The organism is Bacteroides sp. OF03-11BH (assembly GCF_003604005.1).
Taxonomy (GTDB): domain Bacteria; phylum Bacteroidota; class Bacteroidia; order Bacteroidales; family Bacteroidaceae; genus Bacteroides; species Bacteroides ovatus.
In genome coordinates this window covers 1-230686 of record NZ_QTMW01000003.1, presented here as the reverse complement: position 1 = coordinate 230686, position 230686 = coordinate 1, and the positions used below count along the sequence as shown (strand labels likewise).

Sequence of the window (230686 nt, the reverse complement as noted above, 5' to 3'; positions counted from 1 at the left end):
ACTACTTCCCAGATTGCATCTTTCGGTTCAACAGGCCATGGATGATACCAGCCCATATATTTATTGATTGCTACGACATCCAATTGGGAAGTAAAGGAATCTTCCATTACAAAACGCTGTTTCTCACTGTTAAAGCGCACAAGGTCAAAAGCGGCGACATACAGACGGGTAGTATCCAGTTGTTTGCCTGTTTCAAGCAGGGAAGTCAAAAAATCATTCCGTTCTTTGGAAGGCTGTGTTTCATTGGCAACACCCCAGTAACCTACTGCACAACGATTCTGATCGCGCTTTATCATTTCAGAAAGCATCTTCTGTGCTTTCTTACGGGTATCTTTGTCTGTAAAGTCAATGCCTTGCCAAATAGGAATTTCCTGCCAGAGAAGGAAACCCATCTTTTCTGCCAAGCGTACCGTGTATTCATTCTGCGGATAATGTGCCAGACGAATCATGTTCACACCAAGCGCCTTAGCTTCATTCAGCAACATAGCTGCATCGGCTTCCGAGAAAGCACGTCCCATGCGCTGCGGAATCTCCTCATGGAAAGAGATGCAACACATAAATGTCGGTTTCCCGTTCAGGTAAATATCCGTTCCTTTCACTGTGATGTTACGGAAGCCTATTTGTTCCTCCACGCGGTCGGTACTTGAAGAAATGGCCACACCATAGAGTTTCGGTTCTTCGGGCGACCAGCGTTGCAGTTTCTTTGCATTCAATACGGTTTCCGCTTTTCCTTCCGCATCAGTGGTAAGTTCCGCATTGATTTTAAGTTCGGGGATGGCGACTGTCACCTTTTCACCTGCCTTTTTATCAGAAAGACGTACACGGGCAATGATCCGGTCGGGAGCATTTTTATCCAGTTGGATGAAGTAATCTTCTATAAATGTGCGGGGAGTTTTCACCAGCAACACATCTCTTGTGATGCCGCCATAATTCCACCAATCGAACGCCATAGCAGGAATGGCGTCCTTGGTACGACGATTGTTCACTTCTATTGCCAGGAAGTTATCGCCATCTTTCAACAGGTCCGTCACTTCTACTTGGAAAGGGGTGAAGCCACCTTCATGTTCTGCTATTTCTTTTCCGTTCAGGTAGACTTTGCAACGATAGCTGACAGCACCAAAATAAAGAAACTGACGCTTGTCTGCCAGACGTTTGGCATCAAAATGACGCGCATACCATACAGTACCCTCATAATATTTCAGTTCGGGCGACTGCGAGTTCCAGTCTCTCGGGACATTAAGACGCAAGCCGCCTTCGAATGCATATTCGTAGAAATCAGTATTTCCTTTCGGTTGCTGATTTTCATAGATTTTCATTCGTTGTCCCTGATCGTACAGGTCGATAATGGCATTCCATTTACCATTCAGTGAATGAATGTCACGACCGTAGACATTCGTTATCAGTTCTTGTGCCGCAACGCTTCCTGCAAAAGCGATCAGCAACAACAGACATAGATTTAATTTCTTACCTATTTTCATTTATCTATTAGTTTGTGGTATTTATACATTATTCGTTTCTCGATTCATTCTTCAGGAAATTCATCACCCAGTTCCAGGCAGCACTCCACTGCTCTGCATAGGCATAATGGGCAGTCGTTTCGGCCACGAACAACTCTTTCGGAGCATTAATCATGTTGTAAGCCGAATAAGTGGTGGTAGGCGGACAGACCATATCATTATAACCGAAAGTATAGAATCCCGGTACTTTAACCTACCGGGCAAAGTTGACTACATCAAAGTACTGAATGGTTTTAATCTTCTCCGGTGTCCGGTTCCTTTCATCCTTAAACATGTGCGGCCAACCTCCTGCGCGACCATGAGCATAGCCTGCAATATCACACAAAGCCGGATAGAAAGAAACTAATCCTTTGACACGGTTATCCAGTCCGGCAATCACTATGGAAAGTGCTCCGCCCTGACTTCCACCGAAAGTTGCCAGATTACCATTAAATTCGGGAAGTGTGTAAATGAAATCAATGGCTCTTACACAGCCTGTATAAACCCGTTTATAATAATACTTATCCCGATCGTCCGTATTGAATGAATGGTAATTCTTCAAGGCCCCGTTATAAAGTCGGTGATATACATCCCCCGTCAGGTTGACCGGAATGCCGTGAATACCGATCTCCAAAATGATAAAACCATTTCCGGCACGTTCGGGCTCCCCGTTATATGCGCGGATACCCGCACCCGGTACTTTCAAGATGGCCGGATATTTTCCGGGAGCTTTCGGCACACAAAGGATGCCATACATGCGGGATGCATAGTCATTATTCGCAAAAGAAACATGATATACATTCACTTTGTCCGTACACTTTTCCGGCAATAAAGTCATTATAGGTTCCAGCGCCCACTTTTCAGCGGCTTCTTTGGTGCTCTTCCAGAATTCAAGAAAATCGGCGGGCAACGGAGTAGTCGGTTGTAGCTTCTCCGGATCAAAGCCGACGGTAGCTACACCTTCATATTCACGCCCTTGATAACTGACAAAAGCACGGCAACGCAGGAAACCCTCTTTTTTCATTGTACCTGCATTAATTTCGAGCTTTTCATTCTTCAAAGGTTGTTTACCTGTCTGATGAGGTTTCATCATATCTTCCGAAATCTCATAACGCACTTCCAGATGATCCTGTGGAATATTGCATTTCAGTACAGCTACTTTGAATTTCACTTTTTCTCCCGGTTGATACAACCAATTGGTGTGGTCGGGAGTGACCAGCACTTGAATCAGCCTTTCCGCCGGTTGCCCGTACACAACGAATTGCACGGCAACAAACAAAGCAAGAAAAACAGAACGCAAACTTTTTATCATAATTCCATTATTGTTTATAGTCTTTTCATGGTTTTACCTGGTATTGATAAAGAGTGAAAGAATTCTTATCATTCAACTCGAAACTTACTTTACCCTGTACACCGACTTCAGCAACAAACTTTTTGCCATTTCCCATCAAAGGAGTAAAAGTTACCTTCTTGCCCTCCGGAAGCCAAGTATCAATGGTTCTTTTGGCTATATCATTGTCTTCGCGGTAAATAATGAGATAACCTTGCGTGTCAGAGACTATTGATTGAAATCCTGTCCACGAGCGTCCCGAAGGTTCTTCACCAATGGGTAATATGATGCCTTGATGAAATTGAAGTTGCAAGGGTTGATATTCCTTGAGCAGAGTTGCCGTAGCATAAGCCTCTTCGGGCAGGTTCGAAGCCTCCATCCAAGCCAATGGCTGTGCCGCCAGGGTGATGGCAAAGAGGTAGTCGAAACTATAACGAGCGGGAGCAAATGGATCGGTAGTGCTGTACTTATCGGCATTACGCCATTTATTAAGGAATTCTATCTGCATCTTCTCGGCCGGTACATAGCGAGACAGCATCCAAAGATTACGCAAGGTGCGATAGGGATAATAGTTGCCCCAATCGGTATAACGGTTTTCCAGGAAGATATTGCCATACTCATTCATATAATGATATCCACCGCGACGACCGGCAGTGGCATCGAGGTTGAAAATCACCTCATGGTTGGTTTGTGCTAACACGGCATCAAACAACCGGCGCAAATTCTGTTCGGCTGTTTTAGTAGGTATTTGTAAGCCATCTATCTTGAAACAGCAGATGCCATACTCCTTGTAAAGCCCGATAATGACTTGCGCGTCTTTTTGCCAATCGGCAAAATCATTCTGTATACTAGGATTGAACCATAATCCGATACGAATACCCAATTTCTTTCCTTTCTCTACAATGCGTTTCAGTCCATGAGGGAATTTCGTGGGGTTGGGCGTCCAGTAATCGGCATTTTTCCAAATATCTTTAAAGCTGCCTCCGGCTGTCTTTGAGTTGGGACTTTTTCCGCTCTGCCAACCATCGTCCAGTTGAAAGAGGGTGACACCCAGACGTGCGGCACGATCCAGCTCAGCCAGACAGAAAGCCTCATCTATTTTGGCATCCTGACTACGGTCACCCCAGGTATTGAGCATAATCATCTCATCCTGTGCGGCAGTGTGGTGGCGCAGTTGTTTTTGATAAAGGCGCAATGCTGTTAGTGCTTCTTGTTCATCTCCGGTATAGACACCGGTAACGCATCCATAAACACGAGTCCAGCTATCCGGTTTCACATCATCAGATGCAATGCCCAGACCCACTACCATAAAATCGCTAAAGTCGGCCACGAAGTCGGAACCATTATAATGTAATTGGGTACTGCTGCAAGGAGCCTCTTTCAAGAAAAAGAAACCTTGCCGGGTAGCCACATCGTGAGCAAAAAGCAGATTACCACGATAGGTATTGCGACGGTAAGGAAGCCAGGTACGTTCTGTCACCAGATTGTCGTTCCAATCAGTATAGTCGAAGAACTCTACCGTACGGGCACGCCAATGATTACCGGAGAGTTGCAATCTGTCAATCGTCGGAGTTTTCACCCCCGTAGTCATATCGGCTGTGTGCTCTATATTTTTACGATCGGCATTAGAACGATTGTCATCTTTATTCTGGTAAAGTTCTACTTGTCCTTTCAGATAGGTATCGCAGGCAATGGCGGGACAGTCTGCATAAATGCGATAGCGACGTTCTATACTTAGAGAACCGATGGTGCAAGCCACAGTGGCTTGCAGATAGCTGGCATGTATACCATTCGTTGGAATCTCATTCACAGTGAAAGTAGCAGCTGTAGAGATGCCTTTCACAATCGAGAAGTCGGGCTCTTTGCCTTGAGCCGGGATTATTTTTCCACATAGCTTATCGGTGAGGCTAATGGTGACAGGTGTACCATTATTCCACAGCATGGTACGCTCCATGTAGTTATTGCCCATACGTAGTGTATCACCTTTCAGGAAAGCATAATAGTGTTGTCCCCCCCAAAGCGGCAATCCCAATATGGTTGAGAGAAATATCGTGATAATACTTTTTTTACTCATAGTTTGTCTGCGGTTTGATGTAAGCCGGAGCCTCCAACAATTTGTTGGGTTCGTTGAAACGTTGGTTATCGGGTACATTGTGTTTGCCCAAGCCTGCCTGCATAAGCTGCTTTAATTCGGGCAGATGATGATGATAGATATCACGCGGTTCTACACCATGCTTATGACAGAGTCCGGCTGCCATACCTACTACTTCGCCCATCATACCAGTAGTACGCATCACACGCACCGTACCCAAGGCTACGTGTGTGCAACTCATATTACGACCTGCCATAAAGAGGTTATCCACATTGCGCGAATAAAGACAACGATAAGGGACAGCATAAGGATGAATCCAACGATGCACCGTTGCCGACTTGAATTCATTATCAGGAAAACGCACACTGTTCACGCTATCGGGGAAGTGGAGGTCGATACTCCAAGTGGTAGTAAACGAAGCATCCTCGTGCGCCACATTTTTGTCTATATCGTCTTGTGCTAACACATAGTCGCCCAGAAGGCGGCGAGATTCACGTTTACCGGAAACATACGCCACCCAATCGAGTGAACGGTTGGCATACTTTTTACGATCCGCATAGTGATTCTTCAGATAGCTCCAATTGGAATATACCACCAAAAGTCCATAGTCGCGTATGCGTTCAGCCTCGGTGATTTGATTACGGTTCATTCCTGTTTCCCATTTCCATTCGCCCATAGTTACAGGCTCGCAATTATCAGCGCCAAAGCGCATACCATATTCGAAGCGGGGGAAAGAGGTCTTCTTCTTCATGTCCTTGCTATACCATTGTACCGATGCGCCCATCACTAGCGAGTCGGGCTGCTCGGGAGCGAGACTTTCGCCATATTCATCGCGGCCTTCACGTCCCATAGTCCAATCGGCACCGGCTAAGTAGCCTATGGTAGCATCGCCAGTACAGTCACTAAAAAGAGGAGCGGTAAGTTCCGTTTGTTCACCTGTCTCAATGTGTTGAATAGTGACTGATGCTATGCGATCACCCTGCATCTTTACGGCCACAGCACGTTGCGAAGCATAAAGGGTGATATTCTTTTCGGCAGCTATAAAGTCTTCCTTTTTCTGATCTTCATAATAGTCACCCGGTTGGGCATTACCGGAACGTTCATGACCGAATTCGCGTATCATACGACCTAACCCCTCGTTGGGTCCCTTTTCGATAATACCACCCAGGTGTACACGTATCTCCGACGAGTTATTACCACCCAGTACAGGACGATCGTTCACTAATGCCACCCTACAACCTAACCGGGCAGCAGCCGTAGCGGCACACATGCCGGCTACGCCTCCTCCCACTACCACAAAGTCGTACTGATGGGTGGGCACCGTTTGTTGTTGTTGCAAGCGGGCACGAAGTGCAGCTGTCTCTGCCTCGCCCCATGCAGTGGGTTGCGCATTCATATCAGTCGTGAGATAGATGGCATCACAACGACCATTAAAACCTGTAAGGTCTTTCAAAGCAAGGGTAATAGTACCTGCCTTCAATACGACCTTACCGGCGGACTGCCATTGCCAGGAATTACCGGTGTGTCCCAACGTAGTTTTCAGTAACTTACCACCTAAAGCCAGACGAAACTTTCCGGGTCCTTCGGCATCGGTCCAAGGTGAAGTCCAGTTGTAGGTGCGGGCATATACATAGTAAGTGCCCGCCTGGGGAATATTGATTTCTGCCGTAGCATCGGCCACAGGAATACCCATGCCATGTGCCATGAGATAGGGTGAACCCATTTGATCCATGAACTGCTGGTCGAGCACCCAGCCGCCTCGCTGGCTGAAGCTTTCTGCTTCGATGAGCAGTTCTCCGGCTACAGCCACAAGGCTACAGGCTACGGCTATGCATGTCAGTAAGATTTTTTTCATCATAGCACAGCGTTTTTTAATTATTGAATAGTTATATCACCCACTTTCACCCAACCTTTGGAGGTTTGATACTCATCGCGGGCTGAAATTAAGATACCAATGGCATTCTCTTTGGTAGTATCTACCAATCCTACTGCCCAAATGTAATTCCCTGCGGCTACATCAGTGAGTTTGATATTAGTAGTGTAAGTCTTGGGAGCTCCCTTCATCCAAGTGGCAATGTTTGCTTTGTCTTCTATATAGATGCGGACGGGCTCCTCTGTATTCTTATCGAGCAGAGCGATAGCAAGTTTGTACTTGTCACCATACTGCGGCAAATTGGTAGGACAGTAACCCCAACCCAAGTTCGACCAGCGGTGAGTAAGTGATACACTACTGCCACTACGAGCTATAGTAGGAATAGACAGACGGTCGGGATAGAGACGGTAACCACCTTCGGCAATAAACTCCTTCACCAAATGGAAAGCTGTATTGAACCAAGAATGAGTTTCACCTTTGTTCACGTTGGTATCAAAGCGGAGGTCCATCATGTTGACATAACCACCCTTGGCTTCATCATATTCTCCCTGGCGCACCTCGGCAAAATTCTTGTAACCATCGCCGGCAATAGAACCACCGTGTGATGATTCTACCCAACCACCTTCCATAGTAATAGGTACGATACCATGATAGGTAGTACTGATGCCACGCTCCCAATCCTTATAATATTGCTTCATGCCGAAAGCATCGTGACGCAAACAGAAGCCTTTAGCTACGGCACGTTTCACCATATCGGCAGCTACATCGGTATCGGTATCACTAAACTCTTTGCCACTAAGCAAACAGCGATGATAATTAATCATGATAGGCACTTTAGTGAAAAGGCGTGACATTACGTCTGTAATCCATTCAAATACTGCTTGTCTAGGAGCTTCATCACCTGTAGAGTATTTCAGGGTGTGAGTCTCGCCCCATTTGCCTAATCCAAAACCACTCACAAATTGAGTGACATCAGGATCATTGTATTTGGCTGCAAAAGCAGTAAGAAACTCTTCATACTCCCTCTGGAAAATGGGATCGTCCGGATAAGGTGTCCATACGTTTACACTACCGGTAGTAGTGGTAAATCCTTCAGCACCGGCCTCTTTTACATAATCGGGACAGGCATCTTCATGTTTGTCACGACTATCACACACAAAGGTAAAGGCGAGCTTCAAGTTTCGTTCTTTAGCTCCTTCCACCAGCATACGAAAACGCTTGGCAGGTTCGGTCTGTACACTTTCATCCCATACATATTTGCCTTTTTCAGGATTAAAGTTACTCCAAAGACCACGTACGTAGAGCGTATTGCCATAGTCAGATACCTTCACAGTACCTTCTGACGACTCGAAGTTATCATAAAGATCCCAGAAATCCATCATCATACCACTTCCAATACCCGCGTAAATGACCCATCCACTCATAGGGTTACGCTGCAGTTGGTAGCGTTCGGGCATGATATTGACGGTCGTGTTGCCTTCAATGTTCCAACTATAATCGGTTATAGGGGCATCATCGTCTGAACAAGCAGTGCCAATGAAAGACGTAGTAGCCAGCAGACACATCGACAAGGTCTTGATGCTGTTTTTTATTATTTTGTTCATAAAATATATCTCGTTTATTGTTATCATTTAAAGGTAGAATAAGAAGTGAAGTGATAAAAGCTCCACCTCTTATTCTTTCATTTTGGATTTATTTAATATCAAAGAGTACAGTGTTGTTCTCCAGGTCCACTACCACATAGTTACAGCCCTCCGGGATGAGGAAATAAGCATAGCGGTTATTGCCCTGACCTGTTACGGCTCCTTCTATCTTACCCGCTGTTACTGTGGTGTATCCATTGTAGCTATTACGAACAGCATCAGCAGTAGAACCAACGAACCATCCGTTATTAGCATATCGCAGCGTGCTGAAGTTCACCCAACCGGCATTTGTCTTCCCATAATTATCCTTATATTCATTACGTGGCAATACATCACCTTTATAAACGAATACTTTCGGATTGGCAACACTCTGAATAAGATTATACTTCACTTGACAGTACTTGAAGCTTTTTCCGGTTTCTTCATCAATACCCGAATCGTAAGCAAAACTATTGAAACCACCATACATGTGCAGTACATTGACTTCCTGACTCCATGGGTTTTTCCCCAGTTCGGTATTGTTGAACGATACGGTGAGTGGTTTCAGATCGGTAGCGGTCGAATAGATGGTAATAGATTTCTCCTCCTTATTCAATACAATGCGGTAAGTTCCATCGGCCGGAATTGTCCAATATTGTTTATCCACTTTGCTAATGAGTACTTGTCCGAATGTTGACAATTGACCATCTTCGATGTCATGACTATCAGCTATTTCCGGTACAATGGCCATCGCTTGTTCACCTTCGAAGGTGAGCGGGATGTAAAGGTTACCAGCTTTCAGTGCACCACGCCAAGCATAAATCTGGTCATTTTCGAGGACTTGAGCCATCTCAATCTGTTCCCCACCTACGGCACTACCAGCCAGGAATATCTGATCGGCTTCAACTACAGCACCAGCTTCTACTATCTTCACCGTCTGTTTACTCATATTCACAGTGATACGATAGGTAGCTGCAGATGGAATTAACCACGAATTGGCTTCAGCGCGATCGGATATGACGCCTGCCATTTCACCTGTGGTGATAGGGGCATCGGCGGTTTCCGGGCCAATGGCATTCAATTCGTCGGCATAGTCAACGGGGAAGTTTATCTTACCGGCAACCAAAGCTCCTTCGTAACTATAAATTCTGTTTGTCTCGTCTTTCAACGTCATCTTAATATTATCATCGCCTACGGCAGTACCTCCCACATAAAGGTTATCAGCTTTATACTGTTTGGGGCCATAAGTTTTGAACTTCACCGTTGCAGTAGCAATATCGGGCACCATAAGACGGGGACCTTCAAAGTTGGCTGTAACAGTAAAAAGGACTTCGCCAATGGTACTGGTGGTTAGACCGAAGTAATCGACCAATATATCCTGCATCTCTTTGTTGGTGTACGAGCGAAGAAATTCACCATCATCATCAAATTCCTTGATATTTGCAACATCGCTACCGATAAGCTGCATCTCATATTTATAAGTTGTGATATAATCTTCACCAAAATTGTGAGCGGTGCTCCACTTCAGCGTAAAAGCTGTCTCGTTGGGTTTACTTTCATCGAGCTTAATATATTCGCCCGAAGGAGTCAACTCAATCTCCGACTGGTTGCGTGAGGCAGTATTGTCTATCTCCTCTTCGCACGAGGTGGCAAGCATGCTCATCATTCCCACAGCCACCATTCCAAGGTTTCTATATAAATGCATTGTTTTCATGTTCGTAATAGTTTATAGGATTAATAACCCGGATTGTTGGGTAACAAGTTGGGACACAACTCCACATCATGTGTAGGCAGCGGCCACAAATATTCGCGTTCGGGGAAGATGCGTTTAGCACCCTGCGAACAATAACCGGCATTAAAGAGAGCTGCAAAGTCTGCTAAACCATCTTCGTCGATTTGCGGAGTCATTCCCCAGAACCAGAGGTTCTTGTTCACGATATTGTTCAGCAATTCTGTGGGGTCAATAAGCATGATGTAATTGTAACCATTCAATGCTTTTCCTGCCAATTTCCAACGCATCAAGTCTTGCAGGCGTTGGTTCTCCATAGCAAACTCCATGCGGCGCTCTATACGCAGGGCACGTCGCAGTTCGGTTTGGTTGGTAGTGGTCACGGCAGGATAACTATCAGTAGCTGTTACATTCACACCATAAGCACGAGCACGTACCATATTAATGGCTTTCAGCACGCTGTCGTCAATCAGGTTCTGTTCTATCATGGCTTCAGCATAAATCAACAGTACGTCAGCATAGCGCATTATGATATAGTCTTGTTCTACCTTTTGGTCTACTGTCCACGTAGCATCAATACCTTTCTTCCACAACAATCCTGTATATGAACTATATTGATTCACGATACGGGTATCTTGGTTGCTTTGTGTCTTACCTGTGGTATAGTTCATTACAGTTTTAGCTGCAGGACTGGGGTCGTATTCGAAACCACAGTGCTCGGTATTGAATTCAACGATGGTCATTGTACAACGCGGGTCACGGTTCTTGAAAGGCTTGCGAGGATCAAACAACGGTGATTCGTCAATAGGTAGCCCGTCAGTACAGAGATATGAGGCCAAGAGGTCCCATGAGGGATTGTATGAGCCATATCCTCCGGCATTACGAGGAAGACCGTTCTTCACAATCCAGGAATCGAGCATCACTTCGTTTTCAATGGAGCGAGGTATCACGAACACTTTCTCGTCATTCAGTTTGGTGCTCTGCTTGAAAAGTTTAGCATAGTCAGGTTCCAAAGAATAGAGTTTAAGATCCATACAAGCTTTGGCGGCTTGTGCAGCTATCTCATAATCACCCATATAGAGGGCAAAGCGCGCTTTCATAGCCAGGGCTGCTCCTTTGGTAGGATGGATATTTTCGTCTTTTCCATAGCTTTCAGGCAAACCGGCAATGGCTTTATCGAAATCAGCATACACCAAAGGAATCACTTCCGCTTTAGGTCTGCGACCACGTTGCAAAGCTTCGGAAATGGTTATAGTCTCTTCCTGATAGGGCACATCACCATAAAAGAAGATCAGTTCAGCATATTTGCAGGCACGACAGAAATAAGCCTCACCGGCATAACGATTATAAACTTCCTCGGTCACAGCACCCTTTGCCTTGTGAATATTTTCGAGCATTGTGTTGGTGCGGGCAATAAGTTTGAATGATTGCTGCCACAAAGCATATACTTCATACTGCTGGCCGTTCAGGGTTCCATCAAGCACGGTTCCACCACTTCCCGGGTTACGGTTCGTCTGACGATAGGTTGTGTTGTCCGACCATTGTTCGGATGAGCTAAGAGGTTCTTGCCAATAACCTAAAATATAGAAATCATTGGAAGCCAAACGCAATTCTGTTTCGGATGTGTACCAAGACTCGGTATTACCTTGCGATTTGGGTACCAAGTCCATGCTCTCGCAAGCAGCAAGACTCAGGCACATTCCGGCTAATAATATCTTTGTTTTCATATTCTATTCCTATTTATTTAAAAGTTAACTTGTATGCCCATTACTAAAGAGGTGGTAATAGGATAATCCGATGTACCCATTTCAGGATCCCAACCACTAGGGAAATTGCTCAAACAGAAGAGGTCACTACCACTCACATAGAAGCGGGCACGGTTTATACCGGCTTTTTGTGTCCAACTCTTAGGTAGGGTATAGCCTAATGTGATATTCTTCAAACGGAAGTATGAACCGTTGAACATCCAGAAGTTAGAGGTAGCATAGTTATTGCTCTTCGACACATTCGAAAGGCGGGGATACTTGGCTGCTAAATTCTCTTCAGTAGTATTGAAAGGACTCCAATATTTACCCTCGAGAATGGCTGGTACGTTACCATAGTTATCACGCAAAGGTTGTACCATAGAAGTAGAGAGGTAAGAATTTTGCTTGCCGATGCCTTGGAAAGCAAGACTGAAGTCAATGCCTTTGTACGAAGCGTTAAGGCTACCACCATACTGGAAACGAGGCAGTGAGTTACCCAAAGGTACACGGTCGTATTCGGGACTGATTACGCCATCGGGTACACCATCGGGACCACTGATGTCACGATACTTCAAGTCACCAACTGTAACGGTAGTACTAGTGCGAGCCGAGTTGTTCACTTCTTCTTGAGTTTGATAGATGCCCTCGCACACATAACCATAGAATTCATTGAAGAGCACGCCGGCACGTTTAATCTTACCACCACTGATTTGCTCACCATCATTCATATAATCAATCTTTGAAAGGAAGTCGGAGAAATTCACATTTACACCATACTTAAAATCTCCTATCTGGTCGTTCCATGCCACTTCAATATCATAACCATGAGTGGACATCTTACCTGCATTCGTACTAGGGTTGTTATATCCCATAAAATAAGGGATTTCGATATTCAGCAACATGTCCTTGGTCTCTTTCCAATAGTAATCGAAATGAAACTGCAGACGGTTGTTCAAAAAGTTGACATCCAGACCTAAGTCAGTACTGGTAGTCGTTTCCCAAGTAATATCTTCTACAGCCAACACAGCAGGACGAGCAGTTTTATCAGAAACTACACTTCCATCAGCCATATAGAAAAGTGAATTACCAAAACTCATCAAAGCAATGTAGGGGAAGTAGTTGCTGCCGATACGTTCGTTACCTAACATACCCCATGAACCACGCAACTTCAAGAATGAAAGCCAATCCCATTTGAGGTTCTTCATGAACTTCTCTTCACTCGCTACCCAACCAGCTGAAAATGAAGGGAAAGTACCCCAACGATAACCTTTGGCAAAACGTGAACTACCATCGTGACGCACGTTAGCCTGGAACAGGTAACGATCGGCATACGAATAAATAACACGGCCAAAAACAGAGTTTGAAGTATACTCTGAACCTGTACCGCTATTGGTTTGGAAATCTTCCGAACCGATATTGAGGTAAGGATAACCGGTCAGTTCATATTTATCGCGCGCAGCACCGAGACTTTCGCTCTTCATATAGTAGTTTTCGAAACCGGCCATTACTGTGAGATTATGACTGCCAAAGGTTCCCATATAGTTGGCAATTGCCTGGCTAGTGACATTATAATCATCGTTACGAGTTTCTGTGAGCGAATTGGTAGTCCAAGTGCTCCCGGAGTCGAAATAACCGCCAAAGGTTTCGGGATCATCGGGCAAGGTGTATCCACATGAATTTTTAAACGCTTTCTTCTTTTGATAGTTGATAAAAGGAGATACGATACCCGAGATGCTTAGCCCCTTGATAGGCTTGAAGGTTAGCGAACCTTTACCTGCCACCTGCGTACTGTGAGCTACCGAATTACCACCGGCTACAAGCAATCCATAAGGATTTGCACCACTCTTACCCGAAGCTAAACGACCATCATCCCAGGTTGCGGGGTAAATGGCGGGCATTTTACGCATGGTATCAAAAGGGTCATAGTTTGTGGCAGTACTCTTAGCATGACGGATATTTACGTCTATTTGAGCACTAAGTTTATCATTGATATTAAAGTCGTTGTTCGAACGGAACATGTAGCGTTGGAAACCACGACCGTCATAAAGACCGTCTACTTCGTCATACGAAAGGGTAGCTACCGACTTTACCGCTTTGTTACCGCCTGATACAGAGAGAGTATGAGTCATACGGGGAGCACTTGACTTCAAAATCAGATCAGTCCAATCGGTAATGGGGTAGTTGTTCGGATCAGTAGCATTATACTTCACCCAATTCTTGGTTTTGTCAGCCGTATATTCTTGGAAAAAACCACCAGTAGGGTTATCGTTGTATTTCAACTCGTTGCTCATCTCCAAGTAGCGAGTGACTCCCACCATACTAGGTTGTTTAGTAGGAATTTCCCAACCAAATTCAGCATTATATTTCAGATTGATTTTACCGGTATCGTTACCGCGCTTGGTAGTAACTAAGATAACACCAGCAGCAGCTTTCGAACCATAGATACTGGCAGCCGCAGCATCTTTCAATACAGATATGCTCTCTACATCATTAGAATTCACATAGTCGAGCGAACTCTGCACACCGTCTACAATCACTAACGGGCTCGATTCACCCATAGTGGTAATACCACGCACACGAATAGAGGCGGCTCCTGCACCGGGAGCAGAGCTATTACGCGTCACCATCACACCAGAGAGTGATCCTTGCAATGCATTGGAAAGCATGGCTGTACGCTTGTTCACCAGCTCTTCTCCCTTCACGGCTGCCACCGCACCGGTAAGGTCTTTCTTCTTTACCACACCGTAACCGATAACAACTACTTCGTTGAGCGCTCTGCTAGCTTCTTCCATTACTATGGCATACATATTTTTGCTATCTATCCGCACGATTTTATCCACAAAGCCCACATAGCTAATGAGCAATTCGCTACCCTCGGGAACGTCTATCTGAAACTTACCATCAAGGTCGGTGATAGTAGCTGCATCACTACCTTTCACACGAACCGTAGCACCAATCATCGGAAGATCAGTTGCATCGACTACCTGACCAGAGATGCGCTTCGCCTTTTTCACTTGAGTAGTAGCCTTTTTAGAAGGATTAGCAGTGATGGTTACTTGACGGTTCTGAATGGTATATTTCAAATCGGCTAGCCGACATACTTCCGTCAAAATAGCATCGATCGACTTTCCTTTCAACTCGATGTTCACTTTGTTGTTGAGACGATCTTTTACAGGTTGATCATAGACAAAAACATATTGGCTATGTTTTTCAATGTAGTCGAACACTTGTTTCACTGTCGAATCTTCGGCTTTAAGGATATACATCCCATTTACCTTTTCGAACGAAACAGTCGACGCACTAGAATAAGCGGGCACAGACAGTAGTCCAGCCAAACAGAAAGCTTTTGCCAAGCTTACCACCGTAGTTGTGATTGTTTTTCGATTCATAATATAAGATTAATAATTAATATTTATTGCATAACGATTTATGAGTAATCTACCAGTTAATTGTTGATTTTAAGTTTACCGACTTTGCACCATCCCTCAAATAGAAGATTCTTGTCGACCGCCATTTTCAAGCCCGGCTGGCATGCTTTGGTTGTATCAACCAAACCAATAAGCCAAGTGTAGTTTCCCTTTTGAAGTCCATCCAATTTGACAGTTGTGGTATAATGACCATCACGCCCTTGTACCCAAGTTGAGAGATCAGCCTCATCTGCAAGCTGTTTTTTCACAATGTTATGATTGTCATCCATCAAAGCGATGCAGACTTTATATTTTCCTTTCCATTGAGGAATATTGGTAGGACAGTATCCCCAACCCAGATTGCGCCAATTGTGTTGCACGCTCACACGCTCGCCTGAACGGGCTTTATTTACAAAACTGACCTCTGTGGGATAGAGCCGGTATCCTCCCTCACGTTCGAAACGCTTCACCAAATCGAAAGAGCGATTAAACCACGAGGCTACTTCATCACCAATGCGAAGATCCATCATATTGACATGGGCATTACGGCTTTCTTCGTACTCGCCCCAGCGCACATCTTCCGAATGCCCCTGGCGATACTTGCCACTAGGATCAATCCAGTAACGGTGGTGCGCTCCGGTAATCCATCCTCCCTCCATAATGATGGGCAAGCGAAAGCGGTAAGCACGGGCAAAATCTTTTTCCCACTGTTCGTAGTAACCAGTCATGCCAAAAGCGTCGTGACGAATGGTGTATCCTTTGGCAATGGCTCTTTCGAGCAATCTTTTACTATCAGGGTGTGGTTCTGCCCAGCTGATGGTATCTCCCACCAAACGATGGTAGTTTATCACCAATGGTACACGTTTGAAAGCTTTTGCATAGGTATCGGTAATCCATTCGAATACTTCTACTTTATTTGAGTAGTTATTATACTTCACGCCATGTGCTTCTCCCCATTTACCAAGCCCATAAGCATCAATAAAATCTACTTTATCGGGATCGTCAAAAGCAACAGCAAAGGCTTGAAGAAACTTTTCGTATTTCTGTTGAAACACGGCATCGTCAGGATAAGGCGACCATATTTGGGGATTATTAGGATCTTGAAAACCTTTCGCACCGGCTTCCTTTACATAAAGAGGTGTGTTCTGTCCTTGGTCGCGGCTGTCTACATTGATACGGAAAGCCAGTCGCATACCACGTTCACGCACCGAAGCAAGCAATTTATAGATACGTGAGTCCGGATCGTTCCATACATAATCTCCCTCTTTACTCTCAAGCATATTCCAATTGATGCGAATGTAACATGTACCGGCGTAATCGCTCACGCGAACAGTGGAATCCCCACCATTTACGGGCATAGCATCATAATGGTGAGTTTGCCAAAAGTTTTCATCCCATGCACGTCCCAAATACATCACCCAACCTGTAAGGGGATTTTTGAGTACAGAGGTAGTATCAGGCTCAAAACATACTGTTTGTTCGGGCGCTTTTAGTCCTTTAGTTATAGATATTTGTGTATGTGCCGAAGACCATCCACAGAGTATCAGAGCTGCTATAAAAAGCATAAATGTGCGTAACAAAGTGTATCTTTTCATATTTTTCACTGGTATTAATAAAGCATAGCTTCTCCTTACGAGAAGGCGTATAAGTTTCCTCTACCTTGCTATGAAGGCATTATAAATTGGTTAATAATAAGTTTCTATGTAATTATTTTATTCAGGAATAATCAATAACAAATATAATTACTCCTTCACTAAGTAGATCGTATCACCATGAATTTTCATTCGGGTTTGCGTCATGGTTTCAATGGCTTTCAATACATCCTTTACCTGATCGTCAAGTACTAGTTTGCCATAAAGTTTATTAGCCGACATCTTATCATCAAACAGAATAGTCACTCCGTAATAATGACTGAGCCGTTGGGCTACAGACTCTACACTTTCACCGGCAAGGTTTATCATCCCTTGCATCCAGCAAGTATATTCATCGGTATTCACTAACCGTTTCTCAGCAAAACCACCCTCCTGCAAATTTACCAGTTCATTCGGTTTCATGCGAACCCTGTCATTGTTGGACGTTTTGAGTTCTACCGAACCTTGTACCAACACAACCTGCGAATCCGAAGCATCGTAATTGTTCACATTAAATTTAGTTCCAAGCACCTTCACTCTAAAATTATCAGAATTAACTAAAAAAGGATGCTCCGCATCGTGTGCCACATCAAAGTAGGCTTCACCTTTCACGTATACCTCACGATACTCGCCATTAAAACGTTTGGGATAGCGGACAACGGTACGCGAATTGGCTATGATTCTGGTACCATCTGCCAACATCAACGTCATCTTTTCGCCAACAGGCACTTCGACCTCTTCATCGTAAACATCAGCCATCATTTCCATAACTTCCGCACGGTACAAACCGTCCGTTGTATTCTCCCCGATTATATATTTAATACCTATTAAAAGAAGCAGCGTCGCAGCCACCGAGCCAACATACATCATAATGCGTCTCTGCCTAGATTTACGCTCTTGTTGGTGCATTTTCAAAAAAGCTCTTTTCTTAATGGCGGAGATATCTATCTCAGCCGGAGTGCTATGTTGTATGAACGACTTCAACTTGATGTCGTCCAGCAAATCACCATATTTATAATCATTTATATCTTTATCCATCTTCAATTCTTTTTATCCTTTCAATTTCTTTTTCCTGCAAACAATCTTTTCACCTAAAACTTCTTTCTATTTATAAAGACGCAGAGGTTGAATTTATCTATAGGTTTAATTTCCACTTTTTTTCTTTCAGTGCTGTTTTTTTCTGAATCACCCGCCTACAAGTCTCTTTCGCAAAGCATTCATAGCATACCCTATATGGTAGTTCACTGTAGGAAGTGAAATTTGCAACATACGCGCAATTTCCGCATAAGGCATTTGTTCCAGTTTTGCCAGGAAGAATACATGCTTGCACTTGGGCGGCAAACTATTGATTGCTTCATTCAAACACTGTATCTCTTCACGCGAAAGCATATCATCCATCGGAGTCTGCATATCAGGGAAAGAGAAATTCTGAAGTTCCTCAAAAGAGATCTCCTGATTACTCTTCACCTCTTTACGCAAATAAGAGATTGATTTACGATAAACAATCGTATTCAACCAACTCGACATACTGGCAATTTCCAAAAGCGTACTACGTAGTTTCCACACTTCAAAGAAAACATCGCCTACCACTTCTTCCGCCATTTCCTTATTACTAAGGATACCAAAAGCGTGATAGTATAACCTCTTCGAATATCGGTTCATAAAACTGTTAAAAGCCAGTTCATCCCCTTTGGAAATCAACAAAAGTTCTCTTTCCAGGTCTTCCATTTAATTAGATTACTATTTTAGATTTTTCTCGGTTTGACTTAACCGATTGAAGAATAAACTCTTAGCGAATTATTTGAGAAGTAGCGGTAACGAGTTAGCAACCGTGCAATTTTCAGCGTTTTACATTGCTATGCTGTCAAATAACTCTTTCATTTGCAAATATAATATCTTTTTCCGAAAGTACGAACTGTGACGGCAATTTTATAAAATTGATTGAAAAAAAACAGAAAATGTAAGAAGCCCCCAGCGAGTTATCCCACCGGAGGCATAGCTTATTTATTACAATCACATTTTTGAAAAGTCCTTTCTTCTTTTACAACCTCTTGCTTTATAAGTTTATCATCAATAAAAGTAAAAGCTGTTGTTATAATATACCATGTACCTTTGTTTAATTCTTCTTTATAGAAGAGTTTTTCTTTCTCTTGATTGTCTTGTGTATAGGATATTTCCTTATTAAAAGGCTTTCCATATCTTTTTATGAAAAGATTTTTATCTATGCCCAAATTTATATTTTCAGAGCTGAATTTACTTATTCGACTGGATGTATAACATGATGTCAAGACGATTGTTAGCAATGTAGTCTGAATGATGTTTTTTAGTTTCATATTACTATTTATTGTTCTTTTTAGGTAGCGTTTGTGTACCAAGATAATTGTATGTCACTTCTTGTATGTTATAAGGGAAGACATTATAATAACCGTCCGTTTGTATAATTTCCATGTTCAAAGCTTTTTGACCGTATGCTTTACGGAGTGTTGACCACTCGAAATCGAATGATGTTCCGGGACACATCACCATGGTACGTTTATCAGGAAGTGATACTGGCTGTTGGAGGATGCGCACATATACGTATAGGGTAGCTGTTGGTGGCAAGGTCGCCGAGGTCATTTTACGCATAGTATAAATGCCTTGGGCAATGTTTTTTTTGCAAGGTAGGGTGGCAAATGACGGAGCGTTAGTGAAATGAAAGGCACAACTTCCCCATAAGCAATAACCTTGTTGGGATAATTCTCTGTTCTGCTTGGTTTCCACATTGACACACGTTAAGCCCGAAAGCGGGAAACGCTGTTGATTGATGTCGTACATTTGGAGTTCCGACAAACATTTGATACGGAAAACCTTATTGAAATCTGCATTTGCCACAGCTTGTTCCAGTTCTTTCCGATATGTTGTACGAAGTTCTTCCAATGCAAACGGGTCATTGGCTGCTTCTGCATACTGTTGGGGAGCAGAGAGAGAGGCATAGGTCTCGACTGATGCTGTGTCGATAGGTTTGCCGTAAAGTTTATGTGTGTAGGCGAACAAGATAGCCGGGGTAAGGTCGACAGCTCCATCCATATGGGAAACATGATGTCCGGACATGATGTTTCCTTTGGTTAAAGCCATGTTTAGATATACGCCAATCTTGAAATCGCCCTGTTCGGCAAAGACTATTTGGGGCGTTTCCGGCTGTTGGTAAATGCCGAACTGTTGATAGAGTTTGGGCTGGTAAGCAGGTATGTCGGTAATGACGGCAGTCCGTCCGGTTGAGTTTTTCGGATTCAACTTGTCGAATTTATTATCGGCGTTTATCTGCTTTATAAATAGATAGCCCGAAGGCAATGGTTCGCCAATACGGAGCGTGTCGCCTACTTTATAAGTACGACCGTCACAAGCATCAATGCTCTGCTGGGCTTGAAGGGGTTGGCATAACAAACAGACACCGCTTAACAACAAAACGGTCAGATTTATTCTTTTCATACGTTTTTTTGTGCTTAATTCTATAGTTCTCATTTTAATAGATTCTTATAATAGTTGCAATGATATAGTCAAACTGCGTTATTTTGAGAATTTTACACAAAAAAGAATTGATTATCAACAAATTACGATTTAAATCCCTCTCAAACCAATTCTGTTTGACTATAATTAGGATGATTGATGCTCGCTGAAGATTTTATGTTATTTAATAGAAATGGCATAAGAAACCACAACTGTTTTCACTCCGGCTTGCGGATATTTATTTTTGTAGTATTCAGAAAGGTCTTTATAAAGATAAGCTACATCGGGGGTTAAATCTACGTTTCTTGATTTAGCAGAACGACCCATAAACACATCAAATGAAAGATAATTCGTTTCATTTCCATGTTCATCTAAAAAAGTCCATTTCCCATAACCAAACACATTTCCTTCTGGAGGAAGTAATTTGTAAGATTCTGGCATTTCTTCCGGGGCTTTGTTTTCGTTTTTTATAATACACGGTCCCAATGTATTATTATCGTCTTTTATTGCAATACATCTTAGGAATTTGTCTTCGCTCCGCCAAAGCATATAATGAAAATCCAAAGGAATAAAAGATTTTTTTTTCAATTCTTCTTCAATAAGTTTTTGATTATTATCTGCATCTACTACATATCTGTATTTAGGAAGCTGTACATTCTCATAGTATGATTTAGGGATAAAATGTAAAGGCAAATTTTCTGAATCTTTCCTATCTTTAGATATTATTTCAAGTAGTTCATATTCCGTCCATGCGGGATTTCCCATGCTATAATCCAAATAATTTGTTTCACTGATTTTTACCTTATATTCATATCCTTTCTCAAACTCAAATTCATCAATGACTCCAAGGCTCTCCCATTCTTGGGCATTTTCTTTCTTTACGGCATATACATCAGACAAATAATTAAATCCGTCTGACCAACAAACACCGGGTATCTTCTTTGATGCAATGGTTAAAGAATATTCCTTGTAGTCTGTCACTTTCTCACCCTCTTCATCTTTGTTATCACAACCTATAAAGCCGAATATACAGAGAAATAATATCAGTATTTCTAATTTTTGAGTTTTCATATCTATCAAATTTTACGATTCTGTATTTACTTTTATTTGCTCTATCCTTATTTTGTGTGCAAATATATAAAAAGTGCCATTCATAAGGCATTATGAACAGCACTTTTTTATTGTTTTCCAGCAAGATAAAACGGTTATATCTTCATTCCCCTACCTTTTTTTTGCGGTTGTATAGGTCGGCGTATGTTCTGCCTTAACTTCTCGAACTTTTCCTTGAACCACTCGGCAATGGGCTTTCGGTCAATGGCAAGAACCAGTCTCGTCCCGTCCGTGGGGTCTTTCACGACTTGAAACCCTGCCTTTTCGGTCGTGAATTTCCGTCCGTGTTCCTCCGAGTAAAGTTCCCCTGCATACTCCAACGGCTTTCCCTTGACGAGCGTTGCGGTTTGCCTTTCATCGAATCCCACAAGGCGGCATAGGTTTTCGATACGGAGCATTTCACGGAAATAGGGAAACCATGCCGCCGCCCTTGCGATTACCGTTTTCAAGAAAGATATTTCCTCCTTGTGCTTCGTTTCCTTGTCCGCTATCTCCCTGCGGTACTTCCGTTCTACTTCTGCCATCTGTCGGCTGTGGTCTGCCTGCATGTTCTGTATTCTGTCTTGCAGGGCTTCGATGGTTTCCTCGTGGTCGGCTACCTCCCTATGCAGGGCGATGTTCTCTTTTTCCAATGTCTTGACCTTGTTGCTGCCGAAAAGAGAACCGACACTCTCGGCGATGTTGGCGGCTGCGGTGGTTGCTGCCCCTTTCAGCTTCTCGGTCTGTATTTCTTTTTTCGCCCGTCTTAGTTCTTCCCGTGCCGTTTCTTTCTGCTGTTGCAAATCCACCACTTCCGCTTTGAGGTTGTCGGCGAGTTTCTGTATATCCCGATAATACTGCTGCGTGGACTTGTGGCGAGCCTTCGAGCCGTCTATGCCCCTTTGCATCCCGTATTTCGCCATCGCCACGGCATAGGTATCTTGGTAGGACTTCAATTTCAGCCGTGTCATAATATCGTCTGCGCACAGCCTCACGGTGTCGGTCGGTTTCTTGCGGTATCGCTTTTTCGTCTGTTCCTCCCTTTTCCTGCGCTTTCGCTCTCCCTTGACGATGGGGGCGAGCGTAACGTGTATATGCGGTGTTTCCTCGTCCCTGTGCAGGTGAGCCGCCACGATGTTCTCCTTTCCGAACGTGTCGGCGAAGTATTTCAGATTGTCGGCGCACCACTCGTCCAAACGCCCCTCTTCTTCTATCCGCTTCATGTCCTCGTGCGTTCCCGATACGTTGATGCGGATAGCCCGTACTTGGTTGCTTCCGATTTTGCGTGTCAGCCCCGCTTCTTCTAATCTCTGCTGTATAGCCGCCGAACGGTCTTTCACCCCGTCGGGGTATTCGATGAGTCTGCGGTTTAGGTGTGTGCGTGTGGGGTCGGCGTTCTTCGGTATGATGAAACGCTCGATATGTGCGGTCGTTCCGCTGTCGCTGCCGTGCGCCTTTTCCATGTGTAAAACTACGAAACCCATATATTCTTCCTTTCTTTTTTGGCTTGTGAAACAATGATTTTTTGTATCTTCGGGGGCGGCAAATGCCGTCCCCGATGGGGTGTGCAGAGGGGCTTGCCCCTTGCCTTATTGGGGAATTTTCAGCGATACGTAGTATTGCGGCTCGGAAAATTCCCTAATAAGCTACGGTATTTTCTCCGTAAATACCCTGCGGCGTGCCGTCCGTCTGCCTTTCTGCGGTGGCTGTTCCTACCACCTGCTTACCCATATAACCCCACCTAATTTTTTCCCTTTCGGTCGGTGGATGTGGGCGGTCGTTTCCGTTTTCAAAGGCTCTTTTGCATGGGGCGGTCGGATACAAGGTTTTCCCGATAAATACGCTCGCAGCGAAGCGAGAGGAAGATTTATCGGGAAACGGCGCAGCCGCCCGACCTTTTAGCCGACATAAAGCCCCGTGCTTGCTTTGCCTTTGTAAACGGAAATGATTGCTCCGCTTTCCTCTGAAAAGAGGAATAGAACCTGCAATATATATCACCATAGTGATAGATTTGCATGTTGGTATGTTGGTATGTTTGCATGTTGGTATGTTGATATATCATCATGCTTTCCAACGGCTGTTGGGCTTGCCGTCCGAAACAACCGACACGAATACCGTCGTTTTCTCTTTTCGCCCGTGTATAATCCTTTCCAATAATGCCCTGCGGACTTTCGCCGCCCCGAACGATTCGATACGGAAAGCAAGGGCGACTATCGTTTCGAGGTTGTAAACCTCCGCGCTGTATCTGTCCGATATGCGGATAATGCGCTTTATATCATATATATTCAAAACTTCGCTTTTGCAGAGTGCCTTTATCCCTGCCCGAACCGTCGGGGCGATAACCCCGAACAGTTCGCAGATTTCCCACTCGGTCATGGCGGTTGCACCTATATCGCTCGGCAGGAAGATATTGCCCTGCCCGTCCATCGTGATAATATTCCTTTCTTCTTTCATCGGTATTCTGTTTTTAATTAGATGGCTCGGCAGATATTCTTCTCCATATCCTCCAACTTGTGCGACAGGGTTTCCATGTCTTGGCTTATCTTCTGGGCGGTGATTTTGGCGTAAATTTGGGTGGTTTTTATGTTCGTGTGTCCCAAAAGGCGGCTCACCGTTTCGATGGGTACGCCGTGCGACAAAAGTACGGTCGTGGCGTTCGTGTGGCGTGCAACGTGATAGGTCAAACGCACCTTGAAGCCGCATTGTCTGCCTATATCTTTGAGTATTTTGTTACAACTGCCGTTACTCGGAACGGGGAAAACATGACCGTCCCGAGCCAGCCCCTTGTATTTCTCTATGATACGTTTGGGAACGTCCAAAAGACGGATGTTCGATTCGGTGTTGGTCTTCTTTCTTCGGGTGATTATCCAAAGATTGCCGTCGAAGAATGTTTGCAGGCGGTCGGTGGTGAGGTTCTTCACGTCTGAATACGCCAAACCCGTGAACACAGAAAAGACAAACAAGTCCCGTACAAGTTCATGGGTGGCGTTCTTCATGGGTGCGTTCATGAGCGTCTGTATCTCCGTTTGGGTGAGGTAGCCCCTGTCCACGTTTTCGGGAGAGTTGATATATCCGGCAAAGGGATTGAACGGCAAACGCCCGTCGTTCCTCGCAATGGAAACTATGTGTTTCAACATAATCATGTAGCCCCACACGGTATTGGTGCGGCATTTCTTCTCCGTGCGCAAAAAATACTCGAAGTCGTTGATAAACGTAAGGTTGAGTTCCTTTAACGGAATATCCTCTCTCTTGTAGGTATGGGGCAAAAACTCCCGAATATGGTTGCAGACCGTCCGATAACGGGTAAATGTACCCTGCGCCCTGCTGTGCCCGACTTTCTTCTCAAATTCGGCGTTGTGCTGCTCGAATAGCTTTAACAAGGTTTCTTGCTTGATGCCGATACCGAGATAGGCGTCTTTGAGTTTGGCGGCGGTAACATAACCGTCCGTCTGCATTAACTCTTGATAGCGGCGGTTTACCTCCACACGGATTTTATCTACTGCAAGGTTGATTCTCTGCGCTTCGACGCTCTTGCTCGAAGCACGGCTGTTCTTCACATCCCACAAGCGTGGGGGAACGTCCATCTTGCAACTGAACTGTTTAATCTCGCCGTCCACCGTGATACGGCACATCAGAGGCAGGTTGCCGTTCGGCTTCTCGCTGCCTTTCTTCACGTAAAATAATACCTTGAATGTACTTCGCATAACTCACTCCTTTTTTTGGTTACAAAATTAGTTCTTAGTGAGTTACCGACAGCTATGTAAATCAACACAAAACGCAGAAAAAGAACCTTTTAGCAAGAAATCTGCATCCGTTACGGGAGTAACGAGGTGGTAACTGAACTTCTGCACCGTTTGGCTTCGAGGTGGTATTTCGTTGGCTCTGCCCCATAGAAAAACAAAGCGTAACGAACGCTCTATCAGCTAATTCGCTACGCTTTGCCCAAATTTACTTTTTCGCTATGTGTTTATTTTATATATTGACAGGCGCAGAATTCTTATGTATTATATAGGTCAAGTCTCATAATATTAACTTTCTTTATCAATTAGCCTATTTTCCCCCAACAATGAGAAAAGCTATATCATCACTCGGAAAACGGAGTTTGATATAGCTCTTCCACACTTAACAGCTACCATCTGGACCTTACAGAACGAGCTTTTTAGTTTTGCTACAGTTCTTCTCCATAAAGACACAAATTATCTTGCCATTTTATAGATTTCATTGCCCGCCATCAAGAAAGCGCCGACTCCATAAACTTCCGTCATATCACGAGTCACTTTCTTCGGATCAGCACCGATTTGCTGCACATAGCCTAGTTTCCCATCCGGTTCCACTGCCGATAACAATGCCTTCCATCCCTTTATCATCACAGGAAGATAAGTCACCTTATCCAACAACCCTTCGTTAATACCATAGGCTATGGAATAAACTATAAAAGTAGTGCAACTGGTTTCCGGTGACGGATAAGAAGCAGGGTCTAACAGACTTGCGTGCCAGAAGCCATCAGGATGCTGCAATCCGGCAATCCGTGTAGCCAGTTTCACAAACAGTTCCTCATAGAATTTGCGGTTCTTGTCTTTTCGAGGTAACTCTTTCAATATTTCAACCAGACCACCAAGCACCCAACCATTACCACGACCCCAAAAGACTTTCTTGCCATTAGCTTCACGCTTATCAAAATAGCGCCAGTCACGGTAGAATAAATTTTCTTCCTTATCGAACAAGTAATCATAAGTCGCTTTATACTCACGGTTCATAAACTTGATGTATTTCTTGTCTCCGGTCAGCATATACAGTTTGGCATATACAGGGGGAGCCATGAAGAGGGCGTCACACCAAGTCCACCGTTCCAAAGTTTTCAAGTCACCTTCCACTAATTTGAAACTGCCTTTAGAAGGATGATTGATAATCCATTCCGTACGAGCCAATGTTGGTACAATCATCTCTTCATCCTTATATTTGCGATATAAATCCAAAAAGGATTGTGACACGGCAATATCATCAGCATGATAAAACCGTTTGTCCGGCTGCCAGCAATTCCGGCGACCTATACGGGTCAACCATTTATAGTAAGTATCATCACCGTCTTCTTTCTCTGCCAATTCAGCCCAATCGACCATACCGACATAGAGAGCACCTTGCGGCCAGTTCAGGTCGTCATGTTCAGGAGCCGGATGTGGATTGGCAATTTGCCAATCCGCAACCTTTCTCATGATAGACTTAACTTCGGACTTTTGGAAAGGGATTTCTACCGCTCTCACGAAAACACTGCATAAAAGGTATGCGCTTAACAAGAATATCTTTCTCATATTATCAATTCTTTACTTTCAGTCTATCAATTCCAATTTCACCTTTTTATCCTTCACTTGTACATAATAAGTACCTTTTTCCAAAAAGCGTTTACCGTCTCCATCAATAAAGCCCAAGTCACGTAATAAATCCACTTCAAATCTGAAAGTTCTGGTTTCACCGGCCCTAATCGTTTGCTTCTCAAAATATTTCAATTCTTTTACCGGACGGGTAATCGTTGAATAAGGGTCTGTAATGAACCAATGGACAGTTTCCGCACCATCCCTGTCGCCTGTGTTGGTCACCGCAACTTCTACTGACAGTTTATCTCCCCTTTTTAGTTGAGTAGCAGATGCCTTGAGGTCGCCATACTCAAAAGTAGTGTAGCTCAATCCATGTCCGAACTCATAGAGCGGTTCTATCGTCAGGTCTTGATACTTGCCCTGATGAGGACGGGCACTCTGCCGCCGATTATAATAGATGGGAATCTGTCCGGTTGCATACGGAAAAGTAATGGGCAACTTGCCGGAAGGATTGATTCTTCCTGTCAAAATGCCCGCAAGCGGTTTGCCTCCGGCAATGCCCGGTTGCCAGATTTCAACAATGGCGTCACAAACCGGCTCCAGACGGCAAAGTTCCAACGGACGTCCGTTGGAGAGAATCAGCACAATCGGTTTGCCGGTCTTCTTCAGTTCCATCGCTAATTTCTCCTGTATCTTCGGCAAGGCAATGGAAGCACGCGAAGCATTCTCCCCGCTCCAGTTCCGCTTTTCACCTAGACAAAGCAGGATGACATCCGCCTTCCCGGCCGTAGCGACAGCTTCGGCAAAGCCCGATTCATCCTTACCGTCAAAGTCGCATCCTTTGGCATACAGCAGTTGTGACAAGTCTTTCAGTTCCAGTTTCAGCCCGTCATAAATTCCTACCACATCACCGTCCTTGCCGTGAGCAGTCCAGGAGCCTAACAAGTTCCAGCGATTTTTACCTAACGGACCTATGACCGCCACCTTTGTATCCGCCGCCAATGGCAAACGTTTCTCCTTGTTCTTTAACAGCACAAAAGACTCTTCCGCCAATTTCTCTGCTATTTTTATATCTTCCGGCTGCAAGAAGCGCTCCTTTTCTGTCGTCTCTCTTATGTAAGGATTCTCAAACAAGCCCAGGCGGAACTTCAAACGAAGGATGCGGCGAACGGCATCGTCCACAATCTCCACCGGCACCTTGCCCTCCCCTACTAGTTCTTTCAGGTATTTGTCATATCCGCGGGACATCATGTCCATATCCACGCCTGCCATGATTGCTTTTTCGCTGGCTTCCTTCAGGTCTTCCGCCGCTCCCTGGGAAATCAACTGTACAATGGAACCCCAATCCGAAACTACAAATCCGTCATGACTCCAACGACCTTTCAATACCTCTCTCATCGTATAATGATTGGCAGAGGCGGGTACACCGCTTATATCATGAAAGCCACTCATCAGGGTAACGGCACCCGCCTTCACTCCCATTTCATAGGGAAGCATATAGGTATCCCAAAGAGTCTGCGGAGAGATTTCCGTATATACGTAGTCACGTCCCGCTTCCGAAGCTCCATAACCGATATAATGTTTCAGGCAAGCGGCAATATGCTCCCCGTCCGCCAAATTATTACCTTGATATCCTTTCACTGAAGCGACAGCAAAAACTCCGTTCGTATACGGGTCTTCCCCATATCCTTCGGAAACGCGCCCCCAGCGAGGATCGCGTGCCACATCAATCATCGGCGAGAACGTCCAGTCCAGTCCTGCCAGACGCGCTTCCCTGGCAGCCATGGCGCAAGCTTTCTCCACCAAAGCCGGATTCCACGAACAAGCCTGCGCAATGGAAATCGGGTAAACAGTACGGAATCCGTGAATCACATCGTGCCCGAACAGTACAGGTATCCCCAACCGCGACTCTTCCATAGCTTTCTTCTGTATGTTGTTACGCAGGTGGGGACTAGTGCTATAATAAAGAAGCGCACCGATTTCCGCAGGGATATTCTTCACCTCCTCACCAATATTGTTCGCGTTCGTATTCCGTCCCGCAACATACTGGCTCAGTTGAAGCACTTTCTCTTCCATTGTCATGCGCAAGAGTAAATCCTCCACACGCTTCTCCGTCGGAGCTTTCGCGTCTTTATATACGGCAGGCTTCTCATTCCTCGCCTCAAGCATGCAAAACGCCGTCCAAAGGCACACCCCACACGCTATCAACCTTTTTTTCATCATGGTTTCTTTCATTTAATTAAATATAGCTTTATCTGACAGGCGCATGGTGCGCTTGCCGTTACTTTTCAGTTCAAAAACGGTCAGGGAATTTGCTCCCTTTTGCAATGTTTCTGCTGGAAGTTGTATAGATTGCTGCGCATTCTGTTCCCAGTAAGAGCCCGCATAATGTCCGTTCACCCATACTTCTCCCATTCCCCAACCGGAGACATCCAGATAAGTATCAGCGGGGATTTCTACTGTAAAAGTCCCTTTATAGAAACAAGGGCGACCACCGTCCGTTTGTGGTGCGAAAGTCAGTTCACCGACTGCACAATCGCGTACCGCCAAAGGAATCATTCTCCAATTCCCTATTTCCGTATCCGACAAGGTGATACTGCCAAAAAGCCCTTTGGAATTATCCAATATCTCCGGCCCATAGGTGATACGGCCGATATTTTCCGCATATAATTGCAAGGTGTGCTTGCCTGCAAGCACCTGTAAGGGGATTGCTTTCTTCTCTTCCGTCATCCATCCCTGTAACTTTCCATCTACATATACGGCGGCATAGTCTCTTACATTTTCCACCGTCAATACCGGGTTCTCCTCCTCTGCCGTGATTGTGGCCTCATAAAGGGCGTATCCGAACTCAAGTCCCAACTCATTCATCGGCAGCAATTCCTCTGCCTCCTGCACTTCTCCGTAAATTTGCTCCAAAGAAGCCGTCTCCGACATCTGTATTTCCTGTGCCGATACAGATGTCAGAAACAAAAGACTTAGAATAAAACTAAAACTTCTCATTCTTTCCCTATTTTCTTAAGAACGATTCTATAAACGACGCTTCTACATCTACTTGCGGGTTGAAGCGGTCACTCTTCACATAGCGGTCGATACTAACCAGCAGTTGTTGAGTGGCAGGCCGTTTCTCCATTTCTTTCTTTGTATCCAGTGCCAACACCATCAGCTTCCCATTTCCTATTCTGGCTTCAAAACCGATTCCCAGTTTGTGGTTAGTTTCATAACTGTCTATCACCTGAATGAACGGACGCAACTGACGTGGCGCCTCATCCATTTCGATTACTTTGGCATGCGTTAAGATGTCCCACCATTGCCAGTCAAGGTGTTTTTCCGTAATGAAATCGTCGAACATCGCCTTGTCTGTATGAATCAGACAACCCAGTGTCATCGGTTTCCATTTGAACATGATAGGATTCCAGAAATGATTATGGAAATTGGAACTACGCCCTATAACCTTAGCCGGCATGGGGCATAGGACAACTTTCCTTCCTTCTTTAAGGAATTGTTTAGCCCTGTCGTCAAATACCGTCGTATAGAGAACATCCGCCGTAGACTGCATCAGTTCTTTCAGTTCCCGACGAGGATATACCCAAATATCCCAGCTATTATTGATTGTATTATTCACCGATAAATGAACAGTCAGCTTTTGAGGAGCGGTGATACCGTTAAGTGCATAACTAAATTCTCCTGCGGAAAAAACACCATGATTACCGATATTTTGTGTTTTTAGCTTTCCACTTTTCAGCACCTTGCCGTCCGCATCTGTCACCCACCACTTAAACTTAGCGTTTTTCAGGGCAGAGGGACTATAATTATAGATTTCCGCTTTTCCTGTGAATACGTCGTCGTTATAGTACGAACGTTTCGAAAAACGCAGCAGAGCCACAGTCGGAGCACAGAATTCCCGGAACTTCTCCGGTGTAATCAGTCCTTTAGAGTTCCAGAAAGGATCGAGGATACCGACAGGCGCATATCCTTGCCCCGTAAAGTCATTAATAGACAAAAGCTGGAAACCGGATTTCAGATAAGTACGCAGTTGAGCTTCAATCACGTCTTTATATTCGAGTACGGTTTGCGCACCGGAAACCTGATAGAAATCATCTGCCTGATCCAACATGCCATGTGCTTTCAAGGAATCACGATACACTTCAAAATTGCGTGCTTGTACAGGGCCGGTAAAGTTAGGAATCTCCTTAAAATTAGGATAGATACAGCGTTGTCCCGATTCATGGGAAATGACAGGTACGTCAATACCCAACTCTTTGTTTTTATCCCAGTCGGTAGATGGTCGTCCTTCATAAATAGCCATGTGACCTTTGGTAGTCTGGTGAGTGATATAGAATTGGTCGGACTTGACACGGGTACGGGCCGTCGAACCGCTGTACAGTCTGCGGCTGTCAGTGGTACGTCCATAATGAGTAAGTTCTTCGATAAAATCAAAATTACCGGTAATCTCATTACCATTGCAATAGAGAACAAAGGAAGGATGATTGCCATACTCTTTCAGAATGGCTTTCTGCTCGCGACGGAAGAAATTATAACGGGCTTCGTCCGGTTCAGCATCTTTTCCCCACATCGGCATTTCCACTTCAAGATATACTCCCAATTTATCAGCCACCCGAAATGCAGCCGCAGGCGGACACCAAGAATGAAAACGCATGTGATTCATTCCATAGTCTTTCAGGATAGTCAGCACACGTTCCCAAGACGCATCATCCACCGGCGCATAGCCTGTTTTAGGGAAGACAGCGTTCTCTACTGTTCCACGTAAGTGTATCCGGTTACCATTGAGATAGATTTTATCCTTATCCGCCGTTATCTCACGCATTCCGAAAGTAGTAGAACGGCTATGTTGATAGTTTGCATTGTCAGCACGGATAGTCAGGTCACATTGCAATGTATAAAGATTGGGAGTAAATTCATCCCACAACCGGACATTCTTTCCTAATGCGATAACATCTTCTACATAAAAGACAGAATCATTTCCACTGACGGTTATCTCTTTATTCAAATCATACGAATTGCCTGATATTGTAAAAGCCGCTTTTCCGGTAACCGGTTTATGAGTATGATTCAGTATTTTCATTTTCACTTTTACCGAACGGTCTGACACATCCGGATATAACTGCATATCATCAATGTACACAGGGTCTACAGCCATTAACTTCATTTCACCCAATATGCCATTCCAGTTGATTTGCGTAAATTCGGAATGAGCATGATCCCATTTGTGGGTATCATACTGATAACGATTGTCAATACATACGGTAATAACGTGTGTCTTACCCGGTTTCACAAAATCTGTCAGTTCATGATTATGAGGAACACTGACATAATCAATCTTACTAACCTCTTTCGTATCCACATAAATGGAACTTAGCCAATGTATCCGTTCAAAATACACGAAGATACGTTTCCCTTTCCACTCCTTCGGAATAGCAATCTCACGTTGATACCAAGCCGGCCCCATGTATTCATATACACGGGTCAGACGGTCAATATGCCGATACGGAGATTTGTAACCTATCTTGTAATCATCCGTAATGGCCGGCAGGACAATCGATTCTTGCAAACGATGTATATAACGCACATCTAACGAACCACGCCGGAAATCCATCACATCCGTCTGAAATCCCCACTTACCGGATAAATCTATTTCCTGCGTCTGCGCTTTCAAAGGTGATAATTGGGTTATCAGCGCAAATGCAACAAAAACTAACTTTATAAACTTGTTCTTCATATAAATATCTATTAGTGATCTTACTTCAAATGTTTATCGGCAAACTTCACAAACTGCGTCCAGTCATACAGATTAATATCATGTTTTCCCGAACGGATATGATAACCTATAGTGCCTGACAATACAGGCTGATTAACAGCCGGCATTTCTTTTACCGGCAATCCCGGCAGCCCGAACAACTCATAAACAGGAGAGGCATATACACCGGAAAGAAATTCCCCTTTCGGGTCAGCCCAGCGGTCTTCTTCCGCACTGGCAATATAGACCGGACGGGGAGCCATCAGAGCAATCAATTCATGCTGGTCGACAGGAAGAGTGTCTTCTTTATCATTGTATTGCCAGAAATTCCGGCAAAACCAATGTGTAAACTGACAGTTCACAGCCCGTACAGTCTCTCCGAACTTTCTCCGCGACAATGCCGCACCACCACAACCGGAATCATTAGAAATAACCAAAGCAAAACGTGGGTCTATCGCACCGGCCCATAAAGTCGTTTTTCCGAGACGTGAATGTCCGAAGATGGCTATACGTTTGGCGTCAATGTCTTTATCCGTTTCAAAATAATCCATCGCACAACTCATTCCCCATGCCCAGGCAGCCAGAGTTCCCCACTCATCTTCAGCAGGCCGTGTCTGTCCCTTTTTGTAGTACAACGGATGAACTCCGTTCTGAAAACCATCATCAAAATCCGGATCAATGTCCCCACGGTAGAAAGTGGCCAGTCCATATCCATGTTCCATCAACATCTCTACCGGCCATCTGGAAGCTGCACTACCCCGGGGAAACATACGTTTTCTGCCATAAGCAATCATTCTCTCTTCTGACGGGAAAGTGATGCCCTCATCCGGGTGAATGGCATGATTACCTTTGAAATTTATTCCGAAAAACATGGGAACAGTCCCTTTTCGCCGATTAGGCAGATACATAAGTACTGTCAGATAATGCTTCTCATCTTTTGTGAGATAAACGGCTACTTCCTTACGGGTAGCCAAACCGCCCAAAGCTTCTCTATCTTCGTTCAGTAGCCGGAAATGCAAGTCCTTCGAGCGAACTGGAGCTTTACCATATATTTGAGTTTCGAACAGGCGGAGCAGTTCCGGACGCCGCTTTTCCACCCATTCTTTTTTAGTCGTCACTTTTCTGCCATTAGTCAGGGTCAGGACATCAGGAAGCGTATAGACAGGCACCTTACTCTCATCATAATTTACTTTTGTGATAACTTGTTCCAGTTCCGCAAGTTCTGATGTAGACTTGGAGCGAAGCCCTGTTTCATGGGCCGATTTCTGTTGGGCTTTCATTTCTCCTCCAAGAAATGAAAGCCCAAAAAGCAAACATACAAACCGAAAGCTATTTTGTCTCATGGATATTTAAGATTACATCCTAATTAATTTCTACTCACCAAACTTTGTTTTATAATACTCCCTCATCAAGTACCACGCCTTTTTGCGTATTCCCTGATCCGAGACTAATCCCTTACGATTCCAGCCATCCTGATTGGTCGGATGAAAACGGAACGGAGAACGGAAATCAAATAAAATCCATGGAGATACCCCCCGAAGATTCGGTATATTGTCGAACATACGGATATTGTCTCTGTAAAGCCGGGCTTGGTATTCTTCACTCCAGGAGCTTGCTACATTTTCATCTCCCGACTGCCCGTATAATGCCTCACCGCCAAACTCCGATATAATCAGCGGTTTATCCGGTATTACTTCCCATACCGCATTTTCCGGCTCGATGGGCCACGGATGATACCAACCCATGTATTTGTTGACCGCTACAACATCCAGTTGTGAGGTAAATGAATCTTCCATCACAAAACGTTTCTTCTCACGATTAAAACGTACCAAATCGAAAGCAGCCACATACAAACGGGTCGTATCCAATTGTTTGCCTGTTTCCAGCAAAGAGGTAAGAAATTCATTCCGTGCTTTGGAAGGCTGCGTTTCATTGGCAATTCCCCAATATCCGACTGCACAGCGATTCTGGTCACGCTTTATCATTTCAGACAACATCCTTTGCGCTTTCTTACGGGTATTGTTGTTCGTAAAGTCAATACCCTGCCAGACAGGTATCTCCTGCCAAAGGATAAAGCCCATCTTTTCTGCCAGTCGCACCGTATATTCGTTTTGCGGATAATGTGCCAGCCGAATCATATTTACGCCAAGCGCTTTTGCCTCATTCAGCAGCATCGCCGCATCTGCTTCCGAGAAAGCACGCCCCATGCGCTGAGGGATTTCTTCATGAAAGGAAATGCTGCACATAAATGTCGGCTTGCCATTCAGATAAATATCCGTTCCTTTCACCGTGATATTGCGGAAGCCGATTTGTTCTTCTACACGATCATTGGCTGAGGAAACGATTACTTCATAAAGTTTAGGATTCTCCGACGACCAACGTTCTAACTTCTTTATATTGAATACCGTTTCAGCCTTTCCTTCGGCATCAGTCAGCATATCAATGCTTGTTTTCAGTTCAGGGATAGAAACCGTAATCTTCTCACCTGCCTTTTTGTCCGAGAGAGCGACTTTGGCAATCATCCGGTTGGGAGATTCCTTATCCAGTTGGATGAAATAGTCTTCCAGATAAGTTTGTGGGGTAGTGACCAATAATACATCACGTGTGATACCGCCATAATTCCACCAGTCAAATGACATGGCAGGTATGGCATCTTTGGTACGACGGTTGTTTACTTCAATGGCAATAAAATTTTCTCCCTCATTCAGCAAGTCCGTCACTTCTATCTGGAAGGGAGTAAATCCTCCTTCATGACTTCCGATCTCTGCCCCATTCAAATAAACACGGCAACGATAGCTGACAGCTCCGAAATAAAGGAACTGACGTTTATGTGTCAAACGCTTTGCATCAAAATGACGTGCATACCATACTGTGCCTTCATAGTATTTAAGCTCCGGCGTTTGTGAATTCCAGTCACCAGGAACATTCAGCCGCAATCCTCCTTGAAAAGAATATTCATAGAAATCAGTGTTTCCTTTAGGACTTTGATTTCTATATACCTTCATTCCCCGACCTTGGTCATACAAGTCAATGATAGCATTCCATTTGCCGTTTAAAGAACGGATATCCCGACCATATACATTAGTTATCAGGTTTTGAGCTACTGCATTCCCTACAAAAAGGATAAACAGCAACATACACACGATTGTCTTTTTTCTGATTTGCATTAAATTATCTATTTATAAGATTAATATTCTTAACTATCAACGATTTACGCTCACGTTACTGAGTATATATATCCAGCATGGTGAGTATATATATCCAGCGTGGTGTATCTATATACCCACCACGCTGTATATATATGGCCTGTAAACAGGATAATTATCTTATTTCATAGCGATATAGCATAAAGTCATTCTTCTCAGGTAGAGAGACTTTTATTGTTCCTTTTCTGCCGACAGTCGTTACCATCAGTTTCCCATTCCCCAGTATCGGCGTACACATAACTTCTGCACCTTCGGGCAACCATGTTTCCACCCATGTCTCCTCCCGTGCATTATCTTCCCTGTAAATAAGGAGATAACCGTTTTTTGAATGACAAAGAGACTGAAATCCAGTCCACGAGCGCCCCGAAGGCTCTTCACCAATCGGTAAAATAGTTCCTTGATGGAAATCATACTGCACTTTCTTATACTTCTCCATTAAGTCTCTAATGCCAAATGCTTCTTCCGGCAAGTTGGAAGCCTCAAACCATGCCAATGGTTGCCCCGCCATAGTGGTCGCAAACAAATATTCAAAAGAATATCGGTGCGGGGCAAACGGATCATCTCCATATTTCTCCGTATTTCTCCATTTATTCAGAAACTCGATTTGTAATTTCTCTGCCGGAACATATTTGGACAGCATCCACAGGTTGCGAAGCGTCCAGTACGGATAGTAATTCTGCCAATCCGTATAACGGTTCTCTAAAAAGATGTTTCCATATTCGTTGAACATATGATAACCTCCCCGCCGACTGGCTGTCGCATCCAAATTGAACATGACTTTATTATCCGTTTCCGCCAATACTTTATCAAACAAGTTCCGGAGATTAATCTCCGCTTTCTTGGTAGGAATAGTCAATCCGTCAATCTTAAAAATACGGATACCATATTCACGATACAATCCTATCAGTGTTTCGGCATCTTTCTCCCAGTCGACAAAATCATTCTGCACACTCGGATTAAACCACAAACCAATTTCAATGCCCAGTTTCTTTCCTTTCTTTACTATCGGAGCCAATCCGCGGGGATATTTGACAGGATCCGGTTTCCAATAGTCCTTATTGTCCCAGATATTCTTAAAAGAACCTTTAGCTACCGCTGAGTTCGGGCTCTTGCCCACCTGCCATCCATCATCTATTTGAAAATGAGTGATTCCCAGTTTTGCGGCACGTTCCAACTCTTGCAGGCAAAATGCCTCATTGACTTTTGTGTCCTGACTACGGTCGCCCCAAGTGTTCATCATAACCATTTCATCACGATTCCGGAAATGACGACGAATATTCTTCTGGTAACTGCGGAGCGCTGTCAGTGCCTGCAATTCACCATCGCCATATACCCCTGTGACGCAACTATATGTTCTTGTCCATGTATCTTCCTGAATATTCTTTTCAGTAATTCCCAGTCCTGTAATCATGAATTTTCCGAATTCTGCGATGAAATCAGCACCTTTATAGGCTAACTGGACACTGGAACAAGGGGATTCTTTCAGAAAGAAAAAGTCGGTGCCTTCTTCCCCGTTTCGAACAAAGAGCAAATTCCCCCGATAACTGTTTTTACGATAGGCTATAACATCCCTCTCTGCCAACAAATTGTTGTTCCAATCTGTCACATCCCAAAATTCAACAGCCTTGGCATGCCAATGCTGCCCTTTAAGATATAATTGATCCAAAATAGCCGTAACGGATTTGGATTTCATGTCTTCAACGAACTCGATGTTTTTCCGGTCAGCCGCATTTTCTTCCCGTCCGCCAAAAACGCTGTTAACACTCCCTTTCAGATAAGTGTCACATGCTATGGCCGGACAACCGTCATATATACGATAAATCCGTTGTATATCCAATGTTCCCAAAGAGAATGTAACTATCGTCTTCAAGTAGGCCGGATGAATATCAGTCGCAGCCACCTTTTCTACCCGACAAGCTCCTTTGGAAGCTTCCCGGGTATCTTTGGAGATAAAGAAGTCCGGTGCCTGCTTTACCGTGAAAGTTGTTTTCCGGTTTGCCTTATCGCTCAGACTATAAGTGACAAGATTACCGTCATTCCAAATGAATTTTCGTTCAATACACTCATTTCCAATCACTAATGTATCTCCCTTCAACTCACTATAGCAGGTTTTCTGTGCATAAAGAGAAGACAGAGTACAGGCCAAGGCCAATACTATCAATAGTTTTTTCATGGTTAAAAAGTTATTATTATTTCTTCAAGGTACACGAATCCTGTAACCTTTCGTTAACCCCATCAAGTAGCTGATTGCCTGTTACCTTACGGTTACTTCCTGTAATTTAGCCCATCCGGCATTCAACATGTTCTCCGGCACAGCCATTTCCAAGCCGATCGCATTATCCTTGGTAGTATCAACAAGCCCCACTGCCCAATAATAACTCCCCGGAGTTACTCCTTTGAGACGTAAATCAAAAGTGTAAACTGCAGGGATGCCTTGCATCCATTTGGATAAGTCTGTCTGTTTGTCCACAAACACCTTCTGCACCCTATTCCGACTGTCCATCAGCGCGAAAGCCACTTTATATTTTTGGTTCCATTGCGGAATATTGGTGGGGCAATATCCCCAGCCAAGATTATTCCAACGGTGTATAATCCGAAGTTTCTGATTTTTTGCCACATCTGTAGGTAAAGAAATCATATCCGGATAGAGACGATAGCCGCCTTCCGAAATAAACCGTTGCACAAGAGGGAATGTATTGTGAAACCACGATTCCGTTTCACCCACACGGAAGTCCATCATATTGACACGCGCCTCTTTACTATCATCGAATTCTCCCTGACGCACATCTTCGGGATGTCCCTTCCGATAATTGCGGGGATCCACCCAAAAGCTGTGGATTTTGCCTGTAATCCATCCGCCTTCCATCAGTATGGGGCGAACGCCGAAATATTTCTTGGCAAAGTCACGTTCCCATTCACCATAATACAGCCCCATACCGAATGCGTCATGACGCAAAGAATATCCTTTTTCAACTACTTCATCAAGCAAGAACTCACTGTCAAGGTCATACTTATTATCGTCCCAGTCCTTACCGGCACCCACAAAACGATGATAGTTGATGACAACCGGAACGTCTCTGAATGCTTTCAGATACAAGTCTGCCAGCCAGTCAAGTACAGGTTTACGGGGCTTTTCATCTCCCGTAGAATAAAGCGTAGTGTGATACTCGCCCCACTTTCCCAGACCTGTTCCGTCGATAAAGTCCACCTCGTCAGGATTGCCAAAGTCTTTGGCTAAAGCCCAAACGAATTTTTCATAATACTTTTGAAAAATAGGGTCATCAGGATAAGGTGACCATCTTCCTCTCCACACGAAGCCCTTCGTACCAGCCTCCCGCACAAAGTCGGGCGTAAAGTCATAGCCTTTATCACGGCTGTCGACCACCACCCGGAAAGCAAGACGCATTTTTCTTGCACGTGCTCCCTCAATCAGCATTTTCAGCATGGGATCCGTATTCCAGCCATAAACGTTTTCTTCAGGATTCAACTTCCTCCAACTGGTACGGATATAAAGAGTATGGGCATAATCGGACACCTTTACCGTTCCCACACCGGGTACCTGCATATTGTCACACTTCTCCCAGAAATCTTCCTTCACACCGGGGGTGGCATAAAGCACCCAGCCGGTTTGTGGGTTACGCAACAAGCGCTGCCTGTCTGGTTCTATTCTTATTATCTTGTTATCCCGTGCCAAGTTCTGTTTCAAGGTTCCGGCATCCGACCCGCCGCTTATGGCAGCGGCTTGAAGCGCAAACGACCCTAAAAATATAGGCATCAAAAGTCCTGATCTCATTTTACCTTTAATCATACAACTCATTATACGTATTTACTTATTTTACCGTAAGTGTCTGTAATTTCAACCAACCGGAATCCAGTAGGTTGGCATCCTTGTTCACGGCCATTTCGAGTCCGATTTCATTGTCTTTGGTAACGTCCACCAAACCTACCGCCCATGAATAGGCACCAACAGAAACGCCTTTCAGATTCAACTTGGTGGTATAAGTAGTCGGGGCTTCCTTCAGCCAAGTCGACAGGTCGGTTTGCTCGTCCACAAATATCTTTTTCACTTCATTATTATCATTCAGCAATGCAAAAGCCACTTTATATTTCTGATTCCAAGTTCTGATATTAGTAGGACAATATCCCCAACCCATATTGCGCCAGCGGTGAACAACAGTAACATCCTGACCACCATTTGCCGAAACAGGCAAAGAAACCATGTCCGGATAGAGACGGTAACCGCCTTCCGCTATAAAACGCTGTACATAAGAGAACGTTTTTTCAAACCATGATTCCGTTTCACCCAAACGGAAGTCCATCGTATTGACACATGCCAGCATGGAATCTTCAAACTCTCCCTTGCGGACATCTTCGGGATGACCTTCCCGATAACGATAAGCATCATCGAAATACCAATAACGGTGCGTGTCGGTCACCCATCCACCTTCCATAATGATAGGAAGCTTATATCTGTATTTCAAGGCAATATTTTTCTCCCAATCTTTATAATAGCCACTCATACCAAAAGCGTCGTGACGCAGGATGTATCCGTTATTGAGGGCTATGTTCAGCAACGGCTCCGCATCAGGCGGCACTGTTTCCTGCCAAGAATCCTGATAAGTATCGCCCAACATACGGTGATAGTTGATCACCAGAGGCACTTTCGTGAAATGACGTGCATACAACGCTGTAATCCACTCCATTACCTGAAACTTATTTCCATCGTTAGCATAAATCATAGCATGCGACTCTCCCCATTTACCCAATCCGTAACCGTCAATAAAATCTACCTTATCGGGGTCATTGTATTGGCGGGCAAAAGCCTCGATAAACTCTCCATAGTGCTTTTGGAACACTTGGTCATCAGGATAAGGACACTTATTGTTTGCTGTATTATACCATTTACAGCCTTCATCGAATACGAACTCAGGAGTATTCTGTTTTTGGTCGCGCCCATCCACCAGTACACGCAAGGCGATACGTAATCCTCTATCATGTACACTTTTAATGATACGTGAGATATCGGAGCTAGGGTCATCCCAAGCATATTTTCCCTTTTGGGGCTCCAATGTCTTCCAATTCGTACGCAAGTAGCAGGAAGAAGCGTAATCGGAGACTTTTACGTATTTTGCCAGATCGGGTACATACATGTGGTCATAGCCTCTTTCTTCCCAAAATGTCTCGTTTTTCTCACGCGCCAGATACAGTACCCAGCCATTCAGAGGATTCCGAAGAACACGTGTCTTATTAGGGTTAATCCGCACCGTTACATTCTCGGCAGGCAAATCCCCATCACCGGTATTTCCCGTTTCACTTTCACTATCCGAGCAGGCAATTGCTACCATAGCCCCGAAGAGCAACACTCCCAAAGGCATCATTATTCGTTTCCAGTTCATTCTCATATAATTATTCTTTAAAAAGAAGGATATGCCGCCCTAAAAACAGGGCAGGCACACCCTCTTCAGTAAATGACTTTAATATTCGCTCATGTATATCCGCATATTTCTTAAGTCGACGATGGTGAGCAACGGTCTCATGTACCATGTGAACATAGCTTCACGATACTGTTCACGAGCTTCGCTTTCCGCATGGATAGGTGTCCAGGTGTTCAGTTTCAACTCTTGCTTGTATTTCCATCGGCTATCACTCTTGTCCAGCGCAAGTATATCGTCAGGAATTACAGGAACAAGACACCATGAGAAATGGGGACCACCGGGATAACCGCCTTCGAAATGCGGAACATCAAGAACAAACTTACCGTTTTCTTTCTTATCCGAACCGCCTCCCCAAGCGGAAGTCCATGAAATCTTGCCGACAAGCAGTTGCGGATCGACCAAACTCGGCTTGAAGCCGCCGCCCTTCAGATCATTCCCCCACTTGGTAATGTCGCCATATGCCCAAAGGTTGGTAACATCTACATCATGCCATCCATTAAGTTTATCCTTAAAATGCGCCTTATATGGTTCCAGCTTCTTATCCGGTGAGTAAATTTTCAGTTTCCGGGTTTCCGTGTTCAATATTACACGATATTCTCCGTCTTTAGGCAAATTCAGCATCGCAGGCTCATCTCCCAATACAACATCTACCTCTTCACCGTCTACCCAGTTGTTAACGCCTTCTGCCAGTTGGATATAAGATTCACCCTGTTCTGTTTCCAAAGCAATCCCCATCTCACCCTGCACTAAATCTTGTACAAACGCATATTGGAACTCATTCTCCATGGTTTTGCTCATTACCAGCTTATCATTGTCGGTAGAAGTTCCGGAAAGAACAATGCGATTGGCTTCCCATACCAATGGACGGTAAGGACGCACATTTACAGTAACAGTACGCACTTCGGGCATAGCATAACGGGGACCACCCTCCCATTTTGCAATGACACGAAACTGCACGGGCACCACTTTGGAGTAGTTCTGTCCCCACTTATCCACCAGCAACATTTGCAGCTCTTCAGTGGTATAACTCTTACTAAATACTCCATAGTCCTCATCAACACGTACACAGCTTTCAAACTCGTGTCCTTCAATATCTATTTTAGTCACATAAGAGATAGCATAGTCTTCGGGCATCTCACGAGCCGGTGTCCACTCAAAACTCACCGCCACTTCATTCGGTCTGTCCCTATCTAATTCTATATCGGTAGCCGAAACAGTCAGTTCCATCTTCTCACCGGGGTTGGTGAGCCATGTCAAATCAGCTTCTTTATCATCTTTACATCCGCCAAGGATAAACAGTACTACCAATGGCAGATATGCATAAAATAGTTTGTTTCTCATATTTCTTATTGATTTTATAGTGTTAATCAATTCATCCAACCCGGCATCTGTTTCAAGTTCGGATTCTTGTCTATCTCATCCTGAGGTATCGGCCACCAATAACTTTTGAACTTACGAGTTTGATAACGCACACGTTTATAAAACTCATCTCTATTCCCCTTTTCAGCCAGCATGTTCATACCATAGAAGTTACCATTCAGCACATTCTCCGCCTCTTTCCAGCGACGCAGGTCGAACCAGCGCAAACCACCTTCGCAGTTCATCTCAACTCTTCTCTCACGACGAATCAGTTTACGCATCTCTTCCGGGTCGGTAGGAATTCCGAGCTTTTTTTCTCCTGCTGCATATTGCGGAATGCCGGCTCTTTCACGAATTTTATCAATGTATTTCACAATATCTGTCTTGTCGGCATCATAAGTACCTTTAGCAATACTATACTCGAGTGCTGATTCTGCATAGCTCAGATAGGCTTCAGCAAGGCGATAAAGAATACCTTGACGCGACTTATAGCTACCGGTATTCGTTGAATGAACGAAAGTAGGATCAACATGCTTCCGAATCAGGTAACCGGCTGACGGGTTATCGTGCGACGGCTGCCCATCTTCACCATTAAAAAAGAAGTTGGTCGCTTTCCCTTTCCCCCAATGGTACTGTTCGTTGTAGACCACCGAAATATAGAAACGAGGTTCACGATTACAATACATATTGAACGTATTCTTTGGAGCAACGACATGACGGTCTCCACTAGCTTTGGAACCGGCTACGGCATAATGCCAATTAGTAGCACGCACATCATCTTCTGTAGAATAACCTGTTTCACTATATCCGGACTCCAAATCAACAATGGCTGTTTGTGTTTCACCACTATTGTTGTATCCTAAGATAGGCATTTTACCGTCTTTCATAAAGAAATCGTCCACCAGCAACTGAGTAACACCTAGCGAACCAGACCCACCAGCACCACGAGGAAGAGCTTGGTCGTCAAACCAACCTGCATTATCCTTAGTACGCGGGAAAATAATTTCCGTATTGCCGTCCTTATAACGAAGCATCATCATGTTCTGATAAGAAAGGAACGGATCAATAGTTACTCCATCAGACAAATATTCCTTATATAAAGCGTGTCCCGCTTTCTCGGCTTCTTCAATCAGCAGTTTATTGGCGTCTTTTGCCCGTTTCCAATGATTTTCATTGAAAGTGGAATTAAAGATTTTCACTCCATCTACATTAGTCATAGCCTGCATTTCAGGATCCATATCTTTCCCAGGACTAGGATTCACCAAATCACTGGCAGCAAACGTCAGCAAACGGGCACGCATAGCAAGACAAATCAGTGAAGTGATACGACCGTATTTATTGGCTTCGTCATAAGAAGCGGGTAACTGTCGGGAAGCTTCCAACAACTCGTTAGCCGCCCAGTCTACAACAACATCAAAAGGTTCTTGTTTCAGTAATAAAGATTCCCCCGATAGTTCTACAGCCGCTTCCCGAATAATAGGAACTGCTCCGTACGTCATCGCCATCATAGCGTGGTAGTAAGCAATGAAAAAACGACACTCCGCTTTCATATAATTAATCTCCTTTTCAGATACATCGGACAAAGGATGCGCATATTTAATCAAAGTGTATGCTTGACGAATTGCCTTTGGATACTTATCCCAATAAGTCACTACTCCCGGACTGATAGGCGTCCAGTTTCCATTCTGATACTGAATCGCCTTAAATCCCTGTGACTCCCACCCTACAGAAGGTGCAAGTTCGTCACCAATGGCGTCCGGACCGTCATAAATATAAAACTCCGGCATTACAGAATAGAGATAGGAAAGCCAACGTTCCAGATTGCCCCTGTTGGAAAATACATTCTCCAATGTCAGCTGGTCATCCGGCATTTTGTCCAGATAATCAGAGCATGAAGTTAAAGGCAATACACCCAAAACGCCCAATAATATATATGTAATAATTCTGTTTTTCATATCATATTTATTTTAGAAAGTAATGTCAAAACCTACTGATACTGATTTCATAGCCGGATATTTAGCACCGTCACCGGTTGCCAGCTCCGGATCCCACAGATTGAACTTGGAGAAGGTTAGCAGGTTCGTTCCACGCACGAAAACACGGGCATTGGAAATCACAAACCCCTGCAACCATTTCTTCGGACAGGAGTATCCTAATTCTAAATTTTTCAGACGCAGGAAACTCATATTGCGCAACCACCAGGTAGACTTCTGGCTATTATTGGCATTCGGTCCGTAATCGGCACGCGGATAGAATACATCCTGGCTTTGGTTATCCACCGTCCAACGGTCTTGATAGTTATCAAAGATATTATACATGGAGCCTTTATTGGATGCCGGCATAATATTTGAAGAAAGGATACGCCAAGTACGTCCAATACCCTGAAACATTGCTCCAAAGTCAAGCTCTTTCCAGCGTAAATTCACTCCGAATCCGTAAACTATCTCCGGATTCTCGGTACCTCCGATAGCCATTTGGTCATAAGTATCGATAAATCCGTTCTTGTCCAGATCCACATACTTGATATCACCCGGGCGAACTTTTGCTGTAAAAGTTTGTTTCGGAACACCATCTTTCAAAACTCCGTTCTCCACATCTTTAAAATCATCTTCTGTAAACAAACGGTCGTGGACATAGCCGAAAATCTGCCCTACCGGATGACCGGTTTCAGCACGAGTTGTTCCAATGGTTCCCAAAGGTTCATCTTTGTCGATGATTTCATTATGGGCATAAGTGAAGCTACCCATCAGACCGATAAAGAAATCTTTGCCGATTTGCTTGTTGACATTCAACGTTACTTCCGCTCCCTGATTCTTCACTTTACCACGGTTGCCCCATGGGTTCCTATAGAAACCGGAGGTAGCAGGAATAGAGTTCAACTCTACAAGGATGTTGTTACGGCGTTCGTCGAAAAAATCTACCTGAAGGTCTACCATACCATTGAACAGACCCAGTTCCAAGCCAACGTTGGCTTTGTTTACAATTTCCCAAGTCAAGTCAGGAATACCGAAGTCGCCCTCTACCATGTTATTACGTCCATAATCTCCGTCCAACCCCCAACGGTATAAGTCAGGCACATCATTCCATTGATCAAGGATAGTGGATATATAGGCGAAACGACGTCCTTTCAGATTAGCATTACCTACCTGTCCGTAGGAAGCACGCAACTTCAATTTAGAAATCGTGTTGCGAAAAGGCTGCATGAAAGGTTCTTCCGAAACAATCCAGCCAACAGCAGCCGACGGAAAGAAACCATAGCGTTTTCCTTTGGCGAAGTTTTCAGTACCGTTGTACCCAAAATTGAATTCGGCTACATACTTTCCACTGTAGGTATATGAAGCACGTCCGGCCAATCCCTGATTACGGTAAGGCAGCGATTCCCCCTTATCGTAATGGCGACGGTTGAAGAGTAGCATGGCAGATACGGCATGTTTGTCAGCAAAGGTACGGTCATAATTCAGGCTGGCTTCCATATAGATACTCTTGTCACCATATTCTGCCGATTTGGAAGTACCCAAGAAGTTACCACCTTGTTGTTTTTGGGCCAGAATCAATTCGCCCTCTTCGTTTCTGCCGCTAGCGGCATTCCAATATTCTATTTTCTTGGAACGAGTCACTTTGCCGGTAGAATAACGGTCAAATGAGAAAGTTCCTTTTATTTTCAAACCGGGAGTCAAAAATTTCAGGTCTTGCTCCAGAGAAAACAGCGTCTCAATCTTACTGGCAGTGGAACGGGCGAAACCGCTCTGAGTAGCCATTGCCCAAGGATTACCCTCTTCCTGCCAAGCAGGAATCTCACCGGATGAATAGCGGATGGGAAACATGAAGGGAGTGAAACGGAACGCACGGCTGAAAATTTGGTCCGTACTTTCAGGTGAAGAGTTACGATCCTGAAGATATCCCCCGATATTAAAACGAACTTGAGTGGTGGGAGAGAGTTTCAAGTCAACATTGGAACGTACATTGTAACGTTGCAATTTGATAGTAGGATCCCAATCCAGGCTCTTGTCGCGTGTAAGAATGCCACGTTCGTTGTAAACCGCAGCCACAAACGAATAACGCAAATTTTCCGAACCACCGGATACATCTACTGTAATACGTTGGTTGGCAGCATGGTCTCTAGAAATAGCATCAATCCAGTTTACATCAGGATACAAATCGGGGTCATATCCCGCACGTGTTTTGGCAATCCGGTCGGCATACATCGGAGACTGTCCGGTATCATCCAATACATCATCCAGCAACTGCATATAATCGGCAGCCCCGATATAGCTGGGAAGTTTTATCGGTTGCGTGAACGCAAATTCCGATTTCACCACTACCCGAGGCTTACCCACATGTCCGCGCTTGGTATTAATCAAAATCACACCATTCGCACCACGTACACCATACACTGCACTGGCAGCCGCATCTTTCAATACGGAGAACGACTCGATTTCTTCTACATCAATATTATTCAGGCTACGTTCAATACCATCTACCAGCACCAATGGGTCTTTACCCACATCCTGAAAGGTACTGATACCACGGATCCAAAACGAAGAGTTATCGTATCCCGGTTCTCCGGAACGCTGCACACCAATCACACCTGTCACTGTGCCAGCCAAATTGTTACTCAATGAACGGGAAGTAGAAACATTCAATTTTGCCGGTTCAACAGTTGTGATAGAACCCACTACAGACTCTTTCTTTTGTGCGCCATAAGCCACAACAACAACTTCATCTAACTGACCAACATCTTCTACCATTATCACATTCAGTACTCTACGATTATTGACCTTTTCATCTTTCGGGACAAAGCCGATATAGCGGAAGGAAAGTTCAGCATATTTATCCGGCACAGCAATGCTATATGCACCATTCATATCTGTTATCGCATTCACCGTAGAGTCTTTTTTCATAAAGATTGAAACACCAATCAAAGGTTCACCCTTCTCATCGGTAACGTTACCCACAATCTTAAAACCTCGAACTTGCTTTATCGCAGGAGCCTGTTCCGGCACTGAAATCGTAATCTGTCTTCCCGACATTTTATAATTCAACCCCGTTTTTGAGAACAGCTCATTTAATACAGCATCTATTTTCTTATTGGAAACTGAAATGGAGACTTTGTTATTCAGATTCTTTTTCACATTCTCTGAATAAATAAATATGTACTTACTATGTTTCTCGATATAATCTAAGATATCTTTAACTGTAGCATTCTCATACTGTACTGAGAATAGATCTTCTTCGGAATTCCAACTAATAGAATTAGCACCGAATGAAGAAAATGGAATCATAAAAAAGACGTTTATAATGCAAAAAAGCTTAAGTCTTTTCTTTAAGTGTAAAAAAATACTTTTCTTTACCATAAAAATTTCTTTTTAGGTTAACAATTTTGGATTTATTGATTTAACGAAGGAATTAATATCGGGTAAATACGCCAATATTTATCCGATTTTTTTGTGTATCATGAATAGTATTATCTGTTTCTCATAGGCTATATTGGTTTTATAAGATTAATTAAATTGTCATTATTTACTCAAGTATATACTAGTATCACTTTTTTCTACTTCAATAGGGATTGTCTGCCGGATACATTCAATCACCTCATCAATATCATCTTTCAAATCCAGTTTTCCATAAACCTTTTCTTTACCTACCATCGGATCGCATTGAATAGGAATGCCATAATAAATACTCAACTTCTGAATGATATGAGATAAATCATTACCATTTAACAACATGACACCATCCACCCAGCTAATATATTCGGCTACGTCCACTTGCTTCTGATAGGCAATTGCGCCATTGGCTATATTCAGCAAATCACTAGGTACCAGTTGCGCTTTTCTCTCATTCCTATCGGTCACCTCAACAGAACCTTCCACCAATACAATATTAGTTGCCCCCCCCTTGTAGTTTGAAATATTAAACTTCGTACCTAATACCCGTAATTTGAAATCTTCAGATTCTACAATGAAAGGGTGTTGCTTATCATGAGCAACTTCCAGAAACACCTCTCCCTGGGCATATATTTTACGAATATCTCCATTAAAACGACAAGGATAAATCACTTTTGATTGAGAGTTGACAACCAATCGGGTTCCGTCAGACAGTTCAACCCGCACTCTTTTCCCTGCAGGAACAAGTAACTGGTTATATTCCGGTTCGGCCTTTACTTTCTTTTCCTCTTTTTCTCTTATTACTTTAGAATTAACAGTAACCTTTCCTTCTTTTGAATAGGTAACAAAAGCATCCTCATCCAAATTGAGCTGTTCTTTAGCAGTGATAAGAGTCACTTCTTCAACAGACTGGCTGTCCATCTGTTCGGCAATAGCCTGAAAATCTAAATTAGTGTTTTCACTATGAGTTAAGAAGTGGATGGTTGAAATACAAATTAAAATAGAAGCTGCGACAGAAGCAGAAGCTACTAAGAAATAATTTCTTCGACGCCTCATTACATCTCTCCGGATCTTTTGTTTGGTTCGCTCTATTATAGAAGAAGCATCAATCTTTTCATGCCCGCATTTTTCCCAAAAGAATTTCAGTTTCCCGCCTTCAGGTATAGTAGTAAAATCATCCTCAAGCTTTTCTTGAGAATTCAGTTTACCAAATAAATCAGCAAGGCAATGGTATCCTTTTAAGTCCATAATCTTCTTTAATGTTGTTTTATAAATAAAGACGCAACATTAAAAAAAATCTCCTAGTTAAAAATGAACTTTTTTTATTTTTCTCGAAAAGTAAAAATAGCAAGAAGCTCTTTTAAACAATTAAGCCATTAAAATACAGACAATTAACAGTATACCTTCTATCATTTCTTACGCAAAACCAGATTCAGATTTTTAGCAATTTCTTCTAAAGCAAAAGCAATATGATTATTGATAGTCTTCACAGATATATTTAATATGTCTGCAATCTCTTTATAAGGTAACCCTTCTATCTTCGCCAAGAAAAAGACATGTTTACATTTAGGTGGTAGCTGTTGGATAGCATTGTTTATTTTCTCCATCTCCTCTTTACTAATCATCGCCTCGTCAGGTGACTGGATAGGAGCAAATATAAAATCCCCTATACCGTCAAGCGATAATTCAGTTTTTCCCGTTTCCTTCCTCAAATAAGAAATAGCTTTCCGATAAGTAATCGTCTGTATCCAGGCATTCATATTTTCTATACCACCCAAGGTTTTTCTGTTTTTCCAAACCTCATAGAAAACATCACTTACAACCTCTTCAGCCGGTTCCTTTTGACCAATCAAAGCAAAAACATAATGATATAGACGTGAAGAATAACGTTCCATAAAACGGCAAAAAGCCGCTTCATCACTGTTTATAATTCTGTCTATGTCATTACTTTCAGGTTTCACGGAAGTGTTTTACAGATTATTTCTAATTAACAAAATTGTGCCAAATATAGTAGTATATTAGCAATTATAAAAATAAAAAACCACAAAAACGAATTAAAAGTTATCAATTACGAAAGATTAAAAAGTAACTTGGTAGGACGTGCCATCAGAGACAGATTCTTTTACGCCTCACGCAATAAGTTTTCAAACATGGGGTTCACCTTTCACCTTTTCGTCGAAACCCTTTATTCATCGATGGTAGCGGGTGAAGGCTCTTCTTTTCACCGAATTTTTCTCTCTGAATGCTGTATCGTCCTTACTCTAGTGGTTCTTTTTCAATTTAGTTGACTAGTCATTGTAACCCACTACTTCATCTCCAATCTATTAATAGATAAGTTCTGTTTCATTAGGAGTAAAGTTACTTTCGTCTAATAGTAAAGTTATTTCCGATAGTACGGAAACTATAAACGCAAATTCTGATCATATAAATGCAAGCTTTGTTTTTATAAACGCAAGTTTCATTTATAAAAACAAAACTTGCATTTATAGTTTGCATCCATTGAAAAACAACTTTACTCCTAGACCAAAAGAAGTTTGCATAGGAGCAAAAGCAACTTATCCAGTAATAGACTACATGTAAGCTATTACTAAATTACATAAAAGAATGACTCAATCATCATTCATGCATTTGCATCCGGTACAATTCATTTTTCTAATTAAATACGAGGTGAAGGAGTGCCCCTTCACCCGCTATCGCTGATGAATAAAGGATTTCGAAGAAAAGGTGAAGAGTGAAGGGTATGTTCTCAACATTTCCTGTATGGTCACTTAAAGTGATGCTTTTAGCAATCAGAAAGCATCGGGACTTTTGAAAGACCCAAATATTGATTTATAAAAGCCTCTTACTTAAATAACGTACAGGATACCACACAGAAAGGAATCCGACTGCCAAAACGGTGATAAAAATAAGTACCACATCCCAAGCATGAACGCTGACAGGATAGGCGTCTACAACAAAAGTACCACCACCGCCTCCCAATGAAATTATACCAAATTTCTGTTGGATAAAACATAGGATTAAGCCCAGGGCAATACCGGAGATAGCGCCAAAAAGAGAAATGAGACGTCCTTCAAAGAGGAATATTCGGGAGATGAGTTTATCACTAGCTCCAAGACTCCGCAAAGTTACTACATCATCCTTCTTATCCAAGATCAACATAGAAAGAGAGCCTATCACATTAAAACAGGCTATCATTAAAATAAAAGTGAGGAACAAATAAGAGATTAGTTTCTCTATCTCCATAATACGGAAAACATCTGCCTGTTGCTGATAACGATTCTGAACAACAAAATCATCACCTAGTATGTTTTCTATTTTAGATTGTACCGATGAAGTATTTACATTAGGTTTCAATTTCAATTCCATCGCAGAGACTTCTGTTGTATAATCCAGAAGCTGACGAAGAAAATCGAGAGAAGTCAGAATATATTTTCCATCATATTCTTGCTGATTCACCACAAATACGACACCTGGAGAATACAGATAATCACGGTTAAAAGAAGCGCCGGGATTTGCCATGTTCACTTTGACATTTCGCTTGGGAAGATATACCTGAAGAGGATCGACAAACTCCAAACCAGTTCCCAAGGTCGCAACCAATTCCACTCCCATGACGCCATAATTCACGATCGAATCATGAAGAACGAATTCTCCCGCGCCATAAAGTATGCTGTCTATGGCCGTCAACTCTTCAAAATTATCTTCCACCCCTTTTAGTACAACCATAGCCTGACGGTCCTTGTATTGCACCATTGCATTCTCTTCGAGCGTCTCTGTAAACACCTCCACTTCAGGAAGCGCACAAACGGCACGAATCCGTTCATCTTGTGCATCAAAAACCTTTCCTTCACGGACCGTAATTTTCAACTGCGGATCAAAAGCCGTAAAAAAGCTGGCCACCATATCCTGAAAACCATTAAAAACAGAAAGAGTGCAAACCAAAGCAAGCGTAGCAAGAGCCACCCCACATACGGAAATGCCGGATATGATATTAATAGCATTATGCTTTTTCTTTGAAAAAAGATAACGCCTGGCTATATAAAAAGGGAAGTTCACCTCTGCAATGAGTTATTTCACTTCAGCAATGAATCTATTTTCTCAATATAATCCAATGAATCATCCACGAAGAATTTCAGTTCAGGAATGATACGTAGCTGGTGACGTACACGAGTCCCAAGCTCATAACGAATGGATTTCATATTGTTATTGATATTCTTCACCATCTCTTCTGCTTTCTCTGAAGGGAAAACACTGAGGTAGACACGGGCAATACTCATATCAGGACTAATGCGAACTGCGCTAACAGAGACCAATGTACCCGGCATGGACTTTGTTTGAAGCAGGAATATCTCACTTAGCTCTTTCTGCAACAGGCGAGATATCTTATTCTGTCTGGTTGTTTCCATAAGTTATTTACTGTTTTACGATTTACTACTTACTATTTTCTTCCTTATGATCGTTAATCCGTCACGCAAAGGAAGTATTACTTTTTCCACTCGCACATCTTGTGCTACCAAATCATTAAAGGCTTTAATACCAATTGTTTGAGCGTCCGTATTACGAGGCTGTTCAAGCACATGTCCGTCCCACAAAGTATTATCAGCAATGATATATCCGCCTTCGGAAAGATACGCCAATGTCATCTCGTAGTATTCAATATACTTACGTTTATCGCCATCAATAAAAGCCATATCAAAAGTAACACCTAAACGCGGAACAAGTTCTAAAGCATCACCTATATAAAAACGAATTTTATCGGCAAACGGTGATTTCTCCAACCATGGACGGGTAAAGTCCTCTTGTTCATCATTGATCTCAAACGTATGCAACAGTCCACCTTCCGGCAGACCTTCCGCCAAACAAAGGGCAGAATAGCCGCTATACGTTCCGATTTCCAATATCTGACGAGGCTGAATCATTTCTACAAACATCTTCAGCATCCGTCCCTGCAAATGCCCGGAAGCCATACGAGGACGAAGGAGCTTTACATGCGTATCCCGATAGAGCGATTTCAAGTAATCGCTCTCGGGATCAATATGCTGCAAAATATATTCGTCTATCGATTCGGTTTCCTGCATAAAACTTACCTCTTTAAAAATTAAAGATAACGGTTGTTGTTAGGTAATACAGTCTCCTCTGCATGCTTCAAAGCATCTTCCACTACATTAATTTCGAGGAATGAGGTCTTTGTTCCTGCCTTACCACTACTCAAATATCCTACCATATCGGAAGGCTGCAAACGGCCTTCTTTCAACAGACGGCGCAATGCCGCAAAGTAATATTGCTGTCCGTTAGCCAATTCCGGCATATAGATAGCTTCCACACCATAAGACAAAGCCAAATGACGCATTGTCTTTTCTTTATAGCAGATAGCCAGCACTGGATACTTTCCACGGAAAGCAGCCAGGTTACGAGCAGTGCGTCCGCTATAACTATCAGTGATAATAGCACGTATTTTTAGCTTAGAAGTAGCTTTTACTGCTTGTTTAGCAAGGAACGCCGTAACATCATTACTATTCTCATCTAACGGAATACGGATATCATTTTCTTCCAGTTTATCTTTTTCTGCCTGAGCCGCAACTTTAGTCATTGTTTTCACCGCTTCTACCGGATACTTACCATAAGCGGTTTCTCCGCTCAACATCAAAGCATCTGTACGATAGTAGATTGCATTGGCAATATCAGTCACTTCCGCACGAGTCGGACGAGGATTATTTATCATTGTATGGAGCATTTGAGTAGCAACGATTACCGGCTTCTTTGCCAGAATACACTTGCGAATCAATACACGCTGGATTCCCGGAATACGTTCTTGAGGCACTTCGATACCCAAGTCACCACGGGCAACCATTACGCCATCTGCCACTTCCAGAATTTCATCGATATTATCCACCCCTTCCTGATTCTCAATCTTAGCAATAATCTTAATATCACTATTATGTGCATCCAGAATTTCACGTATGTCAAGTACATCCTGACGGTTGCGCACGAAAGAGTGAGCGATAAAATCAATATCCTTTTCGATAGCATAAAGAATATTGTTACGGTCTTTTTCCGTTAATGAAGGAAGATTGATGCGAACACCCGGGACATTTACGCTTTTACGGCTTCCCAAAGTAGCATCGTTCTTAACTTCACACAGCAAATAACCATCCGTCTTATCAATAACTTCCAGTTCCAGATCGCCATCATCAATCAGAATCGTACCACCGATATTCAGGTCAGACACAAAGTTCGGATATGAAACAGCAATACATTCACGAGTTGTTTCCAAATCCGGATTACCTACAATCTTTACTTTCTCTCCTATTTTATATGGAATCGGCTCTGCATTAGCCGTCGTACGAACTTCCGGACCTTTTGTATCCATCAAAATCGCAATACGGTTGGACACAGCACGTACATTTGCAATCAAAGCTTCAAAACCTTCACGGCTAGCATGCGCTGTATTCATACGCACTACATTCATCCCAGCTTCAAACAACTGTTTTATAAAATCCACATCACAACGTCTATCCGAGATGGAAGCCACAATCTTAGTCTGTTTCAATAACATAGTCTTTCTACCTATTATATATTATTACCTTATTTATTATCTATCCAATAAAGCCTCCAAAGCCAAACGGTACGAATTTAGCCCAAAGCCACAAATCACTCCTTTACAAGCACAAGCAATCATCGATACGTGCCGGAAAGACTCGCGACTATGCACATTGGAAATATGCACCTCAATCACCGGAGATGTCACAGAACGAATAGCATCCTGCAAAGCTATGGAAGTATGTGTATACGCACCTGCATTCAAGATTATACCATCCACATCAAATCCCACCTGCTGTATGCAGTCTATCATTTCTCCCTCGATGTTCGATTGAAAATAGTCGATCTCCACGTCAACGTATCTTTTGCGAAGATCAGCCAAGTAATCTTCAAATGTAACGCTTCCGTAAATGGAAGGTTCACGCTTACCCAACAGATTAATATTCGGGCCATTAATAATTTGTATCTTCATCGCGCAATCCTGTTTTTTTATACCTTTGTATCTGAAAGAATGTGCAAAGGTAGAAAAAAGAAATGGAAATCAACGAAAAAAAGCATAAGAAGGAACAACAAGAGCTGATAATCAGGAAGTATCAGCAGTATCTCAAACTGGAAAAGTCCTTATCTCTTAATACGCTGGATGCCTATCTGACGGATCTGGACAAACTGATGAGCTTTCTGACATTGGAAGGGATTAACGTATTGGACGTATGCCTGTCCGATCTTCAACGTTTTGCGGCCGGATTACATGACATCGGTATTCATCCCCGTTCACAAGCCCGCATCTTATCAGGAATCAAATCATTTTTCCGTTTTCTCATCCTCGAAAACTATCTGGAAGCAGACCCCAGTGAACTATTAGAAGGCCCTAAAATAGGTTTCAAACTTCCTGAAGTACTGACTGTGGAGGAAATTGACCGGATTATCTCCGCCGTCGACCGCAGCAAAGCTGAAGGACAGCGAAACAGAGCTATTTTAGAAACACTATACAGCTGCGGACTTCGGGTATCAGAACTTATCACCCTTAAACTATCCGACCTCTATTTTGATGAAGGCTTTATCAAAGTAGAAGGAAAAGGAAGCAAACAACGACTCGTACCAATCTCCCCCCGGGCTATTAATGAAATAAAACTTTACATACCAGACCGTAACCAAATTGAAGTAAAAAAAGGGCATGAGGATTTCGTTTTCGTCAGCCAACGGAGAGGCAAAGGCCTTTCCCGGATTATGATCTTTCACATGATAAAAGAATTAGCGGAAAAAGCAGGCATTACCAAAAACATCAGTCCGCACACTTTCCGGCATTCCTTCGCCACTCATTTACTGGAAGGTGGAGCCAATTTGCGAGCCATTCAATGCATGCTCGGACATGAATCTATTGCGACAACGGAAATCTATACACACATTGACCGCAACATGCTTCGTAGTGAGATTATTGAGCATCACCCGCGAAATATCAAGTACCGGAAAGAAAAAGAGGAGTTGTTTCATTAAATTATGATAAAATCGCCCCCTTATCTATATAATTATATTAAGAATTAATATCTTTGCGTTACTTTTTCTGTGTGAGCAGAAGGAGGTTGGCAAATAGACGATATTTCAATTACAAACATTTAATTTATACCTAAAATGACTAAGAAGTTGTACTTGCCTTTACTCATGGCAATGGTTGTTGCATTATTCTCTTCTTGCAGCAAAAAAATGGGTGAATTATCAGCTGATTACTTCACTGTTACTCCGCAAGTGCTGGAGGCAGTAGGTGGTAAAGTTCCTGCGACCATCAATGGTAAATTTCCTGAAAAGTATTTCAACAAGAAAGCGGTTGTAGAAGTTACTCCGGTTTTGAAATGGAATGGCGGCGAAGCTAAAGGCCAACCAGCTACTTTCCAAGGTGAAAAAGTGGAAGGTAACGACCAGACTATCTCTTACAAGATGGGCGGTAGCTACACTATGAAAACTTCTTTTGACTATGTTCCGGAAATGGCTAAGTCTGAATTGTACCTGGAATTCAAAGCTACTATCGGTAAGAAAGTAGTTACTATTCCTGCTGTGAAAATTGCTGATGGTGTAATCTCTACTTCTGAATTAGTAAACAATACATTAGGTAACGCCAACCCTGCATTGGGCGAAGACGCTTTCCAACGTATTATCAAAGAAAAACACGATGCTAACATCATGTTCTTGATCCAACAAGCTAACATTCGTTCCAGCGAGTTGAAGACTGCTAAAGAATTCAACAAAGAAGTAGCTAACGTAAACGAAGCTGCTAACAAGAAGATCAGCAACATCGAAGTTTCTGCATACGCTTCTCCTGATGGTGGTGTAAGCTTGAATACTACTCTTGCTGAAAACCGCGAAAACAACACAACCAAGCTGTTGAGCAAAGACCTGAAGAAAGCAAAAATCGACGCTCCGATCGATGCTAAATATACTGCACAGGACTGGGAAGGTTTCCAAGAACTGGTTTCTAAATCTAACATCCAAGACAAAGAGTTGATCCTCCGCGTTATTGCAATGTATCAAGACCCTGCTCAAAGAGAAAGCGAAATCAAAAACATCTCTGCTGTATACAAAGAATTGGCTAACACTATTCTTCCTCAGTTGCGTCGTTCTCGTTTGACTTTGAACTATGAAATCATCGGTAAGTCTGACGAAGAAATCACTAAACTGGCTTCTTCTAATCCTTCTGAACTGAATGTAGAAGAATTGCTGTATGCTGCTACACTGACTAGCGATCCTGCTAAACAAGAAGCTATCTATACTCAAGCTACCAAACAATTCCCGAACGATTACCGTGGTTACAACAACTTGGGTAAATTAGCTTACCAGGCTGGTAACATTGACAAAGCTGAATCTTACTTCAAGAAAGCTGCCAGTGTTAATGCTACTCCTGAAGTTAACATGAACTTAGGTTTGGTTTCTTTGATGAAGGGTGACAAAACTGCTGCAGAAGCATACTTCGGTAAAGCTGCCGGAACAAAAGAACTTGGCGAATCTATGGGTAACCTGTACATCGCTCAAGGTCAATATGAAAGAGCAGTTAACTCATTCGGTGACTCTAAGACTAACAGTGCTGCTTTGGCTCAAATCCTTGCTAAGGACTACAACAAAGCTAAAAACACATTGGCTAACGTAACAAGACCGGATGCTTACACTGACTACCTGATGGCAGTTTTAGGTGCTAGAACTAACAATTCTTCTATGGTAACAAGCAGCTTAAAGAGCGCAGTTGCTAAAGATTCGTCATTAGCTAAGAAAGCAGCTACTGACTTGGAATTTGCAAAATACTTCACAAATGCAGATTTCATGAACATCATTAAATAAGAGAATTACCACTCTATTTTAAATATTAAGAATTGCCTGTCATTATAAATGACGGGCAATTCTTTTTTTTTATCTGTAAAAACCGTACTTTCGCAGAAAAGAAATCAAAGCAATGAAAAAGAGTAGCATTTTAATCCTCATAATCATTTGTCTATGCAGTTGTGGTAAATCTTCAAAGAAGGTTAGCATAACCGGGGAAATCAAAGGCCTGGGCACAGATACGCTTTATCTGTATGGAATGGACGAATCATTCGACCGGATAGATACCATTTTCGCGAAGAACGATAAATTCTCTTATACAGCTTCAATAGACACCATTACTTCTGCCTTTTTACTTATTGACAATCAGACAGAATATCCAATCTTCCTTGACAAAGGAAATCAGATCAAAATAAAAGGAGATATCAATCACCCGGAATATCTGGATATCAATGGTAATATATATAATGAAGAGTTTACAAACTTTCAGAAAGAACTAAATAGCCTGCCTACCCCATCCGAGAAAGATTTAGAGCAAAAAGCAGAAGAATTCATCATGAAGCATCATTCTTCTTTTGTCAGCCTCTACTTGTTGGATAAATACTTTGTTCAGAAAGATTCGCCCGATTTCAACAAAATAAAGAAGCTAATTGAAGTCATGACAGGAATATTGCAAGACAAGCTGTATATTGAACAGCTCAACGAAGCCATCTCACTGTCAGAGAAAACAGAAACAGGCAAATATGCTCCCTTCTTCAGTCTATCTAACATAAAAGGAGAGAAAATTACCCGGTCATCAGAAGATTTCAAGAAAAAGAACTTGTTAATCAACTTTTGGGCTTCATGGGGAGATAGCATTTCCAATCACCAAAGCAATACCGAGTTAAAAGAGATCTATCAGAAATATAAGAAGAACAAACATATAGCCATGCTCGGTATCTCCCTTGATATGGATAAACAAGAATGGCAGGATGCTATAAAACGTGATACGCTCAATTGGGAGCAAGTCTGTGATTTTGGCGGACTAAATTCCGAAGTAGCCAAACAATACGCCATCAAGCAAGTTCCCAGCAACATTCTTCTGTCGGCAGACGGTAAGATTCTCGCGAAAAACCTCAAAGGAGAACAATTGAAGAAGAAAATTGAGGAAGTAGTCACTGCTGCTGAAGAAAAGGAAAAACAAGACAATAAGAAGAAAAAATAATCAATAATCAAACGTGTTAATTAAAGTATTCGGAGCGGCTGTTCAAGGGATTGATGCAACACTCATCACAATCGAAGTTAACAGCTCGCGCGGCTGTATGTTCTATCTCGTCGGCCTTCCGGATTCTGCGGTCAAAGAAAGCCATCAACGTATTATCTCCGCACTGCTGGTGAATGGTTATAAAATGCCCACTAGCAATATAGTAGTCAATATGGCACCAGCCGACATCCGTAAAGAGGGTTCAGCTTATGACTTGCCTCTTGCCATCGGGTTGTTAGGAGCTAATGAAACAATCTCTTCCGAGAAGTTTTCCCGCTATTTGTTAATGGGCGAACTAAGCCTGGACGGAAGTATACAACCTATCAAAGGTGCGCTTCCCATTGCTATTAAAGCGCGCGAAGATGGTTTCGAAGGACTAATCATCCCCCAACAAAACGCACGGGAAGCTGCCGTTGTCAATCAATTAAAAGTATACGGAGTCAGTAATATCAAGGAGGTCGTCGAATTCTTCAATAATGAACGCGAATTAGAGCCGACTGTTGTTAATACACGGGAAGAATTCTATCAACAACAGACGAACTGCGACTTGGATTTTGCAGACGTTAAAGGGCAAGAGAATGTAAAAAGGGCACTAGAAGTTGCAGCAGCCGGAGGGCATAATTTAATAATGGTAGGTGCTCCGGGTAGCGGTAAATCGATGATGGCCAAACGCCTTCCTTCCATTCTTCCTCCTCTTTCACTGGGTGAAAGTCTGGAAACCACCAAGATACATTCAGTTGCCGGACAACTAAAACGCGGATCCTCATTGATTTCCCAACGCCCATTCCGCGACCCTCACCACACAATTTCCCAAGTGGCGATGGTTGGTGGAGGTAGTTTTCCACAACCCGGAGAAATCAGTCTGGCGCATAATGGGGTACTTTTTTTAGATGAATTGCCGGAATTCAACCGAGGAGTGCTGGAAGTGTTGCGTCAACCATTGGAAGACCGCCAGATCACTATTTCCCGCATCAAAAGTACTATCAGCTATCCGGCCAATCTGATGCTGATTGCATCCATGAACCCATGCCCCTGTGGATATTACAACCATCCGACAAAAGCATGCGTATGCAGCCCCGGACAGGTTCAAAAGTACTTGAATAAGATATCCGGTCCATTATTAGATCGCATCGACATTCAGATAGAGATTGTACCTGTACCCTTTGATAAGATTTCCGATCAAAGACAGGGAGAATCGAGCAATATCATCAGACAGCGAGTGATAAAAGCCCGTCAAATGCAGGAAAGACGCTACACCGAATATACCGGAATTTATTGCAATGCACAAATGAACAGCAAACTGCTTGCAATGTACGCTCAACCGGATGCCAAAGGACTTGCATTACTGAAAAATGCAATGGAACGACTCAATTTATCTGCCCGAGCCTACGACCGGATTTTAAAAGTTGCCCGTACAATCGCCGATTTGGAAGGAGCAGAACAAATACTCCCCAATCATTTGGCAGAGGCTATCAGTTATCGGAATCTCGACAGAGAGAACTGGGCTGGATAATAACAATGAATATAAACATAAGAGAATTATTTCATCGATAACACTATCTTTTTTCATATATTTGTTTTACATTTGTGACAAACAAATATGCAATCATATGAAAACATCAATAACAAGTCTTTTAATGATATTTTGTTTGAGCATATTGGCTTATGCGCAAACTCCCCAGGACAGAGCCACAGAACTAAAAAAACAAGCGCAAAGCAGTCTCAATCAAAAAGATTACATCAAAGCGCGTTACTTATTCAAAAAAGCATACGAAGCATTTGCAACCCGCGGAAACTATCCACAGGCGATAGAATGTGGTGTTCAGGCCAATGCTTTATACGTCAGAGAGAACTTTTACAAAGAAGGATTCGAACTTTGTCGTGACATGGACCAACTTATATGGACCGGAGAGCAAAATCAGAAGAAAGTCTTTTATGACCTCCGCTTCCTCGTAAACAAGGAGCGGTTGCAGATGTACACGGCACTTAAAAATCCAGCCCAAGCAAAAACACAGCTGAATAAATTGGAAGAAACCGCTAACCTTGCCAAGAATGACTCACTGACAGAGGTTTTACTGTATACAAAAGCCAACTATTACTATACATTTAACCAAAACACGCAAGGTGATGCCTGTTTCCGCAAACTGATTAATCAATATAAGGAAAAGAAAGACTATGCCAAAGTGAATGATTGCTACAAGAACCTTATCGGAATTGCCCGTAAAGCCAATAATGCCCCTTTAATGGAACGCACCTATGAAAGTTACATCGTTTGGACAGACTCCGTGAAAGCTCTGACAGCTCAAGACGAACTGAATGTACTGAAAAGGAAATATGACGAAAGCCAACTGACTATACAAGAAAAAGACGACACACTATCAGCCAAACAATACATCATTATAGGTCTGTGTGTTCTTGTAGTCATCCTCGTTGCCGGACTGGCAATACTGGCCGCCATATTACTGAAATTTATAGCCGGCAACCGCAAATTAAAGAAAAGTGTGAAGATTGCCAATGAACATAATGAATTAAAAACCAAATTCATTCAGAACATATCCTCACAGATGGAACCGACTTTGAATACGTTGGCTACCTCTGCGAATGAACTTTTACAGAAAGCCCCTCAAGAAGCGAGCCAAATGCAGAGCCAAGTCGCTGCTCTGAAGAAATTCAGCGATGATATCCAGGAACTGTCTTCATTAGAGAATTCATTAACCGAACTCTATGAATTGGGTGAAATCAACGTAGGTACTTTCTGCGAAAATGTAATGGATAAGGTTAAGGAGCATATAAAAATAGATGTTACTCCTTCAGTCAACGCTCCCAAACTTCAGGTAAAGACAAACAAGGAGCAACTGGAACGTATCCTTCTCTATTTACTGAAAAATGCAGCCTACTACACCGAACAAGGACGTATCAGCCTTGAGTTCAAGAAACGTGGTGCACATACTCATCAATTTATCGTGACGGATACGGGAATCGGTATTCCGGCAGAGCAACAGGAAAATATTTTCAAGCCTTTCACGGAAGTGAAAGACCTCACTACAGGAGATGGGCTAGGATTACCAATCTGCTCACTTATCGCCGCAAAAATGAATGGTAGCCTGACGCTAGATACCAGTTATACCAAAGGAACCCGTTTCATACTGGAACTTCACGTCTAAATTTTGCATAAAACGAATAACTTGTATCATTAGATTACTTTCTAATTTGTTTATTATAGTTACCTTTAGCAAAGAGTATTCCAAACGCAAACTTGAAAACATACAAAAATATGAACAATTTCCCATATAAACGGATATCACGTTTTAAATAAACCTTTGAGTAGTTTATTAAGAACAGTATTTGAGTTTATTAAAAACTTTGCAATCGGATTTCCGAGTTCTCAACTCTATCTATTACAACAAAAAGGCTGCAAATTTCATGAAATTTGTAGCCTTTTTGCCTATAGCCGATACACCATTTCTGATACTAATCAGGAAATAAAAAGCATTTGTCAAGAACCTATTGTTTTTTTGCTGAAAAAATAAAGAGAAAACTAACTTATATATAATAAGATAGCCTTCTCTCTATTTATAAACTGACTTTCCGCTTTATTCTACAGAATATCATCTCACGATATTTTGTATCAATAAATATCAGACAATAAGATCTTACTCTTGCGGCATATTTCCCATTTTTACCACTGAATAGCTTGGTCTGTATCAGGAATCAAGCTATTAACTTTTCGTTCCATCAACATACTACCTTCAGCACGACAAGGTACAACGATATCTTTATCTTCATACGTTGTCACATCATCATACGTATATGACATATAAATCGTCGTGAAATGATGTTCCAAATAAGGAGTTACTTCATCTAAAGACATGCTAGTCGTATAAGTAGGCGCATCTCCTATAAGTCGGAAGTTCATGGCATTAGTCGGATCGGCAGGTTCAGCTGTCAGTGTCCCATTTTCGTTAAAAGTCAACACAATCTTATATTTATCTCTATCCTTCAATTCTTCACTAATGACTCCGGCATAGAAGAAGCATTGATTCTCACTCACTACATGCAAGGTACGTGTACTTGAAACCATAGCACTCGTATTATCCATCATATATACAAACATATTGGTGGCCCCATAAGCTCCTGAATAATCATTAAACGGCATCACACGGAGAAGTGCTTTACGATAATTCTTGCGTGGATTCGGATCATACGAGTCACTATCCAAAATCGTCAATGGAAGTACCCATTTATCAACAAGATCCAGTCCGCTAAATTTGAATTTAATATCAAACAAACCTTGACATTCCCCAGCCGGAATATGACAAGTAGGAGAGGCAAACTCATAGTGTTTCTTATCCAGCAATTGAAAATACAAGTCTTCACGTTGTTTCCAGCGAGCTTCATTCAAACCAATCAATGTATCCGGATCCACATCAATAGCAACATCCAGATCTCTTTCATTCATAGTAGAGCCACCTACAATCACCGGTAGCCGATAAGTCACTTCACCGTTCGCTTGATAACGCAAATATACATCAGTCACTCCCTTACTATTGACAGGGGCTTTCAATCCGACATTTTGCACATACACTTCTTCCACCCATTCATTGTTACATGCACCAGTCAGAACAAGCGTTAATAACAATATAAAATATACGATATAATTTTTCATATTTTTCCATTTAATAAGGTTAATCATAATATGTCCATCCCGGGTTCTGAGTCAGACGCAAGTTTCTTCTCAACTGATCATGGGAAATCGGCCAGAAATACATTTTACGGCTAAAAGTAGTCGGCAAGTTCGAATTGATCACTTGAGTATGAAATAAGTCTCTTTCTGTTTTACTCATATATGCATTGCAACCATACATCTGCTGCGACTCCTCATATTCGGCATCCTTCCAACGGCGCAGATCAAAGTAACGACTGTTTTCTGCAAATAACTCTATCTGGCGCTCATGCTTCAAATGCTTGCGGAACTCATCAGCATTCTCATAAACATCTGATCCAAAATCGGGAACTCCTCCACGAATACGAACTCTGGAAATAGCATAACTCATTTCATTCTTATCACGTGAAATATCATAAGACTGAGTTCCATCCCATGAAGGAATCTGATAAGTACTCGCACCTAATTCATTTAATGCCTCTGCATACCATAACAACACGTCAGCATAACGAATACCAATCACAGGCTTTGAGATAACCCCTCCCTCTGTCTTAAAGTTGTCACGAGAACTAACAAATTTCCTGATCCCAATACCAGTAGCCAACCAACGATCACCTGAATTACTCCAGCCACTCTCTTCACCACGATAATACCATATGATTAGATTCCGGTCATACGACTGTACAGCATTAGTACCATTCCATAAGCAACCATTGTATGCTACCGTAGCATAAAAACGTGGTTCACGATGTCCATATTGTTTATTCACACCTTCCACCAATGGTGCCCAATCACCACTAGCTGCTTCCTCGGCACTCACATAATTTTCATCACCCGTCCAGTCTTTCGTCTTATCAAAAGGTTTTCCGGTATTCATCTGATAGGCATCGCATTGCTTACCTGTCATAGCATGACAATTATAACCTCCGAATGCTATTGGCATCTGATGTTGAATCATCGTATTGATATCTCCGTTGTTCTGTCCGGTTGTAAAAATCATCTCTTTGTTTTCCGAAGGAAAAATCACTCCATTAAAAAGTGTCTCGTAAGACTGTAACGGGTCAATATTCCGCCATCCTGCAGGAAAATCCGCATGAGAATATACCGCATGCGTAGGAGGAGCAATCGTTGCCGGATTATCAATTGTACCAGTAGAGTGAGCTGAGACCGTATGTAGCTCATACACACCCTTACGACCAAGTTCTACCACATCACGAGCAGCTGCTGCCGCCTTTGCCCACTTTTCTTCATTGTATTCTTGAGCCATCAGATAGCGTCCTTCATCATCCACCAAATCCGTGAAACGTTCAGTATCGGTTGGACGCGGATTATTGAGAGGGCTGGCAGCATAAAGCAATGCTTTTGCGCGAGTTGCCAAAGCTGCTCCGCGAGTAGGACGTGCCATATTACGTGTATCACGTTTCAATGGTAAGTCTTTCGCTGCAAGCTTCATTTCCTCTGCAATGTAGTTGACACAATCGTCATACGTGCTACGTGGGATATAAAGATCCTCATAAGCAGCATTATAGTCCATCACACCATCATTAGGTATAATTGGTATAGGCCCGTACTTTTGCAACAACTTCCAGTAGAAATAAGCGCGTACAAAACGAGCCTGTGCCTTATAATCAACAATTTCATCCGGAGTCATTTCTTTATTTCTGTCAATATTATGAATAAAAATCGAGGCATGACGGATACCATCATAAGCTTGTGCCCAGGAGTCTTGTTTCCAATTCTCATCATATTCACAATATTTGAATACACGATATTCAAGATTACGGTCGCTATAACACATATCGTCAGAAAAGTTAGTAATACAGTTATCTTTCGAACCAATATCGATGTTACTCCATGTCAGCCAAGCGTATGCAGTCGCCAACCATTGTTCCGACCATTCTTTATTTTCGAATATATTTTCCAAACTCTGGGTATTTTCTCCCAATTTCCCCTCCACGCTCAAATAATCTGAACAAGAGGAAACCATCATTCCCATACTGATAATGGTGGAAAACAATATATGTTTCTTTTTCATATTTCGTATTATATATTAACAGTTAAACCTAAAGTGAGCATTTTAGACAATGGATACTGCTGCCCGTTAGAGCTCCCCATTTCAGGATCCCATAATTTGAACTTAGAGAATGTTAACAGATTTGTCCCGATAAAGAAGATGCGTACATTATTCATCAAGATTGCACGACTGATGTTCTTTGGAAGTGTATAACCCACCTCTACCGTTTTCAGGCGCAGATATGAACCATCACGCAACCAATATGTCGATTCACGGTTATTGTTACTGTTATTCTGCCAGGTCAAACGAGGATATTTGGCATCAGGATTCTCATTCGTGCCAAGACTCCAGTAGTTTCCTACTACATCCGTAAGAATGTTACCCCAGTCACCACCACTAAATGGTCTGACTCCAAAACCATCAATAAAGAAAGAGGATTTACCAGCACCTTGGAAATGTAGATTCACATCGAACCCTTTCCATGTAGCAGACATACCAAAGCCGTAAATCAAATTCGGACGGGTTGTAGAACCAATAGGTACCCTATCACTATCATTAATCACGCCATCACTGTTCACATCTTTATATTTAATATCACCAGGCATTACTGTTCCCCATTCTGTTTGTTGAGGACTGTTACGTATATCATCATAATCCTTAAATAAGCCAAGAGCTATCAGACCTTTCGCTTGATTGACACGATACCCTGTATCACGTATATAAGGATATGCGCTATTTGCCTCGTCAGCAGCCAGAATCTTATTATTACTATAAGTGAAATTACCGCGTACAGTCAGACTGACATTGCCTATATCCTGTTTGAAAGCCACATTTCCATCAAAACCGGTAGAACGTACCTTACCTACATTCGCACTAGGTGTAAGATAACTCAAACCTAAAGTTCCTGGCAAACTTTGACGCTGCATAAAGATTCCATCACGTGTTTCATGAAAATAATCTACAGTACCAGTAAACCTGTCATCCCATAACGAGAAGTCAACACCTATATCATGCTTAGTAGCAATCTCCCATGTCACACCAGAAGAAGATATCTGCTTATAAATCTGTCCATTATCCACATTAGGAGTATTGTAATCTCCCCAATTATAAGGATTTCTACTTTCAAAAAGCTCCAGATAAGGGAAACGAGTTCCAATATTGTCACTACCTACCTTACCATAAGAATAACGAAGCTTAAACATATTCATCCATTTCAGATTCTTCTTAATAATAGGTTCTTCCGCAATATTCCATGCTACTGAGTATGCAGGAAAGAAGCCAAACTGGTTGCCTGGGGCAAAATTTTCTGAACCATTGTAACCAAAGTTGAAATCAACCATATAGCGATATTTCCATCCATAGGTAATACGACCAGCAAGTCCCATGTGTCTATTAGGTAGCCAATCATAGCCGGCTGTACTTTGTGTGTTGACATATTCATCCTGAGTATATTTCAACGTACCGCCCACCGAATGATCACCGAATCGACGATCATATTGCAAAATAGCCTCCAAAAACTGCCTACGGTTACCTGAAGCAGAAGACTCATGAAACATCAGCTGTTTCTCTGCCACTTTTTTGAAAACGATTTCCCCGTTAGAATCTCGCTGACGTTCGGCTTGCCATTGTTCAGGCCACTGCTTATGATTACGATAGTTATTGTTATAAGTATCAAATCCAAAACGTCCGGTAAACTTCAAACCTTTCGTTATAAAATCCAATTTCTGATCCAAAGTCGCATTCGTTTGAATTACGTTCTGCCACTCCTCATAATAACCGGTTTGTGTAGCAATTACCCATGGATTAGTACGTTCACTTGTTCCTGCAGCCGGAATTCTTCCGTTCGAAAAAATCACCGGCATATTAATAGGTGTTTGTCCCATTACGGACTTCCACAATGCATCAGAGCCAAGTCCCGGATCATTCTGAGTAGAAAGCCAGCCTGAAACACCTACCGTCACCATGGTGGTCTTTGTAACATCAAAATCTACATTCATACGATAGTTCCAACGCTGGTAATTGGCATTTGTATTATAATCTTTCAACTTACCGTCTGTCTTATACATACCTCCCTCGCTAACATAGCTTGCTGACACAAAGTAGCGTGCCACAGAACCACCGCCACTTATATCAAGATTAGCACGATAAGTCATTGCACCGTCTCTTAACAATACATCCATCCAGTCTACATTCGGATACAAATCCGGATCCAGTCCTGTCTGAATCAGTCTCAACTCATCTTGGGAATACATCGGCTGTTGAGAACGAGTTGTACGTGATTCGTTCAGCATGGTAGCGTAAGTATAACCATCTACAAAGTCAGGAGTCATGGTACGTGTATTATAAGAAGTTTCCACTTTCGCATTGATATTAATTTTACCAGCCTTACCTCTCTTAGTAGTAATCAACACTACGCCATTTGCACCACGACTACCATAAATTGCTGTAGCTGAAGCATCCTTCAATACAGAGAATGACTCAATATCTTCCACATTGACTTCATTCAGGCTACGTTCGAATCCATCTACTAAAACCAATGCTCCGGAACCTGCCCCAAAAGTAGAGATACCACGAATCCAGAATTCTGACATATTGGCTCCCGGTCTACCGGAAGTCTGCCTTGCTAACACACCAGGAACATTTCCAGCCAATGCATTTGCCAGACTTGAAGTAGGAGATGACTTCAACACATTCACATCTACCGTAGAAACTGCACCTGTCATTGTTATTTTCTTTTGAGCACCTGTACCGGTGATAACCACTTCATCAATCACACTAGCAGAAGATTCTCGCAATGTGACATCAATCTTACTCATATTATCCTTTATCAGGACTTCTTGTGTTTCAAATCCTATATAAGAAAAGATCAGCGTACTGTAAGGAGCTATTTTAATCTTATACTCACCATCAATGTTGGTGATAACTCCCAAACCTGCAACATTCTTTACCGAAATATTGACTCCAGCCAAAGGTATCTTTTCGGCATCTCTGACCATACCGGTTACCTCTATCGTCTGACTCTGGGCATACATATCAATGACGTAACCTGTTGTCAATAATAATATCATAAATAAAAATTTCCTCATAAAATAAGAATTGTGTGTTAATCATCAATTTACTGTAATGCAATGGTACGAACACGGTGATTACCGTTGTCACCAACATAGAAAGTACCTGTAGACTCTTCATAACAAAGTCCTAAAGGATAGTTGAAACGTGCTGTTTCACGAGGATCACCGTCAATATATCCTGACACGATCTGATCTGTCGAATAACTTCCACGACCGGCAAACGTTGTAACAATACCATCAGGAGTGATCTTACGAATACAATGATTGGCAGCATCAGTAAGATAAAAATCATATATATCCGCACGTTGCTCTGCCACATATTCTTCGTTCAACACAAAACACCCTTGCATTGGATTATCAAAACGGGCAGAATTCTGGGATGCGTCCTTGTAACCATATGATCCGAACTCTCCAGCAAAAGTAATAGGAGTTTCCAGATATTTACCAGCCCAATTATATTCTGCTTTCATCACACATTGCTTGTCACGTGCTATTAAATAGGCAAAATTTCCACTTGGATGAAAAGTAACACATTGGAACCAGCCGCTTGGTCCCATCTTGGCAATCTGCTTCGGATCCCACATTTGTGTCTTCTCATTCCAAACCGCTTTATGAAGCGTAGCATCACGACCACGACACAAAAAGATAGTACCATCTATAGGATGCGTGAATAATGTATTGAAATCATCTCCATTTAAAGCCGGATAAGAGTTTTTAAAATTTTCTTTACGAAGTAGGTAATAAGCTCCTGCACGTTCTACATTCCCCTGCGGACAGTTCACAAACATAGTATCCCTGTCCACACTCCAGCCAAGTCCACTCGGAGCACTACTCCAACCAGCAGCACCATTAGTAATCACAGTAGCTATGGAATCCTTATCTAGATAAATTTTACGTAAACTATGTTCATTCTCGAAAAAATAAATGCAACGTTCGCCTGATGATTCGTCATAGTACATGGCAAGAGGAGTTTGAGTTCCTGCTTTATCAAAATTACCATCCGTAATAGAAGTATTGCCTTCACTATCTACTACACCGCACAACGTGCCGACAACTACATTATACTGATAAGAGAACTTTTGGTCAAATGTATAGGTAGCATTCAAACTTTTATCTTTATTCAATATATCCACCTGCACAGACCCTCCATCCGCACGGGAAGGAACAATACAATAAATCTGTGTACCGGAAGAGCTAACAACCTTCGCTTCCTTACCACCGACAACCACTCGTATCAGTGAGGGATCAGTCCCAAAATTACTACCATTGATAAACATGTTCGTGCGTACAGCACCTTCCAAAGGAGAATAGTCAGTAAAAACAACTTCAACATTAGGATCAGAAGCTACATAAGACGGAAGATTTACTTCCACATTTTTGTCCATGCAACTACCCAATCCACCCAAGCAAATCAAGGAAAACAATACAAACCTAACCTGTTTCCCTCCTTTTTTTGTTTTAAAAAGACTTTTCATTGTATTAAATTATTCGTTAAACAATAAATATAAAAATCAAAAGAAAAAATAACTATGCATTATTCCAATGTGCACTATTAACGAAATGCAAAATAAAACGCTATCCTATTAATAGAATAAAAATAACGGTTCAATAAATGACAAAAACAGGTCAAAAACCTATAAAACAGCTATCCTAGTATGTTTTGGAGCACTTTTACTATTTTAGCTTATGTTGTGTGCTTTTCTCTATTATCATCCAACCTATATCTCCCCCCCCGAAAGTGATATTACATATAGCATAGTTGTATAAATGGTCATAAAAATACAAACTCTTTCTAAAATGGAGCAACATCAGAAAATATCAACTACAGTAGTATCTGGCTTGCCCTTCATTACTTATATAAAAAAATAGTGGGAGCTTTTATCACCCCACTATTACATTTCTCATACTATTGCTTGCTCCAGCAAATAGATTGCAAAAACCAAGCTTTATTTTCGTCATTCAAACCCTGACGCTTCAAAACCTCCGGGAGGTCAGTATAACTTTTCCAAAAATCGGAAACTAAAGAAGAGATCTTCTCCGGTGCATAGATTACCGCTTCACTCAGACTTCCCATTTTACCAAATTCTTCCTTAAAGCAAATATATGAATCACGGTATTTTAACTGCTCCATAGATTTAGCTATTCGTCTAGATACTCCCAACAAGCCGTTCATATCAGCTGTTTCCGTAGGATAAACTATTTTAATAACCTTTTCCTGATCACATGACAAAACAGGCAAATCAACCGAAAGAGCAAACTCTTCACCCAAATATTCATATTTGGCAGGTTGACCATTTACAGTGACAGACTGAGGAACAAGTGATGAGAGCACTTTCACTTTGAATGAACGAGATTCAGGCATATCTTTATATCGGCCATCACGTTTACCGATAACAATCGTTCGTTCCTGCCCTTGGCTGAAAGATGTTAATTTAGTCACAGCATATTCCGAAGCATAGTTCTTATCATTTCCATTATCTTCATAAAAATTAAAGGACGAAATTCCATTTCCACCAGGGAATACGGTAACAACAACCTCCTCATCATTACCGTTCAGGTTCATCACCTTTCTTGTATACATCGGCAATACCGCTCCCGCTTTTACATAAATCGGATATTCGTCAATAGCAAAAGGACGTTCCACTATTTGTCCTCCTTTCAGTAAGGTACCTGTATGCAACTCATACCATTCACCTTCGGGCAGCCACACACGCACTTGTACATAACCATCTTTTGCAGGAGCTGTGGCAGGAGCAACCAGAATATCATCTCCAAACATATATTCATTACGGAACTCATATGCTTCCTTATTATCCGGATGATCATAATACATCGGACGGCAAAGTGATAATCCTTCATCATAACCTTTACGAGCCATTGTATAAATATAAGGCGCCATCTCATAACGTTGCTGGATTGTCTTACGAAGAACATCACAATATTCTTTGTTGAATACCCATGGTTCCTTATTCAAACCGGCACTTTTTTGAGAATGTGTACGCATAATCGGGCTTAAGGCTCCGAATTGCAACCAACGAGTGTACATTTCCGGATCTATACTTTCACCGATATGTCCTCCTAGGTCATGACTCCAATAACCATATAATACATTGGAAGCTGTCGAGTTGAAGTAAGGCTGAAAATCTAATGATTTCCATGAAACAACTGCATCACCGGAGAACCCCACCTGATAGCGATGATTACCCAAACCTCCCCAACGGTGATATAGCATCGGACGTGTGTCCCTGTTCTTTTCCATATTACTAAAGAAAGCATAATTAATCCACCAAGTGTTGCTCAAATTCTTCACCTTCGGATCATATATCCTTTGTTGCCAGTCCAGCCACCAAAAATCAACACCATCTTTCTCCATTGGCGTCAATACATTCTTAAACATATTTTTAATAAACTTCTTATCTGAATTTATCCATGGAATAGTCTGTTTGGACTGAGGATCAACTCCCATATCTTTTGCTAATCCAGAATATTTTTCTTCATAAGAAGCTACTCCATCCGCCGGATGTAAGTTAAGGGTGATTTTCACATCATTCTGTTTCAAGTATCCCAAAAACTCCTTTGGGTTCGGGAATAAATCACGATTCCATGTCCAACCGGTCCAACCACCTTTTCCTTGTTCTGTATAATGCCAGTCCATATCTACCACCAATACATCCAAAGGAATCTGATAAGTATGGAAATTATCAATCAGATTACGGAACTCCCTGTCAGAATATAACCAATAGCGTGACCACCAATAACCAAATGCATACCGGGGAGGTAATGGTACTTTTCCCGCAAAGAGGGTATAATCTTTCAAGGCAGCTTTATAGTCATGTCCATATGCCATGAAATACCAATCCTGTCCGCCATTAGCCGGACGCTCTTTCACCCAATCCCAATCTTTATTATCATCAAACAAAAGTCCCTGAGAATCATCAATCAGAGTCCAACCGTCCGTAGCCAACAGGCCATCTTCCAGTTTCAGTTTATCACCTTTCTTTGTATCAGCCACCCATGTTTGTGTCTGTGTATCACCATCCATACCATCCAATGTACGATAGGTTCCTTTCAAGTTGCCCTTCTGTTGCATACCGGGTTTCCAAGTAAAAGGTAATATTTCTTTAGAGGCAGTGATAACCAAGTTCTTATCTGTAAACTGTCCACTCTTTTTCTTATAACGCATCTTCATTTTGGAAGTCGTTATTTCAACCCATCCTCCTCTTGTTTTTAGCTTGTAATCTACCTGGGGATAGTTACGATTCACAACGATGTGAGATCTATCGTCCACGAATTTCCCATCCGGTGCATATTCCAGACGGATTGCTCCATCAGAAATGACTGTAAATCTTACATTGCCATCTGTATAAGCAATATTTCGCTGTGTGTTTTGCGCATGCAATACAAATATAAAACTCTGCATGACACAGAGTAAAAGCAATAATCCTCTTTTCATGATAACATTTAAAAGCAATAAATTTATAATTCGAGAATAAAATAGGGTCGTTGCAGTTATCATAGCTACAACCACCCTATGTCAACTACTTACTCTTCTTGAAAGTCGGAGCTTCCGCCTTCACAACCGGTCCGTCCCCTACGAGATACGGCCAATCATCGTCATCCCAATAAACTCTATCAAGCAATACTACACGACCTAAAGATGGATCGGCAGTCCGGTAAGCATGATAGATAATCCAATCTTTACCTTCATCATCCTGCACTATTTCAGCATTGTGCCCTGTCCCCAGAAACGCATCATTTCTGTGTATCAGTACCTCATGTTTATTATCATTCATGTTGTCACCTGATTTATTCAAATAAGGACCAAAAAGCTCGGTGGAACGACATACAACTGTCTGGTATGTACTATTTGCACCGTCACAGCAAGTACCTGTAGAGCAGAACAAATAATAGTATTTACCTCTTTTCAAGATATATGATCCTTCATAAGCATTGGTACCTCCAGTATTGGCAGCAACCTGTATTTTTGTCGCTTTTGCATTTTCAATACCTCCTTTCAGTCCAAGACCGTCTTCAGTCAATTCAATACCCCAAATACCATACCAGCTTCCCCAGAAAAGATATTTTTTACCATTATCTTCAATATAGAAAGGGTCGATACTATTATGAACATCGATCTCATTGCTACGGAATAATTTGCCTTGATCGGTAAACGGTCCTTCCGGCTTGTCCGAAACAGAAACACCAATACCACAAGTTGCTCCACCTCCCCACTTGGACAAGGAGTAATACATCACATATTTTCCATTGATATAATTGATATCCGGCGCCCAAATACCTGCTTCCGGTTCCCATGACGGTTTTTTATCATCCTCGTAAGCACCGCCCACATAAGTCCAGTGAACCAAGTCTTTGGATTTGTGTATCCATGTATTTCCTCCGGTAGCATACAAATAGAAATATCCGTCTTCCGCTTTTATCACTGTCGGATCCGGATTATCGGAATCGATGACAGGATTTGAATACCACACTTTGTCTGCCAATGGAGCTTGTTCTGCTTCACCTTTCTGTTTATCGCTGTTACCACACCCCCATGTAAGCAGGGAAAATATTCCAAGCGTAATTGTATGTTGTAAGTATAACATAAGTTCTCAGTTTTTATTAATTTTACTAATCTATTCCATACTCGAATTCAATTCAACACCAGGTCCCAATACAATATGGATTATGGAAGTCTTTGATTCTTTGTCCGTTTCTGAAGTAATTGGCATACCATCCGACTGAAACGCTTCCAATGTAATGCTAAACTGAGCTTCTTTTTCGTCCACTCCAAAAGCTTTCATATATTCCATTATCTGTTGATTGGTAAAAAGCTGTTCGCGTACTCCGTTATAAGTAAGTATGCTTTTATCTTCCACACCCATTGTTTCAGTTATTTCTCCATCTACCTGCAGTCCTAAAGTCATAACATACTTCGATGCTGTTTCTATATCCAGCCAACGGTAGACAAAAGCAACCCCATCCATATTTTCCTGTGTAATCTGTACATAATAATCATCAGATTCCACTTCTACTCTCGGTACACGTGGTTGTGGGTCACCCTCACTTTCCACATCTCCACATGCTCCCAATACAAATATATTAGTAAGCAGATATAGTATTATAAACAGTTTTTTCATGATTTTCATATTTTAATTTACTTCTTATGGAGATTATTCAGTCGGCTCCAAATATATCTTCATCTCATTAAGGTCTACTGTCAAAATGTATTTACCATCAGCAGCAACAATCCATTTCAAGTCACCGCCATTATCCTGATACCTTGCTTCTCCGAGTTCATGTTCTACGCCCGGATTTGCTCCTTGTGAAGGAGCAAAAAAGAATTTTCCTGCAAAATCTGCTCCATTCGGCTCCAACGCCAACTTAAACTCTTTACCGCCATAAAAGTTACCTGTATACGTCCAACGTTCTGGATGGCGTGGATCATTATTCACAAATGCACCTTCCTTTTTCATTTTACCCCAATCCCATCCGATGGTACTGGCATCGCCAACAATCCAAATCCCACCTTGCGGTAAAGGGTAAATACTAACGATATTCACATCCAAACGATTTAAGTCCACAACTATTGTATAGGTACCGCTTTTTGTGTTTTCAAACATCTCACCATTCCCTGCTTCTGCCACATATTGCAAAGAATTATCTCCATTCTCAGCTTTCATGTAGCATGGATAATCAGAATCCGGACTAAGTGCAAAGAAGTACTCACATGGCTTCAATTCTGCTGTCGACTGATATACTCCTGAACCCACAACCTTCTCGGTCATTCGGCGAACAGTTTTCTCTCCAGCATCATCCACCATCACCATATATATCGCAGTAGCATTCTTATCATATCCGATCACATTCAATTGCGTCTTCGACAACTCCGGTTTCAAGTATTCTACAGATGAATTGACCTGTCCTATAACCTCTGCTTCAATAGTCACCTTATCCCCAGGAAGTATACTCCAAGAAGCCAGTATATCATTTAACTCCTTATGCGTGAAACTAATGGAACGCTCTTCCGATTCAATCTCATACAAATCTGTCACATTAGAGTGTAAGTCTGCCATATACATTCTGAAAAAATAGGTGATAGTAGCATCAGCTCCTCCACGTTGAGCTGCAGCATCCCATGTAAATATAACAGCTGCTTCATTCTCTTTTTCTTTCTCCAAAGTAATTTCAGAAGAAGAAGCCTTCAAAAGCATCTGATCTACAGGAGTTTCAAGCGTGTAATACTCCGGATCTTTATTACAGCTCGCTACTATCAACATAAGAAAGAGCAAGCATATTAGTTTCATTATCTTATTCATAATTATGCTTTTCATTTAATTAATTCCAGAAAGGCGCCTGAACCAAGTTCGTGTTCTTATTCATTTCATCTATATATACCGGGAACCAGTACATCGCCCTTTTCCACACACGTGTCTGGAATACGGTTCTCTTATAAAATTCCTGACTATTTGTTCCTGCGAAATTCATACCATAATCATCTCCACACATCTCCGGGAGCTGTTCCACAATTCTCCATCGACGGATATCCGACCAGCGTGATCCTTCACAGCAAAGTTCAACACGGCGTTCCATACGAACTGCCTCACGTACTGCCAGTTGATTGTCATCTACATGAATGTATTTTGCATCATCTGCCGCTACGGCATCCAACGTATATTGGCGCACGCCTGCACGTTCACGGACTTTATTCACATATTTTAATGCATCCTCACGAGATGCTCTATTATCATAAGCCTCATTAACAGCCTCAGCATAATCCAAATAGGAAGCAGCTAAACGATATAGGAACATTTGACGCCATTTGTAACTACCATTCTTCGGATTATCCTGTGAATATACTTTCTTACGAACCAAATAACCATTTTGGGGTGCATCATGTGTATAATCATTATCTTTCTGATTCTTAAAGAATTCGAATTTACGCTCTGCCAAAGCATACCAAGAACCATTATAACTTACTGTAGTATAAAAACGAGGTTCGCGATTACAATACATATTATATGTACCTTCGGCAGTTATTTCTCCCTTTTGCCCTGTACCACCAGTCCAATTAGTAGATCGGGTTTCTGTCTCCGTTGAAAAACCTTCTTCTACATATTTCGAATTATCATCGTCTTTCGGAAGCCCATTCTTCATGAAGAACGCGTCCACCAAACCTTGATATACACCTAAACCATTTCCACCACCATATTCTTTAGTTACAGCTTTATTCGTATAGAACTGGTAACTTTGATAAGCATCTTCTTTTGTATATGGGAACAATATCTCCTTATTTCCATCTTGAAATTTCGTAAACCAAAGATTTTCAAGCGAAGTAAACGGGTCTATTTCTCCCTCATCATTATATTCTACGTACAAACGATAACCGGCTTGCTCTGCTACATCAAGCAATCGTTTGCAGGCTTCTGCCGCTTTCACCCATTTTTCCTGGCTATAAGTAGAATTGAACAATTCCTCACCTTCTTTATTCTTATGTCCAATGTACCACTCATTTCCATTTACCAACGGACTTGCAGCAAATAATAACATCTTCGCACGAACAGTTAGACACATAACTGAAGTTATACGACCATATTTCTCCACACTCTGCCATACAGCAGGCAATTGTTTAGATGCTTCCAACATCTCATTATCCAAATGGCTGACAATCTCATCAAAAGGTCTTTGTCCGACCATTAAATCTGAAAGAGTAAAGTCAGTCGGAGCAATGTAATTCGGTCTAAATGGGATAGGACCGTATGTCTCCAATAATTGCCACCAATAATAGGCCGCAAGGAAACGTGCTTCCGCTTTCATATAATCCACTTCTCTCTGAGGAAGGTCGGAATCAGGTAATGCATGTACACGTTCTATAAAAATATAAGCCTGACGTATTTTTCTCGGAAGACCATCCCAGAAATTTCCTGCCCATTGTGTATTCGGTGTCCATCCACCAAAAATCTTGGTGATATTGGGCCAGTCCCATTGCTGCCAACGTGCAGAAGCAGTCAAGTCATCTGCAAACACTTCCCAACCATACGTATTTAACCAGTCATTACCCGGATTAGGGATACGGCTGTATACATTGGCCAGCCATGATTCTACTTTTGTCTTATTCTCAAAGACCATGTCTATATCAATTTCCGTATCCGGTTCTTTATCAAGATACGTACAGGAACCCAACGATACGATGCCTATTAAACCAGCAACTATATATTTCTTAAGTTTCATTATCGTCATTTTTTTTAATTAGAAATTCAGGTCAACTCCAAACATTACAGAACGCATAGCCGGGTAACGCAGACCGGTGTTCGTATTTAATTCCGGATCCCACAGTTTGAAAGGAGAGAAACAGAATAAATTATTACCACTCACGTAAAAACGAATAGCTTTAGAATGTATCTTATCAGTTACAGATTGCGGTAAAGTATATCCAAGTTCCAGCGTTTTCAAACGCATAAAACGCATATTCTTTTTCCACCATGTAGAATTCCGGTAGTTCTGTCTGTTAGGTTCCTCCGTCAATCTCGGCCAGAATACATCTTGGGAAGGATTCTCTTCTGTCCATCTGTCGTTATAATTAGAGTAGACATTGCCTTGTAATGTTTGTCCACTACCCGGAATGAAATACGTAGTTCCACCAATCACACGATAAGTATCACCTGTTCCCTGGAAGAAGAAATTCAAATCCCAGTTTTTGTAGCTCACATTACCTCCGAAACCATAAACAATACGCGGGTCTACCGTTCCACCAATGTATCCTTCATCCGCATCAGTGATAATGCCATCGCCATTCATATCTATATATTTGATATCACCGGGACGTACTTTTGAAGCTCCAACGTCCTGTGTCGGTATACCGAATTTCAAATTACCATTCGCATCGAAATCATCTTCTGTAAACAATCTTTCTGCCTGCAATCCATACAAAGTATTTAATGAACGGCCTGTCAATCCTCTGTATGTACCTTTCACAGTTTCTGGCTCATCGTATTCGTCCACCCTATTAATAGCATATGTGAAATTAGAACGGAAACCTACAAACCAATCTTTATTAATTTGTTTATTATAGTTTAAGGAGAATTCCACACCGCGGTTAGTCACTTCACCAAAATTGGCCCAAGGGTTAGTCAAGAATCCTGTCTGTGAAGGAATAATCTTACGCTGCATAAAGATATTGGTACGTTTTTCTTTGAAAACATCTACCTGTAATTCCAATTCATTCCATAATCCCAGTTCAAAACCAAGGTTCATTTTCAGAGCTGTTTCCCAGGTAAGATTTTCAACTCCAACTTCTCCTTCTGAAATACCGGTACGACCAATCTGTCCTGTATCACCCCAGTTATACTTATCTGCATTGGTATTCAATGTTGTTATATAGGCAAAACGGCGTCCTCCGATATCATCATTACCAACTTTTCCTATAGAACCTCTTAATTTCAATTTACTCAATGTATTTCTGAAACGATCCATGAAAGGTTCTTCAGACAATAACCATCCGACTGCCACAGAAGGGAAAAAGCCGAAACGTTTACCTTTAGCAAAATTCTCTGAACCATTATATCCAAAGTTGAACTCCGTCACATAACGGCTATCGAAAGTATAAGACAATCTACCCGCAATACCTTGTTTTCTATAAGGTTGTACACTACCATTATCATAACTTTGCTGATTATACAGAAACAATGCATCTACGTCATGCTTTCCGAAAGTGTGAGCATACGTTAATGTTCCTTCAAAATAAACCCTCGAATTTCCATATTCCCCTTTATTTCCATGTCCCAAAGAGTCATCTCCATATTTAAGTACAGAATGAATCAGATTACCTTCAATGTCACGTCCGGTAGCAATACTATGATAAGTAGCATCCTTTCCCCTTGTAATCGAACTCTGATTCCAACGGTCGAAAGAAAAGGTTACTTTCGCTTTTAATCCCGGCGTGATCATCTTCAGATTCTGTTCAATAGCAAAGAGTGACTGAATCTGTGAAGCTGTAACTACGTCGTAACCTTGCTGTGTCACCGCTGCCCAAGGGTTCACATCATTAATAGCCATAATTGGAATAGTCCCATCTGAATAGCGGGCAGGATACACGAAAGGAGAAGTTATAAACGCTCTATCAAAAGCATCGTCCGTACTAAATGCCTGTTTGCGGTGTGTTTGGAGGAACCCACCGACATTTAAACGCAGCACTGTTGTCTTAGTCACATCCAAGTCAACATTCGCACGCATATTATAACGAGTTAGTTTCGTTCCTGTATCATAAGGCAAAGACTTATCCGTCTCCATGATTCCCTTCTCACCGAAATAAGAACCAACCAACGAATAGCGCAGGAAATCGGAACCACCTGATACAGTCAGATTCGCACGAGTAGAATAAGCATAATCCTTTGTTATTTCATCCAGCCAATTTACATCCGGATACAAATCTCTGTCATAACCATCTCTCGTTCTGTCAATCTGCTCCTGACTGAAAGGCAAACGCGACTTATTCTCTGTTATTTCATTTATCAATGCCATATGATCGGCTGCCCCAATAAAATCCGGAAGTTTTGTCGGCTCTGCAATAGAATGTTCCACACGCAAATTGACAGAAGGAGCTCCTACTTTACCACGCTTCGTATTGATAACAATGACACCATTTGCACCACGTACACCATACATAGCACTCGCCGATGCATCTTTCAATACTGAGAAAGATTCAATTTCAGCGGGGTCTATGTTATTCAAGTCGCGCTCGATACCATCTACCAACACTAACGGAGATTGTCCACCGGAGAAAGAAGCAATACCGCGAATCCAAAAATTCGAGGAATCGTAACCCGGTTCTCCCGAACGTTGAACCGCTATCACACCGGCAATCTGTCCTGCCAGATTATTAGACAAAGAGCGTGTGGCACCAACCTGTAACTTCTTAGGCTGTAATGTCTCGATAGAACCGATAACCGACATTTTCTTCTGACTACCATATCCAGTAACTACAACTTCATCCAAGGCTTCAATATCTTCTTCTAAAATTACATCAAAATTAATCTTACTTCCAACTTTTATTTGTTGAGTTTTGAAGCCAATATACGAAATCTCTATTACAGAATTCTTTCCGGGTACATTCAAATAAAAATGTCCGTCCATATCCGTAATCACTCCAGTCCCTGTCTGTTCCAGTACACGTACATTCACACCAGGAAGAGGATTCTTGTCCTTATCGGTTATCGTACCACTGATACGAATACCTTTCGCTTGCTCCGACATATTAGTCTTACCAGACATAGAAGAATGTTCCGGTAAAGCGGAGTTAGCGCTTGTTCCATAATAGAACAACAAGCAAACAAACAATGCTTTCTTCAAGTCCATAATATTAAATTTAAAAAACTCATAATAAATACTTTATCTCATATTGAGTGAGAGCAAAAGTAGACAATTAATACAAAATGTAATAAAATAGATAGACCAATAATTAAAAAAAATCGTTCAAAATGAAATTAAAATATAATTGAGATATCTTCTGACCTATTTCTGTCATTTTAAGAAATGTTCCGCACGCCCCGGAGTCAATAACTCCCACAAAGAAGCGACTGTCCATCCCGGTGCGAAGATATCGTTATAATACCCTTTCCCATTTTTGCCATAATCCCAGTTGGTATGTTGAACGACTTCCGGATAAAAACCGGATTTGGCAATTCCACATAGATGCCCTTCATGAGGTAACAATTGGCGCATGGAAGTAGAAATCACCTCCGCGAAATGGGCAAAACGTGGCTCCTTATATTCCTTTGACAACCATTGCAGTACCGAAGCAAATTCAAAAACAAACACATCAATATGGTTATTTTCTACAGAAACATTACCCCAACCACGAGTTTTTAGACCGATATCACCCAACATCTGACCTTGAGCAAAAGGAACGTCCCATACATAATACCATGACAATGCAAAATAAGCAGCCTTTCTTGTCAGGTCGGCATAATGACGATGCTCATCTCCTTTCGTTATCAACGAAAGATAATAAGTTGCCGTAGCAGCATAAAGAGAAGCCTCTTTATCTTCACAATTGGCATCGAGAGTAGATGAAAAATAGTCAGCTTTAGATATCAAGACTTTCTCCAAATAATCTGCTGTCCTTTTAGCACTAGCTAAATAACGTTTATCCTTAAAATATTTATATCCCATTATTAAAGGTAAAGTGGCCGAGGGTGTACTTCCTCCACTATTATCGACTATTGTAAAATCATCGTGGAATTTACGGGGGAAACTGCCATCTTCATGTTGCAACTGCAGAAGTATATCGAGCATATTTTTCATCTTTTGTTCCCATTCAGGATGACGACGGCCATTCTCCCTTTCATAAGCAAGAAAATGAAGCATAGCATAAACTCCTTCTGATTGACGACGAATACTATGTACAGGATCTTCATACCCTCTATCAAAGTTTACCGATTCTTTAAAGAAACCAGCCTGGGTAAAGCCATTCTTCAAATAACTATCGAATACTTTCATACTGTTTTCTTTCAGATCTTCTCTGCCACATTGCCAACTATATTCCCAAGCATTGAATGCATTAAGGAGTACACGGCCAATAAAACCAACTTCTGCCTGACCGTTACTCTGACAATCAGCAGTCCGCAAATGAATACCCGAATTAAAAGTCAACGAATTACCAGTCACCAGACTATTCACAAAAAAACGGCTCATAACTTCTTTCATATCCTCAATAGAATAAGGAGTATCAACCGGAACCGGAGCATAAGTGTCATAGCTATACTCCCACGCATTCCGAATAAAATCAGAATAATCATCAGCTTTATTCTCCAAGATCTCCCATGTCAGTAACATTGTTTCTCCTTTTCTCAGAGACTGAAAAGCCTCTACCGCCGGAGCCAATGTTAATTTTCGAATATAGCTTTTAGGTGCTTCACGGTAAGGAAAACCGAAAGAAAGTGTTGCCACTCCATTCTGATTTTCGAATCCAGTAAAACCTATTGAAGTTTTACCTGAAAGAATGATTTCTCCCTCTCGATGAGTAGACAAAACCTCATTAGCAAAATTGTCTATACGACTCACCGTCACAAAGCTTTTTTCCTTTTCTGAATAAATACCTGTAAGAGGAGCACTCAATCTATCCTCACGCACCAACCAGCTGTCTGATGTATGAAATGAAGGTGCTTCCTTAGGAGATCGCAGATTGCGACGATACCAGAACCCCGGCATATAGAACTGGCAATCATCATGATTAAAACCGGTTGACAACTGCTCGCTAAAATTAAAATAAACATCCTCTAATGCAGTTAGACTGACATTGATACGTAACTTACCATTCATATCCTCCATTCTCTGAGTTATTACCATCGGAATACCTTTGGAAGGTTCCAACAGATAAGATGAACAGTCATTCTTCAACTGCCGCATATCCAGCGAGTATTTTTCCGATTCATTTCCCGGTACTTTTAAGGAAATAGATGCTGAAATCTTTTCTGGAGTATAATTGACGGCTTCAACAGCCTCAACATATAACCCAATAAGTATTCCACAAAATAAGCATTTTAAATTCATGTAAATTCAATTAAATGAATCAGTAATAAAATAAATACTGGTTCTGTTAATACACTAATAATTCATTTTCAAACTTGAGCAACAGCTAATATTTTGTAGCCTGTGTGATACGCAACAAAAGTATGGAATTCTACCAGCTTAGGATATTAAAAACAGGTCAATAAATGAAATTCCAGTCTCAATTTCCCTCCCAAAGTATACATCTTCTGACTCTTATTTACGCAACCGAAAAAATTGAACTCATTTCTGAAGCCGGACATATGTTTTACCATCCGGTCCGACTCCTTTAACTACCAACTTCTTCCAATGTCCTGGCAATTTCGAAGGCAATTGTTTAATACCGCTATCTGTAATTTCCAAACCACAAAAGCCATTGATTACAGCCTGCAAAAGTCCTCCCGCACCAGTTGAGAAATAAGGATTAGTACCTCCTGCACCTTCAGAAAGTACACCGAACGGAGGTAGCTGGTTGGGACGGAAGCTTTGCACAAATAATTCATAAGCCTTATCCCCTTCACCAAGGCGTGCATATTGCAAAGCCAATACAGAGAATGACATTGCGGGGCCTCCTTTGTCAATCTTTCCCTCATAATACTCCAAATCCTTACGAATTTCTTCCGGACGGGTAATCAGGTTCAATGGATATACCAGTAAATTAGCATCCGCCTGCTTGATAACCTGTCCATTATAACCATCATACTCCATAGTCACTCCATTTTCAAATTTGGGGATGCGCAACTTTGCTGCTATTTCCTTCCAAATTACTGGAGCTTTAAGCCCACATATGGAAGCAGCTTTAGCAGCATCCTGTAATGCGCGTATAACAGTACCGTTCGTGAAGGCATTATCATCACCCTCTGCGTATTCATCGGCACAAACCACATTACGAATCGAATAAGAACCATCGTCATTCTTTTCTACACGACTTACCCAAAATTCTGCCACTTTCTCCATTAAAGGGAATCCTTCTTCACGCAACCATCGCTGATCGCCACTCATACAGTAATAATTCCAGGCCGCAATGGCGATATCAGCTGTGATATGATGTTCAAAAGGACCAGTCAACGCCCAAGTCGGACACGCTTCTTCTCCTGCATCATCACTTTCCCAAGGAAACATAGCCCCATCATATCCATAACTTAATGCTTTCTGGCAAGCAGCTTCCAGCCTATCTGTACGATAATCCATCATTGTTCGTGCAATGCCCTGATTCATAAAGAGCATAGGCGGATACATCCAAAATTCGGTATCCCAGAAAATATGCCCATTATATCCCTGTGAAGAAAGTCCAAAAGGAGGTATACTCAACCGACTTCCTTTGCGTGCATTGGAATACAGATTATAAAGTGCAAAACGCACAGTACGCTGTGCTTCATCATCCCCCTCAATCACAATATCACCTTTCCACATCTCGTTCCAGAGTTTCCGATGCCCATCCATCAGACGCGTCAATCCCTCTTTCGCACCATAAATCACTTCACGGTCTGACTCATTGTATGGATCTATAAAATCACGTCCGGTACAAACAGCACCTAATAAAGTAAAAAAGAATTTCTCTCCTTTCTTTAATGAAATAGAAATCTGACCACTCCCATTATATTGTTGCTGCACACTGGAATTCTTATCATAAATAAATGCGGAAGAAGCTGAAACTTTTTGTTCGCGGTATTTTGATAAAGCCCAAGTACGCACTATTTTTATATCATTCCCATTAACATTCACATTGACCAGTTTCGAACCTATGTTTTTATACTCATCAGGTATCTCAATAGGATTTGACACTGTCAAATACATATCCCCCAGTGCCACAACCTCCACACGAACCAGTCCTGCATAAGGTAAATTTCTTAGAGCACAGATGCTATAAGATACATCCGCTTTTCCATCACAAGTGAAGTGCGTATTATGGGTAGCCTCTTTCATATCTATACACTGTTCCCATCTCGAAATATTATCACCATTTACAGTCTGTCCATTAATTTGCATCTGCAAATTGAATGGATTGATTCCTCGTAAAACACGACTCACATCTTGAGGAGTAGCAGAATCAAAAACATGGTTTAGCATGACATGGCGAATAGAAAACGGTTCTTTCCACGGCAGGATACCAATCCCCCCATTGGCAACTGTTGCCCCGTAATAAGTTCCGTGATAATCAGTTGTCTGTATCTTCCACAAACTATCCTGTCCATTTGCCTTAATAGTAAGAGCTGATACCAGACAATAAAATACGATAAATAGATTTCTCATATAAAAAATAAGATATTTAATTTGTTAATGACATCCGACACAAAAATAGGGCGTATCTGCCAATCATTAGGAAATAACCTGACCAAATGATGTGACAAATAAACCAAAAGCGTACTAAAAATAATATTTAAGCCAATTTTGTTACCAAAATTGGCTTAAATCAAAAGACAGATTATTTTATCTTATTTAAATACGTACTTCAATCGGTTTTCCATTCGTAATCTTACTTCTTTTTACAATCTTATGATCCTTTTTTATCAGAACCAACAGTTTGTCATCTTTATCGCGCTTCACCTCAATATCGAATATGGAACCAAATGCACAGATACGTTTCAATGACATCGTATTCCAACTTTCCGGTAGCTGCGGTGTCATCATAAAAGCATCCAATGCAATGGGACGGATACCGAACAACCCCTCGGTCATAATGCGACAATACAAAGCACTTTCTGTGGATAAATGCCTTTGGTTTCCCTCCGGCCACGCTTCCACTGCGTAAGGAACATGATCACCCAACAAACGAGTAGCAGAGTATTTATCCAAATATTCAGTAGCTATATCTCTGGCACCACAAGAGTAAGCCCCCCGGAAAGCATAGAGTGTAGAACGATCCCAATAAGTAGAAGTACCCGATTGAGTTAACAACCCATTCTCCATCCACAGTTTATCAGAGAATAGAGCCTCCACAGTACCTTTCGCCTGATCATAAATACCCATAGTCAGAGGAATGCAAATCCATGAACGCAGCACTGTATTACCATCATAATAACGATAGGTGTCATACCCCTCTACATTACGGGCAAAATATGCATCAATATTCTTATAAAGTTCAGCAGCCCTATCCTGATAAGACTTTATCTGTTTATGTTCTTTTTTCAGTGCCTTTCCCAAATAAGCAGCTGAAACCAAGGCATCATAATATAATGAAGATGTACATAGATTGGCTTTTCCGGCAGGAAAACGATTTTCAAGTTCATCAGAATCAGATTTTACCACCCCATCCGCATTCAGCTGGCGATGACAATATTCCAGACACCATTCAATCAGCGGCCACAATTTTTCAGCCTCATTACAATTACCGGATGCCAAAGCATAACGTGCTGCGCCATAGCCAACCATTGCTACATCACCACGATCACCCGCAACACCAAAACAATCAATCCCTTCTGCAATTATAGATGAAGGTAAAGGTTTATACTCATCATTCATATAGCGCATAAACAACCCGAATGAATCCATAGCCGAACGGTTTCCGGCTTGATAACCTAAATATGGAAAAAATGGATTGATATATTCGGCCTGATCATTCGCCCAAACAGCAGCGTAATAAGCTTCTCCACCTGGGCTCTGCATATATCCGCCTTTAGTATCAAATATGCTTTCCGAACCACGTATCTTGGCAAAAGAAAACATAGTATTGATTACGTCACTCGGAGTCTCTAACACAAGGTTACCCTGTATCTGACTCAAAAATCTCCGACGTGCCAGAAGTTCATTATTAACATCCAACGCCAACTCCTGATCATGTTTCTTATATCCTGCATAGATTACCTGAAACCAGGCCTTTTCTCCGGCTTTCAGTAGATAAGTACCATCTTTTACCGGAGAAGAAAGGGTAGCCGTTAATGTATAACTGCCTTCCACTCCTTTTGCCTCATCAGTATAATAAGAAAGAGTGGTCGATGGGAGCTGAACTGTCTGTGGGTGATCTGTCGTATTCTCCAACTCATATTTCTCACAGAAGGCCGGTTGTGACGTGGAAGGAAAAAGTGTACGTGTCAACGAAATCCCTCTAGTAGCATATACACTCTTTACAGTCATAATTCCATTCAGCGATACAGTCTCTACCTTTTCACCTACTAACGGCTGGCCATTTACAAGGCATAAATGTGCCCAGTCTCCATTAAAATGATGCTGCAAACTACCATGGGTATCATTAGGGATAGTACGAAAAGTAGGTAAAACCATATTCCGGTCAATCACCCATTCACCAGCTTCATTAACACCATAGCGCAATACTGTTGAAACTTTCAGTCCACTCATTTCAATATGGTCATTATGCACACCATTCACTCTCCAGCAAATACTGTCAGGTGAAGTAATCACCCATCTCGTTATCTCACTGGCATTCAGAAAACTGGTATACAATCCAATTAGTAATAGTGTAAACCACAAAGTCTTTTGTCTGGTCATCATATCTTATCGTATTATTAAAATTTTCACACTTATAAATTATAAATCCTCAATATAACAGATGATATAGAGTGAAATACAACTCTATATATAATCTACTCTTCTTTCGAATTAACAAAATCCTTAGGCAATACCCCAAATTGCTTTTGGAAACATTTAGCAAAGTAAGACGGAGAATTAAATCCCACCATGTAGCAGATTTCATTCACCCGGTTTTCTCCCTCTTTCAACAATTGAGCTGCCTTTTTCAAACGCTCCAGGCGTAAGAACTCATTCGGACTCAAATCCAACACTCCCTTTATTTTCCGATAAAAGTTAGACCTGCTCATATTCAGGTTATCTGCCATGTCATCCATGCTAAATTCAGGATTGGCATAATTAATCTGAATTACTTCGTTCAACCTTTTGATAAATTCCTCATCAGCTTTTGTTAAAGCCATTGTATTAGCAGCTATAAAAGGAGACTCCGCAAAAGCTTGACGCAGTTTCTCTCTATTCTGAATAAGGTTAGAAGCACACGCTTGTAGATATTCTACAGAGAAAGGTTTTTCAATATAAGCATCTGCTCCCAGTTCCATCCCCTCTATCTTTGATTGTATATTGGTCTTGGCAGTCAGCAGGATAACCGGAATATGGCTGTAATTCAAATCCGACTTAATCGTCTTACACAATTCGAAACCATCCATCACGGGCATCACAACATCACTTATCACCAGATTCACATAGTTACCATCAAGCACCTTCAATGCTTCTGCACCATTAGTAGCTGTCAACACTGTATAATCTCTCGACAATTGACGAACAACAAAAGTAAGCATATCAGGATTATCTTCTACTACCAGCACAGTGGGACGGTTATCTTTCCTTCCCGCCTGTTCGGCAGGGATTTCGTTTACCCTATCAATTTCCACCTCCGCCTCTGGGGTTAAAGTGATTGTCATATCCTGAACGACCGGTAAAGTCAGACAGAAAATGTTACTTTCTTCTCCTGTCTCCATAGCCAAAGTTCCCTGATGTAATTCAGCCAACGAGCGAGAGAGTGCCAAACCGATTCCAGTGCCAGTAGTCACCTTTCCATCCTCTTGCTCATTGAAACGAACAAAAGGTTTAAAAATCTCCTCTTTCATTTCATCAGGAATGATTACTCCATCGTTTACTGTGCGAATACGGAATAGATTATCATCATCAGTTTCGGGTATTTCCAGCATTACATGTACATAACTCTCGGCATATTTCATTCCATTGTTCAACAAGTTGCTGATGATCTTCGTAAATGCTTCCTGATTAACATGGGCATAGAAATCTTTTTCTGGTACCTGTAAGGTAAATTCCAACCCTTTCTGTTTTGCAAGAGAAGTGAAACGTACATGAGTTTCCTTCAAGACCTCTGTTATATTGCATTTTGCAAAGTTCAACCGGAATCCCTGGCTTTCCGTCTTGCGGAAGTCAAGTAGCTGATTGGTCAGATTGAGTAATCGTTCCGTGTTCTGTTTCATGACGTTCAAGTCTTCACGGGTTTCAGCATCCACTTGTTTTTTCAGTATGATATTTTCCAACGGACCTTTAATCAATGTCAACGGTGTACGTATTTCATGAGCTACATTCGTAAAAAAGTCAATCTTTGCATGATAAACTTCACGTTCTTTCTCCTGCTCAAACTTCTCCATCTGCCTGCGATGCTTGTTGTTACTACGCCTCTTGAAATATATAATTACATACAAAGAACAACCTATAATCAACAAAGCATATACAAAATAAGCCCAAACAGAAAGATAGAAAGGAGGAAGAATATGTACTTTTAATGATATTCCATTTTCATTCCATACTCCATCACTATTAGAAACCTTCACTTTGAATGTATAATTGCCATATCGCAGATTGGAATAAGTAACAATAGGGCTTTCGCCAATTGTCAGCCAATCCGCATCAAAACCATCCAATTTATACATGATTTTACTCATTCTTGGAGCTTGAAAGTCCAATGCTGTTACCCGGAAAGAGAAAGAGTTCTGACTAGACTGAAGAATAAGTTCATCAGAGAAAGTGATACTCTTTTCCAATAGAGATCCCGGTTCACCGACATACACTTCTTTGCCAAACAATAGGAAATCCGTAATCACAATAGATGGGAGCGACCTATTCTCTGAAAAGGTCTTCGGATTGAAAGCGATAAAGCCGTCGATACTTCCCAGATAAATCGTACCATCTTCCGTCTCCAGGCTGGAGTGGTAATTAAACTGATCGCCCAGCAAACCATTGGAGGTAGTATATACTTTCATTGCTCCGGTAGTAGGTTGGAAACATACGAGGCCATTATTCGTTGTCAGCCAGAAAAGTCCATCTTTATCTTCCACAATCTGATAAACGACATCATTTGGCAATCCGTCTGCCAGATTATAGCTGGTAAAGGTTTCCGTTTCCGGATGAAACAAACAGAACCCTCCACCTTGAGTTGTCAACCAAACTTGTCGGTGAGAATCTTCGAAGATACTTACCACTTTATCATAAGGAAGGCTTTTCGGATTATTTTCATTATGCAAATAATTCTTCCATTTCTTCTCACTTACATTATAACAGTAAGCACCGTTTGCGTAAGTGGCCAGCCAGAGGTTTCCTCCCGAATCTTCTTTTATATCATATACAAACCGGCCATTCAGTTCCGGTATCCGGTCAAAATCATCAGATTGTCTGTTGTAGCGCAACAAACCGAATAAAGTACCCAGATAAATATCCCCCGTCGTCGTTCGGCAAATGGAGAAAACGCTATTATCTATCAATGAACGGGGCGAGTCTGTCTTCTGATAGGTTTTCACAATAGCTCCTGTACGAGTATCCACCACTTTTACTCCTTTCGAGAAAGTTCCCACCCAAAGATTATCATCAACCAGGCACAGTCCGTGAACATTTGTAAAAGCATTACTTGGCGTAAAGAAAGAAAAAGTCTTGGTTTTAGGATTAAAACGATTCAAGCCACCATCTTCCGTACCAATCCATAGAATTCCCTGGTTATCTTGACAGAACTCACGCACTCGTTTCCCGTGCAGGCCATTCTCTATTCCTTTCGGATAATATTTCTCGAAGTTCGTATAAAAACGAGGATAGTAGTTTATACCGCCGAAGTAAGAGCCAATCCAAATGCCACCCTCACGATCTTTACACAATGAATAAATGGCATTATCGGATAAAGAATAAGGATCATTAATCGAACTGCGCAAATGAACGTACTTACCTAGCCGGAGATTATAGATATAAAGTCCCGACTCTGCACCAATCCATAGTTCATTGTCAGAAGCAACCAACAGTTCACGACAGAAAACAGACTCCCCGGATTCATCTTCGAAAAGTAAATCATGCAATTTGTTTGAAGTCAGATTCAATTCTTTCACTCCTCCTTTTAAAGAACTTATATACAAGCAGTTGTATGCACCTTTTACAATACAGGTCACTACGTCGTTCGCATAAATTTCCTTGTTATTCACAGGCGATAAATAAGGATGGAGAGTTTTCAGACAGTCTTTCGAATAGAAAAGTCCATCGCCATAACAGCCGATCCAAAGGGTTCCGCTATTGTCAAAAGCAAAAGTCTCAACATTGGTGGTAAGAAAGGAGAAGTTCTGTAAGGTATAGTTCTGAAGCTCTCCTTTTTCCAGATTATAACAGAACAATCCCTGTGATTCCACTGCCATCCAGACACACCCCTGATTATCTCCGGAGATAGCCGTCACAGTATGTTCTATCCTTGTATTCTCTACACTTTGTTTGGTAAAATGCTCGAAAGAATCTTTTTCCGGATAATAGATATAAAGCCCTACGTCCGTACCCACCCAGATACTTCCTTTTTCATCCTCGTAAAGTGCCGTGATGAAATTATTGCCTATGCTCCGCTGACTACGGTCATCATGCTTAAATTTACGGAATGACAGACCGTCATATCTGTTCAGTCCATCCTTGGTGCCGAACCACATAAAGCCCTGCTTATCCTGTAAAATTGTATTTACTGTATTCTGCGATAATCCATTCTGTACACTTAGATTTTTGAAATAATAGTGTTCGTCTGCCACTTGAGCGTGACAGAGTATCTGATAACAAATAAGACAGATTAAAAGAGTCAGGGTTTTCTTCATACTATGTGTTTTCTATCCTTTCGTTTTGAGTTACCAAATGTAGGCAAAATCATAGCGGAAAGATAGTAAATATGTCTCAATGAATGAAAGAATAGTCCTATTTTTCTATTCGGATACACGCATCAACTGTTATAACGGCTCTTTGCGCAGCTAAAAACGGATTTATATCCATTTCTTTGATTTCTGTAGCGAAATGTAGCAAGGCGGACAAACGAACAATAGTTTCAGCAAATTTATCTTCTTTGACTCTCTTTTGTCCACGTGTTCCCTGAATAATTATATAAGCACGCAGTGAATGAATCAGAAATCTGCACCGACGAACGAAAGCTACTAGCTCCTCTTTATTATCGGAAACAAACTCATCTACCAGCGGAGTACCGGCAGCATGCAGTAATGCTTGTACGTAATTGGAAGCAATATAACCATTCTCCGGAATAGAATCAATAATGCGACGAATCCTCAAAATGTCTACCCCGCACCTTCGGCATAGACGATAATGTTCCTACAAAGACAAAATAAATTCCGAATAATGAAAAAGGTATATCAAAAATTCCATAATGAAAGTTTTTTTTAACATACCTCACATTCTTTTTACCTATCTGTTTCAGTCTTTACAGCTGAACCGTTACCCAAAAGATTAGGCCAAGCTTTATCATCCCAGTAAACTCTATCAAGCAATACCACACGCCCTAAAAAAATACCTAGTAACCAATAAAGAAAAAACGGTTTAATACAGAAGAAGATTCAGCCAGCAAAGCCTTACGCTGTTCGCTGTCAGCAGCAAATAAACTGGTAGACAAGATTTCCCCTATTGATCCGTTAGTTGTTACTACAGCAATTTGTTTGACGCCCTCCACCAATTTTCCATTTTGGGGAGAAACAATGTGCCGACGGCTGGGAGAGTCATTGCCGGAGGTTGTAAGGCATTCGTTGTGAAGAAGTATATCATTAATTTTCCATCCCGAACCTACCGGATGATTACCCAAAGCAAGAATAGAACTGTTTCCCATATTTATCAATGCATTTTCTATCAGAGCCTCATTCAATATACCTCTGATTGTTTCCAAAGCATATCCCTTGAGAAAGCCGGACAAATTGATAGTTACTCCCGGCTGTGAAAAAGCGACACTACGATCTCCGGCAGATAAATGTACTGAATGTATAGTGTTCTGATTGTAATTTTCCGAATGAACTGTGATATCGAAGCATCCCAAAGTCCTACCATTATATTCCAGACATAAATCGATCATTGAATAAAGTTCTTCGCTAAGAACAACGGGAGAAACAGAGGCTGTCCGGTTGAGAATAGACAATTCGCTGGCCGGATCATAAAAGTTCGCCATCTTTTCCAGCCGACACAATGCATCATAAATACGATTGACCACAAGCAGCAACTCCCCTTCCGGTTTCCGGCTGCATAAGATAATATCCACCCGTGTATGCATGGAAAGGAACCAGGCATAAAACAAGGAGTTACCATCATTTGACGGTTTGTATAGATGTTGAATAGTGGTCTGCATCGTATAAAACACAAATTAGGCACGGATTACACAGATTACGCGGTTTTTATTTCATTAGAGTAACCGTGAAACCCGTGTAATCCGTGCCTGAATAAAAATCATAAAGGAGTTTTGACGTATCTCCTAATAACTAGAAAACGGAACTATTTCAGTTCTTTAATCTTCACGTTCTTGAACCATACTTCATCTCCGTGGTCCTGAAGAAGTATATTACCTTCCTCCGGATTTCCGAAATTAGGCCAGTTTTTATATTTACTGTATGCTACCAATGCATTCCACATATCATTGTTACGATCATACTCAATCAGCTTAACTCCGTTCAGCCAATGTTCTACATGATTGCCTTTTACAATGATAGTAGCAGTATTGAATTCTTTCTTGTTGAATGGTTTATCTTTAGGAGCCGGAATCAGGTCATACAACGAGCCCAGCTTTCTGTTGCCTTTCACACCCAGTTTTGCATCAGGATGCTTGTCATCGTCAAGAATCTGGAATTCGCAACCGATAGCAGAGCCTTCCCCTTTATTCAGCCCCGGATTCACAAAATATTTAACTCCGCTATTTGCACCTTCAGTAATCTTGAAGTCTACTTTCAGAATAAAGTTCTTGTATTTACGGGTAGTCACAATATCACCACCATTTGCAGATTCAGCTCCACCACTCTTCATTACTTTCAAAATACCATTTTCTATCTTCCAGCCTTTTGCAGGGAAAGTAGAAAGTTTAGCGCCTCTCCATCCGTCAGTAGTCTTACCATCCCATAATAGAGCCCAGCCTTCTTTTGCTTCGCTCGGAGAAATCGTGTTGGCAATCAGATTCACTTCCGGTGCAGCTTGCACTTCCGGTGTCTGATAGCGTTCTACATCCGTCGTACAAATACGGATATCCTTCCAACGAACTGTTTTTCCTTCATCAGCCGCATTTCCAATAGCGTGCACTTGCAAAGCAATGAAACCTACAGGAGTCATATCATCCCAGATATTAGCACAAGGAACTCCGTTTATCCAGGTACGGATCGAATTACCAACAGCTTCAATACGGGCTTTATTCCATGCGTTATTCTTAAAAGCGGTTTTTGCCGACGGATTCAGTGTCAAAGGATAAAGCCAGTTTCTACGTGCCTCATCATAAATGCCACCCGACCAAGCGCGCTTCGAAGGATCAATCTCAAACTGATAACCGTGTACGCGGCCTTTCTTATAATCCTTCTTGCTTTCACTGCGAAGCTGTACGCCGGAATTTAAACCATCATCTATCTTGAAATCAAATTCAAGGATAAAGTCACCATAATTCTTTGTCGTTGCCAGGAATGTATTGGGAGTTCCCATCTTAGATACACCGACAATAGCGCCATCTACAATTTTATACTCGGCTTTGCCATTCAATTTCTTCCATCCTTTCAGGTTTTTCCCGTTGAAAAGAGGTTCCCAGTTTTGTGCGCCCAACGAAGCGGCACAAAATAAAAGTAAAGTTAATACAATATTTTTCATGATTATTTATTGGTCCTTCTCCATCCCCTTCTCCTAAAGAAAGGAATGGAAAAAGCTGTTTCTATTTATAATTTATAAAATTCATCCCAACCTTTACGCGGCGGAAGTCCCGCCAACATTGCATTAGCAAATTCATTATTTGTAATCTGTTTCGTGCGGCTGTCAAAGAATAGCTGTGTATTAAGCCGTTGAGCCATTACACCCAGTGAGAACACCTGACTCAAAACACCGTTGATTTCGAACGGTGAGCGCGTCTTTTCAATACCGTTACATGCCAATAAGAAGTTTTCGAAGTGATTGGAAGGACTTTTAGGAACCTTCGGTAATTTGCCAGCCATCTCTTTCGCTTTCTCTTCCGGAATAATAGACAAAGTGCTTCCATGACTCCCCCCTTTAAAGATTAAATCTTTCGTATAGATAATCTTTCCCGGATTCAATTTAGCCGCAGGAGTATCTCCCTGATTTGTCGCAGGAATGTTCGGGTCCAGTCCCGATACTCCATAACCGGCAGGAATAGGAGGAAGATTATCCAGACCGTCATACCAAGTAATGTCTACCGGTGGCATCCCTTTACGTTGCGGGAAGCGGAAGAGAATCGTGGAAGAATAAGGGAAGAAATAATCATTATGACCATTTGCGTATTGCATGGTAACTTCATAAGGCAATCCCAGTTCCAGAAACTCGTGAGCCGTATCGAGGATATGCGCCCCCCAGTCGCCCAATGCACCCATACCAAAATCATACCAGCAACGCCATTGTCCTAAATGATAATCTTTATTATATTCGTGATAAGGGGTAACTCCGAGCCAGGTATCCCAGTCCATATCTTTCGGCAGTTGCTGTCCCGAAGGAAGTTTATAGATATTAGTGTCCCATTTATGCCAACGGCGCGGGTTATTCATGTGGGCAGTGATAGCAGTTACGTCTTTGATAATTCCCGCATCCATCCAAGCTTTAAACTGGAAATAGTTTGCTTCAGAATGTCCCTGATTTCCTACCTGGGTAACCAAGTTAGGACGTTTAAGCGCAGCTTGCATCAACAATTCCGCTTCATAGAAAGTACGGGCCAGCGGTTTTTCTACATATACATGTTTTCCGGATGCCAATGCCAGCATACTGATCGGGAAATGTGAATGGTCGGGAGTAGCAATCGCCACAGCATCAAACTCATTACCGGCTTTATCAAACATCTGGCGGAAATCTCTAAACTGTTTTGCCTTCGGATATTTAGCCATAATCTTTTGCGTATGTTTGGCACCCATGTCCACATCACATAACGCTACCACTTCTACCATACCTGTCCGCGCAAAATCTTCAATAATCTGTTCACCGCGGTTACCAATGCCGATATAGGCTATCTTTACCTTGTCACCTCTTCCTTTCTTGGGTGAAATCGTTTGAGCATGCAGTAAGTCACCTGCCCCCAACGCCAATCCGGCAGAAGCCATTGACATCGTTTTCAGAAAATCTCTTCGTGTTACCATAAGTTATTTATTTTCATTGATATTGATTAAGTTCGTGAACGAGTAAACAATGCCCGTAGCCCATTAAACAAGAGACGCAAAATCCCCCAAAAAGCATAAAGCACAAAAGTAAATATGATGATATAAAAAATAGAAGTTATCATCTCCGTAAATGGCGCATGATAAGCTATAATTGCATAGAGGTGTATCAAATTGGATACTACGAAACAAACGAGTAAAGTAATTAACTCTATTTTCTTTCGTCGTGCGGTTACAATCGTGTCTTTCATACTGCTTCGGGTGTTTTTACAGATTGATGGTTCAGATAATCTATTTTATATTCATCGGGGAAGTAGAGCATCCGCTCTTCCTCCAGTGCCTGATGTCCCAGCAAACAAAGCATACTTGCATAGTATCCTTCTTCCGCTATTCTTTCCGGTTGTTTTTGTGTTATGACGGCTTCAACGAACGCTTCCAGCAACAAGGACGTACCGTCACTCTTAGGACGTTCTCCAATAATGAACTCTCCAGTGTTCTCATTTGCAGTTTCCGGAGCCCAACTCGTTCCGGCAAAAGGAAGAGAATCGAAAACTTTGTTTTCCCAATCATTCACCATCTGCAGGAAAGCCGGTGCAGGAGCCACATTCTCAAAGTAATATTTTCCCTTTTCCGGTTCTACCGTACCAAGGTTACCCATGATCTGTTCTTCCAGTCCATAGAATTTATTGGATATAACGGAGTCGAACGTCATCTTCACCCCATCATCAAAGACATATACACAACTCACATTATCATACACATCCCTGCCATCCTTCCAATAAGTAATGGCACCATGCCCCATCACCTTCTCGGGAATCTTACGCAAAGCCCAATTTCCGATCTGAAGCTGGTGGCAAGCGAGTTCCGTCATCAGTCCCTTCGAGAATTCCTTGTAAAGACGCCAGTTTATCAGGCGTTCCAGATTGGGTGAAGGTACCGAGCGTCTCCAATCGCCATTCCGGTTCCAAAAGGTACGGATTGCATTTATTTCACCAAAGGTACCCGCATGAATCATCTCCATCGCTTTGATGTAACGAGGGTCGAACAAACGTTGTTGACCAGTGAAGAAAATCTTTCCCGTGCTACGATGTTTCTGATACATACGGTAACACTCTTCCATCGTAAAACCTATCGACTTCTCACAAAATACATGCTTTCCTGCGTCGAAAGCATCCAAGACGATTTTACAATGCGAACTAAGAGGGGTAGCTACGAGTATGGCATCTATCGACTTATCTTCCAGCACTTCCCGGTAGTCACCATACACTTTGGCATTAGGCACAAGTTCCAATGCGCTCTCGATAGACGGTTTATAAATGTCGCACAATGCTACGATCTCGACTTTGGGGTTCTTAGCCAGAAATCCCATTAAAAAACGTCCCCGGGAACCAGGACCGATTATTGCCAGACGGCACTTTTCGTTTGAGGTGTTCGTCACCTCCGAAAAAGCAGAAAGCCAAGGGCTTGCTGCAAGAAGAGTGCCAGCCCCGGCTATGCCTAAATTCTTTAGAAAATCCCGCCTGCTAATAGGGGTATGTTTCATGCTTGTGGTATTTAAGATTATAATTAGTTTATTTGAAAATCAGTTATTAAATACAGGTGCTTTTTGTGTTTCGTAAGAAGGAGATTCTCCTTCTACATAAGGCCATCCTTCTTTATCCCATTTGATTTGGTCCAGCAACAGAATACGTCCGTTCTCCGGGATCGATCTTGAAAAACCATGATACAGAAGCCAGTCTTGTCCGGCATCATCCCGGATAATCTGCGAACCGTGCCCATTGCCTACAAAATGATCATTCGCACCTATCACCAAAGAATAACCATTCTTCAACATCGGTTTGCCCGACTTATCTTTGTAGGGTCCCCAGACTTTTTTAGAGCGGCCCACTACAACTTTATAAGTACTCCTAATCCCCTCGCAACAACTTCCGATAGAGGCAAACATATAATAATAATCGCCGTGCTTATGAATATAGGCAGCTTCAAAAGCAGTTCCTGCTATTCTCTTTTTTTCCGCTCCCGGCTTCAATGACAGACCATCTTCAGTCAGCTCAATAACATATATTCCCCGGAAGCTGCCCCATACCAAATAGTTTCTCCCCTCATACTGCAGGAGACTAGGATCGATCGAGTTCTGTACACCAATCTCATTGCTACGGAGCATCTTACCATGATCCGTAAAAGGTCCCTGCGGAGAGTTGGCCGTAGCTACCCCTATTCCACACGTTTGTTCTCCTCCCCACACTGACATTGCATAATAAAGCACATATTTACCGTTAATATAATTAATGTCAGGTGCCCAGATTCCAGCTTTAGGTTCAAATCTGGGACGAGTTTTATTCGTGAATGCAGTGTTGCAATACGTCCATTCCACCAAATCTTTCGACTTCATGATCGGAACGTTTCTGGTAGATTCGGTAGCATACACATAAAAATAACCATCTGCAGCTTTAATCACCGTAGGATCGGGCATGGCAATATCTACAACCGGATTCTTATAACTCACTGCAGACTTTGTCTGTGCTCTCCCCTGCGAAAGACAAGCACCTATCATGAATACGAAAACGAACAAATTTACATACTTTTTCATCAAATCATTCTTTTAAAAGCTCCTTTTTACCTTATCTTTATAGCTATAAATTAATATTAACTTACAAAATCCTTTGGAAGCACTCCAAATTGCTTCTGGAAACACTTGGCAAAATAAGACGGAGAATTAAACCCTACCATATAGCAAATCTCATTTACCCGGTTTTCTCCTTCTTTCAATAATTGAGCAGCCTTCTTCAAACGTTCCAGTCGAAGATATTCATTCGGACTCAAATCCAAGACTCCCTTTATCTTCCGATAGAAATTAGAACGGCTCATATTCAGGCTATCCGCCATATCATCCATGCTAAATTCCGGATTACTATAATTCACCTGGATAACCTCATTCAACTTCTTTATAAAATCTTCGTCAGCTTTTGTCAACGCCATCGTATTGGCTGCCACAAAAGGAGACTGTGCAAAAGCCTTGCGCAGTTTCTCCCTATTCTGAATAAGGCTGGAAGCACAAGCCTGTAAATATTCCACAGAAAAAGGTTTCTCCAGATAAGCATCTGCTCCCAGTTCCATTCCCTCTATCTTAGACTGGATATTCGTCTTCGCAGTCAACAAAATAACGGGAATATGGCTATAATTCAAATCTGACTTGATCGTCTTACACAATTCAAAACCATCCATCACAGGCATCACAACATCACTAACCACCAAGTTCACATAATTACCATCCAACACTTGCAACGCTTCCGCACCATTAGTGGCAGTCAATACAGTATATTCTTTCGATAGCTGACGCACTACAAAGGCAAGCATATCCGGATTATCTTCTACAACCAGCACTGTAGGCCGATTATCTTTCTTTTCCGTCTCTCCAACAGGAATTTCATTCATCCTGTCTATTTCAACTTCCGGTTCCGGTGTTAAGGTTATTGTCATATCCTGAACGATCGGCAAAGTCAGACAGAAGGTATTATTTTCTTCCCCTGCTCCCATAGCCAGGGTTCCTTGATGCAGTTCTGCCAATGAACGGGAAAGAGCTAAGCCGATTCCTGTTCCAGTGGTCACTTTTCCGTCTTCTTTTTCATTGAAACGAACGAAAGGTTTAAATATCTCCTCCTTCATCTCATTGGGAATAATCACCCCATCATTCTCTGTACGAATACGGAATGAATTATTATCATCCGCTTCCGGCACTTCCAAAGATATGTGTACGTAGCTTTCAGCATACTTCACCCCATTGTTCAACAAATTACTGATAATCTTCGTAAACGCCTCCCGGTTCACATGTGCATAAAAGTCCTTTTCAGGCACTTGCAAGGTGAATTCCAAACCTTTTTGTTTGGCAAGGGAAGTGAAACGTACATGAGTCTCCTTCAAGACCTCCGTTACATTACATTTCGCAAAATTCAAACGGAATCCCTGACTTTCCGTTTTACGGAAGTCAAGTAACTGGTTAGTCAGGTTCAACAATCGTTCCGTATTCTGTTTCATTACGTTCAGGTCTTCCCGTGTTTCCGCATCAACCTGTTTCTTCAATATAATGTTTTCCAACGGACCTTTAATCAATGTCAACGGCGTACGTATTTCATGGGCCACATTGGTAAAGAAATCAATCTTTGCATGGTAAACTTCACGTTCTTTCTCCTGCTCGAATTTTTCCATCTGCCTGCGGTGTTTGTTGTTACTACGCCTCTTGAAATACATAACTGTATATAAAGAACAGCCAATAATCAGCAAAGCATACACACAATACGCCCATATAGAAAGATAGAAAGGAGGAAGAATATGCACTTCCAATATCACTTCATCGTCACTCCATACTCCATCACTATTGGCAACTTTCACCCGGAAGGTATAATCACCATATCGAAGATTGGAGTAGGTAACAATAGGGCTTTCACCAACTGTCAACCAGTCTGTATCAAAGCCTTCCAACTTATACATAATCCGACTTGTCTTAGGAGCCTGAAAATCCAGCGCAGCTACACGGAAAGAGAAAGAATTCTGATTAGACTGGAGAACAAGCTGGTCAGAGAAAGTGATACTCTTTTCCAACGGAAAGCCCGGTTCACCAGCATATACTTCCTTTCCAAACAGAAAGAAATCAGTAATTACAATAGACGGGAGAAACTTGTTCTCCGAGAAATTCTTGGGATTAAAAGCGATAAATCCATCGATACTACCCAAATAAATCGTACCATCCTCGGCCTCAAAACTCGAACGATAATTAAACTGGTCGCCCAACAATCCATTGGAAGTGGTATATACTTTCATCACTCCGGTTGTGGGCTGGAAGCAGACCAAACCGTTGTTGGTTGTCAACCACAAAAGACCGTCCTTGTCTTCTACAATCTGATATACGACATCATTCGGCAAACCAGCAGATAAATTATAGTTGGCAAATGTCTCCGTATCCGGCTGAAAACGACAGAATCCTCCTCCTTGGGTAGTCAGCCAGATTTGCCGGTGAGAATCTTCAAAGATGCTCAAGACCTTGTCATACGGAAGGCTCTTCGGATTATTTTCATCGTGCAAATAATTCTTCCATTTCTTTTCACTCACATTGTAGCAATAGGCTCCATTAGCATAAGTTGCCAACCATAGATTTCCTCCGGAGTCCTCCTTTATGTCATACACAAACCGACCGTTCAGTTCCGGTATCCGGTCGAAATCATCAGACTGTTTATTATATCGGAGCAAGCCGAACAAAGTTCCCAAGTAAATATCACCAGTCGTTGTGCAGCAAATAGAGAAAACACTATTATCTATCAATGAACGGGGAGAATCCGTTTTCTGATAGGTTTTCACGATAGCTCCCGTACGCGTATCTACTACTTTCACTCCTTTTGAAAAGGTTCCTACCCAAATATGATCTCCAATTAAACATAAACCATGCACATTGGTAAAAGCACTACTGGGCGTAAAGAAGGAGAATGTTTTGGTCTTGGGGTTGAAACGATTCAGACCACCGTCCTCCGTACCAATCCACAAAATACCTTGATTATCCTGACAGAACTCACGTACTCGTTTCCCACGCAAACCATTATCAGTCCCTTTGGGATAATATTTCTCGAAATACGTATAAAAACGAGGATAGTAATTCACACCGCCAAAATAAGAGCCAATCCAGATGCCACCCTCGCGATCCTTACACAATGAATAAATAGCATTGTCGGATAAAGAATAAGGGTCGTTGATCGAACTGCGCAAATGAACATACTTACCCATTCGGAGATTATAAATATAGAGTCCCGATTCTGCACCAATCCACAATTCATTGTCAGAAGCAACCAGCAGTTCACGACAAAAAACAGACTCTCCACTTTCATCTTTAGAGAGTAAATCATGCAGTTTGTTAGAGGTCAGGTTCAGTTCTTTCACTCCTCCTTTTAAAGAGCCTATATATAGACAATTATATGCTCCTTTCACCAGGCCTATCACGACATCATTCTCATAAGTTTTTTGATCGTCTACAGGTGATACATAAGGATGAAGGGTTTGCAAACGGTCTTTCGAATAAAAAAGTCCATCGCCATAGCAGCCAATCCAAAGGGTTCCGCTATTATCGAAAACAAAAGACTGGACATTGGTGGAGATAAAAGAAAAGTTCTTCAATGTGTGGTTCTGGAGTATTCCTTCCTCCAGATCATAACAAAATAGCCCCTGCGACTCTACCGCTACCCAGACACATCCTTTGTTGTCTCCGGAGATTGCAGTTACGGTATGCTCTATTTTCGTGTTTTCTGCGCTCAATTCAGCAAAATGCCGGAAAGAATCTTTTTCCGGATTATAGATATAAAGTCCTACATCCGTACCTACCCAGATATTTCCTTTTGCATCCTCATAAAGAGCTGTGATAAAATTATTACCAATGCTCCGCCGTGTGCGGTCATCATGTTTGAATTTGCGGAATGACAAACCGTCATATCTATTCAAACCATCTTTTGTGCCGAACCACATAAAGCCCTGCTTATCCTGCAAAATCGCATTGACCGTATTTTGAGATAACCCGTTCTGTACACTAAGATTTTTGAAATAATAATGCTCGTCCGCCATTTGCGCATGGCAGCCGATCTGATAGCCGATTAAACAGATTAAAAATATGAGAACTTTCTTCATAAACATACGTGTTTTCTATCCTTCCGTTTGAGTTACCAAATGTAGGCAAAATCACAGCGGAAAGATAGTAAATATGTCTCAATGAATGAAAGAATAGTCCTATTTTTCTATTCTGATACGCGCGTCAACTGCTACAACGGCCTTTTCTGTTGCTAAGAGCGGATTTATATCCATTTCTTTGATCTCTGTAGCGAAACGTAGCAAAGTGGACAAACGGACAATAATTTCAGCAAATTTATCTTCGTTGACTCCCTTTTGCCCACGTGTTCCCTGAATGATTTTATAAGCACGCAAAGAATGAATCATTGAATAAGCTTCTTCGTAAGAAAGCGGAGCCAAACCGGAAGATACATCTTTCAGCACCTCCACAAAAATACCTCCCAAACCACAAAGTACCACGTGGCCGAACTTCTCTTCATATTTTGCGCCAACAAACAGTTCCGTACCTTTCAGCATCGGCTGTACCATAATTGCTCTTGCATCAGGTATCTGCATCATACGATCAAATTCCAGTGCCAGATGTTGCTCACTTTTAATGTTCAGAACGACACCGCCGACATCTGATTTGTGCACAGGACCAACAACCTTGGCAACTACCGGAAATCCGCACCGACGGGCAAAAGCTACTATCTCCTCTTTATTGTCGGAAACAAATTCATCTACCAACGGAATACCGGCAGCGTGCAACAATGCCTGTACATAATTGGGAGCGATATAACCATCCTCCGGAATAGAATCAATAATACGACGAATCCTCGGAACGTCCACTCCGAACAGTTCTATTTCAGGAACTGCCGGTTTAGGAGCATTGACGATACGTGAAAGGGCAGTACCCAAGGTCACTTCGTCTGCAAAATTCACATGCCCTTTTGCCAGGAAGGCGGAAACCTCTGCTCCGGCTGTATTAATGGAAGGAAGAATGGGAAAAATCGGTTTCTTGCAAGTCTGCATCTTTTCGTGAAGCACATCATACATTTCAAACATAGTAACCAATCCCGGAGTTCCGAAGATGGCCATCATGGCGTCTATATTGTCAAGCTTTTCCTCGCAGTAGTCAATGCAAAGGCGCAGATGTTCCGGTGTTCCGGTAGCCAGAATATCAATAGGATTTCCGACGGCAGCACCGGGGAATAGTTGGGCTTTTAGTTCCTCGGCTACTTCTCCCTCCAGCTTAGGCACATTCAGTCCGCCTTTACTCAACGCATCTGTCAGCATCACTCCCGGCCCTCCGGCATGAGTGATAATGGCAAAATTCTTTCCTTTCAATTCGGGTAAAGTAAACACGCAACCCACAGTAGTCAATTCTTCACGAGAGAAGCAACGCACAATGCCTGCTTTACGGAACAAAGCCTCTACTGCCGAATCGGAACTGGCGATTGCTCCTGTATGGGAAGATGCCGCCCGGCTTCCGCTCTCCGAACTTCCGGCTTTGATTGCCGCAATCTTGCACCCTTTTCTAATCAAAGACGAAGCATGGAATAACAACCTGTCCGGATTCTGAATACTTTCAATATAGAGTAGTTTCAGATGAGAATCTTTTTCGGGATCGAAGTTCTCATCCATAAATTGCAATACATCTTCTACACCGATCTGCTTGGCGTTTCCCACCGACCAGACTGAATTGAACTGCAAACCTTTTGTTACGGCACTTTCGAGAATAAATACCGCCGTAGCACCGGAGCTGGAAATCAAGTCCACCCCTTTGGGGTTTAAGTTAGGAATCGGCTGGCTGAATACACTATGATGCCATGTATTCATCAATCCAATGCAATTAGGACCAATCAGTGAAGCGCCGTATTTATTAACTGTTTCCAAAATACATTCTTCCAACAGCGCCCCTTCGTGGGTTTCTTCACCAAAACCTGCCGAGAGTATGATAAATGCCCTGGTTTGTTTCTTGCTAGCCAATGTTTCCACCATATCAGGACACATCAAGGCAGGCACAGCCAACACCGCCAGATCTGTGTCCGGCAGATCGTTCACATCCGCAAAGGCAGGAACTCCCTGCACTTCCTTTTCCTTCGGATTCACCGCCCGAAGTTCTCCCCGATAACCTCCGTTTATCAAATTCTTTAATATTGCGCCACCCGGCTTATGCACATTATTCGATGCCCCTACTACGACAATACTTTCAGGACGAAGCAACTGGGTTGTTATCATATCATGCTTTGGTTTTCGTTTAACTTAGGTACAAATATATTCTTTCTTACGAGAAAAAAGAAAGAAAAAGGGGAGAAATATAGATGGAAATAGATGATAAAAGAGGAAATGAGCAAGAAATTATATAGATTATACTGACTTATTGAAATGCAAAGCTATAATCTTACCATGTAATTCTTATCATTAGAACAGAATATCACTTTATGCAGAAAAAATGGACATAAAACTCATACAGAATCAAAAATATACAAGATGAGTCCGGAGTATATTGGAAAACTTGAAGGATAAGCAAGTCGCATAATCCACATTCACACAAAACAGACTTTAAATCATTCAATTCAACATCAAAAAGGCAAAATTCCTAATTTCAGGAGCAGATTATTGCAAATATAAGTTCAAATAGAAACAACTCACATGTTACCTATTCGACAGCAACCAGCACAAAACAAGTATTCTAAACACCCTTTTGTCCTTTCGTTTAAAAGCAAGGAAGCACTTCTCACTGACCAATAAACCGTTTCTTTAAAAGGAACGAAGTCTTCCTTTAAAAGAAATGATTCATGATTCTATCAACAATCATGAATATTCACTCATTTGTATTCAAGAAAGATGACTTATTCCGCATATTCATACAGTATTTTATACGTCACTTCTTTTATTAGAATACAGTTTAGATACTCCTAATCTGTTTCAATCTTAAAAATAGAACATAATAGAAAATATAAAAATACCCCGATACAAATTGGCTATTTTCTAGCCAACTTATATCAGGGTAAAACACTTTCTTTTTACCTGTTTTTTTATTACGAAACGTTCCTGTTTCATTCTGTGACCACTTTTCAATGAAATAATCTGTGTTAATCCGTGTAATCTGTGGTGAAAAGTCATTATCTTTGCACATTACAAAGTTGAAAACAACAAAAATCACACTATATAATGGAAAAGAAATTCAAAAGAACCACCGTCACATCGGCACTGCCGTATGCGAACGGTCCTGTCCATATCGGTCACTTGGCTGGTGTATACGTACCGGCAGACATTTATGTGCGTTATCTGCGTCTGAAAAAAGAAGATGTATTATTCATCGGAGGTTCGGACGAGCACGGGGTACCTATCACGATTCGTGCCAAGAAAGAAGGAATTACTCCGCAGGATGTAGTAGACCGTTATCATTCGCTGATAAAAAAATCATTCGAAGAATTCGGTATCTCATTCGACGTGTATAGCCGCACCACTTCGCCGACGCATCACCAATTGGCTTCGGATTTCTTCAAAACATTGTACGATAAAGGCGAATTCATCGAGAAAACGTCTGAACAATATTACGACGAGGAAGCAAAAACATTCCTTGCCGACCGTTATATCACTGGAGAATGTCCCCACTGCCATTCCGAAGGTGCTTACGGCGACCAATGCGAAAAATGCGGAACCTCACTTTCTCCTACGGATCTTATCAACCCGAAAAGTGCTATCAGCGGCAGCAAACCGGTAATGAAAGAAACCAAACACTGGTATCTTCCTCTCGACAAGCACGAAGGATGGCTGCGCAAATGGATTCTGGAAGATCATAAAGAATGGCGTCCCAACGTATACGGCCAGTGCAAAAGCTGGCTCGACATGGGACTGCAACCACGTGCCGTGAGCCGTGACCTCGACTGGGGTATCCCTGTTCCCGTAGAAGGAGCAGAAGGAAAAGTGCTTTATGTATGGTTTGACGCACCTATCGGCTACATATCCAACACCAAAGAACTTCTCCCCGACAGCTGGGAAACATGGTGGAAAGATCCTGAAACCCGCCTGATCCATTTCATCGGGAAAGACAACATCGTGTTCCACTGCATCGTATTCCCCGCCATGCTGAAAGCAGAAGGCAGCTATATCCTGCCGGACAACGTGCCGAGCAACGAATTCCTCAACCTCGAAGGAGACAAAATCTCCACTTCCCGCAACTGGGCTGTATGGTTGCACGAATACCTGGCGGACTTCCCCGGCAAACAGGACGTACTCCGCTACGTACTGACCGCCAACGCACCGGAAACGAAAGACAACGACTTCACCTGGAAAGACTTCCAGGCACGCAATAATAACGAACTGGTAGCCGTATACGGTAACTTCGTGAACCGTGCAATGGTATTGACTCAAAAATACTTCGACGGGCGCGTACCTGCACAAGGTGAACTGACCGACTACGACAAGGAAACGCTGAAAGAATTTGCAGACGTAAAAGCAGAAGTGGAAAAACTGCTCGACGTATTCAAATTCCGCGACGCACAGAAAGAAGCCATGAACTTGGCACGTATCGGCAACAAATACCTGGCCGACACTGAACCGTGGAAACTGGCAAAAACAGATATGGAGCGTGTAGGTACCATCCTCAATATCTCCCTGCAACTGGTTGCCAACCTTGCCATCGCTTTCGATCCGTTCCTGCCGTTCAGCTCGGAAAAACTCCGCAAAATGCTGAACATGAATACTTTCGAATGGTCTGAACTGGGACGTGACAACCTTCTGCCTGTAGGTCACCAATTGAACAAACCGGAATTATTGTTCGAAAAGATTGAGGACGCTACTATCGAAGCACAAGTACAAAAATTGCTCGATACAAAGAAAGCAAACGAAGAAGCCAACTACAAGGCTAATCCTATCCGCCCGAACATCGAATTCGACGACTTCACGAAACTGGATATCCGTGTAGGTACCATTCTTGAATGTCAGAAAGTGCCGAAAGCGGATAAATTGCTTCAATTCAAAATCGACGACGGACTGGAAACACGTACTATCGTATCGGGTATTGCCAAGCATTATCAACCGGAAGAACTGGTAGGCAAACAGGTTTGCTTCATCGCCAACCTTGCTCCACGCAAACTGAAAGGCATCGTCAGCGAAGGCATGATTCTAAGTGCCGAAAACAACGACGGCAGTCTGGCAGTTATCATGCCGGGACGTGAGGTGAAGCCGGGTAGCGAAGTAAAATAATAAAACTTAAATAGGGAATACATGAAAAGCTATCATTGCGCATAGCCTTTTCATGTATTCTTTGCAAATAACATGAGCGAGAATCAGTCACTAAAAGAAAAGACAGCCAAAGGACTATTTTGGGGAGGATTCAGCAACGGCATACAGCAGTTGTTAAACCTGCTTTTCGGAATATTCCTCGCACGGTTGCTCACTCCGGCAGACTATGGAATGGTGGGAATGTTGGCTATCTTCTCCCTCATTGCCAGTTCGATACAGGAGAGCGGTTTCACAGCCGCCCTTGTCAACAAGAAGGAAGTGACACATAACGATTACAATGCTGTCTTCTGGTTCAATGCAGCCATCAGCTTATCCTTGTATCTGCTGTTATTCCTGTGCGCACCGCTCATTGCCGATTTTTACCATACTCCCGAACTGACACCGCTGGCACGTTATTCCTTCATCGGATTCTTCATAGCCAGCCTGGGAATATCCCACAGTGCCTATCTTCTGCGAAACCTGATGGTGAAACAGCGGGCCCTGTCTTCCGTTATCGGGCTTACCGTATCCGGAATCACCGGAGTCACTCTTGCCTACTTCGGTTTCTCTTACTGGGGTATTGCCACGCAAAGCATCGTTTATGTAGCCGTCAACACAGCCTGTTACTGGCATTTTACCCGTTGGCGACCGAGCTTGCAATTCAATTTCACCCCGATTAAGGAAATGTTCGGATTCAGCGGAAAGCTATTGGTAACCAATGTATTCAATCACATCAACAACAACCTGTTCTCTGTGATACTGGGTAAGTTCTACACCGAAAAGGAAGTAGGATATTACAACCAGGCCAATAAATGGTGCGGCATGGGACAGCTCTTTATATCCGGCATGATAAACGGAGTGGCGCAACCGGTACTCACCAAAGTGTCGGACGACCTTGAACGGCAAAAACGGGTATTCCGCAAAATGCTGCGTTTCACCGCTTTCGTCTCGTTTCCCGCCATGCTCGGACTGGGAATCGTATCAGAAGAACTGATTACCATCACCATCACCGACAAGTGGTATTCCAGCATATCCATCATGCAGATTCTGTGTATCAGCGGAGCCTTCACTCCCATCGCATACCTCTATCAGCAACTCATCATCAGCAAAGGAAAATCCCGCATCTATATGTGGAACACCATAGCGCTCGGCATTATTCTACTGTCAGGCGTTCTGTTAGTCCATTCACACGGGATCTATGCCATGCTCGCCGTCTATGTATCCACCAATATACTGTGGCTACTGACGTGGCACTACTTCGTATGGCAAGAAATCGGACTAAAGCTGCGCCATGCACTGATAGACATACTTCCATACGCTGTCATTGCCACCACCGTCATGGTAATCACCTATTACTCCACCCGTTCCATCGAGAATATTTATCTCCGCCTGGCAAGCAAGATAGTGCTCGCAGCAGCACTCTACGTAGCCGCCATGTGGGGCAGCCGTTCGGTCACCTTTAAAGAAAGCATCCAGTATTTCATCAAAAAGAAGCCACATGAACCCTAATGATCTTGCCACTAAATACCGCCTTCTGAACAGTTCTTTCAAAAAGACGATGATCTATCACATAGGTATAGACGCCGGATTCTTTACCGAATACACCTATATGCTCCATGCAATGCTCTATTGCCTGCAACACAAAATACAGTTCAAGCTTTACTCCGACGACGCCAACTTCGGATGGGAAAAGGGCTGGGAAGACTGTTTCGCACCTTTCTGCGAGCAAGTGCACGAACCGTTTCACCACACCTACAACACCCATCGCCTGCCTTCATGGCAAGCATTGATGCAAGACAAAAAACTATCTAAAACGAAGTTACTGAAATGGAAACTGAAAGTAACCTGCAAGAACATCATCGGAAAAGCCCTTGCTTTCTTCACGTATGGTAAACCGATCCGACTCAACTTCCAAGTGACGTTCAACCCCAACCAGCATTTCCATATCCCCGAACTGGGAATAGACGGTGACTACCTCCACACCTTCCAAAAGCTGACGGAAATCACCTGGAAACTCAACGACAACACCACACAGGAATGTCGCCAATTTGCCGCCACCCTGCAACTTCCGCCTCAATACGCAGGATGCCAAATACGCGGAGGAGACAAGATAACCGAAACCAACCTGCTGCCACCGGAACACTACATACGCCTCATCAAAGAAAAAACAGCCATCCGCGACGTCTTTGTATTGACCGACGACTACCGCCTCTTCGAGCAAGTGCAAACCCTTGCCCCGGACATACACTGGTACACCCTTTGCAGCCCCAACGAGCAAGGATACGTCAACAGCGCCTTCACACAGACCACCAAAGAACTGAAACAGAAGCAAATGGCACGTTTCCTCTGCTCGATACAGCTATTGATGGATGCTTCCGTCTTTATAGGAAGTATCACCACCGGTCCCAGCCTGTTCCTGTTGAAGAAGTTCTATCCGGAGATCAATCCGGCAGACTGTCTGCTCAAGGACTTTCCGCAAGCATCCGTCCTCCCCATTCCGGGACGCGGGCGAGTGGCCACCGAATTTATGCAAGGAAACTTAAAGTTATAGTAACTTAGCAATATAATTACTACATTTGCAAGACAACGTGCATTAACCATTTCCGATGAACAAGAAATATACAGCCGAAGAGCTTGATTTATTACATGCCGAACTTTACGACATATTGGGAGAAACCATCCGGGTGTGTCAGAAGCACGATATTCCCTATTTTGTGATAGGCGGCACAGCCATCGGCGCACTCTACGATCAGGGAATTCTCCCCTGGGATGATGATATAGACATCGGCATGACGCGGGAGAATTACAACAAATTCTTAAAAGTAGCACCCGGAGAACTGGGTCCTTCCTACTTCCTTTCATGGATAGAGACAGACCCGCACACCCCGTATTATTTTGCCAAAGTCAAGAAAAACAACACCCTTTTTGTAGAAGAAATGTTCAAGAATGTCCCGATGCATCCGGGCATTTTTGTCGATATATTCCCATTCGACAAGATTCCCGACAACAAGCTGCTGCGAAGAATACAATCCGAAGCACTCGGCTTCCTCAAATGCTGCCTGATGGGAAAAGAAATATGGATGTGGAAACACTTCGGCAAATGCGAAATAGAGAACCCTACAAACCGGGGAGCCTTCTCCTGTCTCCTGAACAGAATAGTCGACTCTCTTTTCTCTAAAAAAGCAATTTACCAGATGCTGGTATCCGTGCAAAGCTGTTTCAACTCACGAAACACCCGCTACTACAACAACGTTATGGCAACCGCCGACCACGTGACCGTAGAAAGTATCCGCCACCTGCAACCGGTGAAATTCGGTCCCCTCACCGTGACCGCTCCCGATGATCTGGAAGGGTTCCTGCGATACAACTACCCGACCTTGCATCGATTTACCAAGGAGGAACAGGAAAAAATAAATAACCACTATCCTGCCGCCCTCTCATTCAGTACAACCCCAAAACAAGAACTATGAATATGAAATCCGCTTTAGTAGACGTCCCGGTACTTATACTGTTCTTCAACCGCCCGCAACAACTGTCGCAAGTGTTCGAGCAAGTGAAGAAAGCACGTCCGTCCCGGCTCTTCCTCTATCAGGACGGAGCACGAAGCGAACGCGATTTGCCCGGAATAGAAGCCTGCCGTGAAATCGTATCACAGATAGACTGGGAATGTGAAGTAGAACAGCTTTATCAGGAAAAGAATTTCGGCTGTGACCCTTCAGAATATCTTTCGCAGAAATGGGCCTTCTCCAAAGTCGACAAGTGCATCGTATTGGAAGACGACGATGTGCCCGCCGTCTCCTTTTTCCAATTCTGCAAGGAGATGCTGGATAAATACGAATATGACACCCGCATCAGCATGATTGCCGGATTTAACCCCGAAGAAATCACCCAAGATATGCCCTATGACTATTTCTTTACCACCACCTTCTCTATCTGGGGATGGGCAAGCTGGAAACGGGTAGTCGACCAATGGGATGAGTTCTACAACTTCCTGGACGACTCCTTCAATATGCAACAACTGGAACAGCTTATCAAGGAACGCAAATTCCGGAGCGACTTTATCTACATGTGCCAGCGTCACCGGGAACAGCAGAAAGCCTTTTATGAAACGATCTTCCACGCCTCCATACTGTTCAACTCCGGGCTAAGCATCGTGCCTACCCGCAACATGATTAATAACTTGGGAGCAACGGCAGATTCCACCCATTTCGCCGGCTCGATTCATACCCTGCCCAAAGGTTACCGCCGCATCTTCACGATGAAGCGCTATGAGGTGGATTTTCCACTGAAACATCCCCGCTACGTCATCGAAAACGTTGCCTACAAAGAGAGCGTTTACCGCATCATGGGCTGGGATCATCCGTGGATCAAGATCGGACGTTCGTTCGAAGAACTGTTCCTCAACCTGAAATACGGCAATTTCTCCATCATTACGAAAGCTGTCAAAAACCGAATCAACAAATGGCTGAAAAGAAACAAGCACCACTAAATAAGTTGCTTACTATTTATTTTTACCATACCCGCCTCACACGGGAAAGCTACGAGGAATGGAAAGAATATAAATTCCCCGGACACATTTTATACGGACTTCCTTTACTGGAGAATTACGGAATACACTCCGTGATGCACAAATGCAAATATTTCTCCGGCCGTCTGAAACTCATGCTTTACGCCACCAAAGAGATTCTCTTCTGCAAGGAGAAATACGACGTCCTCTACGCCACCTCTTTCCGGGGTATAGAGCCCGTCATCTTCCTCCGTGCCCTGGGACTGTATCGCAAACCCATCGTGATCTGGCATCATACGGCAGTCGTGACCAATCCCAAACCGTGGCGCGAACAAATCTCCCGCCTTTTCTACAAAGGTATAGACCAAATGTTCCTGTTCAGTCGGAAACTGATTCAGGACTCGCAGAAAACCCGGAAAGCACCGTCCCACAAACTGAAACTCATCCATTGGGGACCGGATCTTCCTTTCTACGACCACCTGCTTGCAGAAATGCCCGACCGGAAGCCCGAAGGATTTATCTCCACCGGTAAAGAAAACCGGGACGTAGACACCTTGCTCCAGGCATTTGCCGCAACGAACGAGAAACTGGATTTGTACATTGCCGTCTCATGCGGTAACATCAACTATAAAAAGATCATCGACCCGTATGCATTGCCCGACTCCATTCGCATCCATTATACCGACGGAGTGATTCCCTACGAACTGGGGAAACTGGTGGCACGCAAAAGTTGCATCGTGATCTGCTGCCTGGACTTCCCCTATACCGTAGGACTGACCACGCTCGTGGAAGCATTCGCCCTCGGCATCCCCGTCATCTGTTCGCGCAACCCCAACTTCGAAATAGACATCGACAAGGAAGGAATAGGCATCACCGTAGAATATAACGACGTACAAGGCTGGATAGACGCTATCCGCTACATCGCCGACCACCCCGAAGAGGCACGGCGCATGGGAGAGAATGCCCGCAAACTGGCGGAAGAACGTTTCAACCTCGAAATCTTTTCACGCGAAATAGCAGAAAGCTTGCTGGAAATATCAAACATTTCCTCTAAAAACCGTACATTTGCATAAACTTTTGCCCATGAGAGTCCTGATTATAAATACATCTGAACGAATAGGAGGAGCAGCCATCGCAGCAAGCCGGTTGATGGAGTCACTGAAAAACAACGGCATCAAAGCCAAAATGCTGGTACGTGACAAACAGACCGACCAAATCAGTGTTGTCCGCTTAAAAAGTAACTGGTTGCAAGTGTGGAAGTTCATGTGGGAACGGATTGTGATCTGGAGTGCCAACCGTTTCCGGCGTTACCATTTGTTTGACGTAGACATCGCCAACACAGGTACAGACATCACCTCACTCCCGGAATTCCGCCAAGCCGACGTGATCCATCTGCATTGGATCAACCAGGGAATGCTCTCACTGAACGATATACGAAAGATACTGACCTCCGGCAAACCCGTAGTCTGGACCATGCACGATATGTGGCCATGCACCGGCATCTGCCATTACGCACGGGAGTGCAACAACTATCAGCAGGAATGTCACGACTGTCCGTACATCTACAAAGGCGGGGGACGAAAGGATTTATCCTATCGCACGTTCCGCAAAAAACAGAAGTTATACAGCTACGCTCCCATTCATTTCGTCACGTGCAGCCATTGGCTGAAGGAACAAGCCCAGACCAGTGCATTATTTGAAGGGAAAAGCGTGACCAATATTCCGAACGCTATTAATACCAACTTGTTCAAACCCATGAACAAGAAGGAAGCGCGTGCCAAATTCATGTTGCCGGAAGGTAAGAAACTAGTTTTGTTCGGCTCATTAAAGATCACCGATAAACGAAAAGGGGTCGACTATCTCATTGAAGCCTGCAAACTGCTGGCAGAAAAGCATCCGGAATGGAAAGAGTCACTGGGGGTAGTCGTATTCGGCAACCAGTCACAGCAATTGCAGGAGCAGCTTCCTTTCCATGTCTACCCGCTCCCTTACATCAAGAATGAGCATGAGATAGTAAATATCTACAATGCCGTAGACCTCTTCGCCATCCCGTCTCTGGAAGAGAATCTTCCCAACATGATTATGGAAGCAATGGCCTGCGGAGTACCCTGTGTCGGCTTTAACGTAGGAGGTATCCCTGAAATGATCGACCATCTGCACAACGGTTACGTGGCACAATACAAATCTTCGGAAGATTTTGCCAACGGCATACATTGGATATTGACGGAACCGGAATACGATGAACTCTCCGCACAAGCCTGCCGCAAAGTCTTGGGCAATTATTCGGAGAGCATCATCGCAAAGAAATATACAGATGTCTACAATAAAATAACGGGGAAATATGCATAGCGTCCATCCTACTCCCAAGTTCTCTATCATTACGGTGACGTACAATGCTGAAAAGGTATTGGAAGACACGATTCAGAGTGTCATTTCACAGACCTATCATCACATAGAATACATCATCGTAGATGGAGCTTCCAAGGATGGAACCATTTCTATTATCAACCGCTACCGCCCGCACATACACACCGTTGTCAGCGAACCGGACAAAGGACTGTATGACGCTATGAATAAGGGCATCGCCCTTGCCAGCGGCGATTATCTCTGTTTCCTGAACGCGGGCGACTGTTTTCACGAGGACGACACACTGCAACAAATGGTGCATACCATCAACGGCAGCGAACTGCCCGATGTGCTTTACGGAGAAACCGCTATCGTAGACAAGGACAGGCATTTCCTGCGGATGCGCAGATTGTCCGCCCCTGAAACGCTCACCTGGAAAAGTTTCAAACAGGGAATGTTAGTCTGCCACCAGGCATTCTTCCCCCGCCACACGCTCGTAGAGCCATATAATCTGCAATATCGCTTTTCTGCAGATTTCGACTGGTGCATCCGCATCATGAAGAAAGCACGTACTTTGCACAATACCCACCTGACAATCATCGACTATCTGGAGGAGGGAATGACTACCCGGAATCAGAAAGCATCCCTCAAAGAAAGATTTCGGATCATGGCAAAGCATTACGGGCTGATTGGAACCGTGGCGCATCATGCATGGTTCGTGATCCGTGCAGTTACTCACCAGTAGGCGAAGGCATATAAAGCATCACCTGGTCTAATATCACTCCTTCGTCCAATGCCTTGATTACCAATTTGTGGGACTTCTTTCCGGATACCGGAAGTCGAACCGTTCGGATGGCTTGATTGCGCAGCACGTTCTCTTTCCATTCTTCACTCCGTCCTTTCGTTTCATAAGAGATCACTTCAGGCGCTGCATCGTCCAACGATATTGAGAAACGTAATTGATCTCCTCTCACAGGATGATTAGGCAACAAGCGGATGTCAACCTCTACCGAGTCTGTTTTCCAGTTGTCAAAAGAGAACATCAGTGCATCTCCCTTGTCAATGCCTGTCGCTTTGCTTTCATATCCCAGGCCCTCACAAATAGCAGAAGTTCCTTTCCGCGCATTCAAGGTCTTACTATTCGGGATATTCTTCCCATCCAAGCCGTTCCATTTATAGATAGCTACACGCTCTTTCATCATCGGAGAAGTAGCCGTTTTTCTTTCCACGCGATTGAATACGGGGAGTTTTCGGGGTTGGAAATCCATCATGCGGTTCCACTTTCCATCTTCCAGTGAGTTATACTGTTTTGTCAATACTACAATGCTGTCATAGGCAAGATCACTTTTCTCCCAGTCCGCTTTTCCGTGGCGGGCTAATTGGGCATATAGCAATTTCCGGTTCATCTGTGTAGCAGCTTGCACCGGGTATTTCACCAATTCAAAATAGGCACTTTGTCTGCCGGATGGGATTTTCAAAGCTGCCCGTTCCACTGTCTCCGACAATTTATCATAAGCCTGCAAACGTCCGTTGATTTCTTTTTCACTCCATGGGAGATCTTTGACAACACGATAAACAGGATCTTTCTCCTCTTCCCTCGTATTTCCCATAAATTCAGGTTTACGAATATGGGCCAGACGATAGTGTTCCTGCATCACAGGTAATACTGCCTTTGCGCACGAAGCTCCCAATTCCCGTTCCAGCCAGTGTTTCAGATGAGAGGTCACTCCTTCCGAGGCCACAGCTTCTATATTCCAGGCCATATCCATAAACAACTCTATCTGATACTCGGCAGGCTTGATATCTCCGACGTTCAGTATCCACATCTTCTGTATGCCTCGATCGTAAGCCAGCTTCATTTGTTGGAAAATCAGATACGGGCTCATCGTACTCAACCAGAGATGGTCGTGCGGACGTCCCCAATAAGAAACATGATAATAGACTCCATTCCCTCCTTTACGTGGGCATTCTTCGGCCGTAGGAAAATGGCGGATATAGCCATAGTTATCGTCACACCACATCAATGTTACATCATCGGGCACCTGTAATCCGGCATGATAAATGTCGAGTACCTCTTTATAAGGGATAAAAACCTGCGGGACTTTAGTTACATCCTTATCAACATATTTTTCAATCAACCCGCGTTGATCTGCAAACACACGATCTATTACGGCCTTCTGTTCTTCCACCGTCTTCGCTCCCTGCATCTTGCCATCGTGTACACCACGCATACCCAACGTATAGAGTATTTCCTGATCTGCCACCTCTTTTACACGGTCTTCCCAGAATTTGTAAACAGCCGGAGCATTATTCACATAATCATAAGCCCCTTCCCCTCTTCGTTTCCACTCGCCGGCAGCGCTGCAAGCCATCGGTTCGCAATGGGAAGCACCGATGAAGATTCCATATTTCTTGGCAGCTTCCCGATTGCCTTTGGTCAGGAAGAAAGGAAGTGTACATTCGTGCATTGCAGGCCAATAGGTGTTGGCACGCAGACGAAGTAAGAGTTCAAAAATACGCTCGTTGGTACGCGGGCCTATCTCACCTTTCACTTTTGAAGGTTCATAGGTCCGACTGCTCCATGGCATCAAGCCCCAGTCTTCATCATTAATAAATATACCCCGATATTCCACCGAAGGAGCCTGAAGACTTTGGAATTTGGAAGATAGCTTAAAAAGTTTCTTCTTTTCCGGAGTTACGTCCGCCCACCATTCCCAGGGAGAGACACCTAACAAACGGGATATTTCGAGTATTCCATAAGCCGTACCATGTTTGTCACTGCCGGCTACGATCAATTTACCCTCCGGAGAAACAGATAATAGAAAAGCCTGCTTCTTGCCTTTTAGCGCAGAAACATCTATGCCGGTCCGGCTGATAAGCTCACTCTGCCCCACCGTTCCTATCACAATTTCACCTGTTTTCTCATTCGCTTGGGTAGTCGACGACAATACTGTCTGAATATCACGCCCCAGCATTTCCAATGCGGTTCGTACAACCAGTTCTTCAGAAGGGCTGCAAGCGATGACAACTGTTTGACCGGAAGTCAAAACAAAATCCTTACTACGAATCGGTAAAGCAACTATCAAAAAGATGAAAAAAGAAAACAGAAGTTTATGTCTCATAGGTTCTATTATTTATAGAAGACAAAATTACAGGTTTGCAGAAAATGTACTATAGAATAGTGTACAATTTCATAGAATTCTGTCCGACCTATTTAAAATGTAGCAGGCAACGCAAACAACTGATACATCAGCGTTCGTGCCATGCGTATCTGTCCTTTCGTGCTGGGATGCAAACGGTCATATCCCGCATCGTAGAAATAAATCAGTTGTTCTTCCACCATCGGATTCAATCCGGTTACCGCATTAAAATCAATCACGGGAACTCCCCACACATTGCCGGCTTCTTTAACAGCCTGCACGTAGGCATCCACATATTCGCCACAACTGTTCTGGTAGTTTTCATCCGGTTGCACATTCGTTTCTCCAAAATTGGCCAGTGAACGGTGCAACGGGGTCAGCAACACAATCTGCTTGTCCGGGAAGAGTTGTTTCAGTCTATTGATTCCTATGTTTATACGTCCCTTATACGTGCTTCCATCCATTATAGGAGTGCGTTTCTTACGGGTTTCCAGCTTTTGGGTTTGCCCACGGGCTGCCATCACTTGTTCTTCTGTTTCCGTAAACCATTCTCCAATAGGTACACCGTCATTAAAATCATTCGTACCCATCAAAATCACGATAGCATCTACTTCTCCACCGTGTTCTTTCTTCAGTTGCTCGGCTTGCCGGGGCACATCATTCCATTGCCTGCCACTGATACCATATACATAAGGAGTGATTCCCAGCCATTCCTGCAGAAAATCCCAGTATTTCTTTATCTTGTCACCATAACAGTTGGGATCTGTAATAGAGTCTCCCAAATATCCCACTCTTTTTCCTTGCCACGGGTGCCGGATGCATCCATTATTCGTTTCAACAGAGTTTGCCACTTTAGAAGATTGATTCTGTCCGCACAGAAAAGAGGAACAGAAAAACAGGATGGTACATGTGAGTAATAATTTGCTTTTCATCGGTATCATACATTAAATGAGAGATTTGTATTTAATATTCGACAAAAATAACTCAAAAAAATGTAGTTTCAATCAATTTGGACGATCAATCTCATCCATGCAACCGGATATATAAACATATTCCTATTTGACTATTCTTGCTAAAATACAGGTTTACAGTCTTTTTTCAATCAAGTTATCATTGAGTTTTGCAGCTAAAACCCTATCTTTGTCACAAACTAAAAGAAATAATTGGATGTTTAACTCATTTTCATTCCATAAGGATTCCGTTCTGTAAATAATCTGTAAGCCTTCCTCTCATTACAGATTATCCCTTATGTTTTCTGACATACTCTTGTCAGAGTTATTTTCTATATCTAAATTTTCAAACTATTTGTATGGTCAAATGGTTGCAAGCATCATTATATGCCTCCATTCGCCGTACAACTAAAACATTAAAACAATGAGTAACGATTTTAAATCAATCCACGAATTCGATTTTACACTGATATGTAATTACTTCAAGGCATTAAAACGTCAAGGTCCCGGAAGTCCTGAAGTCACACAAAAAGCCGTAAGCTTCATCAACGAACTGTCCGACAAGGCACGAATAGCCGACATTGGCTGTGGCACAGGCGGTCAGACAATGGCATTAGCCAACTATACGAAAGGACAAATTACAGGTATCGACCTTTTCCCCGACTTTATCGAGCTATTCAACAAAAATGCAATAGAAGCCCATTGTGAAGACAGAGTAAAGGGTATCGTCGGTTCCATGGACGCTCTGCCATTTCAAGAGGAAGAACTCGATCTGATCTGGTCCGAAGGCGCTATCTATAACATAGGATTCGAACGCGGCATGAACGAATGGAACAAATTCCTGAAAAAGAACGGATTTATCGCTGTAACGGAAGCCTCCTGGTTCACCCCGGAACGTCCCTCCGAAATAGAAGACTTCTGGATGGCCAATTACCCGGAAATCGATACGATTCCAAGAAAGATAATGCAAATGGAAAAAGCAGGATATATCCCGACAGCCCATTTCATTTTACCGGAAAATTGCTGGCTTGAGCATTTTTACGCTCCCCAGTTCCCTGTTCAGGAAGCTTTTTTGAAGGAATATGCAGGAAATGACGCAGCCGCAGACCTCATCACCGGGCAACGGTATGAAGAGAGCCTATATAATAAGTATAAAGAATACTACGGCTACGTATTCTATATAGGACAAAAAAAAAATTGATTATCTGCCGGAGAAGTTAGCAAGATAGGACAACTCTCCGGCATTTATTATCCTTTACTTTGCAGAAAACATGGAGACGAAAGATATCAATAAACAGGAATATCAGTTACGGATCAATAAAGTGACCGACTATATTCACAATCACATAGACCAGCCGTTATCATTACAGAAAATGGCAGGTATCGCCTGCTTTTCTCCTTTCCACTTCCATCGCGTATTTACAATCCTGACGGGCGAAACGCCTACGGATTATATCAAACGCACCCGGATTGAAAAAGCAGCCCTATTATTAAAACGAAACAAGGAACTTTCCGCCACCGAAATCGCCCGTCTTTGCGGCTTTAGCAGCCTTTCACTTTTAAGTCGCAATTTCAGGTTGCATTTCAGTATGACGATCCGGGAGTTCCGTTCATTAAAATAAAACCCTAAAGAATATGGAAAAAGAAAATAAGATTCTGATTTTTCGAACTTCTATCACCCAAAGGCGTGACATCAAGCGCATAGGAGAGCTTTTGGCAGAGTTCCCCCAAATAGACAAATGGAATGTGGACTTTGAGGACTGGGAGAAAATATTAAGAATCGAGTGCAGGGATATCTCTGCACTCGAAATATCGGAAGTACTCCGGAACAATCATATTTTTGCCACCGAACTGGAATAAAACCGGGAAAAGAAAACCTTTCAAACTCCCAACAACTGTTTCAATTCAGCCACTCCTTCAGAAGCTCCCTTCTGAATTACATGTATCGAACGGGAAGTATGCGTATCTACCGGTTTCGGATCAATCAGATACACCTCTGCTCCTCTCGGTACATAATGAAGCAGCCCCGCCGCAGGATATACGTTAAGCGACGTACCGATAATGACGAAAATATCCGCTTTCTCCACATATTGGATGGCTGTTTCAATTTCCGGCACAGCTTCTCCAAACCATACGATAAAAGGTCGCAATTGAGTGCCGTCGCCGGCCTTGTCTCCCATCTTCACTTCATATTCTTCCGGTTTCAGTTCTTTTATGTAGTGGGGATTATGAGGATCTCTGCTGGAACACACTTTCGTCAGTTCGCCATGCAGATGAATGATGTGGCTACTCCCGGCACGTTCGTGCAAGTTATCAATATTCTGTGTCACCACCGTCACATGGAAGCTTTTCTCCAGTTCCGCCAACAGTTCATGCCCACGGTTCGGTTTCACCTCCAACAACTGTTTCCGACGCTCATTATAGAAATTAATCACTAAAGCCGGGTCACGCTGATAACCTTCAGGAGTGGCCACCTGCTCCACAGGATACCTATCCCACAAACCGCCTGCATCGCGAAATGTACTAATCCCACTCTCGGCACTCATACCCGCACCCGTCAAAACTACCAGATTCTTCATTACTATTCCTCCTTCTTTTTTAATAGCCACACAAATGTAATCAGAATCATCGAATAAAAGAACACTTTCTCACGCTTAATATAATCCAATTTATGCAGAACTTTAAGATGAAAGATGCAGATAGTTAGCATCATTTATGGCAACAACTATTCGTCTGACTACTGTTATTCTTTCGTCTGACAGTTGTCAGACGAAAGAATAACAGTAGTCAGCGCAAGTTCAACAGCTGTCAGACGATTAATTATCTACATAAACCAACCTAAATAATAAGAATAAGCCGATTAAATCCTACGAACAAAAAAACTAATTCTTTAAAGAAAAGCGATTAACTTTCACAGATATAAGAATTTTTAAATAGCAAATGCTAAATCATTCAAATAAAACACGTACTTTTGCGATTCATAAATTTGCAATTGATTGAAAGCTAAAACCATGATGGTGATACATTTCAATCGCCAACAAAAAACATTATATGGATAAATTCAGTTACTCTATTGGCCTCGGAATTGGTCAAAACTTATCAAGCATGGGAATCGGAAACCTTGCGGTAGATGATTTCGCACAAGCAATCAAAGACGTATTGGAAGGCAACCAGACGGCTATCAGCCACAATGAAGCCCGCGAAATAGTAAACAAGTATTTCGAAGAACTGGAAGCTAAAATGGGTGCCGTTGCTATCGAGCAAGGACAGGCTTTCCTCGAAGAAAACAAAAAAGGACCGGGCGTAGTTGTTCTTCCCAGCGGACTTCAATATGAAATTATCAAAGAAGGTACAGGCAAAAAGCCGAAAGCTACCGACCAGGTAAGATGCCACTATGAAGGAACATTGATTGACGGCACACTGTTCGACAGCTCTATCCAACGCGGAGAACCGGCTGTATTCGGTGTCAACCAAGTAATACCGGGATGGGTGGAAGCTTTGCAGCTGATGCCGGAAGGGTCTAAATGGAAACTGTATATTCCGTCAGAACTTGGTTATGGCGCAAGAGGTGCCGGAGAAATGATCCCTCCTCATAGCACACTCATTTTTGAAGTAGAATTACTCGAAGTATTATAAATAAAAAATTTCAAAGCAAAATGAAAAAAGTTAGTATTTTTATGGCAATCGCCGCTGCTGCAAGCCTTGCTTCTTGTACAGCTCAAGCTCCTAAAGCAAATTTGAAATCAGACATCGACTCACTGTCTTATTCTATCGGTATGGCGCAGACTCAAGGTCTGAAAGGCTATCTGACAGGTCGTCTGGACGTTGATACTGCTTATATGGCAGACTTCATCAAAGGTTTGAATGAAGGTGCAAACAAGACTAGCAAAAAAGACATCGCTTACATGGCAGGTCTGCAAATCGGTCAGCAAATCAGCAACCAGATGATGAAAGGTATCAACCAGGAATTGTTTGGCACTGACTCTACTAAAACCATCAGCAAAGAAAACTTCCTGGCAGGTTTCATCGCAGGTACTTTGGAAAAAGGCGGTGTAATGACTATGGAAGCAGCTCAAGAATATACTCGTACAGCTATGGAAACTATCAAAGCAAAAGCTTTGGAAGAAAAATATGCTGACTATAAAGCTGAAAACGAAAAATTCCTTGCTGAAAACAAGACTAAAGACGGCGTAAAAACAACTGCAAGCGGTCTGCAATACAAAGTAATCACTGAAGGCAAAGGTGAAATTCCTGCTGACACTTGCAAAGTGAAAGTGAACTACAAAGGTACTTTGATTGACGGAACAGAATTCGACAGCTCTTACAAACGTAACGAACCGTCTACTTTCCGTGCCAACCAAGTAATCAAAGGTTGGACAGAAGCATTGACTATGATGCCTGTAGGTTCTAAATGGGAACTTTACATCCCGCAAGAACTTGCTTACGGTGCTAGAGAATCTGGCAATCAAATCAAACCGTTCTCTACTTTGATTTTCGAAGTTGAACTGTTGGGCATCGAAAAAGATAAGAAATAAGAAAGTTCTTTTCTAAATAGAAAAAGGAAAGAGGTGCAAAACGTTTGTGCCTCTTTTTTTTGCTTTTTCCTATTTTTTTTCTCCGAAAAGAAGAATAATTAAAATAAATCTCTATATTTGCTTACTATTTGATAACAACAGGAAATTACAATTTATTATTATGGAAAGAATAGACAACCTCGACAGGCAGATCCTAGAGATTATCTCCCAGAATGCCCGCATCCCTTTTAAAGACGTAGCAGCCGAATGTGGAGTGTCACGCGCAGCTATCCATCAGCGTGTGCAAAGACTGATTGACCTAGGTGTCATTGTAGGCTCTGGTTACCATGTGAACCCGAAATCATTGGGATACAGAACTTGTACCTACGTGGGTATCAAACTGGAAAAAGGCTCCATGTACAAATCTGTCGTAGCGGAACTACAAAAGATTCCCGAAATTGTGGAATGTCATTTCACTACAGGTCCGTACACAATGCTGACAAAGCTTTATGCATGCGACAACGAACATCTGATGGATTTGCTGAATAACAAAATGCAAGAAATACCGGGTGTGGTAGCTACCGAGACATTGATTTCTCTGGAACAGAGTATCAAGAAAGAAATCCCCATCCGCGTTGAAAAATAATTGTGATGGAATTTCTAAATGAATATCACCTTGCGGGGTTATTCATCGGAATATGTACCTTTTTGATTATCGGCCTTTTTCACCCCGTCGTGGTAAAGGCCGAATACTATTGGGGTACAAAATGTTGGTGGATATTCCTGGTACTCGGCATAGCCGGTGTGGTCGCCTCATTAAGCATCGATAATGTGATTTTATCTTCTTTGCTTGGCGTGTTTGCATTTTCTTCCTTCTGGACGATTAAAGAGGTCTTCGAACAGGAAGAACGGGTACAAAAAGGATGGTTCCCCAAGAACCCGAAGCGCAAATATAAGTTCTAAAAATAAAGTATCGTAGTTTTTTATCAAAAGGATTTGCATAATTCGAGGGAAAATACTACTTTTGTCATCGCATCCAACAAAGGATACATCGGACTTGTAGCTCAGTTGGTTAGAGCAACAGACTCATAATCTGGAGGTCCCTGGTTCAAGCCCAGGCTGGTCCACTGAAAAATTCCTGCAAGTGCTTCACTTGCAGGAATTTTTCCTTTTTATAGCCATCCTCCAACTAGAATAAAAGATAACTAATTGTTCCCAAACAGGTAAAAACAACAGCAACGGACAAAGCAGAAATGGCGAAGAATAAGCAATAGGGGAATAACACCTATAATATTAAGCTATAGAGTACCCAATATTAAATAATTCCAAAATGTTTCAGCGCTTTACAAAGCCCGTCATTCTCCACCGTATCAGTAACAAAATTGGCTGAAGCCTTGACTATCTCCGATGCATTTCCCATAGCCACTCCGATTCCGGCAACTTTCAACATAGGAATATCATTACCACCATCGCCGCAAGCCATTATTTCCGTCATTCCGATCCCATAATAATCAGCAAATACCGAAAGGCCGGTTGCTTTACTTATTCCTGCCACATTTACGTCAGCAAATAAAGGATGCCAGCGCGACAAGGAAAGATTAGGCAGAAACGACATCACTTTTTGTTCCATCACATCATCGATATAAAAACAAAGCTGACAACACTCTTTCTTTTCAAACAGGTTTTCAATGTCTACAACGGTCGGGATAGGGTGTTCCACGATTTTAGCAATCTGTTCGACAGTCGGAGTCAGACGATTAACAAACACACCTTCATCCAATTCAATAGCGACTGCAAAATCAAAGGTCTTTGCTATTTCCATGGCTTTCTTAAAATCATCTTTCGGAATAAGGTGCTTTCTTATCACGGTGCCATCCCGCAAAACACAGTCGGCACCATTCAATGCAATAATTCCGTCATACGGAACATCAGCTATTTCATGAAGGTCGCCTGCCGCTCTACCGGTAGCAATGACTATTCGAATTCCACCGTCATGAATCTTCCTAAGGGCATCAACAGAGGATGGCAACACTTTATGAGTTTCAAAACTTACCAATGTTCCATCCACATCGAGCATGATCGCTTTTATCATAACATTTATATCTTTATTCATTCTTCGACAATTTAGAGAAGCAAATCGACTATCCTTGACTGATAAGTCAGAGCAGTCAATTAAACAGTGACAAAGTTACTGAAAAAATTCCCATAACAAATACAAACCTCCAACACATAAAATAAAAAAGGCAAAAGGAAACGAGATCCTTTTGCCCTATACCTATTGATACCAACTGAAAATTGATAGTAAACGTTTAGCGGAAGTCCTTTAATTCTTCCTGCAATTTCTGACGGGTAAAGAATATGCGGCTCTTTACAGTACCTAACGGAAGATTCAGCTTTTCTGCAATCTCACGGTACTTGAATCCTGAAACATGCATAGCAAACGGAACTCTGTATTCTTTCGGCAGAGCATTGACTACGCGATGCATTTCTTTTAAATCGTAAGCTCTTTCCGTACTTTCAAAACCTGAATCTTGTGGCAGGTTAAGGTGATAGAGGTTTTCAGTCTGATCGACAAATGTCTGATCGCGCACTATTTTGCGGTAATTATTAATAAAGATGTTCCGCATTATAGTATACATCCATCCTTTGAAATTTGTGTCGGGGGTATATTTGTCTTCGTTATCCAATGCTTTTAATGAGGTTTCCTGTAACAAATCGTTTGCTTCTTCACGATCGGTTGTCAGTTTATATGCAAAACGGAGTAATTCATCCTGTACTCCTATCAGATCTTTCCTGAAGCTTAAACTTTTCATATACGTTATTTTTAAATTGTGAGTATTCGTTATCATCATTTCGATGTTGCAAGTTTACGCGTTTTCAACAAATGTGGCAGGTGAAGAACAAACATTGTTTAGGGGAAAATCTATCAGTTGATAGAATTTAGGTCATTTCTGATAGTATTCAGGTGGTTTTGAGACTGTCCTTATAGCGAAAATCCCATTTTGAAGTCACACCTGACTCAAAATGGGATAACACAAACAAAACAAACAATATTAGCGATTTTCACAAACAGCTGTCTTTTTCATCTTTAAAAATTCATAAGACTTAATTTAGAATCTGTTACTAAAACATTCTAATTATGGGAACAAAAGTATTATTTTCCGGCAAAAAGGAACGTAGAAATTAAGAATAGTTATAAATAATAGTTGTTTTATGTATAAAAAATTGTGCCTGACTATAAAGAATTGTATTTAATATTTGCTGCCAAAAGAGGCATAAATGCTTCATTTGACGATATTTTATAATATCAGTATTCCAAAGCGATGTAAATTCTCCTACTTCTTTTTTTCACTAAGAATTAATTTCTATATTTGGAGAATATACAACCAAATTCAGATTTACTATCTATGACTGATACCATCTCTTACCAATATGCAGCTCCTTCCGCACTGCAACGGTCAGCCGATCAGGACGAACTGTTTCTTGCCAAATACAGCGAAATAGAAAAGAAAGAAACACCCTGTTTCTTTTGGGGAAAGTTGACACAACCCTACATGACAGCACGCTGCCTCATCGCATTATCCAATGTTGTGCAGTCCAGTTTTAATCTGACACCGTCACAGCTTTCCATGCTGAAAGATCCGATTGTAACCGCAGGAAATGACCGCCTGCGTTTTGAAGGATTCTCTAATTGTGCAGGTGTATATGCCAGAGTCGACGTGCTTCCTGACGGACACGACGGAGAATTTCTGGAAAACGGGACAACAAACGTAGATTTTAATCCCGGAATGATTTCTGCCTTAGGAGGAATAGGCAGACAGGAGAATATGGTAATGTCGGTCGGTCCCAAAGAGGTGGGACTTTATCATAAAGGTGAGAAAGTAATAGAACGAAAAGTACCTCTTCCCGTGAAATGGATAAAAGGGCTGACTACGGTACAGATTTATCAATCCGTTGCGGAACAGCTCTACTCCTTCAATCGCATACAAACCTTACAACTCTTCCAGACTCTTCCGAAAAGTAGTGTGAAATGCGACTATTATTTAGTGATGCGCGGTCAAAAACCCGCCTTTTCACCGGTGAAAAGCATGAATGCCGTCTGCATTGGAGGACTTCATCGCTTACGTCTGCTCGAGCCCTTGCTTCCATTTGCCGATGAGCTGAAAGTCTTTGCGCATCCCACCATGCAATCTACCATTTGGCAACTTTATTTCGGTCCGGTACGCTTCAGCCTTTCTCTTTCCCGCGAATGTTGGAGAGGATTTTCCGGAGAAGGCGCCGCACTGGAATCTCTGCTCGAAGATGTCCCCGAAAGATGGATAGAGGCAATGGACAAATACAGTTATGCCAACCAACAGTTCAACCCCACTCTTTTTGCCATAGAGGAACATATTGACCTGGATAAGGTAGATTCTCTCGCGGCACGGCTGGCAGCCATGGGGTTATTGGGATTCGATTTGGATGAAAACAGCTTCTTCTACCGTCGCCTGCCTTTCAAAACCGAACGTATTTTAAGTCTCAATCCTCGAATGATAGCTGCAGAAAAACTATTGGAAGAAGAAAAAGTAGAAATCATATCGAATGACGAGAAACGGACAGAAGCACGCGTGGCAGGAAGTGGAGGTGTCAGGCATACGGTCATTCTCGACAGAGAGAGTGAGAAGGAGCGTTGCACTTGCACCTGGTTCAGCAGCAATCAGGGAGAACGGGGAGCTTGCAAACATATTCTGGCAGTAAAGAAACTAGTACAATGGAAGAACTAAAAAAAGAACTCGAGAAATTATCCAAGGCTTATGTGGATACTCCGGAGAATGAAGAGAAGATATTAATCCCTTTTGTCAAGAGATTACTGGAGTTACCAATGAAAGAAAGGCGGAAGCTGCTGCCGGTTATCCGGGATTTACAATGGATAAAAAGTAAGTTTGCCGGTTTCAGTAGTGAGACAACCTGCAGTGCGGCACGGGCACATTTTCTATCTGCTGTCCAGTTTGTCTGCGCCAACAAACGGGAGATGGATATGGCATATCATGTGAAGTTTGATATGCTTTGCAAACTACTCCCGCTCTACTACCCCACCTGGCTGACTGATTTTATCAATGATGACAAAACTTGGTTTAATTTCAATCTCAATTACGAACAGCTGATGCAGCTCATGGATATGGGATACCTCAAAGAAATTGCTCCAAGCCGCATTGCACATGTACTCCCCTGGATTACCCGCATCAGAAATAAGGAACCTAAAGGAAACGATACTTTCAACAGTGAGTTATTACTCAAGCGGGACATCACCCTGAAAGAACATATCTGGACGATTTTCGAATACGAATCGTCCATCGGCTATCAAGATGATTGCGCCAAAGAGGCTTATAAAAAAGGAGTTACCGCACGGGATGAAAGTATCAGTGCCGCTCTCTACCGCTTTTCGCTGGACGGCCATCTGGATAGAGAACGCCTATTAAAAGCCACACTCGCCACCTTCCACCGGAGTTTCAAAAAAGATATGGCAGGATGGTTTGCCGGATTCTTCGAAACTCTGCAACCAACTACCGGAGAACTGTTATCCTTGCAAGAAGAAATGATGCAAATATTCACCTCTTCCTATACCAAACCGGTGAACGTGATGTTGCAACAGTTGAAAAATATTGCATCCGAAGAAGGATTCCGTTATCAGGAATTCATCGAACGTGCAACCACCCTTTTCTTCTCCAGCCCCAAAAACTCGCTGCTTACCATTTACGCCCTCTTTGAAAAGATCGTCGCACAACATCCCGAGATGAAAGAGCCCTGCTGCATCACTCTCTGCCAACTCTTCTTGAAGAAAGACGAAAGCCTTCAAAAGAAAGCCGCTAATTTTATATCAAAATATGGAGACGCCTCTTCATCCAATCTCCAGGAAACACTGCAATCTTATCAACCGGAGATGTTTCAAAGCGTGCATGCGATACTCTCTTCTTTCACGCCGCAGCCTACAGAAGAACCCCATGAGCCTGATGCAAGTGTGGGAGAAACGGTATACATCTGCAGGGAAGACAACTTTATTCCCTTCCCCGCCAACAAAGAAGATTTCCTGTTCCAGCTTAGTCGTTTGTTCGATATGGAGGAAAGTTGGGAGATAGAAACAACCATTGCCGCCATCATTGCCTTCCATCCCCAATTGGACAAAGAAGATCTCAACCGGATGGAACCTGTTTTCCAACGGGCTGCCACTATCGTTGCCAATAGCTGGGAGCCATACGAAGATCTTCTCGCTACCTTCCTACTGGAATATCAACGCTTATGGGCACAGAAAGATACCTCCAACACAGGATTTTTGAGAAATATGTTCACCCGACTGGAAGAAAGGCTGAAAGGAATAGATGAAAACAGAGGAGCTTATGACGAGCGCTCTTTCAAACGACTTGCCGACTGGAAACCCGGCTACAGCAACGCAACCTGTTTCACACCCATCAAACATTTATGGCTAAATGTGATCCGTAAAATAAAAGGAGGCAATGCCTTCCCCCTACTTTCTACTCCCACCCATACCCCGGCATACGTACAGGCTACCGAACTGGTACGCCGGCTTGCCGTATATCAGAAAGCAGAAACGAAACCCTGTCCATGGGATTTCCAGCTAGCTATTGCCCGATGTGCTATGGAAGACAAAGAAGAAGCCATCGCCACCGCCCGGCAACTGTTGCAAGATGAATACCTGCATCTCTTTCTGTTCCTGTTGGATGAAAACACGCTACCCGAACCGCCCTACAATCATCCAACCGCCTGGATGGCCGCCGGACTGGTAAAAGCACCGGAGACGGAATTCGAAGCATTCAAATCTTTCGCCTGTAACACATTACCACACAACTATCTGACAGGAGACTACGAGTGGAAAGAGGTGAAACCCAAAGAGAAATCATACGAAACTGACAGGCGTCTGCTCCAACTCGAGTTCTACAAATGGCATACATATACTGAATACAACAGCCACCAGTTATGGCAGGAACATCCGATTATCAACAGTAAATATAACATGGATGATTCCCGTTACATGGAACCTCTGCTATGCTGTTTCCCCAACCGCCCGGAACCATTGATAGCCCAAATTATCACTTGTTACATGACTTTCGGCACTCCGCAGGAAGACAGCAAACGCACCCTCGCCTGTGCCTTGCGCATGTTGTTGTCTTTCCACTGCCCGCTCAAAGAGATGAGTTTGCTCCTACTAAGTGGTTCGCTGCTTTTTGTAGACAAAACAGTCCGTTCCTATGCAGCCGAATTATGGGTAGAAGGAATATCCACAGGAAGAATAAACAATCACCGGGTAGGAGAAATCCTGGCCCGCCTCATCCAGATGGAACTTGCTCCGCTAAAACGCTTCACCACACAAGTGTACGAAAGCATGTACAAACGAAGTACTTTCCACAACCAGCAACTGGAAGCACTGCTCACAGAATTTATAGGCGGATTGCCAGACAAACCCGTTACCGGACTCAAACAACTGCTCGAACTTTATCTGGAGCTATTGACCATCAACCACAGCAAGGTTACAGACGAACAAATCCTGCAACGCCTACAAGAATGGGGCACAAACAGCAACCTGAAAAAAGTGACGACTTCACTCAACAACCTATAACAAATTCATGATTATGACCATAGAAGAACGCCTCAACGAGATAGTAGAAAAAGGACAAGGCGATGCCATCATCCCTTTTCTGCAAGGATTAACGCAGGAAGAACGAAAAACGCTTGTTCCCTGCCTTAACAAATTGGAAGAACACTACAATAAATTCGTGCAACTTAACGAGAACACATACGGTACACGCGGAACTCCCGAACAGCATCGTATCATCAATCTTACCGCCCTCGTCATCTATTCGCTAAAAGAATTCCGCAAACACGAATGGGGAATCTATACAGAACAGCTGAACGAATTGATTCCGTGGTATATTCCTTCCTGGCTCGACAGTTTCTTCAAAGAGGGTGAAAGCAGGGAATTCGGCGGTTTCTATGGAATGAATTACGAAACTCTGATGGATTGGATAGAACAGGGAGTACTCACCCTAACACCCTCTCCGCAAACCATCGCCGGTTATCTGGTGAACTACATGAACAATACCGATTTCCTGCAAAAGCGGGCAATCACACTCAAAGAACATATCTGGTATCTGTTCCAATACGATTGCGGACAAAACTGGACGGATAATCGTACAAGCGGACAGCCTTATTTCTCTTTCAGATACTTCGTAGAACACGGTCAACTAGATCGTATGCGTGTATTAAAAGAATCTCTGCTTGCCGTCAACCGGAATCTGAACAAAAACCTAAGTAGTTGGTTTGCAGGCATGTTTACCGCACTTAACCCCAGCACAGAAGAACAACTGACACTACAACCGGAAATATTTGCCGTTCTGCCCGCCCCTCACAGCCGTCCGGTAAATATCATACTCGGACTGCTGAAGAACTTATGCACTCACCCACAATTCCAGGTTGAAGAGTTTCTAAGTCAGACTTCCGTGCTTTTTGCTTCGGACGTGAAAGCGATTCACCAAAACACACTGGCAATACTCCATAAGCTGGCAAAAGAAAGAAAAGAACATCGCGACACTATCTGTTGTGCAGCCGCACAAGGACTGATGAGCCGGGAAGAATCCACCCAAAGTAAGATAGTCAAACTTATTCAGACGTATGGAGAGACGGCATCTACTACATTAAAAGAGATACTTTCCATATATACGGAAACCATGTTGGCTAATACTAAAAAGGAGCTGAAAGCGTATTTGGAGAATAATGAGCCGGAAGATTCCGCCTCTTTCACGTATGAGCCAATACTCCCTATCATCCGTGAAGACAACCGGATACAGGAAATCACTTCCACTGAAGACCTGATATTTCTAGCCAGCCAAGTGCTCGACGTGAACGAGATCTATCACTTCGACCTGTTACTCGGAGCCTTAGTGAAATGGGACTGGCAACAGGAAGCAAAACAAATCTCTCAATGGACCCCTATTCTCCAACGTGCCTACAAATTGCTGATGAGCGGAGGAAGTTCCCGAAATGGTATATTAGACCAGTTAATGGCCACCTTCCTCCTTGACTATGCCAAACTGCTGATTAAACGTTTCCCTGAAGAAGCCCAAGAGTTAAACAACTTACATCTGAAAATGGTACAAAAAGACGAACTTCAAAAAGGCAAATGGGGGTATCGTAATCTACAAAAACTCACCATTCGTGAAAAGACGAACAAAAAAATAAAGTTCCCCGTTCATAAGCAACTGTTATGCCGGACATTAGACCTTCTGGAAAGCAAGGAGAAACCTTTGCCCCTATTGTCCACTCCCACTCATACACCGATGTTTATCGCTCCGGAAACCCTGATAGAAAGGTTAAAACAATATCAGCAGGCAAATGCCGAACCGGACGATATGGATATGCAAACAGCACTTTCACGAGTGGCACTGGAAAGTTCGTCGCAAGAGCTTCCTCTGCTCCTCCGAAGTTTGAAAGGAGAATACCGGCACCTGCTCACTTTTTTGCTGGGAGAAAAAGACGTACTTCCCCAAGCACCTTTCAATCATCCTTCCTGGTGGATGATGGCAGGATTAATGAAATCACCGGAAACAATCTATGCTGAATTTAAAGATTTCTCCTATAATAAAAGTCCACGTGAATTTCTGACTGGAAACTTTAAATGGAGAACCTATCAGTATACTGACTCGTACACGGATTATAACAAGAAAACGGTAGAATGGATTTGTTCAACTCTTACTTTCGATATTCCGGAAAGCGAGAACTCTCATGTCATCAATAAAGACAAATATAATGAAAGAGTCAGTTACTATTCATACGATCCGCATCCGTTACTGGTTGAAATGTACCCACAGATAGAACGTTTTGACGACATACAGAACGACTTACCACGTTTGGCATGGTTAACTCCCAATATACCGGAGCCACTATTGGTATGGTGCATCCGCAGTGCCATATACGCCCCGACGTTAAATGAGGTAAGGGAAGCAGGTATCACCCAAGCTGCTATTGAAGCGCTTCATCAGTTAAGGCATACATGGCACGAAGTGTCTTACCTGCTGGAAGCCACTTGCATGCTGGTAGCCGATAAAACTTCCCGTTCCTATGCAGCCGAAATCTGGATAGAGCGTGTAGGTCAAGGCTCCATAGACAGTGGACGCATAGGCAGTATCTTAGGTTCGCATCAACATACCGGCTGGGGACCGCTGAAAAGACTCACTGACCTGATACAGCAACAAATGATAAACGTCAGTCCGCTGCATAACCGGGAATTGGAGAAACTAATCGTGGCAATGTTGACCGGACTTCCAGAAAAGCCTGTCAAAGACTTAAAGAAATTACTAGAAATATATGCAGAGCTGTTATCCATCAACCACAGCAAAGCCGAAGACGAACACGTTTTGCACCTGCTTGACGCATGGAAAGGAGTGGCCAATCTGAAGAAAGCAGTAGCTAATATCCAACGGTAAGAGAGGTAGCTTATTGGAGCTAAAGCCAAAAAGAAGTATCTTTGGCACACTAAATACAAAAGGTTGAATGATTATTCTAAAATATAGTTTAGCTATTTTCTGTTTACTGCTGACAGGATGCTCCTTCTTTTCCAGCCATAAGGAAAAGGAGAGCACTCCCCTCATGGAATACGAACAAACGACGGAGGATATACAACCATGCGAAGAATGTTCCATCATCTCACCACCGGAACGAAGCGAAATGGCTCTCTACATGGACTCATTAGGACTCGTCAATATAGCTGACCTGGATAGCAGTCTCGTTGTAAAACTGATGTATACACAGGCTGATAATTTCACAGGCGAAGTGCTTTACGACAACTTAACGGAAGCCTACCTGCATCCGGATGCGGCATACGCTCTGATAGAAGCACAAAAAGCCTTAAAGAAACTACACCCGTCTTATAGTCTTATCATTTACGATGCGGCACGTCCCATGTCGGTACAGAAAAAGATGTGGAACGTAGTGGAAGGAACGTCCAAATATAAATATGTCTCCAACCCCAACCGTGGAGGCGGGTTACACAACTACGGACTGGCAGTAGACATCAGCATCCAAGACTCTCTGGGACAACCCCTGCCGATGGGAACCAAAGTAGACCACTTAGGCATGGAAGCACACATCACAGACGAGATCGGATTGGTACATAATGGAAAAATGAGTGAAACAGAGCGTCAGAACCGGTTACTGCTACGAAAAGTGATGAAAGAGGCCGGATTCCGTGCATTACCCAGCGAATGGTGGCATTTCAATTTTTGCAGCCGGGACGTAGCCAAACAGAAGTATAAGTTAATACCATAACCGACACTCAACAACCCCATAATCAGAGCTCGACGATTCATTGTAATATCCTATAACACAATAACACCATGATGCAAATCTCTCCTGAAACCCAACTTTTTATTCGCGAACATTCATCGGACGATGTACGTGTGCTGGCTTTACAAGCTAAAAAGTACCCGGATATAGATATGCCAACTGCCATCACCCAAATTGCAGGAAGGAAGGTAGCAGCCGAAAAGATTCCCTCATGGTGGGAAATAGAAAAGATATGGTATCCGAAACATCTGTCGCTGGAACAATGCTCTTCAGAAATCACCGCCCGCTACAAAGCACGTCTTTTGCAGGGAGATTCTCTGACCGACCTCACCGGCGGATTCGGCATTGACTGTTCTTTTCTTGCCACCGGATTCAAATCCGCCACTTACGTAGAACGTCAGGAAGAACTCTGCGAAATAGCAGCACATAACTTTCCCGTACTGAATCTAAACCATATAAACATAAAAAACGAAGATGGAGTAACCTACCTGCAAGCAATGTCCCCCGTAGACTGCCTTTTCCTCGACCCCGCGCGTCGCAATGAGCACGGCGGAAAAACGGTTGCCATCTCCGACTGCGAACCAAACGTAGCCGAACTGGAAGAGCTTTTACTTCAAAAAGCCAACCGGGTAATGATAAAACTCTCCCCCATGCTCGATCTTTCATTGGCACTGAAGGAGTTGAAACAGACACAGGAAGTTCACATTCTGTCTGTCAACAACGAATGTAAGGAACTACTTATCCTACTCGGACAAACATCACCGACAGAAATCTCCATTCATTGCGTGAACCTCTCCACGAAAGGGACTCAAGAAGAACAACACTTTGTATTCACCCGCGAACAGGAGCAATGCAGTGAATGTACATATACGGATTCTTTAGAAACCTATCTTTACGAACCGAATGCCTCCCTTCTGAAAGCCGGTGCTTTCCGTAGCATTGCAGCAGCTTACCCTGTCCGCAAACTGCATCCCAATAGCCATCTTTATACTTCCGATACTTTCATTGAAAACTTCCCCGGAAGAATATTCCGTATTGTCAACCAGTGCAGTTTCAATAAAAAAGAAGTAAAGGAGAATCTGGCAGACCTGAAAAAAGCAAATGTAACTGTCCGTAACTTCCCCGCCACAGTAGCCGAACTCCGCAAACGAATCCATTTGGCTGAAGGAGGAGATACCTACTTATTTGCCAGTACATTAAATAATGGGCAAAAAGTTCTGATTCACTGTGAGAAAGTCTGAACTATTTTCTATTTTTGCAAAAAAGAAACACAATCTAAACTAATCCAGATGAATCAAACACTCATAAAAGCCATTCTATTACTAATCGCATTCACCTTGTCCTGTCACACTCCACTTTTCTCACAGAGAGATTTTGAGCGACACGAGTTCTCTTTTCACGCGGGCTACGGTGTTATGTTCCATCACCCTCCTACACTCACGTTAAGTACCCATAGTTACCAACGTACACTCGCACAAGGCGTAAGCTGGGATGGACAATATAATTTCCGCCCTCTCAAACGTTTTGTCTTTGGAGGAATCTACTCCGGATTTTCTTCCAAAGGAAGTCATCCGGAAGGGAAGGACCATTTATAGGTTCATTTCATTGGTACTCAAATCGGAATGTGTAATGCTAACACCAAACATTGGCAAATCCGTGTAACAACTGGTCCCGGTGGAGTCATTCTACGGAACAACAGTGAGGTGTTCGGCAAAACACGGAAAGTGAAAGCCTTCACTATTGGTCTCCTGACCAATGCCAATCTTACCTATAAGCTGAATCCCAATCTGGGAGTCAGTTTAGGAGTACAATATATGTATAGCGAACTGCTTAGAATGAGAACCCACTATCACGGAGAAAGGGTTATTGTAAAACTCGATGGCAATGATGATACCAACCTCACACGAATAAATTTCACTACGGGATTATCCTATTACTTCTAACATTCACTAAAAAAAGCACTATGAAGAAATATATACTCATTCTTTTTTCCATCATCAGCTTTTGGAGCTGTACGGAAGATGAATCGATTGACATCACAGTTTTACCTTCTGCCACCACTACAGGTGCCAACACCTTTGGCTGTCTGATGGACGGATGGATTTATGTGGGAGGACGATACCTGAATTGGGGGCACTCGTATGTCTGGACGTATGATTCATTCCACTACTATCCGGAGGAGGACAAACTATCCGTCAATGTTTCCGTCAAACCTGACATCAACATACACTTCATCATTTTATCTCCCCAGGAAGGCAAAGAAGCAACTCTCACCGATATACGGTTCAGAGGAGAAGAACTGGAAGACGGAACAGCTTTTATAAGCCATTTCGACCCAGAATTGAATATTATCAGTGCAACCTTCGGCAACGGCAAACGTCTGACTAACGGACGTTTTGATATTCATTATACAACACAACAGCAATAATGGCGGCGACAGTAATAACTATTCAGATTTACTTTCTTCTCCCGCCTTATTGGAAGGATTGTTACTTTTCTGATACTCTTTGGGAGTGGTTGTCTCATTTCCATCCCGTACAGCCATATAGTGCGGCGACATAATTTCAATGCCGACTTCATTAAATTTATCCTGAATATTCTGATGCAAATCCGAATAAATCTGTGCCATTTTATCTGCCTGTTTGATATAAGCATTAATTTGATAGACCGGATACCAGTCGCTCAAAGAAGTCTCTAACACAAACGGACGCGGATCATCCACCACTCCGGGAGTATTCAACGCAGCATCAATCAGTATCTGATTAACCTGTCGCCAGGGAATATCATAACCGATAGATACTTCCGAGTGAATAATCAGTCCATATTCACGTGCCGAAGTACTGTAGTTTACCGTATGAGACGACATGATAAATGAATTGGGAACAGTCACAACCTCATTTTTAGGAGTCCGAATACGTGTCACTAGAGGAGTCTTTTCAATGATATCTCCGGTGGTATCATTCAATTTGATCCGGTCACCCATCTTAAACGGACGCATATAAGTGATAACCAATCCAGCGATGATATTACCAATAACCGTACTTGATCCGAGCGAAACAATCAATCCGACAAATACCGAAATACCTTGGAACACTCCGGAATCGGAACCCGGGAGATAAGGATAAATCATCGCAATCATAAATGCATAGAGCAGGAAACGAGCGATATGGAAAGTCGGCATCGCCCAGTCCGGGTAGAAGCCGTTGATTTTGAGCCGTCCTGCTTCCACCTCACGTGCCAGATACAAGACGAGACGTACCAAGTATTTCACGGCATACCAGATAACGATGATAGTAAACAATTTGGGCACATAGTCGATAATACCCACAAAGATACCGCGAATCGGATTCCATATATATCCTAACAGTTGGTATGCCAGTCCTTCCGTCTGGGGGAAGATGATGAAAATCAACGGTACGGTAAACAGTAGTTGCAATCCCATCAATATATACCGCCCGATACTGGACAGGAATACCAACAGGTTCGCCTGTTTCTGCGCATCCAGCAATTCATACCCCTGGATGGATACCGGTTTTATCTTCGTATCTTTCAGGCACAGGATACGCGCTTTCAGTTTACGGAACAACCAATTGGTCAAGCGGAACAGGAAATACTGTCCCACAATTACCAACACAAAATAGAGCACACGCTTTGCCATCCGCCAAAGTCCGTGCTCCGCTTTCATCTCATGCAGTTTGGTAATGACGTTCTGCTGTCTTTCCTTAGCTAACGAATCACGGGAAACTCCTTCCCACAAAGCATCCTGATCGGTAAGAGAAAGCAGGACTTTGCTGCCGTACATCAAATCGGAAACAATGTCCGAATGGTCGATAGCCACAGAATCGGGTTGTAGATTAAAGCGTCTTCCTATCTCTTCAATCGCTGCACCGGTCATTTGGGCACGTTGCTGAGGAGTATATCCGCCTCGTTTGGTGAAAAGGTAGAATAAGGTATCACCGTCCGCCACTACCGGTATTCCCTTAGTGAACTGACGCAGAGAGTCAATACGCTGTCGCTGCTGTACATACTTGACGGAATCGGCAGTAGCCATCTGGAGCTTCATCTGCTCCATTTCCATCCGCATATTCGCTTCATTGAGCCGGGCTTCTTCCAACGATTTCCGCATATCAGCCAGATGGATAGAGTCCGAATCCCGTTTCAAAGGAACATGTCCGTTCGTTATTGTATCTCCGGCAAATATCTTCTTAACCGCCTGTTCCAACTGTGCCTGCGCCCCGATTGCCAGAAAAGAAAGGAACAACACCAGTAACGACCGTTTTATTTTATTTATTTCCATACCTTATATCCCTTGATTATAATTAAGGTTAATCTAACTTTTCATAAAAAACAGAGCAAACATACGGATTGTTTTTGACATTACCATTTCCAAATTGATTATCTTTGCCACTAAAAGAGAAAAAGCATGAATATATTATTACTTATCGGGGGATTAATCCTCATTCTTCTAGGAGCTAACGGATTAACAGACGGTGCCGCCTCGGTAGCCAAGCGTTTCCGCATCCCTCCCATCGTGATCGGACTTACCATCGTTGCATTCGGTACTTCTGCCCCGGAACTGACGGTCAGTGTATCTTCTGCTCTCAAAGGAAGCGCGGATATTGCCATAGGCAACGTGGTGGGAAGTAACATTTTCAATACATTGATGATTGTAGGCTGCACGGCATTATTCGCCCCGATTGTCATCACCCGCAATACACTTAGAAAAGAGATTCCGCTCTGCATACTTTCTTCTATTGTCTTGCTGATTTGTGCCAATGATGTATTTTTGGATAAAGCTCCGGAGAATATCCTGAACAGAGTAGACGGCTTGTTGTTGCTTTGCTTCTTTGTCATTTTCATGGGCTACACTTTTGCCATCGCTTCCAAGCCGGTTACAACGGAACAACAGGCAGAACATCCGGTCATAGAAGAGGAAACAGAAATCAAATCACTGCCTTGGTGGCAATCCATTCTTTACATCATCGGAGGCTTGGCCGCCCTTATTTATGGAGGGCAGTTGTTTGTCGACGGTGCCACGGGCATCGCCCGCAACCTGGGTGTCAGCGAATCGATTATCGGACTGACACTGGTTGCAGGAGGGACTTCTCTTCCGGAACTGGCTACGTCTATCGTTGCCGCATTAAAGAAAAATCCGGAAATTGCCATTGGAAATGTGATTGGTAGTAACCTCTTCAATATATTCTTTGTACTGGGATGCAGCGCGAGCATCACTCCTCTCCATCTTAGTGGAATCACCAATTTTGACCTGTTTACATTAGTAGGTTCCGGTATTCTGCTTTGGTTATTCGGACTGTTTTTTGCCAAGAGAACAATTACAAGAATCGAAGGAGGGATTATGATACTTTGTTATGTGGCATACACGGTAGTATTAATTTATAATACATAAAAATAGAAAAAGGCTTCCGGCAGTAACACCGGAAGCCTTTTATTCCCACTAGCCAATTAAATTCTGATATTTATTTCACCTCCACAGTTGTCAGTATATTGACACCATATTTTCCATCGTCAGATGTCCACCAGGTAGTATTCCCATTCGCACAACGGATAGCATAACGGGGATTATACTTCAATCGATCTGAACCATCAGGTATCCACAAACCTAGTTTATACTCTCCGGCAGCCATTGAACCGGGTAATTGAACAACTTGTTCTACAGAATGTGTCAATGGTTTACATAATATATCACCCGGTTGGAAAGGTTGCCAATCCAACGGGTTGGTTTCCGTCAGGAACTCTGTGACTTTTCCTTTATCATCAATCAACACGAAGTAGACAGGATGTTCTCCAAAGACAGTGGCAAAACCTCTGTTCACCAGGTTCAGATTCAGTCGGTTTTCTTTTCCAGCTTGCAGATAATTCGGTAATTGAAGGGATTGCAATTCTATACGATAACCTAGATGATCGCGTATATAATCGAACATATTGCGTTTCACTTTCGTTCCGTCCTGTTTCCGGAAATAGCTGTCGGACACAGGCATGAGATGCTGGCGAAGAGAATCTTCCGTTATCATTGTCTTCTTCCAGACAATCATGGAGTATTCGGGAGGATTATTCTCATCAAATCTGTTATTAGGATGCTGTTCCTTATAATTATGGATAACGCTCAAGGAAGTGTAATGCTGGAGGAACAAACGTCTCGCTGCTTGCAGTCCGTCAATAATCCATCCGGCAGACGGACTGTCGGGATCGGCTCCTACACTCCAGAATCCCCAGGGGAGTTCTCCGTCCACTACGAGATAAGGAGATTCTGCTACAATCTGATCGAATTTGGAAGTCCCTTCGTGCATGTCGGCATCCCATCTATCAGGTCGTATGACGATAAAATCATCGTGGAATGAAAGTCTTTTATACAGTTCCGGTTTATCTTTCAACAGGTTTTTAAATTCCGGAAGTCTCACCTGCACATTTCTGCCTTCGGGCACTACTGACAGTAATTTTTCCAATACCGCAGCCTTTGTCTCTTCCGAGTTCTCAAGCCCCTGAATAGAACTATGCCATTCGCCCCATGCACCAATCATTCCGGCTTGTACCACCAGAATCAAATCTTTATTCTTTTCCAGGAAAGGTTTCAACTGGTCCAGATGTTCCAAAATCTGTTCGCCGGTGGGACCAACGGCAGCTCTTCCCATGAAATCTCTTTCATAAGCAAAACGCAATACGGCTTTCTTTCCCTGCTTCTGTAATTCATCAAAATACGTCTGCATGGTCGGAAATTTTCCTCCGATAGTTTCTCACCTATTAAATAGGTAAGATAAAAATAGCTTTGAGCCAGTGAAACACTATCTTCCACATATTTCTCCGACAATTCTACCAGCTCTTTAGGAGGGCTATCCTTCTCATGCAGTACATCTACCGCTGTCTCCAGCCGGAATCCTCTTCCAGGATTATAGAGCCCATTCTCACCGTGTAAATCATCGACACAGATTCCGCGAAACTCAACAGTCTGCCGGGATTCACCGCATCCACTTGCCAACGAGGCAAATAAAACAGCCATCACACTGCCATACATCCAATTCTTCTTCATAGTAATATATTATTTATCCACAAATATATAACAAATCGAAACACAGCAATCTGTTATCACTCATTTCGCACAGTAAAGTATCAGTTTGGGATAAATAATGCAAAAGTATTGGATAATGCTAAGATTGTATTTGTCCCACCGCAGGAATTGCCCTACCTTTGTCTGCATCTCAAAAATTAAGGTAATACATGAAAAAACAAAATTGGCTACTCTTACTTGTCATTCTTCTGCTTCCGGCAGAAAGTATGATTGCTAAAAAGAAAACAGAAAAAAGCGATAGAGAAATCTGGTGTGAAATTATGTACCGGATGGCGACCCCTGTATTAAAGAATATGAGTGATGGTCTGTTGAAACAGAATATGCTTGTAGAATTAAGCCCAACATGGGATGGTCGCAATAAAGAGGTCACTTACATGGAATGTTTCGGGCGACTGATGGCAGGGTTGGCCCCCTGGCTATCATTACCGGATGATGATACGGCAGAAGGCATACAGCGCGAGCAGCTACGGGAATGGGCTTTGAACAGCTATAAGCAGGCTGTTGACCCTGCAGCACCGGATTATCTGCTGTGGCGCCAGGAAGGACAGACTTTAGTTGATGCAGCATATATTGCAGAGAGTTTTTTAAGAGGGTACGATGCTTTATGGATGCCTTTAGACAGTGTTACCAAACAACGATATATCAACGAATTCACCCAGCTCAGGCGAGTGGACCCTTCATACAGCAACAGGTTATTGTTTAGCGCAACTGTCGAATCGTTTCTTCGAAAAGCAGGCGCACCTAGCGACACCTACCGTATCAGCTCCTCTTTACGAAAAATAGAAGAATGGTACGTAGGTGACGGCTGGTATTCCGACGGCCCTCATTTCGCATTCGATTATTATAATAGTTTTGTGATACACCCCATGTATATCGAAGCATTGGAAATTATCACCGAAGCCGGCAAACATAAAAAGATATGGAACATGCCCGGCTGTGATTACCACAAAGCGATCACGCGTGCACAGCGATTCGGAGTGATCCTTGAACGTCTCATCTCTCCGGAAGGAACACTACCCGTTGTCGGACGTTCCATCACTTACCGTACCGGTTCCCTGCAAACACTGGCATTACTCGCCTGGCGCAAATGGCTTCCCGAAGAATTGACAAACGGACAAGTACGTGCCGGCATGACGGCCGTCATCAACCGCATGTTTGGAAATAACCGCAATTTCAATAAGAAAGATTTTCTTACGCTAGGTTTCAACGGTTCCCAACCCGGTATTTCAGACTATTACACCAACAATGGTAGTTTATATATGGCTTCCCTTGCTTTTCTGCCGTTAGGCCTTCCTGCCGACGATCCCTTTTGGACAGATGCTTCACAGCCCTGGACTTCGAAAAAGGCATGGGATGGAGAGGATTTTCCAAGAGATCATTCTTACCATGAGGAATAATTGATAATCAGCATCATATAATAGCTTCCAGTAAGACTGAAAACTATTATCCATTACGAATGGAAACTATCATGTAACACAGCTCCTTGTTTTTATTTATTATAAGTAAGAAAATCAATAAATATCACTTTTTGTGTTGTGGACAAAACAAGTAAAGAAGAGAACAATTTAATAGTAGCCAAATCCTTGACTTCTCCTGTTTTATTTCGTATCTTTGAGAAAACAAAAAGAAGAAAAGCAAGATGAGACATACAAATATCAAGACATAAAGACGTATTATCAAGCATAGATTTCCATATATACAAGAATAAGAATGGGAGAAGATCAGCACTGATTTTCTCCCATTTTGTTTATATAATTCACAAACATTTCTGATATTCATCAAAAATAGTTTCTAATAAACTCGAATACCGTTCTTAATAAACTCTTCAACTATTTATTAAAAACGATATTCGGATTTATTATAGAACTGTAAACATATTATCTTTATAAAGCAACAGACTGATTCATATTAAAATAAGAGAGATCGCTATATAGTCAATATTACATACAAATTCACCACGATATTTTTCTTACATATATTAATAGTACATCCTTTCTCTCTAAAAAAACAGTTACCAAATAAAAAAATCAAAAAGCAAATCATGTAGTTTCAGAGGAAATAGAAAAAAAGTATTAGTATCTGCTAATATTATATTTGTCTCCCGTTCAAAATAGCCCTACCTTTGCTTATCGTCAATTACAGCATCTCATTAAACAACGAATAAAACATTAACCCTTTAAATAAAAGTATCATGAATAGACAAAACCTTTTCACTTTATTTGCTACATTCTCATTACTCTTCTGTTTCACATATTCTTGCAATGCCAAAGGAAAAGACAAAGCCAAACACGTTGTCTTCATCGGTTTGGACGGCTGGGGTGCGTACAGTCTCCCTAAAGCGGATATGCCCAATGTCAAAAAATTAATGGAAGACGGTGCCTATACATTAAAGAAACGCTCTGCACTACCTTCGTCCAGTGCCATCAACTGGGCTTCCATGTTCATGGGAGCCGGACCGGAACTGCACGGATATACCGAGTGGGGGTCTAAAACTCCGGAACTTCCCTCACGAGTATTAAACCAGCATGGCATTTTCCCAACTGTTTTCCAATTGCTGCGTGATGCTCGTCCTGAAGCAGAAATCGGCTGTTTATACGAATGGGAGGGAATCAAGTATTTGGTAGATACTCTTTCCATGAGCTATCATTATCACGTTGCTGATTGCAACAAAACTCCTAAAGAATTGGGAAATATGGCATCTGCTTATATTAAAGAAAAACAGCCAGCACTGGTTGCAATATGCTTTGACAGCCCCGATCACACAGGGCATACTGAAGGACATGACACCCCTGCATATTATACCAAATTAGCAGAATTGGATACGTACATGGGACAAATAGTACAAGCCGTAAAAGATGCCGGAATACTTGATGATACTATTTTCATATTGACTGCCGATCATGGAGGTATTGACAAAGGACACGGAGGAAAAACAATGCAGGAAATGGAAACTCCGTTTATCATATCCGGAAAGAATATCAAAAAAGGACTTAGATTTGATGATATAAGTATGATGCAATACGATGTAGCTTCTACAATAGCATCTATTTTCAATCTTGAACAACCACAAGTCTGGATAGGCAGACCGATGAAAGTAGTTTTCAAATAATCTCTCGAGATTATATAAAAAAGGAAAGGAGAAGCTAAACACAGAATTTAACTTCTCCTTTTATTTTTTCCTCTCTCGTCAATCAACTGTTTATGACCGCTACAAGATTCAAAAGATTTCTTCCATCCGTTCCAATTCGCAACCACGGAACTGCATCACAATGCAATGCAACTCTGTACCCTGCACCAACTGGCGCACCTTCGGCGCAGCAGCATATTCCTTTATCTGCACCGTTGCCTCCTGCCATTGTACTTTAGCTTTTGCATCAGTCTCCTTCGAAGAAAGATATTTCAGTTCCAATATATAGCTATGTTTCACCTCATAACGCAGCAAGTCCGGCATCAAGAATAAATCACAGTATCCATGATTTAACTCCACTTCCGGAGCTATCAGATAATAGGCATTCACACTTAGATAAGCAGTAAAAAATCCCTGAATATTACGCTCGCCCTCAATGGAGCTTCGCACAGAGGAATTATCCTTATAGGCATGGGCTATGAACTCCAAAGCCTCATGCCATCGGCCATCATAAGCCATATCGTAGAACATTAAACCCAGATTATTCAAATTGATATACCGTTTCTCCTGATATTCTTCTAACAGAAATTCATAATACTGTTTGCGCACATTATTGTTAGGAATACTCAATACTACATAATTTCCACGCGTACCAGTAATAGTCAGCATACCATAATAAAAGAGCAAGCTGGGAAAGATTTCCGGATTAGCTATTTCGGTTGCAGGAAAAGTAGTAATCAGGTTGGTTACGATTTGTCCCTCGTCGGTAATTCTACGCAAGACGCCCTTTCGGTCACCGTCCAGACGATCCAAACGAATAAGCTTCTTCATCTTGTTATAGTCCGTACGGGTGTTAGGATCTATCATCTGCTCGGGAGCTTTGCCTAATGTTATATAATTACGCAGATAATAAAGCACCATATCGCAGTTAAACATCTTCGGGTCACGCGTCAAACTCTCTTTTGCAAAACAATAATTGTCATACCACGGTTTCATTTCCAGCATCATCGCCTCTATGTCCGTATCTGCAGGCAGTTGTCCGGCATCCTTATAATATTGAAGCATCGTACGTACATCTGTCTCACTGAAACCCAGCATCATATTAAATTGAAAGTCGGTACTAATATTCCAACCAATATTAAACCCACTAGTCAAATCGTCTAATGTGACAGGACTGACACCAGTCATAAAGATACGCTCAAACATACCTTTGAATTTCTTAAAGATCTCCCGATAAAATCCACTGGCATGAGTCAGAGCATGATAAACTTCATTACCTTGCTCGTTGAGTACCACATTGGTGAAATTATCATATTCATCAATAATAAGATAAAGCCGAGAGGCATTATTTCGAGCTTTTCGGTCGAGAAAGTTTAGTTTATTAGCGGATCCTTCCTGTTTTTGCATCTCCTGTGCAAATCCCGGATAATAGTATGATTCATAAATGGATGCGAAATCGTCCAACCCGCCACAGCAATAATCATCGAAATTCTGCGCTAGTGTTCCTTCAATTCCACCGATGCGTGAGAAGTCGAGATGAAGAATCTGAAACTGTCCCTGCAAAGAAGTAGGCTGACTGCCTATCCAAAGACTACCAAAACGCTTTTGGAACTTTTCTTTCTGTGTGATGTCATAATAAGCCCGGAGCATACTCAAAAAAATACTTTTACCAAAACGACGCGGACGGATAAAGAACAGATATCTTGGCTGTTTTTCCAGCAAAGGCAGATACATCGTTTTATCCACATAATACATATTCTGCTCCGCCACTTCCACAAAATTGGAAACGCCATAAGGGATTTCTTTTACTTCTTCCATATTTACTCCTGTTTCTCGTTTAGCCTATCTGTAACGGCATGAGACAAAGGTACTTTATTCCGTCTAAAAGAACAAAAGAAAGGGACAGAAAGTTGAGAATTCGAAAGAAATGCGGAGAATGCAGGTTTCGGCATAGACAAAATGAAGAGTTGGAAACAATTGACAGGAAACGAAGTTTCAATTCTAAATGAAATAGACTATGTGACAGTAACATTTAAAATAAAAGGGCAAAACAGAAATCGCAAACGAGGTGGTCAAATAGGTGGTCAAATGCCAAAAAATCGTATCGAGATATTACGCCTTGTCATTGAGAATAATTATATAACCCGCAAAGAGCTTACCCAAAAAGTAGGAATAGCCTCTTCCGCCATCCAAAAACATTTGGAAGTATTAGTGAACGAAGGCTATATAAAACGTGAGGGCAAAACAAAATCCAGTTATTGGGTTATATTAAAACAAGACGACTCAAGCATACATAAAGAATGAATCAAAAGTAGATTATTACAAAAAGGTAATATAGAAGCATTCTTCTATTGGAATGAGATTCAGGAATTGATATAATAGACAAAGTACATCACTTCTTTCTAAAAAATGCGCTTTATTATCGGTATATTTTGCAGTAAATAGAATCATTATATTCTGTATCGGAAAAATAAAGTATCCCCTTTCTTTTTATAAGCAAACAAGCCGTTTTAGTAAAGGAAAAGATAGACGAAATATACGTGTATCTAATCTTCATATCAACAAACACATCTATTTATAGCGTTTTAGTATTACATTAAAGATGTTTAATCACTCTTTTTACCCATTTTTATGCTTTTTGTTAATTTTGTATTAGTATTTGATAAAATTATATTTGTCCCTCACCGCAAACCACCCTACCTTTGCCCACAGAGTTTAACATCATAAAAATATATGCAATGAAAAACAAATTATTTTATCTTATTGGAGTAGCCTCCCTTTTGAGCTACACTGGTACATTTACTTCTTGTGTAAACGGAGTTGATGACGAATATCTTGAACAGAAGTTTACTGATAATGGTGGAACTGATGATGAAAGTGAGGAACTTCCTGATTTGAACGGAGAGTATAGTATAGAGGGTGATTATGATCTGGTGATGACTTGTAACGGCGATAAGCTTGAGGGAAAGAAAATGATCATGACAGTAGACGAAAATAACGAAACTGCCTCTATTACGTTTGCAGCAGCACAAACAGATTTGGAAACAGCAATCGCTACTGCAATCCCAGGCGGTGTGGGAGGATTGGTCTCAGGCTGGGGACTCAAATACACAGGCAACAGCCCTGTTCCGGGAGTAAAGGAAATTACTGTAACTAATGTTCCTTTATATAGAAATGGAACAGATTATATATTTGAAGGAAGCTACGTCCAACCAACATATACTATGGATTATAGGGGGAAGATTGGAAACGAAAAAGCAACAGTAGCCATCAATTATGAACTGACAAATAAGAAATTAGTAGGTAAGTGGTATTCAGCAAAGATGAGCCAAAGCGGTGGAATAGCTAACCACGCTCCCTTTTGGGCTGATTGGAAATCAGACGTAATGCTCAGCCCTGGCAAAGCATTTGGTGTTAATATATCCGGTACACCTAACACAATGCTCGGCACAGTGGACGGCATGATTTTCAGTGCGAAGATTATGGAGGCAATAACTGGCAAAAATATAAAAATGAATCAAATTGTATTCAATTTATTAGAATATGTAGAAGCAGAACCTAACGGAGGTATGCTTGCCAGCTACTCCTACAACGAAGATATAACACAAGCAGGACCTTACAGCACGGAAGGGACTCACAATGTATTGCGATATTATTATGATCCTGAAAAACCGGATGAAAGAATTTACTTGGAACTCAACTCCGGCTTCCTCATAGATATGATCAACAGTCTAGGAACTTCTCTTTCTGGCAGCACTCGTACTGATGGCAGTACTCGTGCGGATGATGGTGATCTTCGCGACAAAGCTAAAGCACTAATCAAATTATTGGTTCCAGTCCTTGAGCAAGGTATTCTTTGCGAATATAAAATCGATGGTAACAATATGGCAATCAATATCGAAGGGGTTACACTGAGAAATATTTTGGCCAAGGCGATGGTAGTAGTGAATGACCCGACTGTAAAATCGTATTTAGACGGAGCATTTGATAGTTTGGGGGACACCAAAGACTTTGTAGTCAATCTATTAGAAGGTCTCCCGACAGCATTAAGAGAGGATGAATGCCAATACGTTAAAATAGGCTTGAAGTTTATCAAAAAATAGCGCCAAGCAAGAAAAAGGAGTTTTCAGGAAACATCACTATCATTGAATTAAAAAGAAAGTTGAAGAGGAGAGAATCAACATATTCTCTCCACACTTTCAAACCACATTTTTATAGACCGATGCATAAACATTAATTATCGGTCAGGAAATGAATGTGCGTTACCTTTAAAAATACCCCAAAAACAGCACATGTTTAATACCCAAGTATTATGAAAAAAGAACTTTATATATTCTTTATATTATGCCTCATTACCCTTTCCGGATTCGCCCAGGAAATAAAGGTAACAGGTATAGTTACAGAGGCTTCGACCAATGAGCCGATGCCCGGAGTTACTGTCCAGGTGAAAGGAACCACCAACGGGACTATCTCAAATGTAGATGGTCAATATACCATTCAGGTGAAGATGAATGACATTCTTGTCTTTTCAACCATTGGCATGAAAACAGTTGAAAGAAAAGTATCTTCCAACTCTCCAATCAATATCTCAATGGCAGAAGATAATGTCCAACTGGATCAAGTGGTAGTCATCGGTTACGGTACAGTAAAGAAAAGCCATCTCTCAGGATCGGTAAGTTCCGTAGGAACAAAAGAGCTGAATGGAGATGTGGCAACCACTGCCGCTACCGCCCTACAAGGAAAAATTGCAGGCGTATCCGTTATGAGTTCCAGCGGTAATCCGAATGATGGAACCACCATCAACGTGCGTGGCGTCAGTTCTTTATCAAACAATGCGCCACTATACGTAGTAGACGGTGCATTTGGTGATATCAACATGGTAGACCCTAACGATATCCAGTCTATCGAAGTTTTGAAAGATGCTGCTGCAGCAGCCATCTATGGTTCGCGCGCTGCCGGTGGTGTAGTATTGATTACTACTAAAGGCGGTCGCAAAGAAATGCCGACCAAAGTCGACGTTAACTTCTTCACAGGCGTTCAACAGAACCCTAAAAAACTGAATGTATTGAATGGAGAAGAATACAGCCGTTTCGCACGTTACTACGGTCTTGCCGCTGATGGTTACGGTGCAGAAACCGATGCTGTGCCATACATTGGGAAAGGCACAGACTGGCAGGACGTCATGTTGAACACAGCGATGGTATACAAAGCCAATATTGCCGTTACAGGAGGCTCAAAAAATGCATCTTTCAGCGCATCAGGTGGTTATCTGAACAAAGATGGTATTATGCGTAACAGCAGCCACGAGTCTTACAATATTCGTCTAAAAAGTGATTTCAGCTTCCTCAACAATCGTGTAACTGTAGGTGAATCTTTAATTCTTCGCCTAGCAGAGGGTAAAGGCGGTACAGATCAAGACACAATGAACGGCTTACTGCGTTTCCCTAGCGTTGTTCCTATTTTTGACTCGGAAAACGCTACAGGATGGGGTACATCTGCCGATATCAATCTTCCGAACCCTTATGCAATCTCTGAAATCAATGATATTACAAGTGAAAGCACGCAAATCTTCCTGAATGCTTACCTCCAGGCCGAAATCATCAATGGTTTGAAATACAAGCTGAATCTGGGTCTAAGAAGAAACCACACCAAAAACCGTAATTATACAGACGCATATGATCTGGGAACTTACGGGATCAACGAATCACCAGACCTTTCAGAAAGCTTCTCAAGTTTCGACTCATGGGTACTTGAAAACACATTGAACTACGACCGTACTTTCGGCAAGCACAATATCTCCGCTATGATGGGGTATTCTGCACAGAAAGACAAGAGCTATTCTTTAAATGGAAGCAACTCGGACCTTCCCAAATATATCGACACAATGACCGGAAACGTAACGACGATGAAAGCCGGAAGTTCTTTGTATGAACAGGCATTGGTTTCTCTCTTCGGACGTGTGATGTACTCTTACGATGATCGCTATCTGTTGTCTGCTTCTATCCGTCGTGACGGTTCGTCACGCTTCAAGGATGGACACCGCTATGGCAGCTTCCCCTCTGTTTCCGTAGGATGGAATATCAACCGCGAGAAATTCTTCCGCCCATTGGAGAATATCTTCGACCAAGTAAAACTGCGTTTAAGCTACGGTAAATTGGGTAATCAGGAAATGGACAGCTACTACCCTACACTGAGTGTGGTAAGTGACGGCATGAACTATCTGCAAGGCAACAGTATCTGGTTTGGTAAACTGCCTTTTGTAAACGCAGTATCTCCAGACAACCTGACATGGGAAAATACAGAAACTTACAATATCGGTCTGGATGTAACTTTACTAAATGGAAAATTGGCACTGACGGCAGATGCCTATATCAAAAATACAAATAATGTATTGCTACCGATTCCTTATGCTTCTTCCACCGGTATCAGTGGGCTCTCTATCCAGAATGCAGGACAGGTACAAAACAAAGGTATCGAAGTATCAGCTACATGGCGCAGTTCTATCGGCGATAAAGTAAACTACTACGTTGGTGCCAACTTGAGCACAGCAAATAATAAAGTTACCGAAATCACTGCAGGCGGAAAATATATGTCTATCTCCGGATATTCAGCTCACGGAGCAGGCGGACGTGGTATCAACATGTTCAAGAAAGGACATTCCATGTCTTACTTCAACCTGATTGAAACAGATGGAATCTTCCGCAGCATGGAAGAAATCGAAAACTACAAGAACAGCAAAGGCGAATTGATTCAACCAGGTGCACTGGTAGGTGATATCCGCTACAAAGACTGGAATGGTGACGGAAAGATTGACACAAACGACCAGCATGATGTAGGCAGCCCGCTTCCTAACTTTAATTTTGGTCTGAGACTGGGCGGTGACTGGAATAACTTCGACCTCAACATCTTTATTGATGGTGTAGCCGGTAACAAGATTTATAACTATCCCCGTTATTGTCTCGAGTCAGGCGCATTCAACGGTAACTTAAGCACAAATGTTGCCAACTCATGGAGACCGGACAACCCGAACGCTGACATGCCTCGTTTCTCTAAAGTAGATGGTACGGACAACAAACTGGCTTATACCGACAGATGGCTGGAAGACGGTTCCTATGTACGTTTGAAAACAATTGACCTCGGATACACTTTCCCGAAACAATGGTTACAGAAAGCAATGATTCAAAACCTGCGCATTTATGTATCTATGGAAAATCTGTTGACACTAACCAAATATACCGGTTATACTCCCGACTTGGGTGAAAGTTCTTCAACCGGTGTGAGCTACAATGTATTCTCAAGAGGAATTGACCAGGGACGCTACCCCATTCCACGTACGTTCTCTTTTGGTATCCAATTAGGATTATAAATACTAAGATTAATACACAGAAAAATGAAATTATGAAAAAGAATTGGTTATCATATATGCTTATATCAGCCCTCCTATCAGGGGCGCTGACATCCTGCAGTGACTCTTTTTTGGATCTGAAAGACCCAAACCACTTTACTAACGAAAACTTCTGGAAAGATAAAACAGATGCAGAAAGTGCATTAGCGGCAGCTTACTCGCCCATTAAATATCAGATGAACGGATATTATGGGGCATTCGACGGATGGCTGAACCTCAATAGCCGTGGAGATGATATTTTCACGATACTGAACGAAGAAGCCAGCATGTGGGATATAGCTACGTTTCAAAATTCCGCAACAACAGGGAATGACCCGTATGGTGCACTATATACAGGTATACAACGTGCCAACATTGTACTTAGATACATCGATCAGGTACCGGCAAGCGGCATTACGGAGGGCGACCGCGCCACCATCAAAGGCGAAGCCCTCACCCTACGGGCCTACCAATATTTTCTATTGGTGAGCAACTATGGAGATGTGCCTTTGCGTCTGGTTCCATCAAATGAGGATGATCCTAACAAAACGGCTTCTCCCGCATCTGAAATCTGGATACAGATTGAAAAGGACCTACTCACTGCAATCAATGATGGCAATCTGCCGGAAAGCCGTCCTGCCGAACAAAAAGGACGCATCGAAAAGGGGGCTGCCATTGCTATACTTGGAAAAGTATATGTAACACAGCAAAAATACAAAGAAGCCAAAGAGTTATTGAAAGGATTGATTGATTCATCCTACAGTCCATTCGGAACATCGGGCAAACGTTATCAATTGATGGAGAACTTCGTTGACAACTTTACTACTGCTAAAGAAAACAACGCCGAATCTGTATTCGAATTGCAATATAGTAGTGACGGAGACATGTCATGGGGTAATGAGGGTGGTATCAGTTTAGGTAGCTCACTGGCACAGTTCGTAGGACCTGCAAAATCAGGAGGATGGGCGAAGTTAATGCCCTCTGCATTCCTTGTTAGTGAATTTACAACTGAAACACGCGGCAATCGTCCCACTAAAACGATCATCAATGACAAGGGAGAAGAAGAAACGGTAACCGATACAGATCCGACCGCAGAACCCAACTCAAAATATGACAAACGTATCTACGCCAGCATGTTCTTCACTCCGAGCGAGTATGGCGATTGGGTATCGGAAGAAAACGGCTGGTACGATGGAAAGTTCTATGGTGGTCTTTTCACAATGGATGACCTTTGGACCGGAAATGCTTCCAAAATGGCAGGTGGTGCTCCTACCTTTAATGTTAGTCAGGCCACTGGCGCTCAAGTCGGTAAATTTCTCCTGAAGAAATACACCGCTCACTACGTAAAATCAAAAAGTGCCGATAACATGGGTAATATAGAAGGAAGAGCAAACAATGTACGCATTATACGTTTCGCAGAAGTATTATTGCTCTATGCTGAAGCCTGTGCTAAAGAGGTAGACAAAGACCAAGCCAACTGGGCATTGAACGAAATTCGCCAAAGAGCTGGTTTGCCGAAAAAAGAATTCCCACAAAGTGATCTGATGAAAGAAATTGAACATCAATGTCTACTGGAATTCTTCGGTGAAGGACATCGTTTCGATGACTTGAAGCGCTGGTATTCAACCATTCAAATCCAGGCAATATTTAAAGGAAATGATAAACAGGGTGCAACCAATTTCAGAGAAAAACATAAATATTTCCCTATTCCAGCAGGAGAGCTCAACAACTCATCTGTAGAACAGAATAATTTGTGGAAATAATTAAGAATACTATAAGAAACGATTTTATGAAAAAGATATATTTATTTTTAAGCACATCATTGTTCCTGCTACTGGGAGGTATCACAGCTTGTGATGATAACAGTCTGAGTCATGATGAAGTGAATATTCCGGATCCGGTAGTCATTTCAGACGAAGACGACGGTATTTCAGCGGAACCAACTACCGGGTCGGTTATCAGAATCCTGCCTGAAAGTAAACATCAGGAAATAGATGGTTTCGGATGTAATTTCGGATGGGCGGAAGCTGTATATGGATGTACAAAACGTGAACAGCTCATGGACGAATTATATGGCGAAAATGGATTGAGATTTAATATCTATCGTGGAGAAGTATGTGCTTCATCCGCATCCACAGACGGCAAAACTTTCAATTTCAAAACTGAAGAAAACTATCATCTGGGAGCACATTCTGCTGAACAAAAAGCACTGTTGAGTGCAGATAGCGAAAAATATAAGGAATATTCGCAGTTGTGGATTATCGACTATTTGTGCAAGAGAAAACTGATGGATATCTATTATTTCTTCTCTGTATGGACTCCTCCAATCGTATGGAAATCTTTTGGTGTGGGCGAAGAAGTCAGCGGTGGAAGTGGCTCTTTCAACAGTGAATACAGCAAAGAATATGCCGAGTTCCTAACCGGCTTTGCAAAAGCCTTTAAAAACAAATTTGGTATCAATGTCTACGGTATCTCCGGTTGGAATGAGCCCGACCAAGCCATGGGTGGATGGGACGGATGTTTGTGGGGTAATCAGCAAATGGCAGATTTTACAATCAAAAACCTACGTCCGGAACTGGATAGACAAGGCTTACAGGATACTAAAATTGTTTATGGAGAATTGCCTTGGTGGGCAAATGCCGTAACATGGGTAGAAACTTCATTAAAGAATAACCCGGAATTAGTGAATGCCAACATTGTGGCTGCAGGACATGGTTACTCTACAGTTGACTCCAATATCCTGCCAATGACAGCAGCCCAGGAAAAGGGTATACATGTATGGCAAACAGAAACCTGTGATGACAAAACCCGTGATGAGACTTGGAATGATGCAATGAAATGGGCAAAGAACTATCACGACTACCTGACGAAAGCACAGACCAGTGCCGTCGTATGGTGGGCAGGAGCACGTTACTGTACGTCAACGGGAGAAAACTTGCTTCAAACCGACAAATGGGATTTTAGTGATTCATACTACCGTGTAGACCGCTACTACTCTATCGGACAATTTTCCAGATATATCGAAAGAGGTTCCATACGCGTGGATGTAGAAACCGCCTCAACAACGGCAAACAGAATTCCGAGAGATTTAAGTGCGTCGGCATATATCAAAGACAATGCATATACCATTGTATTGGTGAACAAATCAAAAACCACAGGCTTTGACGCTTTGCTGGAAATAGAGGGCAAAGAATTCGATAGCATGGTTTCATACACTTCCAATTCCAGTGTAAAATGGTTGCGTAAGAAACTGAATCCTTCTTCGACAGGCAAACGTTCCGTGAATGTTCCCAAATACAGTGTAGTAACAATCACCGGAAAGTTCAAATAAAACAATCCGCCAACTCGAAAGAGGAACAATTAAGTTATGTATTGTCAATAAAATGATTCCGGATTCTTTTATCGGATCTGGAATTATTTTATAAAGAAATAGTATTATGAGTAGAACTTATGACAATAGATTGCGTCTTCTCAAAAAAGCGCATGAAACTCTGATAACCCGCCCAAACAACATGATTCTTCCGGGCAATGGGATTTTTGAAAGATACGAATATCCGGTTTTAACAAACGAGCACGCTCCCTTGGAGTGGCGTTATGATCTGAATCCGGAAACGAATCCATACCTAATGGAACGAATCGGTGTGAATGCCACCATGAATTCGGGAGCCATTAAATGGAATGGAAAGTATCTGATGATAGTACGTGTAGAAGGAAACGATCGGAAATCGTTCTTCGCCATCGCTGAAAGCCCTAATGGAATAGATAATTTCTGTTTCTGGGAGTATCCGATAGAATTACCCGACACAGACCCGGCAGAAACAAACGTCTATGATATACGTCTGACAGCCCATGAAGACGGCTGGATTTATGGTATTTTCTGCAGCGAAAGCCTTGATCCCAACGCTGCGCCGGGTGATCTGTCCTCTGCCGTAGCCAAAGCGGGTATTGTACGTACCAAAGACCTGAAAAATTGGGAACGACTGCCCAATCTGATCGCTAAAAGTCAGCAACGGAATGTGGTATTGCATCCGGAATTTGTAAATGGCAAATACGCTCTATACACACGTCCGCAAGATAACTTTATCGATGCCGGAAACGGCGGAGGTATCGGCTGGGCACTGATAGACGACATCACCCACGCAGAAATAAAAGAAGAAACCATTATTAACCACCGCCATTATCACACGATTAAGGAGGTAAAGAACGGTGAGGGTCCCCATCCTATCAAAACCCCCAAAGGATGGCTGCACCTGGCCCACGGAGTTCGCGCATGCGCTGCCGGTCTGCGTTATGTGCTCTATCTGTACATGACTTCTTTGGAAGACCCGACAAAGAGCATTGCCGAACCGGGCGGTTTCTTATTAGCCCCTATGGGAGAAGAGAGAATCGGCGACGTATCCAATGTACTTTTCTCTAACGGGTGGATTGCAGACGAAGATGGAACAATGTATATCTATTATGCCTCTTCCGATACTCGTATGCATGTAGCAACTTCGACCATAGACAGGCTGGTAGATTACTGTCTCCACACTCCAGCAGATGAGTTCCGTTCTACTGCCTCTGTGAAGAACATTTGCAAGCTTGTAGAAGCAAACAAACTCGTTATGGCAGAACAGCTTTATTTTTAAAGCGTCCAATAAATAAAGTGCAAAGTTGCCTGATTCAATACATAAAATCGGCAGCTTTGCACTTTTCTTTTTTATATTAAAAGCCTATTCTTATCCCTCATTCGATACACATTTCATCAAATCGAATAAGCCCACTCGTTATAATTTTATGTATTAAGCTGCAAAATAGTATCATTTCTACAAATTAAATAATACCGCCTTTCTCCCTTATAATACCATTGTTCCTTTTTCAAAAACAAGAAATAAGACATTAATATCCAACATACAGGATATACCAATGTAGCAAACAAGCCATTCATAGCCTAAAAGCAAGACATTTAAGCTCTATATGTAAAGTACGTCCTCACCATAAAAAAATAAATACATCACACAAAGACAGGCAAAATAATATCAGAACGTGCTAAGATAATATCTGCATAACATGACATAATCCTCTATTTTTGCATCATACAATTGTTGGTTGAAGTTTCCATGGATCAATTGACAGTTGCCCAGAGTTTATAAATCTAATGCAATAAATTATGAGAAGAAAAATTCATTTCTTACTATTCTTATTTCTCTGCATGACTAGCATCCCACTAGCGGCTCAAGACATTGAAGTAAAAGGAGTAGTAACAGAAGCTGCAACAAATGAACCTTTACCTGGAGTCACAGTCAGAATCAAAGGAAAAGACACCGGCACAGTAACAGACATGGATGGTAAATATTCCATCAAAGTGAACAAAGGGAGTACGCTGGTATTCTCTACAATAGGTATGAAACATATAGAGAGAGCAGTTACATCCGGTGCTCCGATCAACGTCTCAATGGAAGAAGATAATATTGCTCTTGAACAAGTAGTAGTTATCGGTTACGGTACAGTGAAGAAAAGTCATCTTTCGGGAGCTGTAAGCTCGGTTAGTGCCAAAGAGCTTAACGGACAAGTGGCTTCCAATACCGCAACAGCATTACAAGGAAAGATACCCGGAGTATCAGTGGCAAGCTCCAGCGGTGATCCGAATGGAACGATGACAATTAACGTACGCGGTATCAGTTCATTATCCAACAACAATCCACTGTATGTAATTGACGGTGCATTCGGCGACATCAGCATGGTCGATCCGAATGATATCTCTTCTATCGAGGTATTAAAAGACGCTGCCGCAGCAGCCATCTACGGTTCACGTGCAGCAGGTGGTGTAGTACTAATCACAACCAAAAGCGGCCGTAAAGATATGCCAACCAAATTGGATATCATTTTTTTCACAGGCATCAGCCAAACCCCTAAAACACTAAAAGTATTCAATGGAGAAGAATACAGTCGTTTCGCACGTTATTATCGTCTGGCGGACGACGGTTACGGATCAGAAAACGGAGCAACTCCTTTTATCGGTGAGGGTACAGACTGGCAGGATGTAATGTTACGCACCGCTATGACCTACAAAGCCAATGCTACAATCAGCGGCGGTTCGAAAAATGGTTCTTACAGTTCATCCGTAAGTTATCTCAATAAAGAGGGTATATTGCGCAATACAGATCATGAGTCTTATAATATCCGCCTGAAGAGCGATTATTCTTTCCTGAACAATCGATTAACCATAGGCGAATCGCTGATTGTAAACATGACAAAAGGAAGTGGCTACATTCATCAGGATACAATGTTCGACATCTTCCAGTTCCCCTCCGTTGTACCCGTCTATGACCCGACGAATTCAGGGGGCTGGGGTACCTCCAACGATATCAACTTACCCAACCCATTGGCAGAAATGACGGTCAATGATGAGCGAACTGAAACAACCAGAATTTTCCTCAATGCCTATTTGCAAGCGGAAATCATCAAAGGACTAAAATACAAACTCAACGTAGGTATCAGAAAAGAACATACTAAATGGCGCAAATATACAGACGCATACGATTTAGGTACATTTGGAAAGAATGACAAACCCGACCTGGAAGAAAAATCATCCACCTGGGAATCGTGGGTATTAGAGAATACTTTGAACTACGACCGTACATTCGGTAAGCACAACCTGTCACTTCTCGCCGGTTACTCTGCGCAGAAAGACAAAAGCCACAGCTTGTATGGAAAGAATAGCGATATGGCCCAATTCATAGAAACAATGCCGGGCAATGTGGATCCTTCCAACCTGAAAGCATCCAGCAGCCTGAATGAATTGGCATTGGTATCCCTGTTCGGACGTGTCATGTATTCATTCGACGACCGCTATCTGTTTTCCGCCTCCATTCGCCGCGACGGTTCGTCACGTTTCAAGAAAGGGCATCAATATGGCGCGTTCCCATCCGCTTCTATCGGATGGAATATTAATCGCGAGAAGTTCTTCAAACCGTTGGAAAATGTATTCGACCAGTTGAAGTTACGCTTCAGCTACGGTAAACTCGGTAATCAGGAAATGACCAGCTACTATCCTACGCAAAGTGTAGTATCGGATGGAATGAACTATGTATCGAACAATTCACCCTGGTTTGGTTCCATGCCTTATGTACAGGCTATTTCACCGGCTAATCTGACATGGGAAAATACAGAAACATATAACATCGGTCTGGATGTCAGCCTGCTGAACGGAAAATTAACTTTCACTGCCGATGCTTATGTGAAAAACACGAATGACGTACTGCTGCCTATCCCCTCGACCGCATCTACCGGTATCAGCGGAAACTCGATCCAGAATGCAGGACAAGTACGAAATAAGGGATTTGAATTTGCCGTGAATTATCGGGGTTCTATCAAAGATAAGTTCACTTATTATATAGGTGCCAATATCGCTGCCGACAAGAATGAAGTAACGAAAATCACATTGGGCGGCCAGAATCTGATGATTTCCGGTTATAGCGCACACGGTGCCGGTGGTCGTGGTATCAATATGTTTGCCGAAGGACATTCCATGTCCTATTTCAATCTGATTGAAACAGACGGTTTATTCCGTTCGGCAGAAGAGATTGCCAATTACAAGAACAAAGACGGCGAACTCATTCAACCCGGAGCCCAGGTCAGCGATATCCGTTACAAGGACTGGAACGGTGATGGCAAGATTAATACAGACGACCAGCATGATGTAGGAAGCCCCTTCCCCGATTTCACTTTCGGCGTCAGACTGGGTGGTGAGTGGAACAACTTCGACTTCAACCTTTTCTTTGACGGTATGGTAGGTAACAAAATCTATAATTATCCGCGTTATCGCCTGGAATCAGGAAACTTCAACGGAAATATGAGCACCGTATTGGCAAACTCGTGGAGACCGGACAATCAAAATACCGATATTCCACGCTTCTCTAAAACAGATGGTGCAGACAACAAATGGGCATACTCCGACAGATGGCTCGAGAACGGTTCATATATGCGTCTGAAAACATTGGATATCGGCTATACATTACCCAAAAACCTGACCAAGAAAGTCAAACTTGAGAATGTAAGAATATACACTTCAATGGAAAATCTATTCACACTGACCAAATATTCGGGTTATACTCCGGATTTGGGTGAAAGTACTGTTGCCGGTGTTGACTACAACGTATTCTCAAGAGGTATCGACCAGGGACGTTATCCATTGCCCCGCACTATCTCATTCGGAATACAAGTTAACCTGTAATGCCTTAAATTAATATTAAACATTAAAAGTCTATAAACATGAAAAGAAATTGGTTATCATATATGTGCATGGCAGCTCTTCTTTCCGGAGCACTGACATCGTGCAACGAATCCAGCTTTTTGAATCTGTCGGACCCTAACCATTTCACTGAAAGCAACTTCTGGAAAGATAAAGCAGATGCGGAAAGTGCTTTGGCAGCCGCCTATTCCCCCATAAAAGGAGCCATGTACGGATACTTCGGTGCATTCGACGGCTGGCTGAACCTCAACGGTCGCGGCGATGATATCTTCACCATCAAAGGAGAAGAAGTTCCCATGTGGAATATTGCAAACTTCCTGAATTCACCGTCCACCGGCAACGATCCTTATGGAGCGCTTTATTCGGGTATCCAACGTGCCAATATCGTATTACGCTATATCGACCAGGTACCGGCTTCGGGCATTACGGAAGAAGATCGTTCGATGATTAAGGGCGAAGCGCTCTTTCTGCGCGGCTATCAATATTTTCTGTTAGTCAACAACTACAAAGAAGTCCCTTTGCGACTGATACCGTCTAACGAAGATGAAACCAATAAAGGTCCTGCCAGTGAAGCTGCATTATGGACACAAGTGGAAGAAGATTTGGGTAACGCGATCAAATGTAACCTGCCTGTTGAACGCACCACCGCAAAAGAACGGGTTACCAAAGGGGCTGCTATCGCAATGCTGGGTAAAGTATATGCCACCCAACATAGATATCCGGAAGCCAAGCAATTATTAGGAACATTATTAAAAGCTCCTTACTCTTATGAGTTGATTGACAACTTCGGTAAGAACTTCACGAATGAAGATGAGTTCAATAAAGAATTCGTGTACGAAATAGCATACAGTCCCGACGGAGAATACTCATGGAGCAACGAAAGTGGAATCTGCCTGGGTTGCTATATACCGCAGTTTACCGGTCCGGTAAAATCCGGCGGATGGGCCAAACTGATGCCGAATTCTTTCATCGTAGGAGAATTCACCAGAGAAACTCGCCCGAACGATGCAGATACCAAGTTTGACAGACGTATGTATGCCAGCCTTTTCTTTGATGCAGCCAACTATGGCGACAAAGTACCCAACGAAAAATGGTATGGAAACAATTACTCGATGGATGAGCTTTGGGAAGGTAATGAGGGTAAAATGGCAGGTGGAGCTCCCAGCTTCAATGTCAACGGAACGGCAGGTAAATTCCTAATCAAGAAAAATACCGCATACTATGTGGATGATAAAGCACCGGATAATATGGGTAATAAGGAGGGAAGGTCCAGCAACTTACGTGTGATGCGTTTTGCGGAAGTCTTGCTGCTTTATGCCGAGGCATGTGCCAAAACCAGCGATCCGGACGGTGCCAACTATGCTTTAAAACTAATCCGTAAAAGAGCAGGACTTCAGGAAAAGACTTTCGCGCAAGAGGAGCTTATGACTGAAATCGAACATCAATGTTTATTGGAATTCTTCGGAGAAGGTCACCGTTTTTATGATCTCAAACGTTGGTATTCCGTCAGCGAAATCCAACTGATTTTAAAGGCCAACGGAAAGCAGGGTGCAGAAAACTTCCAGGAAAAGCACCTTTACTATCCTATACCGACAAGTGAATTGAACAATAATACTGCCATGGTGCAAACCAGTCTATGGAAATAATGTCCAGACAAGATTAACTTAATAAAGAAACAATATGAAAAAGATATATTCATTATTATTCGTATCCCTCTTCCTATTTCTAGGATACTCTTGTGACGACGGAACTCTGAGTCACGGCGACGTCTACATTCCCGACCCGGTAGAAGAAACAGACGAAGACGACGGTTTCTCTGCCGAACCGACTACCGAAGCTGTCATTAAAGTACAGTTCGGGGAGGGACACGAGCATCAGATTATTGATGGTTTCGGATGTGCTTTTGCCGAATGGTCACACCGCATATGGAACCACATGCAACGTGAAGATGTAGTAAACGACTTGTTTGGTGAGAATGGTTTAAAACTGAACATCTTCCGGGGAGAAGTATTTCCGCACTATCAGAATCCTGTCACCAACGTTATCGACTTCGGCATTAACCGCACATTCAACCTGGCTCCGAACGATCCGTCCATGATTAATGATTATTGGAGAGACTTCAACGGTTCGGGGTGTGGCGAACAGGTGCAGTTGGGTCAAATGTGGCTGGTGGATATTCTTCAGAGAAAATACAAGAATGTAAAGTTCATGTTCTCTACATGGAGTCCTCCCGGAACGATGAAATCCAACGGAAAACCTTCTGGCGGTAGTTTGAAATCCGGCTCGGGAGAAGAATTCGCCGACTATCTGATAGACTTCATCAATACATATACGAATAAATTCGGTATTAAGATTTATGCCATTTCACCGTCCAATGAGCCGAACAGTAGCGGAACAGGATGGAACGGATGTAGCTGGACTTATGGTAATTTAGCCAATTTCTGCCAAGATAATCTTCGCCCGGCTTTAGACAAGGCTGGTTATCAGGATATGAAAATTATCTTCGGAGAGCACTCATGGTGGAAAGCGGGAGTCACCTTCCTTGAGAACGGTTTGAAGGCTCGCCCCGAATTAGCAAATTCTAATATTATTGCAGCCGCTCATGGATATACATTAATCGGTAACACTGAATTTGTGCAATCACCTCTCTGCGCAGAAAAGAACATCCATATATGGAACACAGAAACCAGTTCTACAGACACATACGATCCATCCTGGAAAAATGCGATGCAATGGGCCACAACTTTCCACAATTATCTGGCAGTCTCCAATCTGAATGCATTTGTCTGGTGGGCAGGCGCACGGCCTTGTACCAATAACGAAGCACTTATCAGACTGGAAGAAGCACTGCCCGGAACAAATTATGAAAGAGCTGCCCGCTATTATAGCTATGGACAGTTCACCAAGTTCATTCCAGAGGGAAGCCGTCGTGTAGACGTAAAAACGATTGCTCCTGAAAACGATGAAGAAGTTTTCCCCAAAGAACTGTTAATGACAGCCTATGTTAAAGACGACACTTATACCATCGTATTAGTGAATAACTCTACAAGCAAAGCTTTCGAAACTAAACTGGAGATCGAGGGAAAAGAATTCCAGACAATGATTTCATATACGTCGGACGAGGGAGTAAAATGGCAGCGTAAAAAAGTGAACCCGTCTCTTACCGGATTGCGTGCCATTACTGTTCCTAAGTTTAGCGTTGTAACCATCACCGGTAAAATGAAAGATATTGGAGCTGAATAATCATCCTAAATAAACAATGAATATCATGAAAAGAAATCTATTATATTTAGCAGGATTCCTGCTTGCAGCCGCTACTATTTTCTCCGGCTGTAACGATGACGATCCCTCCTATCACAATCTCGTGCCAGATACACAGGAGCTAATTATTAATTTTGATGAAACACCGCAAGGAACGATTCAGATGCTTCAGGGAAATGGCAACTACAAGATAGCCAGTTCTGATGAAGAAGTAGCCACTGCCGTCGCCGAGGGAAATATGATTAAAGTGACAGCTTTGAAGGCGGGCAGCACTAATCTGACAATCACCGACTGGGCACAAATGAGTACCAGTGTAAAAGTCATAGTAGATCAGTTAAGTGGCTAGTTCTGGCTGTTTCATCCACAAAAATGTATCCGAGTGAAAATAAAACGATTAACATACATACAGGGAATAGAGGATACAAAGTGACAGTCGATAAAGAATCCATAGCCAAAGCTACGGTGGATGAAGAGGGACATATCCAAGTGGAATCCCTGGCACCGGGCATTGCGACCGTGACAGTTACCGACAGACTAAACAAAACCGCTGAACTTTCCGTAAAAGTTGTCAAACAGCTAATGCTCGACAACAGCGAAGAGATTGCTTATCTGACTATTGGCGAGCCTCTGACTCTCAAGATTTTGGACGGTAACGGAGAATATACCTGTGTCAATAATGGATCTGCCACTTATCTGAAATGTACAATGGCAGAGAATGGGACGGATGTCGTGGTCGAAGGTCTTAAAAGGTACCGTTTCAACAAGACGATAACCATCAGTGACCAAGAAGGGGAATCAATCAGCATCAATGTGGTATACATTGATGACCCTTATCTGGCAAACCCGTCTTATCGTTACTTTATAGCCGGTTCTGCTTCTTATCAAAGTCTATCTACTTCGGCAGTAGGCACAGTAACTCATGCAGCAGAGTTCAACATGTCCGAACTGGTTATAAAAGGAACAGGAACGTATGCCAGCGGTTTTGCCATCCAATTTACAGGAGACTTGACAGTGGGTGACAAGAGCAACGCCGTACTGTATAAGGTGACAAGAAATGCAATCGATAAAAGTGTGAAATATCCGGCTGAAGATTGCCGTATTGATAAAGTTGAAAACGACTGGTATTGGGTTAGTTTCGCGGAACCGAACTGTACAGCTCGTTCGTATTTTATTACTAAACAATAATTTGTAAACTTGACGCGTGTATTTTAAAAGTACCCCCATACTTTTGAAGTGACAAACATAAAAAGAGACTGTTCTTGCAACACAGTATATCCCTTGTATCTGTCTGTATTGTGGTCAGTCTCTTTTTATTAATTTTGAATAGATATGAATAGATATGATAACAGATTACGTGTTCTTATGGAAGAATACGAAACGCTCATCTCCCGTGAAAATGAAAAGATACTGCCAGGCAATGGAATATTCGAACGTTACAAATATCCCATATTAACAGCTGCCCACACTCCACTGGAATGGAGATACGACTTCAACCCCGAAACGAATCCGTATTTCATGGAACGCTTCGGTATTAATGCCGTATTCAATGCAGGAGCAATCAAGTTCGATGGGAAATATCTTGTAATGGGACGGGTAGAGGGGTATGATCGCAAATCATTCTTTGCCATTGCCGAAAGCCCTAACGGTATTGATCGTTTTCAATTCTGGGAGTATCCGGTTCAACTGCCGGATTTATATCCCGAAGAAACGAATGTATATGATATGCGCCTGACAGCCCATGAAGACGGCTGGATTTATGGAATTTTCTGCAGCGAAAGCCTTGATCCCAATGCTGCGCCGGGTGATCTGTCTTCTGCCGTAGCCAAAGCAGGTATCATACGTACCAAAGACCTGAAAAACTGGGAACGTCTTCCGAATCTGATTTCCAAAAGTCAGCAGCGCAATGTCGTACTGCATCCGGAATTTATAAATGGCCAATATGCTTTATATACCCGCCCACAAGATAACTTTATCAACGCCGGAAACGGTGGAGGTATCGGCTGGGCACTGATAGACGACATCACCCACGCAGAAATAAAAGAAGAAACCATTATAAACCACCGCCATTATCACACCATCAAAGAGGTGAAAAACGGCGAAGGGCCTCATCCTATCAAAACCTCCAAAGGATGGCTGCACCTGGCTCACGGAGTCCGTGCATGCGCTGCCGGCTTGCGTTATGTGCTCTATCTGTACATGACTTCTCTGGAAGATCCGACAAAGATCATTGCCGAGCCGGGTGGTTTCCTACTGGCACCCATGGGAGAAGAAAGGATAGGAGATGTATCCAATGTACTGTTCTCTAATGGATGGATTGCAGATGAAAATGGAACAGTGTATATCTATTATGCCTCTTCCGACACTCGTATGCATGTAGCAACCTCTACTATTGACAGACTGATAGACTATTGCTTCCACACACCTGCAGACGGTTTCCGTTCCGCTGCTTCTGTGAAGAACATTTGCAAGTCCGTAGAAGCCAACAAACTGATCTTGGCAGAACAGTTTCATTTTTAAGGTATTCAGACACAAAGCCGGAGTGCGTCAAAACGCAGATTAACGCAAATTATCGCAGAAATAATTTTATAAGTCGTTGATTAATATATCAATATAATTGGAATAATCTGCGATAATTTGCGTTAATCTGCGTTTTATTATTCATTATGACACACCTCCGTTCTTCTTTTTATATGAAGCTACTTCTACCCGTATCTCTGTATCTATCACTGAATATGTCAATACAAAAATAAAACTCCGGCGATATCAATATAGTATCAGAATGAGTTAAAATAATATTTGTTTCCTTACCACTTTCCGCCTACCTTTGCGACAAAGATCATAACATATAAATCGATTCAAACCTATAGTATGAAATTACACACTACCGACCTTCTCATCATTTGCGCTTACCTGATCGCTATGATTGTCATCGGACTTATTCTAAAAAAACGAGCTGCCCAAAATATGGACTCCTATTTTCTAGGAGGAAAATCACTGCCTTTTTATATGCTCGGACTGTCCAATGCCTCCGGAATGTTCGACATCACAGGCACGATGCTAATGGTATATTGGGCATTCGCCTATGGATTCAAGAGCCTCTGGATTCCCTGGTTATGGCCGGTATTCAATCAGATATTTCTAATGGTGTATCTGTCCGTGTGGCTCCGCCGTTCCAATGTACTTACCGGAGCGGAATGGATCAAGACGCGTTTCGGAAAAGGTAAAGGGTCCACCCTTTCACATACGATTGTTATCATCTTCGCACTATTGAGTGTCTTAGGTTTTCTAAGTTACGGTTTCATAGGTATTGGCAAGTTTATGGAGATATTCATCCCCTGGGAAGTAGTATCTCCTTACATTCCTTTCAATGTTCCGGCAGAATACGTCCCCCACGTATATGGAATCTTCTTTACCGCCATCGCCACATTCTACGTTATGCTCGGAGGTATGTTGAGTATTGTATGGACAGACGTGGTGCAATTCCTGATTATGACAATAGCAGGTATCGTTATCGTTGTTATCGGAATGCAAATGGTAGCGCCGGATATGATTCACTCCTTCGTTCCCGCCGGATGGGACTCCCCTTTCTTCGGATGGACACTGGACGTTGACTGGAGCAGCCGAATGAACCTCCTGACAGAACGCATGGCAAATGAACCATATAGCCTGATTAGTATCTTCGTCATGATGGCTTTACTTAAAGGTATATTTATGAGTATGGCAGGACCTGCGCCCAACTATGATATGCAGAAAATTCTATCCTGTAAATCCCCTAAAGAAGCGGCTATGATGAGCGGCTCCGTGTCGGTCGTACTGTTAATTCCCCGCTACCTGATGATTATGGGGTTTGCCCTGCTGGCTATCTACTTCTTTAAAGAAGATGGCGGCCTGACACAAATGGAAGTGACACGGACCGATTTTGAGACCATTCTCCCCCACCTAATCACACGTTACGTACCGGCAGGATTGGCAGGAATCTTATTAGCCGGACTACTAGCGGCTTTCATGTCAACCTTTGCATCCACAGTCAATGCCGCACCAGCCTATATCGTGAATGATATTTATTTGAAATATATCAATCCGAAAGCGAGTGTGAAAACACAGATACGCAGCAGCTATATCATTTCTGTTGCAGTGGTAGTTGTCAGCACTATCATCGGATTCTTCCTGAAAGACATCAATGAAATATTCCAATGGATTGTAGGCGCACTCTTCGGAGGATACATCGCAGCCAATGTATTGAAATGGCATTGGTGGCGCTTCAATGGCGAAGGTTACTTCTGGGGAATGACTGCCGGAGTCATAGCAGCCATTGTCATGAAGTTTACCGTTCCCGACGCATGGGTGCTCTACTTCTTCCCGGTACTGTTCGGTGTCTCTCTGATAGGATGTATTGCCGGAACGTACAGTGCACCTCCGACAGACGAAGAAACATTAATCAGCTTCTACACCCGTGTACGTCCATGGGGATGGTGGAAACCTATTGAAGAAAAAGCTTTGGCCCGTTACCCCCATATACAGCCCAACAAGAACTTCAAAAGAGATGCATTCAACGTGGTTATCGGTATTATCTGGCAATGCAGTCTCACCATCATTCCGATGTATCTCGTTGTCCGCGAACAACTGGGACTATGGAGTTCTATCGCGCTACTTCTGGTTACGACACTGATACTAAGAAAAACCTGGTATAAACCCTTGTGTAAAGAAGAAGTAAGGTATAATGAAGAAATGAAACAACTAAAATAAGGAAAAAAGATTATTAGCTTAACACACTAAAAAACAGAGAACCGATCATGAAAAAACTATCCGTCATACTATTGTCATTGATGCTATGTCTCCCACTATGCGCTCAATTTAAAGGGACAGTCTATATCGACAGCAACCAATCGGGCATATTGGATAAAAGCGATAAGCCGCTGATGGGAGTCATGGTAACAGATGGATTGAATGTGGTAAAAACAGATAAAAAAGGTCGGTTCTCTTTACCCGGATTCGCAAAAACAAGATTTATCACTATTACCACCCCTACCGGATTCGAAACGCAACAATTCTATTTGCCTACCCAGGAAAACAGAGAAACCTATGACTTCCTGCTGACAGAAAGTGAACGGACTCAATCCAAAGAGCACTCTTTCATCCAAATCACTGATACTGAAGCTACCGGAGGACTGGGCAGATGGGTGACAGATTTAAAAAATTACATCAACAGCGAAAAGCCCGCCTTTCTGATTCACACCGGAGATATTTGTTACGAACCGGGCTTGCAAATGCACAACCGGATAGTAAATGCACAGACCATGGACTGCCCTGTTTACTACTGCATAGGTAATCATGACCTTGTAAAAGGCAACTACGGCGAAGAACTTTATGAATCCATCTACGGTCCGACCTGGTATTCATTTGATATCGGAAATATCCATTATGTAGTCACCCCCATCGACCACGGCGACAACCCGACCGATTACACTCTGAAAGATGTATATAACTGGCTGAAAAATGACCTCTCTTCCATGAAGAAAGATCAGGCCCTGATTATTTTCAATCATGACCTGCTCACCCCCAATGACACTTTCGTATTCAAAGCGGACGATCAGCACGTGCTCGATTTCCGCTCGTTCAACGCCAAAGCCCAAATATACGGGCACATGCACTACAACTATGTGCGCAATCAAAACGGAATCTATACCATTTGTACCAGCACGCTGGACAAAGGTGGTATTGACCACTCCCCCTCCTCTTTCCGCGACATTAAAGTAGACGCAAACGACAATATCACCACACAGCTACGATATACTTTCGTCGCCCCACAAACCACCATCGTCTTTCCAATGAAACAACAAAAAGTGGGAACCAATACTAACGGACAACTTTCCATTTCTGTAAATGCATACAATTCGCATGCAAAGCCCCAACAAATCTCATATATATTGACCACTCCGGAAAGTAACGAAGAAATAGCACAAGGCACTCTCGCACCCCTCACCGATTGGAATTGGACTGCTAATATTTCAATCCCCTCCGATAAAAACGGGAGAGAACTCAAACTGACAGTCACCTCCTCTTTCAATGACGGAAAGAAAGCGACAGACTCCAGTTCATTCATTTATGAGAATGGCTTCAAACCATCCATCACTCCCGGGGAGAACTGGAATACCTTGCTCCAAAATGCCGCCCATACCGGAGGAATCAATCATTCCAACCTCCATCTCCCTCTACAACTGGCTTGGACCTCCAATACCGGAAGCAACATTTTTATGACTTCCCCCCTCATAGCGGACGGCCAAGTATTTACAGCTACCACAGACGATAATGTTTCGCTAAACACCTATATTTGCGCATTCGATCTCAACTCCGGGAAGCCCGTATGGAAATACCGGACAGAAAACTCGATAAAGAACACCATTGCTTATGAAGATGGAATTATTGTAGCACAGGATGCCGCCTGCCATCTATATGCCATTGATGCAAAAACAGGTCAGCTGCTATGGAAACAACGAATCGACTTGGACAGCTATCCATATCTCACTGAGGGACTGACAGCAGATAACGGAGTAGTCTACGCCGGAATCGGTGTAGGTTTATCTGCCTATGACCTGAAAACCGGACGCATTCTATGGACCAACAAAGACTGGCGGCAACGTGAAGGCTCCACCACCACATTAGCCATTGCCGATGGCGTACTTATCAGTGGAACTCAATGGGGAGGACTATACGGCAACGACATCCATACAGGAAAACAACTTTGGAAACTCTCGGACAACGGACTCGGCAATCGTGGCGCGTCTCCGGTTTACAAAGACGGCAAATTATGGATTATCTCTTCCAAAAGCCTGTTTACCATCGAGCCCAAAACCGGAACTGTACTTCAACAAAAAGATTTATCAATCAATCTGGATGCCACCTCTACCCCTCTGGTCACTGAAAACGAAATCATTTTCGGAACCGTAGAGCGCGGAGTGATGGCACTGGACAAGTCGACCCTTTTCAACAAATGGAAAGCTGAAACATTACCGTCTCTGGTGTACACTGCGCCTTACTCCACCACACCGCAAGCCGGAGTAGAAACCAGCCCTGTCGCTTCGCAAGGAACCGTGTTTATCGGTGCTTCCGACGGCTACCTCTACGCCATCGACCAGTCAACCGGTATCATAAAAGAAAAACTAAATCTTGGAGCACCCATATTCTCAACAGTTGCCGTATCCGGAAATTGTATGATTGTTTGCGATTATTCCGGCAATGTGCATTGTTTTACCCTCACACAGTTTTTGCCACCCTACGCGTTGTAATTTAAAGATTATCACGTATCTTTGCCTCCTCAAATCATAAATACGAGATATGGCTATTACAATCAAGAAAGTCTCCACAAAGAGAGAGCTTAAGAAATTTATCCGTTTCAATTACAGAATGTACAAGGGCAACCCTTACTCTGTGCCTGACCTCTATGACGACATGCTCAACACCTTCAACAAGAAGAAAAATGCAGCATTCGAATTCTGTGAAGCTGATTATTTCCTTGCATATCGGGACGATAAAATAGTAGGACGTGTAGCTGCAATTATCAATAACCAGGCGAACAAGAAGTGGGAATGTAAAAACGTTCGTTTCGGATGGATAGACTTTATCGACGATCCCGAAGTATCGTCCGCACTCATCAAAGCAGTGGAAGACTGGGGAAAAGAACGGGGCATGACTCATATTGCCGGCCCTCTCGGATTTACCGATTTCGATGCGGAAGGAATGCTGATCGAAGGATTCGATCAACTTAGCACCATGGCCACTATCTACAACTACCCGTACTATCCGGTACACATGGAAAAGTTGGGCTTCGAGAAAGACGCCGACTGGGTGGAATACAAAATCTACATACCGGATGCCATTCCCGACAAACATAAGCGTATCTCCGAACTAATCCAACGAAAATACAACCTCAAGATAAAAAAATACTCCTCCGGAAGAAAGATAGCCAAAGACTACGGACAGAAGATTTTCGAACTGATGAATGAAGCATACAGCCCACTCTACGGCTATTCTCCATTGACACAGCGACAGATCGACCAGTACGTAAAAATGTATCTGCCGATCCTCGACTTACGGATGGTTACCCTTATCACTGACGCCAACGATGAACTGGTCTGCGTAGGCATCTCCATGCCCTCACTGGCCGAGGCTTTACAGAAATCAAACGGACGTTTGTTGCCGCTCGGATGGTTCTATCTATTAAAGGCACTATTCATGAAACGCCGTGCCAAAATGCTTGATCTACTACTCGTTGCAGTGAAGCCGGAATATCAGAATAAAGGTGTTAACGCTTTGTTATTTTCCGATTTAATTCCAGTTTATCAAAAATTAGGTTTTATATTTGCAGAAAGCAATCCCGAACTGGAATTGAACGGTAAAGTTCAGGCACAATGGGATTACTTTGAGACTCAACAACATAAGCGCCGCCGTGCGTTCATCAAAGAGATAAAATAAAAAACAGCTATGGAAGAGAACGAATTGATACCTGTAGACAACAACAATGCAGTAGAGTACACTGACGACAACATCCGCCACTTGAGTGACATGGAACATGTACGCACACGCCCCGGTATGTATATCGGAAGGCTGGGCGACGGTGCACATGCCGAAGATGGAATCTATGTCCTCCTGAAAGAAGTAATTGACAACAGTATTGACGAGTTCAAAATGCAAGCCGGTAAGAAAATCGAGATTACCGTTGAAGAAAACCTTCGTGTCAGTGTACGCGACTACGGACGAGGCATCCCACAGGGAAAACTCATCGAGGCTGTCAGCATGCTGAATACCGGTGGTAAATACGACAGCAAGGCATTTAAGAAAAGTGTCGGACTGAATGGTGTCGGTGTGAAAGCCGTCAACGCTTTAAGCTCCCGTTTCGAGGTACGCAGTTACCGCGACGGCAAAGTGCGTATCGCCACTTTCTCAAAAGGAAACTTACTGACCGATGAGACAAAGAATACCGAAGAAGAAAACGGAACTTACATCTTCTTTGAACCGGATAATACACTATTCCTGAATTACTGTTTCAAGCCCGAATTTATTGAGACAATGCTACGTAACTACACGTATCTCAATACGGGGCTTGCTATCATCTATAACGGACACCGTATCTTGTCGCGCAACGGTCTGGTAGACCTTTTGAACGACAACATGACGGCAACCGGGCTTTACCCGATCATCCACCTGAAAGGGGAAGACATCGAAATCGCCTTCACGCATACCGGACAATACGGAGAAGAATATTATTCTTTCGTCAACGGTCAGCATACTACCCAAGGTGGTACGCATCAAAGTGCCTTCAAAGAACACATTGCCCGTACCATCAAAGAGTTCTTCAACAAGAACATGGACTACACCGATATCCGTAACGGATTGGTTGCCGCCATTGCCGTCAATGTGGAAGAACCGATCTTCGAAAGTCAGACGAAAACTAAACTGGGTTCTACCAATATGGTTCCCGGTGGCGTAACGGTCAATAAGTATGTAGGCGACTTTATCAAACAGGAAGTGGACAACTTCCTGCACAAGAATGCGGACATAGCCGAAGCAATTCAACAAAAGATACAAGAATCTGAAAAGGAGCGTAAAGCCATTGCAGGGGTAACGAAACTTGCCCGTGAACGTGCCAAGAAAGCCAACCTGCACAACCGCAAACTACGTGACTGCCGCATACACCTCAACGATCCGAAAGGCAAAGGACTGGAGGAAGACTCCTGCATCTTTATCACCGAGGGAGACTCAGCAAGCGGTTCCATCACCAAAAGTCGTGATGTCAACACCCAAGCAGTATTCAGTCTCCGTGGTAAACCATTGAACTCTTTCGGACTGACCAAAAAAGTGGTTTACGAGAACGAGGAATTCAACCTGCTTCAAGCAGCCCTGAATATAGAAGATGGTATTGAAGGATTACGCTACAACAAAGTAATCGTAGCAACCGATGCCGATGTGGACGGTATGCACATCCGCCTGTTGCTGATTACTTTCTTCCTGCAATTCTTCCCTGATCTCATCAAGAAAGGACATGTATATATCCTGCAGACGCCTTTGTTCCGTGTACGCAACAAGAAAAAGACAAATTACTGCTACAGCGAGGAAGAACGCATCAATGCTATCAATGAACTAGGACCGAATCCGGAGATCACCCGATTTAAAGGTTTGGGAGAAATCTCACCGGATGAGTTCAAACATTTCATTGGTAAAGATATGCGTCTGGAGCAGGTGACACTGCGCAAAACGGATGCGGTAAAAGAACTACTCGAATTCTACATGGGCAAAAATACCATGGAACGACAGAACTTTATTATAGACAATCTGGTTATAGAAGAAGACTTGGCATCATGAGAAAAGCAATATTCCCGGGTACTTTCGACCCTTTCACCATCGGACATTACTCGGTAGTGGAACGTGCACTTACCTTTATGGACGAAATCGTGATAGGAATCGGTATCAATGAGAACAAGAATACCTACTTCCCCATTGAGAAAAGAGAAGAAATGATTCGGGAACTTTATAAAGACGAACCTCGTATCCAGGTGATGTCCTATGACTGTCTGACAATTGATTTTGCGCAGGAAGTAGAGGCCAGGTTCATTGTCCGCGGTATCCGTACGGTGAAGGATTTCGAGTACGAAGAGACCATTGCAGACATTAACCGCAAACTGGCAGGGATTGAAACCATCCTGCTCTTCACAGAACCGGAACTGACTTGCGTCAGCTCTACAATTGTACGCGAGTTATTAACCTATAATAAAGATATCAGCCTGTTTATTCCCAAAGGAATGAAAATGAGTGAATAACACTCGTTAGGGAATAGGCGGTGAGTCAGAAAAGATGATGAAAAAACTAACGATTATACTATCCGTTTGCTTGTGGGCAGTTGCCACACAAGCCCAGAACTTCGGTTCCGAAGCCATGCGAAAGTTACAAATGGCAGAGTTTGCAATCTCCAATTTCTATGTGGACAAAGTAGATGAAGACAAGTTGGTAGAAGAAGCCATCATCAAAATGCTGGCACAACTTGATCCGCACTCTACTTATTCGGATGCAGAGGAAGTGAAGAAGATGAACGAACCACTTCAAGGTAACTTCAAGGGTATCGGAGTGCAATTCCAGATGATAGAAGACACCCTGTTGGTGGTGCAACCTGTCAGCAACGGACCTTCCGAGAAAGTCGGCATCCTTGCCGGTGACCGTATCATTGCCGTGAACGACAGCGCTATTGCCGGAGTGAAAATGAGTACGGAAGATATAATGAAGCGTCTTCGTGGCCCGAAAGGTTCGAAAGTCAATCTGACAATCGTTCGTCGTGGCGTGCAAGACCCTTTATTGTTTACAGTGAAAAGAGACAAGATACCTATCCTTAGCCTCGATGCCTCCTATATGATTCAACCTAAAACGGGTTATATCCGCATCAACCGTTTTGGAGCAACCACTGCCGAAGAATTCAAAAAAGCAATGACAAGTCTTCAGAAGCAAGGTATGAAGGATATGATTCTCGACCTGCAAGGAAACGGAGGTGGTTATCTCAATGCAGCCATTGACCTTGCTAACGAATTCCTGGGACAAAAGGAGCTAATCGTATATACCGAAGGCCGGACTGCCAAACGCAGTGATTTCTATGCCAAAGGGAATGGAGATTTCCGTAATGGACGTCTTATCATTCTGGTGGATGAGTACACAGCCTCTGCCAGTGAAATTGTCAGTGGCGCAGTACAGGATTGGGACAGAGGAATTATTGTAGGACGCCGCTCTTTCGGCAAAGGATTGGTGCAACGTCCTATCGACCTGCCGGACGGTTCCATGATTCGTTTGACTATTGCACGCTATTATACTCCATCGGGTCGTTCCATCCAAAAACCGTACGACAGTACTGTTGATTACAACAAGGATTTGATAGAACGTTTCAACCACGGTGAACTGATGAATGCTGACAGTATTCATTTCCCGGATTCGCTGAAAGTACAAACCAAAAAACTCGGACGTACCGTCTATGGTGGAGGTGGTATCATGCCGGATTATTTCGTACCTATCGACACTACTCTTTATACGGATTATCACCGTAATCTGGTAGCCAAAGGAGCCGTGATTAAATTCACCATGCAGTTTATCGAAGGACACCGGAAAGAGTTGGCAAACAAATACAAGAAGTTCGAATCGTTTGATGAGAAATTCGTAGTCGATGATGACATGCTCGCCAATCTAAAAGAAATCGGAGAGAAAGAAGGAGTGAAGTTCAATGAAGAGCAATATCAGAAATCGCTCCCTCTTATCAAGACCCAGCTCAAAGCATTGATAGCCCGTGACCTTTGGGATATGAACGAATATTTCCGGGTAATGAATACCACGAATGAGAGTATACAAAAAGCACTGGAAATATTGAATTCGGATGAATATCAGAAGAAACTAAAATAGGGTATTCAATAAACAATCATAAAACATCGTCTTTCAGTTTGGTGGACATACATACTCATCATAGTGGACATATAGATACACGATGGTGAGTATATATATCCACCACTCTGTATCTATATGTCCAATAAGCGTTGTGTATCAACCCGTTAACTTTATTATTGAATATATTCGAATGTCACCGTACCGCGAATATCAGAAGAAGAGGCGGCAATGTATGCCTTGAATTTTCCAGGTTCTGCCACCCAAGTACGCTGTTTATCATCAAAGAATTGCAATGCTTCCGGTTTGATTGTAAACTTCACCTCTTTTTCTTCATTCGGAAGAAGTTGTACCTTCCGAAAATCTTTCAATTCCTTAACTGGACGGAGGACACTACACTCCTCATCACCAATGTATAGTTGGATAATCTCTTTCCCTGCTACTTTTCCTGTATTCTTAACCTTTACAGAAACATCTATACTGCCATCAGTATTCATTGTTTGAGCCGATATTACAGGTTTACTATACTCAAAGGTAGTATAACTCATGCCATAACCAAAAGGAAAAAGTGGCTGCACCTTCTTCGTATCATACCAACGATAGCCAACCAGAATATCTTCTTTATATTCTTGACGGATGCTATCGCCCGGATAACTGATTTCCCCAAAGAAATGAGCCGGACAATCCTCCAGTTTCACCGGATAAGAGAAAGGAAGTTTACCACTGGGAGTCACCTCTCCACTCAACACATCAGCCAGCGCCTCCCCACCAACAGAGCCTAAATACCACGACTGGACAATAGAAGGAATCTCCTTTACCCAAGGCATTTCCACCGCATTTCCGCTGACAATCACTGCTACCAGATTTTTATTTACCTTCAACAAGGCTTCCATCAACTCATTCTGCGCAAAAGGAAGTTCGTATGATAAACGGTCTCCACCCTCACAGTCCTGAAAATGATTCTTATTTAGTCCGCCTACAAAAATCACCAAATCCGAATTCATCGCCTTTTCCACCGCATCATTACGCAAAGAATCCACAGTAACCTGCGGAATGACATCCGCCCGTCCATACATCGGGCGACCGCTTGTGTAACCTTGTGCATAAACCACACCGTCACCAAATTTGGCCTTTATACCGTCCAGTGGTGAAATCACTTTCTGAACTTTCAACTCTGAAGAGCCACCACCTAACATCAAATTACGGGTAGCATTATCTCCCACCACTAAAATACGTTTGTATTTTCCTTGAGGTACAGGCAATAAGGCAGGTTGTTTCTTACCGGTTCCATTTTTCAACAGGACAATACCCTCTGTTGCAATCTCATAAGCCGTACGATAGTGCTCTTCACTAGTCAGTGCCCCGAACGGTTTCCTGCGATTCATGGCTGTACGGAAAATCAGACGCAACACACGGGCAGCCTTATCATTCACTACTTCCATCGGAATCTTACCTTCCCGAACCATTTTCAGATAAGACTTACCCAAGTAATAATCGTCATAACCGAATTCCGATTCTGAAGTCAAACCATTCGTATAAGATCCCATTTCAATATCCAAGCCATACATGGCAGCTTCATAGGTATCATGCGCAGCTCCCCAATCTGTTATGACACAACCGTCGAAGTTCCATTCTCCCTTCAATATATCATTATTCAGCAGTTTATGATGAGTAGCATGAGTTCCGCGCACCTTATTGTACGCTCCCATAATAGACCAAGCCTTCCCTCTTTCCACAGCAGCCTTAAAGGCAGGCAGATATATCTCATACAATGCACGGTCACTTAGCTGCACATCGATATGTCCCCGCCATAATTCCTGATTGTTCAGTGCGTAATGTTTCACACAGGCGGCTACTCCATTCTTCTGCACTCCCTGAATATAAGGCACACAAAGCTCCGAGGCTAAATAAGGGTCTTCCCCCATATATTCAAAGTTACGCCCGTTGAGCGGGGTACGATAGATATTCACACCCGGTCCCAACAAAACATCCTTTTCACGATAACGGGCTTCTTCACCGATGGCATATCCATATTTCTCTGCCAATAGCGGATTCCAACTAGCTGCCAGACAGGTCAGTGCAGGAAAAGCAGTGCAACTATCGTTCGTCCATCCGGCATATCCCCAATCATTCCAGTTAATTTCGGCACGCACGCCGTGAGGTCCGTCACTCATCCAAAGTTCAGGAATACCCAAACGGGGACAGCCAGGGGAGCTAAACTTCCCTTGTGCATAACTAAGACGAGTTTTCTCCTCCACAGTCATACGGTTCAGCGCATCCTGTACCCTAACCTCTATCGGTTGTGCATCATCCAGATACACCGGTGTTTGTTTCTTGTCTTGAGCAATCGCCACCATGCCTGTCTGAACAGACAGGAAACATATAGTCAATAAAAATATCTTCATTATTCCAATAATCATTTACAGTTTACAATTCCTCTGCCGAAATCTTTAGTACAGCTTGCCGAAGTCCCTCTGAAGTAGCCGTCAGCTTTGCTTTTCCCGGTTTTCCATCGTTCTGAATGACAACAAGGCATTTTCCATAAAATGCTTTCCTCTTTTCATCCTTAAAGCGTTCCATCGATACCGGGTTTCCGTTGTCTACCCCTGCGATAAAGCCATTACCTTGTACTGTGAAATTCACTAGATTGTCAGCATCAGGGCAAAGATTTCCTTTCTCATCCAACACCTCCACAGTGACAAAACACAAATCTTTTCCATCAGCAGTCAGAATAGAACGATCAGGAGTCAGACGAATCTCTGCGGGTTTTCCGGCTGTGCAGATTTCCTTTTCCGCCACTACCTTACCACTCTCTCGTGCAATGACCTTCACCGTTCCCGGTTCAAACTTCACACGCCAAGCTACATGCAGATTATCAAGGTCTTTACGCTTCACTCCTTGCGACTTTCCATTCACAAACAGTTCCACTTCATCAGCCTGATTATAGTAGCACCACATATCAATCTCCTGTCCCGGAGTCCAGTTCCAGTGCGGGAAAAGGTGCAACACCTGCTTATCCGTCCATTCCGACTGATACAAATAGTAGACATCTTTCGGGAAACCAGCCAGATCTACAATACCAAAGTACGAACTACGCGCAGGCCATCCGTAAGGAGTCGGTTCCCCGATATAATCAAATCCCGTCCATACATATTGCCCGCTGATAAAGTCGTTGTCCCTGACTAATTTCAAGCTTTCCTCATGAGTGTTTCCCCAAGGCACATGACAGTTTTCATAAGATGAACAGGCAAATGTAGAATCGGTAAAGGATTTGTCCCAACGCTCGGGCCAGATAAACATCCGGTCGCTGGGCATCCGGTAATATCCGCGAGTCATCAACGCTGAATTGCTTTCAGTAATGATAAACGGCTTGTCCGGGAAATTAGCCGGAACATTGGGAATATCCTTGTTATGATAATTATAGCCAATCACATCCAGTACGCCGGAACGGAATAAATGATTGCCGGAATTCGGTTCATTGCATCCGGCAGTGACAGGACGGGTAGGATCAAGCCCTTTTACAAAGCTTACCAGTTTTTTCGTCAGCAAAGAGTTGACACTCTCCTCTCCTTCTTTGGCTAACATTTCAGAAGAATGTCCGAAATTTAAGATCAGATTGGCCTCTTCCAGACTCAACGTATCCGCTTTGGCATCACTCCATTGTTCGAGGACTTCATTACCGATACTCCACATAAAGACAGAAGGATGATTACGGTCACGCAAAATAAAGTCATTCAAATCGCGCTCGTGCCATTCATTGAAGTAACGGGCATAATCATGTGCCGTTTTTTTCTTCCGCCACATATCAAAAGCCTCATCCATCACGATAAATCCCATACGGTCACAAAGATCAAGCAGTTCGGGTGCGGGAGGATTATGGGAACAACGTATGCCGTTACACCCCATTTCTTTCAGAATTTGCAATTGCCGTTCAATGGCACGTGTGTTGACTGCCGCTCCCAAACAGCCCAGGTCATGATGCATACACACACCATTAATTTTTGTCTGCCTGCCATTCAACGTGAATCCTTTCCGGGCATCAAAACTAAATGTGCGAATACCAACAGGAGTAGTATACCTATCCATACATTCTTCGTTTCGCATCACTTTGGTAACCAGTGTATACAGATAAGGAGTATCAATATCCCACAGTTGAGGTTGCTTTACAGTCAGTTGCTGGGTAAAAACAACTTCCTTACCGGCTTCCGCTTTCCCGCTCGACCGGGTTTCAGCAACTTCTCTGCCTTCAGCATCCTGCAAGGAAGAACAGACAGTAACATTTTCGTTCGTATCACTTTCATTCACAAGGGTAGTAGCGAGATTCAGTACAGCCTGTTTTTCGTCAACTGACGAGGTTGTGACATACGTTCCCCATCCACCCACATGTATTGGGCCGGTCTTGCTTAGCCACACATTCCGGTAAATGCCACAACCTGAATACCACCGTGAATTAGGTTGCTCCGCATTATCCACACGTACAGCCAGCACATTCGGTTCATCCCATTTCAGATAAGGAGTCAGGTCATAGCTGAAACTAATATATCCATAAGGACGTACTCCCAATGAAACACCATTGATAAATACCTCCGAGTTCATATATACTCCGTCAAACTCAATGCGAAATATCTTTCCTGCATCCGCTTTGTCTACACTAAAGATTTTGCGATACCAACCGACTCCTCCCGGAAGTGCCCCTCCTCCTGTACCGGAAGGATTTTCCTGACTGAAGTCTCCTTCAATCGCCCAGTCGTGGGGCAAATCCAGTACACGCCAGTCATTGTCGGCAAAACCAGGTTGTGCCGCTTGCAGCCCGTCTCCCAAATGAAAACGCCAGTCTGCATTAAAGTCGGATCGCTCCCGCGGAGATACAAGGGGAGAACTGCTACATGCTCCTAATAACATCAGACAGCCTCCCAATGCCAAGCAGCTCCCCAGTATAAGGCAGCCCCCCAGCATCAAATATTTTAGTTTACCAATCATCATCAACGGATTATCATTCAGCTTACAGTTTCAATGTCTGTTTGCTGCCATTATACTTCACAGTCACCCCTTTCGCATTCAAATCAAACGGTTGGGCTTTTTCCTTATTGACCGTAATTACAGTGAAAGTCCGTTCTTTCAGCATACCCGGAAAATCTCCCTGGCGTTCACCGATCACTAAAGTCTTGGTAGCTTCATCATACTTCATTGGTATCATGGCATACCTCCCTTGTTCATAGTTATAATTCACACCCTCATCTTCGTATAACGTAAACTCTCCATCCGCTCCCTGATAAATATACAAACGGATATGATCCGCCGGTTTTTCATCCGTATACTGAATATCATCTCCGAATGGTACGATAGCACCGGCACGCACATACAACGGAATACGCTCATAAGGAGCTTCTATAACCTTTCTCTCTCCTCCAGCCTGAAATTTGCCTGAATAAAAATCATACCAGCCTTCTGATTGAGGGAAATAAATTTCACGGCTGCGGTCACCATATCGATAAACGGGAGATACCATAAACGAAGGACCGAACATAAACTGGTCACCAATATTATTCACTTCGGCATCCACTGTGAAATCCATAACTAAGGGACGCATGATCGTATAATCATCCAACCAGGTCATACCTGCCAACGAATAAATATACGGCATCATATTATAACGTAACTTGGTATAATACACAACCGACTGATAAGCCGGATGCCCTTCCGGCGCAATCTCCCATATTTCACGGAAAGGGTATTGCCCGTGTGCACGATACAAAGGCACAAACGCACCGAATTGATACCAGCGGGCATTCAACTCACGCCATTCTTTATAATCGGCGTTTTCCGTCTTTGTCGCGTTCCATTGTTTCTGTCCTGCCACATAACGATTCTCTACACAAAAACCGCCAATATCCATTGTCCAGTAAGGAATTCCACTCATCGCAAAATTCAACCCTGCAGAAATCTGCGCTTTCATATCTTCCCAACGTGTACCGATATCCCCACTCCATGTAGCCGTAGAATAACGCTGCAATCCGGCAAATCCCGAACGGGTTAATAAGAACACCCGTTTGTTATTATCCACCCCGCGCTGGCCGTCATAAATCGCTTCCGCATTCATCAGTGCATAAGCATTGAAGAATTCTGTTGAGGAACCTAATGCCGTAGGCCCGCACAAAGCCTTCCGATATTCCAGGTCTGTACAGTCACGCACATTCGGTTCGCTGGCATCCATCCACCAGGCATCTATACCCAACGGATAATAATGCTCATACATCTGTTTCCAGAACAATTTCCGTGCATCGGGATCGTATGCATCATAAAAACCATAATGGTAACCGGGACCTACCCAATCTTTCAAGCTATCCCTGACAGACTGCTGATACATCCAGCCATTCTCGTCGAATTCTTTGAAATGTTCAGTAGTAACATAGAACTTAGGCCATACCGAGATCATCATACGACCATGCATAGCATGGATTGAATCGACCATTGCTTTCGGATCCGGAAAACGAGGCTTATCAAACTCGTGACTGCCCCAGGCATTCTCCGGCCAGTGATTCCAATCCAGTACGATATTATCCAACGGAATTTTACGATCACGAAAACCCTTCAGTGCTCCCAACATTTCATCCTGTGTATTATACTTCTCACGACTTTGCCAGAAACCCATTGCCCACTTCGGCATAACGGGAGACTTTCCGGTCAGCGTACGATAACCGCTAATCACATCGTCCATATCTTCACCAGCCATAAAATAATAATCGAGCTGCTTGGTCATTTCACTCCACCACGACTGTTTCCCCTGTTCTTTCGGATCAACGGGTGTCAATGCACGCAGCCCGCAATAAGACTGCCCACCATCAGGCTGCCACTCGATTTTCAACGGCACACGCTTTCCTGCTTCCAAATGAGCAGCAAACTTATAACTATTAGGATTCCATGCAGTACGCCAACGTTCCGGCACTACCAGCTCATTATTCAAATAAACCTTGACATATCCTGCATAATAAAGAATAAACTTAAATTCTCCCGTTTGAGCAGGCTCTATCTCTCCTTCATAAGTGACGTTAGCCCCCATTAACGGCAGTTTCTTCGGAAGATTCTCAATCGTTTTCAGATTCTCGAAATAAATGGAATCTTCCCGACGAACCAGAGTTTCTCCTTTTTTCGGTACATAAGTACCGGTAAGCGCCCCTTCCTGACCTGTCTTATCATAAAGTTTAAAGATACGGTTCAACTGGGAATAATCATTCGGATTACCGAAGCGGCACAACGAATAACTATCCAGTAGTATGCCATAATTTTTATTCGAAACAACAAACGGAACAGATACTTTCGTATTGTATTGGAACAATTCTTCATTCTTGCCCTTATAATTAAATTCATCCGCCTGATGCTGACCTAATCCGTAAAACGCCTCATCTTCGGGAGACTCAAATACCTGACAGATCGTATATCCTTTCGTCCCCTCCACTTCTATCGGAGTAAACTTCTTTCCTCCTCCCTTGTTTTCCTGCAGGATTAACTCTCCGTTTCGATCCGTAAACCACACTTCCCCGGTACTAGCCAGTACGGATGCTTTTACTTCTTCAGTAGACACTATAATCGTATCGCCATTCTGCACAACGGCAAAGGATGTTTGTTTTTCCTGCGGAACAACAATCAAACTTTGCGGATCGGCAAACTTGCTGTCGGCAGTGGCGGAAACACGGATTAACTTATCTCCCATCACTTGAAGGCGAACTAAACGAGGCCCTCCTATTTCTTTCTGTTGTACTTTAACTATCACGCTATCACCTGTCTCCTCGTAGACCTTATTAGAACATGCTCCGAAAAGAAGTCCCGGCAACAGGCAATAGAAAATGTTTTTCATATTCATAATCATACCTACCTTTAGGGTTCAACAATATATTTTCTCATATCGCAAAAGTAAGTACTATAAATGAAAAGTTCCCCTTCTAATGTTTTACAGAAGGGGAACTTTTAAACAGTGACCGGACAATATGTTTTTTTCAGAGGTATCATTTGTTATTTCCCTTCTTTTTCCTGGTAAACGGAGGGCAAAACACCAAATTCATCCTTGAAATAACGACTGAAATATTTGGGGTTATTGAAGCCTACTTCGAAGGCTACTTCGGACACATGAAGCTGGCTTTCACGCAATAATTGCGCTGCCCGTTTCAAGCGGATCACGCGGATAAACTCAATCGGTGTCTTTCCTGTGATCTGAAGCAATTTCTTATACAAATGCACACGACTCATACCCAGCTCCCGGCTAAGTTCCTCTACCGAGAGTTCAGTACGTGACATATTATCTTCCACATACTTGATTGCTTTCTCTATCAACTTCTCATCCAATGAAGTAATCACAATCTCACTAGGCGCAGGATCAATCATTCCCTGGGTGACACGATGATAACGGCTTAGTTCGATCAGTTTACGGATACGCAATACAAGAATAGTCATATTGAAGGGCTTCGTTACATAATCGTCCGCTCCTGTCTGCAGTCCTTCCAGCTTCGCTTCGGTATTCTGCCGTGCTGTCAGCAAAATCACAGGGATATGCGCTGTGCGCTTATCTTGTTTTATCAGGCGACACAACTCATTGCCATCCATTTGGGGCATCATCACATCACTGATAACCAGATCGGGTAATTCTTCCTGCATCATCTCCCATGCTTCCTTACCATTCACAGCCAGTTTGACACGATACTGCAACTCCAGACTATAACGCATAAAGATACGGAAATCTTCATTATCATCTACTATCAGCAACAATGGGAAATTTTTGCGTTCCGTTTCCTCCCTGGCTTCCTCTTTCATCTCCTTATCTTCTTCATCCCCGGCCGACATACCCGTTTCTTCCGGCAACTGCACCTGTGTCTCCACATGTTTTACCGGAAACTGAATAACGAAAACAGACCCCATCCCTATATTATCGAATACCTTCACTTCTCCTTCATGCAAAGTGACAAAATCACGTACCAAACTCAAGCCGATACCATTTCCGGTAGTTTCCTCTACTCCCTTATGACCCGCCTGATAGAAACGTTCGAAGATATGTTCCTTGTCCACATCGCTAATTCCTATTCCGGTGTCGGCAATCTTGATTTCCAATATATCGGGAGTTCCTGCCACATGCTCTATCATCACCGTCACACGCCCTCCTTCGGGAGTAAACTTAAAAGCATTAGAAAGCAAATTCATCACAATCTTTCCTACCTTGTCAGCATCAAAAGCCATCGAGAATGTATCTATACCCGAAAAGAAAGAGAACTGAATGTGTTTCTTATCCGCCATCAACAGGAAAGAGTTGCAAACACTATGCACATACGAAATGATATCTCCTTCCGACAGAGACAACTGATGAGTACTCATTTCTCCTTTACGGAAATCGAGCAGTTGATTAACCAGATGCAACAACCGTTGTGCATTACGATACATCAATTGTAAACGTGTACTCTGCAATTCATCAGTCGTTTCCTTCAGCATGCCTTCCAAAGGAGAAATAATCAAAGTGAGCGGTGTACGCAATTCGTGGCTAACGTTCGTGAAGAAACGGAATTTCATATTATTTATTTCTTCATTCTTCGCCACCTCATTTTCTATTTGCTGAAGATGAAACTTCTCACGTTCACGTTTCAGCATCCGGTAACGCGCCAGGAAGAGCACGATAACCAAACCGACGGTATACAACAAATAAGCCCACCATGACATCCAGAAAGGAGGATTGACTACAATACCCAGCGTGGCTTCCTTTATGCCGACATAACCGTCACTATTGATCGCTTTCACTCTCAAAACGTACTTTCCCGGAGCAAGATTAGTGAAAGTCACATTGTGTACTCCTAACGGCAGGGTTAACCAGTCATTATTGAACCCTTCCAACTTATACATATATTGAGTTTTCTCCGGCAAATTATAGTTATCCGAAGCAAAAGATACACTGAAAATGTTCTGCTTATAATCGAACTCTACATTTTCTACATCGTTCAACTCTTTTTCAATCAACACTCTTCCACCATACGACTGTCCCACTTTCACAGCCTCATCAAACAGCGAAAGACCTGTAAACATCACATTAGGCAGCATTTTATTATAGCGTATATGATCCGGAGCAAAAACATTGACTCCATACAGACCACCAATCGCAATGATTCCATTGTGCAACGTCTTGATAGAACGCTGGTTAAAATCACAGTTCTGCAATCCGTCCTCACTATTGTAAGCCCTGGAATCAAAAAGATAACTCCCTTTTCCATCGGAAGCTACTGTTACCCGAATCACCTTTCTGCTGGTCGATACCCACATATTACGCTCCTGATCTTCCGTAATTGCTGCAATAAAATTTCCTTTAGCTTCTGCAACAAAAGACAGACCAAGAAATACATGGCGTCTCGTATCATACACATTCAATCCCTCACGGGTAGCAATCCATACCAATCCCCGGCTATCCTTATATACATGATTAACCGCATCATTCGATAACTTGACATTACCGCTCTGGCCTTGAATCTTTTTTATTTCTCGAGTACGCATATCCATCATGCCTACTCCCTGATTGGCAGTTCCGAAAAACAATGTATTATTATCTACCCAACACAAAGAGGTTACATTATTCTCCAACAAAGCCGAGTTACTACTGGTATAAGTTTCAAAAGTACCGGACACAGGTTCTAAACATTGCAAACCACCTCCCAATGAAGCAATCCAGATTCTTCCCTTATCATCCTCCACCAATGCCCAGACATTATTACTCGCCAAAGCGTTTCCGACACCCTCCTTATAAGAACGTATCTGGGAACCATTCATACAATACAATCCCCCATTAAATGTCCCGACCCATAATTTACCATCTTTTGACTTCAGCATAGATACAACCGGATTCGGCAACTGTCCTTCGGCATCTCGCCAGAAAGGTTCAGCCTTTCCTGTAGAGCGATTCCACAAAAGAATCCCATGGTCATTTGTTCCTAGCCACAGCCTGTTTTCATCCGCCTGTTCTATGCAAGTTATATCTCCCCATTCATACATATTGAATTTAAAGATACTTTCACTATAATAAGATACTCCTTTCTTATAAGTGCCTACCCACATGATACCATCCCTATCAGCATATAAGTCATAAATGGTATTATGAGGTAAACTCCGTCCATTGTCATCGTGGGCAACAAGAGAAGTTACTTTCCCCGTTTCCTTCTCAAGCACGTCTATACCGTCATAATCTTTTCCAACCCAAATCCTGCCTTCTATATCCTGTGCCACCGCATGAATAATTACGTCCGGACGTGACGACCAAATAGCGGTCAAATCTGTCCGCCAACTTTTTGTTCCACAATCATACGCCCAGATTCCCATAAGACTGTATGCCCAGATACAATTGTCTCTGTCTACAAAGAGCGAAAACTCTATTGTCTTTCCTGCCGGAATATATTTTTTTATTTCATCAGACTTCCATTTTATTGCCAATGTGGCACGATCCAGACAGACAAGCAGTCCTGTATTATAAATCAACAAAAGTCCGTCACTACACTCCGCTATTTGTGTCACTCCATGCTCCGGCAATGAATGTTCCACATACGAAAAAAAAAGTCTCTTCCCACCTTCCTTATAACGGTAGCATCCTTCACCTGCCACACTAAGGCATGTATTCCCTTCCCGGTCTACAAAGACCTGTTCCGGAACTCCTCCTGACTCGAGATTCTTCATGAATCCGGTAACATCGGTGATAAAACAATCCTGTTCTTTATCAAACAACACATAGCCTCGGCCCGTATTTACCCAAAACCGTCCATCAGGCATTTCCACAATATCAGTGATATAATTATCCGGTAAAGATCCCGGATCATTCTCGGCATGCTGGTAAATCTTAAAAGTATATCCATCATAGCGGTTCAGTCCGGTAGTCGTACCAAACCACATGAATCCATCACGATCTTTACAAATAGTGTTTACAGAGTTATTAGACAGCCCATCCGATACTTCCAGATGCTTAAACTGATAGGATTGCGCAACCACCATCCACGAAGAGAGAAGTAAAACAAACAATAAAAGGTTCTTTCTTATCATGTTTTTCAGATTTGTACAAAGAAAATAAAATATTACCAAACAGCCAAGAAAAAGAGCCTGCGAAAGCCTTTACTCATCGGTAATTTAGAAAAAAGTGAAGGGGCTACAAAAAAACAAACGGTCTGAACAGAGATTCCCGCCCAGACCGTCCTTATGTTTTATTAATACTCAATAGAAACAACAGAGCAACTCTAATCCGGACTATTCTGTCGCGAGTCCCTCTATCAGACCGTTATACTCCAAATTGTCATAAATGTCCAACGTATTGCGATTCAAAATACCGTCCCCACGATCCCAATAGAATGGAACCAGTCCATGAGCACGCGCCTGGCGTACTACACATCTGTCGAACGCCGCACGCGACAAGTCATGTCCTCTTTGGGCTTCTTCATCCGACAGTTGACGACGGATAGCCGCAAACTCACCGATGAGTACCGGAATATTCTGTTCTACAAACCGGGTCTTCAGTTTCTGAAATTGAGCTTTCATATATTCCTCTCCGCCAATATTGTCCCAACGACCTTCGTAATTGCCAACAGCATACCCGCGATTCTCTTCTCCCCAGAAATAGAAAGCCTTTCCCCAACTCTCATCTTTCTCCATGCCGCAGAACTGCCACGAACTGTAATAATGTACTTCAACAATCATACGTCCGTCCGTCGGATCTTCGGGCAATCGGTCCATCCATCGAATAGTCTTGTCAATATCCGTAGCAGGTCCCTGTACTATGAGATTACGATACACATTTTTCCCTCCTGTAGCACGAACGGCATCTACAAATGTCTGTTCATACTGTAGCAGTACTGTCATATCATCGACATCCTCAACATTCGGTTCGTTGCAGCCAGCAAAAATCAGACGCTCGTCATAGTTTCTGAAGAAAGTAGCAATCTGTTGCCACAAAGCTCGTTGTTTTTGGTCTACAGCTTTATTATATCCGTTTGGAATATCATTCTCCAACCAACCTCCGTCCCAATGAATATTAAGAATAGCATACAGTTCGTTATCCACACAATAGTCTACCACTTCCTTCACACGGTTGAGCCATGACGCCTGTATTTCATAGCTACCATCACTTACCAAATAATCATTCCAGGCACAAGGAATACGTACCGCACTGAATCCAAGCTCCTTTATCTTGGTAATCATGGCTTTGGTAGTAGCCGGATTTCCCCAGGCGGTTTCTCCACCGACAGCTTCCAGCGAATTACCCAGATTCCATCCAATCGCAATTTCCTTCATCAATTCCATCGCATTCTTCTCCATGCCTGTCATATCTGCTTCTGGTATCGAAGAAACCTGTTGAATCACGGTAACCGATTCTATAATGTCATTCAACATGAATGTGATAACGGCTGTACGAGCTTCATTACCAACGTTAGGATCGGCGGTAAATGTCTCCACCTTTTCAGTCAGAGCACGTGAAGAATTATGATGAAGCCATCCGGCATCAACCGTTATCTCATAATCTCCGGATGCCTGTATCTTAATAGAAAAGTTTTCCCCTTCACCGGCAACAGTCACTTCGTGTGTTTCCGCTACTAAAAGGTCACTGGCGAGCTGATTCACCTGTACCACCTCATTCATTTCACTTCCTGTCACCTTAATCGTAGTCGAACGGGATTCCGTATCAGGATTGGCAGTTACACTGACTAGATACTTGCCAGTCTTTTTCGAGTCCGATTCCTGCCGGGTGATGCTGCACCACTCCGGCGAATCCGACACTACTTCATAAGACACGTTTGATTGTATATAGAGTAAAGTCTCGCTTTGGCTCTTACCGAAAGTCAATTCTTGCTTTGAGATTGTAATGAAAGGAGTTCCCGCTACTTCATCTTCCGTACAGGAAATAAGCAAAATACCTGCCAGACAGAAAACATAATACGTCCAAAGACAACAAATCTTATTCATACTCATTCAATTACAAGATTTTTAAAGTATCTATAGTAACGTTCACTTTATCCGGTTCTGCAATGTCACTGAACATATCAATGATATCAATCACGAATACGATTACACCGTTATAGGCCGCTTCCGGTTTAATGTTGATAGTATAAGTACCGTTGCCTTTCACCTTTACATCACTCGTGCCTGAATAACTAGGCCACCAACCACTTGCCGTACACATCAGACCTGCATTATATTCCTTGGTGGCCGCATCGCCACTCAATCCGCTAATAGTAAAAGTCAGCTCCATTGAATAGTCGAACACAATGCTTGCCGGATCAACCGGAGATGCAGATGCAGTCTGACCATATTGATTGTACAGTTCGATACGAAAATTATTCTTATCGTTCTCCAGATGTCCCCACACCAATTTATGGTTGTCAACAGTAATAGTGGTTGCCTCCGGTTCGGAGCTTCCTCCGGCATTGGGCACAAAGTGATAAGCCTGATATTCATCTTTTTCAGAGCTGCGCGCACCAAGCCACATACCTATCACCGATCCTCCTGCACTCTCGATGCGGAGGATGCGAAGCTGGTTGTTAGCATCTGCTCCAAACATAATATCACCGCCACCGATGTGACAGGCAGGCAAGGCTGAACTGAAGGTGTAAATGCCTTTTTTATCCAAACTATAGGTTCCGTCCGAAGAAGTACCATCAGGCAGAACAAGAGAATAGGTCATTGTACTTGAATTCAAAGTCAACGCAAGTTTTTCCAATCCGCTGACCGGAGTTGCCCACTCGGGATAGTTACCGGCTGTAAAGTTATTCATTAAGCTACCATCCAGGTTTGCCCAGTCGAACGGAACATCAGGCGACATCGTCCATTTGATTTCGGTAGTCACGACTTCCGATACCATGTCTTCCCATCCGTCAGGCAATGCAGGTTCCGGATCTGGCCTATCTTCAGGCACATAATTGTCGGCATATTCTTTCGAAACAAAGTTCCATACCAGCCACCAGGGTCCTTCGCTATTGTCACGCATCACCCCGATACGCATGTGATTCTCATCCAGTTCGAGCAACTTCAGATTCCGGTTCCAATTCGTACTTCTGTCCGACCATGAGGGCGTGTGCAACAGTTCACAGTCGGTAAACGTGATGGTATGATCGTCTACATTGAGCATAAATGTACCTACGGCTGTGCTCTGTGAAGAAGAATTATAAACTGTCACGTTCGCTCCGCCGGTCAGACCGAAAGTCATCGTACTCTCCCAAATGGCATCATCTCCCGAATGACCAACGCCCGGATCCCAGTTGGCACTCCAGTTGTTCCACTCTACGGTCGTGCTTGGATCAGCATAAGTCACTTCACCCGCAGCAAATCCATACGAACCGTTATCGAAAATCCAAACCTTCTCATTGTTGACTCCTCCCGACAAATAAGTCCATAAGGCATCATTCACAAATTCGGCACAGAAGCTGTCGATGGTAAACTTAGCAGCGGGACCATACACTATTCCGGCTCGTGTCTGTACACCGAACTTCACGCTATACTCTCCCTCAAACGGTATCTGCAACTTAACTTCCGCACTCTGACTCCGTCCTTGCGGATGTTCCCAACATACCTGATAATTTGAAGGCATCAGACTTTTCAGATAAACAATATTCGGATTCACCGCATCATGTGTGATCGAAAAAGCAATTCCTTCGGCCAGGTCATCCGAAACGATATCCTGACTTCCCAATTCATAAGTTTCGGGAGTACATGCCGACAACAATGTGACGAGCGTTGCCAGCAATGCTATATATAATTTTGATACAATCTTATTCATAACTTCCATTTTTTAATACCAACCTACATTCTGTTTCAAAACGCCATTCGAAAGTATAATCTGATTATTCGGAATTTGAGAAAAACCTCGCTTGCCGATAATATTCGAAGCTGTAATGCTTACATCCTCGGGATTTCCCCCGCTGACAACCGACGTAGTACCTGCAATCTGCGAAGCGGCATAATCCACACCCTGACGCAGCAGATCCCAGTAACGCTGTCCTTCAAAAGCAAACTCCAGCATACGCTCTTTTATTATATTTTCTTTTGTGACCGCAACTTCCCGATAATCATTTGAAACCGACAAGTTTCCCTCACCATCATTCAATGTATAAGCACGCTGGCGTACCTGATTGAAATATGCCTGTGCGTTCGGACTTCCTAATTCAGCAGCCATTAACAACACATCAGCATAGCGCATCACAATGAAATCCTGATATTGTGAAATCTGGAAATCGCCTTCACCTAAACCAGAAATTTCATCAGTAATCGACCATGCACCAGACTTTTCATCTTTAACCCATTTCGACATCGGAGTATATTTCTTTACCGTATATCCGGTGTATTCACGTTGATCGGCATACGATTTTGCATATTCCGAATCATCGGTGATACCTTCACTATCCAAATTGATGATAGAAGCTTCACGACGTGCATCACCCGTACCATAGACAGTCCACATTTTAGGATTGACCGTGCATCCTCCCCATCCTCTTCCGTAAGGTGCATGATTCAGATAACTACGTATCCCCATGTAGACCAGCCAGCGGTTTCCATCATTATTTCCATCATAATCTTGCGTATAATTAAATTTCTGTGCCAATACCACCTCCATATTACCTTTTCCGGCATAGGTCTTAGTCTGTGTATAATCACCTGTCGCCGCATTTCGGCTCCATGAAGTGGAAGCAGCCGGCCACAAGTTTTTGAATTCTCCAACCAGCCCGTAGCCTTCAGTTTCTGCTACAGAGATAAAATTTTCCAGTCCCTGCAATACCGAAGCTTTGGTGACACCTTCTACCTGAGGTTCTTTGCCGTAATAGCCTGTATAAAACAAGTAAACGCGAGCTAACAGCGCTTCAGCAGCAAACTTGGTTATATGACCGTCATTCGAAGCAGCCGCACTTTTAGGATATGCGCCTGCCGGAATATTATCCGCAGCAAATTTAAGATCGCTGAAGATAAGATTGTACACCTCTTCCGGGTTGGCTTGTGCACGGTTCTCATTCACAGGTTCGGTGAATAAGGGAATATTTTCCCAAAGACGGACCATATCGAAATAGCACAAGGCACGTAAGGCACGACATTCACCCATATAAGTATTTCTCGTCTGGTCACTTGTCCAGGATATCTGACCTTCATGAGCCAGAAGTTCATTGCATCGATACACTGCCGCATAATAGTTAGTCCATTCCGTTTCCAACAAGTTCATATCGGAAGGAGACTGAGTGGCATCGAAGCGATCTATCACCTGATAGTTACGAGCGTCAGTATTTCCCATACCGGCAAAACACTCGTCCGCCATGACTTGCGAAGCAAAATAAAAGGCACATGCCTGACTGGACGTAGTACACTGCCAGCCATCATAACAACCTATCAATGCTCGCCACGCATCACTCTCCGTCCTGTAGAAATTGCCGGTAGTAGATTCTTTTTTCGATTCTACATCCAAAAAGCCTGCCGTACATGCCGTAAGTGACATCACAGCTAGTACCATTCCCACTATATATAATTTCATATTATTCATATTCTCTGATTTTTTTAAGGTTATAAATTAGAACTTCAGATTGACACCAACGAGGAATGTACGCGGACGAGGATAATACCCCAGGTCGATACCCGATACCCAGTCGGAGGTTCCGTAACCAATTTCGGGATCCATACCATCGTATTTGGTGAAAGTAAACGCATTCTGTACCTGAACATACAAACGGGCCTGACTGATAACTTTGAGTTTAATCAGCTTGGCAAAATCGTAGCCCAAGGTGATGTTGCTGATACGCAGATAGTCACCGTCTTGCAGGTAGAGGTCGGAAAATTGCCAGTTGATATTAGTGTCCGTCACACGAGGCATCCGGTTGGAAGTTCCTTCTCCGGTCCAGCGATTCAGGATGGCAGTCGTATAGTTAGCCTTGCTATTGGCATGATTACGGTACGATTGCACAATCTGATTGCCAGCGGCTCCATAGGCTACCAATGAGAAATCAAAGTTTTTGTAGTTAAATCCGACATTGAATCCGTAAGTAAAATCAGGAGTACCATTGCCCAAATCCACCTTATCGTTATCGTCGATAATTCCATCCTGATTCTGGTCTACATAGATAACGTCACCCGCTTGTGCGTCGGCCTGCAGGATGCCATGCTTTCCGTCGGCATTCCAGTTGGCAATCTGTTCTTTGTTCTGGAAGATACCGGCAGTTTCGTATCCCCAAAAGTAACCGATAGCATGACCGTTTTGTGCCCGGTAGAACTCCGGTGTATTATCATACAACATATTGATTTTGCCGTGAATGATACCATCTTCAGTAGGAATATTCCCTACCTTATTCTTGTTATATGCACCGTTCACACCAATATTATAATTGAAGTCCTTACCTGCCCGGTCATTCCAGGTTAAAGCCAGTTCAATACCTGTATTCTTCACATCGCCGCCGTTGATAAAAGGTGCACCCGTTCCTGCCGTAGCCAGAATAGGAGCTTCCACCAGCCAATCTTTGGTTGTCTTGATATAGAAATCGGCGGTCAAACTCAAACGGCTTTTTAAGAAACGTGCATCAATACCTATATTAGTCTGTTCCGAAGTCTCCCAAGTTACACTCTCATTGGCCAGACGGCTGGGATATGCACCCCAGTAACCAGACTGTGCCGGAGCACCATCGGCTGTTCCGAAAATGTAATGGGTATTGGAAGAGGTGATAGGAGCCGTATACTGGTAATTATCGATATTCTGATTGCCGACTTGCCCCCAACTTGCACGCAACTTCAGATAATCAAGCCAATTTTGAGTATTCTGCATGAACTTTTCATTTGAGAGAGTCCATCCTGCAGATATAGATGGAAATACACCGTAACGGTTGCCACGTGCAAACTTCGATGAGCCATCAGCACGCAAGGTAGCATTCAGCATATAGGTTTCCTTCCAGTTCCATCCAAAACGTCCAAAGTAAGAAACAGAGCGACTTTCATCATGCGGATATCCATCGACAGACATTCCGTCGTCGGCGCTCGAAGCTGTACCATTACCTACATAGGCATGATCCCAATCGTCAAAGCCTTCTCTCAATGCTCCGGTTTTGGCCTGCAGATAAGTACCAGAATAGCGATATACTTCCATTCCGACTAAAGCATTGAATGCATGTTTGGCGCATGTCCAGTCATAAGCAGCCGTATTAGTCCAGGTCATTCCTAAAGAATGATTCATATTTTGGGTGGCTGATGTACGGGTCGTATTATAAGTATAAATTGAGAATTGATAAAGCGGATTGAAACTACGGTATTCCGAAGAACCGTACACTGCTCCGAATACGCTTCTCAACTTCAAGTTCCTGACCGGTTGCAGTTCGGCATATACATTGCCGGAGAATGTGGCCGTCTTGTTCTCGTTGTTGCTGTTGGTCATCATTGAACCGTAAGGATTGCCGTCACCGTTATACCAATCGGAGTTCGATGTATCGTTATAAGAAGAATCATAAGCATTATTATCGCTATAGATTGGAGCAAGCGGCGAAGTGGCAAATGCACCGCGCAAAGTATTGTTATATTGGTCGGATACTGAAATGCCATTGTTCATTTTGTAGACGAAGCTGACCTGCTCGCCCACTTTCAGCAAATCCGAATCCTTGAATATCTTATGCTCGGAATTGATGCGGAAATTGTAACGTTCATAGTTCGAAACGTCCTTACCGCCCACTATTCCTTCCTGACTCATATACCCCAACGATAAGGCATAAGTGGAAGTCTGCGAACCTCCGGTGATACCCAATGTATAACTCTGCGTTCTGGTATTATCTTTAAACATCGAGTCTATCCAGTCCGTGTCGTGTACATTTCCATTAGCATCATAAATACTCCGAAATGAACTCCAATCATAAGGTGTATTTCCGGAATTAACAGCCTGCTCGTCCATAATGGTCATGTATTCTTTTGCGTTCAGCATATTTATCTTCCGGGCCACTGTCTGTACACCGTAATAGGCATCAAAGGAAATTTGCGCCTTTCCTTCCTTGCCCGATTTTGTGGTAATCAACACTACACCATTGGCAGCCTGAGCACCATAAATAGCTGCCGAAGCTGCATCCTTTAATATATCGATACTTTCTATATCGGCAGGATTCAAGGTGGAAATATCACCGCCCACACCATCAATAAGATACAGTGGACTAGAATTTCCGACAGTACCCAGACCACGAATACTGACTTTCATGTCCGAGCCCGGCTGGCCGGAAGTAGAAGAGATATTCACCCCAGGTGTCTGTCCTTGCATCCCCTGCAAAGGGCTATTGGTATTCATCTTGGCAAGACTCTCACCCTTCACCTGCACCGTTGCACCGGTCACCAGTTTCTTTTTCTGCACACCATAACCCACCACCACTACTTCATCAAGAATTTCGGTATCTTCCTTTAATATTACATTGAGCGATTTCTGATCCGTCACAACGATTTCCTGCGTAACGTATCCTATATAAGAGAAGACTAAAGTCTGTCCGGACACCACATTCAGCTTGAAGTTTCCATCCATATCGGTGATTGTTCCATTGGCTGTCTCCTTCACCAAGACACTAACCCCCACCAAAGGCAACTCATCAGTGCCCGAGATAACTACACCACTGACAGTTGAAGTTTGCGAAGGAACAGCCTTCACAGACATTATCGGCAAACACAACAGAATGATTACCGCAAAGCTAAAGAGATGCACAAATGTGCATTTTAAAGAAAAGTGTTTACTCATGGTATATTGTTTAATAGTTAATTTAAAACACATGATATAAAAGAGGTAGTCAATAACCCCAGCATAAATATGACTCGTTTAATACCCGATGGACTAAATAATCCATCATTGAATGACTGTTTTTCCATATTCTTCATATACTATTAGATTAAATTTAAAATCGTTAACCTCGTCTCATCAAAACATATTTTGTTTCTACGCCACAAAATTATGTATTCGGCATGTAACTTCACCTCTGTAATGTTATTCATATAGGGAGCGTTTTGGAAACGATGGGGTGAATTTGTTTTATAAAGGGGATTCATTTGTTTTCTCCCTGTTTCCCTTTATACTTAAAACACTCAAAATCAGCATACATCTTTGATTCCTTAGAAACCGATACAGCGTAAAGTCCCAAGACAACTCCGGTAAATCCACCTGCTGTTTCAGTGCTTAAATAACGCGTGTTCATCTTACCCAGATCATAATATATTCCATTCACCTTATAACCGAAATAATAGTAATTGATATCCGACTTCACCACCAATTCCACTTCACCATCCGCCGGCAGAGAAACTTCTTTGGCACAATGGGTAATCTCTCCCAGTTTATACCGCAAACCAACAGAACGTTTCTGATCCTTATCCTGACGGACAAATAAATCATAGTGAGAATGAAACTCCATAAAAACGGAAAGTCCCGCTTCATCATTTACTCCCGCTTTCTGCAAGACTACCGGAGCGGATGCTTCCATATCAAAGTGTTCCTGTCGCAAGGCGACAAAGGTAGGACTTTTCCAGTCACTTAGCGTAACTGGAGTTGCTATCAAACGAAGTTTGCCATCTTTGGTAAAAGTATAATTCTTTGCTTCCGGATTTTGCAAATGAATCCATTCGGGAGAAAGTTTTCCTTCTTTAAAGTCTATCCGTTCCGGTCTGCCTTTCATTTCCTGTTGAGGCAGAGTGGTTACATCCATCTCCAAAGAAATAGTTCCGTTGGCATTGACCACAGGCCAGGCAGCCTTATCCCAACGCACCGGAGCCAGATACGTTTCACGTCCCAATGTATGATGAGTTCCCGGCATAATTCTGTATGCCAGGCACACCATCCACCAAGAACCATCGGTGCCTTCCACCAGGTCAGCATGCCCTGTTCCCTGAATCGGACTGGATTGTCCCGACTCATTGGCATGGGTCAGAATAGGATTTGCCGGATTTCCCTGATAAGGACCGTCTATGTAACGACTGCGGGCAATGGTTACTTTATGTCCCAATTCCGTACCTCCCTCTGAAATCAGCAGATAGTACCAGCCGTCTTTCTTATAAATGTGTGGACCTTCGGCATATCTGCCTCCGGTACCGTTCCATATTCGTTTGGAAGAAGAAAGCTGTTTGCCTGTCATGGGGTCAATCTCACACAGGTTGATGTATCCATCCGGATTACTGACCATAAAACATTTGCCATCTTCAAAATAAAGCGAAGGATCGATGCCTCCTTGTTCGAGCCAGACAGGTTCCGACCATTCACTACGGGGATCAGTAGTATGTACCAGGAAATTCCCCTTACCGGAAACGTTAGTCGTAATCATGTAAAACACTCCATCATTGTAACGAATGGTAGGAGCAAAAATACCGCTTCCCGAATTGGCATTAGTCAGATCAAGCTGGGACGGACGAGTCAGACAGTTTCCTATCTGCTCCCAATGCACAAGGTCTTTACTATGAAACAAAGGCACTCCGGGGAAATATTGAAAGCTGCTGTTGACTAAATAATAATCATCCCCTGCCTTGCAAACACTTGGATCGGGATGGAAACCGGGAATTACAGGATTACTGTAACCTTGAGCCGATGATTTGCATACAAAACAAAGCGAGATGAAAATAAGAAATAAAGCGTTTCGCATATTATATAATTTAAGAGTTAAACATCTTTTGCCGGCCGACGATACAAAAGTAGATGTTTTTCCCCAAGAAGACATGGTATTTCGTTCACACCCAGTCTGCCAAATGTTTTACCCATACGCACAAAATGTATCTTATTGGGGCATCATATGTATTCAATTGCATTTCGCCCTTTCGAGTGACTGCAAATCTTTCTACATTTGTGGTAGATTTTAAGTCTCACTCTAAAAATATCAACTCATGAAAAGCATTAAGAAAATGGTATTAGTATCAGCCTTTGCCGGTACCTGCCTTACAACTCACGCGCAGGCTACCCCTCCCACCATCCCAGCCGATCCGGCTATTGAAGCTAACATCTGGAAATGGCTTCAAAAAATGACTCTCGAACAGAAGATCGGTCAGATGTGTGAAATCACCATTGATGTGGTGTCTGACCTTGAAACCAGCCGTGAGAAAGGATTCTGTCTAAGCGAGGCGATGCTCGACACGGTTATCGGTAAATATAAGGTAGGCTCACTACTGAATGTCCCTCTGGGAGTAGCACAGAAAAAGGAGAAGTGGGCGGAAGCCATCAAGCAGATACAGGAGAAATCAATGAAAGAAATCGGTATCCCATGCATCTATGGAGTAGACCAGATTCATGGAACGACCTACACGCTGGACGGAACGATGTTTCCGCAAGGCATCAACATGGGAGCCACTTTCAACCGGGAACTGACAAGGAAAAGTGCCGAAATATCTGCCTATGAAACCAAAGCAGGATGCATCCCCTGGACGTTTGCCCCCGTTGTCGATTTAGGTCGCGACCCGCGCTGGGCACGTATGTGGGAGAACTATGGAGAAGATTGTTATGTAAATGCAGAAATGGGCGTGTCGGCCGTAAAGGGATTTCAGGGAGAAGATCCGAACCGCATCGGAGCATACCATGTAGCTGCCTGTATGAAGCATTATATGGGTTACGGTGTACCCGTTTCCGGGAAAGACCGTACTCCTTCTTCCATCTCACGCAGCGATATGCGTGAAAAACACTTCGCTCCTTTCCTGGCGGCCGTGCGTCATGGTGCATTGAGCGTGATGGTAAATTCTGGCGTTGACAACGGCCTGCCTTTTCATGCCAACCGTGAATTACTGACCGAATGGCTGAAAGAAGACTTGAACTGGGACGGTCTGATTGTAACAGACTGGGCGGACATAAACAATCTCTGCACACGGGATCATATTGCTGCCACCAAGAAAGAAGCTATCAAGATTGCCATCAATGCCGGAATCGACATGTCAATGGTTCCTTACGAAGTGAGTTTCTGCGATTATCTGAAAGAGTTGGTTGAAGAAGGAGAAGTATCTATGGAACGCATCGACGATGCAGTAGCCCGTGTGTTGCGTTTGAAATATCGTCTGGGATTATTCGACAATCCGTATTGGGACATTAAGAAGTATGACAAGTTCGGTTCTAAGGAATTTGCGGCCGTTGCCCTCCAGGCTGCCGAAGAATCGGAAGTGTTATTGAAGAATGACGCACATACCCTGCCGATAGCGAAAGGCAAAAAGATTCTGCTGACCGGGCCGAACGCAAACTCCATGCGTTGCCTGAATGGCGGATGGTCGTATAGCTGGCAGGGACACGTTGCCGATGATTACACGCAGGCATATCATACAATCTACGAGGCTTTGTGTGAGAAATACGGAAAAGAGAATATTATCTACGAACCGGGAGTCACCTATGCTCCTTACAAAAACGATAACTGGTGGGAAGAAAACAAACCGGAAATTGAAAAACCGGTAGCAGCGGCAGCACAGGCAGATATTATCATCGCCTGCATTGGCGAAAACTCTTATTGCGAAACTCCCGGCAACCTGACGGATCTTACCTTATCGGAAAATCAGCGCAATCTGGTTAAGGCTCTGGCCGCTACGGGTAAACCTATCGTTTTGGTTCTGAACCAGGGACGTCCGCGTATTATCAATGACATAGAGCCTTTGGCAAAAGCTGTCGTCAACATCATGCTGCCAAGCAATTACGGTGGCGATGCGCTTGCTAACTTATTGGCCGGTGATGCCAACTTCAGTGGAAAAATGCCGTTTACTTATCCCCGCCTAATCAACGCTTTGGCGACTTATGACTACAAGCCTTGTGAAAATATGGGGCAAATGGGAGGTAACTACAATTATGATTCGGTGATGGATATTCAATGGCCGTTCGGCTTCGGATTAAGCTATACCAATTATAAATATAATAACCTAAAAGTAAACAAACCGACTTTCAATGCCGATGATGAACTGATATTCACGATTGATGTAACCAATACGGGCAAAGTTGCCGGAAAAGAAAGTGTGTTGTTATTCTCTAAAGATCTGGTGGCAAGCAGTACACCGGACAATATCCGCCTGCGGAACTTTGAAAAGATCTCTTTGAAACCGGGAGAAACAAAGACTGTTACGTTGAAACTAAAAGGAAGCGACTTGGCATTTGTGGGATATGACGGTAAGTGGAGACTGGAAAAAGGAGATTTCAAGATTAAATGCGGTGACCAATGGATGGATATTGTATGCGATCAGACGAAGGTGTGGAATACTCCGAATAAGAATACGCTCCACAAGTAAATCTCTTTTTATATATTTCTATATAAACATCTTCATATAGGATCTTCTTCTCATATAAAAATACACATTCCTCTATCACCTATCATTTTGCTGACATCAGCAAAATGATATTCCTGACAATAAATGAGAGATACCCTGCGACGAGGTATCTCTCATTGCCTATATCATCCATCAATAAGACCTAAATTCAATTATTCTTATTAATCAAATTGATTACTACCTTCACCATCACGTCCTTTTCTTCCGTCCGGCTTTCGGCAATCATTAACGTAAGTGCTACAAACGTATTGTTGGTCATTATCGCTACCCACATGTGCGAATTTTGCACACGTGATATCACGCTCCAACTCTCCTTCCCGATATACATTATTTATATGTCTACCGATGACAGTTCTATCCTTCTGGAATAAGTCTGCCATTTGCGCCTGTGTCAGCCACACCGTCTCATTCTCCAACTTTACATCAATGGAAGTTGTCCCATCCTTTGTCTGATAAATGACAATATTTCCTCTATTGTCCATAAAAGGCCTCCTTGTTTATGCATTGTGTCCGTCCATTACCTTCGTAGTAATGGACGGACACACAAATGTACAACTTTCAAAAAGAAATAAAAATATAAAGCCGTTTTTAATTATTTGCTCTGAAGCGTTATAATAGAACGAGCCGGAATCTGAACAATCTTTCCACTTTTCACTGTCCCCACCGGAAGCAAATCTTCCCCTTCTTTATCTGAAGTACGATAAATCTGCCATTGTGCATTTCCTACTTTTCCTTCATGAATAGAAAACTCTTTTTCTTCATTGGCATAATTAATCACTACCATCACATACGTTCCGTCTACATTCTTATAAGCAGAACACATCAATCCCTGCTGATCGGTGTCGCCATCAGGAATCAAAGCGTCTGTTTGATCGAAAGCCGAAACGGACAACCGGACTGCCCCCGGACGAATAAAACGACTATAATTACCTAAAGCCCACATCAGTTTGGAGTCTTCCACTCTGCCATTCAGGAAGTTATCATCCGTAGTATATTCGCGAATCAATCCATCCTTATAATCACCGCCAATAGCACGCCACCATTGCCAGCTTTCAGCTTTGGCATACACAATATCGTGATGAATGATACGTGCCACATAGAGCGCCGTTTTCATCGTATGGTCGAAACCATTTCCACCACCAATTTCTTCATCATTGCCCATGATGCAGGTTTCTGTTTGCCAGAAACCAACTTGATGTTTATCTAATGTATCCCGTAGCTGGCAGCGGATATTACGTAATTCACTTAACGGGGTCGTTGTCCAATAACTATGACCGAGCATCAGGCGGGGAACATTCGGAGTATCTCCCAAATACGTATCCACACTATCCGGACAGAAGAAAGCCTGAATCTGATACCCCCGTTGCCAATCCGTTTCGTGAGTGCGGAACATACAACGATAATCGGAAGACTCATTAACCATAATCTGTGTATCCATGTCCCGGTCTACAAACTCTTTGCTTAACAGACGAACCGTGCGGGCTACTTCCCTGTTCGTTGCCGGACAGCCTTCCTGCTTCGGACCGACCCAGTTCCAATGTCCGTCCGGTTCATTGAAAGGACAGATATAGTTGAACTTGATGCCATCGTGTTGTTCTACTCCCTGCACTACATCAGCCAGAAAACGAGCGTACTTTTCATAACAATCCGGTTTCAGGTTCGCCGTACCTCCACGGCCGGTGTTGGTAGCCAATCCGTTCTGTGTGTAATATACGGGAGGAGAGTTCAGGAAAGCCAGAAATTTGTTGACTCCCCGTTCTTTAGCCAGTTTCAGAAAGTTTCGTTGACCTTGTTGCTTGTTCCAATCGTATGTTCCGTCGGGATTCAGGAAACATTCGGCACGCATCCAGGGGGAAGCAATTTGACTGTCCTCTCCTTGCTCCGTGCTACCTGCTCCGACATTGAAACGCCAGAGTGACAGTCCGATACCTTTCGGTTGTCCGTTGGCGTCATTCTCCGTGCTGAACAACCAGTCGGCTATTTGGTTTTGTTCCTCCTGCGGCCAAAGCCCGATGAATTGCATACTCCAGGCATCGGAAGCACTAAAGTATGCCATCGTCTGACAGGGTTGGTCTGTTTCTATCTGATAACGTATATTGGGGGCAGGTTGGGAACATCCACCTGCCACACCGGCTATTGAGAAGAAGCCTAAAGCGGCTAAAATCTTTTTACCTTTCATCCTATTCATCTAAAATCTTTAATTATTCAAATCACACAATACGGTTCTAAAAACATACAAACAATCTATTGAAATCCGAAAAGATATAACTAACGAGTGGGTATTACTTGCTTAATGCTCCCATCTTCATTAAATTCCATACGATCTATGCATACTTCACGATGAACACCGGGATCACTCTTCAGATAATTCTTATTAATGCGATGATAAACAATATACCATTTATCAGTACCGGGAACTTGCAAGATGGAATTATGAGCAGGGCCATATATTTCCTTTTCCGGGTTTTGGATCAATACGACAGGGTTCTTAGCTACTTTAATCGGTCCCAAAGGTGATGTCGAAGTGCCATAAGCTACATGATAATTAGGAGAGCCGGTATCGTCTACCGACCACATGAAATAGTAAAGCCCGTTACGATAAAACACATAAGCAGCCTCACGATACGCATAATCCTGTAGCGTTCCTCCTTCAGGAGTCATCACCGTGATAGTCTCTTTCTTAATTGAAATCATATCATCATTGAGCTCTGCACCTGCCATATAACCGTTTCCCCAATACAAATATGACTTCCCCGAAGCCGGATCGGTGAACACATCCACATCAATCTGTTGTCCGTGTCCTGTAGGTGAATCCGTTATAATAGGATGTCCCAAGTCAACAAACGGTCCGGCAGGCGAATCACTTGTAGCCACTCCGATCTGCTTTCCTCCTCCTGTCTTAGGATTTCCACTGTAATAAAAGAAATATTTATATTGATCTCCTACTAACTTTTCCTCTATACATGGCGCCCACGCATTACCATCCGCCCAAGGCACTTGGTCTGACTTTAAATCCAGCATGACTCCTTCATCCTTCCAATTCTTCAAGTCGACGGACGAAAAAACAGTAAAATACCAACCGCCCCATCCAGGCTGACCGTCCGTAGTAGAATAAATGTAGTATTTCTTTGTCTTATTAGAATACAAGATTTCAGGATCGGCATGAAAACCCGGCAAGACAGGATTCCCGGATTGTGCGAAAGCGGGAAACGTCACCGCTAACAGCAGACCGAACGCAATTAGAGTTTGTTTAATCGTTACTATCATTATTTTCATTCATTAGATAAAGGGGGAAATATCAGGTTGCGATACTTCCCCCTCAAGTATTATATTCTTGATACTATTTATTTCAATGCTACCTTAATAGACTGACTATAGCAATATTCTGATGATTTGTCCGATTTGACTCCCACACGGGCGTAAAGATACGATTCGTTTACCAAACCACTCGGGATTTCAATTTCAGCTGTGTTTTCCTGATCGAGTGAAACAGCATTACCCAACTTCAACTCTGCTTCTTTCTGCTTCTCATCCGTCAGAATACCTGTACCTAAATAGATACCTACGTTTTCCATATTGGCATTGGCAACCACTTTGTTAATGGTGAAACGTGCTGTAATCTTGTTAGCATTTTTAGCAAAAGACACGTTTCTGACAAAGAAATACGGCGTCACAGGAATATCCTGCACAGTGTTTCCTTTTACGGTAATATAGATCGTATCATTAGAAGGTCTTTCCCAAGGTGCATTACCCATACGCACCAATTTGTAATCACCATTGAAAAGCGACACGGAATAACTTCCATCTTGGGCAATATACACCGGAATAGAACCTTTCAGAGCATAACCATCCTGAAACAAAGCAAATTCGGAACTTCCGCTTCTAACCCCTACTGCCTCACCGTCATAAATAGCTTTTCCGGTTAATGTGGCTTTAGGTTCCTCAAAGTTGTCGTAGCTGCAACTGCTTACTGCCAACAAACAACATATCATAATAAAGAAAGGTATAATCTTTTTCATAATCTCTTATTTTTTATTGGAATGGATTCTTAACAATCGTCGGATTGTTATTAATTACATCATCAGCAATGAATGAATAATAGTTGGACTGCTGGAAGGTTCTTGCCACCTTGAAACGTTCGGATCTGGTCTTTACGAAAATGTACTTGTCCTGATCCTGTGTTCCCGGTTTTGCCACTGCAATACGATAAGGATATAAACCATATACGATAGCTTTATCATTATCAGTATTTCCGTTCCAGGTAATATCAGCTATTCTCCATCGTTTCATATCAAAATAACGGTGATCTTCGAAAGCCAATTCCACACGACGTTCGTTCTGAATCTTTTCTATTGTCAGGCTTGTCAAGCTGTTGGCCGGGAAACCGGCACGCTGACGCAAACGGTTGATGTAGGGTAAAGCTGTCGGTTCGTCATTCAATTCGAAAGCAGCTTCGGCGGCATTCAAATAGATTTCACCCAAACGGAACCAAGGCCACCAGTTTTCAGCGTAGTTACGGAGAGTGTAACCGGATGCCTCACTGATAAACTTACGGATATAAAATCCGGTGTTGCTCACATTAGGACTATTGGTTTGAGGTCCGTCCTGACCGACAAAAGTTTTATTATCTTCATAAAAACTTCCCAATTTCGAGTCTGTCAGCAAGTCATAAGAACCGGTCTTATCGTTCCAAACTGCTACTCCTGCCTGAATATCCACATCCTGATTTCTGAACTTGGAACCCGGATAGATAATCGTACCATACAAACGTGCATCCTTATTGGCAAAAATATCGCTTGGAGTGTCATATACTACATAATCATCACCATTCTTATAATGTAGCGTTCCCGGAGTTCCATCCAGATAATCGAAAGCCTCTACCAATCCTAGTGATGGGCCGATGCAAGAAGAGTTGTCGTTATCCTCTCTTAAATGATGGACTACATTATCATAACCGAAGCTATGCACCTTCAGAGGATTCTTATAATCTTTCACCCAAATTGCTTCCTTATTCAGGGTCTTGTCCATAAGCATCTTGTAGAAATTCACCCCTTTATCTGACTCCTTCTCATAAAGTTCATATCCACCTTTTGTGATAATCTCTTGCGAAGCTGTCAATGATTTGCGATAGTAATCATCTGCCATATCGGACGGAATGCCCACTTCTCCACCGGAAGTCACAATATTAGGAGTTTTCAGCGCGTTGTACTTAGCGATAGAACCGGCATACAACATAGCGCGACTTTCTAACGCTAACGCTGTGTAATAGTTGGCACGAGTCTGACTGCCTTTATTACCCAATTGCGACTTAATCGCTTCACATTCACTATATACAAAATCATATATTTCGTGTTCCTTTGCACGCGGATTGCGTAAATAAGAAGGATCTCCACTAAAGTCATACTCCAAAGTCGTTGTAATCAATGGTACACCACCCATACGTCTTACAAGCTCAAAATAAACGTAGGCGCGGATAAAACGGAACTCTGCTTTGAACTGAAGTTTCTCATCTGCCGAAATATCGGTTCCATACTTATCGATATTCTCAATAGACATATTGATGTCACGTATCAGTCCGTAATCCCACCAGCGTCCGTAGTCGTTTCCATAACGCAGTTCGTTACGATAATTCTGATCTAATGTACCACAATACATAGCATCGTCTGTTTCACACATACCACCGGTATTGAAATCACCGTGCAACTGCGGAATACGATTATAAAGATTGGCCAACTGCGATTTAATCATGTTCGGATCATTCCATACCAACTCATTAGTAAGAATGTTTTTGGGTTCTCTTTCAAACCAACTGTCACCACAACTCGATAACATGGAAGTGATGGCAGCTCCCATCAGAAGTATTTTTATAGATTTGCTTTTCATGATCACTTTCGTTTTTAGTATGTAATATTAAATCCAAGGAGGAATGTACGTTGTTGCGGATATACCACTGCAGCTGCGGCAGTAATTTCAGGATCGACTCCAAACTTACCCACATTGTCGAACGAACACAAGTTAGAAACATTCGCATAAACACGTACCTTCTGTGCACGGATCGGTCTCAACAGTTGAGCCGGCAAGCTGTAACCCACTTCCAAGTTCTTGATACGCAGATAGCGTACATTGTGCAACCAAAAGTCACTATTCTTATTGTTATAGCTGAATTCACCTTTACGGATGGCCGGATAACGTCCCGGTATCCATTCACTATCCGGATCATACAAGTCGGCACGATGCCAACGGTCTTCCAACAAATAAACCGGAGAGTTTCCGTTGCCATGATATGCATTGGCCAACTCATAGTTCTGTCTCCATCCTTGCATAGCACCACCGGAAAGGTCGATATTCAAGTCAATGCCCTTCCACTGCAAACCGATATTACCACCAAATGACATGATAGGTGCCCAGCCTTCAGGATAACCGATAGGACGCTCATCCATACCATTGATGATGCCATCACCATTCACATCTTTATAGATAAAGTCACCAGGAAGCAGGGTGCGGTTATTATTTCCATCCAGGTTTACCGGATAATTACAAATTTCTTCTTCCGACTGGAACTGGCCGATTACCTGATATCCCCAATAAATACCTCCCCAACGACCTTCTGCAGAATTGCGATATTCATCCCAGGAGTTATTAAAACGTGGTTTGTAAGTCTCAATACTTTTGTAACGTGAGAAAGTAAAATTACCGCTTACGGTATAATTCAAATCACCGATATGGTCGGTCCATGTAACCATACCCTCCGCACCAATATAAGCTTGTTTGTTCAAGTTTTCGTTAGGTAGCGAATAGCCTACTTCGCTCGGAAGCAATACATCATAGCGGGCAGCCGGCACACCGGTAATATCCTTACGGAAAGCATCGGCTGTGATCTTCAAACGATTATTGAACATAGTCAAATCAAAACCGATATTCGATGTCGTATTCTTAGTCCAGGATAGATTTGTAATAGGTAATCCTCTTTGGTTCAATCCGGTAACCAGCTCGCCATCCAATACAGCATTACCATTATTCCAAGTATAACCACTCAAGTAATCGAACAACTTTACATCTTTTTCTGTACCTGTCTGACCGATAGAAGCACGAATCTTTAAATCATCTACAACTGGTCTCAACTTTTCAAAGAATTTCTCTTCCGAGATTCTCCAACCGATAGATACACCCGGGAAGAATCCCCAACGATTATTCGCTGCATAAAGATAAGAGCCATCATAGCGAGCCAATAATTCAATCAGATATTTGTGAGCAAAATCGTAATTGATACGACCAATCCATCCGGCACGTGCCTCGTAGCTCCATTCATCACCGAAACTGTTAAGTTCATCGAACTGCAATAGCGGCAAATAGTCGGTAGAAGGTTCTGTTCCATAAGTCTTCTTAGTCCAATCGTAATCGGAGGCTTCATAACCCAAAACAGCCGAAATATTGTGGTTCTTAATCTGTTTGGCATAATTCAATTGTAACTGCATATAACGCGCAGGAACGCTACGATCGATTTGACTTCTCCAACGTCCTACGGCAGGAGTCCCATTATAAGTCTCTTTCTCCTTATCGTAGGTATAAATCTGATAAGCATATTGATAACCGTCAAAACGACTGTTAGTATAATTGTACGAGAAAGTAGCCTTTGCAGTCAAACCAAATGAGAAATCATACTGCGCATAAGCATTGATATTGGCATTACGAGTCAGATTATCTTTATAGCCGGCAATATCACGGCTGAAAGCTGCCGGATTGTAACCATTCTCATGTACATTATTGATATACTCCGGATTATCATTAGCATAAGGACTTTCAATCGGTTGCATTTTGAACATAGACAAAATAGCCGAATAATATCCATCACCGCCAGGCAAACCTACATCTTCGGTCTTTTCGTATTTACCGCTGATCTGTGCACCGATCGTAAAACAATCTGTAATCTTTGTATCAATATTCAACTGAAGGTTGGTACGTTCGTATTTGAAGTCGCGCATCATGGCATCCTGTCCGGTATGAGCTACAGAAAGGTAGTAATTGGTCTTTTCAGAACCACCCGTCACGTTAGCGTTAATGTGGTACTGTGGCACATTTTTTCTCATCACCATATCATAATAGTCATAACTCTTATATCCCGGTTCCGTACCGGCTTCCCATTTCGCCAGTTCTTCGGGGCTATATAGCTTGCTTGGATCTTCACCTCTATTCTGCGCTGCTTCAGCCAACCCTCTTACATATTGTCCTGCATTTGCCAGTTTCGGGAAACGGGTCAGGTTTTGCCAGCCATAATATCCATTTACATTGATACTTACCTTATCATTCTTTTTACCTTTCTTGGTGGTTACCAAAACCACACCATTTGATGCACGCAAACCGTAGATAGCAGCAGAAGCATCCTTCAAGACTGTGATACTTTCAATATCTTCAATGTTTAGAGCATTAAAAACGTCACTACCGGAAACATCCGATGCCTGCAACCAGTCACGACTATTCATACCTCCATAAGGAATACCATCAATTACAAACAGCGGACTACCCATATTACGAATTTCGAGATTAATTCCCCTACCCGGACGAGCATCCACAGCACGTGTAGATACACCTGCTATTTTACCGGACAATGCTCCAGCAGTGGTAGTAGAAACAGAACGTGTCAACGCATCAGACTTGACATCACTGATTGCTCCGGTCAAACTTTTCTTGGTTTGTGTACCATAACCTACCACTACAACTTCATCCAAAGTTTCGGTATCTTCTTCAAGAACAATCTGAAGACGTGCCTTTTCGCCAATCTTCACTTCTTTAGTCTTATAACCAATAAACGAGACTGCCAGTGTTCCATTCTTATCATCTACATTGATTGTAAAATTACCATCAATGTCTGTAATTGTCCCATTAGAAGTTCCCTTTACAGTTACATTGGCACCAATGATATCCTCTCCCCTTACATCAGCTACATGTCCTGTAACTTGTGTTTGTGCAAATGCAACAGCAGACAGAAACAGCTGTATGATACATATGCATAAGATTCTTAAATACCTCATAAATTAGAATTTAAAGATTAAACATTTTTTATTGTTTTTTCGAACACAAATATACGTCATTGATATAGACTGAATAAACAAAAATCATGCATAAGAGCTACACAAATCATGCAATGAACGATTTACATACTCTAAATAAAATATTTATTCCTATTTTTGGACTTGTAATTGAAACAAATAAGCACAAGTTATGAAAAAACACATTGCTTCTATTCTATTTTTATTCTTGTTATCAACTTTTCAGTTGATAGCCCAGTCTCATTCTGTAAAAAGATTGGGGATAGAGCAAGGATTATCAAATAATTATGTAGTCAGCATTACACAAGATAAACAAGGATTCTTATGGTTTGCCACAGAAGAAGGACTTAATAAGTTTGACGGTACCCGCTTTACTACTTACTATAAAAATGATTTGGCACAGAATAATCAGGGAATTACCGGCAACGAGCTTAACCGGGTGTATGCAGACACCAAACGTCCTATTATTTGGATAGCCACTCAACGAGACGGACTAAATGCATACAATTATAATGAGCAAACATTTACCGCTTATCAACATAACCCGGAAAATCCACATAGTCTGATTACGAATGACGTAACAGACATTTCTCCTTCCACTCAACATGATGATGGTTTATGGATTAGTACCTATTATAGAGGTATAGAATACCTTGATATCACCAGCGGACAATTCACTCATTATAATAAAAGTACAGTTCCCGGTCTACCTTGCGACCAGACATGGACAGTATTGGACGGAGGTGATGGAAATTTGTATATCGGGCATGTCGGAAGCGGGTTCAGTATTTTTTCTCCAAAAGACAAGAGCGTAAAAAACTTCCGGAACGAAGCCGGAAACCCAATGAGTTTGCCCGGTAATGATGTGTTTTGTATTATAAAAGATGCAAATGGAAATATCTGGTTAGGTACAAATAACGGATTGGCTCTATATGATGCTGCTAATGAAAACTTCATAATGTTCAAAAACAACAAGAATGACAAGTATGCTACTTTATGCAGCCGTATATTATCTATCCGCCAACTGAAAGATAATAGGCTTTGGATTGCTTCAGAACTCAATGGTATTGCCATATTAAACCTTAAACAAAGTATGTTCCTCTCGCCAGAAGAGATTTCTCTTGAATATATACAGGAGGGTGCTGATAGCCGAAGTCTTTCTAATGCAAGTGCCCGATGCATATTCCAGGATTCTTTTGATAATATCTGGATAGGGACATGGGGAGGAGGAATCAACTTTATCAGCAGTAAACCACCTTTGTTCACCACATTGAGCTATTCCCCTATTCCAAACAATGAGAACAGTTTGAACAACAAAGTAGCCAGTAGCCTCTGTATGGACAGACAAGGACGGGTTTGGATCGGAACAGACGGTGGAGGAATCAATGTATTTGAAGGAGAGAAACGTATCGCTATCTATAAAAAAGAGAGTGGAAATATTCCTTCGAATTTTATATTAGCCTCTTTGCAGGATTCAAAAGGTAATTTATGGTTTGGTTCCTACCAAGGGGGAATCAGCTATTATGATAACCGGAATAAAAAATTCCGTTCCATCTCTCTTATGGGGCAATCTAATCTGGATGTCCGTACGATCTATGAAGATACCCAGCACAACATTTGGGTAGGATACAGTGGAGGGATTGTTATATTGAACCCTCTTACAATGGAGATTATCCGACATTACAATACAGAAAACAGCGAACTACAAAGTGACTTTATACGCTCCATAACTCAAGATGAGAAAGGGCGTTTCTGGATTGGGACTTTCGGAGACGGACTTGGTATATACACCCCGGACTTACAAAAAATCAAAACGTTCACTCAAAGGGATGGTTTCTGTTCCAATACTGTCAACCAGATCATACAAGATAAACAAAAAAGAATGTGGATAGGAACAGGAGAGGGATTGGTTTGTTTCCTGTCTACCGATGAACTGAATTATAAGACTTATCAACGGAAAGACGGCCTGATCAATACAAATATCTGCGCTATAGCAGAAGACAAAAAAGGAAATATCTGGTTTAGTAACAACAAAGGTATCAGCTGTTATGTTACAAGCAAAGACTGTTTTTACAATTATAGTCACTCTGATGATGTACCGGCAGGAAGTTTCTCAAGCAGTTGTGTTACACAAAACAAGAACGGATGGATTTATTTCGGTTCTATCAATGGAGTATGCTGTTTCAATCCCGATATCACCATGAACGAACAACCAGCTCCGGCAGCAGTTATCACAGAAATGAAAATACTCGGACGGTTAAGCAATCTGGAAAACAATGACATGATTATCAATTTATCCAAAGGACAGAATGTAGAATTAAGTCATGCGCAAAATAGCTTTGGACTTACATTTAACGTACAAAACTACTCACTAGTCAACCAAGTGGAATATGTTTATATGCTGAAAGGGCTTGAAAACTCATGGTACACCGTCAATGAGAACAACAGCGTCACTTTCCGAAACATTCCTCCGGGAAAATATGAATTCCTCATCAAAGCAAGGGTACATAATCAAGAATGGCCCGAAGAAGCTACTTCACTTACCATCCGTGTCAATCCCCCTCTTTGGTTGACATGGTGGGCAAAGCTTATCTATATTTTGGTATCTATCAGCATCATTTACCTTATCCTGCATGCATATAAAAAGAAGCTGGATTTGGAAAGTCTCTACACTTTGGAAAAGAAAAACCATGAGCAGGAACAGGAATTGAACCAGGAACGTCTGCGATTCTATACCAATATCACCCATGAGCTGCGTACGCCGTTGACCTTAATCCTCGGTCCTCTGGAAGATATGCAAAAAGAGACCTCACTTCCGGTAAAACAAGCCCAAAAGTTATCTGTCATCCATCAGAGTGCACTACGGCTGCTCAACTTGATTAATCAAATACTGGAATTCCGGAAGACAGAGACACAAAACAAGAAATTGTGTGTCAGCAAAGGCAATATCGCTCCTCTGATCTATGAGATAGGGCTTAAATACAAAGAACTAAATCAAAAGACCAAGATTGATTTCCAGATTCAAATAGAGAAAGAAGAAATGCTCCTTTTCTTTGATAAGGAAATCATTACCATCGTTTTGGACAACCTGATTTCCAATGCGATCAAATATACGGAACAGGGACGCGTCACTCTAAGTTTGTATCAGACAATGCGCAATGAAGTTGCTTATACGGAGATAAAAGTCAGTGACACGGGATATGGAATTTCTGCTGAAGCCCTGCCACATATTTTTGACCGTTATTATCAGGAAAGCGGCAAGCATCAGGCATCCGGCACAGGCATTGGCTTGGCCCTAGTGAAGAATCTGGTCACCCTGCATGAAGGAGAAATCCGGGCAGAAAGTATGCAAAACGAAGGAAGTACTTTCTATATCAGCCTATTGACGGATAATATCTATCCCAATGCCTTACACGCAGATTCTACAGAACTGATTCAAGAAGATACGAATCAGGAAGCAAGCCTTGAATATCCACAAGAAACCACACTGGATACCGGCAAACCAATCCTGTTGATTGTAGAAGACAATGAAGAGATACAGAAATATATCGCCGAGTCCTTCGCAGATTCGTTCGAAGTACTCACCGCCTACAATGGAGAAGAAGGGAAGCAACAAGCTCTTAGCCGCATCCCAGATATTGTAGTCAGCGATATTATGATGCCTGTCATGGACGGTATCACTCTCTGCCGGCAATTGAAAGAAGACGTACGAACCAGTCATATCCCTGTCATCCTATTGACAGCCAAAGATTCTCTGCAAGATAAAGAAGAAGGATACGAAGTAGGAGCCGATTCTTATCTGACAAAGCCTTTCAGTGCTTCTCTGCTACGCAGCCGTATCAATAATCTGCTGGAATCAAGAAAGAAACTGATAGCTCAATTCCAGACACAATCCGTTCCGGGCAATCAGGCAGATTTAAAAGAAAAACGTATCGTAATCGCCGAAGCTCTAAGCAAGCTGGATAATGAATTTATTGAAAAAATCACCCTTTTAATCGAAGAAAACCTCTCTTCGGAGAAAATTGATATTACCTATCTTTCAGACAAGATGTGTATGAGCGGTTCCACCCTCTACCGGAAAATGAAAGCACTGACAGGATTATCGACCAACGAATATATCCGGAAAGTGAAAATGCAGAATGCAGAACGTTTACTGCTTGAAGGAAAGTTCAACATCTCTGAAATCGCCTATAAAGTAGGAATGAACAGTACGGGATATTTCCGCCAATGCTTTAAAGAGGAATTCGGCGTCTCGCCTTCGGATTACCTGAAGCAGATTATACAATCTTGAGAAAGGAAGATGTATCAGAAGTAGAATTTACTTTCATGTTGCTCTATCATTCAGAACAATAATGAAAAATCCCTTCTGATACCTCCCAATAGGAAACTCTGCGACCTGTAGGGGAGGTCATTTTCTTAATTCCTCAACCATCGCTTTGAGCAATGATTTAGAATCATCCAGCGGCAAATCTGTGGCTAAATCCCAACTCATCATGCCTTTCAGTCCTTGCTCCATCGCATAACGGGTCTTAGTGCGGATATTGTCCTGTCCGTCAAACACATATTTCTCTCCCTTATATATTACTTCATTTTGTGCAGGTTCCGTAATCAGTCCCTCTTGTACAAAACTGAAATAAGCCTCTGTCTTCTTCGAATTATCCTTTGTCACACCATAGAAAGGAACTCCTGCTACCAGTTTTTCCTTCGGAATGCCATACTCCAATACCATCTGTATATCCGAACAATATTTCTCTATCGGAAAGCGAACCGGTGAAGGACCATAGCACTGAAGTGAAATAAAATCAACTGCTTCAATAGCTTCCTTACTAATCTTATAACAAACAGGATGCAGAGATACACTGAAAAGATACTTGTCTCCCAACACTTCCCGCATCTTCAGGATAGCCAAACTATAATCTTTATATTCTTTCTCATTTTCTGCCCACTCAAAATCAAGATCAATGCCATCCAGTTTATTCTTTTCCAGTACAGTCTTTATGTTCTTTGCAAACGTCGTACGAGCAGTTTCATCGACTACCATCGCTTTCCATTCGCCACTGGAAGCTCCCAGACGTATTTTCGCTTTTGTCCCTTTTACTTTTGCACGAACCGATTTAATCAATCCTTCCCAAGTTGTCACCCCTTTTCCTTGAAATGCAAGTGGATTCTCAAATGCAAGTGATCCGTCTTTATTAGGATGAACATTCAAGAAAATAAGGTCGTCACTTGCCCGCAAGCTTTCTGTAGAAATACGACCACGGTTGTAAAAATTGCCCCGCACATAAGAACTGACCATATAGTCTTGTTGTGCAAACAATGATAATCCAACAAACACAAAAAAGAAGAATACAATTTTTCTTAGCATTAACATAATGATTGATAATTAAAACGTTTAGATTACAAAAATACGCATATCAAAGGGAAACAGATGTTCAAAAACAACTATAATACTTCCAAAAATCAACAGAACGTTTTCTATTCAGAAATCTAAAACAGATAAATATTGAATTTTCTAACCTCATTTAGAGGGATAAGAATAATATTCGCAGGTTTCTACTAAAACATAAATAAAAGAAAGAGTTCCATTTTCCGCAAAAAAGCCTATCTTTGTTCCGTCAAGATAATAAATCATGAATAAAACTCATGCCAGGAGATTCATTTTGCATACAATATACCAACTGTACGGGATGCCCCAAAGCCACTGAAAATATCCTTGTATATAGAAATTTACCCAAAGGAGAGCATATCCCCAAGGATAAGTGTACGCAGAATTGTATGCTTTTTATGATAAAGGGTGAATTACTGATCAACAGCGAAGAATATCCCGGAAATACACTGCGCGAAAAGCAGTTTATCCTGCAAGCTATCGGTTCCAAGGTTGAAATATTGGCACTGACAGATGTTGAATATGTTGTCTATTGGTTCAACGAACTACCTCTGCTCTGCGAAGAACGGTACAAAGAAATGATGGAACAGACAGGAGCCCCATTGACCTACACTCCGCTTGTCATGAGTGAAAGACTGTACCATCTTGTCACCAGTATGCCCGAATTCCTCGGCGAAGAAAACCTTTGTAGCAAGTATATCGACTTAAAATGCAAAGAACTGGTTTTCTTGATTACCAACTTCTATCCGCTGCCCCAGCTAGGTTCATTCTTCTATCCGATCAGCACTTATACGGAAAGTTTCCACTATTTCGTCATGCAGAATTACAGCAACGTGAAGAACGTTGAAGAATTTGCGCATCTGGGAGGATATACGACCACTACTTTCCGCCGCCTTTTCAAAAACCTCTATGGTATGCCCGTATACGAATGGATACTGGAAAAGAAACGGGAAGGAATCCTGGAAGACCTGCAGTACACCAAAATGCGAATCACAGAAATCTGTAACAAATACGGATTCGACTCCCTGTCTCATTTCGCCCACTTTTGTAAAGACTCTTTCGGAGATACCCCACGCGCTTTACGCAAGAAAGCAGCCGGTGGTGAGAAAATCGGAAAAGTACAATAAACAGTCCCATCCTACTAATGTGCCAATCAGTTGCACCATGCGTACATACTGGTTGGCATATTGATACATTAGCGCATTGATTCATTATTAAAGAATTATTTCTTTAATTCCTTGCTCAATCAATCTATTTCCCCTATTTTTGCAGTCTGTAAGAGGTGTAAAACGTCGAAATTTTAGTTCTAACAATTAAATAATTTAAATTCAATCATTTATGTGGTTAAGTAATTCATCTGTAGGAAGGAAAGTGGTGATGAGCGTTACCGGTATCGCCCTTGTCCTGTTTCTAACATTTCACATGGCGATGAACTTGGTTGCAATCATCTCGGCTGATGGTTACAACATGATTTGTGAGTTCCTGGGAGCAAACTGGTATGCGTTAGTGGCTACCGCAGGACTAGCCGCTCTTTTTGTGATTCACATCATCTACGCATTCTGGCTGACCATGCAGAATCGCAAAGCGCGTGGTAGCGAACGCTATGCAGTGGTCGACAAGCCGAAGACTGTAGAGTGGGCTTCTCAAAACATGTTGGTACTGGGTCTTATCGTAATCGTAGGTCTTGGTTTGCACCTCTTCAACTTCTGGGCAAAAATGCAGTTGCCGGAATTGGTTCACAACATGGGCGGACACGCTGATACACTGACGCTGGCTTATGCGGCAAACGGCGCTTATCACATTCAGCAGACTTTCTCTTGCCCGGTTTACGTAGTTCTTTACCTCGTTTGGCTATTTGCTTTGTGGTTCCACCTGACTCACGGTTTCTGGAGCTCTATGCAATCACTGGGATGGAACAACAAAGTATGGATCGATCGTTGGAAATGTATCTCTAACATCTATACTACGATTGTTGTACTCGGTTTCGCACTGGTAGTAGTGGTATTCTTCGTGAAAACACTGATTTGTGGCGGTGCTTGCTAAATAGTAAATTGTAAATGATTAAATTGTAAATAATATTATGATCAAGATAGATTCAAAAATTCCAGAAGGCCCGGTGGCTGAGAAATGGACCAACTATAAAGCTCACCAGAAATTGGTGAACCCCGCTAATAAACGTCGTTTGGACATCATCGTTGTGGGTACGGGTCTGGCAGGTGCTTCTGCCGCTGCTTCACTTGGTGAAATGGGTTTCAGAGTATTCAATTTCTGTATTCAGGATTCTCCCCGTCGTGCACACTCTATCGCTGCACAGGGTGGTATCAATGCTGCAAAGAATTATCAAAATGATGGCGACTCGGTTTACCGTCTGTTCTACGATACTGTAAAAGGTGGCGACTATCGTGCCCGTGAAGCAAACGTATATCGTTTGGCTGAAGTATCCAACGCTATCATCGACCAATGTGTAGCACAAGGTGTTCCTTTCGCTCGCGAATATGGCGGTACACTGGACAACCGTTCTTTCGGTGGCGCACAGGTATCCCGTACTTTCTACGCTAAAGGCCAGACTGGTCAGCAGTTGCTGCTGGGTGCTTACTCCGCATTGAGCCGTCAGGTAAACGTAGGTACTGTTAAACTGTACACCCGCTATGAAATGCAGGATGTTGTCATCGTTGACGGACGTGCCCGCGGTATCATCGCAAAAAATCTTGTAACAGGTGAACTGGAACGTTTCGCCGCTCACGCTGTAGTAATCGCTACCGGTGGTTATGGTAACGCTTACTTCCTGTCTACTAACGCTATGGGTTGTAACTGTACGGCTGCTATCTCTTGCTACCGCAAGGGTGCTGTATTCGCAAATCCTGCATACGTTCAGATTCACCCGACTTGTATACCGGTACACGGTGACCAACAGTCTAAACTGACTCTGATGTCCGAGTCTCTCCGTAACGACGGTCGTATCTGGGTTCCGAAGAAAAAAGAAGATGCTGTGAAACTTCAGAAAGGCGAAATCAAAGGAAGTGATATTCCTGAAGAAGACCGCGACTATTACTTGGAACGCCGCTATCCGGCATTCGGTAACCTGGTTCCGCGTGACGTTGCCAGCCGTGCCGCTAAAGAACGTTGCGACGCAGGTTTCGGTGTAAACAACACAGGTTTGGCCGTATTCCTCGACTTCTCTGAAGCTATCAACCGCTTGGGTATCGACGTTGTTCTTCAACGTTATGGTAACCTCTTCGATATGTACGAAGAAATCACTGACGTTAATCCGGGCGAACTGGCAAAAGAAATTAATGGCGTAAAATATTATAATCCGATGATGATTTATCCGGCTATCCACTACACAATGGGAGGAATCTGGGTAGACTACGAACTGCAAACCACTATCAAGGGTCTGTTCGCTATCGGTGAATGTAACTTCTCCGACCACGGTGCAAACCGCCTCGGTGCTTCTGCATTGATGCAAGGTTTGGCTGACGGTTACTTCGTATTGCCTTATACAATCCAGAATTATCTGGCAGATCAAATCACTGTTCCTCGTTTCTCTACTGATCTTCCTGAATTTGCTGAAGCAGAAAAAGCAGTTCAAGCTAAGATCGACAAGTTCATGAGTATCCAGGGTAAAGAATCTGTTGATTCTATCCACAAGAAACTGGGTCATGTCATGTGGGAATATGTAGGTATGGGACGTACGGCAGAAGGCTTGAAGAAAGGTATTGCCGAATTGAAAGAAATCCGCAAGGAATTCGAAACGAATCTGTTTATCCCCGGTTCCAAAGAAGGTATGAACGTAGAGCTTGACAAAGCAATCCGTCTGTACGACTTCATCACAATGGGTGAGCTTGTTGCTTACGATGCATTGAACCGTAACGAAAGTTGTGGTGGTCACTTCCGTGAAGAATACCAGACTGAAGAAGGAGAAGCTAAACGTGATGACGAAAACTTCTTCTATGTAGCATGTTGGGAATATCAAGGTGACGATGAAAAAGCTCCGGTATTATACAAAGAGCCGTTGGTATACGAAGCTATCAAGGTTCAAACCCGTAACTACAAGAGCTAATCGGTGAAGTTAAACATTTAAAAGAATTAGAAGAAAATGGATAAAAATATATCATTTACACTGAAGGTATGGCGCCAAGCTGGTCCGAAGGCTAAAGGTGCTTTTGAAACCTACCAAATGAAAGATATCCCTGGCGATACTTCCTTCCTCGAAATGCTGGATATTCTGAACGAACAGCTCATCAGCGAAAGAAAAGAACCGGTAGTATTCGACCATGACTGCCGCGAAGGTATTTGCGGTATGTGTTCTCTTTACATCAACGGACACCCGCACGGTCCTGCAACAGGTGCTACTACTTGTCAGATCTATATGCGTCGTTTCCAGGATGGTGATACGATCACTGTTGAACCTTGGCGTTCGGCCGGTTTCCCAGTCATCAAGGACTTGATGGTAGACCGTACAGCTTATGACAAGATTATGCAAGCTGGTGGTTACGTGAGCGTACGCACAGGTGCTCCGCAGGATGCTAACGCTATCCTGATCGCAAAACCTATCGCTGACGAAGCTATGGATGCTGCTTCTTGTATCGGTTGCGGTGCTTGTGTAGCTGCATGTAAAAATGGCTCTGCTATGTTGTTCGTCTCTGCAAAAGTTAGCCAGTTGAACTTGCTGCCGCAAGGTAAACCGGAAGCTTTGCGTCGTGCAAAAGCTATGTTGTCAAAGATGGATGAACTGGGATTCGGTAACTGTACAAACACGCGTGCTTGTGAGGCTGAATGTCCGAAGAACATCTCTATCAGCAACATCGCCCGCTTGAACCGTGACTTCATCATCGCAAAATTAAAAGACTAGAAATTGCTAGATTTCGAGAGCGAGAGCTTAATTTGATTAATGACAGAATCCCCTGCCGGCTAGTCCGACAGGGGATTTCTTTATGTATGAATGGATCATGATTATTATTAATACGGATCAGTAGTAACATGAACTTTTAATTCATAAGTTTCACCGATTTCACCTTATAGCCGAAATTGTTATGAATGAGAGAATTACGGGTGAAAGCGAGGATTGAAATAAGGTAAAATCATTCGTTATCGCTTTCACCTGTCTTATTAAAATATCCCTTGAGCTAAAACAATTATCATTATAGCTAATCCGGATATGCTTATAGCAAATCCGCTTTCAGGTGTTAATGAGTGAACTGTGCGGATGTAATACTTTGGCCGCCAGGTCTTAACACCTTAGTTCTCATGTGTTAATACTTGAGTTATTGCATCTATATATCCAGCATCTTGGAGCTATATGTCCAACACCTTGGATATATAGCTCCAACAGTCGGTATGAATAAACTCAATAGGTGAAACCGGGAAAGTTCAGTTTCACCTGAATTTCTCCCTTGCTTTCACCCGCTGTTACCTTATTCATCGGCATTTAGAGAATTGGGTGAAACCGGTGAACCGCAATTATTTTACATAGTTGCATTTATGAAATGTCTTGCCTACGTAAATTACGTGGAGAGGCACCAAAAGATTTCTTGCAGAAATTAGAAAAATGGGGTAAAGATTCAAAGCCATATTTATAGCATATCTCCGAAATGCTACATTTAGAGTTGTTCAAGTCGTCCAGAATGCCCTCTTTACGTCTCGCCAGCATCCATTCATAAACAGGTTCATGAAAGACGTTATTGAAGATACGACGGAATGTACTAAGAGTATATCCGCCTAATTGAGCGAGTTCTTCTACTGTCTTTACTTTCTTATAGTTTTGAATAACGAAGTATTGGAAACTGTTTACATATTTAGAGAGTGGATGCACCAAGCTTGAAAGATCATAATCGGAATAATAATATCCCAATACAAATGCCAATTCTTTCCGTTTCAGAGACAGCAAGTCCCGGCAGACTTTATCTCCTTTCAGATAAGTGATAGACCCATTGAGAAAATAGTGCAATTCAGGTATTATTTTTAGTGGAGCATAAATAAGTGGAGGAGATACCTCTTTCATGATATGATTGAAACGAAAATCACAAAACAGTTCGGGCTGAATAAAACGATAATAAATACACTCGCATTCGGTCATAGCAAGCATCTCAAACATAGAGCCAATAGCCTGAAGGATAAATTCACCTCCCTTAAGCATTGTCCCCGCATATTCCTTACTATTAACCAGCATTTCTCCCTTTAGCAAAAAAAGGATAAGATTTTCTTCACACTTTTGAGCTGGTTTATGAAAACCACGCTGATAAATCACATGAGTAATAGCATTACTCACCGCTTTCGGACATATTTGACAATCCCAGGTTCCTTGACAAATAGATGGCATACGTTTGCTGTGTTTGCACTTATTTTATGTTAGCAGCAAAAATATATGAAAGTTTTCATATTGCCATAAAAAATGGGAGAAAAGTGGAAAAGAGAGTATAAGTGGAGACTAGAAAAACTAAACTTTTAACCTAGAATGATATTCTATTTAGCTTTTAAAAACGAGCGATAGCATTTTAAGATATATTATTCTGTCACATATAAAAACTGCATAAATGAAGAATTAGTTTTCATTCATGCAGTTTTAGAATTTGAATATTATTTTCTTAACAATAATGCCATCTTATTCTTAAAGGTCACCCGGCTAAGGCTCCTTATTAGTCCAGTCATTGTTGTCAACATTACCAGTAATTGTCATTTCATTACCTGGTGTTAAAGCAATGGTGAAGACAATTCTTTGACCTACTCCCCATTCGTCAGTAGGAATATTCACTGTTTTTGTTTCGTCACAAATTTGAATTCCATCTTTTGTTGCTATATATTTTACATCAATTGTAGCTGTTGGTACCTGTGGAATAAGCATCAGAACTTTGTCATTACCCGTTAGTTCGGTAGCAGTTGCATCTCCAACAAATGTAGTCGCCGACGCCGACATATCAATTGTATAATTTTTAGTAATATCATCAGCCGTCCATTTATTTTCTTTCCAATCGTATGTTCCTGATTTTTTAATTCCTTTTAAAGCTAACTCTGTTACAGAGTAATTAACATCCTTATCAGCTCCTTTCAACTTAAATGCAATTTGAGTCAGGGCATGTTTAAAGCCTAAAGCAATGCCACTCTTATTTGTTGTACCATCGCCAGTCTGTTGAACTACTAAAAAATCTGATTGACTTGCAATGATATCATTAACAGTATAAGCTATTGTTGGATATCCAGGATAGGTTGTAGCAGCTGTATAGGTAGTTCCAGTTTCTCCAACAGGGCTATATGCAAAGAAAGTAACATTGTCACTTGATGGCCAATAAAATTTCTGACTAGCCATCTCACTCCAAACATTTTCTTTCTTTTCATAAGTACCATCCACAATAGATGTAGCTTTTGTTGCAACAGCAAACTCGCCCTCGTGAGCATATCCATACACCTTAAATTTACTAAAATCAGCAGTAGTCATAGCAGTAGCTCTAGTTACCGCTGTATTAAAACCAATCTCTGCATTCTGTGCCGGATTCTCAAATTCTTCATTCTGTGAGCAACTCGTGATTGCTAAAGCAGCCGTAACTGCCAATAAAATCTTTTTCATAACTGTATTTTTTTAGTTTATAATATTATTATATTTTGTTTATGCTACCCATTTCAACTTACAGGTAATTCGACTTCTTTGTCTGGTCCCCAATCATCAACATTTCCATCAAAACCTCCTCCTCCATCAGGATTCGGTGGTGTTTTCGGCTTTTCAACTTCAATCTTATCATCAGGTGGTAACTCAATTTCCGGCGGCGGTTCCTGTTTTCCATCCTTGCCTGTTCCGACATCTTCAAGCGTACCTATTATTTCAGTAACATCAATCGTTTCTTCCTGCACTGTATTATCAGTTCTTACAAAACTCAATATCAACTTTACGTTACCTTCCGCACGGGTACTCCCACCTTCTACTTTCAACATTCGTGCCAGTACATCCCACTTCTGCTTAAAAGCTGTGAAATACGCCACTACCTTATTGCCCTCTTTCTTCGCTTCAAAACAAATAGCCTGTGAGGAAGACGCTCCATAACCTTTGCCTATCCGGTAACAATCTGACAATCCATTCACACACCCTACGACTGTCGTTACATACTCCAAACCCTTGACCTCTACTGTGAAAGAATATTTCTTCACTACAGATTCCAGTTCCCAATCCAGCTGAAGCACCTCTTCACTCTTCTCTATTTTCAGTTCATCTATATTCAACACATACAATGAATCCGGTGTCCAAACCATCTTTTCCGTTCCCGCAATCCCTAAACCATTGCAGTTTCCTGTGTAGGCTTCTATTGTTTCATAGGACTCTTCACCTCTGATACGTACATATTCTGTATTATAGTTGTAGACTACTACCGAATACCGTCCCGGAGGAACTTTCATTTCTCCACCTCGCACCGAAAGGTATTTATCTACTTTCCTGCCATCTCCGTTCTTCGGATAAAAAATCACCCGAACTCCCTCCGGCAGTTGATCTGTCACTCCATCCCAATCCAGCTTTATATCTACTCCACTTACAGGATAATCATCCAATATATCGCGACGGCTACACCCGGTCAGCATCAGCAGCGAGGACAGAAGCACAAGAAGCATGAATCTTGTATTTCGCATAACGCCCTCCTATTTCTTTGTTGTTATCAACCATACCAAAGAAACTTTTGCTTTGGTAGGACCAATAAAGTTATAACGCCCACTATTTGTCCATACAATATCCCCCTCATAAGGAGTATATTTCTTATATTCTGTTGTCAAATACCCTATGCCAAGACTGAACTCAAGAGAAAAATGCCGTGCCAATTGCCGTGCATATCCATAAGTCACTCCCGCAGCTCCATAGTACTTACCCTGATACCCATCTCCACGTAACTGGAAATCGTATATTCCACCTTCAGCATAAAGTCCTATAAAATGTCCGGTCAATCGGTTACGTTTCTGCCGGTTTCCCAGCCAATAACGTCCTTCCATCCCTCCAGAAAGGAGCTGATAGCAGAAATCGTGTTTACTATTCAACCACCACGGACATTTATATTCAGTATTCAAAGACCACCTCTTACCTATTGGAATTTCTATTTCTATATTCGGAGCCAATGCCAAATCATATAATAGATTGTTCTTTACTGCAAGCACTGTTTGGCTTTTCACCGGCTCTTCTGCCTCCGACATATCGACCTCACAGGTCTGTTTATCATCACTTTCTCCCACAGGCTTATCAGGTTGATTCTTCGGAAGCGCCTCTTCCTGATTCGAAACAAACAACCCGGAGACAGAAGATACCGGTTCAAAAACCTCTCTATCTATTATCGCAGTTTCCCCGACAATCGTTATAACAGACCGCCTCAATTCTGGAAATACATTACGAACCATATATCGGTAGGCGACTCCCCGATTTAGCTTACGCAACAGTCGCTTTCTTTTGGCGATATCATCCTTATGATAGTCGATCAACATCAGCACTTCTTCCCGGTCGGGTAAGTTGGTGTCAGATGCCACCAACTTACGAAACTCCAACCAATCCTCTCCCTTTGAACAAAAATGAATCTTATCAACATTATTAACTAATTCATATCGCCTCAAGAATTCCTTTATCGAGTTATTTCTCTTAGTAACCAAACTTTTATTATAAGACTCGTCACCATCAGGAGAAACAAAACTTGCTACATTTAACGCTGTTATATATTTCGTATCCAAGTTTCCAGACAACAAGGAATCCAATGCAATAATTACCTGATTATTATCCCTATAATAAGGATTCACATTCGTTTCATTCGCATCAAAATATATCACTACCCGTCGGATTGTATCATTTACAACAGTAAAAAATGGCACCGAAGCATACCCACTTTCTGGAAGGCTTAACAAAGCCATAAGAATAGCCAAGATAAAGATACCATGTTTCATTGTCGTTCGTTTCTGTTGACAAATATAGAAGTTAGAAAATAAATCAAATCATACTTTCAGGAGAAAACACAGGCCCTGAAAGGTTCTGTGAAACGATTGAAACGATTTTGCAAGTTTGAGGAGTATAAAAGCTGAAAATCATATAAAAAGAATGCACAGATTACCGATTAAGAATCGATTCTCTGTGCATTCACTAATTAAAGGCTTGCTTTAATACAAAGTCCAGTCCAATTATGCAGCCGGGTCCGGTGCTTCCCCTTTGCCATCATCGCCCGAATCAGGGTTACCCCCATTATTCCCCCCATTACTACTTCCGTCCGTATAATCCGTTTCAATTTCCGCACGGCGGGTAATACTCATATCTTCCAACGTATTTTTGAAGATTTTTCCCGGATAGAATAAGATCTTTCTCTGAACGATCGACTTGGATAAGACCTCCTTCTCGTCATCCGTACTCTTAGCACGGATAGTAGGAGTGAAGGTACCAAACTCACCTTCTTTCCATCATCAATATCCTCCGCCATCTTGTCCACCAGACCACTGACGACCAAATCTACCACTTTACGATGGACGCCACAAAGCTCACTCACTTTCCGACACATTTTTGCAAAACTCACCTTACCAGAACGAACCGATTTTGCCACATACTTTTCGTTTTTGTCTTTGTCAAAACCGAACACTCTTTTTGTTACTACGTACCCTAAACCCATAATTGTTAAAGTTTAATTGGTTAAAAAAATAAAGGTTATCTGTTTGTCATTCTCTTTGTTTGAATGACTCTGCAAAGGTATATCAACCGTAAAACGTCCGGTCCCCTTTTGTCTCCTTTCATCGTTTGGAATCAATTATCATCGGAAGAGAATATTGCTAGTTATCAACAGGATATATCAAAGAATTATTTTTTTCATAAAATGCGTATTTTCTATATTCAACACTCTAACTTATCAATGGATAGCCATTGAAATCCTAACAGCTAGAAGCCTTCCTGTAACTTTTACATTGAATGTCTACAAACAAAGAAGGCTGCAATCTCGTAAAAGATTGCAGCCCGATTTTTTATTGGAGACCCTCTATACCCTAGCTCTTATAGGAAGTCTCACGCAAAGATATCGCTCCGCAGAATATAACCGATAACATCTCCCTTACGTACGGTAGCGCCTTGTTGTGCACATATTTCCACCACACGTCCGGTAAATCCAGTCAGAATCTTTTCATATTCTCCCCATGGAGTAGAAAGATAACAAAAGACTTCGTCATGCTGATATTTGCGTCCGATGAAAGGAGCAATGGATGGACCCTCTACGGAAACTTCCCAAAGTACCTGTCCGTTATCAGGAGCAATGACCGGGTCTGCCTTGGCACGTTTCAACTTCTTGATATCTTCCTCGGAATAACCACTCTTTGCCATAGATGCATCCTTAGCATGTTGTAATTCATCCTCAAAACGTTTCTTGGCAACGCCCGACTTATAATCGCGATACTGACGATCGTGCATAGCCAGTTCAAAAAGTTCCTCGTCATCCTCTCCATACTCCCAGCCATTCTCATCCATTTCCTTGCGATAATCATCCAAAGCATCCGGATAATTCAACTGCGGATCAGTATCGACAAACTCATATCCTTTAGACTTCGCCAATTCTATAATCTCCGGAGCAAGCGTACCCGGCAGCCGTCCACTCTTACCCAAAATCATATCCCAGGTATGGTTGTCTATCATTGTCCAGCGCTCTTCCCCTTTTACCAATTGCATAAGATTCATCAATGCAACATTCTTCACATACTGACTGAAAGGAGTTACCAAAGGAGGATAACCTAACTTAGGCCACACATATTCCACTTCGTCGAAAAGCATTACCAGCAAATCGTCAAGACTAAGTTCTGGTTCGTTCTTACTCTTTAATATCATATTGATACCGGAATGCACTCCTTTCAAGTCTGCCATCATGGAACCCATCATACCACCCGGCAAACCACATTTCAATAAAAGCGAAGACATATATTTGTTGGTAGGATCCATGAAGTAACCCAAAAAGTCATCTATGAATTCCTGCGTCATCGCACGAGCCTTCATATATGCTTTCATATTAATATCCGGAACCTGAAAACCTAAATCTTTCAACATTGCCTGTACCGAGATCACGTCAGGATGCACTTTACCCCAAGACATGGGCTCCATAGCCACATCAATGATGTCCGCACCATTTTCGCAAACCTCAAGGATAGAAGCCATAGACAATCCCGGCCCACTATGACCATGATATTGAATCAATACATCCGGATGTTTCTCCTTGATAGTCCTGACCAATTGCCCCAACATACCCGGGCGACCGATACCTGCCATGTCTTTCAAACAAATTTCAGGTGCACCGGCCTCAATCAGCTGATCGGCAATTCGGGCATAATACTCAACGGTATGCACCGGAGAATACGTGATACAAAGAGTTGCCTGCGGAATCATACCTGCTTCCAGAGCATATTTAATGGAGGGAATTATGTTTCTCGTCTCATTCAGTCCACAGAAGATACGGGTGATATCCACCCCTTGTGCATGCTTGACTTTATACATTAATTTACGCACATCCGCCGGAACCGGATACATACGTAATGCATTCAAACCACGATCGAGCATATGTGTTTGAATGCCCGCTTCTCTAAAAGGTGCAGTAAAAGCACGGACAGCTTTATTAGGATTTTCGCCGTACAATAGATTCACTTGCTCAAAAGCACCTCCATTCGTTTCAACTCTTGTAAAACAGCCCATCTCAACAATCAATGGAGCTATACGTACAAGCTGGTCAACCCGAGGTTGATACTTACCGGAAGATTGCCACATATCCCGATAAACAAGACTGAATTTGATTTCCTTTTTCATCATAGCCAATAATAAGTGATTTTTTCGGTTAACTTCACATATACAAATATAAAGGTTTGTTTTGACATATAGTCAAAAACAACCTTTAAAAAATGGGTAAATAGAGATGTTTTACATCATAATGAAAGCGAACAACGTCTATATTCTTCCAACTATAATAAATAACAAATCAAATTGTCTAATGTTCAGATATATCCCCTTAAGAATCCAAAGGCTTCACGAAGTTTATTCATACTAAGGTTTGCACGAATGCAAATCGCTTTTCAAAGTCATCATTCGGTATAAAAAGGGTAAGATAACCATCAGGCATAATCCATCTATCACGAAGTTTATCATATTCAAAAGTACTATTGCAATAATTAATATAAGATGTTACATTAGTGGAGTCATTAAGATAAAGAATAGATTTATTACAGATATCATTTTCTAAAACACAAACTAAGACAGCATTGTCCACTACAATTTCAATGCCTTTACTTGCTTCCTCCTTAAACAAGTATTCATATATACACATCTCTTTTTTAAAAAATAATCTTTGAATGCGGCTACTTGTATTAGTGAGCACGCTTCTTCCCACATACAGTAAATTTTCAAAGTGTGAATGCAATTTAAGAGTATCCATTTCATCATTTTTTATTGTTATTACTCTGCTAAATATTTTATGACTGATCTCTCTCATTTAAGACCCTTGACTTGCCAGGTATAAATTATTCTCCAAAGTAACATATTCACATTCATATACTCACAATCATATATGATTGTATGATAAGTTTCAATTAAAATAAAGAATTACAAGAAAAAACATCTACCCATTCAAGATTACACAAATAAAGATGAAATGAGACTGTCTTTAATAATGTAGTGATTATTAACCAGACACACAAAGATTTCGTATATTTCTCATTTCAACACACCGAAAAAAGTTTATCTTTTCTGCATAAACGACTTTTGAGTTTCTAATAAACTCTCAACAAGTTTATTAAAAACCCGAATGTAGCTTTCAGAAGGATTTACGTTGAATTTATGCAACAAAAAAGGCTACAAACCCTATAAAAGGTTGCAGCCTCAAGCTTTTAATCGGGTCGTCTATACCCTAATACTCATAAGGATCTCCTAGATGTTTTGTTATAATCTTATACTGTTTCATCGTCAAATAACGATGATTATACGGCATATAACCAGTCGGTACAAGCTCTTTGGTCAACGGGTTACAGTCTTTAATCCATCGGCTCAGACAACGCACTGCATTTTTACTGGTCGTACATCCGGGGAAGTACAATGCAGCTAATACAGCAAAAGATAAGATTCGTCTCATTTCGTTTTTAAAGTTTTAATTTGTCGTTTCATTGTTTCTTTCGTTCTACAAATATACAACATCAAAAAGCGTTTGTCAAGTCATTTGGGATTTTATCGTTAATATAAAGGAATACCCACCTTTATTAACCCAATTACTAAGCAATTGAAACAGATTGAGCATTCTCAATATTTAACGCTAGAATTAAGTCTAATGCTCACAAAAAGAAACTTAAAAATACTTATACGAAAATGACAATCTTTAAATCACAAGAAATAACATGTTTATATTAAAAAGAGATACATGAATGGATTGTGATTTACTTTTAAATTAGTAACTTTGAACCATTGGAAACAATAGAAATTAAAAAAAAGTCAGCCAGCAGAGTTGTGATTTGCTTTCAAATTAGTATCTTTGAACCATTGGGAACAA

Annotated in this window: 140 protein-coding genes, 1 tRNA gene and 5 pseudogenes (1 of these 146 cut by a window edge); 55 read left to right on the top strand and 91 right to left on the bottom strand. The window is 42.5% G+C overall.

Annotated elements, in window-relative coordinates:
* The 36 genes and pseudogenes from DXA54_RS03710 to aroQ form a co-directional block, all read right to left on the bottom strand.
* A protein-coding gene (locus tag DXA54_RS03710; protein WP_004311197.1) for a glycoside hydrolase family 2 protein crosses the window boundary here: on the bottom strand, positions 1-1478 show its 5' portion. Its footprint begins 316 nt before the window's first position; 1478 of the gene's 1794 nt are visible here — the first part of the coding sequence; its start codon is at positions 1476-1478; its stop codon lies off the left edge, out of view.
* A gap of 28 nt (positions 1479-1506) precedes the next feature.
* Positions 1507-2808 (bottom strand): annotated as a pseudogene (locus DXA54_RS03705) (acetylxylan esterase).
* Positions 2809-2833: 25 nt separating this feature from the next.
* Complete coding sequence (locus DXA54_RS03700) at positions 2834-4900, bottom strand: alpha-galactosidase (RefSeq protein ID WP_004302512.1); 2067 nt, start codon at positions 4898-4900, stop codon at positions 2834-2836.
* Positions 4893-6773 (bottom strand): FAD-dependent oxidoreductase, encoded by a 1881-nt coding sequence (locus tag DXA54_RS03695; RefSeq protein ID WP_008646516.1) that lies wholly within the window; start codon positions 6771-6773, stop codon positions 4893-4895. The genes DXA54_RS03700 and DXA54_RS03695 overlap by 8 nt, the downstream gene beginning before the upstream one ends.
* A gap of 20 nt (positions 6774-6793) precedes the next feature.
* Positions 6794-8395: a hypothetical protein gene (locus DXA54_RS03690; RefSeq protein WP_004311194.1), complete on the bottom strand. Its 1602-nt coding sequence runs from the start codon at positions 8393-8395 to the stop codon at positions 6794-6796.
* 88 nt (positions 8396-8483) lie between these two features.
* Positions 8484-10127 carry a SusE domain-containing protein gene (locus DXA54_RS03685; RefSeq protein WP_008646518.1) on the bottom strand — a complete coding sequence of 548 codons (1644 nt, stop codon included), beginning with the start codon at positions 10125-10127 and terminating at the stop codon, positions 8484-8486.
* Between the two features lie 20 nt (positions 10128-10147).
* A complete protein-coding gene (locus DXA54_RS03680) occupies positions 10148-11869 on the bottom strand; it encodes a RagB/SusD family nutrient uptake outer membrane protein (RefSeq protein ID WP_004302516.1) in 1722 nt (573 codons plus the stop codon).
* 17 nt (positions 11870-11886) lie between these two features.
* Entirely contained in the window at positions 11887-15276 is a 3390-nt protein-coding gene (locus tag DXA54_RS03675; RefSeq protein WP_004302517.1) for a SusC/RagA family TonB-linked outer membrane protein, read from the bottom strand.
* A 56-nt stretch (positions 15277-15332) separates the two neighbouring features.
* Positions 15333-16889, bottom strand: coding sequence for a DUF4832 domain-containing protein (locus DXA54_RS03670; protein WP_004311191.1), 1557 nt, complete (start codon positions 16887-16889; stop codon positions 15333-15335).
* 147 nt (positions 16890-17036) lie between these two features.
* Positions 17037-17963, bottom strand: a complete 927-nt coding sequence (locus tag DXA54_RS03665; protein ID WP_004311190.1) for a FecR family protein — start codon at positions 17961-17963, stop codon at positions 17037-17039.
* A 147-nt stretch (positions 17964-18110) separates the two neighbouring features.
* Positions 18111-18653, bottom strand: a complete 543-nt coding sequence (locus DXA54_RS03660; RefSeq protein WP_004311189.1) for an RNA polymerase sigma factor — start codon at positions 18651-18653, stop codon at positions 18111-18113.
* 272 nt (positions 18654-18925) lie between these two features.
* Positions 18926-19258, bottom strand: coding sequence for a hypothetical protein (locus DXA54_RS03650; protein WP_008141174.1), 333 nt, complete (start codon positions 19256-19258; stop codon positions 18926-18928).
* Between the two features lie 4 nt (positions 19259-19262).
* A complete protein-coding gene (locus DXA54_RS03645) occupies positions 19263-20393 on the bottom strand; it encodes a DUF4852 domain-containing protein (RefSeq protein ID WP_054861810.1) in 1131 nt (376 codons plus the stop codon).
* Between the two features lie 198 nt (positions 20394-20591).
* Positions 20592-21482, bottom strand: a complete 891-nt coding sequence (locus tag DXA54_RS03640) for a DUF4377 domain-containing protein (protein WP_008141172.1) — start codon at positions 21480-21482, stop codon at positions 20592-20594.
* Between the two features lie 134 nt (positions 21483-21616).
* Positions 21617-22984, bottom strand: coding sequence for a MobV family relaxase (mobV, locus tag DXA54_RS03635; protein ID WP_118425416.1), 1368 nt, complete (start codon positions 22982-22984; stop codon positions 21617-21619).
* Positions 22985-23561: 577 nt separating this feature from the next.
* A complete protein-coding gene (locus DXA54_RS03625; protein WP_054856488.1) occupies positions 23562-23954 on the bottom strand; it encodes a hypothetical protein in 393 nt (130 codons plus the stop codon).
* A 17-nt stretch (positions 23955-23971) separates the two neighbouring features.
* A complete protein-coding gene (locus DXA54_RS03620) occupies positions 23972-25204 on the bottom strand; it encodes a site-specific integrase (RefSeq protein ID WP_118425418.1) in 1233 nt (410 codons plus the stop codon).
* 492 nt (positions 25205-25696) lie between these two features.
* Positions 25697-26809, bottom strand: a complete 1113-nt coding sequence (locus DXA54_RS03615; RefSeq protein ID WP_004311188.1) for a glycoside hydrolase family 105 protein — start codon at positions 26807-26809, stop codon at positions 25697-25699.
* Between the two features lie 18 nt (positions 26810-26827).
* Positions 26828-29032 (bottom strand): glycoside hydrolase family 3 N-terminal domain-containing protein, encoded by a 2205-nt coding sequence (locus tag DXA54_RS03610; protein WP_165863219.1) that lies wholly within the window; start codon positions 29030-29032, stop codon positions 26828-26830.
* A 15-nt stretch (positions 29033-29047) separates the two neighbouring features.
* Positions 29048-29812, bottom strand: coding sequence for a hypothetical protein (locus DXA54_RS03605; protein ID WP_004311186.1), 765 nt, complete (start codon positions 29810-29812; stop codon positions 29048-29050).
* 7 nt (positions 29813-29819) lie between these two features.
* Entirely contained in the window at positions 29820-32549 is a 2730-nt protein-coding gene (locus tag DXA54_RS03600; protein WP_120078982.1) for a sugar-binding domain-containing protein, read from the bottom strand.
* Positions 32550-32569: 20 nt separating this feature from the next.
* The gene (locus tag DXA54_RS03595) at positions 32570-33847 is read right to left on the bottom strand and encodes a hypothetical protein (RefSeq protein ID WP_004311184.1); all 1278 of its coding nucleotides are present in this window, start codon (positions 33845-33847) and stop codon (positions 32570-32572) included.
* 93 nt (positions 33848-33940) lie between these two features.
* The gene (locus tag DXA54_RS03590; RefSeq protein ID WP_008646531.1) at positions 33941-35734 is read right to left on the bottom strand and encodes a glycoside hydrolase family 2 protein; all 1794 of its coding nucleotides are present in this window, start codon (positions 35732-35734) and stop codon (positions 33941-33943) included.
* Between the two features lie 154 nt (positions 35735-35888).
* The gene (locus DXA54_RS03585) at positions 35889-37946 is read right to left on the bottom strand and encodes an alpha-galactosidase (RefSeq protein ID WP_120078981.1); all 2058 of its coding nucleotides are present in this window, start codon (positions 37944-37946) and stop codon (positions 35889-35891) included.
* A gap of 81 nt (positions 37947-38027) precedes the next feature.
* Positions 38028-39566 carry a DUF4832 domain-containing protein gene (locus tag DXA54_RS03580; RefSeq protein WP_369745624.1) on the bottom strand — a complete coding sequence of 513 codons (1539 nt, stop codon included), beginning with the start codon at positions 39564-39566 and terminating at the stop codon, positions 38028-38030.
* 37 nt (positions 39567-39603) lie between these two features.
* Entirely contained in the window at positions 39604-41175 is a 1572-nt protein-coding gene (locus DXA54_RS03575) for a hypothetical protein (protein WP_004311180.1), read from the bottom strand.
* A 72-nt stretch (positions 41176-41247) separates the two neighbouring features.
* Entirely contained in the window at positions 41248-42549 is a 1302-nt protein-coding gene (locus DXA54_RS03570; protein WP_050428270.1) for a SusE domain-containing protein, read from the bottom strand.
* 26 nt (positions 42550-42575) lie between these two features.
* Entirely contained in the window at positions 42576-44522 is a 1947-nt protein-coding gene (locus tag DXA54_RS03565) for a RagB/SusD family nutrient uptake outer membrane protein (RefSeq protein ID WP_008646535.1), read from the bottom strand.
* Between the two features lie 12 nt (positions 44523-44534).
* Positions 44535-47921, bottom strand: a complete 3387-nt coding sequence (locus DXA54_RS03560) for a TonB-dependent receptor (RefSeq protein WP_032849369.1) — start codon at positions 47919-47921, stop codon at positions 44535-44537.
* A gap of 162 nt (positions 47922-48083) precedes the next feature.
* Positions 48084-49202, bottom strand: a complete 1119-nt coding sequence (locus tag DXA54_RS03555; RefSeq protein WP_008646537.1) for a FecR family protein — start codon at positions 49200-49202, stop codon at positions 48084-48086.
* 161 nt (positions 49203-49363) lie between these two features.
* Positions 49364-49915, bottom strand: a complete 552-nt coding sequence (locus DXA54_RS03550; RefSeq protein WP_004311175.1) for an RNA polymerase sigma factor — start codon at positions 49913-49915, stop codon at positions 49364-49366.
* 868 nt (positions 49916-50783) lie between these two features.
* Complete coding sequence (locus DXA54_RS03540) at positions 50784-52010, bottom strand: FtsX-like permease family protein (RefSeq protein WP_004311174.1); 1227 nt, start codon at positions 52008-52010, stop codon at positions 50784-50786.
* Between the two features lie 17 nt (positions 52011-52027).
* A complete protein-coding gene (gene rbfA / locus DXA54_RS03535) occupies positions 52028-52360 on the bottom strand; it encodes a 30S ribosome-binding factor RbfA (RefSeq protein ID WP_004296522.1) in 333 nt (110 codons plus the stop codon).
* Between the two features lie 15 nt (positions 52361-52375).
* On the bottom strand, positions 52376-53032 hold the full coding sequence (locus DXA54_RS03530; RefSeq protein WP_004311173.1) for an O-methyltransferase: 657 nt from the start codon (positions 53030-53032) through the stop codon (positions 52376-52378).
* 20 nt (positions 53033-53052) lie between these two features.
* Complete coding sequence (gene pyk / locus DXA54_RS03525) at positions 53053-54510, bottom strand: pyruvate kinase (RefSeq protein ID WP_004311172.1); 1458 nt, start codon at positions 54508-54510, stop codon at positions 53053-53055.
* A 36-nt stretch (positions 54511-54546) separates the two neighbouring features.
* Positions 54547-54966 carry a type II 3-dehydroquinate dehydratase gene (aroQ, locus tag DXA54_RS03520; protein WP_004311171.1) on the bottom strand — a complete coding sequence of 140 codons (420 nt, stop codon included), beginning with the start codon at positions 54964-54966 and terminating at the stop codon, positions 54547-54549.
* A 62-nt stretch (positions 54967-55028) separates the two neighbouring features.
* Between aroQ and xerD the strand changes: the two genes are divergently transcribed.
* The 5 genes from xerD to DXA54_RS03495 all read left to right on the top strand — a co-directional run bounded on the left by xerD (position 55029) and on the right by DXA54_RS03495 (position 62204).
* Positions 55029-55988 carry a site-specific tyrosine recombinase XerD gene (xerD, locus tag DXA54_RS03515; RefSeq protein WP_008646540.1) on the top strand — a complete coding sequence of 320 codons (960 nt, stop codon included), beginning with the start codon at positions 55029-55031 and terminating at the stop codon, positions 55986-55988.
* Positions 55989-56123: 135 nt separating this feature from the next.
* Positions 56124-57818, top strand: a complete 1695-nt coding sequence (locus tag DXA54_RS03510; RefSeq protein ID WP_008642433.1) for a tetratricopeptide repeat protein — start codon at positions 56124-56126, stop codon at positions 57816-57818.
* 112 nt (positions 57819-57930) lie between these two features.
* Positions 57931-59001, top strand: coding sequence for a TlpA disulfide reductase family protein (locus DXA54_RS03505; RefSeq protein WP_004296528.1), 1071 nt, complete (start codon positions 57931-57933; stop codon positions 58999-59001).
* Positions 59002-59014: 13 nt separating this feature from the next.
* Complete coding sequence (locus tag DXA54_RS03500; protein ID WP_118218590.1) at positions 59015-60553, top strand: YifB family Mg chelatase-like AAA ATPase; 1539 nt, start codon at positions 59015-59017, stop codon at positions 60551-60553.
* A gap of 97 nt (positions 60554-60650) precedes the next feature.
* Entirely contained in the window at positions 60651-62204 is a 1554-nt protein-coding gene (locus tag DXA54_RS03495) for a sensor histidine kinase (protein ID WP_032852407.1), read from the top strand.
* Between the two features lie 515 nt (positions 62205-62719).
* Here the strand turns inward: DXA54_RS03495 and DXA54_RS03490 are convergent.
* The 23 genes and pseudogenes from DXA54_RS03490 to DXA54_RS03380 form a co-directional block, all read right to left on the bottom strand.
* The gene (locus DXA54_RS03490; protein WP_004311164.1) at positions 62720-63706 is read right to left on the bottom strand and encodes a DUF4973 domain-containing protein; all 987 of its coding nucleotides are present in this window, start codon (positions 63704-63706) and stop codon (positions 62720-62722) included.
* Positions 63707-63725: 19 nt separating this feature from the next.
* Positions 63726-65738, bottom strand: coding sequence for a RagB/SusD family nutrient uptake outer membrane protein (locus DXA54_RS03485; RefSeq protein WP_004311163.1), 2013 nt, complete (start codon positions 65736-65738; stop codon positions 63726-63728).
* A gap of 8 nt (positions 65739-65746) precedes the next feature.
* Entirely contained in the window at positions 65747-68803 is a 3057-nt protein-coding gene (locus DXA54_RS03480; protein WP_004311162.1) for a SusC/RagA family TonB-linked outer membrane protein, read from the bottom strand.
* 29 nt (positions 68804-68832) lie between these two features.
* Complete coding sequence (locus DXA54_RS03475) at positions 68833-70263, bottom strand: IPT/TIG domain-containing protein (RefSeq protein ID WP_022199415.1); 1431 nt, start codon at positions 70261-70263, stop codon at positions 68833-68835.
* Positions 70264-70694: 431 nt separating this feature from the next.
* Entirely contained in the window at positions 70695-73241 is a 2547-nt protein-coding gene (locus DXA54_RS03470) for a glycoside hydrolase family 31 protein (RefSeq protein ID WP_004311159.1), read from the bottom strand.
* An 85-nt stretch (positions 73242-73326) separates the two neighbouring features.
* Positions 73327-74391, bottom strand: coding sequence for a family 43 glycosylhydrolase (locus DXA54_RS03465; RefSeq protein ID WP_008646550.1), 1065 nt, complete (start codon positions 74389-74391; stop codon positions 73327-73329).
* Between the two features lie 30 nt (positions 74392-74421).
* Positions 74422-74934, bottom strand: a complete 513-nt coding sequence (locus tag DXA54_RS03460; RefSeq protein WP_004311156.1) for a hypothetical protein — start codon at positions 74932-74934, stop codon at positions 74422-74424.
* 24 nt (positions 74935-74958) lie between these two features.
* Positions 74959-76104: a SusE domain-containing protein gene (locus DXA54_RS03455; RefSeq protein ID WP_004311155.1), complete on the bottom strand. Its 1146-nt coding sequence runs from the start codon at positions 76102-76104 to the stop codon at positions 74959-74961.
* A gap of 19 nt (positions 76105-76123) precedes the next feature.
* Positions 76124-78016 (bottom strand): RagB/SusD family nutrient uptake outer membrane protein, encoded by a 1893-nt coding sequence (locus DXA54_RS03450; protein ID WP_004311154.1) that lies wholly within the window; start codon positions 78014-78016, stop codon positions 76124-76126.
* Between the two features lie 18 nt (positions 78017-78034).
* On the bottom strand, positions 78035-81139 hold the full coding sequence (locus tag DXA54_RS03445) for a SusC/RagA family TonB-linked outer membrane protein (protein WP_008646554.1): 3105 nt from the start codon (positions 81137-81139) through the stop codon (positions 78035-78037).
* A 165-nt stretch (positions 81140-81304) separates the two neighbouring features.
* Positions 81305-83335, bottom strand: coding sequence for a hypothetical protein (locus DXA54_RS03440; protein ID WP_004311152.1), 2031 nt, complete (start codon positions 83333-83335; stop codon positions 81305-81307).
* Between the two features lie 240 nt (positions 83336-83575).
* Positions 83576-85585 (bottom strand): glycosyl hydrolase family 95 catalytic domain-containing protein, encoded by a 2010-nt coding sequence (locus DXA54_RS03435; RefSeq protein ID WP_004311151.1) that lies wholly within the window; start codon positions 85583-85585, stop codon positions 83576-83578.
* Positions 85586-85771: 186 nt separating this feature from the next.
* Positions 85772-87781 carry a hypothetical protein gene (locus DXA54_RS03430; RefSeq protein ID WP_004311150.1) on the bottom strand — a complete coding sequence of 670 codons (2010 nt, stop codon included), beginning with the start codon at positions 87779-87781 and terminating at the stop codon, positions 85772-85774.
* A 92-nt stretch (positions 87782-87873) separates the two neighbouring features.
* A complete protein-coding gene (locus tag DXA54_RS03425; RefSeq protein WP_120078980.1) occupies positions 87874-91902 on the bottom strand; it encodes a two-component regulator propeller domain-containing protein in 4029 nt (1342 codons plus the stop codon).
* Positions 91903-91999: 97 nt separating this feature from the next.
* Positions 92000-92377, bottom strand: a pseudogene (locus DXA54_RS03420) (acetate--CoA ligase family protein); the annotation flags it as partial.
* A 226-nt stretch (positions 92378-92603) separates the two neighbouring features.
* Positions 92604-93422: an FAD:protein FMN transferase gene (locus DXA54_RS03415; protein WP_008646558.1), complete on the bottom strand. Its 819-nt coding sequence runs from the start codon at positions 93420-93422 to the stop codon at positions 92604-92606.
* Positions 93423-93565: 143 nt separating this feature from the next.
* Complete coding sequence (locus DXA54_RS03410) at positions 93566-94915, bottom strand: DUF1080 domain-containing protein (RefSeq protein ID WP_120078979.1); 1350 nt, start codon at positions 94913-94915, stop codon at positions 93566-93568.
* A gap of 62 nt (positions 94916-94977) precedes the next feature.
* Positions 94978-96396, bottom strand: coding sequence for a Gfo/Idh/MocA family oxidoreductase (locus tag DXA54_RS03405; protein ID WP_004311145.1), 1419 nt, complete (start codon positions 96394-96396; stop codon positions 94978-94980).
* Positions 96397-96422: 26 nt separating this feature from the next.
* Positions 96423-96665 carry a hypothetical protein gene (locus tag DXA54_RS28450; protein WP_008646559.1) on the bottom strand — a complete coding sequence of 81 codons (243 nt, stop codon included), beginning with the start codon at positions 96663-96665 and terminating at the stop codon, positions 96423-96425.
* Positions 96662-97957, bottom strand: a complete 1296-nt coding sequence (locus DXA54_RS03395) for a Gfo/Idh/MocA family oxidoreductase (RefSeq protein WP_008646560.1) — start codon at positions 97955-97957, stop codon at positions 96662-96664. Before DXA54_RS03395 ends, DXA54_RS28450 begins: the two co-directional genes overlap by 4 nt.
* Positions 97958-97996: 39 nt before the next feature.
* Positions 97997-99004 carry a family 43 glycosylhydrolase gene (locus tag DXA54_RS03390; RefSeq protein WP_008646561.1) on the bottom strand — a complete coding sequence of 336 codons (1008 nt, stop codon included), beginning with the start codon at positions 99002-99004 and terminating at the stop codon, positions 97997-97999.
* 56 nt (positions 99005-99060) lie between these two features.
* On the bottom strand, positions 99061-103077 hold the full coding sequence (locus DXA54_RS03385; RefSeq protein WP_008646562.1) for a hybrid sensor histidine kinase/response regulator transcription factor: 4017 nt from the start codon (positions 103075-103077) through the stop codon (positions 99061-99063).
* 99 nt (positions 103078-103176) lie between these two features.
* On the bottom strand, positions 103177-105237 hold the full coding sequence (locus DXA54_RS03380; protein WP_055234423.1) for an acetate--CoA ligase family protein: 2061 nt from the start codon (positions 105235-105237) through the stop codon (positions 103177-103179).
* Between the two features lie 936 nt (positions 105238-106173).
* On the opposite strand from DXA54_RS03380, the gene metG reads away from it, so the two are divergent.
* From metG to DXA54_RS03335, 8 genes are all read left to right on the top strand, one after another.
* Entirely contained in the window at positions 106174-108213 is a 2040-nt protein-coding gene (gene metG, locus DXA54_RS03370) for a methionine--tRNA ligase (RefSeq protein WP_004317103.1), read from the top strand.
* 72 nt (positions 108214-108285) lie between these two features.
* On the top strand, positions 108286-109740 hold the full coding sequence (locus DXA54_RS03365) for a lipopolysaccharide biosynthesis protein (protein WP_118407112.1): 1455 nt from the start codon (positions 108286-108288) through the stop codon (positions 109738-109740).
* Entirely contained in the window at positions 109730-110782 is a 1053-nt protein-coding gene (locus tag DXA54_RS03360; RefSeq protein ID WP_120078978.1) for a hypothetical protein, read from the top strand. Before DXA54_RS03365 ends, DXA54_RS03360 begins: the two co-directional genes overlap by 11 nt.
* Positions 110783-110837: 55 nt before the next feature.
* Positions 110838-111701: a phosphorylcholine transferase LicD gene (locus DXA54_RS03355; RefSeq protein ID WP_120078977.1), complete on the top strand. Its 864-nt coding sequence runs from the start codon at positions 110838-110840 to the stop codon at positions 111699-111701.
* Positions 111698-112720, top strand: coding sequence for a hemolysin activation protein (locus DXA54_RS03350; protein WP_207903487.1), 1023 nt, complete (start codon positions 111698-111700; stop codon positions 112718-112720). The genes DXA54_RS03355 and DXA54_RS03350 overlap by 4 nt, the downstream gene beginning before the upstream one ends.
* A complete protein-coding gene (locus DXA54_RS03345; RefSeq protein ID WP_004296594.1) occupies positions 112693-113811 on the top strand; it encodes a glycosyltransferase family 4 protein in 1119 nt (372 codons plus the stop codon). The genes DXA54_RS03350 and DXA54_RS03345 overlap by 28 nt, the downstream gene beginning before the upstream one ends.
* 10 nt (positions 113812-113821) lie before the next feature.
* Complete coding sequence (locus DXA54_RS03340; protein ID WP_074704393.1) at positions 113822-115087, top strand: glycosyltransferase family 4 protein; 1266 nt, start codon at positions 113822-113824, stop codon at positions 115085-115087.
* Positions 115080-115829, top strand: a complete 750-nt coding sequence (locus DXA54_RS03335) for a glycosyltransferase family 2 protein (protein ID WP_120078976.1) — start codon at positions 115080-115082, stop codon at positions 115827-115829. The genes DXA54_RS03340 and DXA54_RS03335 overlap by 8 nt, the downstream gene beginning before the upstream one ends.
* Here the strand turns inward: DXA54_RS03335 and DXA54_RS03330 are convergent.
* Both DXA54_RS03330 and DXA54_RS03325 read right to left on the bottom strand, forming a co-directional pair.
* Positions 115816-118206, bottom strand: a complete 2391-nt coding sequence (locus DXA54_RS03330) for a glycosyl hydrolase 115 family protein (RefSeq protein ID WP_004311134.1) — start codon at positions 118204-118206, stop codon at positions 115816-115818. The two genes, DXA54_RS03335 and DXA54_RS03330, sit on opposite strands and share 14 nt — an antisense overlap.
* A gap of 92 nt (positions 118207-118298) precedes the next feature.
* Entirely contained in the window at positions 118299-119156 is an 858-nt protein-coding gene (locus DXA54_RS03325; protein ID WP_004323008.1) for an SGNH/GDSL hydrolase family protein, read from the bottom strand.
* A 442-nt stretch (positions 119157-119598) separates the two neighbouring features.
* Between DXA54_RS03325 and DXA54_RS03320 the strand changes: the two genes are divergently transcribed.
* The 3 genes from DXA54_RS03320 (at position 119599) to DXA54_RS03310 (ending at position 121034) form a co-directional block, all read left to right on the top strand.
* Entirely contained in the window at positions 119599-120375 is a 777-nt protein-coding gene (locus DXA54_RS03320; protein WP_120078975.1) for a class I SAM-dependent methyltransferase, read from the top strand.
* A 70-nt stretch (positions 120376-120445) separates the two neighbouring features.
* The gene (locus DXA54_RS03315) at positions 120446-120796 is read left to right on the top strand and encodes a helix-turn-helix domain-containing protein (protein WP_004302575.1); all 351 of its coding nucleotides are present in this window, start codon (positions 120446-120448) and stop codon (positions 120794-120796) included.
* A 13-nt stretch (positions 120797-120809) separates the two neighbouring features.
* A complete protein-coding gene (locus DXA54_RS03310) occupies positions 120810-121034 on the top strand; it encodes a hypothetical protein (RefSeq protein ID WP_004311131.1) in 225 nt (74 codons plus the stop codon).
* Positions 121035-121054: 20 nt separating this feature from the next.
* Here the strand turns inward: DXA54_RS03310 and DXA54_RS03305 are convergent, their stop codons facing one another.
* On the bottom strand, positions 121055-121753 hold the full coding sequence (locus DXA54_RS03305; RefSeq protein ID WP_004302577.1) for an SIR2 family NAD-dependent protein deacylase: 699 nt from the start codon (positions 121751-121753) through the stop codon (positions 121055-121057).
* Between the two features lie 472 nt (positions 121754-122225).
* Here DXA54_RS03305 and DXA54_RS03300 point away from each other — a divergent pair, with 472 nt between their 5' ends.
* The 5 genes from DXA54_RS03300 to DXA54_RS03280 all read left to right on the top strand — a co-directional run bounded on the left by DXA54_RS03300 (position 122226) and on the right by DXA54_RS03280 (position 124815).
* On the top strand, positions 122226-122810 hold the full coding sequence (locus DXA54_RS03300; RefSeq protein WP_004302578.1) for an FKBP-type peptidyl-prolyl cis-trans isomerase: 585 nt from the start codon (positions 122226-122228) through the stop codon (positions 122808-122810).
* Between the two features lie 20 nt (positions 122811-122830).
* The gene (locus DXA54_RS03295; RefSeq protein ID WP_004323928.1) at positions 122831-123709 is read left to right on the top strand and encodes an FKBP-type peptidyl-prolyl cis-trans isomerase; all 879 of its coding nucleotides are present in this window, start codon (positions 122831-122833) and stop codon (positions 123707-123709) included.
* Positions 123710-123869: 160 nt separating this feature from the next.
* On the top strand, positions 123870-124334 hold the full coding sequence (locus DXA54_RS03290; RefSeq protein WP_004302580.1) for an Lrp/AsnC family transcriptional regulator: 465 nt from the start codon (positions 123870-123872) through the stop codon (positions 124332-124334).
* 5 nt (positions 124335-124339) lie between these two features.
* On the top strand, positions 124340-124651 hold the full coding sequence (locus tag DXA54_RS03285; RefSeq protein ID WP_004302581.1) for a DUF4491 family protein: 312 nt from the start codon (positions 124340-124342) through the stop codon (positions 124649-124651).
* 90 nt (positions 124652-124741) lie between these two features.
* Positions 124742-124815: transfer RNA gene (locus tag DXA54_RS03280), tRNA-Ile, on the top strand.
* 188 nt (positions 124816-125003) lie between these two features.
* Here the strand turns inward: DXA54_RS03280 and DXA54_RS03275 are convergent.
* Positions 125004-125780 (bottom strand): Cof-type HAD-IIB family hydrolase, encoded by a 777-nt coding sequence (locus DXA54_RS03275; RefSeq protein WP_120078974.1) that lies wholly within the window; start codon positions 125778-125780, stop codon positions 125004-125006.
* A gap of 217 nt (positions 125781-125997) precedes the next feature.
* Positions 125998-126501 carry an RNA polymerase sigma factor gene (locus tag DXA54_RS03270; RefSeq protein WP_004302598.1) on the bottom strand — a complete coding sequence of 168 codons (504 nt, stop codon included), beginning with the start codon at positions 126499-126501 and terminating at the stop codon, positions 125998-126000.
* Positions 126502-127095: 594 nt separating this feature from the next.
* On the opposite strand from DXA54_RS03270, the gene DXA54_RS03265 reads away from it, so the two are divergent.
* The 7 genes and pseudogenes from DXA54_RS03265 to DXA54_RS03235 all read left to right on the top strand — a co-directional run bounded on the left by DXA54_RS03265 (position 127096) and on the right by DXA54_RS03235 (position 137450).
* The gene (locus tag DXA54_RS03265; protein ID WP_004302599.1) at positions 127096-128451 is read left to right on the top strand and encodes an SWIM zinc finger family protein; all 1356 of its coding nucleotides are present in this window, start codon (positions 127096-127098) and stop codon (positions 128449-128451) included.
* Positions 128439-131300, top strand: coding sequence for a DUF6493 family protein (locus tag DXA54_RS03260; protein WP_120078973.1), 2862 nt, complete (start codon positions 128439-128441; stop codon positions 131298-131300). The genes DXA54_RS03265 and DXA54_RS03260 overlap by 13 nt, the downstream gene beginning before the upstream one ends.
* A gap of 13 nt (positions 131301-131313) precedes the next feature.
* Entirely contained in the window at positions 131314-134163 is a 2850-nt protein-coding gene (locus tag DXA54_RS03255) for a DUF6493 family protein (RefSeq protein WP_120078997.1), read from the top strand.
* Positions 134164-134230: 67 nt separating this feature from the next.
* Positions 134231-135004, top strand: a complete 774-nt coding sequence (locus DXA54_RS03250) for a M15 family metallopeptidase (RefSeq protein ID WP_117512177.1) — start codon at positions 134231-134233, stop codon at positions 135002-135004.
* 68 nt (positions 135005-135072) lie between these two features.
* Positions 135073-136263 (top strand): THUMP-like domain-containing protein, encoded by a 1191-nt coding sequence (locus DXA54_RS03245; RefSeq protein WP_165863215.1) that lies wholly within the window; start codon positions 135073-135075, stop codon positions 136261-136263.
* Positions 136264-136311: 48 nt separating this feature from the next.
* Positions 136312-136965 (top strand): annotated as a pseudogene (locus DXA54_RS03240) (hypothetical protein).
* Between the two features lie 20 nt (positions 136966-136985).
* The gene (locus DXA54_RS03235; protein WP_008775248.1) at positions 136986-137450 is read left to right on the top strand and encodes a hypothetical protein; all 465 of its coding nucleotides are present in this window, start codon (positions 136986-136988) and stop codon (positions 137448-137450) included.
* Positions 137451-137468: 18 nt separating this feature from the next.
* On the opposite strand, the gene DXA54_RS03230 is transcribed toward DXA54_RS03235, so the two are convergent.
* Positions 137469-139319 carry a mechanosensitive ion channel family protein gene (locus DXA54_RS03230; protein ID WP_120078972.1) on the bottom strand — a complete coding sequence of 617 codons (1851 nt, stop codon included), beginning with the start codon at positions 139317-139319 and terminating at the stop codon, positions 137469-137471.
* A 126-nt stretch (positions 139320-139445) separates the two neighbouring features.
* Between DXA54_RS03230 and DXA54_RS03225 the strand changes: the two genes are divergently transcribed.
* On the top strand, positions 139446-140429 hold the full coding sequence (locus DXA54_RS03225) for a calcium/sodium antiporter (RefSeq protein WP_117512175.1): 984 nt from the start codon (positions 139446-139448) through the stop codon (positions 140427-140429).
* Positions 140430-140499: 70 nt separating this feature from the next.
* Here DXA54_RS03225 and DXA54_RS03220 read toward each other — a convergent pair.
* Positions 140500-142067, bottom strand: a pseudogene (locus DXA54_RS03220) (DUF4832 domain-containing protein).
* A gap of 188 nt (positions 142068-142255) precedes the next feature.
* Between DXA54_RS03220 and DXA54_RS03215 the strand changes: the two are divergent.
* Both DXA54_RS03215 and DXA54_RS03210 read left to right on the top strand, forming a co-directional pair.
* Complete coding sequence (locus DXA54_RS03215) at positions 142256-143503, top strand: DUF2264 domain-containing protein (RefSeq protein ID WP_008646636.1); 1248 nt, start codon at positions 142256-142258, stop codon at positions 143501-143503.
* A gap of 794 nt (positions 143504-144297) precedes the next feature.
* On the top strand, positions 144298-145215 hold the full coding sequence (locus tag DXA54_RS03210; protein WP_008646638.1) for an alkaline phosphatase: 918 nt from the start codon (positions 144298-144300) through the stop codon (positions 145213-145215).
* Between the two features lie 108 nt (positions 145216-145323).
* On the opposite strand, the gene DXA54_RS03205 is transcribed toward DXA54_RS03210, so the two are convergent.
* Positions 145324-147051, bottom strand: a complete 1728-nt coding sequence (locus DXA54_RS03205) for an ATP-binding protein (RefSeq protein ID WP_008646639.1) — start codon at positions 147049-147051, stop codon at positions 145324-145326.
* Positions 147052-147192: 141 nt separating this feature from the next.
* On the opposite strand from DXA54_RS03205, the gene DXA54_RS03200 reads away from it, so the two are divergent.
* The 18 genes from DXA54_RS03200 to DXA54_RS03120 all read left to right on the top strand — a co-directional run bounded on the left by DXA54_RS03200 (position 147193) and on the right by DXA54_RS03120 (position 176540).
* The gene (locus DXA54_RS03200) at positions 147193-147537 is read left to right on the top strand and encodes a winged helix-turn-helix domain-containing protein (protein WP_008646640.1); all 345 of its coding nucleotides are present in this window, start codon (positions 147193-147195) and stop codon (positions 147535-147537) included.
* A gap of 434 nt (positions 147538-147971) precedes the next feature.
* Positions 147972-149336 (top strand): hypothetical protein, encoded by a 1365-nt coding sequence (locus DXA54_RS03195; RefSeq protein WP_008646641.1) that lies wholly within the window; start codon positions 147972-147974, stop codon positions 149334-149336.
* 209 nt (positions 149337-149545) lie between these two features.
* Entirely contained in the window at positions 149546-152599 is a 3054-nt protein-coding gene (locus DXA54_RS03190; protein ID WP_008646642.1) for a SusC/RagA family TonB-linked outer membrane protein, read from the top strand.
* 32 nt (positions 152600-152631) lie between these two features.
* Positions 152632-154380, top strand: coding sequence for a RagB/SusD family nutrient uptake outer membrane protein (locus DXA54_RS03185; RefSeq protein ID WP_032852413.1), 1749 nt, complete (start codon positions 152632-152634; stop codon positions 154378-154380).
* Between the two features lie 26 nt (positions 154381-154406).
* The gene (locus tag DXA54_RS03180) at positions 154407-155948 is read left to right on the top strand and encodes a glycoside hydrolase (RefSeq protein ID WP_032852414.1); all 1542 of its coding nucleotides are present in this window, start codon (positions 154407-154409) and stop codon (positions 155946-155948) included.
* A gap of 106 nt (positions 155949-156054) precedes the next feature.
* Positions 156055-157245 carry a glycosidase gene (locus tag DXA54_RS03175; RefSeq protein WP_008646645.1) on the top strand — a complete coding sequence of 397 codons (1191 nt, stop codon included), beginning with the start codon at positions 156055-156057 and terminating at the stop codon, positions 157243-157245.
* A 521-nt stretch (positions 157246-157766) separates the two neighbouring features.
* Positions 157767-160832, top strand: a complete 3066-nt coding sequence (locus DXA54_RS03170) for a SusC/RagA family TonB-linked outer membrane protein (RefSeq protein ID WP_120078971.1) — start codon at positions 157767-157769, stop codon at positions 160830-160832.
* Positions 160833-160870: 38 nt separating this feature from the next.
* A complete protein-coding gene (locus DXA54_RS03165; RefSeq protein ID WP_120078970.1) occupies positions 160871-162496 on the top strand; it encodes a RagB/SusD family nutrient uptake outer membrane protein in 1626 nt (541 codons plus the stop codon).
* A 34-nt stretch (positions 162497-162530) separates the two neighbouring features.
* On the top strand, positions 162531-164093 hold the full coding sequence (locus DXA54_RS03160; protein ID WP_120078969.1) for a glycoside hydrolase: 1563 nt from the start codon (positions 162531-162533) through the stop codon (positions 164091-164093).
* 25 nt (positions 164094-164118) lie between these two features.
* Entirely contained in the window at positions 164119-164457 is a 339-nt protein-coding gene (locus tag DXA54_RS28445; RefSeq protein ID WP_243647633.1) for a hypothetical protein, read from the top strand.
* A gap of 80 nt (positions 164458-164537) precedes the next feature.
* A complete protein-coding gene (locus DXA54_RS28440) occupies positions 164538-165296 on the top strand; it encodes a hypothetical protein (RefSeq protein WP_243647632.1) in 759 nt (252 codons plus the stop codon).
* Positions 165297-165440: 144 nt separating this feature from the next.
* A complete protein-coding gene (locus DXA54_RS03150) occupies positions 165441-166628 on the top strand; it encodes a glycosidase (RefSeq protein WP_008646653.1) in 1188 nt (395 codons plus the stop codon).
* Positions 166629-166979: 351 nt separating this feature from the next.
* The gene (locus DXA54_RS03145) at positions 166980-168857 is read left to right on the top strand and encodes a sodium:solute symporter family protein (RefSeq protein WP_120078968.1); all 1878 of its coding nucleotides are present in this window, start codon (positions 166980-166982) and stop codon (positions 168855-168857) included.
* Between the two features lie 47 nt (positions 168858-168904).
* Entirely contained in the window at positions 168905-171397 is a 2493-nt protein-coding gene (locus DXA54_RS03140) for a PQQ-binding-like beta-propeller repeat protein (protein WP_120078967.1), read from the top strand.
* Positions 171398-171446: 49 nt separating this feature from the next.
* Positions 171447-172583, top strand: a complete 1137-nt coding sequence (locus DXA54_RS03135; RefSeq protein WP_120078966.1) for a GNAT family N-acetyltransferase — start codon at positions 171447-171449, stop codon at positions 172581-172583.
* Positions 172584-172592: 9 nt separating this feature from the next.
* Positions 172593-174470 carry a DNA topoisomerase IV subunit B gene (locus tag DXA54_RS03130; RefSeq protein ID WP_004302623.1) on the top strand — a complete coding sequence of 626 codons (1878 nt, stop codon included), beginning with the start codon at positions 172593-172595 and terminating at the stop codon, positions 174468-174470.
* Complete coding sequence (gene coaD, locus DXA54_RS03125; protein ID WP_032844330.1) at positions 174467-174925, top strand: pantetheine-phosphate adenylyltransferase; 459 nt, start codon at positions 174467-174469, stop codon at positions 174923-174925. Before DXA54_RS03130 ends, coaD begins: the two co-directional genes overlap by 4 nt.
* A 37-nt stretch (positions 174926-174962) precedes the next feature.
* On the top strand, positions 174963-176540 hold the full coding sequence (locus DXA54_RS03120; protein ID WP_120078995.1) for a S41 family peptidase: 1578 nt from the start codon (positions 174963-174965) through the stop codon (positions 176538-176540).
* A gap of 155 nt (positions 176541-176695) precedes the next feature.
* On the opposite strand, the gene DXA54_RS03115 is transcribed toward DXA54_RS03120, so the two are convergent.
* The 9 genes from DXA54_RS03115 to DXA54_RS03075 form a co-directional block, all read right to left on the bottom strand.
* Positions 176696-178924 carry a glycoside hydrolase family 3 C-terminal domain-containing protein gene (locus tag DXA54_RS03115; protein WP_120078994.1) on the bottom strand — a complete coding sequence of 743 codons (2229 nt, stop codon included), beginning with the start codon at positions 178922-178924 and terminating at the stop codon, positions 176696-176698.
* Positions 178925-178946: 22 nt separating this feature from the next.
* Positions 178947-181502, bottom strand: a complete 2556-nt coding sequence (locus DXA54_RS03110) for a beta-galactosidase BoGH2A (protein ID WP_120078965.1) — start codon at positions 181500-181502, stop codon at positions 178947-178949.
* Positions 181503-181521: 19 nt separating this feature from the next.
* Entirely contained in the window at positions 181522-184386 is a 2865-nt protein-coding gene (locus tag DXA54_RS03105; RefSeq protein ID WP_207903485.1) for an alpha-xylosidase BoGH31A, read from the bottom strand.
* Positions 184387-184529: 143 nt separating this feature from the next.
* On the bottom strand, positions 184530-188570 hold the full coding sequence (locus tag DXA54_RS03100) for a two-component regulator propeller domain-containing protein (RefSeq protein WP_008646673.1): 4041 nt from the start codon (positions 188568-188570) through the stop codon (positions 184530-184532).
* A 201-nt stretch (positions 188571-188771) separates the two neighbouring features.
* On the bottom strand, positions 188772-190481 hold the full coding sequence (locus tag DXA54_RS03095; protein WP_008646674.1) for a cellulase family glycosylhydrolase: 1710 nt from the start codon (positions 190479-190481) through the stop codon (positions 188772-188774).
* A gap of 10 nt (positions 190482-190491) precedes the next feature.
* Positions 190492-192291, bottom strand: coding sequence for a hypothetical protein (locus DXA54_RS03090; protein WP_120078992.1), 1800 nt, complete (start codon positions 192289-192291; stop codon positions 190492-190494).
* Between the two features lie 12 nt (positions 192292-192303).
* Positions 192304-194037: a RagB/SusD family nutrient uptake outer membrane protein gene (locus tag DXA54_RS03085; protein ID WP_008646681.1), complete on the bottom strand. Its 1734-nt coding sequence runs from the start codon at positions 194035-194037 to the stop codon at positions 192304-192306.
* 27 nt (positions 194038-194064) lie between these two features.
* Positions 194065-197238: a SusC/RagA family TonB-linked outer membrane protein gene (locus DXA54_RS03080; protein WP_120078964.1), complete on the bottom strand. Its 3174-nt coding sequence runs from the start codon at positions 197236-197238 to the stop codon at positions 194065-194067.
* A gap of 301 nt (positions 197239-197539) precedes the next feature.
* Positions 197540-199120 (bottom strand): glycoside hydrolase family 43 protein, encoded by a 1581-nt coding sequence (locus DXA54_RS03075; protein WP_120078963.1) that lies wholly within the window; start codon positions 199118-199120, stop codon positions 197540-197542.
* Positions 199121-199358: 238 nt separating this feature from the next.
* Between DXA54_RS03075 and DXA54_RS03070 the strand changes: the two genes are divergently transcribed.
* The gene (locus tag DXA54_RS03070; RefSeq protein ID WP_120078962.1) at positions 199359-201719 is read left to right on the top strand and encodes a glycoside hydrolase family 3 protein; all 2361 of its coding nucleotides are present in this window, start codon (positions 199359-199361) and stop codon (positions 201717-201719) included.
* Between the two features lie 200 nt (positions 201720-201919).
* On the opposite strand, the gene DXA54_RS03065 is transcribed toward DXA54_RS03070, so the two are convergent.
* From DXA54_RS03065 to DXA54_RS03040, 6 genes are all read right to left on the bottom strand, one after another.
* Positions 201920-202240 carry a cell filamentation protein Fic gene (locus DXA54_RS03065; protein WP_120078961.1) on the bottom strand — a complete coding sequence of 107 codons (321 nt, stop codon included), beginning with the start codon at positions 202238-202240 and terminating at the stop codon, positions 201920-201922.
* Positions 202241-202350: 110 nt separating this feature from the next.
* Entirely contained in the window at positions 202351-203946 is a 1596-nt protein-coding gene (locus DXA54_RS03060; protein WP_371682930.1) for a glycoside hydrolase family 30 protein, read from the bottom strand.
* An 80-nt stretch (positions 203947-204026) separates the two neighbouring features.
* The gene (locus DXA54_RS03055) at positions 204027-205034 is read right to left on the bottom strand and encodes a family 43 glycosylhydrolase (protein WP_120078959.1); all 1008 of its coding nucleotides are present in this window, start codon (positions 205032-205034) and stop codon (positions 204027-204029) included.
* A gap of 68 nt (positions 205035-205102) precedes the next feature.
* Positions 205103-205777, bottom strand: coding sequence for a DUF3823 domain-containing protein (locus DXA54_RS03050; RefSeq protein ID WP_120078958.1), 675 nt, complete (start codon positions 205775-205777; stop codon positions 205103-205105).
* A gap of 13 nt (positions 205778-205790) precedes the next feature.
* The gene (locus DXA54_RS03045) at positions 205791-207641 is read right to left on the bottom strand and encodes a RagB/SusD family nutrient uptake outer membrane protein (RefSeq protein ID WP_120078957.1); all 1851 of its coding nucleotides are present in this window, start codon (positions 207639-207641) and stop codon (positions 205791-205793) included.
* Between the two features lie 14 nt (positions 207642-207655).
* Entirely contained in the window at positions 207656-210787 is a 3132-nt protein-coding gene (locus DXA54_RS03040; protein WP_120078956.1) for a SusC/RagA family TonB-linked outer membrane protein, read from the bottom strand.
* Positions 210788-210977: 190 nt separating this feature from the next.
* Between DXA54_RS03040 and DXA54_RS03035 the strand changes: the two genes are divergently transcribed.
* The gene (locus tag DXA54_RS03035; protein ID WP_120078955.1) at positions 210978-215096 is read left to right on the top strand and encodes a hybrid sensor histidine kinase/response regulator transcription factor; all 4119 of its coding nucleotides are present in this window, start codon (positions 210978-210980) and stop codon (positions 215094-215096) included.
* 117 nt (positions 215097-215213) lie between these two features.
* Here DXA54_RS03035 and DXA54_RS03030 read toward each other — a convergent pair whose 3' ends face one another.
* Entirely contained in the window at positions 215214-216176 is a 963-nt protein-coding gene (locus DXA54_RS03030; protein ID WP_120078954.1) for a glycoside hydrolase family 18 protein, read from the bottom strand.
* A gap of 272 nt (positions 216177-216448) precedes the next feature.
* Here DXA54_RS03030 and DXA54_RS03020 point away from each other — a divergent pair, with 272 nt between their 5' ends.
* From DXA54_RS03020 to DXA54_RS03005, 4 genes are all read left to right on the top strand, one after another.
* Positions 216449-217318, top strand: a complete 870-nt coding sequence (locus tag DXA54_RS03020) for a helix-turn-helix domain-containing protein (RefSeq protein WP_120078953.1) — start codon at positions 216449-216451, stop codon at positions 217316-217318.
* A gap of 211 nt (positions 217319-217529) precedes the next feature.
* Positions 217530-218234, top strand: a complete 705-nt coding sequence (locus DXA54_RS03015) for a succinate dehydrogenase/fumarate reductase cytochrome b subunit (RefSeq protein WP_120078952.1) — start codon at positions 217530-217532, stop codon at positions 218232-218234.
* Positions 218235-218271: 37 nt separating this feature from the next.
* The gene (locus tag DXA54_RS03010) at positions 218272-220251 is read left to right on the top strand and encodes a fumarate reductase/succinate dehydrogenase flavoprotein subunit (RefSeq protein WP_120078951.1); all 1980 of its coding nucleotides are present in this window, start codon (positions 218272-218274) and stop codon (positions 220249-220251) included.
* Between the two features lie 36 nt (positions 220252-220287).
* On the top strand, positions 220288-221043 hold the full coding sequence (locus DXA54_RS03005) for a succinate dehydrogenase/fumarate reductase iron-sulfur subunit (RefSeq protein ID WP_009001188.1): 756 nt from the start codon (positions 220288-220290) through the stop codon (positions 221041-221043).
* 627 nt (positions 221044-221670) lie between these two features.
* On the opposite strand, the gene DXA54_RS03000 is transcribed toward DXA54_RS03005, so the two are convergent.
* The 8 genes and pseudogenes from DXA54_RS03000 to DXA54_RS02965 all read right to left on the bottom strand — a co-directional run bounded on the left by DXA54_RS03000 (position 221671) and on the right by DXA54_RS02965 (position 230275).
* A complete protein-coding gene (locus DXA54_RS03000) occupies positions 221671-222510 on the bottom strand; it encodes a helix-turn-helix domain-containing protein (protein WP_008775267.1) in 840 nt (279 codons plus the stop codon).
* A gap of 303 nt (positions 222511-222813) precedes the next feature.
* Positions 222814-223752: a fimbrillin family protein gene (locus tag DXA54_RS02995; RefSeq protein ID WP_120078950.1), complete on the bottom strand. Its 939-nt coding sequence runs from the start codon at positions 223750-223752 to the stop codon at positions 222814-222816.
* A gap of 53 nt (positions 223753-223805) precedes the next feature.
* Positions 223806-224801 carry a DUF5119 domain-containing protein gene (locus DXA54_RS02990; protein WP_243647630.1) on the bottom strand — a complete coding sequence of 332 codons (996 nt, stop codon included), beginning with the start codon at positions 224799-224801 and terminating at the stop codon, positions 223806-223808.
* A gap of 9 nt (positions 224802-224810) precedes the next feature.
* Entirely contained in the window at positions 224811-226088 is a 1278-nt protein-coding gene (locus DXA54_RS02985) for a DUF3575 domain-containing protein (RefSeq protein WP_120078949.1), read from the bottom strand.
* 231 nt (positions 226089-226319) lie between these two features.
* Positions 226320-226798, bottom strand: a pseudogene (locus DXA54_RS02980) (DNA-binding protein).
* Between the two features lie 386 nt (positions 226799-227184).
* Positions 227185-228960, bottom strand: coding sequence for an oxaloacetate decarboxylase (locus DXA54_RS02975; RefSeq protein ID WP_120078990.1), 1776 nt, complete (start codon positions 228958-228960; stop codon positions 227185-227187).
* Positions 228961-229189: 229 nt separating this feature from the next.
* Positions 229190-229582, bottom strand: a complete 393-nt coding sequence (locus tag DXA54_RS02970) for a hypothetical protein (protein ID WP_004322958.1) — start codon at positions 229580-229582, stop codon at positions 229190-229192.
* A gap of 471 nt (positions 229583-230053) precedes the next feature.
* Positions 230054-230275, bottom strand: coding sequence for a DUF4248 domain-containing protein (locus DXA54_RS02965; protein WP_032846614.1), 222 nt, complete (start codon positions 230273-230275; stop codon positions 230054-230056).
* Positions 230276-230686: the final 411 nt, after the last annotated feature.

What these genes read in the sequence shown, in the direction of transcription:
- DXA54_RS03585 (WP_120078981.1), bottom strand. Translation starts at nt 37,946, where the DNA reads ATGAAAAAACTATTGATAGTATTGGCCTTGGCCTGTACTCTGTCTTCT.
- DXA54_RS02985 (WP_120078949.1), bottom strand. Translation starts at nt 226,088, where the DNA reads ATGAAACATGGTATCTTTATCTTGGCTATTCTTATGGCTTTGTTAAGC.
- DXA54_RS03495 (WP_032852407.1), top strand. Translation starts at nt 60,651, where the DNA reads ATGAAAACATCAATAACAAGTCTTTTAATGATATTTTGTTTGAGCATA.
- DXA54_RS03285 (WP_004302581.1), top strand. Translation starts at nt 124,340, where the DNA reads ATGGAATTTCTAAATGAATATCACCTTGCGGGGTTATTCATCGGAATA.
- xerD (WP_008646540.1), top strand. Translation starts at nt 55,029, where the DNA reads ATGGAAATCAACGAAAAAAAGCATAAGAAGGAACAACAAGAGCTGATA.
- DXA54_RS03645 (WP_054861810.1), bottom strand. Translation starts at nt 20,393, where the DNA reads ATGAAAAGAATAAATCTGACCGTTTTGTTGTTAAGCGGTGTCTGTTTG.
- DXA54_RS03290 (WP_004302580.1), top strand. Translation starts at nt 123,870, where the DNA reads ATGGAAAGAATAGACAACCTCGACAGGCAGATCCTAGAGATTATCTCC.
- DXA54_RS03575 (WP_004311180.1), bottom strand. Translation starts at nt 41,175, where the DNA reads ATGAGAATGAACTGGAAACGAATAATGATGCCTTTGGGAGTGTTGCTC.
- DXA54_RS03310 (WP_004311131.1), top strand. Translation starts at nt 120,810, where the DNA reads ATGGAAAAAGAAAATAAGATTCTGATTTTTCGAACTTCTATCACCCAA.
- DXA54_RS03195 (WP_008646641.1), top strand. Translation starts at nt 147,972, where the DNA reads ATGAAAAACAAATTATTTTATCTTATTGGAGTAGCCTCCCTTTTGAGC.
- DXA54_RS03055 (WP_120078959.1), bottom strand. Translation starts at nt 205,034, where the DNA reads ATGAAAATAATGATAGTAACGATTAAACAAACTCTAATTGCGTTCGGT.
- DXA54_RS03010 (WP_120078951.1), top strand. Translation starts at nt 218,272, where the DNA reads ATGATCAAGATAGATTCAAAAATTCCAGAAGGCCCGGTGGCTGAGAAA.
- DXA54_RS03320 (WP_120078975.1), top strand. Translation starts at nt 119,599, where the DNA reads ATGAGTAACGATTTTAAATCAATCCACGAATTCGATTTTACACTGATA.
- DXA54_RS03075 (WP_120078963.1), bottom strand. Translation starts at nt 199,120, where the DNA reads ATGCGAAACGCTTTATTTCTTATTTTCATCTCGCTTTGTTTTGTATGC.
- DXA54_RS03345 (WP_004296594.1), top strand. Translation starts at nt 112,693, where the DNA reads ATGGCTGAAAAGAAACAAGCACCACTAAATAAGTTGCTTACTATTTAT.
- DXA54_RS03610 (WP_165863219.1), bottom strand. Translation starts at nt 29,032, where the DNA reads ATGAAAAAAAGGTTGATAGCGTGTGGGGTGTGCCTTTGGACGGCGTTT.
- DXA54_RS03470 (WP_004311159.1), bottom strand. Translation starts at nt 73,241, where the DNA reads ATGAAAAGAGGATTATTGCTTTTACTCTGTGTCATGCAGAGTTTTATA.
- DXA54_RS03040 (WP_120078956.1), bottom strand. Translation starts at nt 210,787, where the DNA reads ATGAGGTATTTAAGAATCTTATGCATATGTATCATACAGCTGTTTCTG.
- DXA54_RS02965 (WP_032846614.1), bottom strand. Translation starts at nt 230,275, where the DNA reads ATGAGACGAATCTTATCTTTTGCTGTATTAGCTGCATTGTACTTCCCC.
- DXA54_RS03475 (WP_022199415.1), bottom strand. Translation starts at nt 70,263, where the DNA reads ATGAAAAGTCTTTTTAAAACAAAAAAAGGAGGGAAACAGGTTAGGTTT.
- DXA54_RS03440 (WP_004311152.1), bottom strand. Translation starts at nt 83,335, where the DNA reads ATGAATTTAAAATGCTTATTTTGTGGAATACTTATTGGGTTATATGTT.
- DXA54_RS03660 (WP_004311189.1), bottom strand. Translation starts at nt 18,653, where the DNA reads ATGGAAGACCTGGAAAGAGAACTTTTGTTGATTTCCAAAGGGGATGAA.
- DXA54_RS03020 (WP_120078953.1), top strand. Translation starts at nt 216,449, where the DNA reads ATGCCAGGAGATTCATTTTGCATACAATATACCAACTGTACGGGATGC.
- DXA54_RS03250 (WP_117512177.1), top strand. Translation starts at nt 134,231, where the DNA reads ATGATTATTCTAAAATATAGTTTAGCTATTTTCTGTTTACTGCTGACA.
- DXA54_RS03390 (WP_008646561.1), bottom strand. Translation starts at nt 99,004, where the DNA reads ATGAAAAAGTATGTAAATTTGTTCGTTTTCGTATTCATGATAGGTGCT.
- DXA54_RS03230 (WP_120078972.1), bottom strand. Translation starts at nt 139,319, where the DNA reads ATGGAAATAAATAAAATAAAACGGTCGTTACTGGTGTTGTTCCTTTCT.
- DXA54_RS03340 (WP_074704393.1), top strand. Translation starts at nt 113,822, where the DNA reads ATGAGAGTCCTGATTATAAATACATCTGAACGAATAGGAGGAGCAGCC.
- DXA54_RS03140 (WP_120078967.1), top strand. Translation starts at nt 168,905, where the DNA reads ATGAAAAAACTATCCGTCATACTATTGTCATTGATGCTATGTCTCCCA.
- DXA54_RS03000 (WP_008775267.1), bottom strand. Translation starts at nt 222,510, where the DNA reads ATGCCATCTATTTGTCAAGGAACCTGGGATTGTCAAATATGTCCGAAA.
- DXA54_RS03200 (WP_008646640.1), top strand. Translation starts at nt 147,193, where the DNA reads ATGAAGAGTTGGAAACAATTGACAGGAAACGAAGTTTCAATTCTAAAT.
- DXA54_RS03255 (WP_120078997.1), top strand. Translation starts at nt 131,314, where the DNA reads ATGACCATAGAAGAACGCCTCAACGAGATAGTAGAAAAAGGACAAGGC.
- DXA54_RS03605 (WP_004311186.1), bottom strand. Translation starts at nt 29,812, where the DNA reads ATGAGAAGTTTTAGTTTTATTCTAAGTCTTTTGTTTCTGACATCTGTA.
- DXA54_RS28445 (WP_243647633.1), top strand. Translation starts at nt 164,119, where the DNA reads ATGAAAAGAAATCTATTATATTTAGCAGGATTCCTGCTTGCAGCCGCT.
- DXA54_RS03110 (WP_120078965.1), bottom strand. Translation starts at nt 181,502, where the DNA reads ATGATGATTGGTAAACTAAAATATTTGATGCTGGGGGGCTGCCTTATA.
- DXA54_RS03030 (WP_120078954.1), bottom strand. Translation starts at nt 216,176, where the DNA reads ATGTTAATGCTAAGAAAAATTGTATTCTTCTTTTTTGTGTTTGTTGGA.
- DXA54_RS03620 (WP_118425418.1), bottom strand. Translation starts at nt 25,204, where the DNA reads ATGCGAAGTACATTCAAGGTATTATTTTACGTGAAGAAAGGCAGCGAG.
- DXA54_RS03315 (WP_004302575.1), top strand. Translation starts at nt 120,446, where the DNA reads ATGGAGACGAAAGATATCAATAAACAGGAATATCAGTTACGGATCAAT.
- DXA54_RS03425 (WP_120078980.1), bottom strand. Translation starts at nt 91,902, where the DNA reads ATGAAGAAAACCCTGACTCTTTTAATCTGTCTTATTTGTTATCAGATA.
- DXA54_RS03405 (WP_004311145.1), bottom strand. Translation starts at nt 96,396, where the DNA reads ATGGTAACACGAAGAGATTTTCTGAAAACGATGTCAATGGCTTCTGCC.
- DXA54_RS03100 (WP_008646673.1), bottom strand. Translation starts at nt 188,570, where the DNA reads ATGATAAGAAAGAACCTTTTATTGTTTGTTTTACTTCTCTCTTCGTGG.
- DXA54_RS03060 (WP_371682930.1), bottom strand. Translation starts at nt 203,946, where the DNA reads ATGAATAGGATGAAAGGTAAAAAGATTTTAGCCGCTTTAGGCTTCTTC.
- DXA54_RS03035 (WP_120078955.1), top strand. Translation starts at nt 210,978, where the DNA reads ATGAAAAAACACATTGCTTCTATTCTATTTTTATTCTTGTTATCAACT.
- DXA54_RS03045 (WP_120078957.1), bottom strand. Translation starts at nt 207,641, where the DNA reads ATGAAAAGCAAATCTATAAAAATACTTCTGATGGGAGCTGCCATCACT.
- DXA54_RS03165 (WP_120078970.1), top strand. Translation starts at nt 160,871, where the DNA reads ATGAAAAGAAATTGGTTATCATATATGTGCATGGCAGCTCTTCTTTCC.
- DXA54_RS03435 (WP_004311151.1), bottom strand. Translation starts at nt 85,585, where the DNA reads ATGAGAAATCTATTTATCGTATTTTATTGTCTGGTATCAGCTCTTACT.
- DXA54_RS03085 (WP_008646681.1), bottom strand. Translation starts at nt 194,037, where the DNA reads ATGAATAATATGAAATTATATATAGTGGGAATGGTACTAGCTGTGATG.
- DXA54_RS28450 (WP_008646559.1), bottom strand. Translation starts at nt 96,665, where the DNA reads ATGAAAGACACGATTGTAACCGCACGACGAAAGAAAATAGAGTTAATT.
- DXA54_RS03275 (WP_120078974.1), bottom strand. Translation starts at nt 125,780, where the DNA reads ATGATAAAAGCGATCATGCTCGATGTGGATGGAACATTGGTAAGTTTT.
- DXA54_RS03190 (WP_008646642.1), top strand. Translation starts at nt 149,546, where the DNA reads ATGAAAAAAGAACTTTATATATTCTTTATATTATGCCTCATTACCCTT.
- DXA54_RS03445 (WP_008646554.1), bottom strand. Translation starts at nt 81,139, where the DNA reads ATGGACTTGAAGAAAGCATTGTTTGTTTGCTTGTTGTTCTATTATGGA.
- DXA54_RS03395 (WP_008646560.1), bottom strand. Translation starts at nt 97,957, where the DNA reads ATGAAACATACCCCTATTAGCAGGCGGGATTTTCTAAAGAATTTAGGC.
- DXA54_RS03215 (WP_008646636.1), top strand. Translation starts at nt 142,256, where the DNA reads ATGAAAAAACAAAATTGGCTACTCTTACTTGTCATTCTTCTGCTTCCG.
- DXA54_RS03305 (WP_004302577.1), bottom strand. Translation starts at nt 121,753, where the DNA reads ATGAAGAATCTGGTAGTTTTGACGGGTGCGGGTATGAGTGCCGAGAGT.
- DXA54_RS03360 (WP_120078978.1), top strand. Translation starts at nt 109,730, where the DNA reads ATGAACCCTAATGATCTTGCCACTAAATACCGCCTTCTGAACAGTTCT.
- DXA54_RS03595 (WP_004311184.1), bottom strand. Translation starts at nt 33,847, where the DNA reads ATGAAAGCCCAACAGAAATCGGCCCATGAAACAGGGCTTCGCTCCAAG.
- DXA54_RS03120 (WP_120078995.1), top strand. Translation starts at nt 174,963, where the DNA reads ATGAAAAAACTAACGATTATACTATCCGTTTGCTTGTGGGCAGTTGCC.
- DXA54_RS03205 (WP_008646639.1), bottom strand. Translation starts at nt 147,051, where the DNA reads ATGGAAGAAGTAAAAGAAATCCCTTATGGCGTTTCCAATTTTGTGGAA.
- DXA54_RS03270 (WP_004302598.1), bottom strand. Translation starts at nt 126,501, where the DNA reads ATGAAAAGTTTAAGCTTCAGGAAAGATCTGATAGGAGTACAGGATGAA.
- DXA54_RS03570 (WP_050428270.1), bottom strand. Translation starts at nt 42,549, where the DNA reads ATGAGAAACAAACTATTTTATGCATATCTGCCATTGGTAGTACTGTTT.
- DXA54_RS03480 (WP_004311162.1), bottom strand. Translation starts at nt 68,803, where the DNA reads ATGAGGAAATTTTTATTTATGATATTATTATTGACAACAGGTTACGTC.
- DXA54_RS03385 (WP_008646562.1), bottom strand. Translation starts at nt 103,077, where the DNA reads ATGAAGAAAGTTCTCATATTTTTAATCTGTTTAATCGGCTATCAGATC.
- DXA54_RS03685 (WP_008646518.1), bottom strand. Translation starts at nt 10,127, where the DNA reads ATGAAAACAATGCATTTATATAGAAACCTTGGAATGGTGGCTGTGGGA.
- DXA54_RS03465 (WP_008646550.1), bottom strand. Translation starts at nt 74,391, where the DNA reads ATGTTATACTTACAACATACAATTACGCTTGGAATATTTTCCCTGCTT.
- DXA54_RS03640 (WP_008141172.1), bottom strand. Translation starts at nt 21,482, where the DNA reads ATGAAAACTCAAAAATTAGAAATACTGATATTATTTCTCTGTATATTC.
- DXA54_RS03225 (WP_117512175.1), top strand. Translation starts at nt 139,446, where the DNA reads ATGAATATATTATTACTTATCGGGGGATTAATCCTCATTCTTCTAGGA.
- mobV (WP_118425416.1), bottom strand. Translation starts at nt 22,984, where the DNA reads ATGGGTTTCGTAGTTTTACACATGGAAAAGGCGCACGGCAGCGACAGC.
- DXA54_RS03675 (WP_004302517.1), bottom strand. Translation starts at nt 15,276, where the DNA reads ATGAATCGAAAAACAATCACAACTACGGTGGTAAGCTTGGCAAAAGCT.
- DXA54_RS03115 (WP_120078994.1), bottom strand. Translation starts at nt 178,924, where the DNA reads ATGAAGATATTTTTATTGACTATATGTTTCCTGTCTGTTCAGACAGGC.
- DXA54_RS03105 (WP_207903485.1), bottom strand. Translation starts at nt 184,386, where the DNA reads ATGATTATGAATATGAAAAACATTTTCTATTGCCTGTTGCCGGGACTT.
- DXA54_RS03015 (WP_120078952.1), top strand. Translation starts at nt 217,530, where the DNA reads ATGTGGTTAAGTAATTCATCTGTAGGAAGGAAAGTGGTGATGAGCGTT.
- DXA54_RS03335 (WP_120078976.1), top strand. Translation starts at nt 115,080, where the DNA reads ATGCATAGCGTCCATCCTACTCCCAAGTTCTCTATCATTACGGTGACG.
- DXA54_RS03265 (WP_004302599.1), top strand. Translation starts at nt 127,096, where the DNA reads ATGACTGATACCATCTCTTACCAATATGCAGCTCCTTCCGCACTGCAA.
- DXA54_RS03695 (WP_008646516.1), bottom strand. Translation starts at nt 6,773, where the DNA reads ATGAAAAAAATCTTACTGACATGCATAGCCGTAGCCTGTAGCCTTGTG.
- DXA54_RS03330 (WP_004311134.1), bottom strand. Translation starts at nt 118,206, where the DNA reads ATGAGACATAAACTTCTGTTTTCTTTTTTCATCTTTTTGATAGTTGCT.
- rbfA (WP_004296522.1), bottom strand. Translation starts at nt 52,360, where the DNA reads ATGGAAACAACCAGACAGAATAAGATATCTCGCCTGTTGCAGAAAGAG.
- DXA54_RS03380 (WP_055234423.1), bottom strand. Translation starts at nt 105,237, where the DNA reads ATGATAACAACCCAGTTGCTTCGTCCTGAAAGTATTGTCGTAGTAGGG.
- DXA54_RS02995 (WP_120078950.1), bottom strand. Translation starts at nt 223,752, where the DNA reads ATGAAAAAGATTTTATTGGCAGTTACGGCTGCTTTAGCAATCACGAGT.
- DXA54_RS03080 (WP_120078964.1), bottom strand. Translation starts at nt 197,238, where the DNA reads ATGAGTAAACACTTTTCTTTAAAATGCACATTTGTGCATCTCTTTAGC.
- DXA54_RS03170 (WP_120078971.1), top strand. Translation starts at nt 157,767, where the DNA reads ATGAGAAGAAAAATTCATTTCTTACTATTCTTATTTCTCTGCATGACT.
- DXA54_RS03150 (WP_008646653.1), top strand. Translation starts at nt 165,441, where the DNA reads ATGAATAGATATGATAACAGATTACGTGTTCTTATGGAAGAATACGAA.
- metG (WP_004317103.1), top strand. Translation starts at nt 106,174, where the DNA reads ATGGAAAAGAAATTCAAAAGAACCACCGTCACATCGGCACTGCCGTAT.
- DXA54_RS03600 (WP_120078982.1), bottom strand. Translation starts at nt 32,549, where the DNA reads ATGAAGAACAAGTTTATAAAGTTAGTTTTTGTTGCATTTGCGCTGATA.
- DXA54_RS02975 (WP_120078990.1), bottom strand. Translation starts at nt 228,960, where the DNA reads ATGAAAAAGGAAATCAAATTCAGTCTTGTTTATCGGGATATGTGGCAA.
- DXA54_RS02970 (WP_004322958.1), bottom strand. Translation starts at nt 229,582, where the DNA reads ATGGATACTCTTAAATTGCATTCACACTTTGAAAATTTACTGTATGTG.
- DXA54_RS03625 (WP_054856488.1), bottom strand. Translation starts at nt 23,954, where the DNA reads ATGAAAGAAGAAAGGAATATTATCACGATGGACGGGCAGGGCAATATC.
- DXA54_RS03700 (WP_004302512.1), bottom strand. Translation starts at nt 4,900, where the DNA reads ATGAGTAAAAAAAGTATTATCACGATATTTCTCTCAACCATATTGGGA.
- DXA54_RS03365 (WP_118407112.1), top strand. Translation starts at nt 108,286, where the DNA reads ATGAGCGAGAATCAGTCACTAAAAGAAAAGACAGCCAAAGGACTATTT.
- DXA54_RS03065 (WP_120078961.1), bottom strand. Translation starts at nt 202,240, where the DNA reads ATGGACAATAGAGGAAATATTGTCATTTATCAGACAAAGGATGGGACA.
- DXA54_RS03415 (WP_008646558.1), bottom strand. Translation starts at nt 93,422, where the DNA reads ATGCAGACCACTATTCAACATCTATACAAACCGTCAAATGATGGTAAC.
- DXA54_RS03430 (WP_004311150.1), bottom strand. Translation starts at nt 87,781, where the DNA reads ATGATGACCAGACAAAAGACTTTGTGGTTTACACTATTACTAATTGGA.
- DXA54_RS03580 (WP_369745624.1), bottom strand. Translation starts at nt 39,566, where the DNA reads ATGAGATCAGGACTTTTGATGCCTATATTTTTAGGGTCGTTTGCGCTT.
- DXA54_RS03175 (WP_008646645.1), top strand. Translation starts at nt 156,055, where the DNA reads ATGAGTAGAACTTATGACAATAGATTGCGTCTTCTCAAAAAAGCGCAT.
- DXA54_RS03490 (WP_004311164.1), bottom strand. Translation starts at nt 63,706, where the DNA reads ATGAAAAATTATATCGTATATTTTATATTGTTATTAACGCTTGTTCTG.
- DXA54_RS03690 (WP_004311194.1), bottom strand. Translation starts at nt 8,395, where the DNA reads ATGAACAAAATAATAAAAAACAGCATCAAGACCTTGTCGATGTGTCTG.
- DXA54_RS02990 (WP_243647630.1), bottom strand. Translation starts at nt 224,801, where the DNA reads ATGCGAAATACAAGATTCATGCTTCTTGTGCTTCTGTCCTCGCTGCTG.
- DXA54_RS03050 (WP_120078958.1), bottom strand. Translation starts at nt 205,777, where the DNA reads ATGAAAAAGATTATACCTTTCTTTATTATGATATGTTGTTTGTTGGCA.
- DXA54_RS03565 (WP_008646535.1), bottom strand. Translation starts at nt 44,522, where the DNA reads ATGAAAAACAGAATTATTACATATATATTATTGGGCGTTTTGGGTGTA.
- DXA54_RS03005 (WP_009001188.1), top strand. Translation starts at nt 220,288, where the DNA reads ATGGATAAAAATATATCATTTACACTGAAGGTATGGCGCCAAGCTGGT.
- DXA54_RS03185 (WP_032852413.1), top strand. Translation starts at nt 152,632, where the DNA reads ATGAAAAAGAATTGGTTATCATATATGCTTATATCAGCCCTCCTATCA.
- aroQ (WP_004311171.1), bottom strand. Translation starts at nt 54,966, where the DNA reads ATGAAGATACAAATTATTAATGGCCCGAATATTAATCTGTTGGGTAAG.
- DXA54_RS03460 (WP_004311156.1), bottom strand. Translation starts at nt 74,934, where the DNA reads ATGAAAATCATGAAAAAACTGTTTATAATACTATATCTGCTTACTAAT.
- DXA54_RS03095 (WP_008646674.1), bottom strand. Translation starts at nt 190,481, where the DNA reads ATGAATAAGATTTGTTGTCTTTGGACGTATTATGTTTTCTGTCTGGCA.
- DXA54_RS03245 (WP_165863215.1), top strand. Translation starts at nt 135,073, where the DNA reads ATGATGCAAATCTCTCCTGAAACCCAACTTTTTATTCGCGAACATTCA.
- DXA54_RS03090 (WP_120078992.1), bottom strand. Translation starts at nt 192,291, where the DNA reads ATGAATAAGATTGTATCAAAATTATATATAGCATTGCTGGCAACGCTC.
- DXA54_RS03325 (WP_004323008.1), bottom strand. Translation starts at nt 119,156, where the DNA reads ATGAAAAGCAAATTATTACTCACATGTACCATCCTGTTTTTCTGTTCC.
- DXA54_RS03260 (WP_120078973.1), top strand. Translation starts at nt 128,439, where the DNA reads ATGGAAGAACTAAAAAAAGAACTCGAGAAATTATCCAAGGCTTATGTG.
- DXA54_RS03210 (WP_008646638.1), top strand. Translation starts at nt 144,298, where the DNA reads ATGAATAGACAAAACCTTTTCACTTTATTTGCTACATTCTCATTACTC.
- DXA54_RS03070 (WP_120078962.1), top strand. Translation starts at nt 199,359, where the DNA reads ATGAAAAGCATTAAGAAAATGGTATTAGTATCAGCCTTTGCCGGTACC.
- DXA54_RS03180 (WP_032852414.1), top strand. Translation starts at nt 154,407, where the DNA reads ATGAAAAAGATATATTTATTTTTAAGCACATCATTGTTCCTGCTACTG.
- DXA54_RS03485 (WP_004311163.1), bottom strand. Translation starts at nt 65,738, where the DNA reads ATGAAAAAGAAACATATATTGTTTTCCACCATTATCAGTATGGGAATG.
- DXA54_RS03615 (WP_004311188.1), bottom strand. Translation starts at nt 26,809, where the DNA reads ATGAGAAAGATATTCTTGTTAAGCGCATACCTTTTATGCAGTGTTTTC.
- DXA54_RS03530 (WP_004311173.1), bottom strand. Translation starts at nt 53,032, where the DNA reads ATGCAGGAAACCGAATCGATAGACGAATATATTTTGCAGCATATTGAT.
- DXA54_RS03135 (WP_120078966.1), top strand. Translation starts at nt 171,447, where the DNA reads ATGGCTATTACAATCAAGAAAGTCTCCACAAAGAGAGAGCTTAAGAAA.
- DXA54_RS03235 (WP_008775248.1), top strand. Translation starts at nt 136,986, where the DNA reads ATGAAGAAATATATACTCATTCTTTTTTCCATCATCAGCTTTTGGAGC.
- DXA54_RS03650 (WP_008141174.1), bottom strand. Translation starts at nt 19,258, where the DNA reads ATGAAACTAAAAAACATCATTCAGACTACATTGCTAACAATCGTCTTG.
- DXA54_RS03130 (WP_004302623.1), top strand. Translation starts at nt 172,593, where the DNA reads ATGGAAGAGAACGAATTGATACCTGTAGACAACAACAATGCAGTAGAG.
- pyk (WP_004311172.1), bottom strand. Translation starts at nt 54,510, where the DNA reads ATGTTATTGAAACAGACTAAGATTGTGGCTTCCATCTCGGATAGACGT.
- DXA54_RS03670 (WP_004311191.1), bottom strand. Translation starts at nt 16,889, where the DNA reads ATGAAAAGATACACTTTGTTACGCACATTTATGCTTTTTATAGCAGCT.
- DXA54_RS03590 (WP_008646531.1), bottom strand. Translation starts at nt 35,734, where the DNA reads ATGCAAATCAGAAAAAAGACAATCGTGTGTATGTTGCTGTTTATCCTT.
- DXA54_RS03680 (WP_004302516.1), bottom strand. Translation starts at nt 11,869, where the DNA reads ATGAAAACAAAGATATTATTAGCCGGAATGTGCCTGAGTCTTGCTGCT.
- DXA54_RS03665 (WP_004311190.1), bottom strand. Translation starts at nt 17,963, where the DNA reads ATGGATAAAGATATAAATGATTATAAATATGGTGATTTGCTGGACGAC.
- DXA54_RS03455 (WP_004311155.1), bottom strand. Translation starts at nt 76,104, where the DNA reads ATGAATAAGATAATGAAACTAATATGCTTGCTCTTTCTTATGTTGATA.
- DXA54_RS03450 (WP_004311154.1), bottom strand. Translation starts at nt 78,016, where the DNA reads ATGAAACTTAAGAAATATATAGTTGCTGGTTTAATAGGCATCGTATCG.
- DXA54_RS03160 (WP_120078969.1), top strand. Translation starts at nt 162,531, where the DNA reads ATGAAAAAGATATATTCATTATTATTCGTATCCCTCTTCCTATTTCTA.
- DXA54_RS03300 (WP_004302578.1), top strand. Translation starts at nt 122,226, where the DNA reads ATGGATAAATTCAGTTACTCTATTGGCCTCGGAATTGGTCAAAACTTA.
- DXA54_RS03505 (WP_004296528.1), top strand. Translation starts at nt 57,931, where the DNA reads ATGAAAAAGAGTAGCATTTTAATCCTCATAATCATTTGTCTATGCAGT.
- DXA54_RS03555 (WP_008646537.1), bottom strand. Translation starts at nt 49,202, where the DNA reads ATGGACTTAAAAGGATACCATTGCCTTGCTGATTTATTTGGTAAACTG.
- DXA54_RS03355 (WP_120078977.1), top strand. Translation starts at nt 110,838, where the DNA reads ATGAACAAGAAATATACAGCCGAAGAGCTTGATTTATTACATGCCGAA.
- DXA54_RS03350 (WP_207903487.1), top strand. Translation starts at nt 111,698, where the DNA reads ATGAATATGAAATCCGCTTTAGTAGACGTCCCGGTACTTATACTGTTC.
- coaD (WP_032844330.1), top strand. Translation starts at nt 174,467, where the DNA reads ATGAGAAAAGCAATATTCCCGGGTACTTTCGACCCTTTCACCATCGGA.
- DXA54_RS03510 (WP_008642433.1), top strand. Translation starts at nt 56,124, where the DNA reads ATGACTAAGAAGTTGTACTTGCCTTTACTCATGGCAATGGTTGTTGCA.
- DXA54_RS03145 (WP_120078968.1), top strand. Translation starts at nt 166,980, where the DNA reads ATGAAATTACACACTACCGACCTTCTCATCATTTGCGCTTACCTGATC.
- DXA54_RS03295 (WP_004323928.1), top strand. Translation starts at nt 122,831, where the DNA reads ATGAAAAAAGTTAGTATTTTTATGGCAATCGCCGCTGCTGCAAGCCTT.
- DXA54_RS03560 (WP_032849369.1), bottom strand. Translation starts at nt 47,921, where the DNA reads ATGGTAAAGAAAAGTATTTTTTTACACTTAAAGAAAAGACTTAAGCTT.